The organism is Serratia sp. JKS000199 (assembly GCF_900215455.1).
Taxonomy (GTDB): domain Bacteria; phylum Pseudomonadota; class Gammaproteobacteria; order Enterobacterales; family Enterobacteriaceae; genus Serratia; species Serratia ureilytica.
In genome coordinates, this window is sequence record NZ_LT907843.1 from 1525883 (window position 1) to 1752442 (window position 226560).

A 226560-nucleotide genomic window follows, 5' to 3' on the forward strand; every position below is an offset into this window, starting at 1 on the left:
ACGCTGAATTTGTAGTCATCAATCTTGCCCAGCAACCATGCGTTGATCGAAAGAGTCATTGGCTTCGCGCTCAAATTCAAATTGAATGATAATCATTATCATATAAACTGCCGCGTTGCCGATCAATCCCCGTGGCGGCGTTTTTTCATTCCATGGGGGTAAAAGGCCATCGACGGCCCAACTTAACCCAGAGCGACTAAACTTTAACTTAAAGGCCGCGCCTTGCGCCGCGGCGCAAAATGCCGATAAACGCACATTTACGACAGACAGAATGCAGAAATAGGTATTTTCTATGAATGTTTAGATCGGCAACGCACCGCGGCGCTGTAACGCTGACGGGCCACCGGGGAGTGCGGTACGGTGATGCAGGATAAAGAACAAATTCATAGGGATAGCATGCACGCCTTGCCGCCACACGCCGCAAGCCGCCACGGATGTCCCGCTGGCTTGCCGCACGCCGCAGCGAAAAACCGCGCTCGCGGCGGATACCCCCGCAAAACAAACGGTTGAAGTGATAATCGTTATCACTAACATATAAGTAACCCAGATTGGCTGTGGCCAAACACGAGTGTGAGGTAGACCCTATGCAAACGGAAAATGTCGGCACTTTTTCTTTGGACGAGAATGTCTGGCAAGGCATTTCGCTCAGCGACAGCGCCGTACGACAAATAACGAAACTGATGCAGCAGGATCCGCAGGTGAAAGGGCTGCAGCTAGGGGTAAAACAATCCGGCTGCGCCGGCTTTGCCTATGTGCTGGATCTGACCCGCGAACCCGCCGATGACGATCTGCTGTTTGAGCGCGACGGCGCCAAACTCTATGTGCCGCTGAAGGCGATGCCGTTTATTGACGGCACCACGGTAGATTATGTCCGCGAAGGACTGAATCAGATATTCAAATTCAATAACCCTAAAGCTCAGCATGCCTGCGGGTGCGGCGAGAGTTTTGGCGTTTGAGCGATGCAATCAACATGACACGAAGCAATGTAGAAATGCCTAATGAAGTGCAGGCTTGGGTCAGCGAAGGTCGCTACAAAGAAGGTTTCTTCACCCAGCTGGCAACCGATGAGTTGGCCAAGGGCATCAACGAAGAGGTGGTGCGCGCTATCTCGGCCAAGCGCAACGAACCCGAGTGGATGCTGGAATTCCGCCTCGAGGCCTACCGCGCCTGGCTGCAGATGGAAGAGCCCCACTGGCTGAAGGCCAATTACGAACGCCTTAACTACCAGGACTACAGTTACTATTCGGCGCCGTCCTGCGGCAGCTGCGACGACGCCTGCGGTTCGCAGCCCGGCGCCGAGCAGCAACCGGGCGCGGCGACGGAAAAAGATTACCTGACCAGCGAAGTGGAGCTGGCGTTTAACCAGCTCGGCGTGCCGGTGCGCGAGGGCAGCGAGGTGGCGGTGGACGCTATCTTCGACTCGGTCTCGGTCGCCACCACTTACCGTGAAAAACTGGCGGAGAGCGGGGTGATCTTCTGCTCGTTCGGCGAAGCGATCCAGGAATACCCGGATCTGGTGCGCCAGTATCTGGGGCGCGTGGTGCCGTCCAACGATAACTTCTTCGCCGCGCTGAACGCCGCGGTGGCCTCCGACGGCACCTTCGTCTACGTGCCGAAGGGCGTGCGCTGTCCGATGGAGCTGTCGACCTATTTCCGTATCAACGCCGCCAAAACCGGCCAGTTCGAGCGCACCATTCTGATCGCCGACGAAGGCAGCTACGTCAGCTACATCGAAGGCTGTTCCGCCCCGGTGCGCGACAGCTATCAGCTGCATGCGGCGGTGGTGGAAGTGATCCTGCATAAAGACGCCGAAGTGAAATACTCGACGGTGCAGAACTGGTTCTCCGGCGGTGAGAGCAAGGGCGGCATCCTCAACTTCGTCACCAAGCGCGCGCTGTGCGAAGGCGCCGGCTCGAAAATGTCCTGGACCCAGTCGGAAACCGGCTCGGCCATCACCTGGAAATACCCGAGCGTGATCCTTCAGGGCGACAATTCGATCGGCGAATTCTTCTCGGTGGCGCTGACCAGCGGCCATCAGCAGGCGGACACCGGCACCAAGATGATCCACATCGGCAAAAACACCAGGTCGACCATCATCGCCAAAGGCATTTCCGCCGGCCACAGCGAGAACACCTATCGCGGCCTGGTGAAAATCCTGCCGGGGGCGGAAAACGCCCGTAACTTTACCCAGTGCGACTCGATGCTGATCGGGCCGGACAGCGGCGCCCATACGTTCCCTTACGTTGAAGCGCGCAACAACAGCGCGCAGCTGGAGCACGAAGCCACCACCTCGAAGATTGGCGACGACCAGCTGTTCTACTGCCTGCAGCGGGGCATCAGCGAGGATGACGCCATTTCGATGATCGTCAACGGTTTCTGCAAGGACGTTTTCTCCGAGCTGCCGCTGGAGTTCGCCGTCGAGGCGCAGAAACTTTTGGCCATCAGCCTGGAACACAGCGTGGGCTAATCGCCGCATTTTTAGCGCCGTCGGCGCTATCTGAGGACACAGCATGTTAAGCATCAAGAATTTGAAAGTCAGCGTGGAAGGCAACGAGATCCTCAAGGGATTGGATCTGGAGATCAAACCGGGCGAAGTGCACGCCATCATGGGGCCGAACGGCTCGGGCAAGAGCACGCTGTCCGCCACGCTGGCCGGGCGTGAAGAGTACGAAGTGACCGAAGGGGAAGTCACCTTCAAGGGCAAGGACCTGCTGGAGTTGGATCCGGAAGATCGCGCGGGCGAAGGCGTGTTCCTGGCGTTCCAGTACCCGGTCGAGATCCCCGGCGTCAGCAACCACTTCTTCCTGCAGACGTCGGTCAACGCGGTGCGCAAATACCGCGAACAGGAGCCGCTGGATCGCTTTGACTTCGCCGATTTCATCGAAGAGAAGATCGCGCTGCTGGATATGCCGGCCGATCTGCTGACGCGTTCGGTCAACGTCGGCTTTTCCGGCGGCGAGAAAAAGCGCAACGACATTCTGCAGATGGCGGCGCTGGAGCCGGATCTGTGCATTCTCGATGAAACCGACTCCGGTCTGGACATCGATGCGCTCAAAATCGTCGCCAACGGCGTCAACTCGCTGCGGGACGGCAAGCGCGCCTTTATCATCGTCACGCACTACCAGCGCATTTTGGACTACATCCAGCCGGATTACGTACACGTGCTGTCCCAGGGGCGCATCGTCAAATCCGGCGATTTCTCGCTGGTGAAACAGTTGGAGGAGCAAGGCTATGGCTGGCTTACCGACCAACAGTAACGCCAACGCGTTGCAGCAGCTGTATCGTCTGTTCGAAGGCCGCGGCGGCGAGCGTTCGCCCCATGCGCTGGCGCATTGGCAGCAGGCGCTGCGCCTCGGCTGGCCGACGCGCAAACATGAGAACTGGAAATACACGCCGCTCGAGGGGCTGCTGGAGCAGCACTTCCTTGAGCCGCAGCCCGCGCCGGTGAGCGCAGAGCAGCTTGAGGCGCTGGCGCTCGGCATCGATGCCTGTCGGCTGGTGTTTATCGACGGTCGCTACAGTGCCGCGCTCAGCGATGGCGATCTGGGCGACTACCAGTTCGAGCTGACCGCCTACGGCACGCCGCAGGCGCTGCCGGAGCCCATTCAGCCCGAAGTCTTCCTGCATCTGACCGAAAGCCTGGCGCAGGAAACCAGCCTGATTCGCTTGCCGGCCGGCAAGGCCCCGGCTCGTCCGTTGTACCTGCTGCATATCAGCAGCGGCCGCGGCGTGACGGGGGAAGTGAATACCGTGCATCATCGTCATCATCTGGAGATTGGGCGCGGGGCCGAGGCGGAAGTGATCGAACACTATGTCAGCCTGAGCGAGGCCGCGCACTTTACCGGCGCGCGCCTGACCGCCAACGTGGCGGACAACGCCGGGCTGTTGCACTGCAAGCTGGCGTTTGAAAGCCGGCCGAGCTACCACTTTGCCCATAACGATCTGGTCATCGGCCGCGACGCGCGGGTGAAAAGCGACAGCTTCCTGTTGGGCGCCGGCCTGACGCGCCACAACACCAGCGCGCAGCTGAACGGCGAAGGCGCCAATCTGGTGATCAACAGCCTGGTGCTGCCGGTGGGCAAGGAGATCTGCGATACCCGCACCTATCTGGAACACAACAAGGGCTACTGCGAAAGCCGCCAGCTGCATAAAACCGTGGTCAGCGATCGCGGCAAAGCGGTGTTCAACGGCATGATCAAAGTGGCCAAACACGCCATCAAAACCGACGGGCAGATGACCAACCACAATCTGTTGTTGGGGAAAGTGGCGGAAGTGGATACCAAGCCGCAGCTGGAGATCTACGCTGACGACGTTAAGTGCAGCCACGGTGCCACCGTGGGGCGTATCGATGAAGAACAGCTGTTTTATCTGCAGTCGCGCGGCATCGACAAACGCGCGGCGCAGCAGATGATTATCTTCGCCTTCGCCGCCGAGCTGACCGAAGGCATCGCCAACGACACCATCCGGGAACGGGTGCTGGCGCGCATCGCCCAGCGCCTGCCGGGGGAGGCTGCATGAGTTATCCGATTGAACGCGTGCGCGGCGACTTCCCGCTGCTGGCGCGCGAGGTGAACGGCCAACCGCTGGCCTACCTCGACAGCGCCGCCAGCGCGCAGAAACCGCAGGCGGTGATCGACCGCGAACTGGATTTCTATCGCCACGGCTATGCCGCAGTGCATCGCGGCATCCACACCCTGAGCGCCGAGGCGACTCAGCAGATGGAAGCGGTGCGGGAACAGGCGGCGCGCTTTATCAACGCCGCCTCGGCGGAAGAGATGGTGTTCGTCAAGGGCACCACCGAAGGCATCAACCTGGTGGCCAACAGTTTTGGCCGCCACCGGCTGCAGCCGGGCGACGCGATTCTCATCACCGAGATGGAGCACCACGCCAACATCGTGCCCTGGCAGATGCTGGCGCAGGAGCGCGGTCTGCAGCTGCGGGTTTGGCCGCTGCAGCCCGACGGCACGCTGGATCTGGCACGGTTGCCGGAACTGATCGACGCGTCCTGTAAACTGCTGGCGCTGACCGAGGTCTCCAACGTGCTGGGCACCGTCAACCCGGTGCGCGACATCATCGCCCGCGCCAGAGCCCTGGCGCCGGATCTGACCGTGCTGGTGGACGGCGCGCAGGCGGTGATGCACCAACGCGTCGATGTTCAGGCGCTGGACTGCGATTTCTACGTATTTTCCGGGCATAAGCTGTATGGCCCTTCCGGCATCGGCATGCTGTATGGGCGCCAGGCGCTCCTGCAGCAGATGCCGCCGTGGGAAGGGGGCGGTTCGATGATCCGTCAGGTCAGCCTGACGGCGGGCACCACCTTCGCCGATCCACCCTGGCGCTTCGAGGCCGGTTCGCCGAACACCGCCGGCATCATGGGGCTGGGCGCGGCGTTCGATTACGTCGAAGCCCTGGGGCTGAATGCGATCCGCGATTATGAACAGTCGCTGATGCATTACGCGCTTGAGGCGCTCAAGCAGGTGCCGACGCTGAAAATCTATGGTCCGGCGCATCGGGCCGGGGTGATCGCCTTCAATTTGGGGGAACACCATGCCTATGACGTCGGCAGCTTCCTCGATCAGTACGGCATCGCCATTCGCACCGGCCACCATTGCGCCATGCCGCTGATGGCGTTTTATCAGGTGCCGAGCATGTGCCGCGCGTCGCTGGCGTTATATAATACCCGCGAAGAGGTGGACCGGCTGGTGGCCGGGCTGCAACGCATTCATCAGCTGTTAGGCTAGCCGGGGCGCGTCCTCGGCGGTACAAAAGGATCCCCATGGCGAATTTGCCGGACAAAGACAAATTGGTGCGTAATTTCTCCCGCTGTTTGAACTGGGAGGAGAAATACCTGTACGTGATTGAACTCGGCGCCAAATTGCCGCCGCTGGACGAGGCCGAGCGGCAGGCCGAGAACCTGATTTCCGGCTGCCAGAGCCAGGTGTGGATCGTGATGCGCTGCGATGAGCAAGGGCAGGTCGAATTCCATGGCGATAGCGACGCGGCGATCGTCAAAGGGCTGCTGGCGGTGGTGTTTATTCTTTATCGTCAATTGACGCCACAGCAAATCGTCGAGCTCGACGTGCGGCCGTTTTTCACCGAGCTGGCGCTCAGCCAACATCTGACGCCTTCGCGCTCACAGGGGCTGGAGGCGATGATCCGCGCCATTCGCAGTAAAGCCGCTCAGCTGGCCTGATCCTTAACGCCACTGCTCTTTAAAGGCTCATTGATATATTCGCTTTGTCAATGAGTCTTTACAATACACCGTTTCCCCTAGGGATTATCCCCCAATTCAGTGATATTTCAGCAGCTTACCCATTGACGTTTCGTTGACAATCAGCGACGACGATTACGTTATAACGTGTTGATTTTTAGAGAACTTATTGCCTTTGATGCCAGCGTTGCTAGTATTAATCAGGTATTGTCTGATTTACCCACCGCCAGGCGCTCGTTAGCCTTGGGGGCGAACCGTCATAAAAAATATAGGGATGATAATGAAACGTGCGTTGAGTTTAATGGGCATGGTCTTCGCCACCGTACTGGCCGGCACGCAGGCCGCCAGTGCGACCGAATACCCGCTGCCGCCGCCGGACAGCCGTCTGATCGGCGAAAACACCACTTATACCGTGCCAAACGACGGCCGTCCGCTGGAGGCGATCGCCGCCGACTACAAGATTGGCCTGCTGGGCATGCTGGAAGCCAACCCCGGCACCGATCCGTTCCTGCCTAAGCCGGGTACGGTGCTGACCATTCCGACCCAAATGCTGTTGCCTGACACCAAGCGTGAAGGGATCATCGTCAACCTGGCCGAGCTGCGCCTTTACTACTATCCGAAAGGCGAGAATAAAGTGATCGTCTATCCGATCGGTATCGGCCAGACCGGGATGCACACGCCGCTGGAGGTGACTTCCATCAGCCAAAAGATCCCTAACCCGACCTGGACGCCCACCGCCAACATCCGCAAGCGCTATCAATCCCAGGGCGTGACGCTGCCTGCGGTGGTGCCGGCCGGCCCTGAGAACCCGATGGGGCTGTTCGCCCTGCGTCTGTCGATGGGGCGCGGTGAATACCTGATCCACGGCACCAACGCCAACTTCGGTATCGGCATGCGCGTCAGCTCCGGCTGTATTCGCCTGCGTCCGACGGATATCGAGGCGCTGTTCAACATGGTGCCGCGCGGTACGCGGGTGCAAGTGATCAACGATCCGGTGAAGATTTCGGTCGAGCCGGACGGCAAACGCTATGTGGAAGTGCACCAGCCGCTGTCGCGGGTGGAAAGCGACGATCCGCAGACCATGCCGATCGCGTTGTCTAAAGCGGAGAAAGCCTTTGCTGCCGATGGGCAAACCGATCGCGCCGTGTTCGATAGCGCGGTTGTACGCCGCTCTGGCATGCCGGTGCTGGTCAACGTAGGGGAGAGCCCGTCTGAGGTGAGTTTAACGCCTGCAGCGGCTCCTGCGGCGAATAAGAGCCCATTCAAGGCAGCGCCAATCAGCTCGGTGAACTAAGGTTGCCGGATTGAGCGGTCGAAGAGGGGTTCAGCGTGCTGAACCTCTTTTTTTGCCTGCAGAGCTGGAAAGCCCAGGCGACAAACAGGCAAAAAAAACGGCGCACAATGTGCGCCGTTTTCAATAACCAAAGCTATCTTACTTTTTGTAAGCGTGAGCTTGGTTGTCCAGACGCTGGTTAGCGCGTGCTGCGTCGTCTTTAGCCGCTTGAACGTCAGAACGCATTGCGTTCACGTCGTTGCTCAGCTGATCAACTTTAGCGTTCAGAGTCTGAACGTCAGAAGACAGTTGATCGATTTTAGCGTTGCTAGAGCAGCCAGCCAGCAGAGTGGAACCCAGGATTACCGCGCCCAGTACCAGTTTAGTACGATTCATTATAACACCCTCTAGATTGAGTTAATCTCCATGTAGCGTTACAAGTATTACACAAACTTTTTTCGAAAGAGAATAATTTTTTAGTGTTGAGGTGCTTTATTTTGATCGTTCGCTCAAACTTGCATCTGGTTTTACAAATTAGTTAAAAAAACGAGGGAAAACAGCCGGCTTCCATGGGACTACTCCGATTTGTTATTAGCTAAATAATGAGCAGATCGCGGTTGCGTTTTGAGAAAAATAGTTTACTGCCGATAAAAAAAACGCCGCAAAGCGGCGTTTTGATCAAGATAATTATGTCACGTTTTATATTACAGCACGTGTACCGAGGCGGTGTTGGTGGTGCCGCTCGGCACCAGCGCGCCGGAAACCATCACCACGACGTCGCCTTTTTGCGCCAGGCCGCTGGCCAGCGCGGCTTCTTTACCAATGCGGTAGAAGTCATCGGTGGAGGCGATTTCTTTGACCATCTGCGGGATAACGCCCTTGCTCAGCACCAGCTGATGCGCGGTGGTCTGGTTGGTGGTCAGCGCCAGGATCACGGCGTTCGGGAAGTATTTACGCACGGATTTCGCTGACTTGCCGCCGCTGGTGGCGACGACGATCAGCGGCGCGTCCAGTTTTTCGGCGGTTTCAACCGCGCCGCGGCATACCGCTTCGGTGATGCGCAGCTTGCGGCGATCGTTCAGGGTATCGATGCGGCTTGGCATCACGCGATCGGTGCGTTCGCAGATGGTCGCCATGATGTTGACCGCTTCCAGCGGGTATTTGCCCTTGGCGCTTTCGCCGGACAGCATGACGGCGTCGGTGCCGTCCAGAATGGCGTTGGCGACGTCACCGGCTTCCGCACGGGTAGGGCGCGGGTTCTTGATCATGGAATCGAGCATCTGGGTGGCGGTGATCACCACTTTACGCGCACGGTTGCATTTTTCGATCATCATCTTCTGGGCGAAGATCACTTCTTCTACCGGGATTTCAACGCCCAGATCGCCGCGGGCAACCATGATGCCGTCGGACGCTTCGAGAATTTCGTCGAAGTTGTTCAGGCCTTCCTGGTTCTCGATCTTGGAGATGATCTGGATCTGCTCGCCGCCGTGCGCTTTCAGGTGCTCGCGGATCTCCAGCACGTCGGAGCGTTTACGGATGAAGGACGCCGCCACGAAGTCGACGCCTTGCTCGCAGCCGAAGATCAGGTCGCGTTTGTCTTTCTCGGCCAGCGCAGGCAGCTGGATGGACACGCCCGGCAGGTTGACGCCTTTGTTCTCGCCCAGGTCGCCGTTGTTCAGCACCTTGCAAACGACTTCGTTCTCGGTCACGTTGGTGACTTCCATGCCGATCAGGCCGTCGTCAACCAGCACGGTGTTGCCGATCTTCAGGTCGGCGGCGAAGCCGGCGTAGGTCACCGCCACGCGTTCGCTGTTGCCGATCACGCTCTGGTCGGTGGTGAAGGTGAAGGTTTGGCCGGCGACCAGAGAGGCGTCTTTGCCGCCTTCCAGTTTCATGGTGCGAATTTCCGGGCCTTTGGTATCCAGCAGGATGCCGGCGTTGATACCGGTTTTCGCCATCACGGCGCGCATGTTCTTGATGCGGTTGCCGTGCTCTTCATAGTCGCCGTGAGAGAAGTTGAGACGCATCACGTTCATGCCCGCATTGAGCAGGTTGGTCAGCATTTCTTCCGATTCGGTTTTTGGACCGATGGTACAAACAATTTTGGTCTTTTTCATGGCGGAGTTTTCTACAAGTTGTGATGGATAAAAAAATGAATTTGACCGGCGTTGTTTACGCCGATAGGGAATTTGAGCCGTGCCTGGTGGTGAAAAACATAGTTAAGGATAGGTGACGACAGTTGATGTGGGGCGGAAAAATTCAGCCCGCGCGGGGGCGCGGGGATGCTGCGCAACGGGGGGAGATTAAATCGTGTTGTTATTGCGTTTTCGCAGATCAAGGGCTGAAACCATTCAACTGATAGACGTTGCGCATTATAAAGGCTAAGCGGCGGGAAACAAAATAAAAAACCGCGGCGGTGCGGCGGATATGTCAAAACGAGGGCAAATGTGGCGCAAATGCAACGCGTTGCGTACGGCTTGTTGCGCAAATAACCTTGCTGTAAATGCGGCTTAGCGCGTTTGCGGGATTTCCAGCAGCACACCGGCGCTCAGGCAGAAGCAGCCGCTGGCGACGTTGGCCGGCAGGGTCAGGCTCTCGCCGGTCCGCACTATCCGCGTGTCGCCGCCGAGGGTGAACTCGAATTCACCCGATATCACCCGGGTTTGCAGCGCGTGCGCGGGCTTTTGCAGCTGGCCGAAGGCCCCGGTCTCGAAACGCACTTCCGCTGCCGGCGAACCGTCGCTCATCACGCCTTCACGACGGGCAAGGCCATTGTCGAGCGGTAAAAAGGGGGTGTTGGCGGTGAAGGTGGTCATGTGGCGTTCCTGATGGCTGATGGCGGTAGTTCGGCGCAATCGACATGAAAAATCGAGCGGTCGGGCAGAGACGAAACAGCGAGAATTATAACGCGATAGGGGGAGAGGTGAATCAGCAATATGGTGCGTCCGAGTGGACTCGAACCACCGACCCCCACCATGTCAAGGTGGTGCTCTAACCAACTGAGCTACGGACGCACTGCACTGCTTCTGAAATTTGGTGCGTCCGAGTGGACTCGAACCACCGACCCCCACCATGTCAAGGTGGTGCTCTAACCAACTGAGCTACGGACGCACTGTACTGCTTCTGGAATTTGGTGCGTCCGAGTGGACTCGAACCACCGACCCCCACCATGTCAAGGTGGTGCTCTAACCAACTGAGCTACGGACGCATCTTTTCCTGTCTGTCATGGCTGACAGCGGGGACGAATATTAACGAGCTACCCGCGTGCTGGCAAGGGGAAAAACGCAATTTTATTCGGTATTTCACGCGATTGCTGAGGTTGTGCGCAGACAGGCGTTTTTTTCCGCAACCCGCTGCCCGGCCGGGGAGAAAACCGGCCGGGAACGGACTCAGCGGGTAGAACGCTGCAGGATGACGGTGGTCGGCTGTTTCTGCAGCCAGCGCATGCGCAGCGCCATCATGATGGCGGCGAAGGTCAGGCCGATGATAAAGCCGATCCAGAAACCGCTCGGCCCCATCGCCGGCACCACCGCATCGGTCAGCGCCAGCAGATAGCCGCTCGGCAGGCCCAACACCCAGTAAGCGATGAAGGTGATGAAGAAGATCGCGCGAGTATCTTTATAACCGCGCAGCACGCCGCTGCCGATCACCTGGATTGAATCCGAGATTTGATACAGCGCCGCCAGCAGCATCAGCTGCGAGGCCATCGCCACCACCGCCGGGCTGTCGTTGTACAGCAGGGCGATCGGTTCGCGGAAGGTGGCGGTAAACAGCGCAGTGCAGACGGCCATGGTGATGCCGACGCCGATGGCGGAGTATGCGGCGACGCGCGCGCCTTCTACCGACCCTTCTCCCAGACGATAACCGACGCGAATGGTGGCGCCGACGCCCAGCGACAGCGGCAACACGAACATCAGCGCGCTGAAGTTAAGTGCGATCTGGTGGCCGGCGACCGCGACGATCCCGAGCGGCGACACCAGCAACGCCACCACGGCGAACAGGGTGACTTCGAAGAACAGCGCCAGCGCCACCGGCATACCGATGCCGATCAGGCGCTTCAGCGCCGCCCAGTCCGGGCCGCCGAGATCGCCTGTCTGGCGCTTGATGTCGCGCTGCGACGGCGCGCGCTTCACGTACCAGCGCATCATCAGGAACATGATCCAGTAGACGCTGCCGGTGGCGACGCCGCAGCCCACGCCGCCCAGTTCCGGCATGCCGAACTTGCCGTAGATAAAGATGTAGTTGATCGGGATATTCACCAGCAGGCCGAGGAAGCCGATCACCATGCCGGGCTTGGTTTTGGACAGCCCTTCGCACTGGTTGCGCATCACCTGGAAGAACAGATAGCCCGGCGCGCCCCACATGATGGCGTGCAGATAACCGACGGCTTTATCCGCCAGCTGCGGATCGATGTTGTGCATCATGTCGATGACGAATTTGCAGTTATACAGCACGACGATCAACAGTACGGAAACGCCGGAGGCCAGCCAGAAGCCCTGACGCACCTGATGGGCGATGCGATCGCGACGGCCGGCGCCGTTTAACTGGGCGATCACTGGGGTCAGCGCCAGCAGCAGGCCGTGACCGAACAGGATGGCCGGCAGCCAGATAGAGGTGCCGACCGCCACCGCCGCCATATCGGTGGCGCTGTAAGCGCCGGCCATGATGGTATCCACCACGCCCATGGCGGTTTGCGAGATTTGCGCGATGATCACCGGGATAGCGAGAGCCAATAAACTACGCGCTTCAATTAAGTACTTCTGCACGCATACACCTTTCTATTTTATATATGTGGGAGGGAGGGCTGCCGCGAGAGGACAACAATTAAAATAGCGGAATTTTGTCAAAAATATTGTACCTGCTCGGCGTCGTTAAGCAAACGCCGCAGATAAATAGTTATTAAATGCGCAGGGACGCGTTTTTTGCCGTCGCGGATTTGGTTTTCAGCGCCAACTGGGGCAAACTGCCGGAAGCGTTTTAATCTATTGAGTAAGAAGAGGCACATATGTTCACCGGTATCGTACAAGGCACCGCGCCGCTGGTCGCCATTGATGAGAAACCCAATTTCCGCACCCATGTGATCGAGATGCCTGCAGAACTGCTGCCGGGGCTGGAGCTGGGCGCGTCGGTGGCCCATAACGGCTGCTGCCTGACCGTCACCGCGGTGGAAGGCAACCGCGTCAGCTTCGATTTGATCAAGGAAACGTTGCGCCTGACCAACCTCGGTGATCTGGCGTTGGGCGACATCGTCAATATCGAGCGCGCGGCGAAATTCAATGATGAAATTGGCGGTCATTTGATGTCCGGCCATATTATCTGCACGGCGGAAGTGGCCAAAATTTATACCTCGGAAAATAACCGTCAGGTATGGCTGCGCATGCCGAATGCGGAATTGATGAAATATGTGCTGCACAAAGGTTTCATCGGCATCGACGGCATTAGCCTGACCATCGGCGAAGTGGTGAATAACCGTTTCTGCGTGCATCTGATCCCGGAAACCCTGGAGCGCACTACGCTGGGTAAAAAACGCCTGGGCGATAAGGTGAACATCGAGATCGATCCGCAGACGCAGGCGGTAGTGGACACCGTCGAACGCGTGCTGGCCAATCGGGAAGCGACGCTGGCGGCGGCGGTGGCGCCGGCGCACAAAGACTGACAGCGATTCGGGCGTTGCCGCCGGAGTCGAATCATAAGCAGAGAGGAGAAACGCGTGAAGTTTTATGGGAAAACGTTGTTGTTAACCGCGTTGCTGGCGCTGAGCGCCTGCAGCAGTTCACCTGAGCAGGGCGGCGGCGCGCAAGTGGCCGATGCGGACGATACCTGCGGCGCTTCGCAGTATCAAAACTACGTCGGCAAGCCGATGACGTCGCTGGAAGGCGTGCGGATCGAATCCAAGGTGCGCGCCATTCCGTACAACTCTGCCGTCACCATGGATTTCAACCTGCGCCGTCTGAACTTCCTCGGCGATAGCAACGATAAAATCATCCGCGTTTACTGCGGCTAAGCCGCCTGGTTCGAAAGAGCAAAAAAAGCCCCGGCGATGAGGTTGCCGGGGCTTTTTTTATTAGGGGAGCGTTCAGCGTGCGACGCGGATGCCGCCTTCAACGCCTTTCGGGCTGAACACCACCTGCCACAGCTGCAGATCGCGCGCCCGAAACGCGCCGGCGCAGGCGTTCAGGTAATAGCTGAACATCCGCTCGAAGCGCTCGGAATAACGTGGAGCAAGCTTCGGCCACGCCTGCTTGAAGCGCTCGAACCAGGCCATCAGCGTGCGATCGTAGTCGGCGCCGATGTTGTGCCAGTCTTCCATCACGAAATGGCCTTCGCTGGCCTCGGCGATATGCCTCACCGAGGGCAGGCAGCCGTTCGGGAAGATATATTTGTTGATCCACGGATCGACGTTCATGTCGGTCTTGTTGGAACCGATGGTGTGCAGCAGGAACAGGCCGTGCGGCGCCAGATTGCGCTCTACCACGTTGAAATAGGTGCGATAGTTTTTCGGCCCGACGTGCTCGAACATGCCGACCGAGACGATGCGATCGAACTGCTGATGCAGATCACGATAGTCCTGCAGCAGGATCTGCACATCCAGCCCGGCGCAGCGCGCCTGAGCCAGTTTCTGCTGCTCGGCGGAAATGGTCACGCCGACCACCGACACGCCGTAATTTTTCGCCGCATAGGCGGAGAGGCCGCCCCAGCCGCAGCCGATGTCCAGCAAGCGCATGCCCGGCTGCAGCTGCAGTTTTTCGCAGATCATCCGCAGTTTCGCTTCTTGCGCTTCCTCCAGCGTGGCGGCGTCTTTCCAGTAGCCGCAGGAGTACTGCATGTAAGGATCGAGCATCAGCGTAAACAGATCGTTGCCAAGATCGTAATGCTCTTTGCCGACGATCCAGGCGCGCTTTTTCGATTGCAGATTGGTCAGGCGCGCCGCGGCGATACGCAGGGTATCTTTCAGGTGGTGGGGGAGCTTCTTCTCCAGCCCGGCGCTGACCACGCGCTGGAAGAATATATCCAGCCGCTCGCATTCCCACCAACCATCCATATAGCTCTCGCCTAGACCCAGGGAGCCTTGCTGCAAAACGCGTTTAAAGAATTCGGGGTTTTTAACCTGAATATCGAAAGGGCGCGATCCGTTAATTTCGATACCGGCCAGACCGAGCATTTCGTGCGCGATACGGTACCACTGGTTATCCTGGATGCTCAGATCTTCTATACACGATGAACTCATAGCTTCTCCATCACCTTCTTCTGACTGATGACCCGTTAGGAAACAGCTTAGACAATTTCTGCGGGTGCATACGTATACCGACGGGAAATAAGCCCGCGGCGTCTGATATCCGACTATGAACAGAGGAAATTTAAAGAAGCGACCCGACGCAAACGGCGCAGGATAAACGCCTCTTCAAAAAAAGAGTGTGACGCAAGACGCGTACACAACAGCTAATTGAGATATAGAGATTATAAGGTGTTACTTTACAAGGTTGTTTTTGAGTATAGGCGCGCCGAGGCATTGACTCAACTGTAAATCGCACTCGGCACGCATATTCTTTAAGTGATTATTTAGCTTGGCAATTATGACGCTGAGTTAGCATGTTCGCGCGGCGTTTCTTGCGGCGCCTTGGCCGCTTTTCCCCGCTGCAGGAAATACCCCAGCGCGGCCAGTATCACCGTGGACACCATCACCGTCACCGTCGCCAACAGCGGCTGCGCAATAAACGTCGATACCAGCATGCTCGCCACGAAACACAGCCCCAGCTGCAGCGTATTTTGCAGCGCGGCGGCTTTGCCGCTGCTGTCCGGGAACGGCATCAGCGCGTTGGCCACCATGATCGGATAGCCGGCGCCGTTGACCAGCGCCATCACGCAGAACGGGATCAGGAGCGTGGTGAGCGTCGGATTGGTCAGGGTTGCCACCAGATACAGGGCCACCATGCTGACAGCATAAGCTACCAGCAGCCACGGCAGCAGGGTTTTGCCATTGATGCGCTTGAGCGCGGCGCGGCACCCGTAACCGCCCAGCAGGAAGGCCAGCGTCTGCGGCACATAGCTCAGGCCGATGTCGCTCGGGCCGTAGCCCATATCACCGAGGATAAACGGCGAGCCGGTCAGCCAGGCGAAGAAACCGGCCGAACAGGCGGCGTACATGGCGACATTGCCGCTGAATACCGGGGATTTCAATAATTGCCAAAAACTGACGCTGCTTTTTGGCGCGTCGACGGCGGGTTTTGGCCTGGCGTTCTCTTTGAGCAGCAGCGTCGGCAACAGCAACAAGGCGGTGATGGCCAGCAGCACGGCGAAGATCGCGCGCCAGCTGGCGTGGTTCAGCAGCCAGGCGCCCAACAGCGGCGCCAGCGCCGGCGATAGCGCCACCAGCGGCATGATGGTGGCGAATACGCGGTTGGCCTGGCCTTCACGATAGCGGTCGACCACCAGCGCTTGCCAGATGGCGGCGGCGGAACAGACACCTACGGCCTGAATAAAGCGCAGTATCCAGAGCTGCGCGGCATTTTCCACCCACAGCATGCCCAGGCAGCCGAGCGCGAACAGCGTCAGGCCAATCAACAATACCGGTTTGCGTCCCAGACGGTCGGAGAGCGGCCCCCACAGCAGCTGCGCGAAGGCGAAGCCGGCCAAAAAGATGCTCAGGCTGGCGCTGACCGCGCCGGCGGAAATTTGCAGTTCCTCCCGCATGGCGCCGAAGGCGGGCAGGTACATATCGGTCGCCAGATAACCCAGCATGCTCAGGCCGGCGAGGTAGAACATAAAACCAAAGGAATTTCGCATGGTATTTCTCGTTAATATTTTAGTGTCGCAGGTTTTTAGCGCCGGCCAGTGTATCCGGCTGGATCTCTGCTTGTGAAACGGTAATATTTGCAAAGTGCTGTTAAAAAAATTGAAGGCAAAGCGATGTGGTCTGAATATTCTCTCGAGGTCGTTGATGCGGTGGCGCGCACCGGCAGTTTCAGCGCGGCGGCGCAGGAGCTGCACCGGGTGCCGTCGGCGGTAAGTTATACCGTGCGGCAGCTGGAGCAATGGCTGGCGGTGCCGCTGTTTGAGCGGCGTCACCGAGATGTGGAACTGACGCCGGCCGGCGCGCTGTTTATCAAGGATGCGCGAGCTGTTATCAAAAAAATGCTCGACACCCGCCGCCACTGTCAACAGGTGGCCAACGGCTGGCGCGGTCAGCTGAATATCGCGGTAGACATCATCGTCAAACCGCAGCGCAGTCGCCAGCTGGTGCTGGATTTCTACCGCCATTTCCCCGACGTCGAGTTGATGCTGCAACCCGAGGTGTTTAACGGCGTGTGGGATGCGTTGGTGGACGGCAGGGCGGACATGGCGATTGGCGCCACCCGCGCGGTGCCGGTCGGCGGCGGCTTCGCTTTCCGCGACATGGGGGATATGAACTGGCTGTGCGTAGTCAGCCCACAGCACCCGTTGGCGCAGCTGGCAGGGCCGTTGAATGACGATCGGTTGAGGCCGTACCCTGCGCTTTGTCTGGAAGACACCTCGCGCAATCTGCCCAAGCGCGTCACCTGGACGCTGGATAACCAGCGGCGGCTGGTGGTGCCGGACTGGACCTCGGCGCTCGACTGTTTGTGCGCCGGATTGTGCGTCGGCATGATGCCGGCGCATCTGGCGCTGCCGCGGGTGCAGCGCGGTGAGCTGAAGGCGTTGCAGTTGCAGCAGCCGTTTCCCGCCAGCCCCTGCTGCCTGACCTGGCAACAGGATAAACCGTCACCGGCGATGAGCTGGCTGCTGGCGTATTTGGGCGATGGCGAGACGCTGAATCAGGAGTGGCTGAGTGAGGCGGCACCGGAAGCCGCGCCGGCTTCCGGTAGGGAGGACGATCAGCGGCGGTAGTCGATGAACGGACCGTCGGCGACCGAACGGCGTTCGACCAGCTTCGGATGCACTTCGATCACCTGCGATTCTTCGCGCTTGCTGATGATGCGATCCAGCAGCATGGTGAAGGCCATTTCGCCCAGACGCTCTTTCGGCTGATGAATGGTGGTCAGCGCCGGGGTGAAGTAGCGGGCGTTGCGCACGTTGTCGTAGCCGATCACGGAAATATCCTGCGGCACCCGCAGCCCCAGTTCGTCGGCGGCGCAGATGGCGCCCATCGCCATGATGTCGCCGCCGCAGAATACTGCGGTCGGTCGCTGTTTTTGCGACAGAATTTGATGCATCGCCTTGTAACCGGACTCCGGCTCGAAGTCACCCTGGACTATCCACTCTTCGCGAATATCGATATGCGCTTCCTGCAGCGCCTTCATGAAGCCCTGATGCCGACCGCCGCCGGTGTTGCGCGACAGTTGGCCCGGGATAGCGCCGATATCGCGGTGGCCGCGTTCGATCAGATAACGCCCGGCCAGATAGCCGCCCTCGAACGCGTTATCGATGATGGTGTCGGTGAAGTCGCCGCGCGCGGCGCCCCAGTCCATTACCACCATCGGGATGTTGCGGTAGTCTTCCAGCATGCCCAGCAGCTGATCCGGGTATTCGGAACACATGACCAGCAGGCCGTCGACGCGCTTTTGCGCCAGCATCGCCAGGTAGGCGCGCTGTTTGTCCAGATTGTTGTGCGAGTTGCACAGGATCAGGGTATAGCCTTTGCTGTAGCAGCTGTTTTCCACCGCCTCGATCACTTCGGCAAAGTAGGGCGCTTCGCTCGAGGTGGCTAGCAGACCGATAGACTTGGTGTGATTGACTTTCAGGCTGCGCGCCACGGCGCTCGGCGAGTAGTGCAGCTCTTTGATGGCGGCCCACACGGCCGCTTTGGTCTCTTCGGCGACGAAACGAGTCTTATTGATGACGTGCGAAACGGTGGTGGTGGAAACGCCCGCGCGTTTGGCCACATCTTTAATCGTTGCCATGTAAGGAATGACTCCTGAACTCACATGTTTACAGCATGTAAGTGTGATGTTAATCGTTTGCCTACGTAGATCCTTCTCCAGAGAAGCGAAAACTGAGTTTTTAGTGTTGAAGTCGTCAGCGCTTAATCAGGAGGGGCATGAATGCCGGTACGCAGTTGTGAACTGCGAATTTTGTCGCATATTGAACAAAAGTGGAAGAGGTAATCGAGATTATAAACCGGGAAATGATAACAAGATTTTATCGGCGAACTGTGGGAAAATGATTTGACGTACTAATTGTGCGCCTTTTATCCTTAGGAAAGCCCATTTTAAAGGAGTTGTCATGGATACCGATCTGAAGATGTCGCTGTTCACCACCGTTTGCGCATTGGCGATGATCATCGCTTTCAGCTTTGTCGCCGCGTTGAACTGATTTCCCGCCAGTTTTAAAAAAGGCGCAGCCAAGCTGCGCCTCATCACTTAGGCAAGGCCTGCGCTTACGCCAGGTTTTCCGCCGCGAAGGTCCAGTTGACCAACGCCCAGAAGTTTTCCAGGTATTTTGGACGCGCATTGCGGTAATCGATGTAATACGCGTGTTCCCACACGTCAACGGTCAGCAGCGGTTTGTCTTCGCCGGTCAGCGGGGTTGCCGCGTTGGAAGTGTTGACGATCGCCAGCGCGCCGTCCGGTTTTTTCACCAGCCAGGTCCAGCCGGCACCGAAGTTTTTCACGGCGGCATCGGTGAACTGCTCTTTGAACGCAGCGAAAGAGCCGAAGGATTTGACGATCGCCGCCGCCAGTTCGCCCTGCGGTTCACCGCCGCCCTGTGGCGACAGGCAGTGCCAGTAGAAGGTGTGGTTCCACACCTGCGCGGCGTTGTTGAACACGCCGCCGTTAGAGGTCTTGATGATCTCTTCGAGCGATTTGCCTTCGAACTCGCTGCCTTTCACCAGGTTGTTCAGGTTAACCACGTAGGTGTTGTGGTGTTTGCCGTAGTGGTATTCCAGGGTCTCGGCGGAGATGTGCGGCTCGAGCGCGTTTTTCTCATACGGTAATGCAGGTAATTCAAACGACATTGCTTCCTCCTTTACAGCGCCATTCAGCTTCTCGCCGGGGCGAACGCCGGATGGGCCATTTTTTATTGTGGTCATTCAATCTTAACAATTTTCATCATAAAAAACAGGAGGAAAAGCGAGAAATGCGCGTGGGGGAGTGCGATGGGCGATAGCTTGAGCAGGCGGTTGCGGCCGAGGCCGCAACCGCGCAGAGCAGGGAATTAACGGATGGTTTTCGGCGTCACTACGCGGCGAGCGCCGATGTAGTGGTTCTGCCAATAGTCGTTGTCGAGCTGGCTGATGCGGATCTCTTCGCCAGTGCGCGGCGACTGGATGAATTTGCCGTTGCCGAGGTAGACGCCGACATGATCCGCCACGCCGCGGTTGTTAATGCGGAAGAACACCAGATCGCCGCTTTCCAGTTCGCTTTTCTTGATCGGCGCCGCGTCGCGCAGGTGATACATTTCGTTGGCGGTGCGCGGCATCTTGATTTTCACCACGTCTTTATAGGCGTAATAGATGAGGCCGCTGCAGTCGAAGCCGGTGCGCGGCGAGCTGCCGCCCCAGCGGTAAGGCTTGCCCATCTGATCCATCAGCTTGGCCATCGCGGTCTGCTTGGCGTGCTGGTAACGCTTTTTGTGCGCCGGGCTGAGTTTCAACGGTTTTTCATCACGCGCCAGCTTGGCGGTGGCCATACCGGCTTCGCGGTGGCGGCCATAGCCTTTTTTGTAGCCCTTTTTCGGCGGGGTGACTTTAATTTTGGCGGTTTTCTGCGCTTTGGCCTTGGGTTTGGCGCTGACGATCTTTTTCGCGCTTTTCTCGCTTTTGACCTTGGCGGTCTTGGTTTTTTTCTCGGGGGCCGTCACTTTGGCTTTTTTGGCGGCTTTATCCGCTTTCTTTTTTCTGCGGTCATCGGGCCGCGCTTCATTGGCATGGCTTTTACGCTGCTCGGCGGCAACACGCGCCTGTGGCGCAGCGTGCGCCAAATTGAAGAAGAGCTGCGTAAACAGCAGCGCAAAGAGCGTAAGAATTAAACGCATGTCGACGTCACCAACCTTGGCCCCGAAACGGATATCGAAAGAGTTACAGTATTCCCGAATTTCGCCATATAAAACAGCGAAGAACTCATAAATAATAATCCATATTGTGAGAAAACGTTAATGACATTTTTTTTGGTTTAAAATCAGCCTGTTGATGTATAAAAAAGCGCCAGGCGGCGGTGGATATAATTAAGCCGCGCCGTCATCGCGGCGCAATATATTAGTGAAATGGTCGGATTAAAAATGTTATTCTCAACGTATGTTTTGACCGGAATGACGTGGCCGGTGAAACGCGATCGGCGGCGGGCGAATATCCTTGCAAAAGATGGCGTTTTCTTGCGACTGTTCCAGCCGCTACAATAGCCCGCGTGATGCATGTTGTAGCCATGAAATGTGGCTTGAGGAAGCAATAAATGACGACGACACTTGAAAAAATTCAGCACCAGATCGCTGAAAACCCGATTCTGCTGTACATGAAGGGTTCGCCAAAGCTGCCGAGCTGCGGCTTCTCCGCGCAGGCTGTGCAAGCGCTGTCCGCCTGCGGTGAGCGTTTCGCCTATGTGGATATTCTGCAAAACCCGGACATCCGCGCCGAGTTGCCAAAATACGCCAACTGGCCGACTTTCCCGCAGCTGTGGGTAGACGGTGAGCTGGTCGGCGGTTGCGATATCATCATCGAAATGTATCAGCGCGGCGAATTGCAGCAGCTGATCAAAGAAACGGCAGAAAAGTATAAAGCGCAGGAAGACCAGCAGTCTTAATCGACAGACTTGCGGTTATCGCGTAACGGGCGGCGCCAGTGCAAACTGGGCCGCCTTTTTTATTGGGCCTATTCGGCGAGATCGCCGGCGGGCAGCGGCCAGCCGCCGAGACGCTTCCAGCGGTTAACCAGCTCACAAAACAGCAGGGCGGTTTGTTCGGTGTCGTACAGCGCGGAGTGCGCCTGGCTGCTGTCGAACGGCATGCCGGCGGCGATGCAGGCTTTGGCCAGCACCGTTTGCCCCAGCACCAGGCCGCTCAGCGCAGCGGTGTCGAAGGTGGCGAACGGATGGAACGGATTACGCTTCAAACCGGCGCGTTCGGCCGCGGCCATCAGGAAGCTGTGATCGAAGTTGGCGTTGTGCGCGACGATAATGGCCCGGTTGCAACCGCGATCCTTGAGCCCTTTGCGCACCGCTTTGAAAATGGCGTGCAGCGCGTCGTATTCGCTGACCGCACCGCGCAGCGGGTTGTGCGGATCGATGCCGTTAAACGCCAGCGCTTCCGGTTGCAGGTTGGCGCCCTCGAAAGGCTCCACGTGGAAGTGCAGGGTTTCGTCGCGCTGCAGCCAGCCGTCTTCATCCATTTTCAGCGTCACGGCGGCGATTTCCAGCAGCGCATCGGTATTGGCGTTGAAGCCGGCGGTTTCAACATCTATTACTACGGGATAAAACCCACGAAAACGACCACTCAGGGCGTTAAGATCACTTTTTTCGGCCATCAGTTTCTTATCTTCATCGAATGCAGCGCGCATTATGGCAAATTTTGCGCCCGGTTGCAGGCGCTATCGCGCGGAGAATCAGCGGGGCGCAGGCGCGCCCCGAGAGAGGCTTAGTGGCCGAGGCCTTGGCCGGCGTGTTTGTTTTCGATCAGCTCGATTTTATAACCGTCCGGATCTTCGACGAACGCGATCACCGTGGTGCCGCCTTTCACTGGGCCGGCCTCACGGGTGACGTTGCCGCCGGCGCGGCGGATGTTGTCGCAGGTGGCGGCGACGTCGTCCACGCCCAGCGCCAGGTGGCCGAAGGCGGTGCCCATGTCGTAGCTGTCGGTGCCCCAGTTATAGGTCAGTTCGATAACCGCGCCTTCGCTCTCTTCCGTATAGCCGACAAAAGCCAGCGAGTATTTGTACTCCGGGTTTTCGCTGGTGCGCAGCAGGCGCATGCCTAATACCTTGGTGTAGAAGTCGATGGAGCGTTGCAGATCACCGACGCGGATCATGGTATGGAGTAAGCGCATAATTCCTCTGAATTGACTGTGCCGTGGCAGACGGCGGGTGGATTGAAGCACAAGCGAGTATAGCCTTGTCCCGCAAGGGAATTCAACGTGACGAGTTGGTGACGATGTCACTTTTTGCCCCCTCGCCATGGGTGTTTAAATATTGATCGAGTGTACCGATCGATACGAAGTAATTGATCTGCACAATCAATTATCAATTCCGCGCGTAACCGTGTAGAAATTGACCTGTAGCAGATAACAACACCAGGGAACGTCGGCCCGCCTTGTGCGGGCCTTTTTGCGTGCATAAAAAAACGGCCAGGCGGTTGCGTGGCCGTTTAGGGTCAGGACGGGTTACTTCGTCAGAAACGGATAGTCGGTATAACCTTCGGCGCCACCGCCGTAGAAGGTTTCCGGCTTAGGTTCGTTGAGCGGGGCGTGTTGACGGAAACGCTCGACCAAATCCGGATTGGCGATGTAGCTACGGCCAAAGGCCACCGCGTCGATGAAGCCTTTTTCGATCAACGCTTCGGCTTTTTCAGCGGTGTAGGCGCCGGCGCCGACGATCACCCCTTTAAAGTGGGCGCGCACCGAGTCACGGAAGGCGTCGGAATACGGTTTGCCGCCGGCCCAGTCCGGTTCGGAGATGTGCAGATAGGCGATGTTGCGTTTGTTCAGCTCTTCCACCAGGTACAGCGCCGCTTCTTCCTGATCTTCACCGTTGTCCAGGCCGTTGAACGGCCCCAGCGGCGAGATGCGGATGCCGATGTGCTCGGAGCCCCATTCTGCGATGGCGGCGTCGACCACTTCCAGCGTCAGGCGGGTGCGATTCTCGATGCTGCCGCCGTATTGATCGGTACGCTGGTTAGACGCCGGAGACATGAACTGGTGCAGCAGATAGCCGTGAGCCGCATGCAGCTCGATAAAGTCGAAGCCGGCTTCACGCGCGTTGGCGGTCGCCTGGCGGAAATCGTTGACGATGCCCGGGATCTCGCTGGTTTCCAGCGCGCGCGGCGTAGAGGTCGGTACGCGCACCCAGGCGCCGGTTTCGTCACGCACGGTGGTGCGGGTGTCTGCGTTGATCGCCGAAGGGGCGACCGGCGCTTGTCCGCCCGGCTGGAGGCTGGTGTGGGAGATGCGGCCTACGTGCCACAGCTGCACGGCGATGTGGCCGTTTTTGTCGTGTACCGCCTGCGTGATGTGTTTCCAAGCGGCGATCTGCTCCGGGGTATGCAGGCCCGGCGCACCGGCGTAGCCTTTCGCCTGGAAGGAAATCTGCGTCGCTTCGGTCACGATCAGACCGGCGCCGGCGCGCTGCGCATAATACTCCGCCATCAGCGGCGTGGGAATGTCGCCCGGTTCGATGCTGCGCAGACGCGTCAGCGGAGCCATAAACACGCGGTTGGGCAGGGTGACTGCGCCAACTTTCAGCGGAGAGAGCAATTTTTCAGTCTTCATAGTGCATCCTGTATTTAATAGACCGGTCGTCTAGTTATGGGCGATAAAAAAACACGAACTGCATTTTCACGAAAAAAGATGGTGGTGTTACGGCTGCGGCGGGCGCAGCAGCAACTCGATGCTTTCCAGCGCGCTGGTCAACGGGGCCAACGATCGCCGGATCTTGGCGCGCAGCGAGGCGCCGAGCCACAGGGCATACAGCGTCTCTGCGGTTGCCGCCGGGCTCATGGCTACCGACAGCGATCCCTCGGCGATGCCGCGCTCAATGGCCGCCTGCAGGTGGCCGATCACCCGGGCGGTCCCGGTTTCCAGCGCATGGCGCATCGGCTCCGACAGGTCGCTCACCTCGGCGGAGAGTTTCACCGCCAGACAGGCGTTATGACATTCGCTGCGGCAGTGGTAACTGATGGCCTGGGCGTAATACCCCAAGAGCTGGTGGCGGGCATCGGTGTGCTCGTCGGCAAACAGCTTTTGCATTTGCGCATCATAGTGCGCGAAATAGCGTTGCAGCATCGCTTCGCCGAAGGCTTCCTTCGAGCGGAAATAGTGGTAGAACGATCCTTTCGGCACGCCCGCCGTGGCCAGCAGTTCGCTCAGCCCCATGCCGGTAAAGCCCAGGCGCAGGCTGAGGGTTTCGCCGGTGGCGAGCAGATGTTCACGTGTATCCACGTTGCAATGCGTTGATTTGGTCATCATGGCGCCGAGCATAATAGACCGATTGGTCTAGGTCAATGGGAATAAAAAAACCGGCGCACAAAACGCCGGTTGGTCTCAGGCATTGTGCCTCAGCGGCACGCGTAAGTTAAGCGCTTACGCCGCGTTGCGGCAGCGTTGCAGAATATCCAACTGGGATTGATATTCACGCGTCTGCACATTCAGCATGCCCAGCAGGGTGTGGAACAGATTGTCCTGCGACACGTCGTCCTTTTCCGCCAGCGCGCTCAGGCACTGGCGATCGATGCCGAAATTGCGCTGATAGTCGGCCGACATCCACATCAGGAATGGCACGTGAGTTTGCTGGCTCGGCGCGAAGACATAAGGCGTGCCGTGCAGATACATGCCGTTTTCTCCCAGCGATTCGCCGTGATCGGACAGGTAGACCAGCGCGGTATTGAACCGGTCGTCATACTGCTGCAGCAGCTTGATGGTGGCATCGAGCATCGCGTCGGTATACAGGATCGAGTTGTCGTAGGTGTTCACCAGCTGTTCATGGCTGCAATCCTGGATCTGATTGCTGTTGCAGGTCGGCGAAAACGTCTGGAACTGCGGCGTGCTGCGGCGGTAATAAGCCGGGCCGTGGCTGCCCATCTGGTGCAACACGATCACGCCGTCGTCTTTCAGGCTATTGATGTAGTCGTTCAGTTCGTACAACAGCACATTGTCCATGCAAACTTCGCCGTCACAGTCCTGCGGCAGTTTCAGTTTGGTCATGTCGATGTGCGGCACCCGATCGCAGGCGCCTTTGCAGCCGCCGTCGTTATCGCGCCACAGCACGTTGACGCCGGCATGCGCCAGCACGTCGAGCATGCCTTCCTGGTGCGTCGCCTGAGTTGCGTCGTACGCTTTGCGCGGCATGTTGGAGAACATGCAGGGGACGGAGATCGCCGTTTCGGTGCCGCAAGAGCTGGCGTTCTTGAAATAGACCACGTTGTCCTGCTTGAGGCGCGGGTTGGTCTCGCGATCATAGCCCCCGAGAGAGAAGTTTTCGGCGCGGGCGGTTTCGCCCACCACCAGGATCACCAGCGTTTTCTTGGCCTGTCCGGCGATCAGCGGCCCTTTGCGCGCGTCTTCACCGATCTTCACCAGCGGCAGATTGCGCGTGAAGTAGCGCTGCTCGGTAAACTTGATGGTGCCGGCGACGAAGTTGGAAGGCGTCAACATCTTCACCACGCTTTTATTGTTGCGGATCAGCGAAGCGTAGTCTTTGTAGAACAGCGCGGCGATGATCAGGATCACCACCAATGACAGCATGACGTTGGCGGCGCGCAGCCCAACCATGTACCACCAGGGGCGGGTCTGGCGAATATGGGTGAAGCAAACCGCCGCCGCCGGCAGGACGCCGAGCAGCGCCAGCCACAGCCCCATGCGCGGCGTCAGCAACGCCGTCGCTTCGTGGGTGTTGGTTTCAAAGGCGTTTTGCATCATGTTGCCGTCGATCACCACGCCATAGCTGTACATGAAATAGTTGGCTGCGGCGCTGCCGAGCAAGAAAAAGACGATCAGTGGTTTGCGCAGGTAGGGCACGGTCAACACGCTGAAGATAATATTCAGCGCACAGAAGATCACCACCGGCATGCTGGCGGCGAATATCACGCTGTGGACGCTATCGAAGGTGATATACGACCAGGCGCGATGCAGGAATAACGCGTTTTGGAACAGAGTGAAGAACAGGGCGGTGGCGAGGATAAAACCGAGGCTGTTGCACTGTAAGCGTTGACGTAACCACATTGCCAAATCTGGATCCTGAGAGTAGATAATGCCTTGAAATCTACCGGATGAAACTTAAGAAAACCTTAGAAATTCAGAATACTGGCGGCGGCGAACGCGGGAAAACGCCAGGCCGGTGGCCTGGCGGTGAGGGGAATTAGTAGGCGGCGGTGAATTGGGCGCGAATAAACTGAGGTTTTTCAATCTCATCGACGATAGCCACCGCCAGATCTTCCACCGAAATGCTGGCCGGCGCGTCGCCGTTCATCAGCAGCTGCGTGGTGCCGAGGCGGAACTGGCCGGTGCGTTTGCCCGGTTCCAGCAGGGCGGCCGGAGAGAGATAGGTCCAGTCGAGCGCTGATTCGTTGCGCAGTTTATTGCGCAGATCGCGCACCGCCTGCGCGCCGGGGCGGATATTTTCCGGGAATTGCGGCGTATCCACCAGTTCAACGCCCGGCGCCACTTCCAGGCTGCCTGCGCCGCCCACCACCAACAGGCGCTTGACGCCTGACTGCTCGACCGCGGTAAGGATCTGCTGGGCGCCGCGCGTAGTCTTCTCATACAGGTTGTCTTCGCCCCAGCCGGGATTGTAGGCGCTGATCACCGCATCCTGACCGTGCAATTGCCCCGCCAGCCAGGCGGTATCGGCGACGTCGCCCAGCGCGACGGTCAGATTGGCGTGGTCCGGCAAATCTTTTTTCTGACGGGCGATCGCCGTTACCTGAATGCCGCGAGCCAGCGCTTCATCCACCACACGGCGGCCAACAAAACCGGTTGCTCCAATAATGGCTACTTTCATCTGTATGCTCCTTCAGGGATGGGTCAGTATCGTAAGGCAGGCCGATGTGCCTGCTGCGTGGGATCTACTCTAGTCCTTAACAATAGCCGTGATTAGTGCCATATTCATGCTTTCTTGATTAAGTAAAACTTCATAATCGTGGATAAACTCAATCGAATGGCGGTGTTCGCCACCGTAGTGGCGGAGGGATCGTTGGCCGGTGCGGCGCGGCGGCTGGGCATGACGCCGTCGGCGGTCAGTCAGCATATGCGCTCGCTGGAGAAGGCGCTCGGGGTGCCGCTGTTGCACCGCTCCACCCGCCGTCTGGCGTTGACCGAGGCGGGGGCGGCGTTTTATCCCGGCTGCGAGGCGATGTTGCAACAGGCGCAGCAGGCGGAGCAGCGGCTGGCGGAACTGCGGGACACGCTGGTGGGCGAGCTGCGCATCGCCACTCCGGTTGGCATCGGCGGCCGCTCGTTGGCGGAGGCGCTGGCGCCGCTGTTGCAGGCGCATCCCAAGCTGACGCTGCGGGTGCTGGCAGACGATCGCATCGTCGACATGATAGAACAGCGGGTCGACATTGCGCTGCGCGCCAATCGTCAACTGGCGGACGCCAATATGATCGCTCACCCGCTGACGGCGTGGCCGATGGTGCTGTGCGCGGCGCCGCGTTACCTCAGCCAGCATGGGGTGCCGGAAAAGCCGCAGGATTTGGTGCAGCACCGCTGGATCTCCAGCGGCTACAGCGGGGCCCATCTGGATTTGCTGCATCAATCCGGCCAGCAGGTCAAGCTGCGGCTGGCGGAGGGGCAGATCGTCAGCGAGAGCATGAACGTGATGCGCGCCTTTACCCGCGCCGGTCTGGGCATTTCCGTTCAGCCGCTGTATGAAATTGGCGACGAGCTGCAGCGCGGCGAGCTGTTGCTGCTGTTGCCGGAGTGGCGGCCGGCGCCGCTGCGGCTGCACGCGCTGACGCTGGAACGCACTATGCCGGAGAAAAGCCGCCAGGCGCTGCGCTATTTGCGCGACTATTTTCGCCGCAATGGCGAAAAGGGACTTGCCAGCGGCGGCGATGACGTCTTCAATTAGCAGGAGAATGCAGGAGGGTCCGTGGCACAGCAGCTTGAATTTTTCGACATCCCCAGCCCGTGTCGCGGCATTTGCCAGGCCGACGATCGCGGTTTCTGCCGTGGCTGCCTGCGCAGCCGCGAGGAGCGGTTCGGCTGGATGAGCATGAGCGACGCGCAAAAGCGCGAAGTGCTGCGTCTGTGTCGCCAACGTTTCCTGCGCCTGCAGCGCGCCAACAAAGCCCCCGACGAGCCGCTGCCGGAACAGCCTTCGCTGTTTTGACCCTTTCCTGATCTGCCGCACGTTCATGCGCCTTTGCGCTTCCCTGCGCCTCACCGGCTTGTGTATGCTGGCTGACAACTAATGTCATGAGGTTTTCGCAATGGTAGAACGCATTCGTCTCGCGCCGCAGGGGCCTGAATTTTCCCGCATGATTTGCGGTTACTGGCGGTTGATGGAGTGGGGCATGTCGCCGCAGCAGCTGCTGACGTTTATCGAACAGCACGTCGAACTGGGCGTCACCACCGTCGATCACGCAGATATCTATGGTGGTTATGCCTGCGAGCAGGCATTCGGCGACGCGCTGCGCCTGAAGCCCGCGTTGCGGCAGTCGCTGGAGCTGGTGAGCAAGTGCGGCATCGCCACCACCGCCAAGCCCGGCAACCCGATCGGCCACTACATCACCGATCGCGATCATATCGTACAGAGCGCGGAACACTCGCTGCGCTATCTGCATACCGACTACCTCGACCTGTTGCTGATCCACCGCCCGGATCCGTTGATGGACGCTGACGACGTGGCCGAAGCCTTTGTCGCGCTGCACAAAAGCGGCAAGGTGCGCCATTTCGGCGTCTCTAACTTTACGCCCGCGCAGTTCCAACTGCTGCAGTCGCGTCTGCCGTTCTCTCTGGTCACCAATCAGGTGGAAATTTCGCCGATTCACCAACCGGCGATCCTGGACGGCACGCTCGACCAGTGCCAGCAGCTGCGCATCAAACCGATGGCCTGGTCCTGCCTGGGTGGCGGCCGCTTGTTCAACGACGCCGAGTTCCAGCCGCTGCGCGACGAGCTGCAGCGGGTGGCGCAAGAGATCGGCGCCGAGACCATTGAACAGGTGGTTTACGCCTGGGTGATGCGCCTGCCGTCTTCGCCGCTGCCGATTATCGGCTCCGGCAAGATCGAGCGGGTGCGTTCGGCGTTGAAGGCGCAGAAACTGGCGCTGAACCGCCAGCAGTGGTTCCGCATTCGCAAGGCGGCGTTGGGGTATGACGTGCCCTGAGACGGGGTAGAAAGAGGAAAGCCGGGCGGCGAAAGCGCCCGGCTTTTTTTACGTCGGTCTTTAGGCCAACACCACCTGATCGGGGTTGAAATGATCGAGCGAGACGCCGATCAGCGTGACCTGGCTGTGGCCGAAGGCCAGCACCAGATCGTCGTTTTGCTGCGTGGCATAGTCGCGGATATTCCCGCTGGCGCCCTCGGTGCCGATAAATACCAGTTTGTCGGTGGCGTTGAAGCCATACAGCTGGTCGCGGCCGAAATCGCCGCTGAACAGGAAGGTATTGCCGTTGCCGACCCCCTTCAGGATGTCATCGCCGCTGCCGCCGACGAAGGTCAGGTTGCCGCCGGCATGGCCGATAAGCGTGTCGTTGCCGGCATTGCCGAACAGCCAGGCGTCGTGGCTGCGAGCCTGCAGGACGTCATCGCCGTCGCCGCCGGTGGTGGCGGCTGCATAGGCTTTGAGGCCCGAATCCGATTTCAATCCGGCGGCGGTCACCTGATGATCCACCTCTTTGCTGAAAATCAGCCAGGAGGTTTCTTTGCTGCGCAGGGTGCTGATGTCGTCCGCCAGCGTAATGCCGCCTTTGGCGTCGCGCAGGTAAAGCGTATTGCCGTCGTAGGCGACCTCGGTGTTTTTCAACGCCTGCTGGGTATCGAAGATATTGTGGCCTTTGCCGCCGGCGATCAGGTTATAGCCGCCGGCGTCGCGGAAGATATCGTCACCGTCGCGGCCCTCGAGATAGTCGTTGCCTTTGCCGCCCTTGATCAAATCATTGCCGTCGCTGCCGATGATAAACGTCGGCCCGCTGTGCGTTTCCGCGTTGCGGTTCAGATCTTCCACCCAGGTACTGCCGCGCGTGACGTTCGACAGGTTGGAGACGATGATGGTCGAGTCTTTGTCGGTCAGCGAATAAAACTCGGAGTTCAGCACCCGCATCAGACCATCCTGATAGAAGAACGGCAGGTGGGATAGCCAGGTCGGAATGTTGAGAATGGAGAACGGCAACAGATTCCAGGCGTCCGACGCGTAGTGGTCGTTGAAGTTGACGATATTGTTGGTGGCGGAGGTATGCGGCGCATCGTGAACGCCCAATGACGGCAGGGTCAGCGAGGTGCCGTCGAGCGCGCGAAACACCGGATCGTTCTCATAGCCGATGTTGATCACCTTGCCGCCGGCTTCGTACTGGGTCGGCGAGGCGAAGGCGACATAGTTGGACTGCGCGTAGAAGCCGCCCCAGTTGGCGTCGCTCTGCGCCGCCATGCTGTTGACCGCCAGCCCGCCGAGGCTGTGGCCGCTGATCACCACGTCTTCGCCGCTCAGCCCGTGGGCCTGCGCGAATTTCGCCACGTCCCCCAGCAAATTGCCGAAGGCCTTCAGCGTATAGCCGTCGGCATAGCCTTTCGGCCCGAACCCGGCCAACAGATCGTTAATCACATCGCCGATGGTATCGCCGATCAGCGACTCGCGCGGGCCGCTGGTACCGCGAAATGAGATGCCAATGGCGGTGAGATTGCCTTCGCTGTCATATTTGCCCAGCACCTCGGCCTGAGCGGTGGTGTAACCGGCGGTTTCGCCGTAGTAGGTGCCGCGCGCATCGGTTTTGCCGGCGTATCCCAACTGTGCGGCGTCGATCACTGACCAGCCGGCATTGTTCACCGCGTCCTGCGCGGCCTGTTCGGAGTCGGGGTTCCAGGGAAGACCGGGCAGGCCGCCCTGCGACTGGGTGCTGCCGATGAGCGCCGTGATCAGCGTCAGCGGCAGACCGAGGCCGAAACCGGTCTGGTGATAGCCTTCATCGAAGCCGTTATCGATATTGTGGTAAGCGTAGGTAGAGATGGCCAAGGCGTCGGAAAACAGCGCCTTTGACGCGTTTTCGTCCAGATCCTTATAGCTAAAGATGCCCATATCAGTTCCTTATGAAGTATGCCGCCTGGCCGGGAAGTGAACTCTCGCGCGTCGGCGGTGGAAACAGGGAAACAACGTTAGCCGAACGACAGCTGGTCAGAGGACCAACATCGGTAGAATTATTATTGGTGCTAAATATTAGGCCCGCGAATCAAATTGGCGAGATTGTGCGTTGGTTAACAGTGCTGGCGCTGGCTCTCCTATACTGATAACTCGATATAGTCATTAAGGAGACTGATTGATGAAACGTTATTGGTATGCGGCGCTTGGCCTGATGGCCTGCGGGGCCGCTCAGGCGGCGACGGTCGACGTTGAGATGAACTTGGTGACCGGGCAGGGCATCGGTCAGGATATCGGCAAAGTGGCCATCAGCGAAACGCCTTACGGCTTACTGTTCACGCCGAGCCTGAAAGCCTTGCCGGCCGGGGTGCACGGTTTCCATGTGCATGAGAAAGGCAGCTGCGAGCCGGGCATGAAGGACGGTAAGGCGGTGGCGGCGCTGGCGGCCGGCGGGCATTTTGATCCGCAAAAAACCGGGAAACACCTCGGGCCGTATGCCGACGGGCATCTGGGCGATTTGCCGGCCATCTATGTGACCGCCGACGGCATGGCGAACGACCCGGTGTTGGCGCCGCGGCTGAAAAAAATCAGTGAAATTGAGGGCAAGGCGCTGATGGTGCACGCCGGCGGCGATAATCACTCGGATCATCCGCTGCCGCTCGGCGGCGGCGGTGAGCGCTTCGCCTGCGGCGTGATCAAGTGATCATCCGCCGCTGACGGCCGCAGTGGCGGCGGGCTGGCCAATGGCCTGTTGCAATTGTTGCAGCGAGCAGTAGAGCCGCCAAATAAGGCCGGCCAGATCGCGCGCCGCCTGTTCCGGGTGGTGCGCCAGGGCGTTGCTCATGCGCAGCAGTTCTTGCAGCGTGGCGTCCAGCGAACTGTGCTGCACGCCTTTCTCCGTCATGATGCCGCGCAGGCAGTGGATACAGACGTTGCGCACCGCCGACAGCGGATCTGAGCGGGTTTGCCAGTCGCGCAGCTGCCAGACGATATGGCTGCAGTTGAGCAGCACCACGCCCCAGCGCAGCAACCAGGTGCGCGCCTCCTGATCCTGACTTTGATTGAGCTGGCTGATGCGATGGTAGATCAGCGATTCAAACTGGCTTTCGCTCTGCTGCGGCTTTTTGCTCAACTGATCGATAAAGTCGCGGCGCAGCGCGCGGATAATACGGCGGCTCTTTCGCTTGTCCGAGCTGGGGCGCAGGATCTGAAACGCCAGCCCGGCCAGCAGCACACCGACAATTTTACCGATGTTGTCATTGATAAAGGACTGGTAGTCATAGCTCGGCGGATTGCTGACGGTCAGAAATGAGCCCATAAAGACGATCAGCTGCCCCCAAAGCGCGGCATAAGGCGGATTCTGCAGTTTGAGCATCTGCATGGTCACCAGGATCGGGAACAGGAAGGCGCAGAACACCCAGAAATCGTCAATCTGGATCATCAAACCGAATTTCACCACGAAGCAGGCGACCGAGAGCAGCAGCACCGCCTTGAGCAAGGTGCTGACGCTGTTGATCGGCGAAGGCGTGGAGGAGTAGAGCACGCAGCTGATGGCGGTGAGCGTCAGCGCCGCGCTGCCGGCGTCCCACTGCGTGTTGATCCAGTAGGCGCAGCCGATCACGATGCATAAAAAGGTGCGCAGGCCGTTATAGGCGGCTTCGTAGCTGTCGGTATGGCGCGCCAGCGAGGTGACGCGCGGCGGCTGGAGATCGCTGACCGCCGTGGCGCTTTCCAATCGCTGCAGCCAGCGGTTGCAGCGCAGATAAAGCCAGCAGAAATCACGCAAACGCAGCCAGAAGGCGCGATGGCGGTAGTCCGCTGCATCTTGCGGGGCGATCTGCTGGAGCAGGCGCGCCAAGCGATATTTATCGGTGGCGGGATCGCGCAATTCATCCAGCAGTTGCGTCAGCACCGGCATCAGATTGGCGGGACGATCCGGCCAGTTCAGCAGCATGCGGCGCAGGCTGGAAATGACGCTGGTAATGCGCAGCTGCTGGTGCAGCAGATAGTTGAGCAGGTTATTTTGCCGCCGCAGGCGGTAGTGGCTCCAAAACGCCTGAATGCGCAGCAGGTTCATGGTCAGGATCTGGCCGATAACCCCTTCGTGCGAGGTGCGCATCTGTGCGGTGACCTCCGGCTGCCACAGCATGGCGGCGTGCTCCAGCAGCCGCTGCTGCATGCGCCGCAGCGAAGTCAGCAAGGCTTCGCCGTCGGAGGTGCTGGGCAGGATCATCATCATCAGCCCGCCGCACAGAATGCCGGTGATCACTTCGCAAACCCGCGCCTGGGCGATATCGAAGATCTGCTGGGTATCGGTGACGTTGACCGTACCGAAGGCGATGATGGCGGCGGTATAGCCCGCCAGCGCGAACGCGTAGGAAACGTTGTTTTGATAATGGTTGGAGATATAGGTGCATAGCCCGATCCAGGCGGCGATGAACAGCGTGAACAGCCAGGGATCGTTCAGGCAGTGGCCGGCGATCGCCACCGAGGCGGCGGCGCCCACCAGGCTGCCGAAGATGCGGCCGATGCTTTTGCTGATCACGCCGCCGATGGTGGGGAAGCTGACCACCGCGGCGGAGGTGAGCGCCCAATAAGGTTCGTCGAGCTCGAGCACGAACGCCACCCACAGCGCCAGACACATCGCCAGCGAGTTGCGCAGCGCATAGCGCCATTGGCCGCCGGTCGCCTTACCCCAGGGGGTACGGCTCCACTCCAGAAAGGGCAGGTTCACACTTTAGTTCCGCTGATGAATCGAAATGGTGCAGGTGGTGCCGGCAACCAGCGTCAAATCGGCGGGCACGTTGAGCAATTTTATCCGCACCGGCACGCGCTGAGCCAAACGCACCCAGGGAACATTGGGCTTAACATCCATTAATAGATCGTTGTTGCTGTCAACGCTCTGATCGTAAATGGCGCGGCCGATACTCTCTACTTCCCCCTGCAGCGGGGTGTTGCCGTTATATAAGACAATATCGGCTTTATTGCCTTCTTTTATATGTTTCAGCTTGGTTTCTTCGAAATAACCGAGTACATAAAACGAATGGACATCCACCAGTGCGACCAAAGGCGTGCCGGCGTTGGCGTAGTTCCCGACCCGCGCCTGCAGATTGGTGATATAACCGTCGGTCGGCGCGTAAATTTTAGTTTTGCTCAAATTCCATTTGGCCTGTTCCAGGTTGGCCAGGGCGGCTTTATAGGCGGCCTTCATTGCCTGAGCGGCTAAATTGGACTCATCCAAATCTTCAGCGGAAATAACGTTGCGCGGCAACCCGCGGCGTCGGGCGGCTTCATGGTCCGCCTTGGCCAGATCCGATTGCGCTTTTGCCACCGCGGCCTCGGCATTGTCCAGCGCGATCTGATAAGGCACCGGGTCGAGGGTAAAAATCAGACTTCCCGCAGGTACGAATTGATTGTCATTCGCACTTATTTTCTCTAATCTTCCAGAAACCTCAGGGGTGATATTGACGAGTTCTGCGCGCACTTTTCCGTCACGGGTCCATGGGGATTGCATATAATAATTCCAGAGCCACCAACCGGCGCAGACGGCAATGGCGCAGACGATCACCGTAGAAAAGTATTTTAATGTTTTATGCTGCATGGGTTACCAACTCGCTAAAATCCATAAGGAACCGCTGACGGTCAGGACGAAAATGGACAGGTCCATCAACATGGGGTGCCAGATTTCACCGGAATACATCCAGTCCCTGAGCAGCTGATGAATCAGCAACCATAAGACCAGTCCTAGCAAAAAAGCTTTAAATATGGGTGGAAAATAAAGCGATGCCCCCAGGACCAAATCGGGTAAGGGCGATGAGGCGTGTAACCATGATGTATTCACATTAACAATCCCTACGGGTGAATATGTTGAATATTTGCATAACGATTAAACAATAGCGGCTAAAAATAGTGGTTATTTCCACAATATACATTATATACATTTGTGTTTTTAATGTGAGTTACCCAAAATAGTCTAAGCTCTGGGAGGTAATGTTAGCATGCTAATTATAAGGAGGGGTAAGTGGAGTCAACATTAGGTTCAGATTTAGCACGATTGGTTCGTGTTTGGCGAGCGCTCATCGATCATCGGCTCAAGCCGTTGGAGCTGACCCAAACGCATTGGGTTACGTTGCACAATATCAATCGCTTGCCGCCGGAGCAGTCGCAAATCCAGCTGGCCAAGGCGATCGGTATCGAGCAACCGTCACTGGTTCGCACGCTGGACCAACTGGAGGAGAAGGGGCTTATCACGCGTCACACCTGTGCCAACGATCGCCGCGCGAAGCGCATCAAGCTGACCGAAGCGGCCGATCCGATCATCAGGGAAGTCGACAGTGTGATCACGTCTACGCGCAGTGAGATTTTAAGCGGCATTACCGCCGACGAAGTGCATCTGTTGGTAGGGCTGATTGGCAAGTTAGAACAAAATATCACCGAACTGCAGAACAAATAATAATATTCTTATTTTCTACGATTACAGTTTCACAGCATCAGAAATAAAACCGGAGGCGATTGCCTCCGGTTTGCCGTGTGCCGCCTGCTGACTTACAGCGGAGAGACGGTGATGGTGTCGCCCATGCGGGCCATGCGCACGCGCTGACCCGGGCTGAACTTGGTGTCGCCTGCTTTCTGCACCACGACGATGTTCTCTTTCTGGTCGGTTTTGATTTCCAGTTCGTAGCCTGAGGTACGACCGGCCACTTCACCGATGCTGTTGCCCGCCGCGCCGCCGGCGATAGCGCCCGCCGCGGTAGCCAGCGTACGGCCGGTGCCGCCGCCAACGGTGTTGCCCAACAGCCCACCAATTACCGCGCCGCCGATCATCCCCAAGGCGTTGGAGCCTTCGCCGCCCTGAATTTTAACCGGACGCACGGAAACCAGCGTCCCGTAAGTGACGTTCTGCACCTGCTTGGCCTGCGAGGACGAGTAGACATCGCCGGACATGGATTCATTGGCACACCCAGCCAACGTAACGGCGGCGACGGCAACGACGAGAAGACGCTTGATCATATAAAACTCCTGATGGTAGTAGTCCATAACCTGGTAATGCTCACCAGGCAAGATTCAGTGAAAATGATAGACAAAGTATGGCTGAAAGTTGATACAGCGCCATGCCTCATCGCTGCACGCAGCTTAACTTTTCTCTGTTCAACCAATAATAAACCGCGGTTTACCTTTATGACAGCCTCACCTTCATTCCGTTGCCGGTTAACGCACGGTTTAACACATAAAATGTGCCACAGCGACGCACCTGGCTCACGGCGCGTAAAAAAAGCATCATAATTCATGGCGTTAATTCGTCAATTCTGGTTTATTTGTCAGGATAAAATTTGCTTACCGTGCGGGTTAGAGGATGTTGCTATGAAGTCAGGCCGCTATATAGGCGTCATGTCCGGCACTAGTCTGGACGGAATCGATGTGGTATTGGCCGCGATTGACGATCGCATGGTGGCGCAGCAGGCCAGCTATAGCCATCCGATGCCGATCGCGCTGAAAAAAGAGATCCTGGGGATGTGCCAGGGGCAGCAAACCACGCTGGCCGCGGTCGGCCGGTTGGACGCACAGCTGGGCACGCTGTTTGGCGAGGCGGTGCTCGGCCTGCTGAAGCAAACCGGTATCGACGCGGATCATATCACCGCCATCGGCTGCCACGGCCAGACGGTATGGCACGAACCGGAAGGCGACGCGCGTTTCTCCATGCAGCTCGGCGACAACAACCGCATCGCCGCACTGACCAATATCACCACCGTCGGCGATTTCCGCCGGCGCGACATGGCTTACGGCGGGCAGGGCGCGCCGCTGGTGCCGGCGTTTCATCAGGCGCTGCTGGGGCATCCCGTCGAGCGGCGTATGGTGCTGAACATCGGCGGCATCGCCAACCTCTCTCTGCTGTTGCCCGGTGCGCCGGTGCGCGGTTTTGACACCGGGCCAGGCAACATGCTGATGGACGCCTGGATCTGGCGCCACCGCGCGCAACCTTACGATCAGGACGGCGGCTGGGCTATGCAGGGGCGCGTCTGTTTGCCGCTGTTGCAGCAGATGCTGGCGGACCCTTACTTCGCGCTGCCTGCGCCGAAAAGCACCGGCCGCGAGTATTTCAACATCGCCTGGCTGGAGCGTCAGCTGGCCGGATTACCGGCGATTGCGCCGTTCGACGTGCAGGCCACGCTGACGGAGCTGACCGCCGTCAGCATCAGCGAACAGGTGTTGCTGGCCGGCGGGTGCGAGCGTTTGCTGGTGTGCGGCGGCGGGGCGCGCAACACGCTGCTGATGGCGCGTCTGTCTGCGCTGCTGCCGGGGACGGAAGTTGGGCTGACCGACGATTTCGGCGTCAGCGGCGACGATATGGAGGCCTTGGCCTTTGCCTGGCTGGCGTTTCGCACGCTGTCCGGCCAGGCCGGCAACCTGCCTTCGGTGACCGGCGCCAGCCGTGAAACGGTGCTGGGTGGGATTTATCCGGTTTTGCCATTCGGGGGGCGCTAGCTCTGTTAGGATAGCCTGTGAAGGATTTTTCTAAGGAGCAACAGCATGAAAAAAGTCATTTTCGTCGCCGGCGCGCTGGCGCTGTCCGGCTGCAGCTACATCCTGCCGCAGAGCAGCCAGACGATGCACTACCAGTGCGGCACCACGCCGTTGACGGTGGCGCTCGACGGCAAGGCGAGCGAAGTCAGCCTGCTGATGGATGGCGAACAGCTGCATCTCAAGCAGGTGCTGGCGTTGACCGGCGCTAAATACAGCGACGGCAAATACACTTTTTGGTCGAAAGACCGCAATGCCTATCTTGAGCGCAACGGCAAGGTAGTCATGAGCGACTGCGTGTTGACGGAGTGACGGTCAGCGGTGGCGTCGGAGCGATTGAGTTCCTGGCGCCGCAGGCGCAGAATGTAACGACGGATTTTTCAGTTGGTCGATAACCCAGATGATTGAAAAGAATGAGTTTGATGTTGCGGACCTGCGCCGTGAATATACCCGAGGCGGCCTGCGCCGCAACGATCTGACCGCCAATCCGCTCGAGCTGTTCGAGCGTTGGCTGAAACAGGCCTGCGACGCGCGCCTGGCCGATCCGACCGCCATGTGCGTCGCTACCGTCGACGAACGCGGCCAGCCGTATCAGCGCATCGTGCTGCTCAAGCATTTCGATGAGCAGGGGTTGGTGTTCTACACCAACCTCGGCAGCCGCAAGGCGCAGCAGCTGGCGCAAAACCCGCATATCAGCCTGCTGTTCCCCTGGCACATGCTCGATCGTCAGGTGATTTTCCTCGGTCAGGCGGAGCGCCTGTCGACCCTCGAAGTGCTGAAGTATTTCCATAGCCGGCCGAAGGACAGCCAAATCGGCGCCTGGGTGTCGCAGCAGTCGTCACGCATTTCCGCGCGCGGCGTGCTGGAAAGCAAATTCCTCGAGCTGAAGCAGAAGTTCCAGCAGGGCGAGGTGCCGTTGCCGAGTTTCTGGGGCGGATTCCGCGTGAAATTTGACTCCGTCGAGTTCTGGCAGGGCGGCGCCCACCGCCTGCATGACCGTTTCCTGTATCAGCGGGACGGGAATGACTGGAAAATTGACCGACTGGCACCTTGAAGACGTAAAATCCCCCTCTAAGCGCTGGTGCTGACGCCGCCGGCGCTTTATTCTATGCGCTACCCTGAATTTTTATTTCGCCACTGGGCGAAAGGCCGTGTACCGGCAAAGGTGCATTCGTTTATACATGGAGTCATTGATGGCAAGCAGCAACTTGATTAAACAACTGCAAGAGCGGGGCCTCGTTGCCCAGGTTACGGATGAGGAAGCGTTAGCGGAGCGACTGGCGCAAGGGCCAATTGCACTGTATTGCGGTTTCGATCCGACCGCTGACAGCTTGCATTTGGGCCATCTGGTTCCTCTGTTGTGCCTGAAGCGCTTCCAGCTGGCCGGCCACAAACCGGTAGCGCTGGTGGGCGGCGCCACTGGCCTCATCGGCGATCCGAGCTTCAAAGCGGCGGAGCGCAAGCTGAACACCACCGATACGGTGAACGAGTGGGTTGAGAAGATCCGCAAACAGGTTTCCCCGTTCCTCGATTTCGACTGCGGCAGCAACAGCGCTATCGCGGCCAACAACTACGATTGGTTCGGCGGCATGAACGTGCTGACCTTCCTGCGTGATATCGGCAAGCACTTCTCCGTCAACCAGATGATCAACAAGGAAGCGGTCAAGCAGCGCCTGAATCGCGACGACTCCGGCATCTCCTTCACCGAGTTCTCCTACAACCTGCTGCAGGGCTTCGATTTCTCCGAGCTGTACAACCGCCACCAGGTGGAGCTGCAGATCGGCGGTTCCGATCAGTGGGGCAACATCACCTCGGGCATCGATCTGACGCGTCGTCAGCATCAGAAGCAGGTGTTCGGCCTGACCGTGCCATTGATCACCAAGGCAGACGGCACCAAGTTCGGTAAAACCGAAGGCGGCGCGGTCTGGCTGGCGCCGGAAAAAACCAGCCCGTACAAGTTCTACCAGTTCTGGATCAACACCGCCGATGCCGACGTTTACCGCTTCCTGAAGTTCTTCACCTTCATGAGCCTGGAAGAGATCAACGCGCTGGAAGAAGAAGACAAGAACAGCGGCAAGGCGCCGCGCGCCCAGTACGTGCTGGCGGAAGAAGTGACCGGCATGGTGCACGGTGCGGAAGGCCTGGCGGCTGCCAAGCGCATCACCCAGAGCCTGTTCTCCGGCGCGCTGCATGACATGACCGAAGCGGACTTCGCCCAGCTGGCGCAGGACGGCATGCCGACCATCAAACTTGAGCGCGACGCCGATCTGCAGCAGGCGCTGGTGAATGCTGAACTGGTGCCGTCACGTGGCCAGGCGCGCACCATGATCGGTTCCAACGCGGTGACCATCAACGGCGAGAAACAGTCGGATGCCGAATACCGCTTCAGCGATGCGGACCGTCTGTTTGGCCGTTACACGCTGCTGCGCCGCGGCAAGAAACACTACTGCCTGGTGGACTGGCAGTAAGCGTATAATGATGGTAAGGGGCCCAGGCGGCCCCTTTCTTTTTGGGCAGCCGCCAGGCTGGCTGCCGCATTCCCAACGAGTTCTGTCGATGAAAAACATTCTTTCTATCCAGTCGCACGTGGTGTTTGGTCACGCCGGCAACAGTGCGGCGGAGTTTCCGATGCGCCGCATGGGCGTCAACGTCTGGCCGCTGAACACGGTGCAGTTCTCCAACCATACGCAATACGGTCAGTGGACCGGCTGCGTCATGCCGGCCAGCCACCTGAGCGAGATCGCGCAGGGCATCGCCAATATCGATCAGCTGAAACGCTGTGATGCGGTGCTGAGCGGTTATATCGGTTCGCCGGAGCAGGGTGACCATATTCTGGCGATCGTGCGTCAGGTTAAGCAGGCGAATCCGAACGCCTGGTATTTCTGCGATCCGGTGATGGGACATCCTGAAAAGGGCTGCATCGTGGCGCCGGGGGTGGCCGAGTTTCACTGCCGTCAGGCGTTGCCGTGCAGCGACATGGTGGCGCCGAACCTGCTGGAGCTGGAAATGCTGAGCCAGATGGCCGTCGCCAACGTGGACGACGCGGTGCAGGCCGCTCGATCGCTGATCGCCAAGGGGCCGCGATTGGTGCTGGTCAAGCACCTGGCCCGTGCCGGCTATCACACCGACTGTTTCGAAATGCTGCTGGTGACGGCGGACGAAGCCTGGCACATTAGCCGGCCGCTGGTGGACTTCGGGGCGCGTCAGCCGGTTGGCGTCGGCGATTTGACCAGTGGTCTGCTGCTGGTGGATCTGCTGAAGGGCGAGGCGCTGGATAAAGCGCTGGAGCACGTGACCGCCGCCGTGTATGAGGTGATGCTGACCACGCAGGCGATGGGCGAGTATGAATTGCAGGTGGTGGCGGCGCAGGATCGGATCGCGCAGCCGCGCAGCGAGTTCAGAGCGGTAAAACTGTAAGCGGCATCGGGCCCCGGCGAGAGCCGCCGGGGCTGAACCTTACTTCAATCCTTCGGCGTTCAGCGCCGCGTCTACCGCCGGGCGCGCCGCAACGCGATCGAACCAGGCCGCCAGATGGGCGTGCTTGCGCACATCGAACTGCAGGGCGAATGCCCAGCGCAGCACGGTGAACAGGTAGGCGTCGGCCACGCTGAAACGGCTTCCCAACAGGAAGTGCTGCTTCGCCAGCACCGAATCCAGATAGCTGAACTGCTGCTCCAGCCTGGCGCGCGCGATGGTTTTATATTCCTCGGGCGTCTTCGGGTTGAACAGCGGGCTGAACCCTTTGTGCAGCTCGGTGGCGATGTAGTTCAGCCATTCGATCGCGTGGTAGCGCGACAGGGTGCCCGCCGCCGGGATCAGGTTGCGGTCCGGCACTCGGTCCGCCAGGTATTGCACGATCGCCACGCCTTCAGTCAGCAGGCTGCCGTCATCCAGCAGCAGCGCCGGTACCTGTCCCTTGGGGTTGATGGCGAGGTAATCGGCGCCGCTCTCGGTTTTCTTCTGCGCCAGATCGACCTTCTCCGCCGTAAAATCCAGCCCTGCCTCACGCAACACGATATGCGGGGACAGCGAACAGGCGCCGGCTTTATAGAACAGTTTCATCGGAAGCTCCTTGTTGATGACGAATGACGGGCATGCTTAACCTCTCATCGTAGTCCCATAGCGCCAAAATTACAGCGGCTTAGCTAACAAATTTAACCGACTATCGCCTCGGCGGGCTGCAGCTGCGCCAGCGTCGCGGCGATCTGCTGCTGCAGCGCCTGCGGCGCCACCTGCATCGGCGAGCGCAGTTCGTTGGCGATCAGCCCCTGTTGGGCCAGCACGGTCTTGACCGGCGCCGGATTCGGGAAGCTGAACATCTGGTGGATCATCGGCAACAGCTCATAGAAGTTGCTGCGCGCCGCGGCCAGATCGCCGGCGGCGACTTGCTGCACCAGCTGGACGAAACGTTCCGGGTGAACATGCGCGGCGGCGGAGATGGCGCCGGTACCGCCGAGGCACAGCGTGGTGAGGATCAGATTGTCTTCCCCGGTCATCACATCGATTTCGCCGTCGGCGATCAGCGCCATGGTGGCGTCAGGGTTGCCGCCGCAATCCTTGATGGCGGTGATGCGCGGGTGACGTGCGAGCCGGCGCAGCGTGGCCAGCTCCATGGCGATGCCGGTGCGCTGCGGAATGTTGTACAGGATCACCGGCACGGTGGAGGCGTCGGCCAACTGGGTGAAATAGTCTATCAGGCCGCATTGCGAAGGGCGGATGTAGTAAGGCGCCGGGATAAGCACGCCGGCGATGTCGCGCAGTTGAATGGCTTGCTGCATCTGCAGCGTGGCGGCCATGTTATTGCCGGAAAGGCCCATCACCACCTGATGGGCGGGCGCCACCTCCAGAACGGCGTCGAGCACCGCCAGCTGTTCTTCCTTGCTCAGCGCGGCGGCTTCACCGGTAGAGCCGCAGACCACCAGGCCGTCGATGCCGGCGTCGAGCAGGTGCCGCGCCAGGCGTTTAACCGCCGGCAGATCGACGGCATCTTGATTGAAAGGGGTAACCATCGCCACCCAAATACCCGAAAATGAGGCCATAAAATATTCCTTCTGTGTGACCGACAGAGAAGCCAGATGAGAAAATTGAAGGCGGGGCGTTGCAGGCCATCCAGTCAGCTCATCTGACGGGACAGCTCGCCCCGGTCAAATGAGCGTCTGTTTCTTCGATGTAACCGCCGCCAAACCGCCAACGGGCAACGCCGGGAGAATCGGTGTATTAACGTTGCGCGGATAGGCCATGGCAGTCTCGTGAAAAGAGGATGTGGAGGTGATAATGAATATTCTTCATCAGGCTGTCAATTTACAACAGATTGATAACATTGTTATTCATGATGGGTGAGGGCAGATGAGTTTGGCTAATAAACGACAATCCCCGCGGCGGCGGGGATTGTTTGGCTGATTCAGCGCGGCGGGCGGGTACCGATGGTGGCGGACCAACTGAAGGTGTCGCCGCTTGGCCGGTAGCGGTTGGCTTTGCGTTCCGCGCGCTCTGCCTTGGCGAGCTTCGCTCTGGCGGCCATGATGCGCGCCACCACTTCATCTTTGACCTTGTGCTGTTCGGCGTTGGTCAGCGGCCGGCCGTGGCTTTTACGCGCTTTGTCCAGCTCGGTTTTGACTTCTCGTTGCTCGCTTTCCGTCATCTCTTTCAACGTCAACTTTTTCATCTTTGCCGCCCGTTCGGTGAAGTTGGCTTTCAGTTTAACGGCGTTATGTGACCGAAAATGTTATGGGCATAACGAAAATGCCCCGTAAGCCCAGGTTACACCTCTTCCAGCAGATCGTCGACAAAGCGCCGCATCCGTTCGGTGCGCTGCTCGGCCATCTGTCGCCCGGCGGCGGTCTGGAAGCCGTCTTGCAGCTTGAAGAGCTTGGTTTCGAAGTGATCCAGGCTGAAACGCTTGTCATCGTATTGACGATGTTCGGCCCGCGGATCCGCAGCGTCATACAGCGCGCTGCGCATGCGGCCGCCGATATAGAAGCAGCGGGCTACGCCAATCAGGCCAATGGCGTCGAGACGATCGGCGTCCTGCAGGATCTTCGCTTCCAGCGTTTGCGGGGGGATGCCGGCGGAAAAACTGTGTGCTTCGATAGCGTGGGCCACCGCCGCGATGTCCGCCGGCGACCATTCGAGCCGGGTCAGCGTCAGCGTGGCTTGCTGCGCCGCCATGCGCGAAGCCAGGTGACGCTGCGGCGAATTCTTTTCCACCGCCACGGCGTCATGCAGCAGCACCGCCGCGCAGAGAATGCGCCGGTCGCCGCCTTCCAGCTTGCTGATGCGGCGGCAGTTCTTCCAGACTCGGTGCAGGTGCGCCACATCGTGCGAGCCATCGTCCGATTCGAGGGTGAGCGGCAGCAGCGTTTGCGCCAGCGTCTGGTAGGGGGAAAACGGTTGTAACAGCTCTTGCGTCAGCGAGGGTAAAGACACGTTCAGCTCCTGTTGGGGGAAATCGGGCAATCAGCATAGTCGCGTCGGAGGTCGAGGGAATGACAGAAGACGACTATTGTTTACTAAAGTGCAACCTACTATTGTCACAACTGCGGTTTTTGCAGCGAAACAAGCAACCTAGAATAGCCGCATTCCGCCGTCTCCGCCTGGTGAGAGCCTGTGTCCGCGGAGATGGTCGGAATATCCTTATCAGCCATGGGAGAAGAGACATGCCAACCCCTCTTGAGATAGTGCGCGCGACTTACGAAGGCAGTTCCGAAGAAAACGGCCGTAATCTGCTGGCGGCGCTGGCCCCCGATGCCGAGTGGACCGAAGCCGCCGGTTTCCCTTACGCCGGTACCTATATCGGCCCGGAGAATATCATCAAGAACGTGCATCAGCGTTTGGGCAGCGAATGGCAAGGTTACCGCGCCGATGTCGATCACTTTTACGACGCCGGCGACAACGTGATTGCTCAGGGTTTTTATCACGGCACTTACCGGGCCACCGGCAAAGCATTCAGCGCCTCCTTTGCGCATATTTATACGGTGCGCGCCGGCAAGATCGTGAAGTTCGTGCAGATTGTCGACAGCGCTAAAGTGCTGGAAGCGATGCAGCCTTAATCGCCGCTGTGCTTGCCGAATTTGCGGTCAAACTCGCGCCGGTAACCCCGAGCCTTGTTGCGATCGCGGATCCACAAATAGCCGCACACCAGCGCAACCGCTCCCGAGAAGGTGACGTTGCGCATATCCCGGTCATACCAAAACACCAACAGCGCATCCAGCGCAGCAATCAGCGCGATCCATTTGTACATATGGGATTGGCGCCGCGTGGCGGCGTTGAGTCGTTTTAACTGTCTGGCTTCGTCCAACACCGGTTTTTGCTGCATAGCGTTTCGTTATCATCAGGCTGTTCACGCTAAATTAGCAGAATCCTGCCAACTGCCGCAAAGATTAACGCACGCCGTCAGGCGGTTTTCAGCGTTCCCCGGGGCACGCTGAAAATTTATGCGCAGACGCTGGTATTGTTTATCGGGTGTGATAGATTATTTATTCGCTATTTATGGGTTTTTATTCAATCAGCGCTGTGTCATCAAGCCGTAGTACTGGGCGGTTAACGTGATGGGTTCGACGCATGCGGCGGTTAACTTCGGCAGGAGAATATGATGAACGATAAGACGGCACGCCCGCAGGATGTGGTTCAACAACAGCTTGACGCCTATAACGCCCGCGATATCGAGGCCTTTATGGCCTGCTGGGCGGATGACGCGCAGTATTACGAACACCCCGACACGCTGCTGGCCAGCGGCAAGGCGGCGATCCGCGAACGGCATCTGGCGCGCTTTCGCGAGCCGAGCCTGTACGGCGAACGGATAAAACGCATGGCGGTGGGGAATATGGTGGTCGATCAGGAGGTGGTGACGCGCAACTTCCCGCAGGGGCGCGGCAAAATGGATGTCATCGCCATTTACGAAGTGGAACAGGGGCGGATCGCCAAAGCCTGGTTCAAGATTGGCCCCTGCGTGCCGGACGAAGGCGCGCTCTAGCCGCGCCTTATTGCAACGCCATCACCGCCTCTATCTCTACGCACACTGCGGGTGAGAACAACGCGCTGACCGCCATCAAAGAACAGGCCGGCAGCGCGCCGTCGAAATAGTCAAACAGCACCGGGCGCACGCTCGCCAGATCGGCGATGTCGGTCAGGAACACGCTGATTTTAATCAATGCCTTGAGATTGACGCCTTCGCTGGCGGCGATGGTCGCCAATTGCTCAAGGATCTCCTGCGTTTGCTGCGGCGCGCTCAAGCCCTGCGCGTCGGTGGCGAAGGCCGTCAAGCCAGATACGTACAGGCGATCGCCGTGGCGCACGGCGTGCACATAAGGGCCACCCGGCGTAGGCAATTGCGGATAATTAATGCGTTTTAATGATGTCATGGTCAAACCCCGCGCAAGACCGGTTAATAAAATCGACAAACTTGGTTAGGATACTGGAGAAAACGCGGCAAAGCGCCGCACGCCGATGATATCTGAGAGAATCATCCCCCTTTATGTTATACGCCGTCTCTCACGCGAATGTGACAGTGCGGCGCAGATCGGCAACAAGGACGCAGAGACGATGAACCCGCTTTTTACGCCTTACCTGCAGCGCTGGCGGCTGGAGCAGGACGGCAAAGCCTTCGAAACCCACAGCAGTCTATTGATGCCGGTGCGTTACCGGGGCGCGGCGGCCATGCTGAAGATCGCCCGCGAGCAGGAGGAGCGCTTCGGTGGTCAGCTGATGTGCTGGTGGCGTGGAGAAGGTGCCGCGCAGGTGCTGGCGTGGCACGACGACGGCATTTTGCTGGAGCGCGCGCAGGGCGAAGGGTCGTTGGCGCAGCTGGTGCGTGACGGCGACGATGAACAAGCCACGCAGATCCTGTGCCGGGCGATCGCCGCCTTGCATGCGCCGCGGGCGGCGCCGTTGCCTGAGCTTATCCCGTTGCAGGAGTGGTTCAGCTCGCTGTGGCCGGCGGCCCAGGCGCACGGCGGCATGCTGCGTCTCAGCGCCACGGCGGCGGCGGAGCTGTTGAGCAGCCCGCGAGAAGAAAGCGTGTTGCACGGGGATATCCACCATGACAATGTGCTGGACTTTGGTGCACGCGGTTGGCTGGCGATCGATCCCAAGCGTTTGTACGGTGAACGGGGCTTCGATTACGCCAACATCTTCTGCAATCCTAACTACGGCGTCGCCACCGATCCGGCCATTTTCCATCGCCGCGTGGAACAGGTGTGCCGGTTGGCCGGGCTGGATCGCCGGCGTCTGCTGCAATGGATCCTGGCCTGGTCGGGGCTTTCCGCCGCCTGGTTTATGGAAGACGGGCAGGCGGCGGACATTGATTTTCGCGTCGCTGAACTGGCGGCGCGCGCGCTGGATCTCACGTTGCCGGACGGCGATTCAGGGTTCATCCTGCCAGTAATCGAGCGAGGCTGAAGGGCGCTGCAGATAACGCACCTGCTCGCCATCATTGCCGCGCGCCATCGCCTGGTATTTACCTGAGTCCGGATACATCACCACTTCCGGCTGTTCGCGCGTGCTGACGGACAGATACTTCAGCGGCGCATCGGAGGTGTTGATGATCTGGTGCGGGTATTCCGGGCCAGGCGGAATGAAAATGACATCTCCGCTGACGATCGGCAGCATTTCTCCGGCTACCCGCAGCGTTCCGCTGCCTTCCAGAATGATGAACATTTCCTCCTGAGCGTAGTGAAAATGATAGGGGCAGGAACGCATGCCCGGCGCCACACAATCGAAGGAGGCGCCCAGCTTGTCGGCGGCGGTGCCGGTGCCGAGACGAGCGCCGACGCTGTCATACAGCGGCGGCCGCCGGTCATGCTTCATCTCTACCTGTTCGACATTGCGTATCAAGCGCTGGGCTAACAGCGCGGCTTTCTCGGTCATAAGCTTCCTTGGTGACGGCGTCACTTATTATGTGAATTGACATTCAGACGACAGAGAAAGTGAAGGCGCCACGGCGCCGCTTGTCAATGTAGACCGCCCGTTACGTCACGGTGTTTCGCCGCGGCAGCGACAGCAGCAGATGCGCGATGGCGCCGCCGACAATGCCCCAGAATGCCGAACCGATGCCGAGCAACGTGACGCCGGAGGCGGTGATGAGGAAGGCGATCAGCGCCGCGTCGCGCTGTTTTTCATCATGCAGCGCGCGTTGCAGGCTGCCGCCGATGGTGCCGAGCAGCGCCAGCCCGGCGATGGTGTGGATCAAGGCGACCGGCAACGCGCTGAACAGCAGGCCGATGGCGCCGCCGAACAACCCGGCCAACAAATAGAAGCCGCCGGCGGCCACCGCGCCCATATAGCGCCGCTGTGGATCGGGATGCACGTCCGGCCCCATGCAAATGGCGGCGGTAATGGCGGCGATGCACACCGAGAAACCGCCGAATGGCGCCAGCAGCAGCGCGGTCAGCGCCGTCCAGGCGATCAGCGGTGAGGTGGGGACACGGTAGCCCGCCGCCTGCAGCGTAGCGATCCCGGGGGCGTTCTGTGAAGCCATGGTGACCACGAAGAAGGGCACGCCGATGCCGAGCAGCGTCGGCCAGCTGAAATGCGGCGCGATAAATTCCGGCACGGCGACCGCCGGCGCCTGTTGCGCCAGATGGATATCGCCCTGTAGCGCGGCGATCGCCAGCCCAATCGCCAGCGTCAGTACGATGGCATAACGCGGCAGGTAACGGCGGCTGAGCAGATAGGCCAGCCCCATACCGGCGCTGAGGAGGAAATTGAGCTGCAGTGAAGCGAAGGCGTCCAGCCCGAAACGCAGCAGGATCCCCGCCAACATCGCGGCAGAAATCGCCTGCGGAATATAATCCATCAGGCGGGCGAACAGCCCGGTGACGCCGCAGAGCAGGATCAGGCCCGACGCGAAGATGAACACTCCGATCGCCTCATTGATCGGCGTGCCGGGCAGGCTGGTGACCAGCAGCGCCGCTCCTGGCGTCGACCACGCGGTGAGGATCGGGGTGCGATAGTACAGCGAAAGCCCCAGCGAGGTGACGCCCATCGCGATCCCAAGCGTGCTCAGCCAGCCGCCGATCTGCGCCGGCGTGGCGCCAGCAGCGGCGGCGGCCTGGAAAATGATGGCGGCAGAGCTAGTGTAGCCGACCAGAACGGCGACAAAGCCGGCCATGACGGCGGGCAGGGTCAGATGGCGCAAGGAGAGGGCTGGGCGCATGAGGAGCTCCAATCGGTGAGTGTGCGTTATAACGCACGGTAAGAAATCAGCATAGCACCGTGCGCTATAGCGCACAAGCGGGTATAATCGAGCGCGATACGCAGAGGAGAACAGGATGCAGGAACTTGCCGGCCATTTGGCGCACACCCTTCGCACGTTGCGCGCGCAGCGCGGCTGGAGCCTGACGCAGGCGGCGGAATACACCGGCGTCAGCAAAGCGATGCTTGGGCAGATTGAGCGCGGCGAATCCAGCCCGACGGTGGCGACGCTGTGGAAGATCGCCACCGGTTTCAACGTGGCGTTCTCCGCCTTTCTTGAGGCGTCGCCCGCGCAGCAGCAGGCGACGCTGCACCGCTACGGCGAACTGCCGGTGTACGATCAGAACAACGCCGATATGCGCGTGGTGCCGCTGTTTCCCTACGATCGCCAGCTGGGTTTCGACATGTTCGTCATCGATCTCGCGCCGGGCGCGCTCAGCGAATCGTCGCCGCATGAGCCGGGCGTGATTGAGCATGTGATCGTGATCAGCGGCCGGTTGGAATTGGCGATAGACGGCGAGTGGCACAGCCTGGCAGCCGGCGAGGCGATGCGCTTTCAGGCCGATCGGCCGCATGCCTACCGCAACGCCGGTTCACACACGGTGCGCATTCACGATCTGATCCACTATCCTCAATCCTGACTCAACGCGGCGGCCGCGGGCTTTGACTCCGCGCCGCCAAACGCCTACCTTGTTGAAAATGACTCTTATTTCACAGGCTGTCGCCCATGACGGGGCGGCGTTGCAGCCGACTCAAAAGGAGCTTGATTTTGCCGGTCACCAATCGACGTCAGTTTATTAAACTCAGTGCGCAAACCGTAGGAGCCGTATTCGCGATGACTTCATTACCCAACAGTATCCGCCTGGCGATGGCGGCGGAGGGCGGCGCGGCCGCCGGCGATGAATTCCTGTGGCTGGAAGAGCTGCAGGGTAAAAAAGCGCTGCAATGGGTGCAGCAGGAAAATCAGCGCACCGTGGCACGTTTCGGCCAGGGCGAAGACTTTCAGCGCATTGAGCGCGAAGTCCTGGATATCCTCAATAAAGACACCCAGATCCCGTGGGTGAGCAAACGCGGCGAGTACTATTACAACTTCTGGCAGGATCAGGCCAACCCGCGTGGCCTGCTGCGACGCGCCACGCTGGACGAGTACCGCAAGGCCAAACCGGCCTGGGAGACGGTGCTGGATATCGATGCGCTGGGCAAGGCGGAGGGCAAGGATTGGGTTTATCAGGGCTCGCAGCCGCTGGCGCCGGAATACCGTTATTGCCTGATGCAGCTGTCGCCGGACGGCGGTGACGCCACCGAAATCCGCGAATTCGATTTGGTTGCCAAACGCTTCGTCAAAGAGGGTTTCAACGTGCCGGTGGCGAAAAGCCGGGTTTCCTGGGTCGATCGGGACACGCTGTTCATCGCCACCGATTTCGGCCCCGGCTCGATGACCCAGTCCGGCTACGCGCGCATCGCCAAACGCTGGCGGCGCGGCACGCCGTTGAGCGCCGCCGAAACGCTGTACGAAGCGCAGCCCGAGGACATGGCGGTCTTCGCCTATCACGACCGCACGCCGGGCTTTGAGCGCGATTTCGTCGGCCGCAGCCTGGACTTCTACCGCCGCGACTATTTCTTGCTGACTCAGGACGGCCGGCAGAAAAAAATCGACATCCCCGCCGACGCCGAGCTGGATACGCATCGGGAATGGCTGCTGATCAAGCCGAGCAGCGATTGGGACGTGGGCGGCAAGCGCTATCCGTCCGGCTCGCTGTTGGCGGCCAATTTCGACGACTATCTGGCGGGCAAGCGCGAGCTGCAGCCGCTGTTTACCCCGACGGCGGAGCAGGCGCTGAGCGGCTACAGCGGCACTCGCGATCACCTGATCCTCAGCATCATGGATAACGTGGTCAACCGACTGGAAGTGCTGACGCCGCAGGGCGGCAGCTGGCAACGTCGCCCGCTGGGCAACCCCGGCGCCATCAGCACCCTTTCCGCCGGCGGCATCGACGACGAGAGCAACGCCTATTTCCTGACGGTCAGCGGGTTCCTGCAGCCGACCTCGCTGTATATGGGCAACCTCGACGGCGGGGAAGCGACGCTGCTGAAACAGGCGCCGCAGGACTTTGACGCCGCCGGCTATCAGGTCAGCCAGCATTACGCGCGCTCCAAGGACGGCACCCGCGTGCCGTATTTCCAGATCGCCGCCAAAGATCTCAAGCTGGACGGCAGCACGCCGACGCTGCTGTACGGCTACGGCGGGTTTGAAGTGCCGCTGCTGCCGGGCTATCTGGGCGGCAAGGCGCCGGCCTGGCTGGAGCGCGGCGGGGTATACGTGGTGGCCAACATTCGGGGCGGCGGTGAATATGGTCCGGCCTGGCATCAGGCGGCGCTCAAGCAGAATCGTCATCGCGCCTATGAGGATTTCGCCGCCGTGGCCGAAGACCTGTTCGCTCGCAAGGTGACTTCCGCGCCGCATCTCGGCGCGCGCGGCGGCAGCAACGGCGGTCTGCTGGTAGGCAATATGCTGACGCTGTATCCGCAGCTGTTCGGCTGCATCGTCTGCGAAGTGCCGCTGTTGGACATGCAGCGCTATACCCAACTCTCCGCCGGCGCGTCGTGGATCGCGGAATACGGCGATCCGAGCAAGCCGGAGCAGTGGGCCTATATCAAAACCTTCTCGCCGTACCACAATATTCAGGCGAAAACGGCCTATCCGCCGGTGCTGTTCTATACCGCCACCAGCGACGATCGGGTCAACCCGGCCCACGCGCGCAAAATGGCGGCGCGCATGCAGGCGATGGGGTATCAGCAGGCTTACTTCTACGAAAATACCGAGGGTGGGCACAGCGCCGCCGCCGACAAGCAACAGGCGGCGTTCCACAGCGCGCTGGTGAGCGAATTCATGTGGGCCAACCTGAGCGGCAAGCGCAAGCCAGCGTAAACACGTTTCTTGCGGGCATAAAAAAACGCCGGGGGTTAACCCCGGCGTTTCTATTTACGCTCAATCCGCCGGCGATCAGTGAGCCGCCGTGGCTTCCTGCGCTTTCTGATTCAGGTCTTCGCTGGTGTCCAGCGTCATGCGGTACAGTTTCGGCGCGGTCAGCATCATCAGGATGGCGATGACGGCGGTGGCGATGCCGATTTGCATAAACACATGGCTGTAGATGGCCAGTGAAGCGTGCGCGTCGTTGATGTCGCTGGGGACGGCGGTCAGACCGGCGACTTTACCGGCGATCAGCGCCGCGGCGGCGGTGGTCAGGAACCAGGAACCCATGATGAAGCCCATCAGACGCTGCGGCACCAGCTGCGCCACCATCGCCAGACCCAGACCGGAAATCATCAGCTCGCCGATGCTCTGCAGCGCGTAGCTCAGGATCAGCCAGTTGACCGACACGATGCCCTGTTCGTTGGCGAAGCTGGCGCCCCATGGCAGCACCAGGAAGGCGCAGGAACACAGGATCATGCCGAAAGCGAACTTGTGCGGCATCGGCAGGCGATCGCCCATCTTGTTATACAACGCGGCCAGAATCGGGCTGGCGAGCATGATCCAGAACGGGTTCAGCGCCTGGTACTGCTCCGGCTCGAAGGCGACGCCGAAGATGCTGTGCTCCACGTTGTGGATGGCGAAGAAGTTCAGCGAGGTCGGCATCTGGCTGTACAGCACGAAGAATACCACCGCTTCCAGCATCAGCAGGAAGGCGACGATCATTTTGCGGCGTGCGGCGCCATGCAGGGCGAAGGCTTCCTTGGCGAACACGATCACGATCCCGGCAGAGATGAAGGCCAGCGCCCAGCGCGCGATCACCTGGTTGTGCAGCAGCCAGCTGGACACGGCGACCAGCGCCACGATGCCGACCAGCACCATCAGCAGTTTCGGCAGATGCAGCGGCTTGAAGTCAGGCCTGGAGCCGTTTTTCTTCACCCACTTGTGGCACATCATAAAGTTGACCAGGGTGATCAGCATGCCGACCACGCTCAGGGAGAACGCCACGCTCCAGCCGTACTTCGCCGCCAGCCACGGGGTAGCCAGCATGGAGAAGAAGGAACCGATGTTCACCGACATGTAGTACATGGTGAAGGCGCCGTCGATACGCGGGTCGTCTTTCTCATAGCAGGTGGAGAGCAGGGAGGACGGGTTGGCCTTGAACAGGCCGCTGCCCACGGCGATGGTCGCCATGCCCAGATAGACCCAGAAGATGTCGTGGCCGGAGTAGGCCACCATGGCGTAACCGGCGGCCAGCACCAGCGCGCCGAGCACGATCACGCGTTTGGCGCCCAGCACCTTGTCGCCCAGCCAGCCGCCAATGGCGACGAAGCCGTATACCAGGGCGCTGAAAGAAGAGAACAGGGTGATGGAGTCGGCTTCGCTCAGACCGAGCATCTTGACCAGATAAACCGCCATGATGCCTTGCAGGCCGTAATAGCCGAAGCGCTCCCACAGTTCGATCGAGAAGATCAGATAGAATGCTTTCGGTTGTTTGAACGCGTTAAGGCTCACGCTCTCCTGGTGTTGGTTGTTTGCTGTTGACACGGGTACCTCTGTTTTTTCGCAGCCCGTCTTTAGGGGACGGGAAAGTACAAAAGTTGATGCGGAACGGCATCCTTTTGCGTTGTTATAGGATGGGGACGGCGGTTAATGTTCACTATCTTTGTCAACGTGGCAAGCAGTTTGTCATATTCTGTTACATTTAACGCCAGCAGGATTATGCCGCGATGTTGCAAATGTTATGCAGTATTAACTTTCGGCTTTTAGTGGTTTATCGATTTTTTGTTTTGATTAAAAGCTATACGAATTTTAAACAGGGATATATTCTGCTGAATTGCTATTTTTTAGCGCATCAGTGTACGTGAGGTTATTAATCCGTTGGAATGTTGTGTATATGGCGCGATTTGTAAAATTATAGAAATTTAGGAAAACGGGGCTGGCATTTGTGAACGCCTTGTGATCCTGAAAGCGTGACGTTCACCGCAATTTTCGACTAATTTTTTGCTTGAAAATAACGCAGCGATGGGTTTCTTACTGAAAACCGTGATAACGCCGGGGTTACTGCTGCGCGATATCACATTTTTGATAAAAAAGCGGCGTTGGCGAGGGAAGAGGACGCGGCGGGTGCGGTTTGCCGCACCCAACTGACTCAGGATTCCGGATAAACCTTTTCTTTATATTCGCACAGGTCTTCGATGATGCAGGAGCCGCAGCGCGGTTTGCGCGCGATGCAGGTGTAGCGTCCGTGCAGGATCAACCAGTGATGGCAATCGACCTTGAATTCGGCGGGCACCACCTTCAACAGTTTCTCCTCCACCTGATCGACGTTCTTGCCCGGCGCAAAGTGGGTGCGGTTGCACACCCGGAAGATATGGGTGTCCACGGCGATGGTCGCCCAGCCGAAGGCGGTGTTGAGCACCACGTTGGCGGTTTTGCGGCCAACGCCCGGCAGCGCCTCCAGCGCGGCGCGATCTTCCGGCACTTCGCCGCCGTGCAGCTCCAGCAGCATGCGGCAGGTCTTGATCACGTTTTCGGCCTTGCTGTTGAACAGACCGATGGTCTTGATGTACTCCTTGACGCCATCAACCCCCAGCGCCAGCATGGCGGCGGGGGTGTTGGCGACCGGATAGAGTTTGGCGGTCGCCTTGTTAACGCTCACGTCGGTGGCCTGCGCAGACAGCAATACCGCGATCAGCAGCTCAAACGGCGTGGTGTACACCAGCTCGGTGGTCGGATGCGGATTGTTGTCGCGCAGCCGGGTCAGAATTTCCAGTCGCTTCTGCTTGTTCATCAGGCCTTCTCAGCACGTCCTTGTTCCAGCAGCGGTTCCGCCGCCACGGCGCGGGCTTTGCGCGCCTTCATTCTTTCGTCGATCAGATACTTGACCGCCAACAGCAGGCCCAGGCCGATAAAGGCGCCTGGCGGCAGCATGGCCAGCAGGAACGGGCTGTCGAAGTGCACCACTTCGATGCGCAGCGATTTGGCCCAGCCGCCCAGCAGTTGATCGGCGCCGTCGAACAGCGTGCCGTTGCCCAGCAGCTCGCGCATTGAACCCAGCGTCACCATGACGCCGGTGGCGCCGAGGCCGATGGCCATGCCGTCCAGCGCCGAGAGGCCGACCGGTTTCTTGGCGGCCACCGCTTCGGCGCGGCCCACGACGATGCAGTTGGTCACGATCAACGGAATAAAAATGCCGAGCGACTGATACAGACCGAAGGCATAGGCGTTGATCAGCATCTGCACGATGCTCACCACCGCGGCGATGATCATGACGTAGATCGGAATACGCACTTCGCTTGGCACCCAGCGGCGCACCGCGGAGATGGAGGCGTTGGTGAGCGTCAGCACCAGCGTGGTGGCCAGCCCCAGCCCCAGCGCGTTGGTGACGGTGGAGGTCACCGCCAGCAGCGGGCACATGCCCAGCAGCTGCACCAGGGCGGAGTTGTTCTTCCACAACCCCTGGACGATCAATTCTTTGGCTTCACTCATTCGCTGGCTCCACACGCAGGTAAGCTTTCAAGTTTAGGCGGCAGCGTTTCCATATACAACGCCGTGCGGCGCACCGCATTGACCACCGCACGCGGGGTGATGGTGGCGCCGGTGAATTGGTCGAACATGCCGCCGTCTTTCTTCACCGCCCAGCGTTTGTCGTCCGGGTCTTCGATTTTCTTGCCGCTGAAGAAGGAAATCCAGTCGGAAATGCGCAGTTCGATCTTGTCGCCCAGCCCCGGGGTTTCATGGTGTTCAATCACCCGGGTGCCGAGTACCGTGCCGTTGAAATCGGCGCCGACCAGCAGCTTGATGGCGCCGGAGTAGCCGTCAGGCGCGGTGGTTTCCAGCGCGGCGGCGGTCGGTTGCCCGTTTTTGCGCGCCAGATATAAACGGTGTGGCGCGCCGTCGCCCAGCGCCGGATCGCTGATCAGGAAGCATTCGTTCTGCATGACGTTGTCGTAATTTTCCGGCGGCACCACCTGATCGAGCAGGGCTTTTTGCTGCAGCGCCGCCTGATGCGCGATGGTGGTTTTCGTCAGGGCGTAGACCACGGCGGTGAGGCCGGTGGTGACCGCCGCAAACACCGCCAGCGTGGTGCCGTGCTTTCTCATGGAATTCAGCATGGCGGCTCCTTAGCGATGGCCGTACACGCGCGGCTGCGTGTAGTGGTCGATTAACGGGACGGTGATGTTGGCGAGCAGCACGGCAAAGGCCACGCCGTCAGGGTAGCCGCCATAAACGCGGATCAGCCAGACCAGCACGCCGATCAGCGCGCCGTAGATTAAACGGCCCTTCGGCGTGGTGGAGGCGCTGACCGGGTCGGTGGCGATAAAGAACGCGCCCAGCATGCTGGCGCCGGAGAACAGGTGGATCAGCGGCGAAGCCTGATGCGCCGGATCGAGCCACCAGGCCAGACCGGAGCAGAAGGCGATGGCGGCCAACATGCTGAAGGGGATCTGCCAGTGGATCAGGCGGCGCGCCAGCATAAACAGGCCGCCGGCCAGAAAGCCGAGGTTGACCCACTGCCAGCCGATGCCCGCCAGCGCGCCGCCGAACAGCGGCTGCTGCAACACCTGTTCAACGCTGTGGCCGCTGCGCAAACCGGTTTTGAAGCCGTCGAGCGGTGTAGCCTGGCTGATGCCGTCAACGCCCATCTGCAATTCGTGCAGCGTCGCGCCCTGAGCGGTATGGCCGCTGAAAATCGCCAGCAGCGTGTCGTGGAACGACAGTGCGGTGGCGCGTAGCTCATCCGGCGGCAACCAGCTGGTCATCTGCACCGGGAAGGAGATCAGCAGCACCACGTAACCGACCATCGCCGGATTGAACGGGTTCTGCCCAAGGCCGCCGTACAGCTGTTTGGCGATGACGATGGCGAAGAAGGTGCCGATGACGATCATCCACCACGGGGCCAGCGGCGGCAGGCTGATGCCGAGCAGCAGCGCGGTCAGCAGGGCGGAGTTGTCCGCCAGCCGGCTGCGCACCGGCAGCTTGCGCAGCCTGAGGATCGCGCCTTCTGCGGCCAGCGCGACGATCGCCGCCAGCGCCACCTGAATCAGCACGCCATAACCGAAGAACCAAATCTGTGCTGCGATGCCGGGAATGCAGGCCAACATCACCCACAGCATAATGCGGCTGGTGCTTTGCTGGTTGTGGGTGAACGGCGAGCTGGCGATGTGTAAGCCTTTGGCGGCTGTGGGTGATACCGGCCTGAACTTCATAGAGTAACGATACCTTCTGCGCCGCGCCTGCGGCAGTTTCGATGCGCCGAATTGCGGGCGCGGCAAAAATAATAGCCGAGCATTCTACCTGATTCGATGCGAGGGTAATACGCCTTAATGATAGGGGTATTCGGCTTTTCGCACCCGTTGAGATCGGCGTGGCGCGATTTGATTTTTTTTTGGCCGGAAAATGGGCTAACGTGAGGAATTGTCTGTGGAACTTGTGCCGCCATTGCCCCTGAGAAATGGGGTAACCGTATGAATGAAATATCATTTTTGTCCAGATTTCCGCACAAAATAACAACTTTCACATAATACGTGTAGGTTACTATCGCGAACATTATTGAGTCAGTGAATCCATAATAATGACAAATGAAGACATTTTTTTTATTGAAGAGCTAATTGAGTGGGTGGAGATACATCTGGAGAAACGGCCAAACCTGGATGAAGTTGCGCGTATTTCGGGCTATTCCAAGTGGCATCTGCAGCGTAAATTCAAGCGTATTACCGGCATTCAACTCGCCACCTATATCCGTTCGCGCATCCTGACGCGCGCCGCGGTGGCGCTGCGCATCACCCGTCGCTCCATCATCGACATCTCCGATGAGCTGGGCTTCGACTCGCAGCAGACCTTTACTCGCATGTTCAAGCAGCGCTTCGGCACCACGCCCAATCGCTACCGCTCGATGGAGCACTGGGACGTGAAAAACCTGATGCCGCGCTTTAACTTCGAAGCCAGCTACGGCGCGGGATATTATCCGGAAGTGAAGCGGCTGACGCTGCCCGAGATGCAGCTGGTCGGCTTCTCGCGCCGGCTGGATTTCGCCTCCGAACAAGAGCTGGAGTACGCGTCCTGCATGGCGATGAAGGACGAGATTTTCAATGACTTCTTCAAGGGGTTGCACGTCGACTGCCGGCGAATTTACAGCATTTATTGCCCGCAGGCCGGGGAAGGCGACGAGCTGTCGTCCACGCTGGTGATGGCGGTCGATCCTGAACATAAAAAGGACATTCTTTCCAATCATCAGATAGACACCATCCATCTGCCGAGCCGCGAGTTTATCTCCATCAACCATAAGGGCACGGCGAAGGAGTGTCTGCAGTTTTTCGGTTATCTGGTGTCGCATGTGATGCCGGGGCTGAAGGATAAGGTGCGCGGCAGTATGGAAATGGAGATCATTCAAACCAAAGAGTGGAACCCGGAGTCCAAACTGCGTCAGATTGAAGTGGACTACACCTATCTGATCTCTATCGATTAAACGGCGCCCGGCGTAGGCCAGGCGCCGCCGTCATCATTTGTCTTCCGTTTCCGCCGCCAGCGATTCTCTGGCGGCTTTTTTGGCTTTGGCGCGGGCGATAGCCGCCGCAACCGCCGCCTTGCGCGGATCTTCTTCGGCGGCAGCTGGAGCCGGTTCTGTCTCGGCAGGAACGTCCGCCTGCTGCGCCGCTTTTTTGGCTTTGGCGCGGGCGATAGCCGCCGCGACCGCCGCCTTGCGCGGATCTTCTTCGGCGGCAGCCGGAGCCGGTTCTGTCTCGGCAGGAGCGTCCGCCTGCTGCGCCGCTTTTTTGGCTTTGGCGCGGGCGATAGCCGCCGCGACCGCCGCCTTGCGCGGATCTTCTTCGGCGGCAGCCGGAGCCGGTTCTGTCTCGGCCGGAGCGTCCGCCTGCTGCGCCGCTTTCTTGGCTTTGGCGCGGGCGATAGCCGCCGCGACCGCCGCTTTGCGCGGATCTTCTTCGGCGGTAGCCGGAGCCGGTTCTGTCTCGGCCGGAGCGTCCGCCTGCTGCGCCGCTTTCTTGGCCTTCACGCGAGCCAGGGCGGCGGCGACTGCCGCTTTACGCGGATCTTCTTCGGCGGCAGCCGGAGCCGGTTCTGTCTCGGCAGGAGCGTCCGCCTGCTGCGCCGTTTTCTTGGCCTTCACGCGCGCCAGGGCGGCGGCGACTGCCGCTTTACGCGGATCGTCCTCTGTCGCGGCATGGGCGGTGATGTCTGCGGCCGGTGCCTCTTTGCGCGCCTTCACGCGGGCCAGCGCCGCGGCCACGGCGGCCTTACGCGCGTCGTCGCCTGAGGTTGCCGGCGAGGCTTGTTCCGCTTCGGCCGCCAACTGGGCGCGCCGTTCACGCGCCTGCGCTTTACGCGCTTCGCGGGCGGCGATCATCTCGCTGTTGTCCGGCTGCTGGCCGTCGACCGGCGTAACCGCCGCTTCGGCATTCTTGCTGCGTACGCGCGCCAGTGCGGCCTGTACCGCCCCCTGATCGTCGTCGGTCAGTTTGACGGCGGCCTTTTTGTGCCGCTCTTCGCGCGCCAGTTTTTCGCGCTCCAGACGCGCCAGCTTGGCCTCGTAACGCGCCTTGGCCTCGGCGGTGCGCGCCGCTTCCAAATCGATAGCCTTGATTTCGGCCTTTTCCTGCCGGTAGTACTGCACCAGCGGAATGTTGCTGGGGCAGACGAACGCGCAGGCGCCGCATTCGATGCAATCGAACAGGTTGTGGTTGCGCGCCTTGTCGTGCTCCTGCCCGCGGCTGAACCAGTACAGCTGTTGCGGCAACAGCCCGGCAGGGCAAGCGTCCACGCACAGGCCGCAGCGGATGCAGGATTGCTCGGGTTCCTGCGGCGTCATTTCATCCACCGTCGGCGCCAGAATGCAGTTGCTGATCTTGACGATCGGCACGTTCAGCGCGGGCAGGGTAAAGCCCATCAGCGGGCCGCCCATCACCACCATCTGCTGCGCCTGCGGACGGAAACCGACGAAGTCAAGCAGGTGCTGCACCGGCGTGCCGATGCGTGCCCACAGGTTGCCAGGGCGCTCGACCGCCTCGCCGGTCAGGGTCACCACGCGCTCAATCAACGGTTCGCCGTCGACGATCGCCCGCTTGATGGCGAAGGCGGTGCCGACGTTTTGCATCAGCACGCCGATAGCGGAGGAGTGCTTGCCGTGCGGCACTTCCTTGCCGGTCAAAATCTTGGTCAGTTGCTTGGCGCCGCCGGACGGGTATTTGGTGGGGATGACGCGCAGGGCAATGCCGGTCTGGCCGCGCAACGCCTGTTTCAGCGCCGCGATCGCCTCTGGCTTGTTGTCTTCAATGCCGATCAGCGTGACCTTGGGCTGCAGAATGTGTTGCAGGATCTGCGTGCCTTCAACGATCTGATCGGCATGTTCCTGCATCAGGCGATCGTCGGCGGTGATGTAAGGCTCGCACTCGGCGGCGTTGAGGATCAGCGTTTCCACGCCGCTCATGCCGCCTTGCAGTTTACTGGCGGTCGGGAAACCGGCGCCGCCCAGACCGGCGATGCCGGCCTGATGAATACGTTGAATCAGCTCCGCGGCGGGCGATTGGCGGTAATCCGCCACCGGCTCGCGCTCGCACCAGCGGTCTTCGCCGTCTGCCTCGATAATCACGCACAGCTCCGACAGCCCGGAAGGGTGAGCGGTGATGTGCGGCGTGATGGCGCTAACGGTGCCCGAGGTCGGGGCGTGCACCGGCACGGTGCGCCCGCGGCCGACGGTCAGCGGCTGGCCTTTCAACACCCGATCGCCGGCGTTGACGCACAGTTCGCCTTCCGGTCCCAGATGCTGCTGCAGCGGAATGATAAAGGTCTTGGGCAGAGGGGCGACACGCAGCGGCGCGCCGCTCGACTGAGTCTTCATTTCCGGTGGATGGATCCCGCCGTCGAAATCCCAGATCCGGTCTTTTTTAAAGGCGGCGAACAGATTAAGCATGTTGCTCCACGTGGATCACTTGCACCGGGATCGTCTTCATGTCCCACTTCCAGTTGGCGGTGGTGGTGGCGACCGGTCTCATTTCAATACAGTCGGTAGGGCAAGGGGCGACGCACAGATCGCAGCCGGTACAGAGGTCGGTAATGACGGTATGCATGGCGCGGGTGGCGCCGACGATGGCGTCAACCGGGCAAGCCTGAATGCACTTGGTGCAGCCGATGCAGTTGGCCTCGTCGATATAGGCCACTTTACGCTCCGGCTCGGCGGCGGCTTCGCTGCCCAGCGGCTGCGGCTCCACGTTGAGCAGCTCCGCCAGTTTCAGCATCACCTGTTCGCCGCCCGGCGCGCATTTGTTGATCATCTCGCCGTTGGCCACCGCCTCGGCATAGGGGCGACAGCCGGGGTAGCCGCACTGGCCGCACTGGCTCTGCGGCAGGATCGCGTCGACCTGCTCGGCGACCGGATCCTCTTCCACCTCAAAACGGCGCGCGGCGTAGCCCAGCACCAGTCCGAACAGCAGCCCGAGCGCGCTCAAAGCCGCGATAGCTATCCACAACGCAGTCATTAGAATTTCACCAGCCCGGTAAAGCCCATAAAGGCCAGCGACATCAGCCCGGCGGTGATCAGTGCGATCGAGGAGCCGCGGAACGGCGCCGGCACGTCGGCCACCGCCAGACGTTCGCGAATGGCGGCGAACAGCACCATCACCAGCGAGAAACCGGCGGCGGCGCTGAAACCGTAAACGGCGGACTGCAGGAAGTTATAACCGAGGTTGACGTTAAGCAACGCCACGCCCAGCACCGCGCAGTTGGTGGTGATCAGCGGCAGGAAGATGCCCAGCAGGCGATAGAGCGCCGGGCTGGTCTTGCGCACCACCATCTCGGTGAACTGCACCACCACGGCGATCACCAGAATGAAGGAGAGCGTGCGCAGATACACCAGATCCAGCGGAACCAGAATAAAGGTGTTGATCACCCAGGCGCTGACGGAGGCCAGCGTCATGACGAAGGTGGTGGCCATTCCCATGCCGATGGCGCTTTCCAGCTTCTTGGAAACGCCGAGGAACGGGCACAGGCCAAGAAACTTCACCAGAACGAAGTTGTTCACCAGTACGGTGCCGACAAACAGGAGCAGGTATTCGGTCATTGCGATGCCTAAAAAAATAAAAGCCGCCTATTATCGGGAATCGGCGGCCGGACGACAACATATGAATCGCAGGGGTATTGCCTTTTTTGGTGAAAATTTACACAAATAACCCAATAAAACGTGCTGCAATCGCCTTTAACATTCGGTAAAGGTCCCTTTGACCCGCTGCGAACGCTTGATGTAAGGCACCAGCAGCGCCGCCATCAGCAGCGGCCAGCCGAGGCTGCGCACCGCCACTTCATCCGGCACCGGCGCGAAGGCGAAGGCTTTCACCGCCAGGATCACCGTGATCAGCAGCCATAACAAGAACAGCTTGGGGAAGCGCTGCGACCGCTGGCAAAACAGAAATACCAGCCACAGGGTGAAGCCCCACATCAAGAGCGTGGTCAGCACCGAAAAGTACCATTGCAGGGTAAACGCCTGGGCGTTGGTCAACAGATAGTCGCGCGACTCGGGCATGAAGATCGCCATGGCGTACAGGAGCAGCATCAGGCTGGCGCTGAGCAGGGTGACGATCAGATAGGCCAGCGGGGCCAGCAACCAACCGCCGATACGAGAGTATTCAGCTTGAGACATAAAACGGCTTCCTGATTGAATCGGGGATCACAGGCGGCATAGCTTAGCGGGTAATATAGGCTTCGTCATCCCTATCAACCGGATAGCTCGGCGTCGCGGGCTCGGGCCGCACGTTTGGCTACTCCGGCGCCGTGCCGACCCCGCTTCGAATTAACATCTCATTTACTTCTTGTTCCAGCCGTCCGCATGGTGTCAAATCGAAAGGGTCTGTCGTGAGCCTGCAAGAGGAAATCCCATGGCTGAGAAAATTCGTGTCGGGCTGGTCGGTTACGGCTACGCCGGCAAAACCTTTCATGCGCCGCTGATCGCCGGTACGCCCGGGCTGGAGCTGGCCGCCGTTTCCAGCAGCGATGCCGGCAAAGTGCGCGCGGACTGGCCGTCGATGACGGTGGTGGGCGATGCGCAGGCGCTGTTCGCCGATCCGGCCCTCGATCTGATCGTGATTCCTACCCCCAACGATACCCATTTCCCGCTGGCGCAACAGGCGCTGGCCGCCGGCAAGCACGTGGTCGTGGACAAACCGTTTACCGTGACATTGTCACAAGCTCAGGCGCTGCAGCAACAGGCGCAGCAGAGCGGTTTGCTGTTGTCGGTGTTCCACAACCGTCGCTGGGACAGCGATTTCCTGACCCTCAAAGCGCTGCTGAACGACGGTTCGCTGGGCGAGGTGGTGTACTTCGAGTCGCACTTCGATCGTTACCGGCCACAGGTGCGTCAGCGCTGGCGCGAACAGGGCGGCGTCGGCAGCGGCATCTGGTTCGATTTGGGGCCGCATCTGCTCGATCAGGCGCTGCAACTCTTCGGCAAACCCGAGCGGCTGTTTGTCGATCTGGGTGAGCTGCGGCCGGGGGCGCAGGCGGTGGACTATTTCCACGCGCTGCTGAGCTATGGCGATCGCCGTGTGGTGCTGCACGCCAGCATGCTGGCGGCGGCGGAGAGCCCGCGCTATGTGGTGCACGGCACCCGCGGCAGCTATGTCAAATACGGCCTGGATCCGCAGGAAGACCGGCTGAAGGCCGGCGAACGCTTGCCGCAGGCCGACTGGGGCTATGACATGCGCGAGGGTGTGGTGACGCTGTCACGCGGCGACCTGCTGGCGGAACAGCCGCTGCTCAATATTCCCGGCAACTACCCGGCTTATTACGCGGCGGTGCGCGACGCGATTGCCGGCATAGGCGAAAATCCGGTGCCGGCCGCCGACGCCATCGCGGTGATGGCATTGATCGAACTGGGGCTGGAATCGGCCCGGCTGCAGCAGGCGCTGCCGGTGGTCTGATCCCGCCCACTTTTCTGTGGCCCGGCGCAACGTCGGGCCTTTTTACGACTCTACATGCAAGGAAATCCGTTTCATGTCCTGGTTGCAGCGTTTGCGCATTGATAAATTTTTGCTGGTTCTGATTTTGGTGGTGATCGTCGCCTCGCTGTTCCCCTGCGAAGGCATCTGGAAAACCTTCTTTGAACACCTGACCACCGCCGCCATCGCGCTGCTGTTCTTTATGCACGGCGCCAAGCTGTCGCGCGAGGCGATCATCGCCGGCATGAGTCACTGGAAGCTGCATCTGCTGGTGTTCCTCAGCACCTTTGCGCTGTTCCCGCTGCTCGGCCTGGCGATGAATCTGTTGGTGCCGGGCATCATGACGCCGACGGTCTATCTCGGCTTCCTCTATCTGTGCGCGCTACCGGCCACGGTGCAGTCGGCCATCGCCTTTACGTCGGCGGCGGGCGGTAACGTGGCGGCGGCGATCTGCAGCGCCTCGGCGTCGAGCATTCTCGGCGTGTTCCTGTCGCCGCTGCTGGTGGGGGCGTTGATGCATACTCAGGGCGGTAATACCGACGTGCTGCACGCCATCGGTTCAATCATTTTGCAATTGATGGTGCCGTTCGTGATCGGCCACCTGGCGCGGCCATTGATCGGCAAGTGGATCGATCGCCATCGCAAATTGATCAACCTGACCGACCGTTCGTCGATCCTGCTGGTGGTGTATACCGCGTTCAGCGCGGCGGTGGTGGAAGGGATTTGGCATCGCATCGACGGCTGGTCGCTGCTGACCATCCTGGTGATGTCGCTGGTGCTGCTGACGGTGGTGCTGGTGATCAACACCTACGCGGCGCGCTGGCTGGGCTTTAACACCGCCGATGAAATCACCATCGTCTTCTGCGGTTCGAAAAAGAGCCTGGCGAACGGCATCCCGATGGCCAACGTGCTGTTCCCGGCCGCGGCGGTGGGCGCCATGGTGCTGCCGCTGATGATTTTCCACCAGGTTCAGCTGATGGTGTGCGCGGTGCTGGCGCAGCGCTATGCGCGTAAAACCGCTAAACAGCGGGCCGAGGCGGAGGCGCTGGCGGCCAAATAGGCCGCAGGCCGCTAACGGCGGCCCAGCGCGTCGAGCAGAAAGTCGGCGCGCTCGTCCGGTGAGGCGCGCGGCAGTTCTTGCAGCCGATAGCCATAGCGGCGATAGACGGCCACCATCGCCCGGTAGGTCAGCTCGGCTTCGGCGAAAGATTGCTTTCTTTCGCTGTCCTGCGCGTAGATCGCTTGCCACGGCGGGGCGATGAACACCCTTTCGGCATAGCGGAAGGTGCCGATCGCCGCTGTCAAATGCGCGGGGATCGGCAGCCCGCACAGCGTGAGATACCCGGCGATATCCGGCAGCCCGCGATCGAAGAACCAGCATGTTTCCCCCGTTGCTTCGCGCCATGAGCGCAGTTCCCAATCGAGCATCCGCTCGGCGAAGGCCTGGCGATCGCCCCACGGCAGCGCATGGCCGCCGATACTCACCTGATCCTGAATAATCGCCCGGCCGGCCTCCTGCGAGTGCGGAAAGCCGCGGCGATGAAGAACGTCGATGAGCGTGCTTTTGCCCGAGCCGGGGCCGCCGGTCAGCACGATGCGGCGTGTTTTGTCAGACATGCGAAATTCCTCTTTTGCGGCAGAGTCATGGGGTAACACAGCGATAAAGACGAGCAGTCGGAAGAAGACGGCGGGGAGAGGGATGAGAAGAAGGCGCCGTTTGGCGCCTGGGGGGATTTAGCCCTGAACTTTGGCGCGCAGCGCCTGTTTTTCCTGCTCGCTGAGGAAGGCCAGCTTCAGGCCGTTTTCCTGCGCGGTGCGGATTTCTTCCGGCGTCAGCCCGGCCTGCGGCGCGGCGACGCGGTATTCATGCTCGATCTCGATGCCCTGAACCGCCGGATCGTCGGTGTTGATCGACGCCAGCACGCCGTGGCGCAGGAAGGTGGCCAGCGGATGCTGCGCCAGCGACGGCACGGTGCTGGTTTGTATGTTGGAGGTCAGGCAGGATTCGATACCGATGCCGTGTTCCGCCAGGAAGTCCATCAGCGCCGGATCTTCGACCGCTTTCACCCCGTGGCCGATACGTTCGGCGCCCAGCTCGCGGATCGCCTGCCAGATGCTTTCCGGGCCGGCGGCTTCGCCTGCGTGCACGGTGATGCGCAGGCCGGCGTCGCGGGCGCGGTTGAAGTGGTTGAGGAACAGGCTGCCGGGGAAGCCCAGCTCATCGCCCGCCAAATCCAGCGCGGTAATGCCGTCGCGGTGCGCCAGCAATCCTTCCAGTTCCTGCAGACAGGCGGCCTCGCCGAAGGTGCGGCTCATGATGCCGATCAGGCGAATGTCGATATCACGATCGCGGCAGCCCGAACGGATCCCGTCGATCACCGCTTCCACCACGCCGGCGACCGGCAGTTGATGCTTCATCGCCATGTAGTAAGGGGAGAAACGCAGCTCGGCATAGTGCAGGCCGGCGTTGGCGGCGTCCTCGACGTTTTCGTATGCCACCCGGCGGCAGGCGTCCAGATCGCCCAGCACCGCCACGCCCCAGTCCAGTTTCTGCAGGAAGCTGACCAGATCCGGTTCGGCATGGGTGATCTGCACGTGCGGGCGCAGGCTCTCCAAATCGTTGGCCGGCAGGGCGAGATTGAACTGGCGGCCGAGGTCGAGAATGGTCTGCGCGCGGATGTTGCCGTCGAGATGGCGGTGAATATCGGTAAGCGGTAGGCGGGGATCGATCATGCTGGGCACTCGCTAATTATCGTAGGTAAAGTGCAGAACAGTATAAAAACAAATGGATGAAACTTGCCATCGCGTTGCATAAAAAAGTGACTTACATCACAAATAATGCGAGGTGTATCGCATTTTCGTCGTGAATCAGGCTTTCAACACGCTGACGCCCGCCTGCTGCAACGGCGCGATCAGCGCGTCATCGGTAGCCCGCTCAACGATGATGGTGTGCGCCAGCGTAATATCGCCGATCGCATACTGCGAGGCGGCATTAAGCTTGGCGGCGGAAGCCAGCACCACGGTTTCCGCCGCACGGGCCGCCAGCGCGCGCTTGATGTAGGCTTCTTCCAGATCGCCGGTGCTCAGCCCTGCGGTGGGGTGCACGCCGGTCACGCCCATGAAATAAATATCGGCGCGGATATGCGACATCGCTTCTACGGCGGCGGCGCCGACGCTGACGATCGAATGCTTATACAGTCGGCCGCCGATCAGGATCACCTCGACGGTGGGGTGATCGACCAGGCCCACGGCGACGCTGGGGCTGTGGGTGACGATGGCGGCGTTGAGGTTGGCCGGCAGTTGCCTGACCAGCTCTGCGGAGGTGGTGCCGCCGTCGATGATCACCACCTGGCCGGGGGCGATCAGCGCCGCCGCCGCTTTGGCGATCGCGCGTTTGGCGCCGGATTCCAATTGATTGCGTTCGGCGAAGCTGGCGATGGCGGAAGAAACCGGCAGGGCGCCGCCATGCACCCGTTGCAGCAACCCCTCGGCGTCCAGTTCGCGCAGATCGCGCCGGACCGTATCTTCCGACAGCCCGAACATCTCGCTGAGCTGTTTGGCCAAGACCTGACCCTCCTGGGCCAGTTTTTCCAAAATGATCTTCTTGCGCTGGCTGGTCAACATGGCCATTTCCTCTCAAATTTGCTATGCACGAAATATCTTGATCATACACGAAACTGCACGATAGTATCAATTTCCTTCCTCTGGCGGAGTAAACCGATGATAGCCACCAAAGACAGGGTTCGTATTGTCGAAACCCGGGTGTTGTCCGATGACTGGTACCTGCTGAAAAAAACCACCTTTGATTTTCTGCGGCGCGACGGCGTCTGGCAAAGGCAGAGCCGTGAGACTTACGATCGCGGCGACGGCGCCACCATTTTACTGTTCAACCGGCAGGCGCAAACGGTGATCCTGACGCGCCAGTTCCGCTTTCCGGTGTTCGTCAACGGTCATGACGGCATGCTGATTGAGGCCGCCGCCGGGCTGTTGGACGACGCGTCGCCGGAGGCGCGCATCCGCGCCGAAGTTGAAGAGGAAACCGGCTATTTCGTGCAGAACGTGGAGAAAGTGTTTGAGGCGTACATGAGCCCTGGCTCGGTCACCGAAAAGCTGCACTTTTTCGTCGGCGAATATCAGGCGGGCGACCGCCTCAACGAGGGCGGCGGGCTGGCGGCGGAGGGGGAAGATTTGGAGGTGATCGAGCTGCCGCTGGCGCAGGCCCTGCAGGCGGTTCGTCAGGGTACGATCGTTGACGCCAAAACTATCATGCTGCTGCAGTTTGTCGCCTTGAATCGGACGTTGGAGGAACAACGATGAAAGCCCAACAAATCTTGATCGCCGGCCCTTATCGCAGCGGCACCGATGGCGATCCGCAGCGTATCGCCGCCAATCTGGCGCGCCTCGAACAGGCGGCGCTGGCGGTCTACCAACGGGGGCACGTGCCGGTGATCGGCGAATGGCTGGCGCTGCCTTTGGCGGCCGCGGCCGGTTCCACTCAGGTTGGCGATGCGGTCAGCGAGGCGTTTCTTTACCCGGTGGCTCACCGACTGATTGCGCAGTGTCAGGCGGTGTATCGCATCGAAGGGGCGTCTGCGGGGGCCGATAACGACGTGCGGTTGGCTAACGAATGGGGATTGACGGTCTATCGTCATCTGGAGGAAATTCCGTCTGTTCAGGCGTAACCGAGGGGCGGGCAGAGGCTCGCCCCCTCGCGTTATTTCTCGTCCAGCACAAACTTCAACCCGGCGATCAGCTTGTCCATGCCGGCTTCCAGCTTGCTGCGCGGGCAGCCGACGTTGAGGCGCAGGAACCCGCGGCCTTCTTCGCCGTAGGTAAAGCCCGGCATGATCGCCACCTTTTCACGCTCGATAAGCACCTGCTGCAGCGCCCGATCGTCCACGGCCAGCGGCCGCAGATCGATCCAGGCCAGATAGGTGGCCTGCGGCGGGCGCCAGCCCAGCGCGGGAAACGCCTCTGCCAGCCGTTCGGCGACGTAGGTCAGGTTATCCTGCAGATAGTCGCGCAGGGCGTCCAGCCAGGGTTCACCGCGCCGATAGGCGGCTACGTGCGCCGCCACCGCCAGCACTGCCGGCGAGGAGAGGCCGTCACGGGATTTGAGCTGCTGGAAATAGGCTTCGCGGCTGGCGTCGTCGCTGATAAAGCCGTAGGCGCCGGTTAACGCCGGAATGTTAAAACTCTTGGAGCCGGAGGTCAGTAAGGCCCAGGGGCCGGTCGCCACCTGGCTCCAGGGCGTATGGCGGTGTTCGCCCCAGACCATGTCCATGTGGATTTCATCGCTGATCACGCGCACGTCGTGGCGTTCGCACAGTTCGGCCATCTGCTGCAGCTCTTCGCGGCGCCACACTTTGCCAGTGGGATTATGCGGGCTGCACAGTAGCAGGATCTTGGTCTGCGGCCGCGCCAGCAGCGCTTCGAGGTGCGCCATGTCGCAGCGCCAGTCATCTGCGGCCTTGTGCAGCGGGCAGGCCAGCAGCTGGCGCTGGTTGGCGAGGATCACCTTATAGAAGGCGTCGTAGGCCGGGGTATGGGTCACCACGTAGTCGCCCGGCACGGACCATTGGCGGATCAGCTGCGCCGCCATGTAGATAACGGAAGGGCCGTACACCGCCGTTGTGGTGTCGATAGCGGTGTTGAAACGTTGTTGATACCAGTGGCGCAGCGCGCCGAGAAAATCTTCATGCTGCCAACGGCTGTAGCCCAGCACGCCGTGCTGCAGGCGCTGTTGCAGCGCCTCGAGAATGCACGGTGCGGTGGCGAAATCCATATCGGAGATGGTGAACGGCAGCAGGTCGGCGCTGCCGAAGCGATCGGCGATGTAATCCCACTGGGTGCACCAGGTGCCGTGGCGGTCGATCGGGGTAGAGAAATCAAACATGGGTGGCTCCCTGCAGCGCCGCGGCAGGGCGCGCCGTGGCTATCAGTGAGTCTAATTTATCCTTCACCGATTGCACCTGCGGGCCGATCACTACCTGCAGATTATGATCGTTGAGATGCACTACGCCGATGGCGCGGTTGGCCTTCAGCGCCGCGTCGTCCACCTGGCTCATGTCGTTGACTGAAAGGCGCAGGCGGGTGATGCAGTTGTCCAGCGTAATGATGTTGTCCGGGCCGCCGAGCGCCGCCAAAATCGCCGGCACATTGTAGCCGGATTTGCCCGCCGCGCCGCTCGGCGCGTTTGGGGTGACGGCGCCGTCGCTCTCACGGCCCGGCGTTTTGATGTTAAAGCGCCGGATGGCGAAGCGGAAAATGGCGTAATAGCCGACGAACCAGATGGCGGCCACCACCGGCACCAGATACCACTTGGTGGCGGTGCCGTGCAGAATGCCGAACACCACGAAGTCGATAATGTTGCCGTCGGTGTTGCCGATGGTCACGCCCAGCAGCGCCATCACGGTAAAGCCCAACCCGGTGAGCAGCGCATGGATCAGGTAGAGGAACGGCGCGACGAACAGGAACAGGAACTCGATCGGCTCGGTGGTGCCGCCGACGACGCAGGCCACCACGCCGGAAATCAACAGCCCCTTGATTTTATGGCGGTTCTCCGGTTTGGCGCAGTGGTACATCGCCAGCGCCGCGCCCGGCAGGCCGCCGAGGAACGCCGGCATTTTACCCTGCGACAGGAAGCGGGTGGCGCTTTCGGCGAAACCGGTGGTGGTCGGGCAGGAGAGCTGCGCCTGGAAGATGGTCAGGGCGCCGCTGACGCTGTGGCCGCACACCTCCATTGTGCCGCCCGCCTCGGTAAAGCGGATCAGCGCCACCAGTATGTGATGCAGACCGAACGGCAACAGCAGGCGTTCGCCGGTGCCGAAGATCATCGGCCCGAAAATGCCGGCGCCATTGATCATGCGCCCCAGGCCGTTGATGCCGGCGGCGAACCATGGCCAGATCAGGGGGATGAGCAGGCCGCACAGGCCCAGCGTCACGGTGGTGACTATCGGCACGAAACGGGTGCCGCCGAAGAAGGCCAGCGCATCCGGCAGCCGGATGGTGTGGAAACGTTCATGCAGCAGATACACGATGATGCCGACGATCACTGCGCCGAGGATGCCGGTGTCGATCGACTGAATGCCGAGAATGTTTTGGATGTTGTTGGCCTTCAGCACCAGCGGATCGCTGGTGGGCAGCACGCCGGCAGCGGTCAGGTAGAAGTTGGTGGCCAGATTCAGCACGGCGAAGCCGACGAAGCCGGAGAAGGCGGCGACGCCCTTGTTGTCGCGCGCCATGCCCAGCGGAATGGCGATGGCGAACATCACCGGCAGGAAGCTGAAGGCGAAGGAGCCTATCTTGCTCATCCAGGTGAAGATCAGCTGGAAGATCGGATGGCCGATAAACGGCATCAGGGTGATCACGTCGCGGCTGCTCAGCGAGCTGCCGATCCCCAGCATGATGCCGCAGAAAGAGAGTAAGGCGACGGGCAACATGAATGTTTTGCCCAGGCTCTGGAAGAACTCCCAGAGGGTGATTTTGGGTTTATTGGCTGCTGACATAACCGACTTCTCCTGGCGAAAAGACGAGCAAAAAGAGGACTTCTGATTAGGTAAAAAGAAGATAAAACGTTTTACCTAGCAAAAATGCGCCGCCAATCACAAATCTGTCGCCCGGTTTTTGGCGACAATGCGGCGGGCAGTAAAACGTTTTACTGCATTGACGGATTCGGTATACCCTTGATCACTACGGCGCGGGTTGCCCAGGAACGGGTTCGCAGAGACTATGAGCATCAAAAAGATCACCATTACCGATGTGGCGCAACAGGCGGGCGTTTCGGTCACCACGGTTTCTCTGGTATTGAGCGGCAAGGGGCGGATTTCGCCGACCACCGTCGAGAAGGTCAATCAGGCGATAGAGCAGTTGGGCTACGTGCGCAATCGCCAGGCGGCGACGCTGCGCGGCGGCGAATCCGGGGTAATCGGCCTGATCCTGCGCGACATTTGCGAACCTTTCTATGCCGAAATGACCGCCGGGCTGAGCGAAGCGCTGGAGGCGCACGACAAACTGCTGTTTTTAACCCAGAGCGGGCGCGATGGTCAGGGGCTGCAGCGGGCGTTTGACGCGCTGCTGGCGCAGGGCGTCGACGGCATTGTGCTGGCGGGCGGCATCCGCGCGGCGGCCGGGCTGAAGGAAAAGGCGGCCGAGCAGGGCGTGCCGCTGGTGTGCGTGGCGCGCTCCAGCGGTCTCGAGGGCGTGGACGTGGTGCGGCCGGACAATATGCAGGCCGCCAAGCTGGCCACCGAATTTTTGATCAAACGCGGCCACAGCCAGATTGCTTATCTCGGCGGCCAGAGCGACTCGTTGACGCGCGCCGAAAGGTTGGGCGGATTTTGCGCCACGCTGTTGCAGTACGGCCTGCCGTTTCGCAGCGAATGGATCGTCGAGTGCGATTGCCAGCAGCGTGAGGCGGCGGAAGCGGCGGAACAGCTGCTGCGCCACTACCCGAATATCACCGCTGTCGTTTGCCACAAGGCGTCGGTGGCGCTTGGCGCCTATTTTGGCCTGACGCGCAGCGGCCGCAGCATCGGTTCGGACGGGGTCGACGCCTACTACGGCCGGCAGGTGGCGCTGATCGGTTTCGGCGACGTGCCGGAGGCCGAGCTGACCGAACCGCCGCTGACCTTTGTCTCCAGCTCGGCGCGGGAAGTGGGGCGCAGCGCCGCCGCGCGCCTGCTGCAGCGCATCAATGACGCCGATCTGCCGGCGCAGAACGTCATTTTGCCGCCGACGCTGATCCGGCGCGGCTCCGCTTAGTCCCGCCGCTGTTCCTCTTCCGCTTCGCGGCAAATCCAGCCGATAAAAGCCTTCATCGCCGGCGTCAGATCCCGCGATTTCAAATGGGTCAGCCAGTAGGCGCCGAGCGCGGCCTCGGCGGCGAACGGCCGCTGCAGCGCGCCGGCGGCCAGTTCGCGGCGGAACATGCTGACCGGCGCCAGCGCCACGCCGTCGCACTGGAGCGCGCCTTCCACCATCAGCCTCGATGAGTCGAACACCGGGCCGTTGATTCGCCACGGCGTCACCTGCGCAGCCGTGAACCAGCGTTCCCATTCATCCTGGCGGTAAGTGCGCATCAGCAGTTCGTGCTGCAGATCCTGCGGCGTATGCAGCCGCGCGGCGACCGCCGGCGAGCAGAGCACCGTCAGCGGCGCGTCGAACAGCTTAATATTGCGGGTGGCGGGCCATAAACCTTCGCCGAAACGGATGGCGAAATCCATGCCGTCGGCCGACAGATTGACCAGGTTGTTGTGGGTCAGCACCCGCAGATCGATGAACGGATGCGCCGCGCGGAACGCCGCCAGCCGCGGCATCAGCCAGCCGACCGCGAAGGTGCCGACCACCGCCACCGTCAGCACTTCGTGGAAATGCCCGCCTTCGAACTGCTGTAACACCGCCTCGATGCGATCGAAAGCGTCGCTCAACACCGGCAGCAGCGCCTGGCCCTCTTCGGTCAGATCCAACCCGCGCGGCAGGCGGCGGAACAGCTGAATGCCCAGTTGTTCTTCCAGCATGCGCACCTGCTGGCTGACGGCGGCCTGAGTGACTCGCAGCTCCAGACCGGCGCGGGTGAAGTTCAGGTGGCGGGCGGAGGATTCGAACGCCCGCAGGGCGTTGAGGGGAAGTCGGTTGCGCATTGTTGATAGCCATAAGTTTTTCTTTATGCTGGCTGAAATTATTATCGCTTGTCAACCCGGCGGCAAAAACCGATATTTGGCGCGGCTGCCGCAAAATTGGCGGAGCCCGTAAAGGAATGACATCATCCATCAGGGAGTGCGCCGTGCGCAACGCCAATAAAAACTTTTGGCCGCGGCCGATGCCCTGCAACCGAAGAGCCTCTATCATGACGAAAATGAACCGCCTGGCGGCCGCGCTGATCGCCGCACTGATCTTGCCGACCGCGCACGCCGCGCAGCAGCAGGATATCGACGCCGTTATTCAGCCGCTGATGAAAAAATACGGCGTGCCGGGCATGGCGATCGCCGTATCGGTCGATGGCAAACAGCAGATTTACCCGTATGGCGTCGCCTCGAAACAGACCGGCAAACCGATCACCGAGCAGACGCTGTTCGAAGTGGGATCGCTGAGCAAAACCTTCACCGCGACGCTGGCGGTCTATGCGCAGCAGCAGGGCAAGCTGTCGTTCAGCGATCCGGCCAGCCATTATCTGCCTGAGCTGCGCGGCAGCGCCTTCGACGGCGTCAGCCTGCTGAATCTGGCGACCCACACATCCGGCCTGCCGCTGTTCGTGCCGGACGACGTGACCGACAACGCCCAACTGATGGCTTACTACCGGGCCTGGCAGCCGAAGCACCCGGCGGGCAGCTACCGCGTCTATTCCAACCTCGGTATCGGCATGCTGGGCATGATCGCCGCCAAGAGCCTCGATCGGCCGTTTATCCAGGCCATGGAGCAGGGCATGCTGCCGGCGCTGGGCATGAGCCACACCTACATTCAGGTGCCGGCGGCGCAGATGGCCAACTATGCCCAGGGTTACAACAAGGACGATAAGCCGGTGCGCGTCAATCCCGGCCCGCTGGACGCCGAATCTTACGGCATCAAATCCAACGCCCGCGATCTGATTCGTTACCTGGACGCCAACCTGCAGCAGGCGAAGGTCGCGCAGCCGTGGCGCGAGGCGCTGGCCGCCACGCACGTCGGCTATTACAAAGCGGGCGTGTTCACGCAGGATCTGATGTGGGAGAACTACCCGTACCCGGTGAAACTGTCGCGGCTGATCGAGGGCAACAACGCCGGGATGATCATGAACGGCACGCCGGCCACCGCCATCACGCCGCCGCAGCCGGAGTTGCGCGCCGGTTGGTATAACAAAACCGGTTCGACCGGCGGTTTCTCCACCTACGCGGTGTTTATCCCGGCGAAAAATATCGCCGTGGTGATGCTGGCCAACAAATGGTTCCCGAACGACGATCGGGTCGAGGCGGCTTACCGCATCGTGCAAGCGCTGGATAAGCGCTGATCGTGGGGGGCGCCGTCGGGGCGCCCCTGTTACCGGTGCTGTCGCTCTCGCCGCTCGCGCATGAAATCGATAAAGGCGCGCAGCTTGAGCGGCAGATGCCTGCCGGCGGGAAAGTAGATGAAAAATCCCGATGCCTCGCTGGCATACTCCGGCAGCACTTCCACCAGATCGCCCTGCGCCAGTTCCTGCACCACCGTGCCCTGAAAACGTTGCGCGATCCCCAGGCCCGCCAACGCCGCATCCTTGATCAGCCGATCTTCGTTAAAGATCAAACTGCCGCTGACGTCCAGCGCCCGCTCATCGCCGTGCCGACTGAAATACCAGGGCTCCAATTTGCCGCTGCCGGGAAAACGGTAGCGCAGGCAATGCTGCGCGAGCAGATCGTCCGGCGTGGCCGGCGCGCCGCAACGCGTCAGATAATCGGGTGAGGCAACCAGCACCCGGCGCTGGCCGTTGTCGATCGGCACGGCGATCATGTCCTTTTGCAGCATGGCGTGCATGCGAATGCCGGCATCGAAACTGCCCAGCACCAGATCGGAAAAGCGGTCTTCGGTAAACAGCTCCAGCTGCACTTCGGGATAGCGCCGCTGAAACTCCGCCAGGTGCGGCATCACCAGCAGCGAAGCGGCCAACTGCGGCAACGTGATGCGCAGCAGGCCCGCCGGCTGCGCGCCCAGGGCGCGCACGTCGTCCGCCGCCACGTCTATCTGGTTCATCGCCGGCGAGACCTTCTGGTAAAACAGTCGGCCCTCGTCGCTGAGGCGCACCGAGCGGCTGGTGCGGTGGAATAAGCGCACCCCCAGCTGATTCTCCAGCGCCTGAATGTTTTGCGACACCGCCGGCGGCGTGACGCCCAGTTGGTTGGCCGCGCGGGTGAAGTTGCCCAGCCGCGCGACGGCTTCGAAATAGGGCAGCAGCTGCAGGAGTGAACTCATCTATCAATAACCTGTGCTTAATGATTCATTAAATTATGCCTTATTTTAATTTATGACGAACGTTTTAGACTGATTTTTACTTTCCCTCAGCGAGATAAAAATCATGTCGGCAGAACAACGGGCGTTAACAGAACGGATCGCGGCGATCGATCAACAGGCGATGGCCGAAGGGCGCATCGTGGGCAGCGTGGTGCTGGTGGCGCGGCGGGGTGAAATTTGCTACGCCGGTGCGGCCGGTTATGCCGATCGCGAAGCGCGGCAACCGATGCGGCGAGAAACGCAGTTTCGGCTGTCGTCGGTTTCCAAACCCTATACCACGCTGGCGGCGCTGCGTTTGATTGAACGAGGCAAGCTGAGCCTCGACGATGCGGTCAGCGATTGGCTGCCGTGGTTTACCCCGGCGCTGGCCGACGGCCGGCGCCCGACGATCAAGATTCGTCATTTGCTGAGTCATACCGCCGGGCTCGACTATCGGCTGAACCAACCGCCAGCAGGCGTTTACCATCAGTTGGGGATCCAGGACGGCGTGGAGCTGTCGACGCTGACGCTGGAGCAAAACCTGCGGCTGTTGGCGCAGGCGCCGTTGCTGTCGGAACCGGGCGCGCGCTTCAACTATTCGCTGGCGATCGACGTGCTCGGCGCGGTGCTGGAGCGAGTGACGGGCATGCCGCTGCCGCAACTGTTTGTCGAATGGGTGGCGCGGCCGCTGGGGCTCGGCAATACCGCGTTCCATGCGACCCATGCCGCTAACCTGGCGACGCCTTATTACAATACGCCGCAGGGGCCGCGGCGCATGCCGGAAGGCGTGCGGATCGCCTTGCCGGAAGGCATGGCGGGGGGAGAAGTGACGTTCTCGCCGGCGCGCGCGCTTAACGTCGGAGCCTATCCCTCCGGCGGCGCGGGCATGGTCGGTGATGCCGACGACGTGCTGCGGCTGGTGGAGGCGCTGCGCAGCGGCGGGCAGGGCATTTTGCAACCGGATACGGTGGCGTTGCTGCGTCACCCGCACGTCGGCGCCGAGGCGCAAACGCAAGGGCCGGGCTGGGGCTTCGGCTTTGGCGGCGCGCTGCTGGTGGATCCCGACGCTGCGCAGACGCCGCAGCATGCCGGTACCCTGACCTGGGGCGGCGTTTACGGCCACAGCTGGTTCTTTGATCCAGAGGCGCAGCTGAGCGTAGTCGTCTTAACCAATACCGCATTTGAGGGCATGTGCGGCCGCTACCCGCAGCAGATCCGCGATGCGGTTTATGCGGCGTAAATAAAAAGGGCCCCGCAGGGGGCCCTTGTTCAGGCTTTCAGGCGATTACTGTGCCGGTGCCGGAGCGGGTTCCGCTTCCTGAGCCGGTTCAGCGTCTTCCGCCGGGGCGCCCAGCATGGCGAACTGGCCGATGAACTCCTGCAGCGACATTTTGTTGCCGTTCAGGTCAACCTGATTGTCAGCGTAGTGGAACTTGCTCGCGATCACGCCGTCTTTCTGGGTGGTCAGCTTGAACATCTGACCCATGGCCGCCAGGCCCTGCACTTGCTGCTGCGCCAGTTTCTGCGCGTCTTCCTCATTGTAACCCTGCAACAAGGCGGTCTTCGCGGTCACTTCGGTGGCCATCGCTTCCGGAATGGTCAGGCTGAGATCCAGCTTTTTAACCGCCTGAGCGATCACTTGATCCGGCGACTGTGCCGGGGAGGCGGCCTTGCTCGGATCGGTCATCGCCAGATCCAGCGTGAAGATGCTCTCACCCTTGCTGTTTTTCCAGCTCAGCGGGGCGATGCTGAGGCTTGGGTTGCCTTTCAGCAGCATCGGCAGGTTCTTTTGCAGCATCTCGGAGGTCTGCTGTTCGTAGACGTCCGGATCCAGGTTCTCGCCCTGCTGCAGCAGCGCCATGGTTTGGCGGTTGTAGCTGTCGGAGAAGTCTTTCAGCGCCTTGCCGTCGACGTTGTCGATTTTCAGCGTCAGTTTACCGGCGCCGAAGTCGTTGCCCTGCACCTTGAGCGCGTCCATGGTGTAATCGATCTGGCCGCCGATATTGCTGCTGCCTTGCTCGCCGAACTTGCTCACCAGATTGAAACCGTCCAACGCCACGGTGTCTTTACCGTCGATCGTCAGTTTGAACTGCTTCAGGGTCATCGTCTGATCGCCGAGCTTCACGCCGAACTTGCTTTCGTTGCTGTTGCCTTTCAGGTTGAAGCCCTGGAAGGTAATCTGCTCGTTTTGGCCGAATTCGTTCGGGCTGGCGAACACGATGTTGTCGCTGTTGGCGTCCAGCGCGATTTTTTTCAGATCGCGGGACACGTCGGCGTCAATGGTGGCGCCGCTGAATTTCAGCGAAGATTTATCCTTCTGGTAGTCCAGTGGGATAAAGTCGATGGTGGACGCAGTATCGCCGCTGTACGAGATGCGCGAATCGGCGGTAAACAGCGATTTGCCTTTGGTGGTTTCAAACAGGCCTTTCACCGCCGGGGTGTTTTCCAGCTCGGTATGCACCGACGCCATGCTCGGCAGCAGGTTGAATTTTTTCAGCTGCGCGAACGGGAACGGACCGTGATCGATGGTTTCCAGGAACGCCACTTCTTCACCGGCTTTCAGCGCCGCGTTTTCGCTGGTATCCGTGCCGTCGGAGCGCAGCACATAACGCACTTTGCTGCTGAACAGGCCGCGCTGGTAATTTTCATAGCTCAGCTTGACGCCGGCTTTCGGCAGATAGGCTTTCAGTTGGCCGTTGGCGTTGTCGACGACTTCGCCCATGTGCTGCTCGATCTGTTTCCCGGTGTACCAGGATGCCCCGGTCCATGCTGCGCCAAGAACGACAATGACGCTGACAGCGACTAACGATTTTTTCATAGCTCTGTTTCATCCTTTTTTCTTATAACCCTCCGTTGCGAGGGAGGGGGCAAATGTGGGCCGACAAAAAACGCCCGCAGGCGTTTAATTGTGGGGGCAGCTCTCGCTTTCAGCAAGCAATTTGCTGAAATTTATCAACGGTTAGGCCAGTTGGTTATAAACCCTGGCGATACGGCCGCTGCCGCTGACGTTGACCGGCGATTCGAAGGCGCCGATAAAGCAGGATTCACCCGGTTTGAGCGTCAGGCGCTGCCCGGATTTTTCCAGCGTCGCTTCGCCGCTGACGCAGAACACGATAGCCGCGCTCCGTTGCGCGAGCGCCTGCGGCGCGGCGGTCAAATCGTGCAGCGAGAAGGCGAAATCTTCCACCGGGATCGGGAAGAACAGTTCGTTGCCGCGCCGCTCCGGTTGGGTCAGCAGGCCGGACGCCGGCTGCGGGCGGAACTGCAGGTTGGCCAGCAGCTCGGGCACGTCGATAAATTTCGGCGTCAGGCCGGCGCGCAGCACGTTGTCCGAGTTGGCCATCACCTCCAGCGCCACGCCTTTCAGATAGGCGTGCGGCGTTTCGGCATACAGGAACATCGCCTCGCCCGGCGCGAGCTGCACCACGTTCAGCAGCAGCGGTGAGAACAGACCGCTGTCGTCCGGATAGAAACCGGCGATGAAGCGCACGGTATCCCAGGGTTCACCCTGCTGGTTGTTGAGCGCGGCTTTCAGCACGCCGAGCGCCAGCGACTTTTGCTCGCCGCTCATCGTCAACAGGCTGGCGAACAGGGTAGACAGATGGGCGGTGTCCGGCTGCTGCAGGAAGGTGGCGATATCGTGGTGCGCGCCGGCGATCGGTTGCAGCAGGGAAACGATATCGGCCAGTTCGCGAAAGCCGTTCATCGCCAGGAACGGCGTCAGGGCGAAGACCAGCTCGGGCTTGTGATTGGGATCTTTATAGTTGCGTTCGGCGGCGCTCAGCGGGATGCCGGCGGCGTTCTCTTTCGCGAAGCCGATCTCGGCCGCCGCTTTGCTCGGGTGGACCTGGATCGACAGCGGTTGATCGGCGCAGAGCACTTTAAACAGAAACGGCAACTCGCCAAAGCGGCTGGCGACGTCAGCGCCCAGCTGCTTTGGCTGGTCTTCATCGATAAGACAGCGCAGCGAACGCAGTGCGCCATCGGCGCCGGGCACGCGGGAAGGGCTCTTGGGATGCGCGCCCATCCACAGTTCGGCCATCGGCTGATTATCCGGGTTGGCGATGCCGTAAAGACGGGTCAGCGCATCGTGGCTGCCCCAGGCGTAATTCTGTACCGCGTTGGTCATTTTTTGCATGTCGATAAACGTCCTTTGCGTCATTGCCGCACTAATGGCAATAACTTACTGATTTTATACGATTCGCTTCATCTGTGCCGACAACCATCATACGCCCGCGTCGGCAGGAACCCTCATGGGCGCGATCAAAACAACGCCGGATAAGGTTGCGTCCGGCCACGCGGCCAGAGTATAGCGTGATAACGATCGGCGTCTCAAATGGCTCACCGGCCTCAAGAGGGCCCGATAAATCCGCCAATCGATCGTTGATTGTAGGGAAAGAAATTATTGCCGACAGCGCAGGCTTTCTACGTCATTATTTATTTATCGGCATGTCAAAGTATGTCGGCGGAATTTATTTTTTACCTTCTGAGCCATTCCCTTATTATTATTTTTGCGCCAAGTCGGGCGATCACACGCCGAGCTTAAACCTGAACGACAGACCGCTTTACCGTAGCCGTTAACGAGTCGATTTAACGAAATGAGAGGTCTGTTGCATGAAAAAATGGTTGCTGTTGTTGGGGCTTTGCACCGGGGCGGCCCAGGGGGCGGTGATCGTCACCTATCCCTACGCGGCCCCGCGCGCCGTGGTGGTAACGCCGGCGCCGATCGTCGTTGCGCCCGCACCGGTCGCGCTTCCCGCCGTGACTGCACCCGTGGCACATCCGCTGGCGCTCACCGCCGGCGCGGTGGCGACCGGGGCGTATCGCCATAATGAACGGCAGGATGCCTACGATGAGATCAATCATTTGCAACAGCAGCGGATCGATGAACTCAATCACTTACAGGCGCAGCGCATCAATAATTTTAATTCGCGTCACGCGCGTTAATTTCATCTCCGCGTTTATTATCCCGGTTCTTTCTTCGCCTTTATTTCGGCGCGGGTTAACCGACGGCAAATAACCGCGTCATGAATGGGTAAAAGAGATGAATCGTGCTGTGAGATAACTCTCTTAATGCGAATAGTTATTATGTCACTATACTGGGAATGCGTGCCGACGGGGGGTAGCGCGTCGGCCTAACCCTACAATTTTAGGAATTATGCTAAGGAGACAATGATGGCAGGCGTTCGTATCGAAAAAGACTCCATGGGCCCCATCGAAGTACCGGCCGACAAGCTGTGGGGCGCACAGACCCAGCGCTCATTGGCGCATTTCCGCATTTCCTCCGAAAAGATGCCGACCGCGCTGATCCATGCGCTGGCGTTGACCAAGCGCGCCGCCGCGCAGGTGAACGTGGACCTGGGGCTGCTGCCGGCCGAGCGGGGCGCCGCCATCATCAACGCTGCCGACGAAGTGCTGGCGGGCAGCCATGCCGACCAGTTCCCGCTGTCCATCTGGCAAACCGGCTCCGGCACTCAGACCAACATGAACATGAACGAAGTGTTGGCCAACCGCGCCAGCGAGCTGCTGGGCGGCGTGCGCGGTGAAGAGCGCAAGGTGCATCCGAACGACGACGTCAATAAAAGTCAGAGCTCCAACGACGTGTTTCCCACCGCGATGCACGTGGCGGCGGTGATTGCGCTGCGCGAGCACCTGATCCCCGAGCTGAAAGTGCTGCACAAGACGCTGAGCGACAAGGCCGAAGCCTACCGCGACATCGTCAAAATCGGCCGCACCCACCTGCAGGACGCCACGCCGCTGACCCTGGGCCAGGAAATCTCCGGCTGGGCGGCGATGCTGGCGCACAATCTGAAACACATCGAAGACAGCATCCCGCACATCGCCGAGCTGGCGCTGGGCGGCACGGCGGTCGGCACCGGCCTGAACACCCATCCGGAGTACGCCGTACGCGTCGCTAAAGCGCTGGCGGAGTTGACCCATCAGCCGTTCGTCACCGCGCCGAACAAGTTCGAAGCGTTGGCGACCTGCGATGCGTTGGTGCAGGGGCACGGCGCGCTGAAAGGGCTGGCGGCTTCGCTGATGAAGATCGCCAACGACGTGCGCTGGCTGGCGTCCGGCCCGCGCTGCGGCATCGGCGAGATTTCTATCCCGGAGAACGAGCCGGGCAGCTCCATCATGCCGGGCAAGGTCAACCCGACCCAGTGCGAAGCGATGACCATGCTGTGCGCGCAGGTGCTGGGCAACGACGTGGCGGTGAATATCGGCGGCGCTTCCGGCAACTTCGAGCTGAACGTGTTCCGCCCGATGGTGATCCACAACTACCTGCAGTCGATCCGCCTGCTGGCCGACGGTATGCAGGGCTTCAACGAGCACTGCGCGGTGGGCATCGAACCGAACCGCGATCGCATTACCCAGTTGCTGAATGAATCGCTGATGCTGGTGACGGCGCTCAACACCCATATCGGTTATGACAAAGCGGCGCAAATCGCCAAGAAAGCGCACAAGGAAGGGCTGACGTTGAAAGCCGCGGCGCTGAAGCTCGGCTATCTGACCGAAGCGCAGTTCGATGAATGGGTGCGCCCGGAGGCGATGGTCGGCAGCATGCAGAAGTAATTGATCTGTGAGGCAACCGGGGGCTTACTGAGGTAAGCCCCTTTTTTATGGAGAAATTAAGATGTCGCGCGCACAACGTTTACTCGATCTGATGCAGCTGCTGCGCAGCCACCGCTATCCGGTGGCGGGCCATGCGTTGGCGCAGACGCTGGGCATCAGCATGCGCACGCTTTACCGCGATATCGCCACGCTGCAGCAGCAGGGAGCGGAGATCGTCGGCGAAGCGGGGCTCGGCTATGTGCTGCGCCCCGGTTTTATGCTGCCGCCGCTGATGTTCTCGCAAGCGGAAATAGAAGCGCTGGTGCTGGGCATGCGCTGGGTCAGCCGCCGCGGCGACAGCCAGTTGGCGAGCGCCGCGGGCCAGGCGCTCGCCAAGATCGCCGACGTGCTGCCGACGGCGCTGCGGGAGGAGCTGGAGGCCAACACGCTGCTTATCGCACCGGCTCAGTCGCCGCCGGTGGCGGATGAGATGCGGGTGTTAATCCGTGACAGCATCCGCCGCGAGCGCAAGCTGCATATCGACTATCTCGACCTGGCGGGGCAGCGCAGCGAACGCCTGCTGTGGCCCTTTGCGCTGGGCTTTTTCGACCAGTTCCAGATGCTGGTTGCCTGGTGTGAGTTGCGTCAGGCCTTTCGTCATTTTCGCCTCGATCGCATTCAGGCCGCCACGCCGCTTGAACAGCGTTATCCGCATGGCCGGCGGCGACTGTTGAAAGAGTGGCGGTTGAGCGAAGGCATTGCGGAACAATAACGACACGCTGCTGCCATAAACTGTCAGTCGCCTCCTTTAGTCTGTGCCTATCGGGAACCAACCGGTTCCCATCACCCAGAGGACAGACCGATGACCCTTCCCAGCATGACCCTGCTTTACGTCGATAACCCGCTCAACAGCGCCGCCTTTTATCAACGCCTGCTGGGGCAGGCGCCGGTAGAGCTTTCTCCCGGCTTTGCCCTGTTCGTGCTCAACAACGGCTTCAAGCTCGGGATGTGGGCCAAACAGGGGGTAAAACCCGCCGCCACGCTGACCGGCGGCGGCGGTGAACTGGGCTTTTTATGCCAGGATCCGCAAGAGGTGGAGGGGCGCTATAACCAGTGGCGCGAGCTCGGGCTGCCTATCGAGCAAACGCCAACCGAAATGGAATTCGGCTACACCTTTGTGGCGCGGGATCCGGACGGTCATCGCTTGCGGGTATATGCCCTCAGCGAGTAGTGCCGTCGGTATACAGGTGCAGGCGCGGCACCAGCAGCCGCAGCGGCCTGGCGTCGGGTTTGTAGCGATGCTTTACTGCGTCGGCGTCGTAGTTGAGCAGTTCGCCGATCTTCGGCACCGCAGCGCCGCTTTCAACCTGACACAGGGCGATCAGCGGCAGCGGGCAGGGGTGTTGCACCTGCTTTTGCTGCTGCTGATACCACACGCGGGCGATCGGCTGCACTTTGACCGGCCGCTTGATTTTCAACGTCGCATGCTGCGGCAGACGGCTGACATCGTCTATTTCGCGGCTGACCAGGGCGGCCCACTGTTCACGGCTGTGCGGCGGCACCGCGCGGCCGGCTTTCAGACTTTTCTCCAGCTGCGCCAGGATGTCGTCCCGTTTGACGTTTTTGATGATGTGCTTGTTGGCCCAGCCGAAGCGCACCGAGTCGGGATTGGTCAGGGCGGTGAGGGTGCGGTAGGCGCTGAGGGTAATCAGCCCGTGCAAATGGGTGTGCACGAATTCGAAACGCTGCTCCGGCGCCAGGCCGGAATCGACGGTGATAATCTGCTCCAGTTCGCCTTTCAGGCGGTTGATCAGCGCCAGCTGCGCCTGCAGCGCCTGATACTCCGGTTGCTCCACCGCCAGACAGATGACGCCGGGCAGGCGCACGGCGGCCTTGCTGCTGACATTCTCACGGTTATGGTGGATGAAGAGCCGCTGATAGTGCTCCAGCGCCAGATCGCGCGCCGCTTGCCCCACATGCTGCTCGACCGCGATATGCGAAATGGCCTGATGTTCCTGGCCTTTTTCTACCTCCGGCAGGCTGAACACCCGCGCCGCCAGCAGCCGCAGCGGGGTTATCTGCTGCTGCAATGCGCCGAGGGCTTGCTCCAGTTCGGCAAAGCAGGCGTTCATCCGGCCAATCACATCGTATTTGCTCATCATATGCCCCTATTTTAGTTACAACATACTATAGGAGAGTAGCGGACTGGGGGCAACATCGGCAATGGGACAATACTCGGCTTAACTGCCCGCCCGGCTTACCAGGGGGAAATAGGGCGGGCAGCAGGGGGAATTCTCTCGCTCGTCTGCTACGCATGCAGGCAAGTGTGATTGTCGAAAATAAACCTGCTCTTCTTATGGTTTTGATTCATTGATGGATTTTTTCCTGTTCGTTTGTCTTCTGTTTAATCCATTTCCCGTTTGCCGTTGTCCAAACGCTGGAACAAACAGAATGGCAGGACGCTATGAGCCCTTGGGGTTATCTTTTCTTCTGTCATTAACGGGTGCTTTAACAGGAGGTTTACTGTGGATATTAAACAGAAAGTCAAAAACATGACGCTGGAAGAGAAGATCGGGCAAAAAATCATGCTGGATTTTCGCTACTGGGATCGGAACGGTAGCAGCAATCAGGATATGACCGTTCCCGATGAAGCCATTGGCAAGCTGATCACCGATAACCATGTGGGCGGGGTGATCCTGTTTGCCAATAATCTGAAAGATAAGCAGCAGATCAATACGTTAACGGCCTGGTATGCCGCGATGAAAACCCACGCCGGCATCCGCCTGTTCATTGGCACGGATAACGAGGGCGGTAACGTTTTCCGGCTGCCGCGCGGCGACTATGCCTCATTCCCCGGCAATATGGCGCTCGCCGCGGCGATTGAGGGCGGCGCGGATAAACAGCTCGCCGTTGAACAGGGCGAACTGATGGCCCAGGATATGCGCGCGTTGCATATCAATACCAACTTTGCACCGGTTGTGGACGTCAACACCAACCCGTTCAACCCGGTGATTAACGTTCGCGCCTTCAGCGATGATAAGAACGCCGTTTCCCACCTGGCCGAGAAAATGGTGGCGGGGATGAAGCAGCAAGGGCTTATCACCGCTTACAAACACTTCCCTGGCCATGGCAGCACCTCCACCGACTCGCATACCGGTTTGCCGCGCGTCGACCGTACGCGGGAAGAGGCGTTTGCCATCGATATCGCGCCTTACAAACAGGCCATTGACCGCTGTGCGGCGCCGGACATGGTCATGACCGCGCATATTCAGTACCCCGCGCTGGATAACCGCCAGATCGACACCCGCAGCGGCGAAAAAATCACGGTGCCGGCCACCATGTCGCATGAAATTCAGACCCGCATCCTGCGCGATGAGCTGGGTTATGCCGGCGTAACGATTTCAGATGCGCTGGATATGGGTGCGATTGCCGAGCATTTCAGCCAGCAAGGGGCGGCTGAAAACGTCTTTGCCGCCGGGGTGGATATCGCCCTGATGCCTGTCAGCATCGCTTCGCCGGCCCAGGCTAACCTGCTGCCGGACCTGATTCGTTACCTCGCGGACCGGGTGAAAACAGGGCATCTCAACGAGGCCGATATCGATGCTTCGGTCGAGCGCATTTTGCGCCTCAAATTACGCCATCACCTGATGGGGCATCGCGAGGCCCCTTGTTCCAGCAGCGTTTCGTCCTCAGCGCATAAGCTGGAAAAACGCATCGCCGATCGCTCCATTACCGTGGTCATTAACCGCCACAGCCTGCTGCCGTTGAAAGACAAGGCGCTGCGCTATTTTATCCTGACCCCGTGGGGTGAGCAGGCCAAAGGCATCGCTAACGTGATGGCGCAGGAGGGCTACCAGAACGTCGTTGCCGCGAAGGAAACGGAACTGAGCGATGCCCAAATCAGGGCGCATATTGCCGATTGCGACGTGTTCCTGCTCGGCACGCTTTCGACTCGCTTTACGCCTGCCGAGCAGGATGGGGTCGTGACCTCCGCAACCGGGGCGGCTAATGATACCAGTCCTTATCCGGGCTGGTTGAAATACGCCGCCGAGCAGGGGAAAAAACGCGTTCACCTCTCATTGCGCGCGCCTTACGATATCGTGAACTATGCCGCAGACGTGGATGCTGCCGTCGCCACCTATTCTTACTACGGGTATGACAGCGGCGTATGGCGCGGTCCCTCGATGATATCTCTGGCACAGGTGCTGACGGGGAAAATCAAACCGCAGGGCAAACTGCCGGTCAACACCTGGCATGACTACGATGAGGAAACCAATACGGGCAAGGTGGCGTTCCCTCGCGGGACGGGGCTGAGCTGGTAATGGGACAAGTACCGGCGTCGTCAGAAAGGGCGACGCCGGTCGCGGGATAGCGTTGATAAAGCGGGCGGTTTCTTGCTCTGCACGATACGACATGGGATAACCGTCACTCACGGAAGGAGAACATTTATGCCGACAGGCGCAACAAAACTAGGCGGATGGCTGTTGATGGCCGCCATGCTGGGCGTGAGCGGATGCGCCAAACCCCCTGAGCCGGAAAAGCCTCCGCAGCCTGCACCGCCGGTCACACCGATGCGGGGCATCTGGCTGGCCACCGTCATGGGGCTGGACTGGCCGCCGGCGGCCTCCCTGAAAGCGGAAACCGCGCCAGAGCGAATTCGCCTGCAGCAGCAGGCGCTGACGGACGCACTGGACGACATGGTGAAAACCGGGATTAACACGGTGTATTTTCAGGTTAAACCGGACGGAACGGCCCTGTGGCGTTCTGACATCTTGCCCTGGTCGGAGGTCTTGACCGGCACCGTGGGCCAGGATCCGGGTTACGATCCGCTGGCCTTTATGCTGAAAGAAGCGCACCGGCGCGGCATCAAAGTGCACGCCTGGCTGAATCCTTATCGGGTTTCCATGAATACCCGGCAGCAAACGATTGATGCCCTTAATCAAACGCTGCAGTCTCCGCCGGCCAGCGTCTATGCGCTGCATCCCGACTGGATACGTACGGCCAACGACCGCTTTGCGCTCGATCCTGGCTTACCCGACGTGCGCAACTGGATCACCGGCGTGGTGGCTGAAGTCGTCAAAAACTATGACGTCGACGGCATTCAATTTGACGATTATTTCTATTATGAGACGCCGCAATCGCCGCTGGATGATGAAAAGACGTATCGCGAATACGGCAAAGGGTTTGCAGACAAGGCCAGTTGGCGAAGAGACAATACGCTGCAATTGATAAAACAGGTTTCAGCCACCGTCAGGGCGCTAAAGCCCGCTGTCGCGTTTGGCATCAGCCCGGCGGGCGTCTGGCGAAACAAAGCGGACGATCCCGCCGGCTCGGCGACTCAGGCCGGCGCGCCATCGTACGATGCGGCCTATGCCGATACGCGCCAGTGGGTCAAACTGGGGCTGCTCGACTACATCGCACCGCAGCTGTACTGGCCTTTCGATCGTGAAATAGTTCGCTACGACGTGCTGGCCAACTGGTGGGCCGAGGTGGTGAAAGACACGCCGGTTCGGCTTTATGCCGGGGTGGCGCTGTATAAAGTGGGCACGCCATCGGCGAGCGAACCGGCATGGACCGTCGACGGCGGCGTTCCTGAGCTGAAAAGGCAGTTGGATCTCAACGAGAGCTTGCCGGGGATGGGGGGAACCATCCTGTTCCGGCAACGTTATCTGACCGAGCCGCAAACGGATAAGGCCGTGGAGTACCTGCGCACCCGCTGGAAAACCGGTCAATAATCACCGGCATTGGCATAGCGAGCCGCGGTAATCCACCGCGGCTTTTTTATTCACAGGCGCGCCGCTTCCGGCAGGCGCTTCAGGTAATGCACCACCAGCAGCGCCAGCAACAGCATCAGGCTGATGAACGCCGCCACGCCATTCCAGCCGAAACTGTGCCAGAACACGCCGCCGAGGGTCCCGGCCACGCTCGAGCCGACGTAATAACAGAACAGATACAGTGACGACGCCTGGCCTTTGGCGCGGCGCGCACGGCGGCCGATCCAGCTGCTGGCCACCGAGTGGGCGGCGAAGAAACCGGCGGTGAACAGCATCATGCCGATAAAGATCGCCGGCACCTGCGGCAACGCGGTAATCAGAATCCCGATCAGCATAATCACGATCGACGCCAGCAGCACCGGGCCGCGCCCGAAGCGCGAGGTGAGCGCCCCGGCCTTGGGCGAGCTGTAGGAACCGGTGAGGTAGACCACCGACAGCAGGCCGACGATCGCCTGGCTCAGATGATAAGGATCCGCCAGCAGGCGATAACCGATGTAGTTGAACAGGGTGACGAAGCTGCCCATCAGCAGAAAGCCTTCCGCGAACAGCAGCGGCAGCCCCTTATCGTGCCAATGCAGTTTGAAGTTGATCAGCAGCGTGCGGGGGCGCAGCGAGCTGGCGCGAAAATGCCGCGAAGCGGGCAGAATGCGCCAGAACATGAAGGCGGCGGCGAGGGCGAACAAACCGATGACCCCGAGCGAGACGCGCCAGGAGAAAAAGTCGGTCAATACCCCGGTCACCAGGCGGCCGCTCATGCCGCCGATCGAATTGCCGCTGATGTACAACCCCATCGAGAAGGCGACGAAGCTGGGATGGATCTCTTCGCTGAGATAGGTCATGCCGACCGCCGCCACGCCGCTCAGCGACAGGCCGATCAGCGCGCGCATCAGCAAAATGCCGTGCCAGCTGGTCATAAAGGCGCAAATCAGCGTGCAGACTGCCGCCAGCAACAGCGCCACCACCATCACCGACTTGCGGCCGATGGCGTCGGACAGCGGCCCGGTGAACATCAGGCCGATCGCCAGCAGGCCGGTAGAGACCGAGAGCGACAGGCTGCTTTCGGCCGGCGAGACGCCGAAATCTTGCGACAGCACCGGCAGGATCGGCTGCACGCAGTAAAGCAACGCGAAGGTCGCCAGCCCGGCGGAAAACAGCGCCAGCGTTACGCGCATAAACTGCGGCGTGCCGCGTTCGATATAGGGGAGTTTGTTGTTGAGGGTGGAGCGTTTTACTTTTGGCGCAGCGGCCGCGTCATCGTTGGCGGCCAGCGTCGACGGCATCACGGCCGCAGAACGCACAGGGGTTGTCACAGCGTTTCCTTACCGAACTTCGGGGAGATAAACAGACACTTTGCAGATAACAAAATGATAGGGAGCGGCGATTTTTTTGTCTAATATATTAATAATTACAATTAAGACTTTTTAAATATGAATATCGAGTTGAGACACCTGCGTTACTTTATCGCCGTGGCGGAAGAGCTGCATTTTGGCCGCGCCGCGGAGCGGCTGCGTATCTCCCAGCCGCCGCTCAGCCAGCAAATCCAGGCGCTGGAGGACATGGTCGGCGCGCGGCTGCTGGCGCGCAACAACCGCAACGTCAGCTTGACGCAGGCCGGGGAGATGTTCCTCAAAGAAGCCTATCAGGTGCTCGATCAGGTCGGCCGCGCGGCGGAAAAGGCGGCGCGCCTGGATCGCGGCGAACTGGGGGAAATGACCATCGGCTTTACCTCTTCCGCGCCCTTTATCGGCGTGGTGGCGCGCAGCCTGCGCGCTTTCCGTCAGCATTCTCCGCAGGTGCACATCAAGATGCGCGAAATCAACACCAAACAGCAGATCGAACCGCTGCTGAACGGTGAGCTGGATCTGGGGGTGATGCGCAACACGCGGCTGCCGGAAGCGCTGCACTATCAGCTGCTGCTGCGCGAACCGCTGGTGGCGGTGGTGCCGGAGGGGCATCCGCTGGCGGAAACGCCCGGCGGCGCGCTGCGTTTTCAACACCTGGCGCAGGAGCCGTTCGTGTTCTTCTCGCGCGAAGTGGGCACGGCGCTGTATGACGAAATTCTGCTGCTGCTCGGCAAGGCCGGCATTACCCCGTATATCACTCAGGAAGTGGGGGAGGCGATGACCATCATCGGTTTGGTCTCCGCCGGATTGGGGGTCTCGATTCTGCCGGCGTCTTTCGCCCGGGTGCGGGTGGACGGCGTGCGTTATTTGCCGCTGGCGGAGCCGGACGCCACGACCGAAGTGTGGCTGGTGCATCACCGCCGACGGCCGCTGACCGCTGCGGCGCAGGCGCTGATGGCGTTGATGCTGAAATGACGTTGAGATTGGGCAAATAAAAATCAATTCGCGCTGAAATTGCGAGGAATTTGTGCAGCAAATCACATAACGAATCAAATAGTTGACGCTGTATGACAAAAGCCCCACCATAACCCCTAGTCTTTATTTAGAAGCGCGAAAAATAGTAGGAGCCGGTTTGTGATTGCGGTTGGGCAGCCTGGGCATATTGATCAAATCAAACAGACCAATGCGGGGGCGGTTTATCGGCTAATCGATCAACTGGGCCCGATTTCGCGCATCGAACTGTCAAAACGCGCACAGCTGGCGCCCGCCAGCATCACCAAGATCGTGCGCGAACTGCTGGAAGCCCATCTGGTCAAGGAAACCGAGTACCAGGAAATCGGCAGCCGGGGCCGCCCGGCGGTGGGGCTGGTGCTGGACACCGAGGCCTGGCACTACCTGTCCGCCCGCATCAGCCGCGGCAGCATCACGCTGGCGCTGCGCGATCTGAGCAGCAAACTGGTGGTTGAGGAGCAGCTGCCGCTGGCGGCCGAACACCCTGAACCGCTGCTGAAACGCATCCTGACCGAAGTCGATCAATTCTTTATTCGCCACCAAAGCAAGCTGGAACGGTTGACGGCGATCGCCATTACGCTGCCGGGTATTATCGACGTGCAGTCCGGCGTGGTGCACCGCATGCCGTTTTACGACGTGCTGGAGATGCCGCTCGGCCCGGCGCTGGAAACCCGGACCGGTCTGCCCGTCTATTTGCAACACGACATCAGCGCCTGGACCATGGCCGAGGCGTTGTACGGCGCCTCGCGCGGCAGCCAGAACGTGATTCAGGTGGTGATCGACCACAACGTCGGCGCCGGCGTGATCACCGGCGGCCACGTGCTGCATGCCGGCAGCCACAGCGTGGTGGAGATCGGCCACACCCAGGTCGATCCTTACGGCAAACGCTGTTACTGCGGCAACCACGGCTGCCTCGAGACCGTGGCCAGCATCGAGAACATGCTGGAGATCGCCCAGCAGCGGCTGAGCGGCTCGATGAGCTCCAGCCTGCACGGCGCGCCGCTGACCGTTGAATCGCTGTGCGACGCCGCGCTGGCGGGCGATCAACTGGCGCGGGACATCATCCTCGGCGTCGGCCACAGCGTGGGGCGCATTCTGGCTATCATGGTCAACCTGTTCAATCCGGAGAAGATCCTGGTGGGTTCGCCGCTCAACCGCGCGGCGGAGATCCTGCACCCGGCCATCGCCTCCTGCATTCGCCAGCAGGCGCTGCCGGCCTACAGCGAGCAGGTCAAGGTTGAATCCACGCAGTTCTTCAATCAGGGCACCATGCCCGGCGCGGCGCTGGTGAAAGAGGCGCTGTATAACGGTTCATTGCTGGTGCAGCTGCTGCAAGGCTAACATCAGAACTTCTTATTAATCCTGCAAAAGATTGAGCTACCTCAAGCCCCTACGTGGCGGCATCCCCTAGAATTTTTCCGCAAGACTTCTTCGCCGCCGGTGCGGCGATACATTGTTAACGGGGCATTCTGGGGCATTTTATTCATGTTGAAGCGTTTATTTGTGACAGGCACGGATACTGACGTCGGTAAAACCGTGGTTTCCCGCGGGTTGATGCAGGCGCTGGCCGCCGATGGCCGCTCGGTCGCGGGCTACAAGCCGATCGCCGCGCGCTGCCAGGAAACCAGCGAGGGCATCCGCAATAAAGACGCTTTGGTGTTGCAGGCATCTTCCACCTTGCCGCTGTGCTATGAGGAGATCAATCCCATCACCTGTCTGGATGAGGTGTTTCATGCGCATGCCACCGAGGACATCAACTACGGCCTGATGAGCAGCGGCCTGCGCGATCTGTCCACCAAAGCCGATACGGTGGTGGTGGAGGGCAGCGGCGGCTGGCGCGTGCTGATGAACGATCTGCGGCCGTACGCCGAATGGGTGGTGCAGGAGCAACTGCCAGTGGTGTTGGTGGTGGGTATCAAGCTGGGCTGCGTCAGCCACGCGCTGCTGACCGCGCAGTCGATCATCAACGACGGCCTGCCGCTGCTGGGCTGGGTGGCCAACCGCATCAATCCGGGGTTGGCGCACTATGCCGAAACCATCACGGCGCTGCAGCAGCGCATTTCCGCGCCGCTGCTGGGTGAAATTCCGTATCTGCCGCGCGCGGAGCAGCGCGAACTGGCGCACTACCTCGATATTTCCACGTTGCTGTAGCCCATTCAGGCGCAGAACGTCGCCAACAACCGGGCGGCGATCAGCAGGCCCAGCCCATACACCGTGTGGGTGAGCAGGCTGAGGAGCCGCGCTCTGCGCGGATTGGCGGTTTTCGCCGCCGCCACGCCAAAGCCCAGCGCGGGCTGCATCACCAGAAACGGCGCCGCCAGGCTCAGCCAGCCGCTCAACAGCGCGATGCGCGGTTCCGGCGCCGCATACCACTCGATGCCCGCCAAACCGAGCGGGATAAAGGCGAACGCCAAGCCGATGGCGTAGTGCAGTATCCAGCCGATTTTTCTCTCACCCTGGCGCGGCGGCGCCGTGACGATGGTGGCGTGAAACCAGCGGCCGTCGAACATGCCGAGAAACCAGCGGCCCACCAGCGCGTAATCGAGGGAAGGGATGCCGAAGCGCCGCTTCAGCAGCAACGCCCACAAATCCATGCAGAGGGTGGCGCCGGCGCCGGTTAACAGAATGCGCAATAACAAATCGGGAGTCATAGGGGTGTCCTTGGCTCAGTGACGTGATAAGGTGCGCACAGTGTGCAACTTAAAGCCGGCTTCAAGTCAATGGCAAAAGAACTGGATATCGGCGCGGTGGCGCGCCTGAGCGGAGTCGCGCCTTCTGCGCTGCGGCATTACGAGAAAAAGGGGCTGATCGCGTCGATAGGCCGCCACGGTTTGCGCCGTCAATACGCCGCCGGGGTGCTCGATCAACTGCGGTTGATCGCCCTCGCGCGCCTGGCCGGTTTTACGTTGGATGAGATGAGCGCCTTGTTTGACGAACGGGGCAAAATCGCGCTCGATCGCGTGTTGCTGGCGGCGCGGGCGGATGAGTTGGATCGCCATATCCAGCGCCTGATACAGGTGCGCGACGGGCTGCGGCACATGGTTGATTGCCCTGAACCCGAGCACCTGCAGTGCCCGCAGTTCAGGAAAATATTGCAGCAGGGTGAGTTCTAAACCTCGCGCTTGGGCAGCGGCGCCGTGTGGTACACCGAGATCGGCCGCAGGCCGCGCGACACGGTGGTGGCGATCACGCAGGCGAGCAGAATGCCGGGCAGCAGCGCGTATTCACCGGTCATTTCAAACACCATCAGCGCCGCCATGATCGGCGCATGGGTGGTGGCGGCCAGCAGGGTGGCCATGCCGGTCAGCGCCAGCAGCAGCGGCACCGCCGCATCCATGCCCGGCCACAGGCCGAACAGCTGACCGATTATCGATCCGAGCGCGGCGCCGACGAACAGCGTCGGGGTGAAGACCCCGCCGGGCGCGCCCGAGCCGCTGCTGGCGAGGATTGCCAACAGTTTACACACCAGGATCGCGCCCAGCAGCAACACCCCCGGCGGCGCGATCAGCAGCGCCTGCACCACGCTGTAGCCATTGCCCCACACTTGCGGAAACAGCAGCGAAAGCAGCCCGACGATCAGGCCGCCCAACGCCAGCTGCAATGGCGGCTTCAGGCGCAGCGATCGGAAGGCGCGGCCGGTGGCGGTCATCAACCACAAAAACAGCGGCCCGCCGGCGCCGGCCACCACGCCGACCAGCGCCATCAGCAGGTATTGCGTCGGCAAGGGAGCGGAGAGCGGCGTCACCAGGTAGAGCGGCGCCTGGCCGCCGTTGAGCAGGTTGGTCATCAGCAGAGCGCTCACTGCGGCGATCACCACCGGGCCGAGTGAGGCCAGCATCAGGGTGCCGAACAGGATCTCGGCGATAAACAGGCTGCCCGCCAACGGCGCATGGTAGGCGCTGGCCATCCCGGCGGCGGCGGCGCAGGCCACCCACAGTTTCCATTCTTTCTCGTGCGTAAAGCGTTGGGCGAAGAGCGATCCCACCAGCGCCGCCAGCAGGATCATCGCGCCTTCGCGGCCGATGGCGCTGCCGCTCGACACCACCAGCAGCGACGCCAGACACTTCACCAGGCTGGCGCCGGTATCCAGCTTGCCGTTGCCGGTCTCAATCGCTTCCATATAGTCGGTGGGCGCCGCCGGGCGCTGGTGGCGGTAGCGCTGGTGAATGTACAGCAGCAGGCCCGCCGCCAGACCGCCCAGCGCGGGCGTCAGCGCGCGTCGCCAGCCGGGCAGCGCGGCGGCGGCGGCCACCAGGCTGCCGTCGGCATTGCCGAGCAGCAGCCACTCGAGGCCAATCATCGAACGGTGGAACAGCCACACCGCCAGGGCGGCGGCGACGCCGATAAACACGGCGATAAACAGGCTGCGCAGCAGGGCGCGATAGTGGTGCAGATGGACCAATCTTTTCATGCGTGGGCGGCGTCGTGAGAAAAATCAAAGGGTCATCAGCGCATTGTGCTTGGCGCTCCGGCCGATGACCAGTGAATCTTTAGCAAACTGCGGCATGGGCGGGGCGGCGAGCGCCCCGGCGTGGGTTATTGCGGCGTCAACACCCGGCGTGTGCGGCCGGAACTGAGGTAGTCGGCGATATAATCCTGCGAGATTTCGCCGCTGTAGCGGCCGTCTTCATCGACGATCGGCATCCAGGAAGTGTTGTGTTCGTACAGCTTCGACAGCACCACGCGCAGGTTCTCTTCCGCGCGGGCGGTGACGCGGAAACGGTGCAGGCTGTCGGCGCACACCCCCGGCGCGCCGCGCGCCTCACGGCGTTTGACGTAGCCCAGCGGCTTGCCGTCGGCGTCCACTACCGTCACTGAACGGGCGTCGATATCGTCCATCAGCCCGAACGCCTCCACCAGCGGCGTTTCCCGGCGCACCGTCACCGTCTCTTGTTGGCCTGCCACGTCGCCGGCCTGCACCAGCAGCAGGCGCTTCAGCGTGCGATCCTGGCCGACAAAGGAGGCGACGAACTCGTTCGCCGGCCGCGCCAGCAGCTCATCGGCGCTGGCGTTCTGCACGATTTTGCCCTGGCGGAACACCGCAATGCGATCGCCGAGCTTCAGCGCTTCGTCGATGTCGTGGCTGACCAGCATCACGGTCTTTTTCAGCTGGCGCTGCATGTCGAGAAACTCGTTCTGGATGGTTTCGCGGTTGATCGGATCCACCGCGCCGAAGGGTTCATCCATCAGCAGCACCGGCGGATCGGCCGCCAGCGCGCGGATCACGCCGATGCGCTGTTGCTGCCCGCCGGACATCTCTTTCGGGTAGCGGTGCAAAAAGCGCTTGGGATCCAGCGCCACCATGCTCATCAGCTCCTCGGCGCGGGCGTGGCAGCGTTTTTTGTCCCAGCCCAGCATGCGCGGCACCACGGTGATGTTCTCCTCGATGGTCATGTTGGGGAACAGACCGATCTGTTGGATGACGTAGCCGATTTTACGGCGCAGGCTGACGGTATCCAGCGCGCTGGTGTCTTCGCCGTTGATCAGAATGGTGCCGCCGGTGGGTTCGATCAGGCGGTTGATCATCTTCAGCGTGGTGGTTTTGCCGCAGCCGGAAGGGCCGAGCAGCACGCAGATTTCGCCTTCCGGCACGTCCAGATTGATGTTGTCGACGGCGTTGAACGGCGTGCCGTTCTTTTGCATGAACTGTTTGGTCAGATTTTCCAATTTAATCATGAGCGGATCCCCTTGGGCGTTAGCGCAATTTGCAAGCGGTGCAATAACCAATCGAGGACGATCGCCAGCAGGCTGATCATCACGGCGCCGGTAATCAACTGGCGAATGTCGCTGCTGCTGATGCCGTTGAGCAGCAGCAGGCCGAGGCCGCCGGCGCCGATCACCGCGGCGATCGCCATTACGCCGATATTCATCACCACGGCGGTGCGGATGCCGCCGAAAATCACCGGCAGCGCCACCGGGATCTCCACCCAGCGCAGCCGTTGCCAGAAGGTCATGCCGATGCCGCGGCCGGCTTCGCGCAGCCCGCCGGGCAGATTGTCGAGCGCGGTGTGGGTATTGCGCACGATCGGCAGCAGCGAGTAGAGGAACACCGCGGTGATCGCCGGCACGTAGCCGATGCCGTGGCCAATCAATGAAAACAGCGGGATCATCAGCCCGAACAGGGCGATGGAGGGCACGGTCAGCACCAGCGTGGCCAGGCTCAGCACCGGCGTCGCCAGCCATTTGTGGCGGACGATCAGCACGCCAAGCGGCACGCCGATCAGGATCGCCAGGCCGACGGCGATGCCGACCAGCAGCAGGTGTTCCAGCGTCAATCCGGCGATATAGGCCCAGTTTTGCCAGGCGTAAAGTAAGGTATTCATCATGCCTCCTAAATCAGGCCGCGCTGCTTGAGGAACGCGTCGGCGACCTGTTGCGGCGTCTGGTAGTCGATATCCACCTTAGCGTTCAGCTCGGTGATCACCTGATTGTTGAACTGTTTCGACAGCGTGTTCAGCGCCGCTTCCAGCCCCGGCGTGTTTTGCAATACGTCGGCGCGCACTACCGGCGTGACCGCGTAGCTCGGGAAATAGCCTTTGTCGTCTTCCAGCACCTGCAGATCGAACCCTTTCACCCGGCCATCGGTGGTGTACACCAGCCCGGCGTCGACGAAGCCGTCGCGGATGGCGTTGTAGACCAGGCCGGGATCCATCTGGCGGATTTGCGGGCGATCGAGCGGCATGTCGTACAGCGCCTGCATCGGTTTCAGGCCGTCCGAGCGGCCGGCAAACTCCAGATCCAACCCCAGCAGCCAGTTGTGTTTCGGGTCGGTTTTACGCACCTGTTCCACTTTGGCCACCAGCTGCGACATCGTGCGAATCTGCTCTTTTTCCGCGCGCCGGCGCTGCATGGCGAAGGCGTAGGTGTTGTTCATGTCCGCCGGCTGCAGCCACACCAGGCCGAGTTTGGCGTCGAGCTTTTTCACCGTGTCGTAGGTTTCCTGCGGCGTCATGCGCTTATTGATGTGGTTAAAGATGATCAGCGAGGTGCCGGTGTATTCCCAGGTCATGTCGATCTGCTTGTTGATCATGGCGTTGCGGGTGATCACCGTGGCCAGGTTGGTCTTGGGTTCGACCTGAAAACCTTTGGCCCGCAGGTATTGCACGGTGATCGCCGACAGAATGCGCTGTTCGGTAAAGTTCTTGCTCGCCAGCGTCAGTGGGGCGGCCCAGGCGGCCGCGCCGGTCATCAGCAAGGAGAACAGCAGCGCGTGGCGGAGGCGTTGTAACCATCGAGTCATCGCGTTTCTCCCATCAGGATGCGGTGTGCGGGCTGAGCCGGCGGCCGAGACCGGCCAGCGCCAGATCGAGCAGCAGGGCGATCAGCGCGGTGGCGGCGGCGCCGAGGATCAGCGTCGGGAAGTCGTTCAGGTAGATGCCGGGGAAGATCAGCTCGCCGTAGCTGCTGGCGCCAATCAAAAACGCCAGCGGCGCGGTGCCGACGTTAATCGCCATCGCGATGCGTATCCCGGCGAAAATCACCGGCAGCGCGTTGGGGAGTTCGACCTGGCGCAGCCGCTGCCCGGTGGTCATGCCAATACCGTTGGCGGCCTCGACCAGCGCCGGCGGCACCGAACGCAGGCCGGCATAGGTATTGCGCACGATGGGCAGCAGCGAGGCGAGGAACAGCGCCACCACCGCCGGCCGATCGCCGATGCCGATGATCACCATCGCCAGCGCCAGCACCGCCAGCGGCGGCAGGGTGTTGCCGACGTTGAAGATTTGCATCACGTGTTCCGCCCAGCGGCGGGCGAAAGGGCGGCTCAGCAAGATACCGCTGGGAATACCGACCAGCAGCGACAGCAGCATGGAGCAGGCCACCAGGAACATGTGTTGTTGGCCGAGGTAGATCAAATCTTCCCGGCGCGACTTGAGGGTGTCCCAACCGATGCCGTAAACCAGCAGTGCGATGACGGCGATAAACAACAGGCTCCCGAGGAGCAGGCGCCGGTATGGCGCTGACTTGTGCATGATGTTGCGTCCTCCGTTGCGCGGAGCGGCCGACGAGACGGCGCATTCCGCTCTGATTGTTACCCACGGCCCGGCGGGCGTGGCGGTACAAAACGGGCGTTTCGCATGAGGTTAGCGACATTGAGCGAAGGGTGCGTTCGGCACAGCGTGCTGAACGTAGGCTCAATACGTGAGTTAATCAGCATAAGATACTGATATTTAAACCCGAGAAAGCACGAAGCCCAACGACTCCGGCTAGGGAAGGTATAGCACCCTGTCGTTGACCGTGCCAAGTTTTATGAACAAAATCAGGTGATTGAGTTTGCGCCGATCGGCGTCTCAGCCCGCGTCAGCGCTGGGATGGGGGGAAAGTGAAAAAAATCCGCCGCATAACGTTACGCCGTAACAACAAGTCCAAATGGTGCGATCCGCCGTCGGCGAAGACGGGATGTGAGGGCGGATAGACTCGGTGCAGGCGCTTGCTGATATACTCAGGGAAAACAAAAACGCCAGGAAAACTGCATAACGCCATGACAAATAACGTTTCACCCGCACCCATCGCTCACCGCCCGCTGATTCTGATCGCCTGCATGCTGGCGATGTTCATGTCGGCGATCGAAGCCACCATCGTCGCCACCGCCATGCCGACCATCATCGGCGATCTCGGCGGTTTCTCGCTGCTGGGCTGGGTGTTCGCGGTCTATTTGCTGTCGCAGGCGATCACCATTCCCATCTACGGGCGGCTGGCGGATCTCTACGGCCGCAAGCGGGTGTTCTTCTTCGGCGCCACGCTGTTCCTGTTGGGATCGGTACTGTGCGGTTTCGCCCCCGACATGTATTGGCTGATCGGCTTTCGTCTGCTGCAGGGGCTGGGCGCCGGCGCCATCATGCCGATCGCCTCTACCATCATCGGCGATATCTACAGCGCCACCGAACGGCCGAAGGTGATGGGATACCTGTCGAGCGTGTGGGGCGTGTCGGCGATCATCGGCCCGCTGTTGGGGGCGTTTATCGTGCAACATTTGCCGTGGGCGTTGGTGTTCTGGGTCAACCTGCCGATCGGCCTGTTGGCGATGTTCTTCCTCTGGCGCTATCTGCCGGCGCATCAGCCATTGCGCCAGCACGCGCTGGATCTGGCCGGTACCGCCTGGCTGACGCTGTTCGTTTCGGCGCTGCTGCTGGCGCTGTTGCAGATGGAAAGCCTGGGTTGGTGGGTGGTGCCGCTGTTTGCGCTGGCGGCAGCGGCGCTGGCGCTGCTTGTCCGCCAGGAGCGGCGCGCGGTCGAACCGCTGTTCCCGTTGGCGCTGTGGCAAAGCCGGGTGATCGTCGCCGGCAACATCGGCGGGCTGGTGATCGGCGCGGCGATGATGGGCATCAGCGCCTTTCTGCCGACCTTCATTCAGGGCGTGATGGGGGGCTCGCCGCTGGAGGCGGGCACCACGCTGGCGCTGATGTCGATCGGGTGGCCGCTGGCCAGCACGCTGAGCGGCCGCTTGATGCTGATGACCTCGTACCGCGCCACGGCGCTGCTGGGCGCGCTGTTGTTGGTGGCGGGCGGCCTGATCTTGCTGCTGCTGCAGCCGGAGGGCGGCTTGCTGTGGGGCCGGGTGGCGGCGTTTATGGTCGGCGCCGGCATGGGGCTGTGCAATACCACGTTTCTGGTTTCGGTGCAGAACGCGGCACATTACAGCATTCGCGGCATCGCCACCGCCTGTACGGTGTTTACCCGCATGGTGGGCTCGGCCATCGGCACCGCGATTTTGGGCGCGACGCTGAATCTCAACCTGCAGTGGCGTTTGCCGGAGATTGACGATCCGGTGCAGCGGCTGATGGAACCGGCGGTGCGCCAGAGCATGGGGAGCGAGGCGTTGGCGCAGCTGACCCAGCAAGTGGCGGCTTCGCTGCATTGGGTGTTTCTGGTTTCGGCGCTGGTGTCGTTGCTGGCGCTGGCGGCGGCGATGCTGATCCCGGCGCGTTGTCGGCCGCAGGGCGAAGAGGAAGAGGCGGAACAGGCGTAAGGAAGAGAAGGAGCGGGCGCTGCTGCAGAGCGCCCTGGGTAGCCGGTGCGGCTTACTGCGTGTTGGAGGTATCCTGGCTGGTGCCGGTCTGCGCCGCATCACCGCGATCATCGCCGTTGTTCAGGCGGGTGTAGACGATCTTCTGGGTGTCGTTTTCGCAGTGGCCGACCACCTGGCCGCCCGCTTGATCGGCCTGATCGTTTGGCACGATCTCCAGTTTGAAGCCGGACTCCGGTACGCCGTTATTGACGATTTTTTGCGAAATGTCCGCTTTCACGCTTTCGCAGGAGGCCAGGGCCGCTATCGGCGCGCCGGCCAGCAACACAGCGGTTAATATCAGCGTTTTTTTCATCACGTCATCCTTTTAGACAATGGACTTCCTGTAACAGGATAGCAGCAACGGCGGCCGGGTTTCACGCTTGCCCGCCCGCCGCAGGCGGATTAAGGATTAATCCGACGCCCGGTCTGGCGATCCAGACATTTACGGGTGTCCGGCTCCCAGTAGGCGTTGACGTTGTTGCTGTCGTTGCAGCGATCTTCGTCATCCGCCGCGCGATCGATCTTGTCGAATTCTTTCTCGACGCGGGTGTTAACCTTGTGGCGCAGGGATTTGGTATCATTCCACTGCTCTTTGCTCTGGCGCGCTTCTTCGGTGCTCATCGCGCCGCTGCCTTTGCCATCGACGGTGACGCAGGTACTGCCCTGAGTGCAGGTGGCGGCCAGCGCCGGCGCCTGCCAGGCGCCCATTACGGCCAGCATGGCGACCGGCAGCATCCCGCGCAGCAGTCGTTGGGTCGAAAATGTTTTCATCGTTTCATCCTTATGAGTGAGTGCGCCTGATGAAGGCGGCACTGGCGTTACCTCGCCCGCAGGCGTGGTGACAAATATACCACCGCGCTCCTGGAATTCACCAGCCAAGCGCCGATTCGTTTACTTTATCGAGAGAAAACTGCGACCGATGTTAAAAACTACGCTGTTGTTTTTCGCCACCGCCCTCGCTGAAATTATCGGCTGTTTCCTGCCTTACCTGTGGCTCAAGAAGCAGGGCAGCGCCTGGCTGCTGTTGCCGGCGGCCTTGAGCCTGATGCTGTTCGTCTGGCTGTTGACGCTGCATCCTGCGGCCAGCGGGCGGGTCTACGCGGCCTATGGCGGCGTGTATGTGGCGACGGCGCTGCTGTGGCTGCGAGTGGTGGACGGCGTGAAGCTGTCTGCGCTGGATTGGGTCGGCGCCGGGGTGGCGCTGGCGGGCATGCTGATTATCGTTTCCGGCTGGCGCGCGGCCTGAGGAAACACGGCGGGAGTTGCCTCCCGCCGACAGGGCTCAGGCGCCGCGGTGGATGTTCAGCCCGGCGAAGGACTGGCTGACCGGCATCATTTCCAGCGTGTTGATGTTGACGCGCGCCGGCAACGTGGCGACCCAGAATACCGACTCGGCGATGTCTTCCGGCGTCAGCGCATCGGCGCCTTCGTAGGTTTTATTGACCTTGCCGTCATCGCCCTTGAAGCGCACGTTGGAGAACTCGGTGCCGCCCACCAGGCCCGGCTCGATATCGGTCACGCGGATGCGCGTGCCGTGCAGATCGGCGCGCAGGCCCAGGCTGAACTGCTTGACGAACGCCTTGGTGGCGCCGTACACGTTGCCGCCGGCATAGGGCCAGTTGGCGGCGGTGGAACCGATGTTGATCACGTGGCCGACGTTGCGCTCGACCATGGCGGGCAGCAGCGCGCGGGTCATGTTCACCAGCCCTTTGGCGTTAGTGTCGATCATGGTTTCCCAGTCATCGGCGTTGGCCTTGTGCGCCGGCTCCAGCCCCAGCGCCAGCCCGGCGTTGTTCACCAGCACGTCGATCTGGCGCAGCTCGGCCGGCAGCGCTTCTATCACCTGCTGAATGGCGGCGCGGTTGCGCACGTCGAGCCGCACGATGTGCAACGCTTCCCCCAATTCTTCCTGCAGCGCTTCGAGACGCTCAAGGCGGCGCCCGGCGGCGATCACCTGGTGGCCTTCACGGATAAAACGGCGCGCAATGGCCTCGCCGAAACCGGAGGTGGCGCCGGTAACAAAAATAATCATGTTGCTGTTCCTCAACTGTTTTTACCCTACATGCCTCTATCATTAGCACAAACCCGCAGGCAGTGGCAGCGGTTATCACGGCGGAAAGGAAAAAAGGTCACACCGGGCCAGCGGCCCGATGCTGATTAGCGCTGAGGCGGCAGGTGGTAGACCACGGCGTCATACTTGATGCGTTCGCAACGGCCTGCCAGCACGCCGCCCAGCGACTCGACGAGGCGGCGGCTGGCGGTATTCTGCTCGGCCACCGGGTAGAGAAAGTGCGGCGGCTGAAAGCGCTCGCTGGCCCAGCGCGCGATGCCCTGCACGATTTCGCGGCCGTAGCCCTGGCCATGCAGGCTCTCTTTCACCCAGATGCCCAGCTCCGGGGTGGGGCTGCGCAGGTTGTGCGCGCCGCCGACGCCGACAAACTGCCGGTCTTCGCGCCGGCGGGCGACGAAGATCACTTCTTCGCCTTCGCGCATCAGCGGCAGCCAGCTTTGCCAAACGTTGGCGAAATCTTCCGGCGACGCCTCCGGCTCAAAGGTCATAAAGCGCGTCAGCGTGGGGGTGATCGCCTGGTAAACATCGTCGGCGTCTGCTGCGGTAAAGGGGGCAATCAACAAACGGTCGGTGTCAACGCGGCACTGAGAAAGGTCATTGTGATTCATTTTATTTCCTCGCTTTTCAGGCCATAACGGCAAAAAATCCGCGCACATAAATCGGGGCGGATCGTCGATATTACGCGTATTGGCGTCAGAAGCGACTTATTTTTCGCCGCTGCGGCGACGCGGAGGAACGGTTTTATGTGACGTCGTCACGTCGACGGGAAAGGCGGCGGGCACGGTTAACCGCGCCCGCCGTTGAGGATCAGAACTTCACCGAACCTTGCAGATAGATCGTGCGCGGCTGGCCGATGTACAGACCTTTGTTGTTGTCGTCATAGGCGCGGGTGAAATACTCGTGGTTGAACAGGTTTTTCACGCCGACGCCCAGATTCAGGCCGGCCATTTCCGGGCCGAAATCATAGGCGGCGCGCACGCCCCACAGCATATAGCCGGGAATGCGGCCGGTGCTGCCGTCGGCGCTTTCCGCCACGGTGTTGGCGTTGTCGGCGAACTGGTTGGATTGGAACTCGCCGTTAAGGTTAAACGCCCAGTTGCCCGGCGTGTAGTCCAGCCCCAGGGTGCCTTTATGCTTCGGCGAGAACGGCACCTGGTTGCCCTTGTAGCCGCCGTCTTCGCGGATGGTGGCGTTGACGTAGGCGTAGCTGGCGTAGGCGGTCAGGTCGTCCAGTTTCGGCGTCAGCTGCGACAGATCGTAACGCAGGCTGCCTTCCAGCCCGGCGTGGCGGGTTTTGCCGCGCGCGGTCACGCTGTCGGTCACCTGGTTGGAATCGTACTGGTTGTTGAAGTTGATCAGGAACAGCCCGATCTCGCCGGTCAGCGCATCGCCGGCGTAGCGGGTGCCCAGTTCCCAGGTGCGCGCCTTCTCCGGTTCAATCTTGCCGCTGTCGACCGCTTTGCCCATCTGGCTGTATTGTACGGTGCCGAAGGAGCCTTCGGTGTTGGCGTACAGGTTCCAGTATTCGTTCAGGTGATACATCACGTTCAACGCCGGCAGCGGCGCGTTATAGCTGACGTCGAGGCGGTTATTCTTGATGTAGTTGTTCTGATACGACTTGATGTACTCGTAGCGCATGCCCGGCGTGATGGTCCAGTCGCCGATGTCGATGCGATCGTCGAGATAGAAGGCGTGCGCCTCGGTGCCGGACTGGGTGTCGCGATCGTACGGGCTGGCGGTGGACGGCAGCCTGCCGGTGCTGGCCTTGCTGGTGTAGCGCAGCTCATGGGTGGACTCACTGACGTAACGGTAGCCGACGCCGACCTCATGGGCGGAATCTCCCCAGCGGAAACTCTGGCTGTAGCGCGGTTCTACGCCGCGCACCCAGTATTCGCGCGGCGACAGCGTCAGGTTCTTGCCCTGATCCAGATAGCCGCTGCGCAGGGTGTAGGTGTAGAAGCTCTGCACGTCGAACTTATGCTGCTGATCAGGCTGATATTGGTAACCGAAGTTCGCCAACTGGCGGCGGCCCCAGAACTTGTCGTACGGGCGCGTAGACTGGAACGGGTTGGCGTTGTAGTCCGCCCGGCTCAGGCCGCCCGGCATGTTCGCTTCGCCTTCGTAGTATTGCAGCAGGCTGTTGAAGGTGTGCACCTCGTTCGGGGCGTAGCGGCTTTTCAGCATCACGTCGTCTATCTTGGTCGCGCTGTGCTCGCGCCAGTCGCTGCCGCGGGTGCCGGAGTAAAGCAGCGCCGCGCCGAAGCCGTTGTCGGCGGTGCCGCCGATCATCAGGTTGCCGGTGCCTTTCGGGTGATCCTGGCGCGAGGTCGGGCTGAGCTGCCCCTGCATGCCGGCCTCCAGGCCGAAGGTTTTCGGGATGGCGCGGGTAACGAAGTTGACGACGCCGCCGACGCTCTGCGGCCCATAGCGCACCGCGCCGCCGCCGCGCACCACGTCAATCGCATCCATATTGCCGAGCGAGACCGGTGCCAGCGACAGCTGCGGCTGGCCGTAAGGGGCGAAGGGCACCGGGATGCCGTCCATCAGCACGGTGGAGCGGCTGGCGAGGCGCGGGTTGAGGCCGCGTATGCCGAAGTTCAGCGCCATATCGTGGCTGCCGGTGCCGTTGTTTTCCGGGGCCACCACGCCCGGCACGCGGTTCAACGCTTCACGCACGGTGGTGGTGCCGGTTTTGACGAAGTCTTCGCGGCGCACTACGTCGCGCGCGCCGGGGTGTTCGAACACGTCTGCCTGACGGCCTTCCGCCAGCCAGTCGCCGACCACGGTGATGTCTTCTTCTTTCTGCGGCTGCGGCAGTTTGGCCAGCGTGTAGCCGTTGTTGCCGAGCGCTTTAGCCTGCAGGCCGCTGCCCGCCAGCAGGGCGTTCAGGCCGTCATCGACGCCGTAGCTGCCGCTCAGGCCCGGCGAACGTTTACCGGCGGTTAGTGCGCCGTCCACCGAGAGCGCGATGCCGGCGCGCGCGGCGAAAGCGTTCAGCGCGCCGTCCAGCTCACCGGCCGGAATGTGATAGGCGGCAGCGGCGCTGGCGGCGCTCGCCATCTGCGGTGCAGCGAAGACCAGGCCAATGGCCACGGCCAGCGGCGTGGCCCGTTTTCCCCAAAGCGAAGCCGGAGCGACCTTTCCCCAAGCGTTGTTCATACCTTCTCCTGAATCATTTTTTATTTATTGCTGCAGTGTTTTCCTGGGAGTCGGATGAGCAAAGCAAAAGGGACAATCAAGAATGCGATTTTTTATCATTTTCATTTAAAAAATTCAGGCGGGGACGATTTGCAACCAATAGCGGGTAAAGCTTTGCAGGCGTACCGGCAGCGTCTGGCTGAGCAGGGCGAGGGCGCGATCGGTATCGTTGAGCGGGAAACTGCCGCTGACGCGCAGGCCGGCAACGGCCGGATCGCAGCTCAGGTGGCCGCGCCGATAGCGCGCCAGTTCGGCGATCACCCGGTCCAGCCGCCACTGGCTGACGCTCAGCACCCCGTGTAGCCAGCCCTCTTCCGCCGTAGCCGGTTGCTTATCGCTGAAGGCCGCCGCGCTGAAGCTTATCTGTTCGCCGGCGTTCACCCGGCGCTTTTGTTGCGCGTCTTGCGCCAGCTGCGCTTCGACTGCATGCTCCAGCACCGTCAGGCGCGTTTCGCCGCCGCTCTCGCGCACCAAAAAACGGGTGCCGAGCGCGCGCATCGCCCCTTGCGGGCTCTGCACCCACAGCGGCCGGGCATCGCGTCCGGTAACCAGGCTGATTTCCCCGGCGTGCAAGCGGATCAGTCGTTGGCGATCGTCGTAATGCACGTCCACCGCGCTGGCGGTGTTCAGCACCAGTTGGGTGCCGTCGCTTAACACAATGGGTTTGATTTCGCCGGTGGCGGTGCGGTAGTCGGCGCGCAGCTCCTGGCCGAGCGGCGACCGGTAGAAGAAGCCGCCGCCGCCCACGCCGAGCAACAGCAGCAGGCTTTTCAGCAGGGTGCGGCGATCGATCGCCGATTGACGGCCGGCGCGATCGAGCGTGCGATAGCTGAATTTGCCCGGCACGCCCTGCAGCTGGCTCTGCAATGCTTCGACGCGCTGCCAGGCCCAGCGGTGATCGTCATGCTGCTGGTGCCAGGCTTGCCACTGTTGGCGCTGGCGTTCGGTGACGTGCTCGTCGCACAGCAGGGCATACCAGTGTGCGGCCATTTTCAGCGCCTGGCGCTGCTCGGGGGTGATGGCGTTGCTCATGAATAAACGTCGTTTTCGAGGCTGAACAGCAGGCAATGCTCGGTGGCTTTGGCCATGTATTTTTTAACCGAACTGACCGACACGCCGAGGCGCGCGGCGATGTCCGCATAGCCCAGGCCTTCGAGCTGCGACAACAGAAAGGCCTGTTTTACCTTCGGCCCCAGGCCGTCGAGCATGGCGTCGATCTGCTGCAGGCTTTCCAGCAGGCTCTGGCGCTGCTCCGGCGACGGGGCGTAGCCTTCCGGGATCAGCGCCAGCATCTCAAGATAGGCGCGCTCCAGCGTTCTGCGGCGGAACAGATCGACCATCACCCGCTTGGCGACGGTGACCAGAAAATCTTTCGGCTCGCGCAGGGTCGCCGCGGCGTCGCTTTTCAGCAGGCGCATAAAGGTGTCCTGCGCCACATCGTCCGCGTCGAAAGCGCAGCCCAGCCGCCGACGCAACCATCCCTGCAACCAGGCGTGGTGGGTGGCGTAAAGGCGCGACAGCGCGGCGTGCGGGGCAGAGGCGGTGGCGGACATGGTTTTCGCATTGCTGGTCAAAAAGATGCGCGGATGATAATTGAGAATAGTTATCGTTTCAAGTTTGGCCGTTGCCTCCAGGCTGGGGTTCCGCCCCCGGAAGCGGTGTTGAAATAAAGCGGACGGTCGTAAAGAGCGTCGTTTGCCCATTAAAGGTGCAGCGGCGCGGTGTTATTTCGGCAAGCAAACGGTTGCTATTTATCCGCCGTCGAAGACTGAGCGTGGGTCTTATTCTCTTTCGCCGGTCTATGCTTTTAGGTTAATTACTAATTAATTGTTTTTATTTAAAAATGTATTTTATCGCCGCCTATTGGCATACGGCTTGCTATGCTTAAGCCGGTCTTTGCGTTTGGGCAAAAAAGCCTTGTTTCATCGGCGCAGGTTATTTCGCGGGTGAGCTTGGTCGGTCGTCACAAGGAAGAAAATAATGGCACTGCAATTCACCACGGCTATTCGTGGCAATTTTTTTGATATCGCAGCCTGTGTGGAGGCGCCGCAACAGCTCGAAGAACGCCTGCGGCATGTTCCCGACGGTTTGCTGCTGCTGAACGACGGCGTCATCGTCTGGTTCGGCAGCTGGCGGCAGGGCGAGGCGCTGCTGCCGCCGGGCTTCGCGGTCACGGAGTATCGCGACAAGCTTATCGTGCCGGGTTTTATCGATACCCATATCCACTATCCGCAAACCGAAATGATTGGCGCCTATGGCGATCAACTGCTGGACTGGTTAAACAATTACACCTTCCCGACCGAAAGCCGTTACGACTGTGAGCAGCACACCGACGCGATGTCGGCTTTCTTTCTGCAGCAGTTGCTGAGTAACGGCACCACCACCGCGCTGGTGTTCGGCACCGTGCATCCACAGTCGGTCGATGCGCTGTTCAGCCAGGCGGCAGCGCTGAACATGCGCCTGATCGCCGGCAAGGTCATGATGGATCGCCATGCGCCGGAGGCGCTGCTGGAAACGCCGGAGCAGAGTTATCGCCAGACGCGCGAACTGATCGAACGCTGGCACGGCAAAGGCCGCCTCGGTTACGCCATTACGCCGCGCTTTGCGCCCACCAGTACGCCGGCGCTGCTGGCGCAGGTGCAGCGGCTGCGCGAAGAATATCCCGACGTTTGGCTGCAGACGCACCTGAGCGAGAACCCGCAGGAAGTGGCCTGGGTAAAAGCGCTGTTCCCGCAACACCGCAGCTATCTGGATGTTTACCACCGCTACGGCATGACCGGCGATAAAAGCGTATTCGCCCATTGCCTGCATCTGGAGGAGCAGGAGTGGGACTGCTTGTGCGATACCCGCTCGGCGATCGCCTTTTGTCCCACCTCCAACCTGTTTCTCGGCAGCGGGCTGTTTGACCTGCAGCAGGCCTGGCGCAAGCAGGTGAAGCTCGGCATCGGCACCGACGTGGGGGCCGGCACCACCTTCAATATGCTGCGCACGTTAGGCGAGGCGTACAAGGTCGGCCAGCTGCAGCATTACCGGCTCTCCGCCGTAGAAGCGTTCTATCATGCCACCCTGGGCGGCGCGCGCGCGCTGGCGCTGGACGACAAAATCGGCAACTTCAACGTCGGCAAAGAGGCGGATTTCGTGGTGCTCGATCCGGCGGTGACGCCGCTGCAGCAGCTGCGTCACGCCAACAGCGCCACGCTGATGGATCAAGGGTTCGTGCTGATGACCCTGGGGGACGATCGCAACATTTATCGCACCTATGTGGACGGTAAGGTGGTTTATGAGGCGCCGCGCTGACGCAGCCGCGCCTGCAGCCAAACGCTGAGCGGCGCGACGGCGACGGCGCTCAGTGCGCACAACCACAGCAGGCGTTGCAAACTGCGCGGGGTGAGGCCGCCGCTCAGCAGCGCGGAAGAGAGCAAGAAGGCCACCGTGGCGCTCAGGTGTATCAGGGCGGTTTGCAGCGTGCCGAAGGCGGCGCGTTGCCGATTGTCCGGCCAGCGCATGCTCAGGGAAGAGATCGCGACCAGCCGCGCGTAGGCCGCCGCGAGAAACGTCACCATAAACAGTTCAGCGCGGTCGCCACCGCGCGCCGCCAGCCACAGGCTGCCCAGCAGCAACAGCGTGGCGCTCACCGTCAGCGTCACGGCGCCAACGCGTTGCAACCAGCGGCCTGCCAGTACGGTCGCCAGATAGCCGGCCACGCCGCCGATGAGAAACAGCCAGGACAAATGCGCGTCTGCCACCTGTAACCGCTGGGTGAGCAGCGGCGCCAGCACCGGGATCAGCAGCATCGGGCTGAACTGCGTCAGACCGGCGGCGGAGGCGAACAGCAACAGCCGGCGATCGAGCGTGACGGGCGCGGCAGCCTGTGGCTGCGGCGCATCCCTGGGAACGAACAGCGCCACCAACACCGCCGCCAGCAGACACAGCCCGCCGATAGTCACCAGCGCGGCGCGCCAGCTTGCCGCCGGCGCCGCTGCAGCTGTATGCCGTTTATCCCGGCCGCCGCTATCTGCCAGCCAAAACGCGCGCGCTGCTGACCTTTCTGATACAGCAGATCGGCGAGGCGGCTCACTTCTAATCACTTGTTTTTGCTCAAACTGCCAACTGCGCCTAAGCTAGGAGGTGACTCAGAGGGAGCCATTCCCCGAGACCTTATTCCGTGAACATGGAGGAGTTTCGATTTGATGCGTTTATCCACATTGGTGCTGGCGATCGGCATGGCGCTGGGCTCGCAGGCACAGGCAGCAGAAACCCAACCTCACGCCGACCATAGCGCGCTGCCCAGCGGCCAGGCGAAGGAGGCTACCGTGACCGGTGAAGCCAATCAGCACGACAAGCAAAAGACCCAAAATCCGTTCTTCTATCAAAGCCGTCTGCCGTTCCAGGCGCCGCCGTTCAACCTGATCAAGGAAAGCGACTACGCGCCGGCGATCGACGCGGGCATCAAGCAAAAGCGGGAAGAGGTGGAGAAGATCGCCAACAACCCGGCCAAGCCTAACTTTAAAAATACCTTCGTGGCGCTGGAGCAGGCCGGTTCGCTGCTGACGCGGGTGATGAACGTGTTCGGCGCCATGACCTCGGCCAATACCAGCGATGCGCTGCAGAAGCTGGATGAAGAAACCTCGCCGAAGCTGGCGGCGCTGAACGACGACATCATGCTCAACGGCAAGCTGTTCGCGCGCATCAAGGCCATCTATCAAGATCGCGATGCGCTAAAGCTGGATCCGGAGTCACGTCGGCTGGTGGAAGTCACCTATAAGAACTTCGAGCTGGCGGGCGCCAACCTGTCGGACGCCGACAAGGCCAAGCTGAAGGCGCTGAACCAGGAAGCGGCGACGCTGAGCACCCAGTTCACCAACAAACTGCTGGCGGCGAGCAAAAACGGCGCGCTGGCGATAACCGACCAGGCGAAGCTGGACGGTCTGTCCGAAGGTGAGCTGGCCGCGGCAGCGCAGGCGGCCGCCGAGCGCAAGCTGGAGAAACAGTGGCTGTTGGTGCTGCAGAACACCACCCAGCAGCCGTTGCTGCAGAGCCTGAAAGATCGCGATACCCGCAAAGCGCTGTTCGACGCCTCCTGGACGCGTGCGGAGAAGGGCGACGGCAACGATACCCGCCAGACCATTTCCCGACTGGCCAAGGTGCGCGCCGAGCAGGCCAGGCTGCTGGGCTACCCGAACTACGCCGCCTGGAAACTGCAAAACCAGATGGCCAAGACACCGGATGCCGCGCTGAGCTTTATGCGCAACATCGTGCCGGCGGCCACCGCGCGCGCCGAACGTGAAGCCAAAGACATTCAGGCGGTGATCGACCAGCAGAAAGGCGATTTCAAGGTGCAGGCCTGGGACTGGCAGTTCTACGCCGAACAGGTGCGCAAGGCCAAGTACGATCTGGACGAGTCGCAGATCAAACCTTACTTCGAGCTGAACAACGTGCTGAACAACGGCGTGTTCTACGCCGCCAACCTGCTGTACGGCATCAGCTTCAAAGAGCGCAAGGACATTCCGGTCTACCAGCCGGACGTCAAGGTGTATGAAGTGTTCGACAAGGACGGCAAATCGCTGGCGCTGTTCTATACCGACTACTTCAAGCGCGACAACAAGGGCGGCGGCGCCTGGATGAGCAACTTCGTCGATCAGTCGAAGCTCAATGGCACCAAGCCGGTGATCTACAACGTCGCCAACTTCACCAAACCGGCGCCGGGGCAGCCGGCGCTGCTGTCGTATGACGACGTGATCACCATGTTCCACGAGTTCGGCCACGCGCTGCACGGCATGTTCGCCGATCAGGAATACCCGAGCCTGTCGGGTACCAACACCGCGCGCGACTTCGTCGAGTTCCCGTCGCAGTTCAACGAGCACTGGGTCAGCGATCCGAAAGTGTTCAGCCACTTCGCCAAGCACTACCAGACCGGCGAGGCGATGCCGCAGGAACTGGTCGACAAGATCAAGAAGGCCGACAAGTTCAACAAGGGCTACAGCATGACCGAGCTGCTGTCCGCCGCGCTGCTGGATATGCACTGGCACATGCTGACCGCCGATCAGCCGCAGCAGGATGTGGACAAGTTCGAGGCCGAATCGCTGCAAAAAGACAAGGTGGATCTCAGCTACGTGCCGCCGCGTTACCGTTCCAGCTACTTCCAGCACATCTGGGGTAACGGCTACGCCGCGGGCTACTATGCCTATCTGTGGACGGAAATGCTGGCGGACGACGCCTTCCAGTGGTTCACCGAACACGGTGGCCTGACCGCCGAAAACGGCCAGCGCTTCCGCGACATGATCCTGTCGCGCGGCAACAGTCAGGATCTGGAGAAGCTGTACATCGACTGGCGCGGCAAAGAGCCGAGCATCGAGCCGATGCTGATCAACCGCGGGCTGAAGGACGAGTAAGTTCGTCCATTCCCGGTAAGCAAAAAGAAGGGCGCATTATGCGCCCTTCGTCTTTTTGGCGTGGCCGACGCTCAGCGGTTCACCACCTTGGCCGGCAGGGCCACCACCAGCAGCGAGCTGAGCAGCAGGCAGCCGGCGAAGGCCCAGAGCGCGCCGCCGCTCTTGCCGGTCAGATCCAGCGCCAACCCCATCAGCGAATTGCTAACCAGCCCGGCGATGTTGGCCAGCGAACAGGCCAGCGCGAAGCCGGTCGCCGCCGCCGTGCCGCGCAGGAAGGTGGCCGGCAGGCTGAAGAACACCGGCACCGCGCCGATGATCGCCGCCTGGGCGATGGAAAACAGCAGCACCGTGGCCAACGCATTGTGGGTGAAGAAGGTGCTGCCGGCCATCGCCAGCGCGCCGATGATAAACGGCACGATGATATGCCAGCGCCGTTCGCGCAGCCGGTCCGAACTGCTGCCGATCAGCAGCATGCCGAGCAGGGCGGCGACGCTGGGGATCGCCGTCAGGTAGCCGATGGTGGTGATGTCGGTGACGCCGGCGGTTTTGATGAAGGTCGGCATCCAAAAGCCCATGGCGTAGGCGCTGAGCAGAATAGCGAAGTCGATGCCGCCGAGCATCCACACTTTCAGGTTGAAGAAGCCGTCGCGGAAGCTGTGCTTGCCGTGATCGGCCTCGGCGTCGTCACGCGCCAAATCGTCGGCGATGCGCTGTTTTTCCTCGGGCGTCAGCCACTTGGCCTGCTGATAAGTGTTAGGCAACAGCCAGAAGGTCAGCACGCCCAACAGCACGCTGGGAATGCCCTCCAGCAAAAACAACCACTGCCAGCCGTGCAGCCCGTGGCGCATGTCGAAATGGCCCATGATCCAGCCGGAGAGCGGCCCGCCGATCACGCTGGAGAGCGGCAGGCCGATCATGAACAGCGCGATGATGCGGCCGCGGCGATAGGTCGGGAACCACAGCGTCAGGTAAAAGAGCACGCCGGGCAGGAAACCGGCCTCCGCCACGCCGAGCAAAAAGCGAATGACGTAGAACTGGGTCGGCGTGGTGACGAACATGGTGGCGGTGGACAGCAGCCCCCAGGTGATCATGATGCGGGCGATCCACATCTTGGCGCCGACGCGCTGCAGGATCAGGTTGCTCGGCACCTCGAACAGAATATAGCCGACGAAGAACAGCCCGGCGCCCAGACCAAAGGCCGCTTCGCTCAGCTGCAGCGCGTCGGCCATCTGCAGCTTGGCCAGCCCGACGTTGATGCGATCGAGGTAGGCCGCCAGGTAGCACAGGCAAAGAAACGGGATCAGTTTCCAGGTGATTTTGCGGTACAGCAGCAGCGATTCTGCGTCCGCTTTCCCCGCCAGCGGGGTGTCGACAATGGCCATGATGTTGTCTCCAGGTGGTGCGTGTTGGCCTCCGCAGGAGGCGCCTGTTGTGTTTGCGTTGCATGGGCGCCGCCCTGTTTCGGGCGGTCGCGTGAGGCGCTGTTTGCGCCTTCGTTATTGTCGTTGCAGGTGAATCGTTGACTCATAACCGGTTCAGGTAGTCGAGCGCCTCCCGTTTGTGCACCACATCGCCGTATTTGCTGTCGATGTCGAACAGGTTGGCTTCGTGCGGGCCGGGGTGACGATCGCCGACGCACTCGCGCACCACCATGGCGCGAAAGCCGTGCTGCACCGCATCCACCGCGCTGGCGCGGATGCAGCCGCTGGTGGAGCAGCCGATCATCAGCAGCGTGTCGATCCCTTGCGCCACCAGCAGCGGCGCCAGCGCGGTGCCGAAGAAGGCGCTGGCGTATTGCTTGCTCAGCACCACCTCATCGGCCAGCGGCGCCACCGGCGGGCAGAACGCCGCCAGCGGGTTGCCCGCCACCATGTCTTTCATCACCGGCGCTTTCTTCACCCACAAGCCGCCATCGGCAAAATGGCCTGCATGATAGCGGATATGGGTGTGGATCACCGGAATTCCCGTTCGGCGCGCGCAGGCCAGCAGCTCGCGGCTTTCCTCGACCGCGCTCACCACGCCCGGCGCGAACAGCGGCGCGCCTTCGGTGGTGTAGGCCTGCATAAAGTCGATCGCCAGCAGCGCCGGGCGCCGGCCGAAGCCGATGCGCTGGCCCCAGACGCCGCGATAGTTGTCGCTGAGGGTGTCGTTCATTCTGCCTCCTCAATAAGCGCCGGACAGCAGGGCGCCGGCGCCGGGAACGATCGGTTCCAGCTCCAGCGCGGTCAGCATCGCGTAAGTGGTGGCGATGGCGGCGGTGATCACCGGTTTGCCGGTTTGGGCCTCCACCGTCGGGACGGCCGGCAGCGAAGGCATCTGCACGCAGGCGGACAGCACGATAGCATCGACCTCGCGTAAGTCCATCTCGGCGACGATCCCCGGCAGCCTGGCCGGATCGTGCCGGCCGACGTCGAGGTTGTCCGGGATCTCCAGCGCGCGCCATACTTTGACCTCGATGCCTTCGTGCTGGATGTAGTCCACCACCAGCTGGGTCAGCGGTTTCATGTAGGGCGCCACCAGCGCGATGCGTTTGGCGCCGATCACCTTCAGGCCGTTGACCAGCGCGCCGGCGCTGCTGATGACCGGCGCGGCGGCCTGATTGTCTTTCGTCACCTGCGCCAGCCGGGCCTGCGATTCGCGGTGGTAACCCAGCCCCATCGCCATGATGGCCACCAGGCAGGCGTAGCCGAGCACGTCGACCCGCGCGTCGGACAGCTCCAGCGCGCAGCGATCGGACTCGGCGTCCATCGCCGCCAATTCTTCTTTATTGACGTGTTTCATGCGCATGCGGCTGGAGTGAAAGGTGAAACGCTCCGGGCGTATCAGTTGGCGCGCGCCCAGCATTGCCGGGATCTCGGTTTCCATCGTGGTGTTGGAGCTGGGCACGATCTGGCCGATGCGGTAGTGGTTGCTCATGTCGGTGTTCCTCAGTTAATCCAGAAAATCGCCCAGGGCGCGGAAGAAGCCGTCGAAATCGTCCCACGGGATCATGTGTCCGGCGTTCTCGACCTCGACGATGGCGATCTCCGGCTGCAGCGCGCGGATCTCCGCCCGGTCTTCGGGCTGAATGACGCCGCCTTTGCCCGCGGCCATCAGCAGCGTCGGCATGGTCAGCTGCGGGTAGTCGCGGTGGCTGTCCACCTGATGAAAATCGTCGTAGGCGCGTTGGATCGCCGGCTCGTAGCAGGTGTGCAGCCACTCGGCGCGCAGCTGACGCTGTTCTTCGCTCCAGGTTGGGCAAAAGGCGCGCATCTGCTCGGCGCTCATGCCCGGCAGCGACTGCCGGATGGAGTCGGCGTACCACGGCCATTGGCCGGGATAGGCGCGGCGGCCGGGGCCGGAAACCGGCGGATCGACCAGCACCAGCCGTCGCACGCCGTCGGGCTGCAAAGCGGCGGCGCGCAGGGCGAAGCGGGCGCCCATCGAATGGCCGAGCAGGGCGTAACTGCCCAGGTTCAGCGCGGCGGCGAAGGCGTTGACGTCCTGTGCGCAGGTCTCTGCGTCATAAGCCAACTCCGGGCCGCTGGACGACAAACCGCGGCCGCGCACGTCGAGCACGTAGACGTCGTATTTTTCCCCCAGTCGCTCGGCGACGAAGCCCCAGGTGATCGCCGGGCTGGTGATGCCGGGGACCAGGATCAGCGCCGGGCCGTGGCCGCCGTAGCGCAGGTAATGTTGGCGAATGTCGTTGGCGTGAACGTGGGCGCCGTAGAGGAAGGTGCTCATGCGGCGTTCTCCGATTTCAGCGCTTGCGCGTACAGGTCATAGCCGTAGACCCAGGCCGGATCTTCCTGGGTGCGCAGGAAGGTGTTGGCGTTGGACACCGCCTGCACCCTTGATGCGCGCTCCTTGCGGTTGGCTTCATACAGCTGGAAGGCGGTGCGGTAGTCGCCGAGGCCGGTTTCCTGCAGACAGCGGGTCAGCATGGCGGCGTCTTCGATCGCCATCGCCGCGCCCTGCGCCATGTGCGGTTTCATCGGATGGCAGGCATCGCCGAGCAGCACCAGGCGGCCTTCGCTCCACAGCGGCAGCGGTTTGCGATTCAGCAATGGCCATTTGGTGACCTGCTCGCTGGATTCGATCAGCGCCTGCACGATCGGGTGGTAGCCGGCGAAGGTCTCGAACATCTCTTCGCGGCTGCTGTCGATGAAGCTGCCCTGGAAATCCCAGGCCGGGTGCGGGACGCCGCTGACGTAGTAATACTCGTCGCGCCGTTGGGTGGTGTAGTAGACCATCAGATGGCGATCCGCCGACCACCACTTTACGCAGTCTTCGAACGTCAGATTGTATTTCGCCAGCTTCTCGCCGCGGATCAGCGCGCGGTGGGCCACCCAGCCGCTGTAGGTCGGCGCTTCAGCGCCCAGCAGGTGCTCACGAATGCGCGAATTGATGCCGTCGGCGCCGATCACGATGTCGGCGTGGGCCGAGGTGCCGTCGACGAAGTTCAGCACCACCTCGTCACCGCGATCTTCAATTTTGCTCAGGCATTTGCCGAAGTGCAGGGTGCCGGGCTGCAGCGCGGAGAGCTGCAACGCCTGCAAATCGCCGCGGTGTACCGTCACATAGGCGGCGCCGTACTCCCGGCGGGCGAAGGCGCCCAGTTCGATGCGCGACAGGTAGTCGCCGCTTTCGGCGTCGCGGCTGAACCAGAAATCGGGATGAGACGCCATCTGCTCCAACCGCTGCTCAATACCGAGGCGGCGGAAAATCTTCAGTACGTTCGGCCCCATGTGAATGCCCGCGCCGAGGCGTGAGAACGCCGGGCTCTGTTCATACAGATCGACGGTAAAGCCGGCTTTTTGCAGCAGCCCGGCGGCAGCGGCGCCCCCCAGCCCGGCGCCGACGACGGCGATGCGTGGTTGTTTGCTCATCATGTTTCCCCTGTCTGTTGGCTTTTTTCAGCGTAGGTCCAACGCATGGCTGGACGATCGATTTATAGTGCACACGCTAGATAACGCAAAGTTGCAAAAGTGTTAAATCAGATCTTGCTCACGCTAATTGACGGCGTATTACTGTTAAACTCATGTTAATCACAGGATTGACGCGGGATGAAATAGGACTTTCTTATGGTGGATATTCGCAGCTTGCTTTCCTTTGCTTTTTTAACTTAGATAAAACGAGTGTGTTCACTTTAAATTGTTTGAAAAATAACCGCCGCCTTGCGGGCGTCGGTCACCCTTGACGAGACAGGAGACAGGCCATGGCGGTCAATGAAACCCAGTTGGTACAGCTGTTCGAGCAGGTGCTTACGCTGTCGAAGGTCGATGCTTCGCAGAGCGTGGCGATTTTGAAAAGCCATTATTCCGATGCGCGCACGGTGCGCGCCGCGACCGACGCGGCGCTGCGGCTGGGCGCCAGGGTGTATGCCGTCGAACTGCCGGCGTTCAACCATCCGCGAGCGATGGGCAACGACATGACCGCCTATTGCGGCGATACCGCGCTGACCGGCAATCTGGCGGCGCAGCGTGCGCTGGAGGCCGCCGACCTGATCGTCGATACCATGATGCTGCTGCATTCGCCGGAGCAGGAACAGATCCTGAAAACCGGCACCCGCATCCTGCTGGCGGTGGAGCCGCCGGAGGTGCTGGCGCGCATGTTGCCCAACGCGGAGGACAAGGCGCGGGTGCTGGCCGCCGCCGCCGTGCTGGAGCAGGCGAAGCTGATGCAGGTAACCTCCGCCGCCGGCAGCGATTTCCGCGCGCCGCTGGGGCAATACCCGACGGTGACCGAGTACGGCTATGCCGATGAACCGGGGCGCTGGGATCACTGGCCGAGCGGTTTCCTGTTCACCTGGCCAAATGAGGAGCAGGCGGAAGGGGTGCTGGTGCTGGAGGTCGGCGATATTTTGCTGCCGTTCAAAAGCTATGCGCGCGAACGCATCACGCTGGAGATCGAAAAAGGGTTCGTCACCCGCATTCACGGCGGCTTCGAGGCGGAATACCTGCGCGAATATATGAAATACTTCGACGATCCGGAGGTGTACGGCATCTCGCACATCGGCTGGGGCCTGCAGCCGCGCGCCCAGTGGACGGCGATGGGCCTGCACGACAAGAACGACGGTATGTGCATGGACGCGCGCGCGTTCTACGGCAACTTCCTGTTCTCCACCGGGCCGAACACCGAAGTGGGCGGCACGCGCAAAACGCCTTGCCATATGGATATCGCGCTGCGCCGCTGCGACATTCGCCTCGACGGGCAAACGGTGGTGGCGGACGGTGAAGTGGTGGCGCCGGAGGCGTCGCGCGTGCGCCGGGCGTAATCGTTGCTGCCAACGGCGGGGGTTTGTACTATTCTCGTGGATTCCATAGATGGTGAGAGTAACGCAATGACGCCCCCCGAATACCCGTCAGCCGTGAGCGGCCAACCCGAAAATTATCATTTTACCGAGCAAGTCGGGCACCTGCTGCGCAAGGTTTATCAGCGCCACGTGGCGATTTTCCAGCAAAACGTCGGCGATTCGCAGCTGACGGCGGTGCAGTTCATCACCCTTTGCGCGGTGCGCGATATGGGGCCGAGCTCGCTGACCGAGCTGGTGCAGGTGACGGCGGTGGATCAGGCCACCATCCGCGGCATCGTCGAACGGCTGAAGGCGCGCGATCTGATCACGGTAACGCCGGATCCGATCGATCGGCGCAAGGTGGTGGTCGGCCTCACCGACGCCGGCGGCGCGCTGCTGGCGGAAACGGTGCCGCAGGCGGCGAAAATCACAGAACTGACGTTCGGTACGCTGAACCCGGCCGAACGGATAGCGCTGATATTCCTGCTGAATAAAATGCTGGAAGAACCTGCCACCGGCTGATTCGCCCGCGCAACGTCGGTTGCCTGGTGGTCGGCGGCGAGAGGCCAGCCCATAAGATCATCACGTGCAGGCGGAGACGCGAACAATGGCGATATCTGAAGTGCAATCGCCCAGGGACGGCGCGAAAACCACGCTGACGGAGCATCCGCTGATGCTGTCGGTGAACGGCGAACAGCTTCATGCGCAGGTGATGGCGGATACGCCGCTCTTGCTGGTACTGCGCAACGATCTGGCGCTCAACGGCCCGAAATACGGCTGCGGCCTGGGCGAATGCGGCGCGTGTACCGTGTTGATCGACGGCGTGGCGGCGCGCTCCTGCGTGATCCCGGCGCTCGGCGTGTCCGGACGGGCGATTGTGACCCTGGAAGGCCTTGGCGATCGCCAGCGCCTGCACCCAGTGCAGCGTGCCTTTATCGAAGAGCAGGCGGCGCAATGCGGCTACTGCCTCAATGGCATGATCATGACCACCAAAGCCCTGTTGGATCGCAATCCCGCCCCGAGCGAGGCGGAGATCCGTCAGGCGCTGTCCGGCAACCTGTGCCGCTGCGGCACCCATCTCGAAATCCTGCGTGCGGTTCAGCGCGCCATCATTCTCTGCCGCGATGAGGACGCCCACGCCCATGACTGATTCCCGTGTCCCATCGCCGAGCCAGGCCGACTTGCTGCAGCGCGACGGCGTGCTGCTGATCGTCGACAGCGTGCAACCGCCTTCGGGGCCGGTGCCCAAAGGGCAAACGCCGGTACTGAAGCCCAAAGAGCAGGGGCTGTTTATCGCCCTGTGCGGTAGCGGCGAAATCTATGCCTTTAACGGCCATGTCGATCTTGGCACCGGCGTGCGCACCGCGCTCGGGCAGATCGTCGCCGAAGAGCTGTACCTGCGCATGGATCAGGTGCAAATGGTGTTGGGCGATACCGAACGCGCGCCGAATCAGGGCGCCACCATCGCCAGCGCCACGCTGCAGATCGCCGCCGTGCCGCTGCGCAACGCCGCCGCCGAAGCGCGCCGTTGGCTGTTGCGCCAGGCGGCGCAGCGCTTCGATGCGCCGGTGGAACAGCTGACGCTGGAGGAGGGCGTGATCCGCAGCCCGCAGGGGCAGGCGCTCAGCTACGCCGAGCTGGTGGCCGGCGGTCATGTCGAGCTGTCGATTTCCGGCGACGCGCCGCTGAAACCGCAGGCGGAATATCGCCTGGTGGGCACCAGCGCCGCGCGCGTCGATATTCCGGCCAAGGCGACCGGCGAAACCACCTACGTACACGATATGCGCCTGCCGAACATGCTGCATGGCCGGGTGGTGCGGCCGCCCTATGCCGGGTACGACAGCGGCGAATTTGTCGGCACCAGCCTGCTGGCGGTGGACGAAACCTCGATCGCGCATATTCCCGGCATCGTCAAACTGGTGGTGATCGGCGATTTCATCGGCATTGTCGCCGAGCGCGAAGAGCAGGCGATCAAGGCGGCGCAGGCGCTGCAGGTCAGTTGGAAAGACTGGCGCCGCAATTTGCCGCAGATGACCGACGTGGCGCAGGCGCTGCGCGACAATCCGCACTCGACCCGGGTGGTGCACGATACCGGCGATGTGGACGCGGCGCTGGCGGCGGCCGACAGGCGTTTCACCCGCAGCTACCTGTGGCCGTATCAGCTGCATGCCTCGATCGGCCCTTCCTGCGCGCTGGCGGACTACCGGCCGGAGCGCCTGCAGGTCTGGTCAGGCAGCCAGAACCCGCACCTGCTGCGCGCCGATCTGGCCTGGCTGCTGGAGTACCCGGAAGCGCAGATCGAGATCGTTCGCATGGAGGCGGCCGGTTGCTATGGCCGCAATTGCGCCGATGACGTCTGCGCCGACGCGGCGTTGCTGTCGCGCGCGGTGGGCAGGCCGGTGCGGGTGCAGCTGACCCGCGAACAAGAACATGTGTGGGAACCGAAGGGCACGGCGCAGCTGATGGAGGTGGACGGCGGGCTGGACGCCGCCGGGCACCCGGTCGCCTACGATTTTCGCACCTATTATCCTTCCAACGGCGCGCCGACGCTGGCGCTGCTGCTGACCGGCCGGGTCGAACCGCTGCCGGTGGCCTATGAAATGGGCGACCGCACCTCGGTGCCGCCTTATGAGTATCCGGCGCTGCGCGTCAGCATCGAGGACATGGCGCCGATCGTGCGCGCCTCCTGGATGCGCGGCGTTTCCGCCTTGCCGAACACCTTCGCCCACGAATCTTATATCGATGAGCTGGCCCACGCCGCCGGCGTCGATCCGCTGGAATATCGGCTGCGCTATATCCATGACGAACGCGCCAGTGAACTGATGCGCAGCACCGCAGAACGCGCCGGCTGGACGCCGCACACCGAACCGATGCAGACCCCGGCGGAAGACGGCGTGCTGCGCGGGCGCGGCTTTGCTTATGCCCGTTACATCCACAGCAAGTTTCCCGGCTTTGGCGCGGCCTGGGCCGCCTGGGTGGCCGACGTGGCGATCGACAAAGCCAGCGGCGAAGTGGCGGTGACGCGCATCGTGGTCGGCCACGACGCGGGCATGATGGTTAACCCGGACGGCGTGCGCCACCAAATTCACGGCAACGTATTGCAATCGACCAGTCGGGTGTTGAAAGAGCGCGTGACCTTTGAGGAATCGACGGTCTCCGCCAAAGAGTGGGGGGCTTACCCGATCTTGACCTTCCCGGAGGTGCCGGAGGTGGACGTGGTGATGATGCCTCGCCCTTACGATCCGCCGCTGGGCGCTGGGGAGTCGGCGTCGGTGCCCAGCGCGGCGGCCATCGCCAACGCGGTGTTCGACGCCACCGGCATTCGTTTTCGCGAGCTGCCGATCACCTCGGACAAGCTGCGTGAGGCGCTGAACGGGCCGGACGCCGAGCGGCAGGCCGCGCCGCCCAAGAAAAAGAAGCGCGGCAAATGGTGGTTCGGCGGCGCGGCGGGGCTGTTCGGTGCGGTGCTGGGCATCGCCGGCAGCGCCTTGCCGTGGCGGGCGGAGATCGCGCCGGTGGCGACGCCCGGCGCCGGCACCTGGTCGGCCGCCACGCTGGAGCGCGGCCGTCAATTGGCCGCCGCCGGAGACTGCGCGGTTTGCCATACCGCGTCGGAAGGGGCGACCAACGCCGGCGGGTTGGCGATGGCGACGCCGTTCGGCACGCTCTACAGCACCAACATTACCCCGGACGTGGCAACCGGCATCGGCAACTGGTCATTTACCGCATTCGATCGGGCGATGCGCCAAGGCATCGCCCGCGACGGTCGCCACCTCTATCCGGCATTTCCTTACACCGCCTTCAGCAAAATGACCGACGGCGACATGCAGGCGCTGTACGCTTATCTGATGTCGCAACCGGCGGTGCGCCAGAGCAACCCGGCCAATCAGATGCGCTTCCCGTTTAACCTGCGGCCGCTGATGGCGGGCTGGAACGCGCTGTTCCTGCGCCAGGGGGAATTTCAACCCGATCCGCAACAAAGCGCGCAGTGGAATCGCGGCGCCTATCTGGTCAACGGGCTCGGCCACTGCGCCGCCTGCCATTCGCCGCGCAATCTGCTGGGGGCGGAAAAGGGCGGCGCGGCTTTCCTGGCGGGGGGGATGGTGGACGGGTGGGAAGCGCCGGCGCTGAATCAATTGGCCAACGCGGACAAACCCTGGACCGAGGAACAGCTGTTTCAGTACTTCCGCAGCGGGCATTCCGCCGAGCACGGCGTGGCGGCCGGGCCGATGGGGCCGGTGGTCAGCGAACTGGCGACGTTGCCGCAGAGCGATCTGCGGGCGATGGCCAACTATGTGATGTCGCTGAGCGCCAAGGCGACGCTGAATGTGGAACCGCAGGCGCAGTTGGCGGCCCGCGCGTTGCCTGCGGGTCAACTGGCGGGCGAGCGGTTGTTTCAGGGCGCTTGCCAGGCCTGTCACAGCGCCGCCGCCGGCGGGCCGCAGCTGTTCGGCGTCAGCCCGGATCTGGCCAATAACACCAATATCTTCAGCGATCGTCCCGATAACCTGATCAAGGTGATCCTGCAAGGGATCCCCAAACCGGCCACCGCCGAATTGGGCTTTATGCCGGGCTTTAAGGACAGCTTTTCCGATCGGCAGGTGACGGCGCTGGTGAATTATCTGCGCCATCGCTATGCCGGCGACAAACCGGCCTGGCGCGACGTGGAGGCTCAGGTGGCGCGGCTGCGCGCAGAGCCGGGCACGCACTGAGCCGCCTCAGGCTTGGCGCAGGAATGCCACCAGCCGCTGCGCCGGCAGCGGCAGCTGCGCCAGGTCACGCACCGCGATCGACAGGCGCCGGGTCGCCCACTCGTCTGTCAACGTCAGTGCGCTGTGCCGAATTTGCGGATGGCGTTGGGCGCTCTCTTCCGGCACCACCGCCAGCCCGGCACCGCGCAGCACCATGCGGCAGATGGCGTCGAAATGAGCCGCGCGCGCCCGCAGCCGCATCGGGCCGCCGCTGCGTATCGCCAGCTGTTCCAGATGCTGTTGCAGCGCACTCTCTTCCGGCAGGCCGATGAAATCAAAAGGCAGGGCGTCCGCAAAGCTGAGCGTGCGGCGGCCGCTGAGCGCATGCCCCGGCGGCAACGCCAGCACCAGACGATCCTGGCGAAAAGGGTAGCTTGCCAGCCCACGCAGATCGGCGTGATCCGCCGCGATGCCGATATCCGCTGCCTGTTCAGCGATCGCCTGCGCGATGGCCGGGCTGGGCAGCTCCTCCAGTACAATATCGGTATGCGGGTGCAGCACCAGAAAATCCGCCAACAGCTCCGGCAGAAAAGCGTCGGCGGCGACGGTATTGGCGACGATGCGCAGTCGGCTGCGCTGGCCCGGCGCGAACTCGGCCAGGTCGCCGCGCAACCGCTCACGCTGCTGTAAGAGCACTCGCGCGTGATGCAACAGGCGCTCACCGGCGGGCGTCGCCTGGACGCCGCGCGGATTGCGCGTCAGCAGCGCTACGCCGGCCTGTTGCTCTAGCCCACGCATGCGGGCGCTGGCGGCGGCCAGCGACAGCCCAACGCGCTCGGCGCCGGCGGTGATGCTGCCGGTCTCGAGCACCGCCGCCAACAGCCGCAGATCGATAAAGTCAAAATGCATGCGTTTTCCCTCTGTCTTTGCCGCAGGCAGGCTCTGCCATTGCCGCATTGTGCCGCGCCATACCGCCGGCCACAATCGAGCCGTTGATTCGCCATAAGGATAGACGCATGTCGCTGACGCTACTCGAGATTATCGCCCTGACGGGCATTTTTACACTGGCCGGCACGGTCAAAGGAGCGATCGGTCTGGGGCTGCCGACCGTGTCGATGGGGCTGCTCAGCCTGATGATGCCGCCGGGTCAGGCCGCCGCGTTGCTGTTGCTGCCTTCGCTGATCACCAACCTGTGGCAGTTGCTGCGCGGGGCGCGGCTGGGGGCGCTGTGCCGCCGGCTCTGGCCGATGATGCTGTGCGTCACGCTTGGCACGGTGTTGAGCGCGGGGGCGCTCACTGCCGGCGACGGCCGCCTGGCGCTGCTGGCGCTGGGCGTGTGTCTGATCGGTTATGCGCTGCTGGGTTTTACCCGTTTCGACTGGCGCGTTTCCGCTGCGGCGGAACCCTGGTTGGGGCCGCTGTGCGGCCTGGTGACCGGTGCGCTGACCGGCGCCACCGGAGTGTTCGTCATTCCGGCGGTGCCTTACCTGAATGCGTTGGGCCTGGCGCGCGACGATCTGGTGCAGGCGCTGGGGCTGTCGTTCACCGTCTCGACGCTGGCGCTGGCCGCCGGTTTAGCTTGGCATCAGGCGCTGCCCGCCACGCTGCTCGGCGGTTCGCTGTTGGCTCTGTTGCCGGCGTTGGGCGGCATGTGGCTGGGGGAGAGGGTGCGTCGTCATTGTCGCCCGCAGCTGTTCCGCCGCCTCTTCTTTATTGGGTTATTAATCTTGGGCGTTGAGATTATTTGGCGATTCAATTAATTGAATCGATAGCATGCGCGTGTAATTAGGTTCGATATATTATTCTGGGGTTTATTTTAATATGATGAGTTGCAATGTTTAGAACACACTTTTCTTATTGGTTTTTTTCATGGAATACAGGGTGGTTATGGATTGTTATTAGTGTGTTTTACATTTGCCACTGCAGCTGTTTTTAATGACTGTAAAACCAGTAAACCCATAGGAGAGTATTTATGAAGGAAATTTTAAGTAGCCAATTCGATGCGGTGTCAGGTGGATGGTAGGATCGAGATAGGAGTGGAAAAAGAGCGTCTGATAACGGAGATGGGGTATATGATGAATAGATATGTTGTTTTTATAAAGAGTGATGAATCAAAAGTGCTAAAAAAGGAAGTGGTTACGCGATAAATAATTAACGTCATGAAGCAGAAGGGGTTCAGAAAGCATCATATCGAAGTAGAGGCTGAGAACGAAAGCGATGCCATTAAAAAATTAAATAAGAACAGCAATGATTATTTGGATTCATTGAGGGATTTTTCAGGTGATTTATTGTTCTGTTCTATTTTTGTTATTGTTATGACGATCGTCTATTTTGCTACGATGAAAATGAGTTAGAAGTAGATGCTGTAGGATTTAAAAAATAAAAAGGCTTGTCGAACTGGATCTCTCGGATTTTCTCTGGATATGATACTGCTATTGGGTGAAGCATACGTTCATAAAAATTTATTGGCGCCAGGATCACTCAGAAGATTTAAAGGTGTTTATTTTAATGGTTTCATGTCCTCTCACCAAAATTAACTGACCTTCTGCTTATTTTATTGTCAATACAGTAGCCTGTGAATTTGAATGTTAGCTATCACTAAGGGACGCTGCTCATGTTTCGCCAGGAAGCGATCGAGAATCAGAAAATGAAATGGCGTGGCAGGGCGCTCCTGCTACCCGGTATTCCCGTTTGGGGCACGACAGGGCTCTGCCTGTTTTTCTTCATCGCCTTTCTCACCTTCGCGATCGCCGGTACCTATACCCGGCGGGTCAACGTGACCGGTGAGATCAGCACTTATCCGCGCGCCGCCAACGTTTATTCCGCCGTCCAGGGGATAGTGGTCAAGCAATTCGTCACCGAAGGGCAGGTGATTGCCGCTGGTGCCCCCATTTACCAGATCGACGTCAGCAAGAGTACCCGTAGCGGTGTGATCAGCGACAATCAGCGCCGGGATATCGATGGCCAGCTGGCACGCATTGCGCAAATCATCAACCGACTGGAAAGCAGCAAGCAGGCCACGCTTATCATGCTGGAACAACAGAAGGCGCAATACACCGCCGCATTCACCCGTTCCACCGATATCCTCAAACGCGCCCAGGAAGGGATTCGCATCATGAAGGAAAACATGGAGAACTACCGGCACTATCAGACCAAGGGGCTGATCAATAAGGATCAGCTCACCAACCAGGTGGCGCTGTATTACCAGCAGCAGAACAACCTGCTGGGCCTGTCCGGCCAGAACGAACAGAATGCGCTGCAGATCACCGCGCTGGAAAGCCAGATCCATATCCAGGCTGCCGAATTCGACAACCAGATTTACCAGATGGAGCTGCAGCGCTACGAGCTGCAAAAGGAGCGGCAAAACATAGATGCCACTGGCGATATTATCGTTCGCGCGCTGGCCGGCGGCCGTATCGATTCGCTGAGCGTCACGGTTGGCCAAATGGTCAACGTCGGCGACAGTCTGCTGCAGATTATCCCGCAAAACATCGATCGCTATGCCCTGGTACTGTGGGTGCCCAACGACGCTATCCCCTACATCGTCGCCGGCGATAAGGTCAATGTGCGCTATGACGCTTTTCCGGCGGAGAAATTTGGCCAGTTTGCCGGTACGGTGGCCGTCATCTCCAAAGCCCCGGCCTCGCCGCAGGAAATGCTGACCTATCAGGGAGCGCCCAAAGCGGCGCTGACCGCCGCCGTGCCGTACTACAAGGTGATCGTCATGCCGGAGAAACAGGCCATTGCCTATGACGGTAAACGTCTGAGCCTGGAAAACGGCATGAAAGCGCAAAGCACCCTGTTTCTGGAAAAAAGGAAGATTTATCAATGGATGCTGTCGCCGTTCTACGACATGAAACACAGCGCGACGGGGCCAGTCAATGAGTAGGACCTCATTCAAACAACGGGTCAGCCAACTGGATCTGCGGTTGCGCCACCGGGTTTCGATGGTGCACCAGACCGAGTCGTCGGAATGCGGGCTGGCCTGTCTGGCGATGATCTGCGGTTATTACGGCAAAAATATCGACATGATCGCGCTGCGCCGGCAGTTCAACCTGTCAACCCGCGGTGCAACGCTGGTTGGACTGACCGGTATCGCCGAGCAATTGGGGTTGAGTACCCGTCCCCTGTCTCTGGATCTGGACGAACTCGGCGCGCTAAAACTGCCCTGCATTTTGCACTGGGAATTCAACCATTTTGTGGTGCTGGTCAGCGTCAAAGGCCACCGCGCAGTGCTGCATGATCCGGCGCGCGGGCGCCGGGCCGTCAGCCTGACGGAACTGTCGCACAGTTTCACCGGCGTAGCGCTTGAGGCCTGGCCCGGCAGCGAATTCACCGCCGACAGCGTCCGCCATCGCATTCATCTTCGCACGCTGATCGGCAGCGTGCATGGCCTCAAGGGGGCGCTCGGCAAAATTTTTTGCCTGTCTCTGGTATTCGAAACCATCAACCTGGTGATGCCCATCGGCACGCAGCTGGTGATGGATCACGCTATTCCTGCCGGAGATCGTGGGTTACTGTCGCTCATCTGCGCCGGATTGATGCTGTTTATCTTGTTGCGGGCTGCCATCGGCATGGTGCGGGCATGGTCAGGATTGGTCATGGCGACGCTTATCAACGTTCAGTGGCAGTCCGGGTTGTTCACCCATCTGCTGCGCCTGCCGCTCGGTTACTTTGAACGTCGTAAGCTGGGGGACATTCAGTCACGCTTCGGTTCACTGGATACGCTGCGCAGCACTTTCACCACCAGCATCGTCGGCGCCATCATGGACGGCATCATGGTGATCGGTGTGCTGGTGATGATGGCGCTGTATGGCGGCTGGCTCACCTGGGTAGTGCTCACTTTCACCGCGCTTTATGTGTTGATGCGACTGCTGACCTACGGCTATTACCGTCAGCTGTCCGAGGAGGCGCTGGTGAGAGAGGCTCGGGCCGGCTCGTATTTTATGGAAACGCTGTACGGTATCGCTACCGTCAAGATGCAGGGCATGGCAGAACGCCGCATCGCTCACTGGCTAAACCTTGAAATCGACACCATCAACACGGGGATCCGAGTCACCCGAATGGACATGCTGTTTGGCGGGATCAACACCTTTATAGCGGCGTGTGACCAGATCGTCATTCTGTGGTTGGGAACTAGCCTGGTGATCGATAACCAGATGACCCTCGGTATGTTCGTGGCGTTCGGCGCCTTTCGGGGGCAGTTCTCCGACCGCATCGGGTCGCTGACGGAATTTTTGCTGCAGCTGCGCATGATGAGCCTGCATAACGAGCGCATTGCCGATATCGCCCTGCATCCGCGGGAGGAGCGTAAACCCGATCACCCTTACACGGCGGGTCTGCAACCTTTGGGATTGACGACCCATGCCCTGAGCTATCGTTACGACAGCCAGTCACCGGCTATCTTTGATGGCCTGGACATCAGTATTGCGCCGGGCGAAAGCGTGGCTATCGTGGGCTCGTCCGGTGCCGGCAAGACCACGCTGATGAAGGTGTTGTGCGGACTGTTTACCCCGGCTGCAGGGCGGGTTGAGGTGAACGGCGTCGATATCCGGCAGCTCGGCATCAACAACTACCACAAAATGATTGCCTGCGTGATGCAGGACGACAAACTGTTCTCCGGCTCAATCCGCGAAAATATTTGCGGGTTCGCGGACAAGATGGATGATGCCTGGATGGAAGCCTGTGCCCGTGCCAGCTATCTGCATGAGGTGATCATGCGCATGCCGATGAGGTATGAAACCCCGATCGGCGAGTTGGGGGAAGGGTTGTCCGGCGGGCAAAAACAGCGGCTATTCATAGCCCGGGCAATCTACAAGAAACCGGCTATTTTGTTCCTGGATGAGGCCACCAGTGCGCTGGATAAGGAGAGCGAAGCTGCCGTGAATCAGGCAATTAAGAGACTCAATATCACTAAGCTGATCATTGCCCACCGTGAAACGACCATTGCGTCGGCAGATCGGGTTATCCATATTGGATAAGGGGGGATATCACCTGCGCCACAAGCCATTTACATTGCTTTTCTCCCTAAAAACCCAATAAGTGGCGATGGGGCAAGGCTATTTTTACTGCTCGCTTCCGCTTTCAATTTACGGCGCGGCGCATTGCGCGATATTCTGGTTTTCTGATGGGCTAACGGCGGATGAGGGAACCATGACAGACAGCCAGGCATTTGAACAACAAAGCCTCGATAATCTGCTGAGCTATTGGCGGCGCCACCGCCGCCTGCCGGGCGCGCGTTATCCGGCCGGCCCGACCGACACCCTGTGCGACGTGCCGGGCGTCAGCGTCGGGCATCACACGCTGGCCGACGGCGAATGTCAGACCGGCGTCACTGCCATCGTGCCGCCGGGCGATCTGTTCAACCAGCCGCTGCCGTGCGGCAGCGCGGTGCTCAACGGCTTCGCCAAGCCGCTTGGGCTGGTGCAGCTGAACGAACTGGGGGTGCTGCAAACGCCGATCCTGCTGAGCAACACCTTCGCGGTCGGCACGCTGTTCAACGCCATGGTGCGGCGCAGCTGCCGGCGCTACCCGCAGATCGGCCGCGGCAGCGCCACCATCAACCCGCTGGTGCTGGAGTGCAACGACGGCTACCTCAACGATATTCAGGCGATGGCGGTGCGTGAGGAACACGTCTTCAGCGCGCTGGAAAACCATTCCACCCGCTTTGCGCGCGGTAGCGTCGGCGCCGGGCGCGGCATGAGCAGTTTCGGCTTGAAAGGGGGCATCGGCACCGCCTCGCGCTATTGCCCGGGGCTCGGCACCACGCTCGGCGTGCTGGTGTTGGCCAACTTCGGCACTCTCGACTCGCTGACGCTGAGCGGCGTGCGCGTCGGCCAGGCGCTGGGCAAGCTGTTGGCGGATCCGCCGCCGCAGGTGGACGCCGGTTCGGTCATCATCATCATCGCCTGCGATCGGGCGCTGGACAGCCGCCAGCTGAACCGCATCGCCCGCCGCGCGGGCGCGGGCCTGGGGCGGGTGGGCAGCCATTGGGGGCACGGCTCCGGCGACATCGCGCTGGCGTTCTCCACTCGGTTACTGGGGGCGACGCTGCCGGACGAACGGCTGGAGCCGCTGTTCGCGGCGGCGGCGGACGCCACCGAATACGCGGTGCTGGATGCGTTGCTCAGCGCCGAAGGCGTCAGCGGCTTCGAGCAGCATGCGCGCGTGGCGCTGGGCCCGCTGCTCGATCGGCTGGCGGCAAATTAAATACAGGAGCCTGATGTGAAAGTCTTTATCTCTGCGGATATCGAGGGGATCGCCGGCGTGATGCGGCCGGAGCAGTGCAACCCGGCCCACGCCGACTATGCGGCGGCGCGCGAGCTGATGGAGCAGGAGGTCAACGCCGCCATCGACGGCGCTTTTGCCGGCGGCGCCACCGAGGTGACGGTGGCCGACAGCCACGCGATGATGCAGAACCTGCGCGCCGAACGCATCGATGCGCGGGCGCGCCTGGTGCAGGGCAAACCGCGCGGGCTGTCGATGGTGGAAGGGCTGCAGCATCAACGTTACGACGGCCTGATGTTTATCGGTTATCACAGCGCCGCCGGCGAGCGCGGCGTGCTGGCGCATACCATCAACGGCCGGGCCTTTTACCGTGTCAGCCTGAACGGCGAGGCGGTAGGCGAAAGCGATCTGTATGCGGCGGCGGCGGCCGAGTTGAACGTGCCGCTGTGGCTGGTGAGCGGTGACGACGAGCTGCAACGCTGGATCGCTGAACGTTATCCGCAATCCGGCTATGTTTGCGTGAAGCGCGCCCTCTCGCAAACCGCCGCCGAATCACTCAGCCCACAGCGGGCGCGCGCCGAGATCCGCGAGCGCGCGATGCAACAGGTGCGCCAGGGCGCCAGACTGCCGGTGGAGCGCCGTTTTATGCCGCCTTACCGGCTGACGCTGATGGCGGCCAAACCGGTGCTGGCGGATCTGTTCAGCCTGGTGCCCGGCGTGGAGCGCCAGGATGCGCTCACCGTGGCCTTCGACAGCGACAACATGGCGGCGCAAATCCGCCTGCTCAGCGTCTTCTCCTATCTGGCGACGACGCAGAGCTGACCCCCGGTGCGGGTTTCCGCCCGCACCGCACGATTCTCCAATAGAAAATCCCTCTTCAACATTAAGCCTACTGGATAATAGGCTACGCTAATTATTGCTCTGTTGTGCTATGTCACCTGACCGGCGCGGCAAGCCATTCCCATAATTAGCGCTGTTTCGCCGTAGGCAGTGACGCCTTCGGTTTTTTTGGAGTCATGAGCAATGAGCATATCCCAAGTTCCGCTTTCGCGGCGGCGGTTTATCGTCGGCGCCGGGGCGTTGGTGATCGGCGCCTATCTGCCGTCCACCGGCGCGCTGGCGCGCTCGAACGCCCCGGCCGCCGCCGGCGCGACGGCGTTTGACGCCAACGCCTTCGTCCAGATCGGCGCCGACGGCATCGTCACCGTCATCAGTAAACACACCGAAGTGGGCCAGGGGGTCTATACCGGCATGGCGACGCTGGTCGCCGAAGAGCTCGACGCCGACTGGGCTCAGGTGCGGGTCGTGGCCGCGCCGGTGGATACCAATATCTACAAAAACCTGGCCTTCGGCTTCCAGGGCACCGGCGGTTCCAGCTCGGTCGCCAATGCCTATGAACAGATGCGGCGCATGGGCGCCATGGCGCGCGCGCTGCTGGTGCAGGCCGCCGCGCAGAGTTGGAAAACCTCCGCGCAGGAAATCACCGTGCAGGCGGGTAAGATCCGCCATGCCGCCAGCGGGCGCGAAGCGGGTTTCGGCGAGTTCGCCGAGTTGGCCGCCACGCTGCCGCCGCCCGATCCCGCCAGCCTGGCGCTGAAGGATCCGGCCAATTTCACCCTGATCGGCAAAACGCGCGGTCTGCACCGCGTCGATTCACTGGCGAAAACCAACGGCAGCGCGCAGTTCTCGCAGGATATCCACGAGCCGGGCATGTTGACCGTCACCATCAAGAAACCGCCGCGTTTCGGCGGCAAGGTGGCGACGTTCGACGCCGAACGTGCGTTGGCGGTGCCGGGCGTGGTGGCGGTGAAACAGGTTGCCACCGGCGTGGCGGTTTACGCCAAAAATACCTGGGCGGCGATCCAGGGGCGGGATCGGCTTAGGGTCACCTGGGACGATGCGCAGGCAGAGCGACGCAACACCGAGGAAATCTACGCCGAGTTCCGCCAGGTGGCGCAGAAAACCGGCGTGGTGGCGAAGAGTCTCGGCAAGCCGGACGAGGTGTTCGACAAGGCCGACAAGGTGATCGAGGCCGAATACACCTTCCCCTACGTCGCTCACGCGCCGATGGAGCCGCTGGACGGCTATCTGTTCTGGGACGGCGAAAGCGTCAAGGCGCGCTACGGCTGCCAAATCCAGACGCTCGACCACAAGCAGCTGTGCGATCTGTTCGAGCTGCCGCCGGAGAAGGTGCAGATTGAAACCATTCTGGCGGGCGGCAGCTTCGGCCGGCGTATCGATCTGGGCAACCCGACGCTGGGGCCGGATCTGGCGGCCGACATGGCGGCGGCCGCCAAGGGCATCGGCCCCGGCCACGGCGTGAAGGTGGTATGGACGCGCGAGGACGACATCCGCAACGGCTGGTATCGCCCGATGATCCTGCACCGCCTGCGCGGCGCCATTCGCGGCGGCAAGGTGGTGGGCTGGACCGATACCGTGGTCGGCCACTCCTGGACGCGCCACAGCGCGATGGATGCGTTGGTGGTCAACGGCCTCGATCAGATGATGGTCGAGGGCGCCAGCGAGGTGCCTTATACCTTCGAAGCCTTCCGCTGCGATGCACATATCGTGCCCGGCAAGGTGCCGACCACCTCGCTGCGGTCGGTCGCCAGCACCCACACCGGCCACGCGGTGGAGAGCTTTATCGATCAACTGCTGCAGGAAACCGGGCAGGATCCGGTCGAAGGGCGGCTGGCGCTGATGGGCGACGCGCCGCGCGCGGCGGGCGTGTTGCGGGCGGTGGCCAAAGCCGCTGATTGGCAGGGCGCCAAGGTGGTGGACGGACGCGCGCGCGGCGTGGGCGTCGCCAAGGCGTTCGATACCTATGTGGCGCAGGTGGCCGAGGTATCGATCGGCGAAGGCGGCATCCCGAAAGTGCATAAAGTGTGGTGCGCGGTGGACTGCGGCGTGGCGGTGAATCCCGATGTGATCCGCGCGCAGATCGAAGGCGGCATCGGCTACGGCCTGAACCTGGCGCTGTACGGCAATATCACGCTGAAAGACGGCGTGGTCGAACAGTCCAACTTCAATAATTTCCGCCCGCTGCGCATCAATGAGATGCCGGAGGTTGAGGTGATCATCGTGCCCTCGACCGAGAAACCGACCGGCGTGGGCGAACTGGGGGTGCCGACCATCGCTCCGGCGGTCGGCAACGCGCTGGCGCTGCTCGGGCGGCCGCGCGCCTCGCTGAGCCTGCCGCTGCATAATCCCACTGCGAATCCGGCGTCTGACAAGGAGAGAACCTGATGATTCATTTAACCGTAAACGAGCAGCCGCTGACCTTCGAGGGCGATCCGCACATGCCGCTGCTGTGGTTTTTGCGTGACGAAGCCGGCCTGACCGGCACCAAGTTCGGCTGCGGCATCGCCATGTGCGGCGCCTGTACCGTGCATCTGGACGGCGTGCCGGTGCGTTCGTGCATGACGCCGGTCTCCGCCGCCGCCGGCAAGAAAATCACCACCATCGAAGCCGTCGGCGCCACGCCGGAAGGCAAGGCGGTGCAGGAAGCCTGGCTCAACCTGGACGTGGTGCAGTGCGGTTACTGCCAGTCCGGCCAGATCATGAGCGCCAGCGCGCTGCTGGCCCAGAGCAAAAACCCGAGCGATGCGGACATTGACGCGGCGATGGGCGGCAACGTCTGCCGCTGCGCCACCTATGTGCGCATTCGCGCCGCCATCCACCAGGCCGCCAAGGCGTTGGGTTAGGGAGAGATGCGATGAGCAACGCCTTGAAAGGGCTGTTATGGCTGATTATCGCCGTGGTGGTGTTGGCGGGAGGATACGCGCTGTACACGCTGCTGCGGCCTGCCGGCGCGGAGCCTGCGGCGCCGATCGCCGGGGCGCCGGCCGGCATGACCGATAAACTGGCGCGCGGCGAATACCTGGCGCGCGCCGCCGACTGTGTGGCGTGCCATACCGCGCCGGGCGGCGCGCCTTATGCGGGCGGCTTCGCCTTTAAACTGCCGTTCGGCACCATTTACGGCACCAACATCACCGCCGACAAGGAGACCGGCATCGGCAACTGGAGCGACGATCAGTTCGTGCGCGCGGTGCGTGAGGGCATCGGCCCGCAGGGTAACCTGTATCCGGCGATGCCGTACACCTCGTACTCCGGGCTGAGCCGCGACGACGTGCTGGCGATCAAGGATTATCTGTTCAGCCTGCCGCCGGTGAAACAGGCCAACCCGCAAAACGATCTGTCGTTCCCGTTCAATCAGCGTTGGGGCATGAAATTCTGGAACCTGGCGTTCTTCCAGGAGCAGCGCTTCGCGCCGGATCTCAACAAGGATGAACAGTGGAATCGCGGCGCCTATCTGGCGACGGCGCTCGGCCACTGCGGCGAGTGCCATACGCCGCGCAATCTGGGGTTCGGCCTTAACCAGAGCAAGCACCTGAGCGGTGAAGTGGTGCAGGGCTGGTTCGCCGCCAACATCACGCCGGACAAACAGACCGGCATCGGCGGCTGGAGCGACCAGCAGCTGTCGCAATATCTGGCCACCGGTCATGCGCCGGGGCGCAGCAGCGCCGCCGGCCCAATGGCGGAAGCGGTGGAAAACAGCCTGCAGTTCCTGACGCCGGAAGATAATCTGGCGCTGGTGAAATACCTGCGCGATATCGAACCGATCGCCGGCGACGGCGCCGCAACGGTGAACTTGCAGCCGAAGGGCGCGGGGGCTTCCACACCGATCCTGCCGGGCGGGCAAAACAGCTCGCTCGGGCGCCGGGTGTTCGCCAACGACTGCAGCGGCTGCCACCAGTGGAACGGGCCGGGCCGCCAGAGTGAGTATGCGTCGCTGGTCGGCAGCACGGCGGTGAACGATCCGCAGGGGCGCAGCGTGGTGCAGGCCATCCTGAAGGGGACAAGCATCAGCGTCGGCGAGCGGCATGAGATGATGCCGGCGTTCGGCAGCGCGTATTCCGACGAGGAAGTGGCGGCGGTCGCCAACTTTGTGGTCGGCCATTTCGGCGACAAGCAGGGCAAGGTCACCGCCAAACAGGTGGCGGAGCAGCGCAAGCAGTAAAGAAAGCGGCGAGGGAGATTCTCCCTCGCCGCGGCGTCAGCGGCTGCGCCGCGACATCACCCGTTTGTCTTTCGGTCTATCCTGCCAGTCCTCAACCTGATTATTGAAGTTGTCCGCCAGCAGGTAGGCCGGGGTTTTCGCCAGCCAGTCGGACAACGAAATATCCTGATAAATGCCGTTGTCCATCACGATCAGTACCTTCAAATCCTCATCGCCGATGTTCTCGATGTAATGGCCGAAGCCCTGCGGCACGTAACCGACGTCCGAAGGGGCGTACTCTTCCGTCTGCGCGTGGCCGTGCGAACTGAACACCGTCATGCGGCCTTTGCCGGCAATATAGTATTGCCATTCGTTGGCATTGGGGTGCCAGTGCAATTCCCGGATTGCGCCGGGTTTCACGATCTCGATGATGCCGGTCATGGTGGTGGAAATGGGAAATTCTTTCGACGACACCAAATGAACGCTGCCGGCGTCATTTTCAAAGAACGGCTTTTGCTTCATTAATTCATAGCGATGGGTCAGCGGGGCGTTATTTAATCCGCCGTCGCTTTTCGGCAATGGCAATGTGGGCGGAACGGCGCCGCCGACAATATAAGCCTCGCCCTGTTTGGCCTTGGAAAATACCGCCGCCGGCATGTCGACGCTTTTTTCCAATACTTCTTTCGGCATATGCGCCACCCAATCGGTAATGCTGAAGGTGCCGAATTCGGAGAAGTGGCCGTTATCAAACGCCAGAATAAAATGCGCGCCGTCCGCCAGCGCCTGAATGGAATGGCCATAGCCTTTCGGGAAATACCAGACGTCGCCGGGGCCGAAGTCCGCCACCTCACATTTGCCTTCGGGATCGAGGATGGTGATGCGCGCATGGCCTTCCAGCATAAACGCCCATTCGGCGGCGATGGCGTGCCAGTGCAGTTCGCGCACGCCGCCCGGCTCCAGCGTCATGTCGACGCCCGCCACGCCTTCGGAGATCGGGAATTGCTCGACGGTGGCTTCGCGCGCCCAACCGTTGGGCAGGCTGCGCTTTTTGCTGTCGGTGAATTTGTATTTATAGAGATGCTGCGCATCGGCAGGCGGCTGATAGCTGCTGGGGGGCACGATATTGCGATGGTCGTCGGCAGCGGCATTTTTGGCGATGCCGCCGATCATGCCGGCGGCGGCCGCGCTGACGGCGGAGACTTTCAATATATCACGACGTGATAGCATAGCGTTTTCTCCAATATAAAACCGTGCGCCTGCAGCAGCAGGCGACAGGGAAGGCGCGATCGCCATTGAAATGATTTTTTGTCATCGGCGGGAATAGGCTGTGACCCTTAAATCCTAGCGGCTGGAATGTATTGCGTAGGCGCTTATTTGTTTGCGTTTGTTACTAAGTGAGAGCGGGTTTAATTAATTAACCGGAAGTTGAATAGTCATGGATTGGAATTAATTTTCACCGCTCACAGGCTTAAATAAATAATAAACGAACGTCATTTTTTATTGGCCGTTCGGGCTTTTTATGACTGCCCCACGGTCTCCAGCACCAACTGACGAAAGCGCTCGACGATCGGCGAAGCCGGGCTGCGGCGCAGCGCCAGGTAAAGCGGGGCGCTGAGCTGCGCTTCTGCGGCGAGAGTGCGGTAGACGATGCCGTCGCCGCCCAGCCGCCGCATGGAACCGGGCACGATTGACACCCCTAATCCGGCGCCCACCAGGCTGAGGGTGGCCGGCAGGCGCGGCGCTTCCTGCACGATGCGCGGGCTGAAACCGGCGCGGTGGCAGGCGGCCAGGATGGCGTCGTACAGCCCCTGGCCGGCCGGGCGGCGATAGAGAATAAACGCCTCGTGGGCCAGTTCGGCCAACGGCAGCGGTTGCTGCGTTTCTTGCGCCAGCCGATGGCCCAGCGGCAGGGCGACGATCATCGGCTCGCTGAGCACCGGCTCGACGCTCAGGCCGGGAATGCCGTTGGCCGGCGAGCGCACGAAGGCCGCGTCGAGGCGCTGTTCCAGCAACGCCTCCATCAGTTCGCCGCTGCCGGCTTCTTCCAGTTGAGTGGTGATGCCCGGCAGGATGTCGCGGTAGCGGCGCAGCAGGTTGGGCACGAACGGGTGCAGCGCGGCGGAACTGGTGAAACCGATGGCGATGTGGCCCTGCTCGCCGCGGGCGGCGCGCTGCACCGCTTCGCGCAGGCGTTCGGCGCGCGCCAGCAGGGCGCGGGCTTCTTCGAACAGCACGCCGCCCGCTTCGGTGACGCGCACGCCGCGCGGCAATCGCTGTAACAACTTCACGCCCAATTCGTCTTCCAACCCCTGCAACAGGCGGGTCAGCGGCGGCTGCTGGATAAACAGCCGCTCGGCGGCGCGGGTGATGTTGCCTTCTTCCACCACGGTGACGAACGCCCGCAGGCGACGCAGTTCAATCATTGCCATACCTCAAAGGTATCTTTCTTTGTTCCGGAATGCATTAGACATCATGGCACGGCGGCGCGCATGATACCAGACATCAAAACAAGCGATGTGGAACGGCAATGTCATGTCAGATATCAATACGTTAAAACCGCACCCGGCGGCAGCGCCGGGCAACGCGGCGCTGTTTTTGGGCTTTCTGTGGCTGGGGCTGATCGGCTTCGGCGGCGTACTGCCGATGGCGCGCAGCATGTTGGTGGAACGCCGGCGCTGGCTGAACGCGGAACAGTTCACCGAGCTGCTCGGCCTGTGCCAGTTTTTGCCCGGCGGCAATGTGATCAACCTGTCGGTGGCGGTGGGGATGGAATTTCGCGGGCTGCGCGGCGCGCTGTGCGCCTTGCTGGGCCTCATCAGCGCGCCGACGGCGATCGTGGTGGGGCTGGGCGTGGTGTACGCCCGCTTCCAAAACGATCCCCATGTGCAGCATGTGTTCGCCGGGCTGGCCGCCGCGGCCGCCGGGCTGCTGCTCTCGACCGGGATCAAGATGCTGCTGCCGCTGCGCGGCAAATGGCCGGCGCTGGCGATCGTCGCGCTGGCGCTGATCGCCATTGCCTGGCTGCGCCTGCCGCTGTTGCCGACCATGCTGGTGCTGGCGCCGCTGAGCATTCTGCTGATGTGGCGGTGGCCGTCATGAGCGGGGTGTTGATGGCGTTGGCGCTGATCTTCACCGAGCTCTCTTTATTGGCGTTCGGCGGTGGCATGACCATTCTGCCGGAGATGCAGCGGCAGGTGGTAGAGGTGCATCAGTGGATGAGCGCCCAGGAGTTCAGCGCGCTGTTCGCCATGGCGCAGGCCGCGCCGGGGCCGAACATGATGATCGTGCCGCTGGTCGGTTGGCACGTGGCCGGCTGGGCGGGGCTGCTGGTTTCTTCGATCGCCAAGTTCGGGCCGTCTTCCATCGTTACGCTATTGGTGATGGGCGCCTGGCGGCGCTTTAAGGATCGTCCGTGGCGCCGCATCGTGCAGGCCGGGCTGGTGCCGCTGACCGTGGGGCTGGTGGTGGCCAGCGGCCTTTTGATCGCCGAGGCTTCCGCGCCCCATTGGCGGCTGGCGGCGATCGTGGCGCTGGCGACGGGATTGAGCATGAGCAAGCGCCTCCATCCGCTGTGGGTGCTGGCGGGCGGCGCGCTGCTCGGCCTGCTGTTTGCCTGAAGGATTAGCGCGGGATCAGCACAAAGCGTGAAGGGCCGTTGCGGTCGATCAGCTCATAGCGCTTCGGCGCGGTCAGGGCCAGAAACGCCACCATGCTCCCTTCAGCGTCGGTCAGCGTCATGCCGTCCGGCGTCGGCCGCCAGGCGACTGGCAGCGCGTGCAGCGCCAGCGGCTGCAGGCACTCGGCGGAGGCGCTGAAGCGGAAAGCGTTGGTGTTGGCTACCGTTTCGTCGCTCAGCTGCACCTCGCAGACGGCTTTACCGTCGCCGATGGCGGCGAGCTGCCAGTCGCCCTTCAGCGCGGCGGGTTCCAGCAACGGCAGTGAACTGCCCAGGGCACTGCTGCACAATACGCTCATAACGACTCCTGTCAGGCTGGCGCGACGCAAGGCGCGCATAAGGAAATGGGTTGGCATCGGGTCACTCCTTTCGGCTGTCCGTTCACACCTTAGCACGTTCCCGGCGGGATGATGAGGCAAGGATTAGGTTTTTTAATCCTCGATTATTCTGATCTAACCGTCGCTAAAAGGCGCGAAAAGACGAGTGATTAACCTGTTATTGCGCTTATTTTTCTCATTAATATAGTGAGAATACAAATTGTTATGGTTATCTCCTTCTTAACGCCCGGCACGGTGAAGCCAGGCTGGGCGGGCTCGCGTCGCCGGAGTGAGTCACTATACTGGTCAATCCTAAGCCTCGGCTTAGATAAGAACGACTGATGAATAGTCTTACAAATCGAGTGGATTCCTAGTGTGTAAAAGGAGAATGCAATGAGCAGTCGCCACAACGACATTTTGCAAGATGATGATGAGTTCACCAGCCTGGCCGCCACATCCCCCAACGATCATAACTATCAGTTTTACTATCACCAGCCCGGCAGCCCCTATGACGGATTGGGCTACGGCGCGCTGTTCACGCTGGACAACGCTAACCTGTACAGCAACCAGCGCGGCGGGGCGGCGATTAATAATTTGGGTAAAATCCGTGATAACTTCAGCTTCGATCGCGCCGCCGATCAGTTGACGCGGCCGGGCCTGACGCACAACGGCGACCAGGTGTATCACCAGCCGGTCGCGCTGACCTATTCCTTCCTGACGCAAAGCGCGCTGAACCGCATCGGCCAGACCGGTGACGGCGACAAGGGGCTGCAGCCGTTGACCCAGGCGGCGCAGGCTCAGGCGCTGAAATCGATGCAGGCGTGGGCCGACGTGGCGAACGTAACCTTCACCGAGGCGGCGTCCACCGATATCAACCACCGCGCGGATATCACCTTCGCTTACTTCACCCAGCGCGCCGACGGCAGCACCGCAGCCGGCAGCGGCCCGAATGCCATCAACGCTTACGCCTATTACCCGCCGAGTTCCAAATCGGGCAGCGATAACGCCTTTGCGGGCACGGTGTGGTTCAACAAAAATTTCGCCACCCATAAGGCGCCGGTTAGCGGCGACTTCAGCAGCCAGACCTTCACCCACGAACTGGGGCATGCCCTGGGGCTGGCGCATCCGGGATCTTATGACGCATCGTTAGGCAACCCGAGTTACCAGAACGACGCGGCTTATTATCAGGATTCGCTGCAATACTCGATCATGAGCTATTTCAACGCCGGTTACACCGGCGCCGACACCAAAGGGGTGTATGGCTATGGGCCGATGGTGGATGACATCGCCGCGATCCAGAAGCTGTACGGCGCCAACATGAACACCCGCACCGGCGACACGGTGTACGGCTTCAACTCCAACACCGGCCGTGATTTCCTGACCGCCACGGCGGACAACGGCAAACCGGTCAACTTCGCGGTGTGGGACGCCGGCGGCAACGACACGCTGGACTTCTCCGGCTACAGCCAGCAGCAGATGATCAACCTGAACGACGGCGCGTTCTCCAGCGTCGGCGGCGGCACGCAGAACGTCGCCATCGCGCGCGGGGCGATCATCGAGAATGCCATCGGCGGCAGCGGGCGCGATCTGATCATCGGCAACGATCAGGACAACCTGCTGGCGGGCAACGCCGGTTCAGACATTCTGTACGGCGGGCGGGGGGCGGACCATCTGTGGGGCGGCAAAGACGCCAACAACTTCACCGACTATTTCGTCTATCTCAACGCCAAAGAGTCGACGGTGGCGGCGTTCGACGTGATTGAAGACTTTGAGCACGGCATCGACAAGATCGATCTCTCCGGCCTGCGCTTCAACAATAGCCTGAGCGAGCTGCGCTTTATCGACAGCGGCAGCGCCTTCAGCGGCCAGAAAGGCGAGATCCAGCTCAACTTCGACGCCTTCAACGGCACCACCGATCTGTTGATGAACACCCAGAGCAACAGCTATGCCGCCGACTTCAAGATCCACGTGGTCGGGCAGGTGGAGCAGAGCGATATTTTGTTTGCCTGAGGTGAGGAAGGGGAAGAGAAAAGGGCCGACCGGCCCTTTTTTTACGACTGGGCCGCCGCGGCGCTTTCCGCCACGAAAGAGCCGGTTTTCACCGCGCCAGCGCGGCGGTAGTGAGCCACAATGACGCCGCCGGGCGAGACCACCGAGTGGGTCAGCGTGAAGGCCGCCGGCGCCGCGTTGTCATCGAACAGCCGCTTGCCGCCGCCGAGCAGCACCGGGTAGGTGAGCAAGCGCAGTTCATCCACCAGATCGTTGGCCAGCAGCTGTTGCATCAGCGTGCTGCTGCCCTGCACCAGCAGCACCGGCCCCTGGGTGCGCTTCAGCTCACGCAGCCGGGCGAGGATGTCTTGCCCCAGCCACTGGCTGTTCTCCCACGTCAGCGTCTCGCCGTGGTGGGTGGCGACGTACTTGGTCGCCTGATTGAACACGCGGGCGATATCGGCGGAAAACGGGTCGGCCTCGTCGGTGATATGCGGCCAGTAGCCGGCGAAGATATCGTAGGTGCGCCGCCCGAGCAGCAGATCGAAAGGCGCAGAGAAAAGTTCGCCCATCGTTTCCGCGACGGCGTCATCCCAGTAGGGGGCGGTCCAGCCGCCGAAGCGAAAGCCGCCGCTGCGGTCTTCGTCCTGCCCGCCGGGCGCCTGCATCACGCCGTCGAGGCTGACGAACGCGCTGGCAATAATCTGTCGCATGGCTGTCTCCTGCAATTGAGTGCCAGCTGAAAGTTTAGCCGCCGCGCGCCGGCTGCGCCAACCGGCCGCTCAGGGTTGCAGCGCCTTGAGCAACGCCTGATGGAAGCGCGCCGGCTCCTCCATTTGCGGCGCATGGCCCAGCCCGGCGAATTCGATCAGCGTGGCGTGCGGGATCAGTTTCGCCGCCTGCTTGCCCAGCACCGCGTAGTGCCCGATCTTGGCCTTGACCGCCGGCGGGGCGATATCGCTGCCGATGGCGGTGGTGTCGGCGGTGCCGATCATCAGCGTGGTGGGCGTTTGCAGATCCTTGAACTCGTAATACACCGGCTGGGTGAAGATCATGTCGTAGATCAGCGCCGAGTTCCACGCCACCAGGCGGTGGCCCGGCCCGTTGTTCAGCCCGGCCAGCATATCCACCCAGCGATCGTACTCCGGCTTCCAGCGGCCGCCGTAGTAGGTGCGCTGCTCATAGTTGCGGATGCCCTCGGCGGTGGTGTTCAGCTCGCGCTCGAACCACCGATCGACGCTGCGCCACGGTACGCCTTTCGCCTTCCAGTCCTCGAGGCCGATCGGGTTGATCATCACCAGCCGTTCCACCGCTTGCGGATACATCAGGCTGTAGCGCGTGGCCAGCATGCCGCCGGTGGAGTGGCCGATGACGATGGCCTTGCTGATGTTCAGATTCTGCAGCAGGCCGTGGGTATTTTGCGCCAGCTGTTGGAAGCTGTACTGGTAATGCGCCGGCTTGGTGGAGGAGCAAAAACCGATTTGATCGGGCGCGATGACGCGGTAACCGGCCTTGCTCAGCGCCTTGATGGTGTCCTGCCAGGTGGCGGCGCAGAAGTTTTTACCGTGCAGCAGCAGCGCGGTGCGGCCGTTGGCGGCGCCTTCCGGCGGCACGTCCATATAGCCCATTTTTAACGGCTGCCCCTGCGAGGTGAAGCTGAATTGTTGCAACGGGTAGGGGTAGTGAAAGCCCTGCAGCTCCGGGCCGAATTTCGGCGTTTCGGCAGCGCCGGCGGTGAACGCGGCCAACGTGGCGCACAGCAGCGCGCGGCGGGTTAATCTCAGCATCCTGATCTCCTGAAAAGGGCGATAGCCGAGTATAGCCACAATCGGCGCGCTGGCGCGCCAGTGGTTTCAGATAATTCTGTAATATTACGGTTTGATTCCCGGCAAGATTCCGACAACGGTCTTTTTCACAGTGAACGGGGTCACGCCGTGCAACATTCGCAGTATCTGATGGTTTTATTTCAAGGCTAAGTTATGCGATGCTTAAGCATTATTTATGCAAAAGGATCCTCGCATGTCCGCTTTATCCCGCTGCGCTTTCAGCGAAGGCAGCGTCGCTTTGCCGGAAGGCTATGCCGATCGCACCGTCAACGTGCTGTTGGCCGGTGATGATGTTTCCCCCTCAGTCAATATTTCCCGCGATGCGCTGCAGCCGGCGGAGAATCTGGAAGGCTACGTCACCCGCCAGCTCGATGCGCTGGCGCAGGGGCTGAAAGGTTGGGCGTTCAAAAGCCGCGAGCCGGCGACGCTGGGTGACGGGCTGGCCGCCGGTGAATGGGTGCGCGCCAGCTACCTGCGCGACGGCAAACGCATCTGGCAAAACCAGGCGGTGTTCGCGCTGGCGGAAGGCCGGGTGCTGGTGTTCACCCTGGCGATGGCGCGCAAGCTGACGCCGCAAGACGACGCGCTGCTGTTGCAGGTGCTGAGCAGCTACCGGGCGGCCTAACGATGAACTCTTTGCGTAAAAGGAACTTACGATGACCGAAGCGGCTCGCGTCGGCGATATTATCGGGCATTCCCATGCCCTGGCCGGCATGATTGCCGGCACGATTGTCGGCGGCCTGATCGCCGCCGCAGGCGCATTGGCGGCGGGTGCGCTGTTCGTCGCCGGCCTGGCGGCTTCCTGTATCGGCGTCGGCGTGCTGCTCATTGGCGCCAGCCTGGCGGTGGGGTATCTCACCGGGGAGGCGGCCACCGCGGCGCGCGACGGCATTGCCGACGCCGGGGCCGGTAGCCTGACCCCCAAAGGCAATATCGTCACCGGCTCCCCCAACGTCTTCATCAACGGCAAACCCGCCGCGCTCGCCACCAACAGCCAGGTGGCCTGCAGCGACGACGGCCCGAGCATGCAGATGGCGCAGGGCTCCGACAAGGTCAGCATCAACGGCCAGCCCGCCTCGCGCGTGGGGGACAAAACCAACTGCGACGCGCAGGTGATGGAAGGCTCGCCCAACGTGTTTATCGGCGGCGGCACCGTCACCACCTTGCCGATCAGGCCTGAAGTGCCGGATTGGCTGTATAAGGTCTCCGATCTGACGCTGCTGTTCGCCGGCCTGGTGGGCGGCGTGGGCGGCGCCGCCGGCAAGCTGGGGGCGCTCGGCAAACTGCTGGGCAAACTGCCCGGCATCAACAAACTGGCGCGCATCGCCTGCCGCGCTGGCACCCTGATGACCGCGACCGCCGCGGTCGGCATTATCGCCCGGCCGGTGGATATCGTCAGCGGCCAGAAATTCCTCGACGGCGAAGACGATCTCGATTTCGTGCTGCCATCGCGCCTGCCGGTCGCCTGGCAGCGCTATTGGCGCAGCGGCAACCCCGGCGACGGCGTGCTGGGCCGCGGCTGGAACCTGTTCTGGGAGAGCAGCCTGCAGCCGTATCAGGACGGCCTGGTGTGGCGCGCGCCTTCCGGCGACTTCGTCGCTTTCCCCAGGGTGCCGCGCGGCCACAAAACCTATTGCGAAGCCGAAAAATGCTGGCTGATGCACAACGACGACGGCAGCTGGCAGCTGTTTGACGTCGGCGAACAGATTTTCCACTATCCGCCGCTGGCGGGCGATCGGCCGAGCCGGCTCAGCATGATCACCGACGCCATCGGCAACGCCACCTCGCTGTTCTACGACGACGAGGGGCTGCTGAATGAACTGGTGGACAGCGCCGGGCAGCGCCTGATGTGCCGCTATGCGCAGGGCCGCCTGTGCGAAGTGGCGCTGCAAACCGCCGAAGGCGAACGGACGCTGGCGCGCTACGGTTACGATGAGCAGGGCCAACTGACGACGGTGAGCAACCGCGCCGGTGAGGTGACGCGCCGCTTTGGCTGGCGCGACGGCCTGATGATCAGCCACCAGGACGCCGCCGGACTGCTGAACGAATACCAATGGCAAGAGATCGACGGCGTGCCGCGCGTGACGGCCTACCGCAACAGCGCCGGAGAATCCCTTGAGTTCGGCTATGACTTCGCCGGCGGGCGCCGCAGCGCGGTGCGCGGCGACGGCAAACGGGCGGAGTGGCGGCTGGATGACGACGACAACGTGGCGCAGTACACCGATTTCGACCAGCGCCGCTACGGCTTTATCTACCAACGCGGCGAACTGTGCAGCGTGCTGCTGCCCGGCGGCGCGCAGCGCCGGAGCGAATGGGATCCTTACGGCCGCCTGCTGTCGGAGACCGATCCGCTCGGCCGCGTGACGCGCTATCAATATTCGCGCAACAGCGGCCGGCTGTTCGCCGTCGCGTACCCGGACGGCAGCAGCGAAGCGCAGCACTGGGACACGCTGGGGCGCCCGACGCGCTATGTCGATGCGCTGGGCAATGCCACGCTGTACCGCTATCCGGATGACGAAGAGAGCCTGCCGGCCAGCGTGATCGACGCGCTGGGCGGGGAAGTGAAGCTGGAGTGGGACGCCCGCGGCCAGCTGACGCGCTACACCGACTGTTCCGGCAGCGTCACGGCTTATACCTACGATGCGCTGGGGCAACTGACGGCGCAGACCGATGCCGAAGGCCACCAGACGGGCTACCGGTGGGATAACGGCGGCCGCCTGCATACCCTGATCCACCCGGACGGCGGCGAAGAGCGCTTTAACTGGAACGCGCACGGCCAGCTGGCCGAACATCAGGACGCGCTGGGCAGCCAGACCCGCTGGCAGTACAACGCCCTGGGGCTGCCGGTCAGCATCACCGATCGCATCAACCGCACCCGGCGCTATCACTACAGCCCGCAGGGCTGGCTGACGCGGCTGGAGAACGGCAACGGCGGCGAATACCGCTTCAGCTACGATGCGGTGGGCCGCGTGCTGACCGAAGAGCGCCCGGACGACACCCGCCACTATTATCGCTACGGCGCGGCCGGGCTGCTGGAAGAGCACCGTGAGGTCGGCCTGCCGGGCAGCGCGGGCGAGCTGACGCAGCGCGAACAGCGCTTCCGCTTCGACGAGGCCGGGCAACTGGTCTGGCGCGGCAACGCCAGCGCGGAATGGCATTACCGTTTCGACGCCATGGGGCGGCTGCGCGAGCTGAACCGCCTGCCGACGGCGAGCGGCGCGGCGCTTGGCATCGAGCCGGACAGCGTGCAGATGCGCTATGACGCCGCCGGGCGGCTGCTCGGCGAGCAGGGCGTGAATGGCGAACTGCAATACCAATGGGATGCGCTGGCCAACCTGCAGGCGCTGACGCTGCCCCAGGGCGATCGCCTGCAGTGGCTGTATTACGGTTCCGGCCACGCCAGCGCCATCAAATTCAACCAGCAGGTGGTGAGCGAGTTCACCCGCGATCGCCTGCACCGGGAAACCGGCCGCAGCCAGGGCGCGCTGCAGCAGCAGCGGCGTTACGACGCCATGGGCCGCCGCAGCTGGCAGAGCAGCGCCTTCGGCCACGACAAACTGACCCGGCCGGAAGACGGCGTGCTGTGGCGCGCTTATCGCTACACCGGCCGCGGCGAGCTGGCCGGGGTGAGCGACGCGCTGCGCGGCGAAGTGCACTACGGTTACGACGCCGAGGGCCGCCTGCTGCAACACCGCGAACCCAATCAGGGCAAACCGGGCGCGCGGCTGGTGTACGATCTGGCGGATAACCTACTGGGCGAGCGCAGCCCGCAGAACGACATCGACGCGCACCTGCCGCTGGCGCCGATCGCCGACAACCGTCTGACGCACTGGCAAAAACTGTTTTACCGTTATGACGCCTGGGGCAACCTAATCAGCCGGCGCAACGGCCTGTATGAACAGCACTACCGCTACGACGCCGACAACCGGCTGGTGCAGGCGCGCGGCCGCGGCCCGCAGGGCGAGTTCGAGGCGCAGTATCATTACGACGCGCTGGGCCGCCGCAGCCGCAAGGCGGTGCGCTACAAGGGCAAAACCGAACAGACGACCCGTTTCCTGTGGCAGGGCTACCGATTGCTGCAGGAGCAGCGCGACGACGGCAGCCGCCGCAGCTGGAGCTACGATCCGGCCAGCCCGTGGAGCCCGCTGGCGGCGCTGGAGCAGGCGGGCGACAGCCGCTCGGCGGATATTTACTGGTATCACACCGATCTGAACAGCGCGCCGCTGGAAGTGACCGACGCGGCGGGCAACCTGTGCTGGTCCGGGCAATACGACACCTTCGGCAAGCTGCAGGGCCAGACGGTGGCCGGCGCGGCGAAGCGGCAGGGCGCGCAATATCAGCAGCCGCTGCGCTACGCCGGGCAATACCAGGATGACGAAAGCGGCCTGCACTACAACCTGTTCCGCTACTACGAACCCGAGGTGGGGCGTTTCACCACGCAGGATCCGATAGGGTTGGAAGGTGGGCTGAATTTATATGCTTATGGGCCAAATCCTTTAACTTGGATAGATCCATTTGGGCTGAGCTTCCTTGAGATCGTAGGCGATGCTGCTACGACAACCGGGAAAAAGTTCCAAGGTGCTGAGATTTATAAGATAACTAGTAAAGTTAAAGTTGGGGATGTGACCTTTAAAAAAGGTGATTACTTCTATTTGGATAATCTCCATAAAGATCACTATGAAACCTTCTCATCGTTGGATAAATCCAAAGGAGTGTTTAATTTGGATGGTTCTTACAATGAGAAAAAGTCAATTAAAGCTGCAAAAAGAAAAGGTCCGGGGTGTTAAAGTGAATGATAATTTAAAATGTGATATTTTAAAAAACAAAGATGATTTGATTGAAGGTACATTTTGTTACTCTCTATTTGAGGATGCTTTTTTTGATGAGCGACTATTAATTGATTTAATAGAAAAATCAGAGTTGTTTGTTAAGGTAAACAATCGAGATGAGGATGTTTTAAATTTGCTGTCATGGGTTGTTAATGGTGTTGATCAGTGTTTCACATCCCACAATGATAAAGATGACTATTATTCAATTGAAAACTATTCTGTGAATTTGGAGAAAAAATGGGGGGAGGTGTGGCGACCTGAAATTAATAAGATAGTCAATGGTGATAAAGATTGTTAGAGTTTCACAACAAATTTGAGAAACATTGAATATGAGATGTAAGGTAGATGCTTGAAAAGGAGATATTCGGTTCTTTAAAAATAAAAAAGGAAGAGTAAAAGCATTAGATTATTAGTTGCATCAAAGGCCGCCTGCTGCAACACCGCGAACCCAATCAGGGCAAACCGGGCGCGCGGCTGGTGTACGATCTGGCGGATAACCTACTGGGCGAGCGCAGCCCGCAGAACGACATCGACGCGCACCTGCCGCTGGCGCCGATCGCCGACAACCGTCTGACGCACTGGCAAAAACTGTTTTACCGTTATGACGCCTGGGGCAACCTGATCAGCCGGCGCAACGGCCTTTACGAACAGCACTACCGCTACGACGCCGACAACCGGCTGGTGCAGGCGCACGGTCGCGGCCCGCAGGGCGAATTCGAGGCGCAGTACCATTACGACGCGCTGGGTCGCCGCAGTCGCAAAGCGGTGCGCTACAAGGGCAAAACCGAACAGACGACCCGTTTCCTGTGGCAGGGTTACCGGTTGCTGCAGGAGCAGCGCGACGACGGCAGCCGCCGCAGCTGGAGCTACGATCCGGCCAGCCCGTGGAGCCCGCTGGCGGCGCTGGAGCAGGCGGGCGACAGCCGCTCGGCGGATATTTACTGGTATCACACCGATCTGAACAGCGCGCCGCTGGAGGTGACCGACGCGGCGGGCAACCTGTGCTGGTCCGGGCAATACGACACCTTCGGCAAGCTGCAGGGCCAGACGGTGGCCGGCGCGGCGAAGCGGCAGGGCGCGCAATACCAGCAGCCGCTGCGCTATAAGGGCAAAACCGAACAGACGACCCGTTTCCTGTGGCAGGGCTACCGGTTGCTGCAGGGCCAGACGGTGGCCGGCGCGGCGAAGCGGCAGGGTGCGCAATATCAGCAGCCGCTGCGCTACGCCGGGCAATATCAGGACGACGAAAGCGGCCTGCACTATACAACCTGTTCCGCTACTACGAACCCGAGGTGGGGCGTTTCACCACGCAGGATCCGGCAGAATATGAAAAAATGGTTTCCACAGGTAAGGTTGTGCAAAGCACAACGGGAACAACCCATGTAGCATCACCTGCAAATATTGATGCGTTTGGAAAACAAGCTAAACCGGGTACTATGTACGTTGAATTCGAAGTGCCTGTACGATCATTAATCAAGACAAATGAAGGTTGGGCAAAAATAGTTGGTCCTGACTCGTTGGAGGGGCGATTAGCCAAACGTAAGGGGCTACCAGTACCAGAAATGCCGACTGTGAAAAACATTGAGGTTAAGGCTCATAAAACAGAATCAGGAATTTCAACATGCTCAAAAAAATAAGTGATTGGATCTTATCCAATAGCCATTATGAAGTTAAGTACAATGCTAATGATTTTACAGATAGTCTGGTTGTTGATATAGATGACGATACGAAGATTGCGCGTTTTACGGTGTGGGATGATGCATCTTGTATGTTGGAGATCATTGATGTTGAAACCGGGAACTATATAATTAATGAACGAAGAGAATTATCAGACGAGGGAACTGTAATAGAAGCATTTAAAGAGTTTGTATCGTTGCTTAGAAATTAGTTATAAAGAATATTGATCTGATTTTGATTTGCTAATTTTAAATGCTCGGCTTTATGCACTGATGGACTTTTAAATAACGATCCGGCGAGCCCGCTGGCGGCGCTGGAGCAGGCGGGCGACAGCGGCTCGGCGGATTGGTATCAAACCGATCTGAATAGCGCGCCGCTGGAGGTAACCAACGCGGCGAAGCGGCAGGGCGCGCAATACCAGAAGCCGCTGTGCTACGCCGGGCAATATCAGGACGACGAAAGCGGTCTGCACTACAGTTCAGCTACTACGAACCCGCGGATGTGGGTGGATTCGCTGGGATTGAGTAGCAGAAGAGACCAACTCCCAGGGGATAAAATGCTTCTGAAAAGTGCGGTATTGAAATTAACCGATATGACGACTAGCTTGTCTGGAATATACAGCGCAATGTCTTTCTTAGTTATCATTTAAGTAGAGAGTGAGCTAAAGATGAAGGTGCAAGCAATAAAGACTAAGTATGGGATCATTCAAGGGCGAGATGCCTTGATTATCTCTGAACATGAAGTGAGTCTTTCTCCTTTCACATTTAAAATTAAAGCGTTGCTTTCGTCATCAGCATGCGAGTTAGAGGTTTTGAATGAGGCTGATGTGAAAATAGAGTTCTTTTTTAGTGATATAGAAAGGATGTCTATCTATAAAGTCGATGACTATCCTTATGAGAAGTATTCAGAGTCAAGCTTTGACCTGCTGGAGGAATACAGTTCAGGAAAAGCAAGGGTTGCGTTAAGTACCTATGATCATGTTTTCGATGTTACAGGTAGTTTTAAAATATTGTATGAATAATGGCGGCATTTTGTGCCGCAGAAAAAGTTCGAAACGGTAGGAGGCATACTAAATACCCAATGTGCCATCAATCAGGGTGCGGCAGTGCCCGCCGATCCAGGGTTCGCCGTCAATAAAGCGCACGCTCACGCGGCCATCTCGCTTCAGTTGGGTGCCCTGGCGCACCAGATAGCCATGCGCGGTCCAATCGCCGTCGGGGAAGCGGTTGGCCTTCAGTAAGCGCGCCAGGCAGGCGTTGGCGCTGCCCGTTACCGGATCTTCGATCAAGGCGCCGCATTCCACCATAAATGCGCGCATTTCGTAATCTGCCGGTTCGGCCGCAGAACAGGCGCCATAAATCACTACGCCATCCACATCACAGGCGGTTTGCAACTGTTCGATCATAGCCTGATCCGGCATCACCGCCAGGCAAGATTGCGCATCCGGCAGGCGCATCATCAGCCAGCGGATGCCCATGTCGACAATAACCGGCAGGGTATCGGCTTCAATCACCGCCGGCTGTAAAGCGGCCATCAGCCGTTCTGTTTCCTCAACCGCCATCGCGCGAAAACTGACTTCGGGCGCGGCGAACGCCAATGCGCCTTCCGGCAGGATATTGATCGCCACCAGGCCGACGCCGCATTCCTGCATCACCGTTCCGGGGCGTTTAGGCGCCAATCCGGCTTCCAGCAGGGCGTGTGCGGTGCCCAGCGTCGGGTGGCCGGCGAAGGGCAGCTCTTTTTCGGTAGTGAAGATGCGCACCTTATAATCCGCCGCCGGGTGCGTCGGTTTAAGCACAAAGGTGGTTTCCGAAAGGTTGGTCCAACGGGCCAATGCCAGCATCTGCGCGTCGTTCAGCCCTTCGGCTTCCAGCACCACCGCCACAGGATTGCCGAGCAGCGGCGTGGCGGTGAAAACGTCCACCTGTTTGTAGGCGCGGGGTGTCACATCATCGCTTCTGAGCATTGGCCATCATCCGTTATCAACAAAACCTGATGATAACGATATTCGCCAATGGCTTCAAAGGGTTGAATTTTGTTTTGGCATTCCAGCCCGTCGCCACCTCAGCCCCGGCTTGGCGAACATCACCAGGTTGCCCAGCAGAATCAGGCACAGCCCCAGCACGGCGTTGAAGTGCCACTGGTAGCCTTCGTAGATCGTCGAGATGGTCAGCGCCACCAGCGGGAACAGCAGGGTGCTGTAAGCCGCCGCGCCGGCGCCGATGCGGCCGAGCAGGCTGAAGTAGGCGGCGAAGGCGATCACCGATCCGAAGACAGCCAGGTACAGCAGGGAGCCGATATAGCGGCTGCTGAATTCGATCTGGAACGATGCGCCCTGCGCCAGGGCGATCAGCGCCATCAGCATCGCGCCGTAGGTCATGGCGTAGGTGTTGGTGGAAAAGATATCCAGCCCGCGGCGCTGATGACGCGCGCTGATCATATTGCCCAGCGAGAAGCCGTAGGTGCCGAGCGCGCTCAGACCGATGCCTTTGAGCAGCTCCGGCGCCATGCGGGTGGCGGCCAGGTCTTGCCAGAACAGCGCCACGATGCCGGTCAACCCCAGCAGCGCCGCCGGCAGCAGGTTGGGGCTGGGGCGCTGGCGGAAAAACAGCAGGCTGTTGAGGGCATTGAACAGCACCGCCATCGAGAAGATCACCGATTCCAGCCCGCTGCTGATATAAGCCGCCGCGTGGTAAAAGCAGAAGAAGTTGAAACCGAACACGCAGCAGCCCTGCAACACGCAGAACAAATGATCGCGCGGGGCGATGCGGCGCAGACGCCGCAGCAACACCAAGACGACGAACATCACCGCGGCGGAAATGGCGAAGCGGTAAGCGATCGAGACAGGAATGGCCACCGGGCCTTCCTGTTGCAGGGTGATCGCAATCCAGGTGGTGCCCCAAATCAGCACCACGGCGAGGTACAACAGCGCATTCATTCTATTTGTTACTCCGAAAAAACCGATGGCGCAGTATCCGCTTTGGCGCGCGGCGGCGCTTGCAGCGCTTTGCGCTCAGTTGCATATTCTTGCGCTTTTTTTGCCAAAAGCGCGGGGCGGCGGCTGGTATGCGGCGGCGCCACTCTTTACACTGTCGGCATGTCGAACAACGGGGCCGGCGATGTCCAACTATCAGGCGTTTGAAACACTGCGTGAGCACAAGGCGCGGCTGCACGGCAGCGTGCTGCTGGGCACCGGCGTGGAGCTGGCCGCCTGGTCCAACTGCAACGATCGCGTCACGCAGGAAAGCGCCGACCACCATACCCTGAGCCTGTACGTCGCCGACGGCTATGAGTGCTACCAGCAGGTGCCGGGCGGCTGGCGCAACGGCGGCGGGCCGGATCGGTTCTGCATCATGCCGCGCCAATACGCCTCCACCTGGGATGTGCGCAGCGATCTGTCGTTCGTGCACCTGTATTGCACCGATGGGCATCTGCGGCAGCTGGCGGAGCAGACCTGGGATCGCAGCCCGGCGGCGATCAACGTGGAGCAGCGCAGCTTCGGCGAAGATCCGCAGATCACGCTGCTGTACCGCCAGTTTTTGCTCAACTGCGATTGGCAGGACAGCGCCAATCTGCTGGCGCTCAGCAGCGCGTCGAACCTGCTGATGTCACACCTGATCCAGCGTTACAGCCAGCTGCAGTGGAAGCTGCCGCCGGTGCGCGGCGGCCTGGCTCCTGCGGTAGCCCGGCGGGTGCGGGAATATATCGCAAGCCACCTCGATCGGCCTTTGCTGTTGGCGGATCTGGCGGCGCAGGCCGGGTTGAGCGAATACCATTTCGCCCGCATGTTCAAGCACGCCACCGGCCTGGCGCCGCACCAGTTCGTGATGCGCGCCCGGCTGCAGCGGGCGGAACAGCTGTTGCGGCATAGCCAACAGCCGATCACCGAGATCGCGCTGGCGTGCGGCTTCAGTTCCGCCAGCCATTTCAGCAACCGCTTCAAGGCGGCCTATGGATTTGCTCCGCTGCAGGTGCGGCTGGGGCGCTAACCGAAAGGGAGTGCAGCATGGATCAACAGTTTGCCGGGCTGGGCGTGTTGTTCGTCGCCGGATTCGGGCCCATCACGCGTGAGAGCGACGAGAGCAAGGCGTTTTATGTCGAGGCGCTGGGGCTGCCGCTCAAGCCGATGCCGGGCAACGAAACCTATCTGCTGTCGGAGCAAGGCGCGCTGGACGGGGTGAAGCATTTTGCCCTGTGGCCGCTGGCGCAGGCGGCGCAGTCCTGCTTTGGCGACGATCGCTGGCCGGCGGATCTCGCGGTGCCGCAGGCGTGGATCGAGTTTGACGTGGCCGACATGGCGGTAGCCACCCAGGGGCTGGTCGATCGCGGTTATCGGCTGTTGGTCGCCAATCGCGAAGAGCCGTGGGGGCAGAGCGTTACCCGTTTGCTTAGCCCGGAAGGCTTGCTGGTTGGCGTCACCCATACCCCCTGGCTGCGTTAAACGCCGTGCCGTTCGCCGCCGTTTTGCAGCGGCGGGCGGCCTTAAGAACAAATACGCATTAGCTTAAAGCGATCTGCGCTATAGACCTATCGAATCCCCGAGTTGTTTCCTTCCCTGAAAGCAGTAATCCCGTTCATTGCGTAAAAACCAAGGGCCAGAATGCGCTATTGCCATGCCATTTTACCGCGATTTTCCCCCGTCTTTTTTTGCCGCCAGGTGCCTGATGGGAATAGAGATTATTCTTATATTTCCGCCAACCCTTAAGAAATAATAATGATTCTCGTTTTCAACCACGGAAAGGAGAAGGAACGATGAAAACAGTGAAGCGAACGGGCATCGCGTTGGCGATAGCCCTGACTTTCCCCCTGGCATTGCCTGCCGCTACGGCGGCGCAAACCTCCCTGACAAACAGTAAGGCGGCGACGATGACGGAAAAACACGGGCAGTTTATTGCGGTTGGTAAAGTGGTGCAGGTGACCTTTGGCGATTTCGCCTTCAAGCTGGATTTTACCGATGACAAGACCATGACCTTCACCGGCATCGGCGAGGCGTCGCAGGGCATCACCGATACCGTGCAGTACACCGCGGTGGAAATTCGGCCGAAGGTCTACATGGTCTACTGGCATGAGCCACAGTCCGGCGACAACGTGACGCATATCGAGGACTTCGAGCGCGGCGAGGTGTACACCAACATCGCCGCCAAGGACGGCAGCTTCACCCATCTGAAAGGGCAGCTGAAAATTGTAGGTCACTCAGGAAACTAAGGAGCAGTTATGAAAAAGGCATTGATCACCTGTGCGATCGTCGGCGGCCTGCTGGCGAGTTACCCGGCGCTGTCAACGGATCAGGCGGCGTCTTACAAATCGGCCGGCAAGGGCGGTTATCATCATGCTCAGCAAAAGCTGAAGGTGGTGGAAGATCTGTACGCGGGCTTCTTCAACCGCCATGACATCGGCGTGGCGCGGAAGCTGATTGTGGAAAACTACAAGCAGCATAACCCGTTCGTCGGCGACGGCATCAAGCCGTTCCTCGATTTCTTCAGCCAGACCTTCAAAGACAACCCGCAGTACAGCGCTAAAATATACCGCAGCGCGGTCAACGGCGATCTGGTCTACGTTCACGTCAAATATCAAAATAACCCGCAGGATCGCGGCACTGCCAGCGTGGATATTTATCGGGTGAACGATCAGGGGAAAATCACCGAGCATTGGGACGTCAATCAGGATGTGCCGGAAAAATCGGCCAACGACAACACCATGTTCTGATGCAAAAGGGCCGCTGCGGCGGCCCTCTACGCGCCTGCAACACTTTATTTACTTACATAAATACCAAACGTTCATCGCGTCGAGTAGGCTACGGCCGCCTTTGGCAGTGGCGGCACGGTTGATGGGCGTCATTGTCCCGCCACTGCTTGAGGCGCTTCCCTCGCATTCCCCGCTATCCCGCGCGTTTAGGCTGCACTTTTTTGAACTGATGGCGCAGCTGCAGCGCATTGAACAGCACCAATACCGCCGTCACGGCGAACACCCAACGGAACCCCATCATCGCCGAAATGCCCGAACCCAGCAGCGGGCCGACCACGTTGCCCAGATACATAAATGACTGGTTATAGCCGAAGATGCGCCCGGTCACCTGATCGGAGGAATACTTCAGCAGCAGCGCCTGCACCGCCGGCATCAGCGCGCCATCGGCGAAGCCCAGCAGAAAGCGCAGAATGCCCAGCTGCAGCGGCGTATTCACCCAGGCCATCACGGCGAACAGGCCGGTGGTGAACAGCAGCGCGGCGATCAGAATGCGCGCGGTGCCGATGCGATCGCCGAGCCGCCCGAGGCGCGGCGCGGAGATCAGCGCCGCGATGCCGGGCACGGCGGCGATCATGCCGCTGACGAAGGCGATATTGCTGACGTTGCCCGACAGTTCGCGAATGAACAGCGTCAGGATCGGGCTGATGGAGGAGTTGGCCAGCTGGATCATCAGGGTGCAAACGAACAGGGTGACGATCAGCGCCGGATAGGGCAGCGACCGGAATACCGCCTTGCCGCTCAGCTGATCCGCTTTTTTCACCGTGATGCGCCGCTCTTTAATCAGGAACAGCGTCACCAGGAAACTGACGAACATCAGCCCGGAGGTGACGAAAAACACCACCCGCAGCCCCAGATGGTCGGCCATCAGCCCGCCCAGCAGCGGCCCGGCGATCACGCCGGAGATCTGCCCGGTCGAGAGCGTGCCCAGCGCCCAGCCGCTTTTATCGCGCGGCGCCTGCGAGGCGACCAGCGCCATGGCGTTGGGAATATAGCCGGACGTCAGCCCCATCAGGGCGCGCAGCGCGAACAGCTGCCACACGTTAGTGGCCAGCCCCTGCAGCGCGATGACGATCGCCATGCCCAGCGAAGCGCGCAGCAGCATCAGCTTACGGCCTTTACGGTCGGCCAGGCTGCCCCACAGCGGCGACACCACCGCCGAGACCAAAAAGGTGCCGCTGAATACCAGCCCGGACCACAGGCTGAGGGATTGATGATCGCTGACGCCGAGTTGTTCGACGTACAGCGGCAGAAAAGGGAGGATTTGGCTCATCGCCAGCCCGGTGAAGAAACACCCGAGCCAGACCGAGATCAGATTGACTTTCCACGCTTCCATCGGCTTATCGTACCACGTTGAATGAGGAGGGATTTGTTAAGCAAAATAATAATAACACTGCAAATTAGTCGGCGAGGGGGCAAATGCGTGAGCAAACGTAACCCTGCCGGCTGCAGTGTCTTTTTGCTATATATTAATAGCTATATTATCATAGATAAATGGGTTAAGCCAGAAGCGCGCGGTGGCCGAACGGGGCGCCATTGACGGCGCGATCCGGCGATGTGAAAGTAGGGACAAACTGGACGTTATCGACTGATGCCAATGAAAAAAGATCATCCTGAAGACGTGACGCTGCTGCGCACGCAGTTAATGTCGCTGGTGCGCCGCATGCGGCGCGAGTCGCGCAGCGACGAAAAATCCTGGGCCCAGTTGATGCTGTTGGGGGCTATCGATCGCCATGGCGGCGAGGCGACGCCGTCGTTGCTGGCGGAGTCGGAGCGTATGCGCTCCTCAAACCTGGCGGCCGCGTTGCGCGAGCTGGAAGCCGATGGGCTGCTGGTGCGCACGCCGGATGCCGAAGACAAACGCCGGGTGCGGGTGCGGCTGACGTCCGCCGGGCTGGGTTTGCTGCAGCAAAGCCGCGCCCGACGCGAGGCGTGGTTGCTGGCGGCGATGGAAAGCTGTCTGTCCGAGCGGGAGCAGGCGCTGTTGCTCAAAGCGGGGGCGCTGATGGCGCGGCTGGCGGCGGCGCCGTCTGCGGAAGCGGACTGATTGCAGGGGCGGCCTGAGTTGCCCCCCAGCGGCGAGATTACGGCATCGGCCAATCGACCGGCATGGTGCTGACCACGTCCACGTAGCGATCCCAGGCCGATGACCAGAATTGGGCGAAGGCTTCGAGGGTGAAGTGAATGCCCATCAGGCCCATCACGAACCAGCAGGCGGTAAACAGGCCCAGGCTGCTGAACATGAACGCCATGCCATTGCGGCTGGTTTTACGGCAAACGACGTTTAACTGGCTGGCGAAGAACATCATCACGGCGCTCAGCAACTCCCAGCGCATCATGATTAAACCGGTGGCAATGGTACTCATCGAACTCGATCCTATGTAACAAAAAGCCGCATCCGGCAGGGCGCCGACAGGAAAATGCGGAGGAGAATAACGGTAATAGTGTGATATGGATCACATTGTAGCATTGAGAGGAACGGCGGCTCAATGGGGCGCGCGGTGAAAAAAACGCCGCCGGTAACATTCCAATATGCTGAAACAGTTATGCCATTTCATTAGCAACCTTTTCATGGGGCGTCGCGCCCGATAACGCTATGCTTGCCGGCTTTTCAGTTCCCTGATTTTGCGGGGAAATGTGACGCAAAAGGTATCGGCTCCGCATGGCCCTGTTAAAAGAAAAAATTCGCGACCACTCCGCGGAAGAGATGCTGTTTATCCGCCGGGCGGCCGTGGCGCTGGCGCTGGTGGTGGTCTGTTTCGGCGCGCTGGTCGTTAACCTCTACCGGCTGCAAATTCGCCAGCACGGCTTTTACCAGACGCGCTCCAACCAGAATGACATCAAGATGTTGCCGATCGCCCCGAGCCGCGGGCTGATCTTCGATCGCAACGGCATTCCGCTGGTACGAAACGTGACACTGTATCGTATCGAGATCACGCCCAGCAAAATCACCGACATGGCCGCGCTGCTGCAGGCGTTGACGCCGATCGTCGATCTGACGCCGGAAGATATCAGCGCGTTTCGCGACGACATGCACCACAACAGCCGCTACAAGCCGATAACGCTAAAAGCGGGGCTGAACGACACCGAGGTGGCGCGTTTCGCCGTCAATCAATACCGTTTCGACGGGGTGACTATCGATACCTATCAGCAGCGCGAATATCCTTACGGCGCGCAGCTGGCGCACGTGCTGGGCTATGTGTCGAAGATCAACGACAGCGATCTCAAGCGCCTGGACAAGGCCGGGTTGAGCGAGAACTATGCCGCCGATCGCAACATCGGCAAACAGGGCATCGAGGCCTATTACGAGTCCGAGCTGCACGGCACCACCGGCTATCAGGAGGTGGAGGTGGATAACCACGGGCGGGTGATCCGCTTGCTGAAGGAGCAGCCGCCGCAGGCCGGCAAAAACATCTACCTGACGCTGGATCTGCCGCTGCAGCAGTACATCGAATCGGTGCTGAAGGGGCAACGCGCCGCGGTGGTGGTGGAAGATCCGCGCGACGGCGGCATTCTGGCGATGGTCTCCAGCCCCAGTTACGATCCCAATCCCTTCGTCAAAGGCATCGGCTATCAGGCCTATAAGGCGCTGCTCCGCAACCCGGATCTGCCGCTCATCAACCGCGTCACCCAGGGGCTGTACCCGCCGGCGTCGACGGTGAAGCCCTACATGGCGGTTTCGGCGCTGTTTGCCGGGGTGATCACGCCCACCACCACCTTTTTCGGCGCGCCGACCTGGACGCTGCCCGGCACCGAGCGGCGCTATCGCGACTGGCTGAAGACCGGTCACGGCATGCTCAACGTCACCAAAGCGATAGAAGAGTCCGCCGATACCTTCTTTTATCAGGTGGCGTATGAGATGGGCATCGATCGCATTCACCATTGGCTGAGCCAGTTTGGTTACGGCCAGTCGACCGGCATCGATCTGAACGAAGAGTACCGCGGCGTGCTGCCAAGCCGCGACTGGAAGCTGAGGGTGCACAAAAAAGTCTGGTATCAGGGGGATACGGTATCGGTCGGCATCGGCCAGGGATATTGGGTAGCGACGCCTATTCAGATGGTGAAAGCGCTGACTACGCTGATCAACAACGGTAAGGTGAAAACGCCGCACCTGCTGTATTCGCTGCAGCAGGGCAACCGGGTCACGCGTTATCAGCCGCCGACGCAGGCGCTGCAGATTGGCGATCCCCGTTCGCCTTACTGGGGCATTGTGCGCAACGGCATGTATGGCATGGCCAACCTGCCGAATGGCACCGGATACAAGCTGTTCCATACCGCGCCCTACCAGATTGCCGCTAAATCCGGCACCTCGCAGGTATTCAGCCTGAAGCAAAACCAAACTTACAACGCCAAAATGATTCCGGTGCGGCTGCGCGATCACATCTTTTATACGCTGTTCGCCCCCTACAAAAACCCCCGGGTGGCGATGGCGCTGATCCTGGAAAACGGCGGCGGCGACGGCGTGGTGGCGGGGCCGACCGCGCGCGCGATCCTCGACCACATTTTCGATCCGGCCAACGCGCCGCAGCCCGGCGACGCGGCGCAAACTAAACCGCAGTTAAACGACAGTGCGGATGTGCAACGGTGATGCGGTTTGTTTTTACTTTCTTACAAACTGCAATCTCCTGACCATTTCCGGCAAGGTAGACTGAAATAACACGATAAACCGAATAAAAACGCAGGGTTAACACAACAGTGGCGCCATCGACCAAAAAGAGCGGTAAAACCTATTCCACAGTTCGCTTCGGCTGGATTTGCGCCGGCATGCTGGTCTGTTTTTTTCTGTTGGCGTTCAGGGTCGGTTACCTGCAACTGCTGGAACACCAGCAGTTGGCGAACCAGGCAGATCAGCGCTCGATTCGCACCCAGGTAGTGCCGACCAACCGCGCCATGATCACCGATCGCAACAATGAGGCGCTGGCGGTCAGCGTGTCGTCGAAAGACATCGTGCTGGATCCGAAGCATATTCTCGATACCCAGACCGATACCGGCAACGAACGCTGGCAGAGCATGGCCAACGTGCTGAAGATCCCGCTGGCGGACGTGCAGCATCTGATCCAGAGCAACGCGCACAAACGCTTTGTCTACCTGGCGCGCAAGGTGGAGGACGACAACGCCGCTTATATCAGCAAACTGCACCTGACCGGCGTCAGCACCGAGCAGGATTTCAGCCGCTTCTATCCGATGGGCCAGGATGCGGCCGGCCTGATCGGCATCGTCGGCCAGGACAATCAGGGGCTGGAGGGCATCGAGCTGGGCTTCAACCCGTTGCTGCAGGGTAAAAACGGCCTGCGGGTCTACCAGAAGGACGGCAGCGGTGCGGTGATCGGCGTGATTAAAAGCGTGGATCCGGTTCCACCGCCGAATGTGACGCTCAGCATCGACAAATTTATCCAGTACGTGCTCTATGCGCAGATCCGCGACGGCGTGGTGGCTAACCAGGCCGACTCCGGCTGCGCGGTGCTGGTGAAAATCGACACCGGTGAAATCCTCGGCATGGCCAGCTACCCGTCGTTCAACCCGAACAACTATGGCAGCACGCCGGCGAAAGATATCCGCAACGTGTGCAGCAGCGACAGCTTCGAACCGGGTTCGACGGTGAAGCCGGTCGTGGTGATGGTGGGGCTGGAACATAAGCTGATCCGGCCGGATACCGTGTTGGACACCACGCCGTATCGGGTGAACGGTCACCTGATCAAGGACGTCGGCCACTGGTCGAAGCTGACCATCACCGGCGTGCTGCAAAAATCGAGCGACATCGCGGTATCGCACATTGCGCTGGCGCTGCCGGCCACCGTGCTGCCGGCGGTCTACCGCAGCTTTGGCCTGGGGCGGCCGACCGAGCTTGGCATCGGCAATGAGAGCAGCGGCTACCTGCCGCAGCATCGCGAGCGCTGGGCCGATATCGAACGCGCCACGTTCTCCTTCGGCTATGGGCTGCGCGTGACGCCGCTGCAAATGGCGCGCGAGTATGCCGCGATCGGTTCCTTCGGCATTTATCGGCCGCTGTCGATCACTAAGGTGACGCCGCCGGTGATGGGGCAACGCATTTTGCCGGCCGATACGGTCAGGTCCGTGGTGCATATGATGGAAAGCGACGCCTTGCCGGGCGGCAGCGGGGTGAGCGCTGCGGTGCCCGGCTACCGTTTGGCGATCAAAACCGGTACCGCCGAGAAAATGGGCCCCAGCGGCAAATACGACGGCGGCTATATCAACTATACCGCCGGCGTGGCGCCGGCCAGCGATCCGCAGGTAGCGCTGGTGGTGATGGTCAACAACCCGAAAGCCGGCAAGCACTTCGGCGGCTCGGTAGCCGGGCCGGTGTTCGGCAAGATCATGGCCCAGGTGCTGGAGCACATGAATATCCTGCCGGATGCCCAGCCGCTCAATGTGGTGTCGTCGGTTAAAGGGTGAGGATTTAAGCGGGAAGTGAGTGGGTCAGAAAATGTCTGACCCACGCTTCAATACAACGAGTTTAACCTACGGCAGTATTTATTATGGATATGCCTTGAAATATTGATTGATATTCGACTTGAATGAATTTCTCTGTTTCTAAAATAATATTTCTTATTTGGCGATTCGCAGAGAAGCTTATTTTCTCACCAAGACAATTCCCTCTTTCGTTCACGCCTTAACATGATTTCAACGCATTCCGAACCCGGCAACACCCGTCTATGGGGGCTGTAATCGTCGTGTCATCAATGCTCGTTAGACTCGCGGCATCCTGGTATTACCGACTAAAAATCATGAACATAAAACTGACACTTGGCCGCGGGGCAAAACCTGCGCCCGCGCTGCCGCGCGCGTTTGGCTTCGGCAAAAGCATGGGGTTATTAAGCGGCGTAATTTGCGTTATCGCGCTATTTTCTCTGCTGCAATTGTTTTCCACCGTATTTATTTCCAATATTCTGCGCGACGCCAAGATTAACCTGGTGACGGGCGACGCCTTGCATCGCCAGCAGGCGGCGATGGATCGCGCCAGGCTGTCGCTGCTGACGGCCAGCGATACCCTGAACCGTGCGGGCATTTACTATCTGCAGGATAAAGCCACCGGCTCCGACGGCAGCTGGCATAGCCTGCTGGATGAATCGCTGGCGGCGTTGCAGGCTTCAGAGCAGGCCTTCGCCCGGTTTGAGCGCCTGAGCGCGACGGCGCCCGAGGCCGCTGACGCCCTGAAAGGCAGTTATCGCCTGTTCTATGACGGTCTGAAGGAGCAGGCGCAAGGGCTGCAACGCAGCGACAGCATCGATGCGTTTTTCGCCGTGCCGATCCAGGCTTTTCAGGCGGATTTCAACAAGAAGTATCTCGCTTATCAGGCGCTGAACGAACGACGCGGCGATGACGTCAACGTGCGGCAATTGGCGGCGCTGGAGCAGGCCAAAACCTATGCGCTCGGCGCGCTCGCGGCGTTGGCGCTGATCGCCTTGGGCGTGTGGTTCGGCGTTGCTCGTTGGGTGATTGCACCGTTGCAAAGGGCGATCGCCCATCTCAACGTGCTGGCCGCCGGCGACCTTTCGCGGCCGTTGCCGCCTGAACGGGCGGTTAACCGCGAAATGCGTCAGTTGCAAACCAGCATTGGCCACATGCAAAACGGCCTGCAGCGGCTGGTGAGTGAGGTGCGCGATGCGGCGAGCGGGATCCTGAACGGCGTCGGGCGGCTGGCGGACGGCAATCGACAGTTGACGGCGCAGTCGGCGAAGCAGGACGGCGAATTGCAGTTGGCGACCGAGCACGTGCAGCAGTTGGCGGCGCGGGTGGAAGAAAACGGCCAATACGCGCAGCTGGCCAATCAACGCACCGAACAGGCCAGGCAGTGCGCCGGCGCCGGTGAAAAGATGATGCAAACCGTCAACGTCTCGATGCAAGGGATCGTCAACCAATCGGCCGAGATGCGCGGCATTGTGGCGCTGATCGACAGCGTGGCGTTTCAGACCAATATTCTGGCGCTGAATGCGGCGATCGAGGCCGCGCACGCCGGCGTTCACGGCCGCGGTTTCGCCATTGTCGCTAAAGAAGTGGGCCTGCTGGCGCAGAAGAGCAGCCATTCTACGCGCGATATTCAGCAGCTGATCAACCGCTCGTTGCAGCAAATCGATCAGGGTTCGCAAGCGGTGGATCTGCTGGCGGGCAATTTGCGTCAAATTATCGATCTGGTGAACACGTTTAGCGCACTGATGGGGGAGATCTCGCTGGCGTCGCTCAATCAGGAGGAGAGCATTCAGGACGTGACGGCGCGCATCGCCGGGCTGAATCAGGTGGCGCGGCAAACCGGCGCCGTGGTGAACGCGGTGACCGAGGCTTCGCAGTTGCTGCAGGGCGAATCGGAACGATTGGAAAAAGCGATGGCGCGTTTCAGGCTGCCGGCGCAATAAATAACCCTGGCGCAGGTTAATGAATAATAAAGCCGCGCTTAACGTTATTTATTTAGGTTCGCTCCCTGAGGAATTTAAGCGGAGTAAATAAAAGCAGGCCGGCGCGTGTGGATTAAAAAATCGTCGGCCTGCGGAGGTTATTTTTGGCGGGAGAATTAACGGCTGGTCTGGTGGCCGATGATGCCGCCCAGCGCTGCGCCGCCGAGGGTGCCCAGCGTGCTGCCGTCGGTCAATACCGCGCCGCCCACGGCGCCGACGCCCGCACCGATCGCCGTGTTGCGATCGCGATTGGACATATGCCCACATGCGGTAACGGAAAGCGTCGCCATTACCACCACCAACACACCCGCGGCACGTTTAATATTCATAATGAGTTCCTGGTAAATTGGCTAATTAATGGATTAAAAATAATCCGATTAACTCGCCGGTAGAAGTTGGGATGAATGTATTCCTCCGAAAGAAAATCGAACAGGTAAAAATTCTTAATTTTGGCGCGGTGAAAAGCGATCGCTCGCCGAATGTGCGGCCGTCGGCAAAACCGTTCGGCTATACTGGGAAGACGCCTCACGAGGGGCGGGGCGCACACGCTGGAGGCCGCCATGTCCGAGCTCGTTTCCGCATCCGGCAAACCGGTGAAAATTCCCGGCCCGGACCATCCGATTACGCTGACCCGCCATCCGACGCGGGTCGTGGTGCGCGGCGCCGGCCAAATCCTGGCCGACAGCCGTCATGTACTCATCTTGCAGGAAGCCAACTATCCGCCGGTGTTTTACTTTCCGCGTGAGGATGTGAATATGCGGCTGCTGCATAAAAGCACGCATGTGAGCTACTGCCCTTATAAGGGCGACTGCAGTTATTTCTCCCTCACGCTGAACGACCCACAGGGGGACAATGCGGCCTGGAGCTATGAAATGCCTTACAACGCCGTGGTGGCGATCAAGGATCATCTGGCATTTTATCCCGACAAAGTCACGGCGATCCGTACCGAAGCCTGAGCCGCCGCCGCCTTCGGGCGGGGGCAGGTTGACATTCCACTTATCCCTACTCATTATGTGTATTACCGGAAATTGATACGCTTTCCTTATGTTTTAATCCGACATAAGCGAAACTCTGAGCAGGTGCCAAGGTGTCTACCTCTACGCGATTTGCCGTTGCCATCCATATTCTGACCAACATCACGCTGTGTCGCGGCCAGACGGTGCGTTCCGAAGATATCGCCCGCAGCGTCAACACCAATCCGACGGTGGTGCGGCGCATTCTCGGGGCGTTGGCGGAGGCGGGGCTGACCTATTCGCAGATGGGGCAAGGCGGCGGGGCGCTGTTGGCGCGGCCGGCGGAAGCGATTTCTCTGCTGGACGTATATCGCGCGGTGGAGGATCAACCTTATTTTACGCTGCATCGCACCCGGCCTAACGAGGCGTGCTATATCGGCCACGCCATTACCCCGGTGCTGGAGCAAGAGTTTGCGCGCGTCGGTCACGCGCTGGAAGCCAGCCTGGCGCAGACCAGCATCGCCGAAATGGCCGGGCAGGTTGAGCTGCGCGCCGGCTATCCCTTCGTCCCTTGTTCACCGCAATATCAAGCAGATACGCAATAAAAAATCACGCCAAACCCCGTTCCGCGCAGAGCATTTTTTGCATTGCGTTAATGTAATTGTGTAAGTTACATTAGCTCGCATCAAGTGTGATGTAGCTCACGTTTTAGACTGCCTCCCCACGATAATCGACCGTTTGGCCGGAAACCTTTTCTTCCGGCGCAGATTCGCTGTGCTTATAAACCAGGAGAGAACGATGTTAGAAATGATTGAAAGCTTGGCCACCGTGGTGGTCCTGGTGCCGGTAATGGTGGCCGTCTTGCTCGGCGCGATTTACGGCCTGGGTGAAGTGTTCAACGTCTTTTCCGCTATCGGCCGCAAAAACGGCTGAATCTGTATGCTTGGGGGCTATCGGCCCCCGGCTATAACTCCCTTATTTCCCCCTTTCTCTCTATGAACGCGCCGTTGCGTCGATCATCGCCATCACCTGCCGAAACATCGCGCTTTCCGCATCCGCCAGCTCGTTGACCAGCGTAAAGTGATTGCAGTGGCGGTCGGCCAGCAGGTGGACGTCGAGGCCGCGTGCCAGGCAGGCGTCATAATAGGCCTGCGTCTGGTTTTTGAACCCCTGGGTTTCCCGCTGACCGACGTCGAGCAGGATCTGCGGCGCATGCGCTTTCGCCGGCAGCAAAAACAGCGGGCTGAGAGTTTGCGCCTGTTCGGGCGTCAGGTGCAGCCAGTCGTTGATGTAGATATCGCACAGCGGGCGCAGATCGTAGAGGCCGCTCAGCGCCAGCGCGCCTTTGATTGCATCGGGCGGCAGGCGATAGCGTTGCTGCCAGCCGTCGGCGATCAGCATGCCGCACAGGTGGCCGCCGGCCGAACTGCCGCTGACGAAAATGCGCGCCGGATCGATGCCGAACGGTGCCCCGTGATGATAAAGCCAGGCGATGGCGCTGCGCACCTCATGCACGATCTCCGCCAGCGTCGCTTCCGGCGCCAGCGTATATTCCAGCGTGGCGACCGCCACACCGCGGCGGGCGAACGCGGCGGCCATCGAGCAGGCTTCCTCTTTTCGCTGTGAATGCCAGTAGCCGCCATGAATAAAGATCAGCAGCGGGGCGGGCTGTGCGCTGGCCGGGAACAGATCGAGACGCTCGGCGGCGCTCATGCCGTAGCGCAGATCGTAAATGCCCGGCGTCTGCGCTTTGGCGCGCTGCGCCAGCGCGGCATAGTCCGCCATGCAGGCGTCAAAATCCTCCACCGAAGCGCGGGCGTTGTATTGCGCGGCGCGGGCGCTCAGGTCTTCAAACGTCAGATCGATGTTCATGCGTTTCTCCGGATTGTTATGCGTTATGTCTTCATCATCGTCCCGCAGGGGAAAAGATGTTTGATCTCCGGTGCGCACAATTGCGGCTTCTCCAATGCTGTTATCTGCTGTATATTGCCGTTTTATGCTTTTTTAATGCGGAATAATCCCATGCACAAAGCGGCACGACAGCGCCATTTACTGGATTTGCTCAGCGAACGCGGGCAGGCGGCGGTGGCGGAATTGGCCAGCGCCATCGGTGTTTCGGTCGATACCGTGCGCCGCGACTTGGCCGATCTCGAGCGGCAGGGGTTGGCGCAGAAACATCACGGCGGCGCGATAGCGCTCGAACCGTCCGGCATGCCGCGCCAGGCGCGCGCGGCGCTGTTGCCGCAGGTCAAGCAGCGGCTCGGCCGCGCGGTGGCCGCACAGATCCCGCCCGGCAGCACCCTGATGCTGGATGCGGGCAGTACGCTGTTGGCGGTGGCGCAAGCGTTGCGCGGCCCGGCGACGGTGATCACCGCCTCGCTGGATATCGCGCAGTGCCTGAGCGATAAGCCGGAGATCCAACTGATCCTGCTCGGCGGCCAGTGGGACGCGCGCCAACGGCTGTTCGCCGGCAGCGCGACGCTGGCGTTGCTGGAACGCTACCGCGCGGACATCGCTTTGCTGGGCGCCTGTGCGGTGCATTCTCAGCTGGGGCTGAGCGCCGGCGAAGAGGCCGATGCAGAGGTCAAACGCGCCATGCTGGCCAACAGCGGCGAGCGCTGGCTGGTGGCCGACCATATGAAGCTGGATCGCTGCGAGCCGCATCACGTGGCGGATCTGGCGCAGATCCAACGCCTGTTTACCGATCGCCCGTGGGATAACCTGGACGAGCAATCAATGATTGAACTTTGTGTCGTCGCCGACGACCGCTAGAGGAGAACCCTGATGAACGATAACGCTCAACCGTTGCAGGTGGCGCTGATTGGTTACGGCTTTGTCGGCAAGGCGTTTCATGCGCCGCTGATTAACGCGGTGCCGGGTCTGGCGCTGAGCGTGGTGGCTTCGCGCGATGCCGCCAAAGTCCATGCCGATCTGCCGCACGTGCGCGTGATCGCCGATCCGCTGGAGGCGATCCGCTTGCCGGAAGTGGACCTGGTGGTGATTGCTTCGCCGAACGCCACCCATGCGCCGCTGGCGCTGGCTGCGCTGGAAGCGGGCAAGCACGTGGTGGTGGATAAGCCGTTTACGCTGGATTTGGCGCAGGCGCGCACGCTGATTGCCGCGGCGGAGAAGCACGGCCGTCTGCTGTCGGTATTCCAGAATCGCCGCTGGGACAGCGATTTCCTGGGCGTGAAGCAGGTGATCGAGCAGGGACTGATCGGCAAGGTGACGCACTTTGAGTCGCACATCGATCGTTACCGCCCCGAAGTGCGGGTGCGCTGGCGCGAGCAGAATCTGCCGGGCAGCGGGCTGTGGTTCGATCTGGGGCCGCACATGGTCGATCAGGCGCTGCAGCTGTTCGGTTTGCCGCACAGCGTGCAGGCCAACATCGCCACGCTGCGCGCCAATGCGCAGATCAATGACTGGGCGCATGTGGTGCTGAACTACCCGACGCACCGCGTGATTTTGCATGGCAGCATGCTGGTGGCGGGCGGCGTCGCGCGCTTTACCGTGCACGGCGATAAAGGCAGCGTGGTCAAAGCGCGCGCCGACGGGCAGGAGAGCCAACTGCTGGCCGGCGTAACGCCGGGTTCGGCGGAGTGGGGTAAAGACGACGACGCGATGAGCCTGTTTATCGGCACGGAGCCGGTGCGTACGTTGCCGACGCCGGATGGCGATCAGCGCCAATATTACGTCCAGGTGCGTGACGCGCTGCGCGGCGCCGGCGCCAACCCGGTCACCGCATCGCAGGCGTTGGCGGTGATGGCGGTGCTGGAAGCGGCCACCCTGGCGGCGGAAACCGGCGTAACCCAAACGCTGCCGCTCACCGAGGCGGAGATCGCCGCCTGGTAACGCATCGCGCCAGATAAGGCGTCAGATGCATTGATACAGTGCATCGCATGCGTCTTCCGCCATCCCAGCCCCTGACATAGGCTAAGCCTCAGTCTATGTCAGGAGTGCTTATCATGTTATCCCATCCTTCGCCGCAGGGCGTCCGCGGCATACTGGCCGCACTTTCTCTGTGTATGCTGCTGTCATCGCTCGGCATCAGCATCGCCAACGTCGGGCTGCCGGCGCTCGCCACCGCATTCCATGCGTCGTTCCAAGCAGTGCAGTGGGTGCTGCTCTGTTATTTGTTGGCCGTCACCACCTGCATCATCGGCATCGGCCGCTTGGGCGACAGCCTCAATCGTCGCCGCCTGCTGCTGGCGGGCATCGCGCTGTTTACAGCCGCTTCGCTGGCTTGTGCGTTGGCTCCGCAGCTGTGGCTGCTGCTGGCGGCGCGCCTGGCGCAGGGGCTGGGGGGCGCAGTCATGATGTCAATCACCATGGCGCTGGCGGGCGAGGCGCTGGGCATGGAAAAGATCGGCCGCGCGATGGGGCTGCTCGGCACTATGTCGGCCGTGGGCACCGCGCTGGGGCCGTCGTTGGGCGGCACGCTGATCGCCGGCTTCGGCTGGCGAACGATATTCCTGATCAACCTGCCGCTGGGGCTGCTGGCGCTGTGGCTCGCCTGGCGATACTTGCCGGATGGGGCGTGGGCGGCGACGCGCCCTGAACCGTTCGACCGCGCTGGCACGCTGCTGCTGGGCGGCGCATTGCTTTGCTACTCGCTGGCGATGACTCTGGGACGCGGTGATTTCGGCGCGCTTAACCTGGCGTTGATGTTGGGCGCTCTGTTGGCGGCAGGGGTGTTTATCCGCGTGGAGCGCCGCGCCGTGTCGCCGCTGTTGGCGCCGACGATGTTTCGCCATCCGGCCCTGACGGCGGGGCTGGCGGCCAGCGCGTTGGTCATGACGGTGATGACCGCCACGCTGGTGGTCGGGCCGTTTTATCTGTCGCGCGCGCTGGGGTTAAGCGCCGCGCAGGTGGGGCTGGTGATGTCGGCAGGGCCGGCGGTGGCGATCCTGACCGGTATTCCGGCGGGTTATCTGGTGGATCGCTTTGGATCGCAACGCATCGCCCAGCTTGGGCTGGCGGCAGTGGCCGCCGGGGCGGGATTGCTGTCGCTGCTGGGCCGCTGGGGCGTACTCGGCTATGTCGCGCCGATCGCGCTGTTGACCGCCGGTTATGCGCTGTTTCAGGTGGCCAACAACACGGTGCTGATGAAGGATCTGTTTCCCGAACGACGCGGGTTGATCGCCGGCATGGTCAATCTGGCGCGCAATCTGGGGGCGATCACCGGCGCGTCGGCGATGGGGGCGCTGTTTTATCTGGCCTCGCAGCGGGTGGCGGGCGCCGCGGCGGCCGCGGCTTACGGCATGCGCGTCACCTACGGCGCGGCGGCGTTGCTGGCGTTGGCGGCATTGCTTATCGCCTTCGGCGGCCGCCGACTGGCGCTGCGTTATGACGCGCGCTGAACGGCGTAGCGTTCTTGCACGAAACCGTTGTCCGACTGGGTGACGGCGAGCAGACGCAGGCGCTGCTCAGGGGTATCGGCGCCGAACAAGGGAATGCCGCCGCCCAGCAGCAGCGGCACGCGCGTAATCGTCAATTCGTCGATCAACCCGGCCTGCAGGAAACGCTGCACGGTCTGGCCGCCGTCGATATACAGGTGACGGCAGCCGGCCTCGGCCAACCGCGCCACGACGCTGGCCGGTTCGCCGCTCATCCAGCGGACAGGCTCTGCGCCGTGCGGTGCGGATTGCGTCGACAGTACCACCACCGGCAGTTCTCCATAGGGCCATTCGGGAAAGGCGCGGACTTTTTCATAGGTATGGCGGCCCATCACCAGCGCGTCGATGTCGGCGATAAACGCTTCAAAACTCAGGCCATTGAGCAACGACACCGCGTACTCGGGCCGCAGCAGCCAATCGATGTCGCCGTCGGGGCCGGCAATGAATCCGTCTACGCTGGTGGCGATGTAAACCGAGCATTTCATCAGGCGAGATCTCCGCGGTAAACCACATGGACCTTGTTGCCGTCGGGATCGCGCAGGTAAGCGCCGAAATAGCCTTTGCCGTAGTGCGCGCGCTCGCCGGGTTCGCCTTCACTGCTGCCACCCGCCAGCAGGCCGGCGGCGTAGGCGCGTTTAACCGCCAGCTCGTCGGCGGCGAGAAAGGCCAACATGCTGCCGTTGCCGGCGCTGGCGGGCTGTCTGTCGAAGGGTTGGTAGGCATAAAACCGCGGCAGCGTTTGGCCCGGCATCACCCAGCAGCGGGCGGCGGGGCCGCCGTCCGGCGTCACTTCCCGCCGTTGTAAACCCAATGGCAACAAAATGGCGTCGTAGAACGCGGCGGCGGCGTCCAGATCGCTGACGCCGACGGTAATATGGCTGAACATGGCGCGTTTCCTTTCCCAAGAGAGAATAATGAACGGATAAAACAGTAGCAGCGATAGCGCAGGATGGACAGACCGCGGTGGAGGATTCGGATTAGGGACGCGCGCAGGGGGGCAAAGCGCGCTTCACGGTTTGTGGGGCGGGCCGCCTCAATTGCTCTCGACGCGAGGATTGGCGTGGGTCGGCTGGCTGGGATAATCCACCTGATGCTTGTGCAGATAATCGCGTATCAGCTGGCGCACAACCTGGGAAGGGGTGACGTCCTGCTGCAGGCACAGCTCTTCCAGGGCTTTCTTTTTGTCCGGGTCAATCAGCACCGTTAGCCGCGCCGTTTTCTTTTCCATCAGGATCCTCCAGAGAATGATGACTGAATGATAATACCATGTGAGCGAAGCGGCCAGCCAGACCGCGCCGCCGCTCGTCTTTAGCGGAAATGCAGCCGCTCTATCTTGCGTGACAGGTAGCCGAGTTCGCAGTTGAACAGCTCGCCGCTGCCGGCGGCCAGCGTGCGCAGCGTGCTGAGCGGCAGCGACACCTGGGCCGGCGTAGCATAAATGATCACGTTGCCGCTGGGGGCGATGCAAAACAGCACGGTGGCGAATATCCGGTGCAGGCTGTGGTACAGCAGGCTGTTTTCGTCGGGCAGATCGTGGTAATTCAGCACCAGCCAGCCCCCGTCATTCAGCCGCGCGGCGCAGTTCTCCAGGAATGTCTGGGTGCCTTGCTGCGGATCCATGGCGAACGCCGAATAAAGATCGGAGAAAATCAGATCGTAACGCGTTTCGGCGGGCGGGCGCACGAAGTCCATGGCGTCGGCGGTGCGCAGGCTGATGGTGTCGGTGGCCGGCAGCGTAAAATAGCGGCGCGCGACCGCGATCACCGCGGCGCGCAGCTCAACGACCTCCAGGCGCATAGCCGGATCGAGCGCGTGCAGCGCACGCAGCAGGCTGCCGCCGCCTAACCCCAGGATCAACGCCGACGTCGGCGGCTGCCAGGCCACCGCCATCAGCATCGCTTTGATGTAGTTGTGGATCGGCTGCGCGGGGTTGCTGAGGCTCATCTTGCTTTGCTCGCAGATGCCGTCAAACCGCAGCGTGCGGTAGTCCTTGTGATCGGAAACGATGATTTCGCCCCAGGCGTCGGCTTCGCGAGCGATCACCTGGCCACGCGGGGAGAAATCGAGGGTTCTGAGTAAGCTGTCAACCAGAGACATGGTATTCGCAGGGCTCCTTTGGCAAGCTGCCTGTTTACTTACGGGCGCACATGAAATCGGCGGTGCAAATGCGCCGGCCATCGATGCTGGCACGGCCGGTGAAGCGGGCGATCGCGCCGCGCCGGCGTACAAAGGCGACCTCCATCAACACCTGGTCGCCGGGACGGGCGGCGCGATAAAACCGCGCCCGCTGAATGGAAGCGAAGTAGTAATGTTCCCCTTCGTTCAGCGCCCCGAGATAGTAATGCGCCAGCAGACCGGTGCTTTGCGCCAGCGCTTCCACCAACAGCACGCCAGGAAAACCGGCGAAGCGCGCATGGCCGCTCCAGAACGTCGGCTCATTGGCGGTGATGTTCTTGATGGCGCTCAGCCGCCCTTCGGCGATGCAGGTGCCGGCGGGCAGCACGCGATCGACCAACAGACAGGGATAGCGATGAGGCAGAATCGCCTGAATATCGTGGAATTGCAGGGGGTGACCATGTAATGGCATGGGGGAGCGTGATCCTGTCTGCGGCGAATCCGGCGCGATGGCCGGCGTTCGGTCCATAATGAGTGTAATGACATTATAATAAAATTATCATCAGATGTGCCAGATGAAAGACATGACGGCGACGACGGTTGGGAAACAGCGAAGGAGGGGAAGACACCCGATCCTGACGATCGGGCGTGGCGGCGCGTTTAGTGCTTGGAGCGGGTCACTTTGTCCAAATAACCCATCACGAAGGCGGAGAGCACGAAGGTGAGGTGGATGATCACATACCACATCAGCTTGTTGTCTGGCACGTTCTTGGCGTCCATAAACACCCGCAGCAGATGGATGGACGAGATGGCGACGATAGACGCGGCGACTTTGTTTTTCAGCGAGGTGGCGTCCATTTTGCCCAGCCAGCTCAGCTTTTCTTTTCCTTCGGTGATATCCAACTGCGAGACGAAATTTTCGTACCCGGAGAACATCACCATCACCAGCAGCCCGCCGACCAGCGCCATGTCGACCAACGACAGCAGGGTCAGGATCAGATCGGCTTCAGCGACGGAGAAAATGTTGGGCAGGACGTGCAGGATCTCCTGAAAAAATTTGATAGACAGGGCGACCAGGGCCAGTGAAAGGCCGAAATAAACCGGCGCGAGCAGCCAGCGGGAGGCGTACATCGCGTTTTCTAGCAAGCGTTCCATCATAAAATTGTTTTGAATGCGTAGCAAAAAGGGCGCTCAGTATAGCGCAAGAGGCCTGGGTGAAATCAACCGCTTGCGCCAGTAGAGGGCGATATCAGGCCGCTACGCGTGCCGTTTTGCGCCCGCAGCGGATCCACAGCGCCACGGCCCCCGCCGCGGTTGCCAGCGCCACGACGCCCGGCCAGCCCGCGCTTGCCAGAATGCGGCTGCCGAGGGCGGCGCCGGTCGCCATGCCGATGAATACGCCGGTGAACAAGAGGGCGTTCAAGCGGCTGCGGGCCGCCGGATCAAGACCGTAGACGATGGTCTGGTGTGCGATCAGCGTCGCCTGGATGCCCAGATCAAATCCGACGGTGCTCAGCGCAATGAGCGCCAGCTGCGCCGGGAGCGGCAACAGCGGAAGCAGAAACATCAGGGCGAAGGCGGCCAGGACCAGTGCCGCGCCGATGCGGGTCACGGCGTCAGGGCCGTGCCGATCGGCCAGGCTTCCCGCCAACGGCGCCGCCAGCGCCCCCGCCGCCCCCGCCAGACCAAACGCGCCGGCCGCCGTGCTGCCGATCTGGTAGCGCTCCGCCAGCATCAACGCCAGCGTTGACCAGAAAGCGCTGAAGCCCAATGACAGAAAGCCTTGCGCCAGCGTTGCACGCTGCAGCTCGGGATACGCGGCCCACAGATGCCCCAGCGAGCGCAGCAGCGCGGGGTAACTCAGCGCGTTATGGGGGCGAAGACGCGGCAACATGCGCCAGATAGCCAGCGTGATCGGCAAAACGCCCAGCGCCGCCAGCGCGTAAACGCTGCGCCAGCCGGCGAACTCGGCGAGCGCGCCGCTGAACACGCGCGACAGCAGAATGCCGGCCAATAGCCCGGTCATCACCGTGCCGACGGTTTTGCCGCGGCTGGCCTCCGGCGCCAGCGTGGCGGCGGCGGGGATAATGTCCTGGGCGACGGTGGCGGTCAGGCCTATCGCCAGGCTGCTGAGCAACAACAGCGGGAATGAGGTGGCAAACGCGCAAAGCAGCAGCGTCAGCGTCAGCAGCGCGCCTTTGATCAGAATGATCCGCCGGCGATCGTACCGGTCGCCCAGCGGCGCCAACAGTAAAATGCCCAGCGCATAACCCAACTGGGTCAGCGTCGGCACCATGCCGGCATCGGCGACGCCGGCGTGGAAATCGGCGCCCATCATGCCGAGCATGGGCTGGCTGTAATAGATTGAAGCGACGCTGAGGCCGGCGCCGGCGGCCAGCAGAAACACGACGTTGGCGGACGGGGCGCCGTTGGTGGCGGTGGTGCTCATGGCAAAGATCCCTGCAAAGTGAATGTGCGGCCATTTTTACCGCTTGCTTCATTCCGCTGTAGCCCCCTCGCAGGTAAAACTGTTATACACTTAACGTATGAATAAAATTAATTTACCCAACGGCGACCGCATAACTTTGCTGCATACGCTGGTGCGCATCGTCGAAAGCGGCAGCCTGTCGGCGGCGGCGCAGCAGCTGGGCACCTCACAACCGACGATCAGTCGGCGTCTGCAGGCGTTGGAGCAGCTGCTGGGCGCCAAACTGATCCAGCGGACGACTCACGCCCTCAAACTGACCGACGACGGCGAGCGCTGTTACCGCCAGGCGCGGGGGCTGATCGAGCAATGGCAAAGCCTGGAAGAAGGGCTGGGCGGCGCGCGCGACGAACCGGTCGGGGTGTTGCGCGTGCGGGCGCCGCACGCTTTCGGCCAGGATCAGCTGATCGGTCCGTTGGGCGAGTACCTGCGGCGCTACCCGCAAACTTACGTTGAGTGGACGCTGAACGATCATTCTCCGGACTTTATTCCCGAAGGCGTGGATTGCGCCATTCACGTCGGTGCGGTGACCGATCCGTCGGTCGTGGCGGTGTTGCTGGCGGAGGTGCCGCGCAGCACGGTAGCGTCGCCGGCGCTGCTGACGAGCCGAGAACCGGTTCGCTGTCTTGACGATTTGGCGCGGTTGCCGTGGCTGGCGTTGAACAGTTTTTATCGCAATGAAGTGGTGCTGACCCATGTTGAGCGCGGCGAGCAGGGGCGGTTCGATATCACGCCGAGGTTGAGCACCGACAGCCTGTACGCGGTACGCAAGGCGGCGCTGGAGGGGCTGGGCGTCGCGATTGTCTCCTCCTGGCTGGTGCGGGACGATGTGGCCGACGGGGCGCTGCAAACCGTGTTGCCGGCCTGGCGCGCCGCGCCGCTGCCTATCTACCTGCTGTATCCCTACGCCAGCTATTACCCGGCTCGCCTGCGCAAGTTCATGGAAATGATGAAAGAAGTGATGCCGCGCATTCTCGGCGCGCGGCCGCCGGCGGCGGGCTGACGCCGTTCAGTGCCGGGCTTTTTTGCCGTCGTTGTGGCCGAGGGAACGCTCGGGAAAGCTGTGATCGCGCAGCCGCTGCTTTAACTGCGCCGCATCGGGGAAGCCGCCGTCAATTTTGCGATCCCAAATCATCACGCCATCGACGCTGATTTGATACACCCCGCCGGTGCCCGGCATCAGGGTGACGGAGGCGAGATCGTCGCCGAAGGTATTGAGCAGCTCTTGCGCCATCCAGCCGGCGCGCAGCAACCAATTGCATTGTGAACAGTAGTGAATCGTAACGGCGGGGGCATTTTTCATCGTTGATCGACCGGTTAGTGGTGACGGCTTGCAATCAGCCTGATGGCTCGCAAGCGATGGTGGCTGTGTATCGCCAAATAGTCAAGCGCCTGCGGAAGCCGCGAGGCGCGGATAACGATGACGGTCGCTATGGTTTGCTTTTGGCAAACCATTCGACCCCGCGCAACATGCCCGCCCAGTAAAATTTGGGTAAAAACCAGGCCTTCAGCCACCATGCCATACGGCTGGGATGCGTGCTGTCGAACAGAGGAAAGGTGGGGAGCAATTTACTGTCGTAACCAAACTCCGCCAGAACAACCTTGCCTTTCTCTACCGTCAATGGGCAGGAGCCATAACCATCATACCGTGCCGCATCAGGAGCGCCGTTAAGCTGCGCCGCGATGTTCTCTGCCACCACCACCACCTGTTTGCGAGCCGCAGCCAGGGTTTTGGCATTTGGCGTGGCGCAACAGTCGCCAACCGCAAAAATCGTCTGCCACTGCTTATGCCGTAGGGTGAATTTATCCACGTCGCACCAACCTGACTCGTCAGACAACCCACTTTGCGAAATGAACGCCGGCGCAGATTGCGGCGGCACTACGTGCAGCATATCGAAGGGCAGTGTCACTTCGCGTTTGCCTTCTTCATCACCGTCCAGAGAAAAGGTCGCTTGCCGACGCTGCCCATCAACGCGAACTAAATTATGCCGGAAGTTGACCTGTGCGCGGTATTTTTTCAAGTAATGGGTCAGCGGAGGAACAAATTGCGGCACGCCGAATACCGCCGCGCCCGCCAGGCAAAAATTGACGTTAATATTATTAAGGACACCTTGTCGCCGCCAGTGATCGCATGAAAGGTATAAGGCTTTTTGCGGCGCGCCGGCGCATTTTATCGGAATTGGTGGTTGAGAAAATATCGCCTCGCCGCCTTGCATTTCACGAACCAGTTTCCAGGTGTATTCCGCAAGATCAAAACGATAATTAGAGGTGACGCCATTCATTCCCAACGTTTCTTCAAGACCCTCTATTTTATCCCAACGTAAAACGAGGCCGCAGGCAACAATAAGGAAGTCGTAGTTTATTTTCTGCCCTTGGCGGGTCTCGACATATTTTGGGCCGGGCTCCACTCTGACCACGCTATCCTGAATCCATGCGGTTCCTGGGGGGATGACGGCGCGCATGGAACGCCGCGTTTCATTGATATCAAAAAGCCCGCCGCCCACCAGGGTCCATGCCGGTTGATAATAATGACAGTCGCCAGGTTCAATTACCGTTATATCAATGCCTTTAACTCGCTTCCTTATGCTTGCCACGACGCTTATTCCAGATGAACCACCGCCAATAACAACAACTTTTTTCTGGGTGTTTATTTTTTCCGGTTTCATGCAGGCCTCCTTTCATAAGAAAGTAGGGGGTTAATGCCCAGATTAAAAGGGAATTCATAGAACTTATGGTTATATTGAAAATCACATATTCGATTTAGCTATATGTAATAGCTAAATGTAATAAGTTATTTGACAATCAATGCGAACTGATCGTTAATAAATGCCACAAACACCGTTCAGGAATTAACGCATTGGATTTTTTCCATTTTACTTTTTATACCCTGATGTTATTGGTGATAACCGGAGGAATAGTCGGATTTCTCTTGGCCCTGACAGGCGGAGGCGGCTCCATCGTTTGTGTGCCGCTGCTGCTGTATATGGTGCAAATCCCGGATACGCATTTGGTGATAGGCACCAGCGCCATGTCCGTCGCCGTCAGTGCGCTGCTCAACCTTTTTGCGCACGCCGCCAAAGGAAACGTCCGGTGGCGAACCGGCATTGTCGTGTCGCTGGTCGCGGTGGCAGGAACGCTGGCAGGTTCACAGATGGGAAAAATCACGGACGGGCGCTATCTAACCCTGCCTTTCGCTTTGCTGATGCTGATTGTCGCCGGATTAACGCTGAAAAAAAATCACCGGGCCGGCAACGGGTTGGCTTCCCCGGATGCAACCTTTCATCCCGCCATCGTGTGGCCCAGCGTGTTGGCGCTCGGCGCGGTGGCCGGCTTTCTGGGTATCGGCGGCGGATTTTTAGTGGTGCCGGCGCTGCTCTGGTTTTTCCGCTTTTCGCTGCTTGAAGCGGTGGCCACCTCGCTGGTGGTGGTTTCTGCCATGGGTTTATCGACGAGCGCAAGCTATGCCTTGTCCGGCAAGGTGTCGCTCGTCATCACGTGCTGGCTGATCGTCGGCGGTGTTCTGGGGGGCGTCGTGGGGGTTGCGCTCACCGAACGCCTGAAGAAACGCGAGGACATTATCCGTGTGCTCTACGCCGCCATGCTCTTGGTGCTGGCCCTTTATATGCTTTTTAAAAGCTTATAAGACAGAAGGAAAAAATATGCGCATCCGTACATACCATCATCAGCTCTCCTTTTCGGGGGCGCCCGCAGCGAGTGATTTCGCTACCCTGCATCAACAAGGCTACCGGCTTATCGTCAACAACCGGCCAGATGAAGAACCGGGGGAGCATCTATCCCATCAGCAAGAGAAAACGCTGGCTGAAGGCATGGGCATAGACTACGTCTATCTTCCTTACACGTTCGACACGCTGACCTGGGAGACCGTTTATACCTTCCATTACCTGTTGCGGCGAGGCAAGAAGACCCTGGCGCACTGCCGGAGCGGGGCGCGCTCAGCCTGCCTTGCTCTGCTGCATGCGCTGCGCGAAGGGCGGATCGATGAAGCGCGATTCCGCAGCCAATGCGAAGAATATGGCGCGGATGCCGATAAGGCGCTCAGCTGGTATCGCCGGCATCAGTCCGTTCAGTCTCATGCGCAAGTGCACGCATTTTATGAGCCGGAAAGCGGCAGCCTGCAGTATGTCGTCGCCGATCCCGAGGCGCGTCGCTGCGCCATCATCGACCCGGTACTGGATTTTGACCGCCGATCGGGCACGGTATCGCATCAGCAGGCGCACACCATTTTGAGCTTTATCCGGCAGCAAGGATGGGGCGTGGCTTGGGTGCTGGATACGCACCCGCATGCCGACCATTTTTCTGCCGCAACCTGGCTGGCGCAGAAAACCGGCGCCCTCAGCGGCATAGGCGAAAAAATCACCGCCGTGCAGGGGCTGTGGCAAGACATCTATAATTTGAAGGAACTGCCTCCCGCCGAGACCGTGTGGGATGCGCTGTTTGCGGATGGGGACGTCTTTTTTATCGGCAACCTGCGCGCTGAAGTCTTGCTGTCTCCTGGCCACACCCTGGCTTCCGTCACGTATCACATTGCCGATGCGGCGTTTATTCACGATACGTTTTTCATGCCTGACAGCGGCACCGCAAGGGCCGATTTCCCCGGCGGAAATGCGGAAGCCCTGTGGGATTCGTTGCAGCGGATCTTGAGCCTGCCAGCGGATACCCGCCTGTTTACCGGCCACGATTATCGCCCGGCGGGGCGTGAGGCCCGCTGGGAAAGCACCGTGCGAGAGCAGCGCGAGAACAACCCCTGGGTGGCCAACATGGATAAAGCCCAATTTATCGCGCAAAGAAAGCAGCGAGACGCCACGTTGCCGCATCCGGAATTGATGCTGATGGCGCTGCAGGTCAACATTCGCGGCGGCGTTCTGCCTGATTGCGAAGATGATGGGCGGCACTACCTCAAAATCCCTGTTAATCGCTTCAAGGGGTAAATCAAGCCAGAGAGGCGCGATTGTTCACGGCTGCCAATCTCAAGGCGATCGCGCCGTCTGTTAATGGTTTTTTATGAAATAATCAGACTGATTCATATTTAATTATTTGTTTTTACACAAAACACGCGGCGCTTGCCCTCGCCGAATACAGTCACTACATTAACAACTGTACTTCCCACACTGCTAAGGAAAACACCATGAAAGCTGCCGTAGTGACGAAAAACCATACCGTAGACATTCAGGATAAAGTGCTGCGCCCGCTGAAGCACGGCGAAGCGGCGTTGAAAATGGAGTGTTGCGGGGTGTGCCACACCGATTTGCACGTGAAAAACGGCGATTTCGGCGAGGTGCCGGGCATTACGTTGGGGCATGAGGGCATCGGCGTGGTCTCCGCCGTCGGTGAGGGCGTCACCTCGTTAAAAGTGGGTGACCGCGCCAGCGTCGCCTGGTTTTACCAGGGTTGCGGCCACTGCGAATACTGCGTCAGCGGCAACGAGACCCTGTGCCGCTCGGTGAAAAACGCCGGCTACAGCGTTGACGGCGGCATGGCGGAAGAGTGCATCGTGGTGGCGGACTACGCGGTGAAAGTGCCGGACGGGCTCGATTCTTTCGCCGCCAGCAGCATCACCTGCGCCGGCGTCACCACCTACAAGGCGGTGAAGATTTCCGATATCAAGCCGGGGCAGTGGATCGCCATCTATGGCCTGGGCGGGCTGGGCAACCTGGCGTTGCAGTACGCCAAGAACGTGTTTAACGCCAAAGTGATCGCCATCGACGTCAATGATGGCCAGCTGGAGTTCGCCAAACAGATCGGCGCCGATCTGACTATCAACTCCAAAACGCAAAACGCGGAGGAGATCATTCAGCAGCAAACCGGCGGCGCTCACGCGGCGGTGGTGACGGCGGTGGCGAAAGCCGCCTTCAACTCGGCGGTCAATGCGGTGCGCGCCGGCGGTAAAGTGGTGGCCGTGGGGCTGCCGCCGGAGAGTATGGATCTGAGCATTCCGCGCCTGGTGCTGGACGGCATTCAGGTGGTGGGTTCGCTGGTGGGCACGCGCGAAGATCTGAAAGAGGCGTTCCAGTTCGCCGCCGAAGGCAAAGTGACGCCGAAAGTGACCAAACGGCCATTGGGCGATATCAACGCCATCTTCGAGGAGATGAAGGCGGGCACCATTCGCGGTCGCATGGTGATCGATCTCGGCATGGCGAAGTAGGCCACGCGAAAAAAGAAGGCCACCTGCGGGTGGCCTTCTTGTTATCTCATTACGCCGGCTTCAGAACAGGCCCAGCGGTTTGGCGTCGTAGCTGACCAGCAGGTTTTTCACCTGCTGATAGTGCGACAGCGCCGCCTTGTGGGTCTCGCGCCCGATGCCGGAGTTTTTGTAGCCGCCGAACGCGGCGTGCGCCGGGTACAGGTGGTAGCAGTTGGTCCATACGCGGCCGGCCTTGATCGCACGTCCCATGCGGTAGGCGCGGTTGATGTCGCGGGTCCACAGCCCGGCGCCCAGCCCGAACTCGGTGTCGTTGGCCAGCGCCAGGGCTTCGGCCTCATCCTTGAAGGTGGTGACGCCAATCACCGGCCCGAAGATCTCCTCGCGGAAGAAACGCATGCTGTTGTCGCCGGTGATCAGCGTCGGCTGCAGGTAGAAACCGTTTTGCACTTCGTCGCCGCGCTGAGCGGGCTCGCCGCCCGCAACGATTTTGCCGCCCTCGTTTTTAGCGATGTCGATGTAGGACAGGATCTTGTCGTACTGCTGTTTTGACGCCTGGGCGCCGATCATGGTCTCGGTGTCGAAGGGATCGCCCTGGCGGATGGTGGCGATACGCGCCAGCACTTTCTCCATGAACTGCGGGTAGATGGACTCCTGGATCAGCGCGCGTGAAGGGCAGGTGCAAACCTCTCCCTGGTTGAAAAAGCCCAGCACCAACCCCTCAACCGCCTTGTCGATAAACGCCGGCTCCGCCTGCATGATGTCTTCAAAATAAATGTTCGGCGATTTGCCGCCCAGCTCGACGGTGCTGGGGATGATGTTCTCCGCCGCACAGGCGAGAATGTGGCGGCCGACCGGCGTGGAGCCGGTGAAGGCGATTTTTTCGATGCGTTTGCTGCGCGCCAGCGCTTCGCCGGCCTCGGCGCCGAAACCTTGCACCACGTTGAGCACCCCCGGCGGCAGCAGATCGCCGATCTCTTCCATCAGCACGCTGATGCCGAGCGGCGTCTGTTCCGCCGGTTTCAGCACCACGCAGTTACCGCCCGCCAGCGCCGGCGCCAGTTTCCAGGCGGCCATCAGCAGCGGGAAGTTCCACGGGATAATCTGGCCGACCACGCCCAGCGGTTCATAGATATGGTAGGCCACGGTATTTTGGTCGATCTCCGCCGCGGTGCCTTCCTGCGCGCGCAGGCAGCCGGCGAAGTAGCGGAAATGGTCGACCGCCAGCGGCAGATCGGCATTCAGGGTTTCGCGGATCGGTTTGCCGTTGTCCCAGGTTTCGGTCAGCGCCAGCATCTCCAGCCGCGACTCGATGCGATCGGCGATGGCCAACAGCACATTGGCGCGTTCCTGCACGCTGGTTTTACCCCAGGCGTCCGCCGCCGCATGCGCCGCGTCAAGCGCCAGCTCGATGTCTTTGGCGTCGGAACGCGGGAATTCGGCGATCGGCTGGCCGGTCACCGGCGAGGTGTTGGTGAAGTAGTTGCCGGATACCGGTTCGACAAAGTTGCCGCCAATGTAGTTGCCATAGCGTTGACGGAACGAAACCAGCGAGCCAGGCAAACCGGGGTGAACATATTTCATGTGAAGCACCTCTCTGCAGATGATAACCGGCGCTATTGCGCTGCGCCTGTGAGTGCGGCCTGTCGCCGCAGCACAGAGAAGCACGCCCCGTGCCAGATTAGCGACGGACGTAGCGTTCGTAAAAAAATGGCTATTTATTAAAACGTTAAGCATTGATGAGGGTAGGCCAATCGAGCGGTTCCGCTGCCGCCGATGATTTTTTGTGTTCCGTGTCGCAACGACTGATACACATCCGTGATACATATTTGCAACACTTGCAGCCGGGGGAGAAACGCATGTTGCCTGACGATCGCTTGCTCACTGAGAGCGCCAGTTTGCTGACCCACCCGCTGGCGGAATCCTGGCAGCGCAGCCGCAGTTACGGCCTGACGCGCGCCGATCAACATATCCCGTTTATCAAAGCAGGTCTGCTCGAAGAACTGCGCAGCCGCAACGACTGGGTGCCGCAACGGGTACAGCCGCTGATCGAACAGTTGGGCGCGCAAATTACGCGTCAACCGGCCATCGTGGTGATCGCCGACGCCGACGGGCTGGTGTTGGAAACCCGTGGCAATCACGATTTTCTGCACAAGGCGTCGCGCTTTGCGTTGGCGCCGGGCAACCAGTGGGGAGAAGCGGAGCGGGGCACCAACGCCATCGGCACTGCGCTGGCGCTGGGCGCTTTCTGCGAAGTGCGCGGCGATCAGCATTTTCTCAACCAAAACGCCGGATTGAACTGCACCGCCGCGCCGATCTACCGGCCGGATGGCCATATTGCCGGCATACTGGATCTCTCTGCCCCGGCCCAGCGCCCGTATCCTGATGCGCAGCGTCTGATCATGCAGGCGGTGCGCCATATCGAACACCGCTGGGTCAGAAGCGCGATCGCCGATCGTCACTGGACGCTGCGCCTGCACGCCGACGCTGGCCGCCTGGGCAGCGCGCAGGAACTGCTGCTGGTGTTTCACGACGAAGTGCTGATCGCCGCCAATCGGCTGGCGATGGTCGAGTTCCAACTCTCGCCGGCCGCATTCGGCTCGCTTGAATTCGCTCAGCTGTTCCCCGATCTGTTGCGGCAACCCTCCGGCGCGCCACGCCAGACGCTGGCCGGCAATCAACGGCACTATTATTCGCTGCTCGAGGCGCCCCAGCGTCGTGTTAGCGCTCTGCGTTCGACGCCGCCGGCGGAACGGCACGACGAGCAGTATCAGAAAGCGTTGCGCATTCTCAACGCCGGCCTTTCTCTGTGCGTGACCGGCGAAACCGGCTGCGGCAAGGAGCACTTCAGCCGCCGCCTGTTTCAGGAAAGTCGCTGGCGCAACGGCAACTTCGTGGCGATCAACTGCGCGGCGCTGCCGGAACCGCTGATCGAGTCCGAACTGTTCGGCTATGCGCCGGGGGCGTTTACCGGCGCCAACCCCAAAGGCTATATCGGCAAGATCCGCGAGGCGGACGGCGGCGTGCTGTTCCTCGATGAAATCGGCGACATGCCGGCGGGCCTGCAAACGCGCCTGCTGCGGGTGTTGCAGGAGAAAACGGTCACGCCGCTCGGCAGCCGCAGCGCCTATGCGGTCGATTTCGCGCTGGTTTGCGCGACGCACCACGATCTGCATCGGCAGGTGCTAACGGGGGCGTTTCGCGAAGATTTATTGTATCGCATACAGGAATACAGCCTGCGCATCCCGCCGCTCAGAGAGCGGGCGCAATTGGAGACCTTCATTCTGCAGCTGTGGCGGGAGCTGGGCGGCGAACGGCGCGACATTCGCCTGTTGCCGGAGGCGCTGGCGATGCTGGCGCGCTATCCGTGGCCCGGCAACGTGCGGCAATTGTTAAGTACGCTCAAGGTGCTGCTGGCGCTGGCGGACGATCGCGCGGTGCTCACTCTGGACGATCTGCCGCAGTCGATCGCGGTACTGTCGCCGCGCCAGGCATGCGCCGACGCCGGCGGCGAGGATCTGCAGGCGGCGATCGACAGGGCGGGCGGCAATCTCAGCCGGGCGGCGAAGGCGCTCGGCGTTTCGCGCAGCACGCTGTACCGCAAGCTGGGGAGGCGAAAAGCGGCAGAGGAATGACGCTTATCGATTGACGGGCGATAAGGCCCCGCTGCGCGGGGCCTGTTTGTTGCTCTCTCAATCCCCCAGTCCCGGCGGGTTAATCTCGGAGTGGGCAATCTTCTCGTCGCTCTCCGCCCAGCGATCCAACACCTGCAGATAACTGCCGTTGGCGATGGCGCTGTTGAGCGAAGCCTGCACCGCGTCCACCAGGCCGTTGCCTTTCTTCAGCGTGACGGCGATGTTGGCGGTCTTCGGCCAGCCGCCGGGCACGATGCCCACCAGCCGGGTTTTACCGGTCAGCCGCGCCTGATAAGCGCCGGAGACGTTGGGCCCGAAGGTGGCGTCGGCGCGGCCCGACTGAATGGCCAGCGTGGAGGCGGCCTTATCGGTGACGTACACCGGCTGCAGCGGCGCTAATCCCTTGGCGCGGTTCTCCTTGTCCCAGGCCAGCAGTACCGCTTCCTGATTGGTGCCGGAATCGACGATGATCTTTTTACCGGCGATATCCGGCGCCGTTTTGATCTGGGTGATTTTACTGTCGGACTTGACGTAGAAGCCCAGCGTATCCTGCCGATAGGTGGCGAAATCGAATTTAGTCTTGCGTTCGTTGGTCACGGTGATGTTGTAAACCGCGGCGTCATATTTGCCGGAGGCCACCCCCAGCGGCCAGTCTTCCCACGACGTGGGCACCAGCCTGAGTTTCAGCCCCAAACCGTCGGCCACCAGGCGCGCGATGTCCGCCTCGCTGCCGATCACCGTTTTATTGTCGCGGGCGTACAGGCCGAACGGCGGGCCGCTGCCCAGCAGGGAAATGGCCACCGTCAGCGTGCCGGGTTCCACGAACCGGAAGCCGGCGGGGATTTTGGCCACGGCTTCGGCGCTCTTCACCGTGTGGATCGGCGTTTCGTTGGCGACGAGATCCACGCCCGGTGCGGCGGCGGCGGAAAAACTCAGCAGCGCCGCAATCACTATCATCTTTTTGCTATATATCATTATGTTAATTACCTTCATTATTATGGATGTCACACGGTCGTTGCACTATCTCTAAAGGCTGCAGATCTGTGAACGAACAAAATCAACTAACCAATCTTGGAAAAATCATGAGGCGCCTCTGGCGGCGCTGAACCGATCGAGGATGAACCATGCCGTCGCGTTTCGCTACGTTGGGCCGCATACCGCGCGGCGTGTGGGTATTGGGTGGCGTGAGCCTGCTGATGGACGTTTCCTCGGAAATGATCCATAGCCTGTTGCCGCTGTTTATGGCGACGACGCTCGGCGCCAGCGTGATTGTCATCGGTCTGATCGAAGGGCTGGCGGAGGCGACGGCGTTGATCGTCAAGGTGTTCTCCGGCGTGCTCAGCGATTACCTCGGCAAACGTAAAGGGCTGGCGCTGCTGGGCTACGGGTTGGGCGCCATCAGCAAACCGTTTTTCGCCATCGCGTCGTCGTCCGGCATGGTGATGAGCGCGCGCCTGCTGGATCGCGTGGGCAAAGGCATTCGCGGGGCGCCGCGTGATGCCCTGGTGGCCGACGTGACGCCGCCGGAAATTCGCGGCGCGGCTTTCGGGCTGCGCCAGTCGCTGGATACCGTCGGCGCCTTTTTAGGGCCGCTGCTGGCCGTCGGTCTGATGCTGCTGTGGCACAACGATTTTCGCGCCATCTTCTGGGTGGCGGCGATCCCGGCGGCGCTGGCGATTGCGCTGCTGTTTTTCGGCCTGAAAGAGCCGGCCGCCACGATAACCCACAAGCGCACCAACCCGATCACTCGCGCCAACCTGCGGCTGCTGGGGCGCAGCTATTGGTGGGTGGTGAGCATCGGCGCGATCTTCACGCTGGCGCGCTTCAGTGAAGCGTTCCTGGTGTTGAAGGCGCAGCAGGGCGGCACGCCGCTGGCGCTGATCCCGCTGGTGATGGTCGCCATGAATCTGGTCTACGCCTGCTCGGCCTATCCGTTCGGAAAACTGTCCGACCGCATGAGCCATGAAGGATTGCTGAAAGCCGGGTTGCTGGTACTGATCGCCGCCGACCTGGTATTGGCGCAGAGCGATCATTGGGGCGGGGTGCTTTTTGGCGTCGCGCTGTGGGGCGTGCACATGGGCATGACCCAGGGGTTATTGGCGGCGATGGTGGCGCATATCGCGCCGGCGCACCTGCGCGGCACCGCGTTCGGCATGTTCAATCTGATCAGCGGCGTGGCGCTGCTGCTGGCGAGTCTCGGGGCCGGAACCCTGTGGGAGCTGTTCGGTTCCGCCGCCACCTTCTACGCCGGGGCGCTCATCTGCGTGGTGACGCTTATCGGCATGAAGCTGGCGCCGTTCGGCGAACGGCGGCCGTGAAAGCGGCGGCGCTCAACGCCGCCGCGCGGTTTACGCCGGATGGGCGTCATTCTCGTTGCCGCCAATCGCCAGGTAATCCGTGTAGATTTGTGGCGCGCCGGAGAACGACGCCAGTGTTTTCCACTCGTCGTACATGCGTTCGGTGTCCTGATGCTCGGCCACGAACCTGAGCGCTTGCTCGGTTGAGACATCGAGCTCCGGATGGAACGCGTTGAGCGACGCCAGACTTTCAATGATCAGCATCACCGCGTATTGGTCCAGCCGGTTGCCGCTCTGGCCCTTCAGCAGGTGAAACTTCCAGCCCGGGTAGTCTTCCACGCGGTGGATGTTGTCGGTAATGAACCGTTCAAACCGCTCGGGTGAGACGCCCGCTTTAAGCGCCAGGTTATGAATGCCGATGACACGCTGAATGCTTTCCTTCCCTGGTTCGCTGCGGTAATTGGGGCCGGGCGGCAATGAACTGCGGCTATTCTCGGCCACCAGACGGTAACAGGTGTAAAGGGTCGGCAGTTCGGCGAAGGTCGCGAAGGTTTTCCACTCCTCAATCAGCGCGGCGGCCTCCGGACGCTGCCGCCAAAAGGCGTGCGCCTCGTCGGTCAGCTCGCCGTTGCCGTCGATATAGCGCGCGTAGGTGGCGGCGTCTTTAGCCTGATAAACCATCAGGTACTGATTTTCACGCTCGCCGCGCAGGCCGCGCAGCAGCGTCCATCGCCAGCCGGGATAGGCCGGGATGGCGACGCCTTTATGGCGAACGAACGCTTCGAAACGATCCGAGGCGACGCCCCGTTTCAGGTTGATTCCCACGTAGTGCAGGGAGAAAACCGGCGTGGTTGATGCATGCATTAAACGATCCTCGCAAGTTAAGTTAGTGAGATGTGTTCGTCACGGCTTTGGCGCTGATGCTGACCAGCAACAGGCACAGCAACGTGCAGCCGAAAGCCAGGGCCAGGCTGGTGTAATTGGCGATAAAACCGATCAGCGCCGGGCCGGTTAATAAGCCGAGATAGCCGACCAGCGTCACGGCCGGAAACGCCTGGCCAGGCGGCACCTGTTTTTGATTGCCGACGGCGTTGAACAGAATGGGAACGATGTTGGCGATGCCCAGGCCGGCGAGCATCAACCCGCCAAAGGCGGCCGATGCCAGAGGGACGGTGACGGTCAACAGCACGCCCGCCGCGGCGCACAGGCTGCCGAGCAGCAGAGTGCGAAAGCGCCCGACGGCGCCGATCAGCCTGTCGCCATACAGCCGCCCGCAGGCCACGGCGACGGCGTACAGCGTGAACCCGATCCCCGCCTGCGATTTGGCCACGCCGCGCTCGGCATGCAGGAATAATGCCGACCAGTCGAGCATCGCCCCCTCGGTCAGGAACACGAAGAAACAGAGCAGGGCGATAAACAGGATCTTGCCGTGGGCCAGCGCCCACCGCGCGCCGCCCCGTCGCCGCTCGCCGATGCCGCCGTGCGCCAGTAAATCGCCGGCGACGATCAGCAGTAGGATCGCGATGAGGAGGGCGATCAGGCCGATGGCCTGGACCGGGGCGAGACCCGCCAGCAGCAACAGACTGACGCCGCCGGCGCCGGCAATGCCGCCAAGGCTGTAGAAGCCATGAAAACCGGACATTTTCGCCTGGCCGCTCTCCCGCTCGACGATTATCGCCTGTGAGTTCATCGCCACATCCATGATGCCGTTGACGGCGCCAAATACCCCCAATGCCGCCCCCATCAACAGCGGAGCATCGAGTAACGCCAACAGCGGCAAGTCGATGCACAGCAAGGCGCCAGCGCCCAGCAACACGGCGCGGCACCCCAGTTTGGCGATCAGATACCCGGCGAAGGGCATGATCGCCATGGAGCCGGCGGCAAGGCAAAACAGCAGCAAACCGAGCGCGCCGTCATCGATGCCCAATCGCGCTTTCACGAAAGGGATCAACGGCGCCCAGGCGGCCATGCCCAACCCGGCGAGGAAGAAGATCGCTCGGGTGGCGATTTGCCGGCGATGATTCTCTGCGGCCTCGCCGGTTAGCCAAGGTAGCATCATGACGATCGGCTCTGCGCGACGGACAGATAATCGGTATAAATCTGCGGTGAACCGGAAAATGACGCCAGTTGCTTCCACTCTTCATACATTTGCTTGGTGTCGCGATGCGCTTTGGCGAAGGTTGCCGCTTCGGCGGTGGCGATATCGGGCTCCGGATAGAACACGTCCAGCGCCGCCAGGCTGACGATTTCCATCATCACCGCGTACTGATCGAGCCGATTGCCGCGCTCTCCCTTCAGCAAGTGAAACTTCCAGCCCGGATAATCCTCAATGCGATGGTGATTTTCGGCGATAAAGCGTTCGAATTGCGCCGGGGTCACGCCTTCGCGTAGCGCCAGATTGTGGATGCCGATAATGCGCGCCTCGGGCGGTTCGCCCGGCCGTTCCCGGTAGCGCGGGCCGGGCGGCACGTCGCTTTTTCTGTTCTCAGCCAGCAGGCGATAATCGCTGAACAGCGTCGGCAGCAGGCTGTAGGTGCCCAGTTTTCGCCACTCGGCGAGGATTTCCTGCGCGGCGGCATGCCGCCGCCAGAATTCGTGCGCGTGCGCCGTTCGCTGCCCGGTGGCGGTGACGTAACGATCGCGCTGCTCGGCGCTGTCAATCTCGTACAGCATCAGGTATTGCCCGACGCGTTCGCCGCGCAGGCCGCGCAGCAACGTCCAGCGCCAGCCGGGATAACAGGGGATATGCACGCCTTGTTCGCGCACGAAGGTTTCAAACTGTTGTGGCGTGACGCCGGCTTCGGTATCGATGCCGATGTAATAGAAGCTGAATACCGGTTTGAGATCGGGGACTGTCGTCGTCATCTTTCACTCCTGATTGGCGAATGCGGCGGAAAATTGGGTATTGATAATGGCTTCGACCAGCGTGACGCCGATGGGCGTGAGCGTCACGCACGGACCATCGACGGTGACCAGCGCTTTATCCACCAGGGTTTTCAACGTGCGGCGGATGACCGGGTTAGCAAACAGGCTGTTGCCGTCAAAGCGCCGTTTAAACACCCGATCGTCCACCGGCAGCAAGGTGGAGAGCGCCATTTTGAAGGCGTTCACTTCACGCTGGATCGGGGAGAAACCGCGGCTTTCCTCGATGGGCAGGCGGTCTTGGTTGAGCGCCTCCTTGTACTTCTTGTAACCGGTGATGTTGATGGCTTCGGATCGCGTCGATTTGGAGCTGCCGCCCAAACCGATCGCCACTTCCGGATACTGCTTGTCGAGATCGGTGATGAGCGCTTTCCACTTTTCCGGCTGTTGATCATTGCGGTGAAAGTACATGGTGGGGTGTTCGGTATAGCCGCCATTCAGGTAGTTCTCGACCAGCTCGCGCATTTGGTACTGTTTGCCCAGGCCAGGGAAGCGCAGGTTGTTGATGCTGATCAGCCCCTTTTTCTGCCACAGGCTTTCGCGCTCGCCCGAGACGCCGGTGCGATTTTTAATAAACTCATCCATGTGCAGCTTGGTGCAGACGACGTGCGACAGATTCAGCTCGAGGGTTTTTTCCATGTCGTATTTCACGTCGTCCACGCTTTGGCCCAGCATGCCGTAAATGAGGTCCACGCTGACCCAATCAATGCCGAGCGCGCGCGCATGATGAATGGTCTCCACGCACTCTTCGGCCGAGTGCATGCGCCCGCAGGCGGTGATGATGTCGTCATTGAAGGATTGGGTGCCGAAACTGATTTTGCTGAAGCCGAGCTCTTTCAGCAGTGCCAGATAGGCTTTGTTCAGGGTGCCGGGCTCCCCTTCGAAGCGCAGGGTGGCGTTGGTGAAGTTAAAGTGGCTGAAGTAGAAGGCCATCATGCGGCGCAGTTCCGGCTCCGGCAGCAAGGACGGCGTGCCGCCAAAGACGTTGAATTCGCCGATTTCCACTTCGGCCAGGCTGGGCACGCGCGCCAGCCACATTTGCGCTTCCTTGATGTTGAAATCGACCAAATCGCGGAATACCGCCTGAGAGGCGGGCGCCTTGGGATTGAGGATCACCGTGGGGTACTGACAAAAATGGCAGCGATAGCGGCAGGTCGGGATATAGGCCCAGAGGTGGATTTTGCCCGCCTGGCGAATGTCGGCCTCCATATCGGCAAAAAACGCGGCCAGCGGGTAGTCGACGAGATCGCCGGGGAACACGTGACAGCCGAACGGATCCTTATGGACGTACTCCAGAAAGGCCCGGTTTTCCGGTTGCGCCAGGAACGCGTTCACCCGCGGCGTGGGATAGTTTTCATCGATATCCAGCAATGAGTGCAAGGCTTCGTCGTTCATCAGAATACCCCTCCGTTGCCGAAATAGTTGTGGGCTTCGCCGGACTCGCGGTCTTCACAGAAGTAATAAACAAAGCGGGTGAAATCTTCGTCTTTGACCGTATCGAAGCAGGCCGGCAATGCGGGCGGGAAGCCGATATCGTCACCGACGGCGCGCCGCATGGCGGCAAACAACGCATCGCGAAATTCGAGGTAGAGCCGATAGGCGGGGGTTTTGTAGGCATGGATCGGTTTGAAATCGATGAGGCGCATCTCGTGTTTCAGCTCGTGAATGCGACGGTAGAGGCTGTCGGCCAGCGGGCCGGAGAAGAAATCGCGCACTTCGCTGTTTTCCAACAGCAGATACGGATTGAGCAGCACCGGCAGTAAGATATTTTTTGGCGTGAAGTCCTTGACCGAGTAGTCCCAGGCCAGTTTCGCCTCCGCCGATGTGGCGTCCGCCAGCGCGGTTTTCTGTCGCTCAACGTCCGGCCGAACGTCCTTCATGATAATGATGCCGTCCTTGCCGTAGGCGATGCCGTTGATCACCTCATCGAGAATGGTGTCCACCCGGCGGCTGTTGATCTCAACGTAAGCATGGCGAGCGTAAACCGGCTTGCCGCCGTAGGCGATGACCTTAATGCCGAAGTCCCAGTCGTCGGACAGGTGTTCGACAAAGCGGCCATGGTTGAGCTGGTAGAAGATTTCGATGCCGCCTACCGCGTCATACAGGCTGCGCTCCACCCCGAACCCTTTGCCGTCGGGGAAGCCGCCGAACAGGGAGAACGAAAATTCGCGCAGACGCAGCGTTTTTTGGATCTCGCGGAACAGGTTGGGGCGGTGCTCAAACTCTGCGGGAGGGTAGTAATAGTTGCAGGTGCCCAGGTCGCCTTGTTGCTCGATCATGGTATTCACCAGCTCGTAAAGCCAAAATGCATCCACGGTGCAATCGGCATCGGCGGAAACGATATAGTGCTTGCGTTTATTTCCCAGCCGGCTGTCGCGGGCTTTAGAACGCAGCGACGCATAGTCCATGCCGCGTTTTCTGGCCGAGGAGACACCCTGCACCGTTTCGGCGATAACATGAATGGCCATAGCCGGATGCCTTTCACTAAACGCGTTTATTTTAGCGACGGAATCATCGGTGGAGTTGTTATCAACGACAATCAGTTCGTAAGTGTCGTGGGTGATTAATTCATTCTTGGTGTGCTGATTGAACAGCGAAAGTAAAACCGCCTCAATACGGTCGCTTTCATTATAAACGGGCAGTACGACAGACACAAAAACAGTATCACGCATAGATCCTCCAAGGGCTAATGAAAGTCCACAGTTAGAAATGGCTTGTCTGAAAGTTAAATTTCACGTCATTCGATGATTAGCTGATATTTAAGAACTCCATGACGTTGTTGGATAAAATACGCTTGCCCAGCGCGTAATTCTTTTCCGCCACGCGCTTCATCTTCTCCTTGTTATTAATGAACCGGTAGACGTCCTGGATGAATTCGTCGTTCGGCGGCCCATCCTGTAACTCGGAGATCGGCATGACGGGCGCTTCAAACCCATGCCGGCCGTAGACTTCGTGATAATATTCGTAGCGAGTGGTGATATAGCAACGGCGGCAACTGATCGCTTCGCCGATAGGATTGCCATAGCTATCATAATCATACGAGGTGAGAAAAGAGACCAGGTCGCAAGAGTGATAGAGGTCCTCTATGCAAAACGCGTCGTTTTCCGAGCGCATATCGACATGAGGAAGCATGCCGACGAATTTGACATAGGGGAGAACATTCAGTTCCTGCGCCAATTTGGCGAGTTGCAGATAACATGACGGATTTTCATATTCATTGCCGGCGATCGCCAAATAGGCGCGTCGCGTGTTGTGGTCGCGGATAAATAAATCGTTAAGCCGGCTGATCAGTATAATATCGCGATCCAATCTTTTCTGAGGGATGATGCGGGTGGTTCTGGCAATGAGAAGATCATTATCGCGAATATTCATCTGCTTTCTGACATTCGTTCTTTCGTGACTGTCCGAGAAGTCATAGGTATTTTTCTTTACCTCGACATGGACATCATGATTGCACCAGGCCTCCAGCTTTTGCTTCAGATCGTGATTGAGCGTGACATAGGTAATGTATTTTGAAGGGATAGGTTTGATGGCGTGAGAATAAGGCGGCGGGCCGTATTTGAGCACCTTTTTTTCGCTGTTCCACATCAGGTCATGATCGCGCCAGATGACGAAACGCGTCAGTCGATAACGTCGGCCATAATCTTCGATCGCCAGATACAGCGCTTTGGTATAGATGATGTTTTCCGGCAGCGTGCCGTTTTCCACCACCACATGGCTGATTGCGAGCGCTTCCCATTGGGCGATGAGGCGATCCGCCAGCTGCCGCGCCGTCAACGCGATGGTATGCAACAAAGCGGCTTTTTCTTGCTCGTCAATGGGCGTTTTCTGGCCGATCAACGCCGCGTGCGCGTACTCGAGAAAGGCGGGGTGGTAATCTGGAATCGACGTGATGTCGTCCAGGCGGACCAGCGTAAAGACATCGCGGTAGATGTCATGCTCATGCTGATAGGGTTTATTAAAGTTTCCCTTATCAATCTTGATGTCGTATCCCAAATCAAGATAAGAGCGAAATCCACAGGCTTGCAGTCGTTTGGCAATCTTCATTGCTTCCACCGTGATCCCCGAGACCGAGACGGCATCGAACGAAATGAACATTGCATTCTTCTCTTGCCTTTCGTGCATCGCAGTACCTCCTGCTATTATTTGTAGTGCATTGATTTAAATTAACTATTTCTTAACAAGTCTCCGGTAACGTTCCCAATTGAGTGGAAAAAGAATCGTTTTGACGCTCTGGAATACACTCAAATCTGACAGAACGGAAGCTTAACCGTTCAAAAATGTAAAGATACGTTTATGCTTTGTGAGGGCTCTCACAAATATTCCGGTGCGGGAGGCGTGAAACAAGCAGAGGAAAAGAGGGGGGATCAAGCCCCCCGAATGTGGGGCATGCGATGCCGATTTAACGATTCGCCGTGCCGCCTTCGGCAGGCTGAAGTATCGCCTGCAGCAGCGTCGGCACCTGCTGGGATCCCACCGCCGGGCTGAACAAAAACCCCTGGCCGATATGGAAACCGGCTTCGCACAGCGTTTGGCGCTGCTGCTCGGTTTCCACGCCTTCGGCGATGATATCGATCGACAGCTTTTGACCGAGAATGCCGATGCTTTCCACGATCGCCAGGATCGCCGGTTCGGTGTTCATGCGTTGAATGAAGTCGCAGTCCAGCTTAATGCAGTCCAGCGGGTAGTCCATGATATGGCTGAACGAGGAGTGGCCAGTGCCGAAGTCGTCCAGCGCGATACGGATACCCATCTCTTTGAGCATGTGCAGCGCGCGCAGTACGTATTTCGAACCGTGCTTGTTGAACGCGTGTTCGGTCACTTCCAGTTCGATCAGGTGGTGGGGAATGTGGAACTTCAGCAGGCGTTGCAGGAAGGTTTCGGCGTAGTTGTCGCGTAAAAACTCGATCGGCGACACGTTCAGCGAAACGGGCCGCACTGCCACGCCGGCCGCGCGCCAGCGGGCGATATCGGCGAAGACTTTCAGCTGCATGGCTTCGCTGATTTTGGTCGCCAGTTCATAGTCGTTGAAGGCCTCGCTGACCGTCGCCGGCAGCTGTATGCCGTTTTGCGGGCAATGCCAGCGCAGCAGCGCTTCGAAGCCGACGATGCTGCCATCGGCGAGGCTGACCTTCGGCTGGTAGTTGGGACGAATGCAATTATCGCGTACGATCTGGCGCGCGTAGTTGAGCTGACTGGCGCGGGCGCGGGCTTTGTCCATCATCTTGCTGTCGAACATGTAGACGCCGCCGCGGCCGCCTTCTTTCAGTTCATACAGCGCGGTATCGGCGCACTTCATCAGCTCTGACGCATCGCGGGCATCTTTGGGATAGATGGCGCCACCGATGCTCATGCCGCAATGCAACGTCTTGCCGCCGTGGGTGATCGGCGTCTCCAGCTGCAGCAGAAACTTGTTGGCGATGCGGAAAATATCCTGCTCGTTTTCGACGTCGCTGATCACGACGGCGAACTCGTCGCCGCCGAGGCGAGAGACGAACGAATGGGTATTCATGCAGGCGCTGAGCCTTTTGCCCAGCACCCGCAGCAGATGATCGCCCGCCGCGTGGCCCAGCGTATCGTTCACCAGTTTGAAATGGTCAAGATCCAGCAGCATCAGCCCGAGCGACTTGTTGCCGTGCAGGGCGCGCTTCATCTCTTGCTTCAGCTTTTTCTTGAAGAGGCGCCGGTTGGGCAGGCCGGTCAGTTCGTCATACTCGCTGGCAAGCAGCAGGCGTTGCTCCATCACGCGCTGCGACGTCACATCCCGTGAGACGCACAAGATCTCGGCCACGACCCCGTGCTCATCGCTGACGGGAGAGAGGATGTTGTCCCAATGCTGTTTTTTGCCCTGCGGCGTCACGCTCAATCCCGCGAAGCGCGCATTCTTACCGGCTTTGACGCTGCGCAACGCTTTGCTGCCGCGGCGGCGAACTTCGGGCGACAACAGCCCCAGCCAGGGCATGCCAAACTCTTTTTGCGCCGGATCGAGGCCGAGCGCCAGGCTGCCGGAGCGGTTCATGTGGCGCAGCGTGCCGTCGCGATTGATCACTTTGATGCAGTCAACGCTGGCGTCCAGCATGTCTTGCTGGATAGAGAGCGCCTGAACGTTTTGCTGGCGTTGCAGCATTTGCGGATGGATGTCGGTGGCGGTGAGGTACCAGCTGGGCTCCAGCGCCTTGCCGTCCTGGCGGGCGTTAAACGCCAGCATAAACCACCGGTAGGCGCCGCTGCGCTCGCGCAGACGGGCTTCGCCGGCGAACGAGGAGAGGGCAACGATGGCCTGGCGCCATTGCGCGGCCAGGCGTTCGCGATCGTCAGGGTGCAGGGCCTCGAGCCAGTCTGCGGCGCCGTGCTCACCGGCGATTGCGCCGGTATAGTCGCGCCACTGCTTGTTGAAGTAACCGCCAAGGCGGTTGCCGAAGCAGATCAGACCCGGCAAGTCGTCTACGATTTCGCTGTAGAGGTCGATCGGATTTTTGTTATTGGTCTGCTCGGGCAACAGGCTCATGCGGTATTTCCTCGGAAAATTACCCATATTCTTGCTCTATAGCAGAGCCTCTTTCAATATAGTCTTGCCAATGAAAATGGGAATAGCCAGCGGGCGCGGCTAAAAATCGGCCTGGTAGCATGAAATAGATTACGCAAGAACGCATTAGGAATACTCCTGTTATTTATAAGCCCCTCTTATATTGCATCGAAAAATAAGTGCTCCGACCAGGCGGTTTAATAACCGCAAAAAAGTAATCAAACCTGATGTTTCTTTTTGAGGAAATGTTCAGTCTTTCTGCTGCTCTTTCACTCGTCATACCGCCTCTCTTATGCATCATGACTGACAAAATCCGCATGCCGGGCGGTAAAAAGCGCCATGTTATGCCCGGTTCAGCGGTGGCCGACGCACCTGTCGCCGACGTTTGCGGTGAAAGTTATGATGCAAATCAAGAAATGTTTTGTTTCATCTGTTGACACTTTACTTACGTATAAGATAGCCTCGCGAATGAAAATCATTAACAAAACTGGATAATTAAGCGAGATGCACCCACAGCCTGATTCTCGCGCTTCGGCCGGATGGCCGAGCCGTGCCGGTATAACGGCGCCGGGTTTATCGCCGGCAAACGTACATTCGCCACCTGTCTGCACTTCTGCGCCCTAAGCGTATGGCGTGGTGACATCTTCATGTCCGCACGCCCGAATTTTTATCACTCAGCCTGTTTTATGCGGCCCGCGTCGGGCAGGCATGCGTTATCTGTCGTTTCACGATCATAGGAGGTTTCAGCGCAGTTAAAACGTCAGTTTTCTTCTGGGTATAAATAAACATGGAGCGTAAAATGATACTTAATAAAAAATTGAAGTTAGCGTATTGCGTGTTTCTGGGTTGTTATGGCTTATCTCTTCATTCATCTCTTGCCGCTTATCGGGAACCAGGACAATTAGGTTCGCCCGACAGTTGGAAAACCGCAGAATTTAATCGCCAATGGGGGCTTGAGGCTATTTCTGCCGAGTTCGCCTATGCCAGAGGCTATACCGGAAAGGGTGTGACGATTGGCGTTATTGATGATGCCATTCTCTCTCATCCGGAATTCGCCGGTAAACTGACGCGGCTGGATAACGGCAGCTATAATTTCTCGTATGATAAACAAGATAATATGTCATTCGGCACGCATGGCACGCATGTCGCCGGTATTGCAGCCGCCAAAAGAGATGGCTCCGGTATGCATGGCGTCGCCTACGACGCGGACATTATCGGCGCCAAGTTGAACGACTTCGGCAATCGCAACGGCCGCGAAGAACTGATCCAGAGCCCAGCCCGGGTTATCAATAACAGCTGGGGGATCCCACCGGCGGTCAGAAAGGATGCCAATGGCAACACCATTTGGCTGCCGAACGGGCGGCCTGACTATGTGGCGTGGGTGAAAACCGACGTCATCAATGAAGTGATGCGCAATAAGTCCAACCTGGAATGGGGCAGCGAGCAACCCGTGCCCACCGGCGGGCACAGCGCCATGGCGACGCTGCTGCGCGCCGCCAAGCATGGCAAGCTGATCGTTTTCTCGGCAGGCAATTACAATAACTACAATATTCCTGAGGCGCAAAAGTCACTTCCCTATGCTTTCCCTGAGGTATTAAACAATTATCTGATCGTGACCAATCTGAGTAATAACGATAAGTTAAGCGTTTCCTCAACCAGCTGCGGACATACGGCCAGTTTTTGCGTGTCAGCGCCGGGCAGCAGTATTTACAGCAGCGTAGGGGAGCTGGTTTCCAATACCGGCGGGGCGGTGAACCGCGAAGCCTATAATAAGGGCGAGCTGACGGTCAAACCCGATTACGGAAATATGTCGGGCACCTCAATGGCGGCGCCACACGTCACCGGATTTGCCGCCGTATTGATGCAGCGCTTCCCTTATATGAGCGCCGCTCAAATATCCGCGGTCATCAAAACCACCGCCACCGATTTAGGTGAGGCCGGCATTGATCATTTATTCGGCTGGGGCCGCGTCAATTTACGCGATGCGATCAACGGGCCGAAGATGTTTATCACCCAAGAGGATATTCCGCAGGAATTCTATGTGCCGGGTTCCTACAGTGAAAAACAGTTCGTGGTGAATATCCCCGGTCTGGGGAATATCGTCGAAGCCGGAACCCCGGTTGAGCGGCGTTGCACGTCGGGCGAATGCGACTTCGATTCGTGGAGCAATGACATCCGCGGCCACGGCGGGTTGACCAAAACGGGCGCCGGTACGCTGGCGCTGTTGGGCAATAATACTTACAGCGGTGACACCTGGGTGAAACAGGGCGTGCTGGCGATCAACGGTTCGGTGGCGTCCAATGTCTATATCGAAAATAGCGGCACGCTGGCCGGCGACGGCACGGTGGGGGCATTCAGAGCGGTTCGGGGCGGCAGCGTGACGCCGGGAAATGGCATCGGTACGCTGCACGTGTTGCATGACGCCGTGTTTGATCGCGGCTCGCAGTATAACGTGGAGGTCGCAGACAATGGCCGCAGCGATAAAATCGAAGCGCGGCGCGCTTTCCTCTACGGCGGCAGTGTGAACGTCAGCCTGGAGCACAGCAAAAACCTGCTGTCGCAAAATGAGGCGCAAAGCCTGCTGGGCAACAAATACACCATCCTGACGACGACGGATGGCGTGACCGGCCGCTTCGAAAACGCCAATCCTTCGTATCCGTTTGTCAACGTGACGCTGGACTATCAGGGCAATGACGTTGGCCTTGGGATCACGCGCACCGCCGCCCGTTTTGACAGCCTGGCCAGCACCGAAAACGAGAAAGCGGTCGCCCGGGCGGTGGAAACGCTCAACGCCACGGAACCGGTCACGGAAACGGCCAAACGCAGCGTCGCGGCGCCTACCGCTGAAGCGCTAACCGCACTGCAGGGCGTTGAAGGCGAGGCGACAGCCGTTACCGAAGCGACGAGCCCCGTGGCCGGCCATCCGGTTTATGAAAGCTTCCTCGGCTTCACTTCGGCCAGAGAATTGCAGCAGGCGACCCGTCAACTGTCCGGCCAGATCCACGCGGATATGGCTTCCGCCCAGATCAACGAAAGCCGTAATCTGCGCGATACCGCCACCGAGCGCTTGCGCCAGGCTGAAGGCCGCCGCACCGCTTCCGATATCAAAGCGGATGATAATGGCGCCTGGGCGAAATTGCTGGGCAACTGGGGGCATGCTTCCGGCAACAACAACGCCACCGGTTACCAGACATCCACCTATGGCGTGCTGTTGGGTCTGGACAGCGAACTGTTTGACGACGGCCGGCTGGGCGTGATGACCGGGTATACCCGCACGTCGCTGGATGGCGGCTATCAGTCAGATGCTCACAGCGACAACTACCATCTGGGGCTGTACGGCGACAAACGTTTCGGCGCGTTGGCGCTGCGAGCGGGCGGCACCTATACCTGGCATCGCATCGACACGTCGCGCTCGGTAAACTACGGCGCGCAGGCGGATCGCGAAAAGGCCCGCTATAACGCGCGCACCGGTCAGCTGTTTATCGAAAGCGGTTACGATTGGAGCAACGACGTGGTCAATCTTGAGCCGTTCGCCAACCTGGCGTACACCCACTATCGCAACGAGGGGATCAACGAGCAAGGCGGAGCGGCGGCGCTGCGCGGCGATAAGCAAAGTCAGTCCGCCACCGCTTCGACGCTGGGCCTGCGCGCCGATACGCAATGGCAGACCGACAGCGTGGCGATCGCGCTGCGCGGCGAGCTGGGTTGGCAACATCAGTACGGCAAGCTGGAGCGTAAAACACAGCTGATGTTCAAACGCAGCGATGCGGCGTTCGACGTGAACAGCGTCCCCGTTTCCCGCGACGGGGCGGTTCTGAAGGCGGGCGTCGATGTTTGGGTTAACAAAAACGCCGTGTTGTCCCTCGGTTACGGCGGGCAATTGTCGTCCAACCATCAGGACAACAGCGTCAATGCCGGTCTGACCTGGCGCTTCTGATAGCCGTTGATCCGTTTCACGCTACTCAGCCCCCATCGCAACGATGGGGGTTTTTTATTGGGCGCGCGGAAGCGACAGGCCGGGCGGCGGTGTCTTCACAGGATAAAGGCGCGTTAGAACAGGATGTTTCTAATTCTTTTGGTTAGAAAAATTGATGATAATCATCTGAAGTGACTAAAAGGATTTAGGCCGAAACATGGAATTTCTCTTCATTTTATTATTTTTTACCTTATACATATCAATTGCCTGTGAGTATCACCGGCGCCGGTGGCGCGTGCTGTATCGCCGTAAGAGAAATAGAAGAAAAGGCATGAAAATGAAACGGATGGTTAATATTCTGCTGTTCAGGCAATAAACCCAAAAAAAGGAGACGTCATGCAACGTCTCCCTCTAAATGCCCATTGAGCGCGGTGCGCCGCTTTATTTAACCGGCGTTCCGGCGATTATTTATCCAGCGCGTAGGCGATGACGTAATCACCGCGATCCGGCGACTGACGTGCGCCGCCGGCGGAAATGACGACATACTGCTTACCGGTGGTCGGCGAGACGTAACTCATCGGCGTGCCGCCGCTGCCGACCGGCAAGCGCGCTTTCCACAGCTCTTGCCCGGTGGATGAGTCAAAGGCGCGCAGATAATAATCCTGCGTACCGGCGATAAACACCAGGCCGCCTTGAGTCGCCAGCGTGCCGCCCAGCGTCGGCATGCCGACCGGCATCTGCGCGCGCATTTTGATGCCGAACAGCCCGGTATCCTGCACCGTTCCTACCGGAACCTGCCACACCACTTTGCGCGTCTGCAAATCGATGGCGGAGAGGGTGCCGAACGGCGGTTTTTGGCAAGGAATGCCCAGCGGTGACATGAAGCGATTCTTATTGACGGCATACGGCGTGCCTTTGAGCGGGACCGCGCCCATGCCGGTATTCACGGCTTCACCGCCGTTGCCGGCCGGCGCGCCTGCGTCGGCTTTCTGCGGGATCATCTGCACCCACAGGCCCAGACGCATATCGTTGGCGAAAATATAACGGTTGTTCGGGTCGGTAGAGAGACCGCCCCAGTTCATGCCGCCCAGCGAGCCGGGGAAGCTGAGGGAAACGTCGGTGTCCGGCGCGGTGAACAGGCCGTCATAACGCATCGATTTAAAGCTGATGCGGCACATCAATTGATCGAATGGTGTAGCGCCCCACATGTCGGACTCGCTGAGCTTCTGCGCGCCAATCTGCGGCATGCCGACGGAGAACGGCTGCGTGGCGGAATATTGCTCGCCCGGAATGGTGCGGGTCTTCACCGGCAGTTCCTTCACTTCGGTCAGCGGTTTGCCGGTATGGCGATCCAGCACGAAGATCTGCCCGCTTTTGGTGCCGATAACCAGCGCAGGGCGGGTGGTGCCGTCCTGCATCGGGAAGTCGAGCAGGCTGGGCTGCATCGGCAGATCGAAGTCCCACAGATCGTTATGCACGGTCTGATAGACCCATTTCTCTTTGCCGGTGGTCGCGTCGAGCGCCAGCACCGAGGCGCCGTATCGGTGATCCAGCGCGTTGCGGTTGGCGCCCCACAGATCGACGGAGGAGCTGCCCATCGGCAGGAAGACCGTGTTCATCGCCGGATCGTACGACATCGGCGCCCAGGAGTTCGGGGTGCTGCGCACGAAGTGTTGATCCGGTTTCAGGGCAGCGTTCGGCTGCGGATTGCCCGGGTCAAACGCCCAGCGCATTTCGCCGGTGATCACGTTGAAGCCGCGCAGCACGCCGCCGGGCATATCGGTTTGCACGTTATCGGCAACGCGCCCGCCGACCACCACGGTGGTGCCGGCCAGCGTCGGCGCTGACGTCAGTTGATATTTAGGATCGGCGGCGTCGCCCAGACCGGCCTTCAGGTCCACCACGCCCTGGTTGCCGAAGTGTTGGCAGAATTCGCCGTTGTCGGCGTTAATCGCCATCAGGCGCGCGTCGATGGTGTTCATCAATATGCGCCGTTGGCAGCTGTCGCCGGCCGCCAGCGCGACGGGCGCGGCGGGGGTTGAACCCGGCACGCTCGGCGCGGGCAACGGCTTGTTGATATCGAAGTAGGCCAGGCCGCGACAGCGGTTCCATACCTGCGACTTGGCGTTGACTTCTCGCCGCCAAATTTCTTTGCCGCTGTCGGCGTCGACGGCGATCACATTGTTATGCGGCGTGCACAGGAAAATGCGGTTGCCGATTTGCAGCGGCGTTTGCTGATCTTCCGCGCCGTTGCCATCAGGGCTGATAGGGATGTCACCCGTATGGAACGTCCAGGCGACTTTCAGCTCCCGCACGTTATCGCGGGTGATCTGATCCAGCGCGACGAAACGGCTGCCGCCCGGCGTATTGCCGTAGTTATCCCAATCTTTCTGCTGTTGCGCTTTATCAACCGGGATCAGCGGCAGCGGCTGGCCGCTGAAGGCAACGGTGGGATGCGGCTGGAACATTTGGACAAAGGCGCCGACCATGCCGACCGCCAGCAAGGCGGAGAGCAGGTAAGCCGGCTTGGCCAACGGCGCTTTGCCTTCGCGCTTGCGCAGCGCCGGCCAGGTGAGGAAGGCCAGCAGCATCAGGCCGGTCGGCACCATCAGGCGGGAAATCAACGGCCAAAAATCAAAACCGGCGTCCAACGGCGCCCAAATGACGGTGCTGATGAACACCGCCAGGAACAGCCAAACCGCTGAGGACTTGCGGCGGAAAAACTGAATGGCCGACAGCAGGATGACGAGGCCGGCAATCAGGAAGTAGGCGCTGCCGCCCAGCGAGAGCAGTTTGCCGCCGGCGACAGTGAAGAACAGGCCGGTGGCGGCCAGGATGATGCCCAACAGGCAACACCACAGCGTAAGTTTTATGCCCGAACGTGCATTGGCATCTGACATTGAATAATCTCCAATAACATACTGATTCTTAAAGGTGAAAAGGTCGTTATTGGCGACTATTGTAACATTGATGGAGGTGCGCTTGTTAAGGGTATGTAACTGTTTTTATGAGGGAAAAGCCGACGTTATCGGCACAACCTCGGTTTGGCTTAGAGGAATATCCGTTTCTGCCAGTGTACGAGCTGCGCGGCAGGCAGAGAGGCAACCTGCGCCACCCGGTGGCGATTTTCCAGGGCGATTTCCCGGGCGCGTTGCAACGGCTCGGCGCTGAGGCGCTGCACGCTTTGCCGCAGCGCCTGTTGCGCCAGCGCCAGTTCGCCGGCGCCGAGGTGCGCCAGTTCATGGCGCATCTGCAGCAAGAATTCGTCGGTTAACTGCCGCAGCTGCGCAACGGCGAACGTCGGGGATTGCAGTGCAAACAGCAGGCCTTCAGCATCGGCGCTGCGATGAAAGGCGCATTGCACCACGTAACCCACGTTGCGCTCGACGCGCAACTGCTGGAAGTAACGCGGCGCGTAAAGCCGGGCCAGCACGCGCAGCGCCCAACGCCCTTCGGCTTCGTCGTTCGGCAGCGGGTAAAATTGCAGCAAGGCGTGTTCTGCGCCGCTTTCCGTCAGGGTGACGGGGTGGTGATGCAGAGGCGCCGGCCGCTGAGCCTCGTCGGTTATGGGAAAAGGAAAGTCATACAGCAAATGCGACAGCCGCCGTTTTAACTCGCCGTCGCCGCCGACCAGGGTGGCATGCCAGAGTGGGGCCGTTGCCGTTGATACGCTCAACGCCGCCGGCAATTGGGCTAACAGGCGGCGAATGGCGATATCGTTTTGCGCTTTGAGCTGCGCGTGGCGCAGGTTTCTCGCCGCCTCGTTGATGACGGCCGGCGGCAGCGCCGCCAGGGCTCGATTCACGACGTTCAGACCGTGGCAGATCAGCGCTGCGCTGCCCGCCAGCTGTAACAACCACACGCCCTGGTGGCGCTCGAAGCTTAAATGTCCCTCCCGATGGGCTAACTCGGCCGCTCCAGGGCGCAATGCCGCCTGCAAACCACAGGCCTGTTCTTCGCTGAGAGCGCCATGCGGCGATGGGCGCAGCAGCAGCACCGGCTGCGCTTCGTCGGGGTGCAGATGCCGCAGCGGCGCCTGGCCGGCCGGCAGGGGCGGGATCGGCAGCGCCGCCGAGGTGGAGAAAAAGCGGAAAGGATCTATTGTGGGCGTCGGCACGGTGCGGACGAAGGGCGCGAGCGCCAACGGCAGCCCTTGAATTTCACGCGTTTCACCGCCTCCCTCAGGCAGCACGGCCAGACGGCGATGCGGCGCGCTAATCAGCGCCGAAATATGCCGTGGCCAATCGTCGTTCGGCTCCACCGGCGGCAGCCCAAATGCTCTGGCGCGCAACTGATCGAGCGGCGCCAAACGGTGGAAATCGCGGTTTGCCAGTTGCCCGAAATGCGCAAGCTGAGCCGGTGTCAGCGCGATCAGCGCCTGCAACCAGGCCAGCAAGGCGCTTTCGATGTGGGCGGCTTCAGACGCCGAGCCGTGATTGACGGTAAAAATAAAACTCAGCAGTGCGCTGTTTTCAGCGCAGCGGGCGTAATCCAGCCTAACGGCGTCGGCCCACGCGTGAGCGCGCAGCCGTGCCAGCAGCCCGCCAGGGGCTTCGTCCAGCAATAAACGCTCCAGCCGCCGCAGCCAGCCGCGTGAACGGGAGTGCGGCAGGGCAAACACCAACCGCAGCTGCGGCGCGCCGGGGAGAGACAGCGTGTAATCTTGCCCGGCGGCCAGCGGCGGCAATGCCTCGGGCGGCGCGATGCTGCCCGGCGGCAAGGCGCCGCCGTAGCGCTGCGCCAGCGCATGCAACTGCTCGAGCGATTGCGGGCCTTGCAGCCACAGCGTGATGTTCGGCGCGCGGTAATAGTGGTGGTGAAACTGCCGCAGCACCCGCTGCAACGCGGGAATATCGCTGCCGAAAGCGGCGCGGCTGCCGATATGAAAGCGGTGCAACGCGTCAATGCCGCTGAACATCTGCCGCTGCGCCGCTTCGCAGCGGGTTTCAACGTCGGCGCGCAGCAGGCGATATTCGGCGTCGATGACCTCGATCTCCTGGGCGATTGCCTCAGCCGCCAGCTGTGGGACGGCGAGCATATCGATCAGCCTGGCCAACCCCTCCGCCAGCTGTTCGGCGCCCACCTCAAAGAAAAACGCGGTTTGCGTGGCCTGGGTCGTGGCGTTTAACCGGCCGCCGACCGCCGGCGTCCAGCCCATCAGCCCATCCTGCGCGCTAAAGTTCACGCTGCCGCGAAACAGCATATGCTCCAGCAGATGCGCCAGGCCCGGCCAGGCGGCAGGCGCCTGAAAGCTGCCCGCCTCGATGCGCACCAGCGCGGCGGCGGCCTCGGCGTCAGGGGTGCTAATCGCCCTGACGGCCAAACCGTTATCGAGCTGCCACGAGGCGGCGAGTGTCATCGTCAGCCCTTGAAGATCAATCGGGAGTTGGTCTGATTGCGAAAACGCAGCTGATCGATGCCGATCTGCGAGCGATTCGCCGCTTCACGCGCCGCCAGAATGGTGCCATGGTGCGGCGACTTGCCGCACACCGGATCGGCGTTGTCGGCGTCGCCGGTCAGCATGAACGCCTGGCAGCGGCAGCCGCCGTAGTCTTTCTCTTTCTCCGAACAGGAACGGCAGGGCTCAGGCATCCAGTCATAGCCGCGATAGCGGTTAAAGCCGAAGGAGTGATACCAGATATGCTGCAGATCGTGCTCCAGCACCGACGGAAAGGCGATCGGCAACTGGCGGGCGCTGTGACAGGGTAACGCCATGCCTTCCGGCGTCACGCTCATGAAAATAGCCCCCCAACCGCCCATGCAGCCTTTGGGGCGTTCCTCATAGTAATCCGGCGTGACGAACAGCAGGTTGGCCAGCTTGCCGTCGGCAGCCATGCGCTCGCGATAGCGTTTCACCACGGCTTCAGCATCGGCGATCTGTTCGCGGGTCGGCAGCAGGCCTTCACGGTTCAGGTGCGCCCAGCCGTAGAACTGGCAGGTCGCCAGCTCGACGTCGTCGGCATCCAGCTGGATCGCCAGTTCGATGATGCGGTCGATCTGGCCGATATTATGGCGATGCAAGACGAAGTTAAGCACCATCGGATAGCCGAGCGCCTTGACCACCTTGGCCATCGCCAGCTTCTGCTGAAACGCCTTGGCGGAGCCCGCCAGCGCGGCGTTCAGCGTTTCGTCGCTGGCCTGAAAACTGATCTGAATATGATCCAGCCCGGCGTCGGCGAAGGTCTGCAGCTTTTTCTCGGTCAGGCCGATGCCGGAGGTGATCAGGTTGGTGTAAAACCCGAGATCGCGCGCGGCGGCGATCAGCTCGGGCAGGTCTTTACGCACCAACGGCTCGCCGCCGGAGAAACCGAGCTGTACGCTGCCCATCGCCCGCGCCTGGCGAAACACCGCGATCCATTGCTCGGTCGTCAGCTCTTTTTCCTGCGCGGCAAAGTCGAGCGGGTTGGAGCAATAGGGGCACTGCAGCGGGCAGCGATAGGTTAGCTCCGCCAGCAGCCAGAGCGGCGGATTTACCGCCGGCGCGCGTGGCTCAGTCACGGAAGGTCACCCATTTTTGTTCGTAGGCGCGCTGGAAAAACACCAGCACGTCGTCCGCCAGCCCCTCGGCGCCGGGGAAGCGGGCGTTCAGCTGCGCGATGATGCCGTTCAGCGTGGTGTTGCCGTCAACCAGCTGCAGGATGGCGGCGGCGCTGTCGTTCAGTTTGGCCATGCCTTCCGGGTAGAGGATCACGTGGCTGTTTTGCACCTGCTCCCATTGCAGGCGGTAGCCGCGGCGGAAGACGGGGGTGTGTTCAGGATTCAGTGTCATTACACCAGCCTCTGATTGTGCCAGACCCGCGCTGTGGTCACGCTGTGGTAAGGCGGGTGGTTCAGGGTATAGGCCATGCTCATGGCGTCCAGCATGCTCCACAAAATATCCAGCTTGAACTGCAGGATTTCCAGCATGCGCTGCTGTTTTTCAACGGTATCGCAATAGTCCAGCGCCAGCGCCAGCCCGTGCTCCACGTCGCGGTTGGCCTGGCCGAGGCGACTGCGGAAATAGTCGTAGCCGGCGGCGTCAATCCACGGGTAGTGCTGCGGCCAGCTGTCGAGGCGCGACTGGTGGATCTGCGGCGCAAACAATTCGGTCAGCGAGCTGCAGGCCGCTTCCTGCCAACAGGCGCGGCGCGCGAAGTTGACGTAGGCATCCACCGCGAAACGCACGCCGGGCAGCACCAGCTGCTCGGATAGCAGGGCGTCGCGCTGCAGCCCAACCGCCTCGCCGAGGCGCAGCCAGGCCTCGATGCCGCCTTCGCTGCCGCCGTAACCGTCGTGATCCAGAATGCGCTGCACCCATTTGCGACGGGTTTCCGGCTGCGGGCAGTTGGCCATGATCGCCGCATCCTTGATCGGAATGCTGGTCTGATAGTAGAAACGGTTGGCCACCCAGCCCTGGATCTGCTCACGGGTCGCTTCGCCGTTGTGCATCGCGATGTGATACGGGTGGTGGATATGATAATAAGCGCCTTTGGCGCGCAGTGCCGCTTCAAATGCCTGCGGAGTCAGGGGGAGTGGTTGCGTCATGCCGATTCCCTACAGTTCGATATTCATGCCGTCCCAGCTCACTTCGATGCCGGCGGCGCTCAGGCTCTGCCGTTCCGCGGAGTCTTCATTGAGGATCGGGTTGGTATTGTTAATGTGGATCAAGATCTTGCGTTTGGCGGGCAAGGTACTGAGCAGGGCAGCCAGCCCGTGCTCTTCCGCCAGCGCCAGATGCCCCATGTCTTTGCCGGTATTGCGCCCCACGCCGGCGTTGGCCAGCTCGTTGTCGCGCCAGAGCGTGCCGTCGATCAGCAGGCAATCCGCCCGGCGCAGCCAGGGCATCAAAGCCTCGTCCGGCTCACCCAGGCCCGGCGCGTACAGCAGACCGACCCCGCGCGGGGTATCTTCGATAAACAGCGCCACGTTGTGGCCCGGCAGCGGGCGATCGCGGTACGGCGAATAGGGCGGCGCGTTGCTGAGCAGCGGAATGGCGGTGAAGCGCACGTTTGGGCAGACCGCCGTGTGGAACGGTTCGCCGGGCGTCACAGGGTGATGGATTAACCCGCCGTTCCAGTGAGAGAGCATGGGAAACACAGGGAAACCGGTGCTGAGATCGTCGTGCACTTCGGGGGTGCACCAGACCTGATGCGGGCAGCCCTCACGCAAATTGAGCAAGCCCGCGCTGTGATCGATCTGGCTGTCGGTCAGCACGATCGCGCCGATGCCGGTGCCGCGCAGCACGTCGGGATTGTTCAATTCGGGCGAGGCCAGCAGCTGATGGCAAATGTCCGGGGAAACGTTGCACAGCACCCAGTTTTTACCGTCGTCGCTGACGGCGATGGAAGACTGCGTGCGGCGCGTGGCGTTGATGCTGTGGCTGCGAACGCCCCGGCAGTTGTCGCAGTTGCAATTCCACTGGGGAAAGCCGCCGCCCGCTGCCGAGCCGAGAACTTTTATCTGCATGTCTGAACCAGAAAAAGAAGGAAAGAAATGCCCGCGCGAAAGGCGGGCAGACAGGCGATTAACGGTTGGAAATGTACAGCGTCACTTCCAGCCCCAGACGCAGGTCAACAAACTCAGGTTTGGTCCAGGTAGTCATAGCGGTGCTCCTTTGCATGCATCGTGATAGTTCGAAGCCAATGAGAAAAATTCGCATTCGGCTGGCTCAATGTTGACGAAATGTGACGGAGATCGCAACCGTTAAAGCGTAACCGGGTTATTCACCCCAGGTGGCGGAGAGCACGTTCAGCCAGTTGCGCCAGGTCAGCTTCTCCAGCAGCCGGTCGTCAAACCCCGCCTGCTTGAGCGCTTGCGTCAGGCGCGGCAGGCCTGCGGCGTCCTCCAACGGTTGCGGTACGTTAACCCCGTCAAAATCAGAGCCAAATCCCACGCGATCTTCACCAAGTTTAGCGATCAAATACTCAACGTGTTTAACAATTTCTGTTAAGCCGGTCGTTGCACTGTCACGTTTTCCGTCAGCCCGCAGGAAGGCGGTGCCGAAATTGACGCCGACCATACCGTCGCTCTGGGCGATAGCGTCCAGCTGCGCGTCGGTCAGGTTGCGCGGCTGCGGGCAGAGGGCGTGGGCATTGGAATGGGTGGCGACCAGCGGTGCGGTGCTCAACGCGGCGGTTTGCCAGAAGGTTTTCTCGTTCATGTGCGAGACGTCAATCATGATGCGGCGCTGGTTGCAGGCGCGGATCAGCGCTTCACCGGCCGGCGTCAGGCCGGGGCCGGTATCGGGTGATCCGGGGAACGGCCCGCTGACGCCGGTGCCGAAGGCGTTCGGCAGATTCCAGAAGGGCCCGATGCTGCGCACGCCCAGCCGGTAGAAGGCCGCCAGCTGCGTCAGCTCCGCATCGATCATGCCGGCGCCTTCAATATGCAGCACCGCGGCGATTTGTCGGTTGAGACGACACTGTTCTATCTCGGTGGCGGTGCGACAGATGCGCAGTTGCCCCTGAGAAGCCTGCTCCAGCTGCTGCAGGATGGCGATTTGCCGTTCGGCGATCGCCAGCGGATCGAAGGTGGCCTGCGCCTCGTCCTGCGTTTGGTGGCGCATCTGGGCGATATAGCTGACCGGGGGAATAAATACCGCGAACAGCCCGCCGAAAAATCCGCCGCGCCGCATGCGGGCGAAATCGAGGTGGCCCGGCGTGACGCGGGAATAGAAGGCGGTGGCCGGATCGTCGTCATGCTGCAGCCACAGGTTGAGCAGCAGGTCGTTATGGCCGTCGAACACCGGCCAAAGGGGGGGAAGCGTCATGGGCGTTTCACTGTGTCAGGCATCATGCACGTATATTCCCTGATTGGATGATGGTTAACAAGCATTCGCGATTTACTGGATACCAATCAGGCCTAAAATTGACTGGTAAAAACTTTTCTTTAAGTGAGCTCCATGGCAATATTTAAAACGTCGTTGTCAAATTTTTAAACTTTCCCATCGAAGGGATTTAATTTTACTGCTTATAGTTAAAATTGCATATTTCAATTTTTTGACTAGGGAGGGGCTTTGAATAGACTGGAGCTGAACGATTACAAGAATCGTATAGAACTCATGAGTGATTGGCATGAACGTTTATATAATGCGCAACGAGGACATTATGTATGTTCGGAAAAATTGTACAATAAAGCAGATCTAACAGGGTATGCCCTAATCCTGAGTTCCACGATTGTTACTGGATGCCTTTTCTTCGATGCGCAGGGATGGTGGAAATTCATGCTAGTCACTATGAGTATTCTTTCTGCAGCATTGTCCGGACTTGTTTCATTTGGACGCTTTTCAGAAAAAGCTGAATTACATCGTGCGGCGGCAGGAAACTATGGAAAGCTAAGGCGACAATTGGAAAATCTGCACGCAAAAAAAGATAAGCTCGATGATGATGCGCTAGACATAAAGCTTAAAGTTTTGAGAATTGAATGGGAATACATTTCTCAAAACTCTCCCTTAACACCTAAATCTGCATTGAAAAATCGTGGTATCTAAGGATGGAAATGGAAAAGATCAACAAATGGGAAGATATAGAGCAACATTTTTTATCGGGCAGTCTGATTTTAGGTAATGGCGCAAGCATTGCCGTATCAGACTCATTTAATTACGATTCGTTATATCTAGAAGCACAACACCGTGATTATCTCAATGCCTTTTCAGTCAGTGTATTCAAAAGTTTCAAAGCAAATGATTTTGAATTTGTCTTGCGAAACCTATTGCAAGCTAAGCAAGTTAATCAGGTTTTGAATATTGACTGCACATTAATAGATTCAGCATATATAAACATTAGAGATGCATTGATAAGAACACTCCGTGATATTCACATCTCTTACAGCGAGGCGCTTCCGCATCTACCAAGTATTTATAATTTCATGAGGTTATTTAAAACTGTAGCATCACTTAATTATGACCTTATCGTATATTGGGCGGCAATGCTTGGCAATCATGAACTAGGACGATGGTTCAAGGATTGCTTTACTCCTTATTATCTGGATGAGGATTGGGAGAAATACCTCGAGCCAATTGGTGAGGCGTCGGGGGCTACACTGTTTTTTTATCCTCATGGTAATCTAGTCCTTCATAGAGAGGACTTTTTGACCAGAAAAATAATAACCAGGCCTGATCTTTACACCCATGATCTTTTGAACGAAATTTTATCCTGCTGGGAAAAAAATGCCTTTATTCCAGTATTCGTCTGTGAGGGGCGACAAGATGATAAAGTTAGGTCAATATCAAATAGCAGTTATTTAGATAGGGTGTTTTATGAGGTTCTACCCAATCTGGAATCTAAATTGGTTATATATGGTTGGAGTATTGGACAGCAAGATCAGCATATCATTGAGCAAATAAAAAAAGCTGAATTATCTAGGGTGGCGGTTTCTGTTTTTCGCGAAGATAAAGAGTATATGGAAAGAGTTAAAAGAATATTTTCTCGCATTGGTGTTCAAGATGTTATTTTTTTTGATGCCGAAAGCCCTGGAGCCTGGAATAATCCCTCTAGAAAGTCACCTGATTGTGGTGAATTTGACTTCAAAATCGATCTAAAAGAGGGCGAGAAACTAACCAGCTTAAGAAGGTTTTATGACTAAAATCCATCATTAAATAGAAGCTATCAAGAATAGTTTAAAATAGATTTAATTTATCCGCCAGGAGCTCCTGACGGATAAATTGGGTGTTATAAATCTGATGAATTTTATTTCATAACTTATCAGTTGGAGGAGTCAATACTTCCGTTCTCTAACTTACTGGTAATTCCAAACTGTATTGGAATTTTTTATAAAAGGCGTATCGACAGCTCGACGTCATCCGCGAACGGCGTGGAGAGATAACCCGACGCCGGAGAACGCACGCGCGCCAGATAATCTGGGCTGTCATCGGCGTTATCGGCGACGATCAGCGCGCCGGGGCGCAGACGATTTTCCAGCAGCGCGAGGATATCGGGGTAAAGTCCCTTGGCGCCGTCGAGCAACAGCAGATCGACCGTGGCCGGCAGATCGTCGCGCAGCGTTTCCAGGGCGTCGCCGACGCGGATCTCCACCAGATCGACGACGCCGCCTTCAGTCAGGTTGTTGCGCGCCTGCACCGCTTTGCTCGGTTCAAACTCGCAGGTAATCAATCGGCCGCCGCCATTATCGCGCAGTGCGGCGGCCAGGTGCAGAGTAGAAATGCCGAACGACGTGCCGAATTCGACGATGTTTTGCGCCCGGCAACCGCGCGCCAACATATACAGCAATGCGCCGGTTGCCGGCGACACGGCCAGCGGGAAATCCTTCAGGCGGTGGTAGAGTTCGCGATACTCGGTTTTGCTCTGCATCAGCCGGCTTTGCTCTGCGTCCGGCACGTCGCGGAACAGGGCGGCAAGCGCCGGCGAGCGGCGGGATGCCTGTTGAAACAGGCGGCTTAGCAGCGGCGCTAAGGGGGCAGTGGTCAGGGTACTCATGGCTAATTTCCTGTCGTAAATGGAGCGCGTTAGCGCATGCCGCTATAATATGACGAACTATTCGTATTCCTCTATTCGCATTGGCCGTCCGCTATGACTGAACGCCGCAGTAAGCAAATTTCCTCGAGAAAACAACCACAACAGGCGCGATCTGCCGAACTGGTTTCCGCCATTCTGACCGCTGCTATTCAGGTTTTGGCGCAGGAGGGGGCGGCACGTTTCACTACCGCCAGAGTGGCTGAACGTGCCGGCGTCAGCGTCGGGTCGCTTTATCAGTATTTCCCCAACAAGGCGGCAATCCTGTTTCGTTTGCAGAGCGACGAATGGCGACAGACCACCGATATGCTGAGCCGTATTTTGGCCGACCGCGAGAAAACGCCGTACGAGCGCCTGCGGTTGCTGGCGCAGGCATTTATCCGTTCGGAATGTGAAGAAGCGCAGATGCGCGTAGCGTTGAATGATGCGGCGCCGCTTTACCGAGATGCGCCGGAGGCACAGGCGGTGAAGGCGACCGGCAAGGGTATCGTGCAGGTTTTCATGTGCGAAGCGTTGCCTGATGTGCCGCCGTTCACTCGTCGGTTGGCGGGCGATCTGATCGTCGGCACGTTGGGGGCGGCGGGCAAGCAATTCTCCGAAACGCCGCGCAGCGATGCGGAAATTGTGGCTTATGCCGACGCGATGGCGGACATGTTTTGCGCCTATCTGGCCGATTTAAACGGGCGAGCGGCGCCGTAAGGGAATGTTTGGTGACATTGTCACTTGATGAGCGCAGTGCCTACGCCCGTTGACGGCAGACGGCCAACACCAACTGCCGCAGCCAGCGGTGCTCCGCTTCAGCGTCCAGGCGCGGGTGCCACATTTGCGAGACGGTAATGGGCGGCGTTTTCACCGGCAGCTCGAACATGCGCAGCGGGCCGTCGTCCGGATGAGCATGCAGAAAGGAGGCGGGTAACAGCGCCAGCAGGTCTGAGGCTTGCGCCACCGCCAGCGCGGCCGGAAAGCTCGGCACCACGGCGGCAATCTGGCGCGTCAGCCCCAGCTCCGCCAACGCGGCGTCTACCGGCCCGAGAATGCGCCCGCTGCGCGAGGCCACCACGTGGCCGCAGGCGGCGTACTCGGCGGCGCCTATCTTGGGCCGCTGCGCCAGCGGGTGCGCGCTTCTCATCACGCCGACGAAGCGGTCGCGAAACAGCGCCTGCAGGCGGATTTCCGGCCCCATTTCGCCCAGCACGCCAATCTCCAGATCGACCAGGCCTTCACGCAGGGGGCGGTCGCTTTTCTCCGGCTTGGGCGCAAAGCGCAACCGCGCCCGTGGCGCCTGTTGCGCAGCGGCGGCGATCAGCGCCGGGCCGAAGGCCTCGACGAAGCCGTCGTTGGCGCGCAGCGTAAAGGTCCGGTCGAGCGTGGCGGGATCCAGCGCGTTCGGCGTCGGACGCAGCAGCGCCCGAGCTTCGAATGCCGCGTTTCGCGCCCGTTCGCGCAGCGTTTCGGCATAAGGCGTCAGCACCATATGACGCCCGGCGCGCACCAACAGCGGATCGCCGGTGGCCGTGCGCAGTCGGCTGAGGGTGCGGCTCATCGCCGAGGCGCTTAAACCGAGACGTCGCGCCGCGCCGGCAACGCTGCCCGTCGACAGCAGCGCGTCGAGCGCGGTCAGGAGGTTGAAATCAGGGTCGGTCATGCGTTTATCCTGTGGCGCCGGAAATAAGAGAAGGCGTTTACTGCAGTATATCAGCGTAAGCGCTGTGTCACTTGCTCTCTGATGGGCAATAAAAAAGCCGATAACCTGGGGGTTATCGGCTTTTAATGCGCAGTGGCGGAGGGTTACGCCGGCAGCTGCTGCGCGGTTTTCTCGACCAGCGCCAGCAGCAGCTTGATGTCTTCCAGCGTCACGATCGGGTTCAGCAGCGTCATCTTCAGGCAGGTCACGCCATCGAACTCGGTCACGCCGACGTTGGCGCGGCCCGACTCCAGCAAGGCATCACCGATGCGCTGGTTGAACAGCGCGACGGCCGCGTCGCCTTTCGCCGCCAGCTGCGCCGGACGGTAGCGGAACAGCACGCTTGCCAGCTGCGGCTGCATCACCAGTTCCAGCGATTCCTGGTCGGCGATGTAACGCGCCACCTGTTGCGCCAGCGAGACGCCATGATCGATGATCTCGGCATACTGCTTCTGCCCCAGCGCTTCCAGCCCCATCCACAGCTTCAACGCATCGAAGCGGCGGGTGGTCTGCAGCGATTTGGAGACCAGATTCGGCACGCCTTGCGCTTCGTCGAATTCGGAGTTCAGGTAGGCAGCCTGATAGCGCATCAGCTCGTAGTGGCGCTCGTCTTTCAGCAGGAAGGCGCCGCAGCTGATGGTCTGGAAGAACTGCTTATGGAAGTCCAGAGTGATGGAGTCCACCAGCTCCAGGCCGTCCAGGTAGTCGCGGTACTGCTCGGAGAGCAGCAGCGCGCCGCCCCAGGCCGCATCCACGTGCACCCAAATTTTCTGCTCCGCCGCCAGCCGCGCGATATCGCGCAGCGGGTCGATCGCGCCGGCATCGGTGGTGCCGGCGGTGGCGACGATCGCCATCACCTGCTCGCCGTTAGTCTTGGCCTGCGCCAGTTTTTCCGCCAGATCGTTCACGTCCATGCGGGCGAAGCGATCGGTTTTCACCAGCGTGACGGACTGGTAGCCGAGGCCCATCAGCGCCATGTTCTTCTGCACCGAGAAGTGGGCGTTTTCAGAACAGAACACTTTCAGCTTGCGCAGATCGCCCACCAGACCGTCCTGCTGCACGGAGTGGCCCTGATGCGCGAAGAATGCATCGCGCGCCAGCATCAGCCCCATCAGGTTGCTCTGGGTGCCGCCGCTGGTGAACACCCCGGCGTCGCCGGGCTGGTAACCGACCTGGGCGCGCAGCCACTCGATCAGCTTCATTTCGATCAGCGTGGCCGACGGGCTCTGATCCCAGGAGTCCATGCTCTGGTTGGTGGCGTTGATCAGCACTTCAGCGGCCTGGCTAATCACCAGGCTCGGGCAGTGCAGGTGCGCCACGCACTGCGGGTGGTGCACCGACAGGCTGTCTTTCAAAAAGTACTCGATGGCGCGCTCGATCGCCGCCTGGTTGCCCAGGCCTTGCGGGGTAAAGTCGAGCTGGATGCGCTCGCGCAGTTCGGCAACGCTTTTGCCCTGATACATCTCGGGCTGTTGCAGCCACTGCACGACGGCTTCACTGCTCTGTGCGATCGCCTGGCGGTAAGCCTCGGCGCTGTGCGCCGAGGAAGCCAGAATCGGGTTTAACTTGGACATCGCGGTCATTCGCTCCAATCAGACTGGCTTGACGCCGGCGGCCAACAGCGCCTGCTCAAATTTATCCAGGAAAATACCCAGCTCATCATTGGTGATCAGCAGGGAAGGCAACAGGCGCAGCACACAGCCGTTGCGCCCGCCGCGCTCCAGGATCAAGCCGGATTCGAAGCATTTTTTCTGCAGCAGCGCGGACAGCTCGCCATCGGCCGGGTAGCAGCCCATGTGATCCTGCGCTTCGTTCGGCTTGACGATCTCGATGCCGATCATCAGGCCCAGACCGCGGACGTGACCGATCACCGGATAACGTTTCTGCAGCTCGGCCAGCTTGCCTTTGAGCCATTCGCCTTGAGCGGCCACTTTGTCGGCGACCTTATGCTCCTTCAGGTACTGCAGGGTGGTCAGGCCGGTGGCCATCGCCAGCTGGTTGCCGCGGAAGGTGCCGGTGTGGTGGCCCGGTTCCCAGGCATCGAACTCTTTTTTGATGCCCAGCACCGCGAGCGGCAAGCCGCCGCCGACCGCTTTCGACATCACGATGATGTCCGGCTCGATGCCGGCGTGTTCGAAGGCGAACAGCTTGCCCGTACGGGCGAAACCGGCCTGAACTTCGTCGATGATCAGCAGAATGCCGTGTTCCTGCGTCACTTTGCGAATGCGCTGCAGCCACTCGGCCGGGGCCGGGTTAACCCCGCCTTCGCCCTGAACGGCTTCCAGGATCACCGCCGCCGGTTTACGCACGCCGCTTTCCACGTCGTTAATCAGATTATCGAAGTAGTAGGTCAGCGCCTTGACGCCGGCTTCGCCGCCGATGCCCAGCGGGCAGCGGTATTCATGCGGATAAGGCATGAATTGCACTTCCGGCATCATGCCGTTGATGGCCGCTTTCGGCGACAGGTTGCCGGTGACCGACAGCGCGCCGTGGGTCATGCCGTGGTAGCCGCCGGAGAAGCTGATCACGCCGGAACGGCCGGTGTGTTTTTTCGCCAGCTTCAGCGCGGCTTCCACCGCATCGGCGCCGGACGGGCCGCAGAACTGCAGGCAGTACCTTTTGCCTTCGCCCGGCAACAGAGAGAGCAGGTAGTCGGAGAAACGATCTTTCAACGGGGTCGTGAGATCGAGAGTATGTAACGGCAAGCCGCTGGTAATGACATTTTGGATGCTTTGCAGGACGTCGGGGTGATTATGTCCAAGAGCCAACGTTCCCGCCCCGGCCAGGCAATCAAGATATTGATTATTCTCAACATCAGTGATCCAAACGCCCTGGGCTTTCGCAATTGCCAACGGCAATTTGCGCGGATAACTCCTAACATTCGACTCAAATTCGGCTTGACGCGCCAAATAGGTTTCATTGTTTCCGTTTAATGAGTTTGCAACTAAAGTATCAATACGGACTTTATCCGTCATCATATCTCTCCTACAACCGAAGGTCTCAAGACGCAACGATTGAATTAATGAATTAGAAAAGTAACTGCCTTGTGAAAAGCGCGACCAATATATGGCTTTTTCGCCTGGGACTCAATAGCCGATTTTGTTTTGAATTGTTTAGTTTTTTCTTAGGCTCATCAATATGTTGTTGATTTGTTGACCGTTGGTTTTGCCGGCAAAAAACAACATTTCTTTAACATTGCGTAAAAATCCTTTTCTGCTTTCCTTTGGCTGCTTCTTTAATGCATTTATTATTAAGGTGAATTTCCGATTAATAACATAAATAGAAAATAGCGGCTTATTTTCATCTATTCACCACCTTAAGTCCTATAGCGGTTATATACACAAAATTTGTGATGAATATAAGCAGTCGAGCGTTAAAAGCGCAGTATCCAGAGTGGTGATTTCTTGCAGATTTTACGTAGCGCGATCAAAACAGCGGGATTTTTGTGCGGCGCCGGCGTGTCTGCCGGCGCCGCGGTCATTAACGTTGCCGTAACCAGGCATGATAGCGCCGCAGAGTGCGGCGGGTGCGCCACCGATCGATGAGCAGCGACCACAGCGGGGAGTAGCGCACGTTGCGCGTCCGATCGCGGCTCAGAGCGTGCATGCGGCGCTTGATCAGCGCCATGCGGGCGAGCAGCGTCAGCGTTTTGTCGCGCCATTTTACCGGTTCGGGCAGCGCATGAGGGGCTTCACCGGTTTGCCAGCGGCGCGGCAGATCGGGAATTTCCGCCATGGCGGTGGCGATGCCGACCACCGCGACGCCGCTGTTCAGCACCCGTTGCGCCACCGACGGGCGGGCGATGCCGCCGGTGGTCATCACCGGCATGCGCGCTACTGCGGCGAGATCGCGGGCGAAGGTCAGAAAATAGGCTTCGCGCGCCAGGGTGCTGTCGTCTGCGGCTTCCCCCTGCATCGCCGGGCTTTCATAACTCCCGCCCGACAACTCCACCAGATCGACCGGCAGTTCGTTGAGCATCAACAATACCTGTCGGGCCTCGTCCGGCGAAAAGCCGCCGCGCTGAAAATCGGCTGAATTGAGCTTCACCGCCACGCAAAAGTCTGGCGAGACACGCTGGCGCACCGCGCGCACCACCTCCAGCAGCAGACGGGCGCGATTCGCCAGTTCGCCCCCCCAACGATCGCTGCGCCGGTTGGCCAACGGCGACAAAAACTGGGAGATCAGGTAGCCGTGCGCCGCGTGGATCTGCACGCCGGTAAACCCGGCCTTTTCGGCGGCGTGCGCGCTGGCGGCGAAGCGGGCGATCACCTCGGCAATCTGCGCTTCGCTCATGGCTTCCGGCTGCGCGAACGCCTTGCTGTACTTGCCCATCGCCATCGGAATGGCGGAGGGCGCCCAGGCGTTGCCGCCCATGTTGGCCATCACCTGACGGCCCGGGTGGCTGAGCTGCATCCATACCTGCGCGCCTTCCTGGCGCGAGGCCGCCGCCCAGGTTTTGAACGCCTCGAGCGGCGTATCCTGTTCCAGCACCACGCCGCCGGGGCCGGTCATGGCGCGTCCGTCGATCATCACGTTGCCGGTGATGATGAGGCCGGCGCCGCCGATACCCCAGTGGCGATACAGACGCCATAGCGCGGGGCCGGGCAGTTGGCCTTCATCGGCCAGATTTTCTTCCAACGCGGCTTTGGCCAAACGGTTGGGTAAGCGACTGCCGTTGGGCAGAATCAGCGGGGTAAACATCGGGTACGTTCCTGTCGCAGGGGGAATGGCGCTATACTAGGTTTAAAGTTAACTTTAAGGTCAATAGGGCATGAAAATCGGAGAGTTGGCGGAGCGCGCCGGCATGGCCGCCTCGGCGATACGTTACTACGAACAGCAGGGTCTGCTGCCCAAAGCGGTGCGCGGCGTTAACGGATATCGGGTGTATAGCGAAAGCGCGCTGGAGCGGCTGCATCTGATCCAAATCGGCCAGAATCTGGGGTTCTCGCTGCAGGCGATCCGCGGGGTATTGGCGCTGCAGGGCAGCGCCTATCAGGATGGTTTGATACAAGGCGTCGACAGCCGGCTGGCGGAAATCGAGCGGATGATGGCGACGCTGAACGAGCAGCGTGAGACGTTGATGGCGACGCGGCGCATTCTGTTGGAATCCGGCGTGGCGGGGTTGTGCCGCGCAAAAAATGAAAAACAGGCCGGTGCGTGGCCGGCCTGCAAAGATTAACGGTGTTTAAAGGCGGCGCGCCCGGCATATACCGCCGCGCTGCCCAATTGGTCTTCGATGCGCATCAGCTGATTGTATTTTTCGATCCGCTCGCCGCGGCACGGCGCGCCGGTTTTCACATGGCCAGCTCGCATCGCAACCGTCATATCGGCGATAAAGCTGTCGACGGTTTCGCCGCTGCGGTGTGAGATAAAGGCGCCCCAGCCATTTGCCTGGCAAAGCTGCACGGCGGCGAAAGTTTCGCTCAGCGTGCCAATCTGGTTCAGCTTGATCAGCGCCGCATTGGCCAATCTTTCATCAATCCCGCGCTGGATGTATTTCACGTTGGTGACGAACAGATCGTCACCGACCAGTTCCACCTGATCGCCCAGGGCGTCGCTGAGAATGCGCCAGCCCGCCCAGTCGTCCTCGGCCAAACCGTCTTCAATCAGCACGATGGGAAAATCTTGCACCAGCCGCTGGTAATAGGCCGTCATCTGTTCGGCATCCAGTTCAGCGTTTTCGCTGCGCAGGCGGTATTTGCCGTTGGCATAGAATTCACTCGAGGCCGGGTCCATGCAAATGGCGATATCGTCTCCCGGTTGATAACCGGCTTTCTCTATCGCCTGCACGATCAGCTCCAGCGGTTGCCGGTTCGAGGCAACCGCCGGCGCAAAACCGCCTTCGTCGCCAACGCCGACCGACAGGCCTTTCTCCAACAGAATTTGGCGCAGCGCCTGATAAACTTCACTGCCCCAGCGCACGGCCTCGCGCAGCGACGGCGCGCCCAGCGGCGCTATCATAAATTCCTGAAAGTCCGCACCTTGCCAGCGGGCATGCACGCCGCCGTTGATGATATTCATGCAGGGCACCGGCAGCAGGTTGGCGCCGAGACCGCCCAGATAACGATACAGCGGCAGCTGCGACAATTGCGCCGCGAGGCGGGCGGCGGCCAGAGAAACACCGAGCAGGGCGTTGGCCCCCAATCGGCTCTTGTTCTCGCTGCCGTCCAGTGCGATCAACCGGCGGTCAATCTCCCCTTGTTGGCGTACATCTACCCCGCGCAGCGCTTCATTGATCGCCGTTTTGACGCTTTGCACCGCCTCCAGTACGCCTCTGCCGCCGTAACGGTGCGGATCGCCGTCGCGGTGTTCCACCGCCTCGCGTGAACCGGTGCTGGCGCCGGAGGGAACCGAAGCCCGTGCCACGACGCCCGCCGCAGTCATTTCAACTTCGACGGTGGGGTTGCCGCGCGAATCCAGAATCTCTCTGGCGGTTACGTTTTCAATTTCATAGCTCATGGATGATCACCTCATTCTAGGGAGTGGGCACGTGCTTTATCAGCACGTCGATCGACAAATGGTTAATGAACTCGAAGCCGAAGGAGGCAAAGACGCCGAACGGACGGTTCTGATGGCCGAGCAGCAACAGATCGACGCCTTCACGGGCAATCAGGGCCTCGATGTCTTCGAAGCGGTGAATACTGACAATTGCGCGCACCTCCAGGGGGATTGTGCAGTCTTCCACCAGCCGGCTGAGCATGGCTTTGGCAGCGATCACCTCGCTGGACTGGCGATCTTTGGTTTGTGCATCGCTGAGGTAGTCCAGCTCGGCATAGCCGGCGCTGATGTGCGCCACGGTAATGCGCGTATTCATCTGCTGATTGAGGCGTTCGGCATGGCGTAACAGCAGCCGGCCGTCGCGTTCATCCTGCACCAGCAGTAAAGCATGTTGATAGAGCGACATGACTTATCTCCCTGCGTTAGCAATCTGTAGGGTTAACCACGGTAAAACCTCTTTTTTCCGGCTCGTCATGCCGGGCAGCGACACCTGCCGAATGGCCAGCACCCGGTTCGACGAGAAATACAGGGTAGAGCGGTGGCGGGTGATATCGGTAACCAGCAGCGCGGCCATCTCCAGCCCGGCCTCCTGCTTAGCCTGCTCGAGCGCCTGTTGCAGCGCGGGCAACAGCGGATCGATATCGCTCATAGCCCGCACTTCTATCTGCGACAGCAGCAGCGAGACGCTATGGATGCGGTAATTCTTGGCGTCACGGTGCAGCAACTGCGGGGCGGATTGCCCCGAAAGATCGGTTTTGGCGGCAAGCAATCCGGCGGTGAAGGCGTCATAGTCAACGTGAGAGATTGCGCATAACCGCGCGACCGCCACCCGATCCTGTTCGGTGGTGGTCGGTGCGCTCAGCGCAACGGTATCGCTCAAAATCGCGCCCAGCAGCAGCGTGGCCTGGGCGGAAGAAAGCGGCATCGGCGCATCTGACGTCAGTATGGACAGGATCACGGTGGCGCAACAGCCAACGGCGCGGATCCAGACATCGGGCGGGTTGCGGGTGACTAACGTGCCCAGCCGGTGATGATCGATAACGCCGACCACATCGCTGTCGGGCAATGAGGCCGGCCCTTGTTCGACGTCGGTAAAATCCACCAGCCAGACTTTGCGGTCACGGAGATCGTCTGTCAGCAGCGCAGGCGCTTGTACGCCGGCGGCGGCCAGTATGTAGCGGGTTTCCGGCGTCAATTCGCCAAGGCGGAAAGCGACGGCCGGTTTGCCGAGGTGATTGAGCCAGTCCGCGACCACCAGCGCGCTGCAGATACTGTCGCTGTCGGGATTTTTATGGCCGAAAACGTACAGCGGCATTTCCCGCACGGCGAGATCAGGCTGGGACGGAAAAGGGGTAATACGTGAGATTTCATTCATAGCGACTCCTGACATACCTGCCTAAAAAATAAAGCGAAGTTGTATATCAGGCGTCATCATCCGGTTCGAGCGAACGCGGCGGTTGGGAAAGGTGGAACACCATCACCTTGTGAACGACTGTAGCGCAGCGCGGTGGCAAACGCAACGCCCGGCAAAGCTGGCGAGAATGCATAATCGGATTGATACTGAGTGAGTCTATGATGGACAAGGATATTTGCCGCTAACCGACGGATAGGCTGAACGGAATCACGCCGGCCGGCTGCACCGGATCCGTGGGTGTCACAATGGGAGTCAACATGCTCGAGCCATGCTTCCCCGAAAACGAAGCCGAACGCCTGTCGGTATTGGATTCGCTGAACGTGCTGGATTCGAACTCAGTAGAAAAGCTGGATCGCATCACGCGGCTAGCTGCGAAATATTTCGGCGTCACCATTGCGCTGGTGTCACTGATCGACCGCGATCGTCAATGGTTTTTATCACGCTATGGCCTGGATGTCCGGGAAACGCCGCGCAACATCTCGTTCTGCGGCCATGCCATTCTGCAACGCGAAGCGCTGGTGGTGCCCGATACCGCGCAGGATCCGCGCTTTTTCGATAACCCACTGGTGGTTGGTGGCCCGCGCATCGGCTTCTACGTCGGGCAACAGCTGCTGTCCCTCGACGGGTTGCCGCTCGGCACGCTATGCATTATCGACAGTCACCCGCAGCCGTTTCCTCAAGATAAACTGGCCGACCTGCGTGACTTCGCCGCGGTGGTGGAAGAGTATCTGCAGAGCATCGAACGCAACGTCTATACCGAAAACCTGAAATCCGATCTGCAGCGCACGGAGGCGTTATTCGAACAGACTTTCTCTCAGGCGGCGGTGGGCATGGCACTGGTTTCGCTGCAGGGGTATTGGCTGCGGGTCAATCCGCGCATCTGTGAAATGCTGCAATACTCCGAGCGCGAGCTGATGGATCGCACCTTTCAGGACATTACCTATCCGCTCGATCTCAACACCGATCTGGAAAAACTGCAGCAGTTGCTGAGAAACGAGATCGACACCTACTCGCTGGAGAAACGCTATTTCCGCGCCGATGGCACGATCGTATGGGTGGAACTGACGGTGGCGCTGAATCGGCTGCCGAACGGCAAGCCGGATCATTTCATCTCGGTCATCGTCGATATCAGCGAGCGCAAGGCGGCGGAGGCCGACCTGTATGCCTTGCAGCATGAGCTGGAAGAACGCGTCGAAATTCGTACGCATGAGCTTAACGTGGTGGTCAAACAGCTTAACGAAGAGATAGAAACCCGGGTGCTCGCCGAATCTCAGCTCAGTGCGGAAAAAGAACGCCTGCGCGCCATTACCGACAATATGCCGGCGTTAATCAGCCAAATCGACGCCAATGAACGCTACCTGTTCGCCAATAGCGCCTATAAGACCTGGTTTGGTCTGGAAGAGGCCAGCCTGCAGGGCATGACGGTGCGCGAGTTCATGGGGGAAAGCGTGTATCAGATGGCCCGGCCGATGATCGCGCGGGCTTTGGCGGGCGAAATGGTCAGCTTCGAAAACGAATTGCAGACCCAGCAGGGGCTGCTGATGATCCATACCACGCTGGTGCCGTGCGAGGCTCAGGGCTTTTACATTCTCTCCATGGATATCACCGAGTTGAAGCGACTGCAGCAACGATTGGAATATGACGCCACGCACGACATGCTGACCGGGTTGACCAACCGACGCGCATTTCTGCGCCGGTTGTCGGGCACGTTGCAAGCCTGCTGTCATCAGCGGCAGATGGCCCTGTTGTTCATCGATCTCGATGGTTTTAAGGGCATGAACGACAGTTACGGCCATGACTTCGGCGATCTGATCCTGAAGACGTTCGCCAAATTGCTCAGCGCTTGCGCCGACGAACGGCACAGCGTCTCGCGCCTGGCCGGCGACGAGTTCACGGTGATCCTGTGGCCGCTGACAGCGCCGCGGCCTGAGGTCAGCGCGTTTTGCGAAAAGGTGTTGGCGGAGCTGGCCGGTATTTCGCAGATCGGTCAGCAGAAGGTCTGCCTGTCCGCCAGTATTGGCGCCGCTATCTCTGCGAGTGGGGACGTGACGCCGGAAATGCTGCTGGCCAGCGCCGACGGCGCGATGTATCAGGCGAAATCCGCCGGCAAAGGCACTTACGCCATCTGTGAGCTATGAGCCAATGTTACGACATCTCAGTAAGAACGAAGACGAGCGCCTGGCGGCCATCGATGCGCTGGCGGGGTTGGGCGCCGGCCATGACGACGCGATCCATCAGGTGCTGACGATAACCCGCAAGCTGTTACAGGCCGAGGGCTGCCTCATTTACCTGCACGGAACGCGCAAGATTTGGATCCGCGAGCACATTGACGTCGGGTTCGAGGAGATCGATTTCGTCAGCCCCTTGTTCAATTTCGTTCGTCTGAGCGGCGAGGCGTTGATTTGTCCGGACACCCATGCGGATGAACGCTTTGCCTCGGATCCCATGGTCAACGGCGCCGCGGCGATCCGCCACTGCGCCGCCATCCCGCTGTGCACCCGCGAAGGCTATACGATCGGCGCGTTCTGCCTCGTGGGTTCGCAGCCAAAGCATCTGACTCGCCGTCAGGTCGAACTGCTGCGCAGCATGGCCACCATCGTCGGCGAGCTGATCGAAGCGCAGAGTGAGATCGGCCTGGTCGATGCCATCACTCGCTTGCCCAATCGACAGCGGCTGATGGGGGAACTCGGCAATTTACCGGACACGGGCAAATACGCGTTATTGCTGTTCGATACGATAGATATCCAATACGCCTACGAGATGGCGCGTTCTTTCGGCCTGTCTACGGTAGAGTTACTGCTGGGGGATATCAGCCATTTCCTGAAAGAGACGTTTCTCAGTGAGCGCATGCTGTACAGCATCGCGCCCGGACGTTTCGCCGTCATTATCGAGGCGCAGCACATGCCGCAGGCGAAGCGCGATCTGTTGCGTTGCGCCGACCGTTTGCATCACGAAGTGAGAGGCGCCGTGCCGCTGCGCCTGGAGCTTAATGCCGGTTATGCGTTGTTTTCCGCGCCGCATGCCGATCCTCCCGAGATTTTGCGCCAGGCGACCAGCGCGCTGCATGATTCGATCGACGAGGGGCGAGCCGTCTCCCTCTATAGCGAGCCGAAGGATGCGGCGCGCAAGCATAATTTCAATATTTTTAATGAGTTGGCGCAGAGTCTGAAGGAAAATAATCGCGGGCTATTTTTGGAATACCAACCGCAGATTGATTTGGCGAGCGGCAGGATCGTCGGCGCGGAAGCATTGCTGCGTTGGCTGCATGAACGTTGGGGGGCGATCCCGGCGGGGGAGTTCATTCCGCTGGTGGAAAATACCTCGCTGATCAAACCGTTGACCGAGTTTGTCATCGCGCAGTCGATTGAACAGTTGTTGTTGATGCGTGAAGCGGGGATCGCGTTTCCCATCTCGATCAACGTGACGGCCGGCAATCTGGCCGAGCGGCACTTTGCGGCGCGGTTGAATGAAGCCATCACCCGGCGCGGGCTGCAGGCGGGGGACATTGAGATAGAGTGCCTGGAGTCGCAACGCATTCAGGAAAGCAGCGCGGCGTTGGCCTGTCTGCATGCGCTCAAGGCCAACGGGCATCGCATCGCGCTGGATGATTTCGGCGCCGGCTACAGCAATTTAAACTATCTGCGCCATATCCCCGCCGACGTCGTCAAACTGGACGCCTTCCTGATAAGACTGCTGAAGAGCGATGCGGAAAGCCGCATCATCGTGCAAAGCATCATCGATATGCTGCATAAACTCAACTATGAAGTCTTGGCGGAAGGGGTGGAAGACCTGGAGTCACTCCACTACCTGACCGAGTATCGGTGCGATGTCGTACAGGGCTTCTATTTTTCACCGGCGGTGACGTTGGAAAAGCTGTGCGCGCTCGTCGACATTCACGGGCAGCAGCGGCGAAATGCCTGAGGCAGCGCCGCTCATGGCGCGCCAACCGGAAATCGCCGGCGATTCTCACCCAGGCGCAGGCCATGACTGTCCGTCAATGTCGTCACCCGGTCAGGCCTGGTAAGTGCGCAGCCAGGCGGCGAATGTTCTCACGACGTCATCGTCCCGGTCGCGCAGCAGCAGAGAATAGACGCCGGTTCGGATAGTCAACGCCGGGAAAGGCGACACCAGCCGGCCGGACGACAGGTGT

213 protein-coding genes, 3 tRNA genes, 3 pseudogenes and 1 riboswitch (2 of these 220 only partly in view) are annotated in these 226560 nt (G+C 60.4%); of the genes and pseudogenes, 101 read left to right on the forward strand and 118 right to left on the reverse strand.

Going from position 1 to position 226560, the window contains the following annotated elements; all coding sequences use genetic code 11:
* Nucleotides 1-59, reverse strand: partial view of a hypothetical protein gene (locus CPH57_RS07430; protein WP_004931369.1) — the start only. Its footprint begins 346 nt before the window's first position; 59 of the gene's 405 nt are visible here — the first part of the coding sequence; it begins with the start codon at nt 57-59; its stop codon lies beyond the left edge, outside the window.
* Between the two features lie 525 nt (nt 60-584).
* Between CPH57_RS07430 and sufA the strand changes: the two genes are divergently transcribed.
* The 7 genes from sufA to CPH57_RS07465 all read left to right on the forward strand — a co-directional run bounded on the left by sufA (nt 585) and on the right by CPH57_RS07465 (nt 7505).
* The gene (gene sufA, locus CPH57_RS07435) at nt 585-956 is read left to right on the forward strand and encodes a Fe-S cluster assembly scaffold SufA (protein WP_004931368.1); all 372 of its coding nucleotides are present in this window, start codon (nt 585-587) and stop codon (nt 954-956) included.
* A 14-nt stretch (nt 957-970) separates the two neighbouring features.
* Nucleotides 971-2467, forward strand: a complete 1497-nt coding sequence (gene sufB / locus CPH57_RS07440) for a Fe-S cluster assembly protein SufB (protein ID WP_004931367.1) — start codon at nt 971-973, stop codon at nt 2465-2467.
* A gap of 43 nt (nt 2468-2510) precedes the next feature.
* Nucleotides 2511-3257, forward strand: a complete 747-nt coding sequence (sufC, locus tag CPH57_RS07445; RefSeq protein WP_016927936.1) for a Fe-S cluster assembly ATPase SufC — start codon at nt 2511-2513, stop codon at nt 3255-3257.
* The gene (sufD, locus tag CPH57_RS07450) at nt 3232-4518 is read left to right on the forward strand and encodes a Fe-S cluster assembly protein SufD (protein WP_096242194.1); all 1287 of its coding nucleotides are present in this window, start codon (nt 3232-3234) and stop codon (nt 4516-4518) included. The genes sufC and sufD overlap by 26 nt, the downstream gene beginning before the upstream one ends.
* The gene (gene sufS / locus CPH57_RS07455; protein ID WP_096242195.1) at nt 4515-5741 is read left to right on the forward strand and encodes a cysteine desulfurase SufS; all 1227 of its coding nucleotides are present in this window, start codon (nt 4515-4517) and stop codon (nt 5739-5741) included. Before sufD ends, sufS begins: the two co-directional genes overlap by 4 nt.
* Nucleotides 5742-5776: 35 nt before the next feature.
* Nucleotides 5777-6193 (forward strand): cysteine desulfuration protein SufE, encoded by a 417-nt coding sequence (gene sufE, locus CPH57_RS07460; protein ID WP_033642907.1) that lies wholly within the window; start codon nt 5777-5779, stop codon nt 6191-6193.
* A 298-nt stretch (nt 6194-6491) separates the two neighbouring features.
* Nucleotides 6492-7505 carry a L,D-transpeptidase family protein gene (locus CPH57_RS07465; RefSeq protein WP_096242196.1) on the forward strand — a complete coding sequence of 338 codons (1014 nt, stop codon included), beginning with the start codon at nt 6492-6494 and terminating at the stop codon, nt 7503-7505.
* Between the two features lie 138 nt (nt 7506-7643).
* Here CPH57_RS07465 and CPH57_RS07470 read toward each other — a convergent pair whose 3' ends face one another.
* The 7 genes from CPH57_RS07470 to CPH57_RS07500 all read right to left on the reverse strand — a co-directional run bounded on the left by CPH57_RS07470 (nt 7644) and on the right by CPH57_RS07500 (nt 12250).
* The gene (locus CPH57_RS07470; RefSeq protein ID WP_004931354.1) at nt 7644-7880 is read right to left on the reverse strand and encodes a major outer membrane lipoprotein; all 237 of its coding nucleotides are present in this window, start codon (nt 7878-7880) and stop codon (nt 7644-7646) included.
* Between the two features lie 308 nt (nt 7881-8188).
* Nucleotides 8189-9601: a pyruvate kinase PykF gene (gene pykF / locus CPH57_RS07475; protein WP_033642909.1), complete on the reverse strand. Its 1413-nt coding sequence runs from the start codon at nt 9599-9601 to the stop codon at nt 8189-8191.
* A gap of 393 nt (nt 9602-9994) precedes the next feature.
* Complete coding sequence (locus CPH57_RS07480) at nt 9995-10300, reverse strand: cupin (RefSeq protein WP_046686960.1); 306 nt, start codon at nt 10298-10300, stop codon at nt 9995-9997.
* Nucleotides 10301-10421: 121 nt separating this feature from the next.
* A tRNA-Val gene (locus CPH57_RS07485) sits at nt 10422-10498 on the reverse strand.
* 20 nt (nt 10499-10518) lie between these two features.
* A tRNA-Val gene (locus CPH57_RS07490) sits at nt 10519-10595 on the reverse strand.
* A 20-nt stretch (nt 10596-10615) separates the two neighbouring features.
* Nucleotides 10616-10692: transfer RNA gene (locus tag CPH57_RS07495), tRNA-Val, on the reverse strand.
* 181 nt (nt 10693-10873) lie between these two features.
* Nucleotides 10874-12250: an MATE family efflux transporter gene (locus CPH57_RS07500; protein WP_033642911.1), complete on the reverse strand. Its 1377-nt coding sequence runs from the start codon at nt 12248-12250 to the stop codon at nt 10874-10876.
* Nucleotides 12251-12489: 239 nt separating this feature from the next.
* Here CPH57_RS07500 and CPH57_RS07505 point away from each other — a divergent pair, with 239 nt between their 5' ends.
* Nucleotides 12490-13140, forward strand: coding sequence for a riboflavin synthase (locus CPH57_RS07505; protein WP_033642912.1), 651 nt, complete (start codon nt 12490-12492; stop codon nt 13138-13140).
* Between the two features lie 54 nt (nt 13141-13194).
* On the forward strand, nt 13195-13488 hold the full coding sequence (locus tag CPH57_RS07510) for an I78 family peptidase inhibitor (protein WP_033642913.1): 294 nt from the start codon (nt 13195-13197) through the stop codon (nt 13486-13488).
* A gap of 72 nt (nt 13489-13560) precedes the next feature.
* On the opposite strand, the gene cfa is transcribed toward CPH57_RS07510, so the two are convergent.
* Together cfa and punC are read right to left on the reverse strand one after the other, a co-directional pair.
* Complete coding sequence (cfa, locus tag CPH57_RS07515) at nt 13561-14712, reverse strand: cyclopropane fatty acyl phospholipid synthase (protein ID WP_096242197.1); 1152 nt, start codon at nt 14710-14712, stop codon at nt 13561-13563.
* Between the two features lie 344 nt (nt 14713-15056).
* The gene (gene punC / locus CPH57_RS07520) at nt 15057-16268 is read right to left on the reverse strand and encodes a purine nucleoside transporter PunC (RefSeq protein WP_042784368.1); all 1212 of its coding nucleotides are present in this window, start codon (nt 16266-16268) and stop codon (nt 15057-15059) included.
* A 123-nt stretch (nt 16269-16391) separates the two neighbouring features.
* On the opposite strand from punC, the gene punR reads away from it, so the two are divergent.
* Nucleotides 16392-17348 (forward strand): DNA-binding transcriptional activator PunR, encoded by a 957-nt coding sequence (punR, locus tag CPH57_RS07525; RefSeq protein WP_033642916.1) that lies wholly within the window; start codon nt 16392-16394, stop codon nt 17346-17348.
* Here punR and purR read toward each other — a convergent pair.
* Nucleotides 17336-18361, reverse strand: coding sequence for an HTH-type transcriptional repressor PurR (gene purR / locus CPH57_RS07530; protein WP_004931336.1), 1026 nt, complete (start codon nt 18359-18361; stop codon nt 17336-17338). The two genes, punR and purR, sit on opposite strands and share 13 nt — an antisense overlap.
* A gap of 322 nt (nt 18362-18683) precedes the next feature.
* Here purR and CPH57_RS07535 point away from each other — a divergent pair, with 322 nt between their 5' ends.
* The gene (locus tag CPH57_RS07535; RefSeq protein WP_094143265.1) at nt 18684-18773 is read left to right on the forward strand and encodes a YnhF family membrane protein; all 90 of its coding nucleotides are present in this window, start codon (nt 18684-18686) and stop codon (nt 18771-18773) included.
* 64 nt (nt 18774-18837) lie between these two features.
* Here CPH57_RS07535 and sodB read toward each other — a convergent pair whose 3' ends face one another.
* A complete protein-coding gene (sodB, locus tag CPH57_RS07540) occupies nt 18838-19416 on the reverse strand; it encodes a superoxide dismutase [Fe] (protein WP_004931333.1) in 579 nt (192 codons plus the stop codon).
* A gap of 200 nt (nt 19417-19616) precedes the next feature.
* On the reverse strand, nt 19617-20435 hold the full coding sequence (locus tag CPH57_RS07545) for a C40 family peptidase (protein WP_042784370.1): 819 nt from the start codon (nt 20433-20435) through the stop codon (nt 19617-19619).
* Nucleotides 20436-20848: 413 nt separating this feature from the next.
* Here CPH57_RS07545 and CPH57_RS07550 point away from each other — a divergent pair, with 413 nt between their 5' ends.
* Nucleotides 20849-21196, forward strand: a complete 348-nt coding sequence (locus CPH57_RS07550) for a Grx4 family monothiol glutaredoxin (RefSeq protein ID WP_004931329.1) — start codon at nt 20849-20851, stop codon at nt 21194-21196.
* A 68-nt stretch (nt 21197-21264) separates the two neighbouring features.
* Here CPH57_RS07550 and rnt read toward each other — a convergent pair whose 3' ends face one another.
* The 6 genes from rnt to CPH57_RS07580 all read right to left on the reverse strand — a co-directional run bounded on the left by rnt (nt 21265) and on the right by CPH57_RS07580 (nt 27096).
* Nucleotides 21265-21948 carry a ribonuclease T gene (rnt, locus tag CPH57_RS07555; protein ID WP_016927925.1) on the reverse strand — a complete coding sequence of 228 codons (684 nt, stop codon included), beginning with the start codon at nt 21946-21948 and terminating at the stop codon, nt 21265-21267.
* Nucleotides 21949-22025: 77 nt separating this feature from the next.
* Nucleotides 22026-22433: a lactoylglutathione lyase gene (gloA, locus tag CPH57_RS07560; RefSeq protein WP_033652600.1), complete on the reverse strand. Its 408-nt coding sequence runs from the start codon at nt 22431-22433 to the stop codon at nt 22026-22028.
* Nucleotides 22434-22766: 333 nt separating this feature from the next.
* Nucleotides 22767-23870 (reverse strand): alkene reductase, encoded by a 1104-nt coding sequence (locus CPH57_RS07565; protein ID WP_033642920.1) that lies wholly within the window; start codon nt 23868-23870, stop codon nt 22767-22769.
* Between the two features lie 87 nt (nt 23871-23957).
* Complete coding sequence (locus tag CPH57_RS07570; RefSeq protein ID WP_033642921.1) at nt 23958-24578, reverse strand: TetR/AcrR family transcriptional regulator; 621 nt, start codon at nt 24576-24578, stop codon at nt 23958-23960.
* A gap of 102 nt (nt 24579-24680) precedes the next feature.
* Nucleotides 24681-26318 (reverse strand): phosphoethanolamine transferase EptA, encoded by a 1638-nt coding sequence (gene eptA / locus CPH57_RS07575; RefSeq protein ID WP_096242198.1) that lies wholly within the window; start codon nt 26316-26318, stop codon nt 24681-24683.
* A 136-nt stretch (nt 26319-26454) separates the two neighbouring features.
* Nucleotides 26455-27096 carry an NAD(P)-dependent oxidoreductase gene (locus tag CPH57_RS07580; protein WP_033642923.1) on the reverse strand — a complete coding sequence of 214 codons (642 nt, stop codon included), beginning with the start codon at nt 27094-27096 and terminating at the stop codon, nt 26455-26457.
* A 138-nt stretch (nt 27097-27234) separates the two neighbouring features.
* Between CPH57_RS07580 and CPH57_RS07585 the strand changes: the two genes are divergently transcribed.
* The 3 genes from CPH57_RS07585 (at nt 27235) to CPH57_RS07595 (ending at nt 29422) form a co-directional block, all read left to right on the forward strand.
* Complete coding sequence (locus CPH57_RS07585; RefSeq protein WP_187174031.1) at nt 27235-28164, forward strand: LysR substrate-binding domain-containing protein; 930 nt, start codon at nt 27235-27237, stop codon at nt 28162-28164.
* Nucleotides 28165-28185: 21 nt separating this feature from the next.
* A complete protein-coding gene (locus tag CPH57_RS07590) occupies nt 28186-28425 on the forward strand; it encodes a DUF1289 domain-containing protein (RefSeq protein WP_019455980.1) in 240 nt (79 codons plus the stop codon).
* 100 nt (nt 28426-28525) lie between these two features.
* Nucleotides 28526-29422 (forward strand): aldo/keto reductase family oxidoreductase, encoded by an 897-nt coding sequence (locus CPH57_RS07595; protein WP_069100775.1) that lies wholly within the window; start codon nt 28526-28528, stop codon nt 29420-29422.
* 60 nt (nt 29423-29482) lie between these two features.
* Here CPH57_RS07595 and CPH57_RS07600 read toward each other — a convergent pair whose 3' ends face one another.
* The gene (locus CPH57_RS07600) at nt 29483-31327 is read right to left on the reverse strand and encodes a polyurethanase (protein WP_033652595.1); all 1845 of its coding nucleotides are present in this window, start codon (nt 31325-31327) and stop codon (nt 29483-29485) included.
* A 241-nt stretch (nt 31328-31568) separates the two neighbouring features.
* On the opposite strand from CPH57_RS07600, the gene sodC reads away from it, so the two are divergent.
* Nucleotides 31569-32090, forward strand: coding sequence for a superoxide dismutase family protein (gene sodC, locus CPH57_RS07605; protein ID WP_033642927.1), 522 nt, complete (start codon nt 31569-31571; stop codon nt 32088-32090).
* On the opposite strand, the gene CPH57_RS07610 is transcribed toward sodC, so the two are convergent.
* From CPH57_RS07610 to CPH57_RS07620, 3 genes are read right to left on the reverse strand one after another with little or no spacing between them, the layout of a single operon-like run.
* Nucleotides 32091-34121, reverse strand: coding sequence for an FUSC family protein (locus CPH57_RS07610; RefSeq protein WP_033642928.1), 2031 nt, complete (start codon nt 34119-34121; stop codon nt 32091-32093).
* Nucleotides 34122-34124: 3 nt separating this feature from the next.
* Entirely contained in the window at nt 34125-34988 is an 864-nt protein-coding gene (locus CPH57_RS07615; protein ID WP_015377735.1) for an HlyD family secretion protein, read from the reverse strand.
* Between the two features lie 3 nt (nt 34989-34991).
* Nucleotides 34992-35228, reverse strand: coding sequence for a DUF1656 domain-containing protein (locus CPH57_RS07620; RefSeq protein WP_025159708.1), 237 nt, complete (start codon nt 35226-35228; stop codon nt 34992-34994).
* 180 nt (nt 35229-35408) lie between these two features.
* On the opposite strand from CPH57_RS07620, the gene slyA reads away from it, so the two are divergent.
* Complete coding sequence (gene slyA / locus CPH57_RS07625; protein WP_004931301.1) at nt 35409-35840, forward strand: transcriptional regulator SlyA; 432 nt, start codon at nt 35409-35411, stop codon at nt 35838-35840.
* 92 nt (nt 35841-35932) lie between these two features.
* Here the strand turns inward: slyA and CPH57_RS07630 are convergent, their stop codons facing one another.
* On the reverse strand, nt 35933-36397 hold the full coding sequence (locus CPH57_RS07630) for a glycine zipper 2TM domain-containing protein (RefSeq protein WP_025159710.1): 465 nt from the start codon (nt 36395-36397) through the stop codon (nt 35933-35935).
* Nucleotides 36398-36748: 351 nt separating this feature from the next.
* Between CPH57_RS07630 and anmK the strand changes: the two genes are divergently transcribed.
* The 5 genes from anmK to pdxY all read left to right on the forward strand — a co-directional run bounded on the left by anmK (nt 36749) and on the right by pdxY (nt 41323).
* On the forward strand, nt 36749-37870 hold the full coding sequence (gene anmK, locus CPH57_RS07635; RefSeq protein ID WP_096242199.1) for an anhydro-N-acetylmuramic acid kinase: 1122 nt from the start codon (nt 36749-36751) through the stop codon (nt 37868-37870).
* A 45-nt stretch (nt 37871-37915) separates the two neighbouring features.
* The gene (locus CPH57_RS07640) at nt 37916-38218 is read left to right on the forward strand and encodes an MliC family protein (protein ID WP_004931294.1); all 303 of its coding nucleotides are present in this window, start codon (nt 37916-37918) and stop codon (nt 38216-38218) included.
* An 88-nt stretch (nt 38219-38306) separates the two neighbouring features.
* Nucleotides 38307-38960 (forward strand): pyridoxamine 5'-phosphate oxidase, encoded by a 654-nt coding sequence (pdxH, locus tag CPH57_RS07645; protein ID WP_033642930.1) that lies wholly within the window; start codon nt 38307-38309, stop codon nt 38958-38960.
* A 139-nt stretch (nt 38961-39099) separates the two neighbouring features.
* Nucleotides 39100-40374 carry a tyrosine--tRNA ligase gene (tyrS, locus tag CPH57_RS07650; RefSeq protein ID WP_033642931.1) on the forward strand — a complete coding sequence of 425 codons (1275 nt, stop codon included), beginning with the start codon at nt 39100-39102 and terminating at the stop codon, nt 40372-40374.
* Nucleotides 40375-40462: 88 nt separating this feature from the next.
* Nucleotides 40463-41323: a pyridoxal kinase PdxY gene (gene pdxY / locus CPH57_RS07655; RefSeq protein ID WP_096242200.1), complete on the forward strand. Its 861-nt coding sequence runs from the start codon at nt 40463-40465 to the stop codon at nt 41321-41323.
* A gap of 39 nt (nt 41324-41362) precedes the next feature.
* Here the strand turns inward: pdxY and gstA are convergent, their stop codons facing one another.
* The 4 genes from gstA to CPH57_RS07675 form a co-directional block, all read right to left on the reverse strand.
* Nucleotides 41363-41968 carry a glutathione transferase GstA gene (gene gstA / locus CPH57_RS07660; RefSeq protein ID WP_025302671.1) on the reverse strand — a complete coding sequence of 202 codons (606 nt, stop codon included), beginning with the start codon at nt 41966-41968 and terminating at the stop codon, nt 41363-41365.
* Nucleotides 41969-42060: 92 nt separating this feature from the next.
* On the reverse strand, nt 42061-42945 hold the full coding sequence (gene dapA / locus CPH57_RS07665) for a 4-hydroxy-tetrahydrodipicolinate synthase (protein WP_042784387.1): 885 nt from the start codon (nt 42943-42945) through the stop codon (nt 42061-42063).
* Nucleotides 42946-43307: 362 nt separating this feature from the next.
* Entirely contained in the window at nt 43308-43571 is a 264-nt protein-coding gene (locus CPH57_RS07670; protein ID WP_033642935.1) for a DUF3811 domain-containing protein, read from the reverse strand.
* Nucleotides 43572-43666: 95 nt separating this feature from the next.
* On the reverse strand, nt 43667-44362 hold the full coding sequence (locus tag CPH57_RS07675; protein ID WP_080376477.1) for an HD domain-containing protein: 696 nt from the start codon (nt 44360-44362) through the stop codon (nt 43667-43669).
* Nucleotides 44363-44562: 200 nt separating this feature from the next.
* Between CPH57_RS07675 and CPH57_RS07680 the strand changes: the two genes are divergently transcribed.
* Nucleotides 44563-44955: a nuclear transport factor 2 family protein gene (locus CPH57_RS07680; RefSeq protein ID WP_033642937.1), complete on the forward strand. Its 393-nt coding sequence runs from the start codon at nt 44563-44565 to the stop codon at nt 44953-44955.
* Here the strand turns inward: CPH57_RS07680 and CPH57_RS07685 are convergent.
* Nucleotides 44952-45221: a hypothetical protein gene (locus tag CPH57_RS07685; RefSeq protein WP_033642938.1), complete on the reverse strand. Its 270-nt coding sequence runs from the start codon at nt 45219-45221 to the stop codon at nt 44952-44954. The genes CPH57_RS07680 and CPH57_RS07685 overlap by 4 nt on opposite strands.
* 276 nt (nt 45222-45497) lie before the next feature.
* On the opposite strand from CPH57_RS07685, the gene CPH57_RS07690 reads away from it, so the two are divergent.
* Nucleotides 45498-45878: a nuclear transport factor 2 family protein gene (locus CPH57_RS07690; RefSeq protein ID WP_033642939.1), complete on the forward strand. Its 381-nt coding sequence runs from the start codon at nt 45498-45500 to the stop codon at nt 45876-45878.
* A 7-nt stretch (nt 45879-45885) separates the two neighbouring features.
* Here CPH57_RS07690 and CPH57_RS07695 read toward each other — a convergent pair whose 3' ends face one another.
* The gene (locus CPH57_RS07695) at nt 45886-46266 is read right to left on the reverse strand and encodes a RidA family protein (RefSeq protein WP_033644265.1); all 381 of its coding nucleotides are present in this window, start codon (nt 46264-46266) and stop codon (nt 45886-45888) included.
* A gap of 181 nt (nt 46267-46447) precedes the next feature.
* Here CPH57_RS07695 and CPH57_RS07700 point away from each other — a divergent pair, with 181 nt between their 5' ends.
* The gene (locus tag CPH57_RS07700; protein ID WP_033642940.1) at nt 46448-47302 is read left to right on the forward strand and encodes an aminoglycoside phosphotransferase family protein; all 855 of its coding nucleotides are present in this window, start codon (nt 46448-46450) and stop codon (nt 47300-47302) included.
* Here CPH57_RS07700 and CPH57_RS07705 read toward each other — a convergent pair.
* Both CPH57_RS07705 and CPH57_RS07710 read right to left on the reverse strand, forming a co-directional pair.
* Nucleotides 47267-47770, reverse strand: a complete 504-nt coding sequence (locus CPH57_RS07705) for a cupin domain-containing protein (protein ID WP_033652588.1) — start codon at nt 47768-47770, stop codon at nt 47267-47269. The two genes, CPH57_RS07700 and CPH57_RS07705, sit on opposite strands and share 36 nt — an antisense overlap.
* Before the next feature lie 100 nt (nt 47771-47870).
* Nucleotides 47871-49058, reverse strand: coding sequence for a benzoate/H(+) symporter BenE family transporter (locus CPH57_RS07710; RefSeq protein ID WP_033652587.1), 1188 nt, complete (start codon nt 49056-49058; stop codon nt 47871-47873).
* 115 nt (nt 49059-49173) lie between these two features.
* On the opposite strand from CPH57_RS07710, the gene CPH57_RS07715 reads away from it, so the two are divergent.
* Together CPH57_RS07715 and CPH57_RS07720 are read left to right on the forward strand one after the other, a co-directional pair.
* Nucleotides 49174-49737 carry a helix-turn-helix domain-containing protein gene (locus tag CPH57_RS07715; RefSeq protein WP_069100781.1) on the forward strand — a complete coding sequence of 188 codons (564 nt, stop codon included), beginning with the start codon at nt 49174-49176 and terminating at the stop codon, nt 49735-49737.
* A 194-nt stretch (nt 49738-49931) separates the two neighbouring features.
* On the forward strand, nt 49932-52025 hold the full coding sequence (locus CPH57_RS07720; protein ID WP_096242201.1) for a prolyl oligopeptidase family protein: 2094 nt from the start codon (nt 49932-49934) through the stop codon (nt 52023-52025).
* 75 nt (nt 52026-52100) lie between these two features.
* Here the strand turns inward: CPH57_RS07720 and dtpA are convergent, their stop codons facing one another.
* From dtpA to rsxD, 5 genes are all read right to left on the reverse strand, one after another.
* A complete protein-coding gene (gene dtpA, locus CPH57_RS07725) occupies nt 52101-53615 on the reverse strand; it encodes a dipeptide/tripeptide permease DtpA (protein ID WP_033642946.1) in 1515 nt (504 codons plus the stop codon).
* Nucleotides 53616-54219: 604 nt separating this feature from the next.
* Nucleotides 54220-54861, reverse strand: coding sequence for an endonuclease III (gene nth / locus CPH57_RS07730; protein WP_019455952.1), 642 nt, complete (start codon nt 54859-54861; stop codon nt 54220-54222).
* Nucleotides 54861-55559: an electron transport complex subunit E gene (locus CPH57_RS07735; protein WP_033642947.1), complete on the reverse strand. Its 699-nt coding sequence runs from the start codon at nt 55557-55559 to the stop codon at nt 54861-54863. The genes nth and CPH57_RS07735 overlap by 1 nt, the downstream gene beginning before the upstream one ends.
* The gene (gene rsxG, locus CPH57_RS07740) at nt 55556-56185 is read right to left on the reverse strand and encodes an electron transport complex subunit RsxG (protein ID WP_096242202.1); all 630 of its coding nucleotides are present in this window, start codon (nt 56183-56185) and stop codon (nt 55556-55558) included. The genes CPH57_RS07735 and rsxG overlap by 4 nt, the downstream gene beginning before the upstream one ends.
* 9 nt (nt 56186-56194) lie before the next feature.
* A complete protein-coding gene (rsxD, locus tag CPH57_RS07745) occupies nt 56195-57280 on the reverse strand; it encodes an electron transport complex subunit RsxD (RefSeq protein ID WP_033652582.1) in 1086 nt (361 codons plus the stop codon).
* Between the two features lie 365 nt (nt 57281-57645).
* On the opposite strand from rsxD, the gene CPH57_RS07750 reads away from it, so the two are divergent.
* On the forward strand, nt 57646-58539 hold the full coding sequence (locus CPH57_RS07750) for a helix-turn-helix domain-containing protein (RefSeq protein WP_033642950.1): 894 nt from the start codon (nt 57646-57648) through the stop codon (nt 58537-58539).
* 33 nt (nt 58540-58572) lie between these two features.
* Here the strand turns inward: CPH57_RS07750 and rsxC are convergent, their stop codons facing one another.
* The 4 genes from rsxC to CPH57_RS07770 form a co-directional block, all read right to left on the reverse strand.
* Nucleotides 58573-60999 carry an electron transport complex subunit RsxC gene (rsxC, locus tag CPH57_RS07755; protein ID WP_096242203.1) on the reverse strand — a complete coding sequence of 809 codons (2427 nt, stop codon included), beginning with the start codon at nt 60997-60999 and terminating at the stop codon, nt 58573-58575.
* On the reverse strand, nt 60992-61564 hold the full coding sequence (gene rsxB / locus CPH57_RS07760) for an electron transport complex subunit RsxB (protein ID WP_004938428.1): 573 nt from the start codon (nt 61562-61564) through the stop codon (nt 60992-60994). Before rsxB ends, rsxC begins: the two co-directional genes overlap by 8 nt.
* Nucleotides 61564-62145 (reverse strand): electron transport complex subunit RsxA, encoded by a 582-nt coding sequence (gene rsxA / locus CPH57_RS07765; RefSeq protein ID WP_004938443.1) that lies wholly within the window; start codon nt 62143-62145, stop codon nt 61564-61566. Before rsxA ends, rsxB begins: the two co-directional genes overlap by 1 nt.
* A gap of 135 nt (nt 62146-62280) precedes the next feature.
* Nucleotides 62281-62721, reverse strand: a complete 441-nt coding sequence (locus CPH57_RS07770) for a DUF2569 domain-containing protein (RefSeq protein ID WP_096242204.1) — start codon at nt 62719-62721, stop codon at nt 62281-62283.
* Nucleotides 62722-62956: 235 nt separating this feature from the next.
* On the opposite strand from CPH57_RS07770, the gene CPH57_RS07775 reads away from it, so the two are divergent.
* The gene (locus tag CPH57_RS07775; protein ID WP_033650498.1) at nt 62957-63997 is read left to right on the forward strand and encodes an oxidoreductase; all 1041 of its coding nucleotides are present in this window, start codon (nt 62957-62959) and stop codon (nt 63995-63997) included.
* Nucleotides 63998-64070: 73 nt separating this feature from the next.
* Nucleotides 64071-65075 carry a bile acid:sodium symporter family protein gene (locus tag CPH57_RS07780; RefSeq protein WP_033640474.1) on the forward strand — a complete coding sequence of 335 codons (1005 nt, stop codon included), beginning with the start codon at nt 64071-64073 and terminating at the stop codon, nt 65073-65075.
* An 11-nt stretch (nt 65076-65086) separates the two neighbouring features.
* Here the strand turns inward: CPH57_RS07780 and CPH57_RS07785 are convergent, their stop codons facing one another.
* The 3 genes from CPH57_RS07785 to CPH57_RS07795 form a co-directional block, all read right to left on the reverse strand.
* The gene (locus tag CPH57_RS07785; RefSeq protein ID WP_096242205.1) at nt 65087-65632 is read right to left on the reverse strand and encodes an AAA family ATPase; all 546 of its coding nucleotides are present in this window, start codon (nt 65630-65632) and stop codon (nt 65087-65089) included.
* Nucleotides 65633-65749: 117 nt separating this feature from the next.
* On the reverse strand, nt 65750-66748 hold the full coding sequence (gene add, locus CPH57_RS07790; RefSeq protein ID WP_019455941.1) for an adenosine deaminase: 999 nt from the start codon (nt 66746-66748) through the stop codon (nt 65750-65752).
* A 135-nt stretch (nt 66749-66883) separates the two neighbouring features.
* Nucleotides 66884-67639 (reverse strand): DeoR/GlpR family DNA-binding transcription regulator, encoded by a 756-nt coding sequence (locus tag CPH57_RS07795; RefSeq protein ID WP_096242206.1) that lies wholly within the window; start codon nt 67637-67639, stop codon nt 66884-66886.
* Nucleotides 67640-67735: 96 nt separating this feature from the next.
* On the opposite strand from CPH57_RS07795, the gene CPH57_RS07800 reads away from it, so the two are divergent.
* Both CPH57_RS07800 and CPH57_RS07805 read left to right on the forward strand, forming a co-directional pair.
* A complete protein-coding gene (locus CPH57_RS07800) occupies nt 67736-68332 on the forward strand; it encodes an NUDIX domain-containing protein (protein ID WP_033642958.1) in 597 nt (198 codons plus the stop codon).
* Nucleotides 68329-68697 carry a hypothetical protein gene (locus tag CPH57_RS07805; RefSeq protein ID WP_033640470.1) on the forward strand — a complete coding sequence of 123 codons (369 nt, stop codon included), beginning with the start codon at nt 68329-68331 and terminating at the stop codon, nt 68695-68697. Before CPH57_RS07800 ends, CPH57_RS07805 begins: the two co-directional genes overlap by 4 nt.
* 32 nt (nt 68698-68729) lie before the next feature.
* Here the strand turns inward: CPH57_RS07805 and CPH57_RS07810 are convergent, their stop codons facing one another.
* Both CPH57_RS07810 and malX read right to left on the reverse strand, forming a co-directional pair.
* Nucleotides 68730-69911: a MalY/PatB family protein gene (locus tag CPH57_RS07810; protein WP_096242207.1), complete on the reverse strand. Its 1182-nt coding sequence runs from the start codon at nt 69909-69911 to the stop codon at nt 68730-68732.
* The gene (gene malX, locus CPH57_RS07815; protein ID WP_096242208.1) at nt 69904-71523 is read right to left on the reverse strand and encodes a maltose/glucose-specific PTS transporter subunit IIBC; all 1620 of its coding nucleotides are present in this window, start codon (nt 71521-71523) and stop codon (nt 69904-69906) included. Before malX ends, CPH57_RS07810 begins: the two co-directional genes overlap by 8 nt.
* Before the next feature lie 223 nt (nt 71524-71746).
* Between malX and CPH57_RS07820 the strand changes: the two genes are divergently transcribed.
* Nucleotides 71747-72778: a Mal regulon transcriptional regulator MalI gene (locus tag CPH57_RS07820; protein ID WP_033642962.1), complete on the forward strand. Its 1032-nt coding sequence runs from the start codon at nt 71747-71749 to the stop codon at nt 72776-72778.
* Here the strand turns inward: CPH57_RS07820 and CPH57_RS07825 are convergent.
* On the reverse strand, nt 72775-73656 hold the full coding sequence (locus tag CPH57_RS07825; RefSeq protein WP_033650493.1) for a LysR family transcriptional regulator: 882 nt from the start codon (nt 73654-73656) through the stop codon (nt 72775-72777). The two genes, CPH57_RS07820 and CPH57_RS07825, sit on opposite strands and share 4 nt — an antisense overlap.
* 206 nt (nt 73657-73862) lie before the next feature.
* On the opposite strand from CPH57_RS07825, the gene CPH57_RS07830 reads away from it, so the two are divergent.
* Nucleotides 73863-74999: a class C beta-lactamase SRT-3 gene (locus CPH57_RS07830; protein ID WP_033642964.1), complete on the forward strand. Its 1137-nt coding sequence runs from the start codon at nt 73863-73865 to the stop codon at nt 74997-74999.
* Between the two features lie 29 nt (nt 75000-75028).
* Here CPH57_RS07830 and CPH57_RS07835 read toward each other — a convergent pair whose 3' ends face one another.
* The gene (locus CPH57_RS07835; RefSeq protein ID WP_033642965.1) at nt 75029-75934 is read right to left on the reverse strand and encodes a LysR family transcriptional regulator; all 906 of its coding nucleotides are present in this window, start codon (nt 75932-75934) and stop codon (nt 75029-75031) included.
* Between the two features lie 103 nt (nt 75935-76037).
* Here CPH57_RS07835 and CPH57_RS07840 point away from each other — a divergent pair, with 103 nt between their 5' ends.
* Entirely contained in the window at nt 76038-77192 is a 1155-nt protein-coding gene (locus tag CPH57_RS07840) for a serine hydrolase (protein WP_033642966.1), read from the forward strand.
* Between the two features lie 45 nt (nt 77193-77237).
* Here the strand turns inward: CPH57_RS07840 and CPH57_RS07845 are convergent, their stop codons facing one another.
* Both CPH57_RS07845 and manA read right to left on the reverse strand, forming a co-directional pair.
* The gene (locus CPH57_RS07845; RefSeq protein ID WP_047575933.1) at nt 77238-78770 is read right to left on the reverse strand and encodes a YdgA family protein; all 1533 of its coding nucleotides are present in this window, start codon (nt 78768-78770) and stop codon (nt 77238-77240) included.
* 141 nt (nt 78771-78911) lie between these two features.
* Nucleotides 78912-80090 carry a mannose-6-phosphate isomerase gene (gene manA, locus CPH57_RS07850; RefSeq protein WP_033650488.1) on the reverse strand — a complete coding sequence of 393 codons (1179 nt, stop codon included), beginning with the start codon at nt 80088-80090 and terminating at the stop codon, nt 78912-78914.
* A 176-nt stretch (nt 80091-80266) separates the two neighbouring features.
* On the opposite strand from manA, the gene CPH57_RS24300 reads away from it, so the two are divergent.
* From CPH57_RS24300 to CPH57_RS07870, 5 genes are all read left to right on the forward strand, one after another.
* Nucleotides 80267-80533 carry a hypothetical protein gene (locus tag CPH57_RS24300; RefSeq protein ID WP_128868934.1) on the forward strand — a complete coding sequence of 89 codons (267 nt, stop codon included), beginning with the start codon at nt 80267-80269 and terminating at the stop codon, nt 80531-80533.
* Between the two features lie 33 nt (nt 80534-80566).
* On the forward strand, nt 80567-80899 hold the full coding sequence (locus CPH57_RS07855; protein WP_033642969.1) for a hypothetical protein: 333 nt from the start codon (nt 80567-80569) through the stop codon (nt 80897-80899).
* Between the two features lie 228 nt (nt 80900-81127).
* Nucleotides 81128-82525 carry a class II fumarate hydratase gene (gene fumC, locus CPH57_RS07860; protein WP_089191696.1) on the forward strand — a complete coding sequence of 466 codons (1398 nt, stop codon included), beginning with the start codon at nt 81128-81130 and terminating at the stop codon, nt 82523-82525.
* A gap of 61 nt (nt 82526-82586) precedes the next feature.
* Nucleotides 82587-83276 carry a YafY family protein gene (locus CPH57_RS07865; protein ID WP_042784422.1) on the forward strand — a complete coding sequence of 230 codons (690 nt, stop codon included), beginning with the start codon at nt 82587-82589 and terminating at the stop codon, nt 83274-83276.
* Nucleotides 83277-83366: 90 nt separating this feature from the next.
* The gene (locus CPH57_RS07870; protein ID WP_096242209.1) at nt 83367-83735 is read left to right on the forward strand and encodes a VOC family protein; all 369 of its coding nucleotides are present in this window, start codon (nt 83367-83369) and stop codon (nt 83733-83735) included.
* Here the strand turns inward: CPH57_RS07870 and tus are convergent.
* Entirely contained in the window at nt 83725-84663 is a 939-nt protein-coding gene (gene tus / locus CPH57_RS07875) for a DNA replication terminus site-binding protein (RefSeq protein ID WP_033642973.1), read from the reverse strand. The genes CPH57_RS07870 and tus overlap by 11 nt on opposite strands.
* A gap of 366 nt (nt 84664-85029) precedes the next feature.
* On the opposite strand from tus, the gene CPH57_RS07880 reads away from it, so the two are divergent.
* Both CPH57_RS07880 and CPH57_RS07885 read left to right on the forward strand, forming a co-directional pair.
* Nucleotides 85030-86826: a glycoside hydrolase family 3 protein gene (locus CPH57_RS07880; RefSeq protein WP_096242210.1), complete on the forward strand. Its 1797-nt coding sequence runs from the start codon at nt 85030-85032 to the stop codon at nt 86824-86826.
* A gap of 126 nt (nt 86827-86952) precedes the next feature.
* Nucleotides 86953-88239, forward strand: coding sequence for a glycoside hydrolase family 10 protein (locus CPH57_RS07885; protein WP_096242211.1), 1287 nt, complete (start codon nt 86953-86955; stop codon nt 88237-88239).
* 50 nt (nt 88240-88289) lie between these two features.
* Here the strand turns inward: CPH57_RS07885 and CPH57_RS07890 are convergent, their stop codons facing one another.
* Nucleotides 88290-89558, reverse strand: coding sequence for an MFS transporter (locus tag CPH57_RS07890; RefSeq protein WP_169539675.1), 1269 nt, complete (start codon nt 89556-89558; stop codon nt 88290-88292).
* Nucleotides 89559-89705: 147 nt separating this feature from the next.
* On the opposite strand from CPH57_RS07890, the gene CPH57_RS07895 reads away from it, so the two are divergent.
* The 3 genes from CPH57_RS07895 to bioD all read left to right on the forward strand — a co-directional run bounded on the left by CPH57_RS07895 (nt 89706) and on the right by bioD (nt 92783).
* Nucleotides 89706-90596: a LysR substrate-binding domain-containing protein gene (locus tag CPH57_RS07895; protein WP_033650481.1), complete on the forward strand. Its 891-nt coding sequence runs from the start codon at nt 89706-89708 to the stop codon at nt 90594-90596.
* A gap of 159 nt (nt 90597-90755) precedes the next feature.
* Nucleotides 90756-91973, forward strand: a complete 1218-nt coding sequence (locus CPH57_RS07900) for an ROK family transcriptional regulator (RefSeq protein ID WP_096242212.1) — start codon at nt 90756-90758, stop codon at nt 91971-91973.
* 144 nt (nt 91974-92117) lie between these two features.
* Nucleotides 92118-92783, forward strand: a complete 666-nt coding sequence (gene bioD, locus CPH57_RS07905) for a dethiobiotin synthase (RefSeq protein ID WP_096242213.1) — start codon at nt 92118-92120, stop codon at nt 92781-92783.
* A 5-nt stretch (nt 92784-92788) separates the two neighbouring features.
* Here bioD and CPH57_RS07910 read toward each other — a convergent pair whose 3' ends face one another.
* Nucleotides 92789-93283, reverse strand: a complete 495-nt coding sequence (locus CPH57_RS07910) for a DUF2938 family protein (RefSeq protein ID WP_033642981.1) — start codon at nt 93281-93283, stop codon at nt 92789-92791.
* Nucleotides 93284-93352: 69 nt separating this feature from the next.
* Here CPH57_RS07910 and CPH57_RS07915 point away from each other — a divergent pair, with 69 nt between their 5' ends.
* Nucleotides 93353-93745: a helix-turn-helix domain-containing protein gene (locus CPH57_RS07915; RefSeq protein WP_033642982.1), complete on the forward strand. Its 393-nt coding sequence runs from the start codon at nt 93353-93355 to the stop codon at nt 93743-93745.
* Here CPH57_RS07915 and clcB read toward each other — a convergent pair.
* From clcB to CPH57_RS07940, 5 genes are all read right to left on the reverse strand, one after another.
* Nucleotides 93742-95043 carry a voltage-gated ClC-type chloride channel ClcB gene (gene clcB, locus CPH57_RS07920; RefSeq protein ID WP_033650478.1) on the reverse strand — a complete coding sequence of 434 codons (1302 nt, stop codon included), beginning with the start codon at nt 95041-95043 and terminating at the stop codon, nt 93742-93744. The genes CPH57_RS07915 and clcB overlap by 4 nt on opposite strands.
* 125 nt (nt 95044-95168) lie before the next feature.
* Nucleotides 95169-96308, reverse strand: a complete 1140-nt coding sequence (osmV, locus tag CPH57_RS07925; RefSeq protein WP_033642984.1) for an osmoprotectant ABC transporter ATP-binding protein OsmV — start codon at nt 96306-96308, stop codon at nt 95169-95171.
* Nucleotides 96305-96955, reverse strand: a complete 651-nt coding sequence (gene osmW, locus CPH57_RS07930; RefSeq protein WP_004938544.1) for an osmoprotectant ABC transporter permease OsmW — start codon at nt 96953-96955, stop codon at nt 96305-96307. Before osmW ends, osmV begins: the two co-directional genes overlap by 4 nt.
* A gap of 8 nt (nt 96956-96963) precedes the next feature.
* Nucleotides 96964-97821: a glycine betaine ABC transporter substrate-binding protein gene (locus tag CPH57_RS07935; protein WP_223524993.1), complete on the reverse strand. Its 858-nt coding sequence runs from the start codon at nt 97819-97821 to the stop codon at nt 96964-96966.
* Nucleotides 97822-97885: 64 nt separating this feature from the next.
* The gene (locus CPH57_RS07940) at nt 97886-98602 is read right to left on the reverse strand and encodes an ABC transporter permease (protein ID WP_096242214.1); all 717 of its coding nucleotides are present in this window, start codon (nt 98600-98602) and stop codon (nt 97886-97888) included.
* A 509-nt stretch (nt 98603-99111) separates the two neighbouring features.
* Between CPH57_RS07940 and CPH57_RS07945 the strand changes: the two genes are divergently transcribed.
* Nucleotides 99112-100599, forward strand: coding sequence for an MDR family MFS transporter (locus tag CPH57_RS07945; protein ID WP_033642987.1), 1488 nt, complete (start codon nt 99112-99114; stop codon nt 100597-100599).
* Between the two features lie 52 nt (nt 100600-100651).
* On the opposite strand, the gene CPH57_RS07950 is transcribed toward CPH57_RS07945, so the two are convergent.
* Both CPH57_RS07950 and CPH57_RS07955 read right to left on the reverse strand, forming a co-directional pair.
* Nucleotides 100652-100951: a DUF1161 domain-containing protein gene (locus CPH57_RS07950; protein WP_033642988.1), complete on the reverse strand. Its 300-nt coding sequence runs from the start codon at nt 100949-100951 to the stop codon at nt 100652-100654.
* Between the two features lie 89 nt (nt 100952-101040).
* Nucleotides 101041-101409 (reverse strand): DUF1283 family protein, encoded by a 369-nt coding sequence (locus tag CPH57_RS07955; RefSeq protein WP_033633135.1) that lies wholly within the window; start codon nt 101407-101409, stop codon nt 101041-101043.
* 148 nt (nt 101410-101557) lie between these two features.
* Between CPH57_RS07955 and CPH57_RS07960 the strand changes: the two genes are divergently transcribed.
* A complete protein-coding gene (locus CPH57_RS07960; protein WP_004938563.1) occupies nt 101558-101884 on the forward strand; it encodes a YnfA family protein in 327 nt (108 codons plus the stop codon).
* A 36-nt stretch (nt 101885-101920) separates the two neighbouring features.
* On the opposite strand, the gene ydfG is transcribed toward CPH57_RS07960, so the two are convergent.
* From ydfG to fecI, 5 genes are all read right to left on the reverse strand, one after another.
* Nucleotides 101921-102670: a bifunctional NADP-dependent 3-hydroxy acid dehydrogenase/3-hydroxypropionate dehydrogenase YdfG gene (ydfG, locus tag CPH57_RS07965; RefSeq protein ID WP_033642989.1), complete on the reverse strand. Its 750-nt coding sequence runs from the start codon at nt 102668-102670 to the stop codon at nt 101921-101923.
* Between the two features lie 125 nt (nt 102671-102795).
* Nucleotides 102796-103317 carry a GNAT family N-acetyltransferase gene (locus CPH57_RS07970; RefSeq protein WP_060660756.1) on the reverse strand — a complete coding sequence of 174 codons (522 nt, stop codon included), beginning with the start codon at nt 103315-103317 and terminating at the stop codon, nt 102796-102798.
* A 199-nt stretch (nt 103318-103516) separates the two neighbouring features.
* Nucleotides 103517-105769: a TonB-dependent Fe(3+) dicitrate receptor FecA gene (gene fecA, locus CPH57_RS07975; RefSeq protein WP_226773067.1), complete on the reverse strand. Its 2253-nt coding sequence runs from the start codon at nt 105767-105769 to the stop codon at nt 103517-103519.
* 213 nt (nt 105770-105982) lie between these two features.
* On the reverse strand, nt 105983-106939 hold the full coding sequence (gene fecR / locus CPH57_RS07980) for a ferric citrate uptake sigma factor regulator FecR (protein ID WP_096242215.1): 957 nt from the start codon (nt 106937-106939) through the stop codon (nt 105983-105985).
* Complete coding sequence (gene fecI / locus CPH57_RS07985; protein ID WP_033650469.1) at nt 106936-107460, reverse strand: ferric citrate uptake sigma factor FecI; 525 nt, start codon at nt 107458-107460, stop codon at nt 106936-106938. Before fecI ends, fecR begins: the two co-directional genes overlap by 4 nt.
* A gap of 427 nt (nt 107461-107887) precedes the next feature.
* On the opposite strand from fecI, the gene guaD reads away from it, so the two are divergent.
* Entirely contained in the window at nt 107888-109204 is a 1317-nt protein-coding gene (gene guaD, locus CPH57_RS07990) for a guanine deaminase (protein ID WP_069100795.1), read from the forward strand.
* Here guaD and CPH57_RS07995 read toward each other — a convergent pair.
* Nucleotides 109186-109854 (reverse strand): hypothetical protein, encoded by a 669-nt coding sequence (locus CPH57_RS07995; RefSeq protein ID WP_231922822.1) that lies wholly within the window; start codon nt 109852-109854, stop codon nt 109186-109188. The two genes, guaD and CPH57_RS07995, sit on opposite strands and share 19 nt — an antisense overlap.
* A 26-nt stretch (nt 109855-109880) precedes the next feature.
* Between CPH57_RS07995 and CPH57_RS08000 the strand changes: the two are divergent.
* Both CPH57_RS08000 and dcp read left to right on the forward strand, forming a co-directional pair.
* Nucleotides 109881-109991, forward strand: a pseudogene (locus tag CPH57_RS08000) (LysR family transcriptional regulator); the annotation flags it as partial.
* A 106-nt stretch (nt 109992-110097) separates the two neighbouring features.
* The gene (dcp, locus tag CPH57_RS08005) at nt 110098-112299 is read left to right on the forward strand and encodes a peptidyl-dipeptidase Dcp (RefSeq protein WP_047575911.1); all 2202 of its coding nucleotides are present in this window, start codon (nt 110098-110100) and stop codon (nt 112297-112299) included.
* A gap of 71 nt (nt 112300-112370) precedes the next feature.
* Here dcp and CPH57_RS08010 read toward each other — a convergent pair whose 3' ends face one another.
* The 5 genes from CPH57_RS08010 to CPH57_RS08030 all read right to left on the reverse strand — a co-directional run bounded on the left by CPH57_RS08010 (nt 112371) and on the right by CPH57_RS08030 (nt 117173).
* Nucleotides 112371-113681 carry an MFS transporter gene (locus tag CPH57_RS08010; RefSeq protein WP_016927840.1) on the reverse strand — a complete coding sequence of 437 codons (1311 nt, stop codon included), beginning with the start codon at nt 113679-113681 and terminating at the stop codon, nt 112371-112373.
* 142 nt (nt 113682-113823) lie between these two features.
* Complete coding sequence (locus CPH57_RS08015; protein ID WP_033634448.1) at nt 113824-114453, reverse strand: N-carbamoylsarcosine amidohydrolase; 630 nt, start codon at nt 114451-114453, stop codon at nt 113824-113826.
* 9 nt (nt 114454-114462) lie between these two features.
* The gene (locus CPH57_RS08020; protein WP_170310522.1) at nt 114463-115164 is read right to left on the reverse strand and encodes an Asp/Glu racemase; all 702 of its coding nucleotides are present in this window, start codon (nt 115162-115164) and stop codon (nt 114463-114465) included.
* A 66-nt stretch (nt 115165-115230) separates the two neighbouring features.
* Nucleotides 115231-116025: an alpha/beta fold hydrolase gene (locus CPH57_RS08025; protein WP_046686995.1), complete on the reverse strand. Its 795-nt coding sequence runs from the start codon at nt 116023-116025 to the stop codon at nt 115231-115233.
* Nucleotides 116022-117173, reverse strand: coding sequence for an FAD-dependent monooxygenase (locus CPH57_RS08030; RefSeq protein ID WP_033645813.1), 1152 nt, complete (start codon nt 117171-117173; stop codon nt 116022-116024). The genes CPH57_RS08025 and CPH57_RS08030 overlap by 4 nt, the downstream gene beginning before the upstream one ends.
* 326 nt (nt 117174-117499) lie before the next feature.
* Between CPH57_RS08030 and CPH57_RS08035 the strand changes: the two genes are divergently transcribed.
* The 4 genes from CPH57_RS08035 to CPH57_RS08050 all read left to right on the forward strand — a co-directional run bounded on the left by CPH57_RS08035 (nt 117500) and on the right by CPH57_RS08050 (nt 123288).
* On the forward strand, nt 117500-118558 hold the full coding sequence (locus tag CPH57_RS08035) for a 2,5-dihydroxypyridine 5,6-dioxygenase (protein ID WP_096242216.1): 1059 nt from the start codon (nt 117500-117502) through the stop codon (nt 118556-118558).
* Nucleotides 118559-118624: 66 nt separating this feature from the next.
* Entirely contained in the window at nt 118625-119098 is a 474-nt protein-coding gene (locus tag CPH57_RS08040) for a MarR family winged helix-turn-helix transcriptional regulator (protein WP_028128198.1), read from the forward strand.
* 85 nt (nt 119099-119183) lie between these two features.
* Nucleotides 119184-119726 carry a (2Fe-2S)-binding protein gene (locus CPH57_RS08045; RefSeq protein WP_089194715.1) on the forward strand — a complete coding sequence of 181 codons (543 nt, stop codon included), beginning with the start codon at nt 119184-119186 and terminating at the stop codon, nt 119724-119726.
* A complete protein-coding gene (locus tag CPH57_RS08050) occupies nt 119719-123288 on the forward strand; it encodes a molybdopterin cofactor-binding domain-containing protein (protein ID WP_096242217.1) in 3570 nt (1189 codons plus the stop codon). Before CPH57_RS08045 ends, CPH57_RS08050 begins: the two co-directional genes overlap by 8 nt.
* Before the next feature lie 6 nt (nt 123289-123294).
* Here CPH57_RS08050 and CPH57_RS08055 read toward each other — a convergent pair whose 3' ends face one another.
* A complete protein-coding gene (locus CPH57_RS08055) occupies nt 123295-124176 on the reverse strand; it encodes a LysR family transcriptional regulator (RefSeq protein WP_033642996.1) in 882 nt (293 codons plus the stop codon).
* A 107-nt stretch (nt 124177-124283) separates the two neighbouring features.
* Between CPH57_RS08055 and CPH57_RS08060 the strand changes: the two genes are divergently transcribed.
* The 9 genes and pseudogenes from CPH57_RS08060 (at nt 124284) to CPH57_RS08100 (ending at nt 135514) form a co-directional block, all read left to right on the forward strand.
* The gene (locus tag CPH57_RS08060; RefSeq protein WP_096242218.1) at nt 124284-125027 is read left to right on the forward strand and encodes a sulfite exporter TauE/SafE family protein; all 744 of its coding nucleotides are present in this window, start codon (nt 124284-124286) and stop codon (nt 125025-125027) included.
* A gap of 315 nt (nt 125028-125342) precedes the next feature.
* Nucleotides 125343-125621 (forward strand): annotated as a pseudogene (locus CPH57_RS24660) (hypothetical protein).
* A gap of 260 nt (nt 125622-125881) precedes the next feature.
* Nucleotides 125882-127156, forward strand: a complete 1275-nt coding sequence (locus CPH57_RS08070) for an HlyD family secretion protein (RefSeq protein ID WP_033642998.1) — start codon at nt 125882-125884, stop codon at nt 127154-127156.
* Nucleotides 127149-129248 carry a peptidase domain-containing ABC transporter gene (locus tag CPH57_RS08075; protein WP_096242219.1) on the forward strand — a complete coding sequence of 700 codons (2100 nt, stop codon included), beginning with the start codon at nt 127149-127151 and terminating at the stop codon, nt 129246-129248. Before CPH57_RS08070 ends, CPH57_RS08075 begins: the two co-directional genes overlap by 8 nt.
* 172 nt (nt 129249-129420) lie before the next feature.
* Nucleotides 129421-130476, forward strand: a complete 1056-nt coding sequence (locus CPH57_RS08080; protein WP_096242220.1) for a P1 family peptidase — start codon at nt 129421-129423, stop codon at nt 130474-130476.
* A 15-nt stretch (nt 130477-130491) separates the two neighbouring features.
* The gene (locus CPH57_RS08085; protein ID WP_047575890.1) at nt 130492-131316 is read left to right on the forward strand and encodes a M55 family metallopeptidase; all 825 of its coding nucleotides are present in this window, start codon (nt 130492-130494) and stop codon (nt 131314-131316) included.
* 201 nt (nt 131317-131517) lie between these two features.
* A complete protein-coding gene (locus CPH57_RS08090) occupies nt 131518-133740 on the forward strand; it encodes a molybdopterin cofactor-binding domain-containing protein (protein ID WP_096242221.1) in 2223 nt (740 codons plus the stop codon).
* The gene (locus tag CPH57_RS08095; protein WP_033650458.1) at nt 133740-134198 is read left to right on the forward strand and encodes a (2Fe-2S)-binding protein; all 459 of its coding nucleotides are present in this window, start codon (nt 133740-133742) and stop codon (nt 134196-134198) included. Before CPH57_RS08090 ends, CPH57_RS08095 begins: the two co-directional genes overlap by 1 nt.
* An 11-nt stretch (nt 134199-134209) precedes the next feature.
* The gene (locus CPH57_RS08100) at nt 134210-135514 is read left to right on the forward strand and encodes a c-type cytochrome (protein ID WP_096242222.1); all 1305 of its coding nucleotides are present in this window, start codon (nt 134210-134212) and stop codon (nt 135512-135514) included.
* Nucleotides 135515-135550: 36 nt separating this feature from the next.
* On the opposite strand, the gene CPH57_RS08105 is transcribed toward CPH57_RS08100, so the two are convergent.
* Entirely contained in the window at nt 135551-136720 is a 1170-nt protein-coding gene (locus CPH57_RS08105) for a cupin domain-containing protein (protein ID WP_042784444.1), read from the reverse strand.
* A gap of 290 nt (nt 136721-137010) precedes the next feature.
* The gene (locus CPH57_RS08110) at nt 137011-137922 is read right to left on the reverse strand and encodes a LysR family transcriptional regulator (RefSeq protein WP_033643004.1); all 912 of its coding nucleotides are present in this window, start codon (nt 137920-137922) and stop codon (nt 137011-137013) included.
* Nucleotides 137923-138025: 103 nt separating this feature from the next.
* Between CPH57_RS08110 and CPH57_RS08115 the strand changes: the two genes are divergently transcribed.
* Together CPH57_RS08115 and CPH57_RS08120 are read left to right on the forward strand one after the other, a co-directional pair.
* On the forward strand, nt 138026-138592 hold the full coding sequence (locus CPH57_RS08115; RefSeq protein WP_042785697.1) for a chromate transporter: 567 nt from the start codon (nt 138026-138028) through the stop codon (nt 138590-138592).
* Nucleotides 138589-139110: a chromate transporter gene (locus tag CPH57_RS08120; protein WP_033644268.1), complete on the forward strand. Its 522-nt coding sequence runs from the start codon at nt 138589-138591 to the stop codon at nt 139108-139110. Before CPH57_RS08115 ends, CPH57_RS08120 begins: the two co-directional genes overlap by 4 nt.
* A 4-nt stretch (nt 139111-139114) precedes the next feature.
* On the opposite strand, the gene CPH57_RS08125 is transcribed toward CPH57_RS08120, so the two are convergent.
* Entirely contained in the window at nt 139115-139468 is a 354-nt protein-coding gene (locus tag CPH57_RS08125; protein ID WP_033650455.1) for a protease inhibitor Inh/omp19 family protein, read from the reverse strand.
* 411 nt (nt 139469-139879) lie between these two features.
* Here CPH57_RS08125 and CPH57_RS08130 point away from each other — a divergent pair, with 411 nt between their 5' ends.
* Nucleotides 139880-141496, forward strand: coding sequence for a serralysin family metalloprotease (locus CPH57_RS08130; protein WP_096242223.1), 1617 nt, complete (start codon nt 139880-139882; stop codon nt 141494-141496).
* A gap of 41 nt (nt 141497-141537) precedes the next feature.
* Here CPH57_RS08130 and CPH57_RS08135 read toward each other — a convergent pair whose 3' ends face one another.
* A complete protein-coding gene (locus CPH57_RS08135; RefSeq protein WP_047026155.1) occupies nt 141538-142188 on the reverse strand; it encodes a dihydrofolate reductase family protein in 651 nt (216 codons plus the stop codon).
* Nucleotides 142189-142257: 69 nt separating this feature from the next.
* Nucleotides 142258-143262 (reverse strand): alpha/beta fold hydrolase, encoded by a 1005-nt coding sequence (locus CPH57_RS08140; protein WP_033643009.1) that lies wholly within the window; start codon nt 143260-143262, stop codon nt 142258-142260.
* A 232-nt stretch (nt 143263-143494) separates the two neighbouring features.
* Between CPH57_RS08140 and CPH57_RS08145 the strand changes: the two genes are divergently transcribed.
* The 7 genes and pseudogenes from CPH57_RS08145 (at nt 143495) to CPH57_RS08175 (ending at nt 150828) form a co-directional block, all read left to right on the forward strand.
* Nucleotides 143495-143926 (forward strand): DcrB-related protein, encoded by a 432-nt coding sequence (locus CPH57_RS08145; protein WP_096242224.1) that lies wholly within the window; start codon nt 143495-143497, stop codon nt 143924-143926.
* Between the two features lie 31 nt (nt 143927-143957).
* Nucleotides 143958-148088 carry an RHS repeat-associated core domain-containing protein gene (locus CPH57_RS08150; RefSeq protein ID WP_231922823.1) on the forward strand — a complete coding sequence of 1377 codons (4131 nt, stop codon included), beginning with the start codon at nt 143958-143960 and terminating at the stop codon, nt 148086-148088.
* Entirely contained in the window at nt 148039-148428 is a 390-nt protein-coding gene (locus tag CPH57_RS08155; protein ID WP_071991644.1) for a hypothetical protein, read from the forward strand. The genes CPH57_RS08150 and CPH57_RS08155 overlap by 50 nt, the downstream gene beginning before the upstream one ends.
* A gap of 122 nt (nt 148429-148550) precedes the next feature.
* Nucleotides 148551-149449 (forward strand): annotated as a pseudogene (locus CPH57_RS24665) (RHS repeat domain-containing protein); the annotation flags it as partial.
* Between the two features lie 36 nt (nt 149450-149485).
* On the forward strand, nt 149486-149767 hold the full coding sequence (locus CPH57_RS24825; RefSeq protein WP_369825826.1) for a hypothetical protein: 282 nt from the start codon (nt 149486-149488) through the stop codon (nt 149765-149767).
* Complete coding sequence (locus CPH57_RS08165; RefSeq protein WP_033643012.1) at nt 149752-150018, forward strand: hypothetical protein; 267 nt, start codon at nt 149752-149754, stop codon at nt 150016-150018. The genes CPH57_RS24825 and CPH57_RS08165 overlap by 16 nt, the downstream gene beginning before the upstream one ends.
* A 456-nt stretch (nt 150019-150474) precedes the next feature.
* On the forward strand, nt 150475-150828 hold the full coding sequence (locus tag CPH57_RS08175) for a hypothetical protein (protein ID WP_033643013.1): 354 nt from the start codon (nt 150475-150477) through the stop codon (nt 150826-150828).
* Nucleotides 150829-150876: 48 nt separating this feature from the next.
* Here the strand turns inward: CPH57_RS08175 and CPH57_RS08180 are convergent, their stop codons facing one another.
* Together CPH57_RS08180 and CPH57_RS08185 are read right to left on the reverse strand one after the other, a co-directional pair.
* A complete protein-coding gene (locus CPH57_RS08180; RefSeq protein WP_096242225.1) occupies nt 150877-151773 on the reverse strand; it encodes a PhzF family phenazine biosynthesis protein in 897 nt (298 codons plus the stop codon).
* A gap of 54 nt (nt 151774-151827) precedes the next feature.
* The gene (locus CPH57_RS08185; RefSeq protein ID WP_046687012.1) at nt 151828-152745 is read right to left on the reverse strand and encodes a DMT family transporter; all 918 of its coding nucleotides are present in this window, start codon (nt 152743-152745) and stop codon (nt 151828-151830) included.
* Nucleotides 152746-152926: 181 nt separating this feature from the next.
* Here CPH57_RS08185 and CPH57_RS08190 point away from each other — a divergent pair, with 181 nt between their 5' ends.
* The 4 genes from CPH57_RS08190 to CPH57_RS08205 all read left to right on the forward strand — a co-directional run bounded on the left by CPH57_RS08190 (nt 152927) and on the right by CPH57_RS08205 (nt 155513).
* Complete coding sequence (locus CPH57_RS08190; protein WP_096242226.1) at nt 152927-153796, forward strand: helix-turn-helix domain-containing protein; 870 nt, start codon at nt 152927-152929, stop codon at nt 153794-153796.
* 17 nt (nt 153797-153813) lie between these two features.
* Nucleotides 153814-154248 (forward strand): glyoxalase/bleomycin resistance/dioxygenase family protein, encoded by a 435-nt coding sequence (locus CPH57_RS08195; RefSeq protein ID WP_049203999.1) that lies wholly within the window; start codon nt 153814-153816, stop codon nt 154246-154248.
* A 311-nt stretch (nt 154249-154559) separates the two neighbouring features.
* Nucleotides 154560-155012: a MoaF N-terminal domain-containing protein gene (locus CPH57_RS08200; RefSeq protein ID WP_099783007.1), complete on the forward strand. Its 453-nt coding sequence runs from the start codon at nt 154560-154562 to the stop codon at nt 155010-155012.
* Between the two features lie 9 nt (nt 155013-155021).
* Nucleotides 155022-155513: a nuclear transport factor 2 family protein gene (locus tag CPH57_RS08205; RefSeq protein ID WP_033643018.1), complete on the forward strand. Its 492-nt coding sequence runs from the start codon at nt 155022-155024 to the stop codon at nt 155511-155513.
* A gap of 172 nt (nt 155514-155685) precedes the next feature.
* Here CPH57_RS08205 and CPH57_RS08210 read toward each other — a convergent pair whose 3' ends face one another.
* Nucleotides 155686-156885 carry a multidrug efflux MFS transporter gene (locus tag CPH57_RS08210; protein WP_033650443.1) on the reverse strand — a complete coding sequence of 400 codons (1200 nt, stop codon included), beginning with the start codon at nt 156883-156885 and terminating at the stop codon, nt 155686-155688.
* 255 nt (nt 156886-157140) lie between these two features.
* Here CPH57_RS08210 and CPH57_RS08215 point away from each other — a divergent pair, with 255 nt between their 5' ends.
* Nucleotides 157141-157596, forward strand: a complete 456-nt coding sequence (locus CPH57_RS08215) for a MarR family winged helix-turn-helix transcriptional regulator (protein ID WP_231922824.1) — start codon at nt 157141-157143, stop codon at nt 157594-157596.
* A gap of 37 nt (nt 157597-157633) precedes the next feature.
* Here CPH57_RS08215 and CPH57_RS08220 read toward each other — a convergent pair whose 3' ends face one another.
* A complete protein-coding gene (locus CPH57_RS08220) occupies nt 157634-157915 on the reverse strand; it encodes a YjcB family protein (RefSeq protein WP_046898399.1) in 282 nt (93 codons plus the stop codon).
* 296 nt (nt 157916-158211) lie between these two features.
* On the opposite strand from CPH57_RS08220, the gene mrdA reads away from it, so the two are divergent.
* The 3 genes from mrdA to CPH57_RS08235 all read left to right on the forward strand — a co-directional run bounded on the left by mrdA (nt 158212) and on the right by CPH57_RS08235 (nt 163921).
* Complete coding sequence (gene mrdA / locus CPH57_RS08225) at nt 158212-160137, forward strand: penicillin-binding protein 2 (RefSeq protein ID WP_033650441.1); 1926 nt, start codon at nt 158212-158214, stop codon at nt 160135-160137.
* Nucleotides 160138-160244: 107 nt separating this feature from the next.
* Entirely contained in the window at nt 160245-161963 is a 1719-nt protein-coding gene (locus CPH57_RS08230; protein ID WP_033643023.1) for a penicillin-binding transpeptidase domain-containing protein, read from the forward strand.
* 332 nt (nt 161964-162295) lie between these two features.
* Entirely contained in the window at nt 162296-163921 is a 1626-nt protein-coding gene (locus CPH57_RS08235) for a methyl-accepting chemotaxis protein (protein ID WP_096242228.1), read from the forward strand.
* A 155-nt stretch (nt 163922-164076) separates the two neighbouring features.
* On the opposite strand, the gene osmB is transcribed toward CPH57_RS08235, so the two are convergent.
* Nucleotides 164077-164289, reverse strand: a complete 213-nt coding sequence (osmB, locus tag CPH57_RS08240) for an osmotically-inducible lipoprotein OsmB (protein WP_004940700.1) — start codon at nt 164287-164289, stop codon at nt 164077-164079.
* A gap of 231 nt (nt 164290-164520) precedes the next feature.
* On the opposite strand from osmB, the gene CPH57_RS08245 reads away from it, so the two are divergent.
* From CPH57_RS08245 to CPH57_RS08255, 3 genes are all read left to right on the forward strand, one after another.
* Nucleotides 164521-164916 carry a DUF427 domain-containing protein gene (locus tag CPH57_RS08245; RefSeq protein WP_096242229.1) on the forward strand — a complete coding sequence of 132 codons (396 nt, stop codon included), beginning with the start codon at nt 164521-164523 and terminating at the stop codon, nt 164914-164916.
* Between the two features lie 131 nt (nt 164917-165047).
* Nucleotides 165048-165518 (forward strand): Rrf2 family transcriptional regulator, encoded by a 471-nt coding sequence (locus CPH57_RS08250; RefSeq protein WP_033650438.1) that lies wholly within the window; start codon nt 165048-165050, stop codon nt 165516-165518.
* Nucleotides 165519-165711: 193 nt separating this feature from the next.
* On the forward strand, nt 165712-165846 hold the full coding sequence (locus CPH57_RS08255) for an AcrZ family multidrug efflux pump-associated protein (protein ID WP_033643027.1): 135 nt from the start codon (nt 165712-165714) through the stop codon (nt 165844-165846).
* 60 nt (nt 165847-165906) lie between these two features.
* On the opposite strand, the gene CPH57_RS08260 is transcribed toward CPH57_RS08255, so the two are convergent.
* Nucleotides 165907-166785: an alpha/beta hydrolase gene (locus CPH57_RS08260; RefSeq protein ID WP_096242230.1), complete on the reverse strand. Its 879-nt coding sequence runs from the start codon at nt 166783-166785 to the stop codon at nt 165907-165909.
* 150 nt (nt 166786-166935) lie between these two features.
* Between CPH57_RS08260 and CPH57_RS08265 the strand changes: the two genes are divergently transcribed.
* From CPH57_RS08265 to CPH57_RS08275, 3 genes are all read left to right on the forward strand, one after another.
* Nucleotides 166936-167685 carry a DeoR/GlpR family DNA-binding transcription regulator gene (locus CPH57_RS08265; protein WP_033650433.1) on the forward strand — a complete coding sequence of 250 codons (750 nt, stop codon included), beginning with the start codon at nt 166936-166938 and terminating at the stop codon, nt 167683-167685.
* A gap of 12 nt (nt 167686-167697) precedes the next feature.
* Entirely contained in the window at nt 167698-168765 is a 1068-nt protein-coding gene (locus CPH57_RS08270; protein WP_047026134.1) for an oxidoreductase, read from the forward strand.
* 113 nt (nt 168766-168878) lie between these two features.
* Nucleotides 168879-170273 carry an MFS transporter gene (locus tag CPH57_RS08275; protein WP_096242231.1) on the forward strand — a complete coding sequence of 465 codons (1395 nt, stop codon included), beginning with the start codon at nt 168879-168881 and terminating at the stop codon, nt 170271-170273.
* Here the strand turns inward: CPH57_RS08275 and CPH57_RS08280 are convergent.
* The 7 genes from CPH57_RS08280 to CPH57_RS08310 form a co-directional block, all read right to left on the reverse strand.
* On the reverse strand, nt 170258-170794 hold the full coding sequence (locus CPH57_RS08280; RefSeq protein ID WP_172428005.1) for a dihydrofolate reductase family protein: 537 nt from the start codon (nt 170792-170794) through the stop codon (nt 170258-170260). The two genes, CPH57_RS08275 and CPH57_RS08280, sit on opposite strands and share 16 nt — an antisense overlap.
* Entirely contained in the window at nt 170794-171195 is a 402-nt protein-coding gene (locus CPH57_RS08285) for a VOC family protein (RefSeq protein WP_015377846.1), read from the reverse strand. The genes CPH57_RS08280 and CPH57_RS08285 overlap by 1 nt, the downstream gene beginning before the upstream one ends.
* A gap of 147 nt (nt 171196-171342) precedes the next feature.
* The gene (locus CPH57_RS08290) at nt 171343-171537 is read right to left on the reverse strand and encodes a ribbon-helix-helix protein, CopG family (RefSeq protein WP_004928567.1); all 195 of its coding nucleotides are present in this window, start codon (nt 171535-171537) and stop codon (nt 171343-171345) included.
* A gap of 80 nt (nt 171538-171617) precedes the next feature.
* Complete coding sequence (locus CPH57_RS08295) at nt 171618-172406, reverse strand: spermidine synthase (RefSeq protein WP_033643034.1); 789 nt, start codon at nt 172404-172406, stop codon at nt 171618-171620.
* Nucleotides 172407-172440: 34 nt separating this feature from the next.
* A complete protein-coding gene (fabZ, locus tag CPH57_RS08300; RefSeq protein WP_033643035.1) occupies nt 172441-172896 on the reverse strand; it encodes a 3-hydroxyacyl-ACP dehydratase FabZ in 456 nt (151 codons plus the stop codon).
* A 188-nt stretch (nt 172897-173084) separates the two neighbouring features.
* A complete protein-coding gene (locus CPH57_RS08305) occupies nt 173085-173579 on the reverse strand; it encodes a TIGR00645 family protein (RefSeq protein ID WP_025302805.1) in 495 nt (164 codons plus the stop codon).
* 94 nt (nt 173580-173673) lie between these two features.
* Entirely contained in the window at nt 173674-174873 is a 1200-nt protein-coding gene (locus CPH57_RS08310) for an MFS transporter (RefSeq protein WP_089194732.1), read from the reverse strand.
* Between the two features lie 97 nt (nt 174874-174970).
* On the opposite strand from CPH57_RS08310, the gene CPH57_RS08315 reads away from it, so the two are divergent.
* Nucleotides 174971-175912: a LysR family transcriptional regulator gene (locus CPH57_RS08315; protein ID WP_047575830.1), complete on the forward strand. Its 942-nt coding sequence runs from the start codon at nt 174971-174973 to the stop codon at nt 175910-175912.
* Nucleotides 175913-175918: 6 nt separating this feature from the next.
* On the opposite strand, the gene CPH57_RS08320 is transcribed toward CPH57_RS08315, so the two are convergent.
* On the reverse strand, nt 175919-176212 hold the full coding sequence (locus CPH57_RS08320) for a SelT/SelW/SelH family protein (RefSeq protein WP_033643038.1): 294 nt from the start codon (nt 176210-176212) through the stop codon (nt 175919-175921).
* Nucleotides 176213-176339: 127 nt separating this feature from the next.
* Nucleotides 176340-177575, reverse strand: coding sequence for an FAD/NAD(P)-binding oxidoreductase (locus CPH57_RS08325; protein ID WP_096242232.1), 1236 nt, complete (start codon nt 177573-177575; stop codon nt 176340-176342).
* 191 nt (nt 177576-177766) lie between these two features.
* Here CPH57_RS08325 and CPH57_RS08330 point away from each other — a divergent pair, with 191 nt between their 5' ends.
* The 3 genes from CPH57_RS08330 (at nt 177767) to adhP (ending at nt 181072) form a co-directional block, all read left to right on the forward strand.
* Nucleotides 177767-178552, forward strand: a complete 786-nt coding sequence (locus tag CPH57_RS08330; RefSeq protein WP_033643040.1) for a sulfite exporter TauE/SafE family protein — start codon at nt 177767-177769, stop codon at nt 178550-178552.
* A 16-nt stretch (nt 178553-178568) separates the two neighbouring features.
* Entirely contained in the window at nt 178569-179858 is a 1290-nt protein-coding gene (gene blh, locus CPH57_RS08335) for a bifunctional sulfur transferase/dioxygenase Blh (protein WP_033643041.1), read from the forward strand.
* A gap of 197 nt (nt 179859-180055) precedes the next feature.
* Nucleotides 180056-181072, forward strand: a complete 1017-nt coding sequence (adhP, locus tag CPH57_RS08340; RefSeq protein WP_033643042.1) for an alcohol dehydrogenase AdhP — start codon at nt 180056-180058, stop codon at nt 181070-181072.
* Nucleotides 181073-181132: 60 nt separating this feature from the next.
* Here the strand turns inward: adhP and CPH57_RS08345 are convergent, their stop codons facing one another.
* Entirely contained in the window at nt 181133-182653 is a 1521-nt protein-coding gene (locus CPH57_RS08345; protein ID WP_096242233.1) for an aldehyde dehydrogenase family protein, read from the reverse strand.
* 275 nt (nt 182654-182928) lie between these two features.
* Here CPH57_RS08345 and CPH57_RS08350 point away from each other — a divergent pair, with 275 nt between their 5' ends.
* On the forward strand, nt 182929-184704 hold the full coding sequence (locus CPH57_RS08350; RefSeq protein WP_096242234.1) for a sigma-54-dependent Fis family transcriptional regulator: 1776 nt from the start codon (nt 182929-182931) through the stop codon (nt 184702-184704).
* Between the two features lie 57 nt (nt 184705-184761).
* On the opposite strand, the gene CPH57_RS08355 is transcribed toward CPH57_RS08350, so the two are convergent.
* Nucleotides 184762-185679 carry an ABC transporter substrate-binding protein gene (locus tag CPH57_RS08355; RefSeq protein ID WP_089191740.1) on the reverse strand — a complete coding sequence of 306 codons (918 nt, stop codon included), beginning with the start codon at nt 185677-185679 and terminating at the stop codon, nt 184762-184764.
* A 149-nt stretch (nt 185680-185828) separates the two neighbouring features.
* Between CPH57_RS08355 and CPH57_RS08360 the strand changes: the two genes are divergently transcribed.
* Nucleotides 185829-187022, forward strand: coding sequence for an MFS transporter (locus CPH57_RS08360; RefSeq protein WP_060660734.1), 1194 nt, complete (start codon nt 185829-185831; stop codon nt 187020-187022).
* A gap of 30 nt (nt 187023-187052) precedes the next feature.
* On the opposite strand, the gene CPH57_RS08365 is transcribed toward CPH57_RS08360, so the two are convergent.
* The 7 genes from CPH57_RS08365 to CPH57_RS08395 form a co-directional block, all read right to left on the reverse strand.
* Nucleotides 187053-187865: a hypothetical protein gene (locus CPH57_RS08365; RefSeq protein WP_046687028.1), complete on the reverse strand. Its 813-nt coding sequence runs from the start codon at nt 187863-187865 to the stop codon at nt 187053-187055.
* A gap of 22 nt (nt 187866-187887) precedes the next feature.
* Nucleotides 187888-189060: an MFS transporter gene (locus tag CPH57_RS08370; RefSeq protein ID WP_046687029.1), complete on the reverse strand. Its 1173-nt coding sequence runs from the start codon at nt 189058-189060 to the stop codon at nt 187888-187890.
* Nucleotides 189057-189866, reverse strand: coding sequence for a hypothetical protein (locus tag CPH57_RS08375; protein ID WP_096242235.1), 810 nt, complete (start codon nt 189864-189866; stop codon nt 189057-189059). Before CPH57_RS08375 ends, CPH57_RS08370 begins: the two co-directional genes overlap by 4 nt.
* 3 nt (nt 189867-189869) lie before the next feature.
* Nucleotides 189870-191318: a radical SAM protein gene (locus CPH57_RS08380; RefSeq protein ID WP_033643048.1), complete on the reverse strand. Its 1449-nt coding sequence runs from the start codon at nt 191316-191318 to the stop codon at nt 189870-189872.
* Nucleotides 191318-192595 carry a glycosyltransferase family 2 protein gene (locus tag CPH57_RS08385; protein ID WP_069100351.1) on the reverse strand — a complete coding sequence of 426 codons (1278 nt, stop codon included), beginning with the start codon at nt 192593-192595 and terminating at the stop codon, nt 191318-191320. Before CPH57_RS08385 ends, CPH57_RS08380 begins: the two co-directional genes overlap by 1 nt.
* Before the next feature lie 76 nt (nt 192596-192671).
* Nucleotides 192672-194021, reverse strand: coding sequence for a glycosyl transferase family 2 (locus CPH57_RS08390; RefSeq protein WP_230328342.1), 1350 nt, complete (start codon nt 194019-194021; stop codon nt 192672-192674).
* Between the two features lie 304 nt (nt 194022-194325).
* Nucleotides 194326-196431, reverse strand: coding sequence for a bifunctional diguanylate cyclase/phosphodiesterase (locus tag CPH57_RS08395; protein WP_047575248.1), 2106 nt, complete (start codon nt 196429-196431; stop codon nt 194326-194328).
* A gap of 1024 nt (nt 196432-197455) precedes the next feature.
* Between CPH57_RS08395 and CPH57_RS08400 the strand changes: the two genes are divergently transcribed.
* Nucleotides 197456-200386: an autotransporter domain-containing protein gene (locus CPH57_RS08400; protein WP_231922825.1), complete on the forward strand. Its 2931-nt coding sequence runs from the start codon at nt 197456-197458 to the stop codon at nt 200384-200386.
* A 443-nt stretch (nt 200387-200829) separates the two neighbouring features.
* On the opposite strand, the gene CPH57_RS08405 is transcribed toward CPH57_RS08400, so the two are convergent.
* The 8 genes from CPH57_RS08405 to CPH57_RS08440 all read right to left on the reverse strand — a co-directional run bounded on the left by CPH57_RS08405 (nt 200830) and on the right by CPH57_RS08440 (nt 210113).
* On the reverse strand, nt 200830-203265 hold the full coding sequence (locus tag CPH57_RS08405; RefSeq protein WP_096242237.1) for a glucose/quinate/shikimate family membrane-bound PQQ-dependent dehydrogenase: 2436 nt from the start codon (nt 203263-203265) through the stop codon (nt 200830-200832).
* A 149-nt stretch (nt 203266-203414) separates the two neighbouring features.
* A complete protein-coding gene (gene pqqF / locus CPH57_RS08410; protein WP_096242238.1) occupies nt 203415-205724 on the reverse strand; it encodes a pyrroloquinoline quinone biosynthesis protein PqqF in 2310 nt (769 codons plus the stop codon).
* A 2-nt stretch (nt 205725-205726) separates the two neighbouring features.
* Nucleotides 205727-206863, reverse strand: a complete 1137-nt coding sequence (gene pqqE, locus CPH57_RS08415; protein ID WP_096242239.1) for a pyrroloquinoline quinone biosynthesis protein PqqE — start codon at nt 206861-206863, stop codon at nt 205727-205729.
* Entirely contained in the window at nt 206856-207134 is a 279-nt protein-coding gene (gene pqqD, locus CPH57_RS08420; protein WP_096242240.1) for a pyrroloquinoline quinone biosynthesis peptide chaperone PqqD, read from the reverse strand. The genes pqqE and pqqD overlap by 8 nt, the downstream gene beginning before the upstream one ends.
* The gene (gene pqqC, locus CPH57_RS08425; protein ID WP_096242241.1) at nt 207134-207889 is read right to left on the reverse strand and encodes a pyrroloquinoline-quinone synthase PqqC; all 756 of its coding nucleotides are present in this window, start codon (nt 207887-207889) and stop codon (nt 207134-207136) included. The genes pqqD and pqqC overlap by 1 nt, the downstream gene beginning before the upstream one ends.
* A gap of 9 nt (nt 207890-207898) precedes the next feature.
* Entirely contained in the window at nt 207899-208810 is a 912-nt protein-coding gene (pqqB, locus tag CPH57_RS08430) for a pyrroloquinoline quinone biosynthesis protein PqqB (RefSeq protein ID WP_096242242.1), read from the reverse strand.
* Between the two features lie 58 nt (nt 208811-208868).
* Nucleotides 208869-208946 carry a pyrroloquinoline quinone precursor peptide PqqA gene (gene pqqA, locus CPH57_RS08435; RefSeq protein WP_004937827.1) on the reverse strand — a complete coding sequence of 26 codons (78 nt, stop codon included), beginning with the start codon at nt 208944-208946 and terminating at the stop codon, nt 208869-208871.
* A gap of 117 nt (nt 208947-209063) precedes the next feature.
* On the reverse strand, nt 209064-210113 hold the full coding sequence (locus CPH57_RS08440; RefSeq protein ID WP_033643062.1) for a dipeptidase: 1050 nt from the start codon (nt 210111-210113) through the stop codon (nt 209064-209066).
* A gap of 246 nt (nt 210114-210359) precedes the next feature.
* On the opposite strand from CPH57_RS08440, the gene CPH57_RS24310 reads away from it, so the two are divergent.
* Nucleotides 210360-210833, forward strand: coding sequence for an SLATT domain-containing protein (locus tag CPH57_RS24310; protein WP_122003826.1), 474 nt, complete (start codon nt 210360-210362; stop codon nt 210831-210833).
* Nucleotides 210834-210841: 8 nt separating this feature from the next.
* Nucleotides 210842-211927, forward strand: coding sequence for a DUF4917 family protein (locus tag CPH57_RS08445; RefSeq protein ID WP_096242243.1), 1086 nt, complete (start codon nt 210842-210844; stop codon nt 211925-211927).
* 185 nt (nt 211928-212112) lie between these two features.
* Here the strand turns inward: CPH57_RS08445 and CPH57_RS08450 are convergent, their stop codons facing one another.
* Nucleotides 212113-212778: an O-methyltransferase gene (locus tag CPH57_RS08450; RefSeq protein ID WP_096242244.1), complete on the reverse strand. Its 666-nt coding sequence runs from the start codon at nt 212776-212778 to the stop codon at nt 212113-212115.
* A gap of 93 nt (nt 212779-212871) precedes the next feature.
* Between CPH57_RS08450 and CPH57_RS08455 the strand changes: the two genes are divergently transcribed.
* Complete coding sequence (locus tag CPH57_RS08455; RefSeq protein WP_069100359.1) at nt 212872-213513, forward strand: TetR family transcriptional regulator; 642 nt, start codon at nt 212872-212874, stop codon at nt 213511-213513.
* A gap of 40 nt (nt 213514-213553) precedes the next feature.
* Here CPH57_RS08455 and CPH57_RS08460 read toward each other — a convergent pair whose 3' ends face one another.
* The 4 genes from CPH57_RS08460 to CPH57_RS08475 form a co-directional block, all read right to left on the reverse strand.
* Nucleotides 213554-214459, reverse strand: coding sequence for a LysR family transcriptional regulator (locus CPH57_RS08460; RefSeq protein WP_047026114.1), 906 nt, complete (start codon nt 214457-214459; stop codon nt 213554-213556).
* A 143-nt stretch (nt 214460-214602) separates the two neighbouring features.
* Nucleotides 214603-216072 (reverse strand): aspartate aminotransferase family protein, encoded by a 1470-nt coding sequence (locus CPH57_RS08465; RefSeq protein ID WP_046688476.1) that lies wholly within the window; start codon nt 216070-216072, stop codon nt 214603-214605.
* A gap of 18 nt (nt 216073-216090) precedes the next feature.
* Complete coding sequence (locus CPH57_RS08470) at nt 216091-217473, reverse strand: diaminobutyrate--2-oxoglutarate transaminase (RefSeq protein WP_096242245.1); 1383 nt, start codon at nt 217471-217473, stop codon at nt 216091-216093.
* Between the two features lie 505 nt (nt 217474-217978).
* Entirely contained in the window at nt 217979-219199 is a 1221-nt protein-coding gene (locus CPH57_RS08475) for an NADH:flavin oxidoreductase/NADH oxidase family protein (RefSeq protein WP_096242246.1), read from the reverse strand.
* Between the two features lie 70 nt (nt 219200-219269).
* Here CPH57_RS08475 and CPH57_RS08480 point away from each other — a divergent pair, with 70 nt between their 5' ends.
* Nucleotides 219270-219677, forward strand: coding sequence for a MerR family transcriptional regulator (locus CPH57_RS08480; protein WP_025302831.1), 408 nt, complete (start codon nt 219270-219272; stop codon nt 219675-219677).
* Here CPH57_RS08480 and eno read toward each other — a convergent pair.
* The 3 genes from eno to CPH57_RS08495 are packed head-to-tail and all read right to left on the reverse strand — an operon-like array spanning nt 219674 to nt 222371.
* The gene (gene eno, locus CPH57_RS08485; protein ID WP_033643073.1) at nt 219674-220957 is read right to left on the reverse strand and encodes a phosphopyruvate hydratase; all 1284 of its coding nucleotides are present in this window, start codon (nt 220955-220957) and stop codon (nt 219674-219676) included. The two genes, CPH57_RS08480 and eno, sit on opposite strands and share 4 nt — an antisense overlap.
* Before the next feature lie 16 nt (nt 220958-220973).
* The gene (locus CPH57_RS08490) at nt 220974-221402 is read right to left on the reverse strand and encodes a universal stress protein (RefSeq protein ID WP_096242247.1); all 429 of its coding nucleotides are present in this window, start codon (nt 221400-221402) and stop codon (nt 220974-220976) included.
* Nucleotides 221403-221405: 3 nt separating this feature from the next.
* Nucleotides 221406-222371, reverse strand: a complete 966-nt coding sequence (locus CPH57_RS08495; RefSeq protein WP_096242248.1) for a DHHA2 domain-containing protein — start codon at nt 222369-222371, stop codon at nt 221406-221408.
* A 40-nt stretch (nt 222372-222411) separates the two neighbouring features.
* A riboswitch (Fluoride riboswitch) is annotated at nt 222412-222487 on the reverse strand.
* A gap of 180 nt (nt 222488-222667) precedes the next feature.
* Between CPH57_RS08495 and CPH57_RS08500 the strand changes: the two genes are divergently transcribed.
* A complete protein-coding gene (locus CPH57_RS08500) occupies nt 222668-224548 on the forward strand; it encodes a diguanylate cyclase domain-containing protein (protein ID WP_096242249.1) in 1881 nt (626 codons plus the stop codon).
* Between the two features lie 4 nt (nt 224549-224552).
* A complete protein-coding gene (locus CPH57_RS08505) occupies nt 224553-226331 on the forward strand; it encodes a sensor domain-containing phosphodiesterase (protein WP_096242250.1) in 1779 nt (592 codons plus the stop codon).
* A gap of 90 nt (nt 226332-226421) precedes the next feature.
* On the opposite strand, the gene CPH57_RS08510 is transcribed toward CPH57_RS08505, so the two are convergent.
* Nucleotides 226422-226560: the final stretch of a LysR substrate-binding domain-containing protein gene (locus tag CPH57_RS08510; RefSeq protein WP_096242251.1), read on the reverse strand. It continues 731 nt past the right edge of the window; the window shows 139 of its 870 coding nt (coding positions 732-870); its start codon lies beyond the right edge, outside the window; it ends in the stop codon at nt 226422-226424.

Excerpts from the sequence above, each read along its gene's own strand:
- sufA (WP_004931368.1), top strand. The coding sequence starts at position 585 with ATGCAAACGGAAAATGTCGGCACTTTTTCTTTGGACGAGAATGTCTGG.
- sufB (WP_004931367.1), top strand. The coding sequence starts at position 971 with ATGACACGAAGCAATGTAGAAATGCCTAATGAAGTGCAGGCTTGGGTC.
- sufC (WP_016927936.1), top strand. The coding sequence starts at position 2,511 with ATGTTAAGCATCAAGAATTTGAAAGTCAGCGTGGAAGGCAACGAGATC.
- sufD (WP_096242194.1), top strand. The coding sequence starts at position 3,232 with ATGGCTGGCTTACCGACCAACAGTAACGCCAACGCGTTGCAGCAGCTG.
- sufS (WP_096242195.1), top strand. The coding sequence starts at position 4,515 with ATGAGTTATCCGATTGAACGCGTGCGCGGCGACTTCCCGCTGCTGGCG.
- sufE (WP_033642907.1), top strand. The coding sequence starts at position 5,777 with ATGGCGAATTTGCCGGACAAAGACAAATTGGTGCGTAATTTCTCCCGC.
- CPH57_RS07465 (WP_096242196.1), top strand. The coding sequence starts at position 6,492 with ATGAAACGTGCGTTGAGTTTAATGGGCATGGTCTTCGCCACCGTACTG.
- CPH57_RS07470 (WP_004931354.1), bottom strand. The coding sequence starts at position 7,880 with ATGAATCGTACTAAACTGGTACTGGGCGCGGTAATCCTGGGTTCCACT.
- pykF (WP_033642909.1), bottom strand. The coding sequence starts at position 9,601 with ATGAAAAAGACCAAAATTGTTTGTACCATCGGTCCAAAAACCGAATCG.
- CPH57_RS07480 (WP_046686960.1), bottom strand. The coding sequence starts at position 10,300 with ATGACCACCTTCACCGCCAACACCCCCTTTTTACCGCTCGACAATGGC.
- CPH57_RS07505 (WP_033642912.1), top strand. The coding sequence starts at position 12,490 with ATGTTCACCGGTATCGTACAAGGCACCGCGCCGCTGGTCGCCATTGAT.
- cfa (WP_096242197.1), bottom strand. The coding sequence starts at position 14,712 with ATGAGTTCATCGTGTATAGAAGATCTGAGCATCCAGGATAACCAGTGG.
- punC (WP_042784368.1), bottom strand. The coding sequence starts at position 16,268 with ATGCGAAATTCCTTTGGTTTTATGTTCTACCTCGCCGGCCTGAGCATG.
- punR (WP_033642916.1), top strand. The coding sequence starts at position 16,392 with ATGTGGTCTGAATATTCTCTCGAGGTCGTTGATGCGGTGGCGCGCACC.
- purR (WP_004931336.1), bottom strand. The coding sequence starts at position 18,361 with ATGGCAACGATTAAAGATGTGGCCAAACGCGCGGGCGTTTCCACCACC.
- CPH57_RS07535 (WP_094143265.1), top strand. The coding sequence starts at position 18,684 with ATGGATACCGATCTGAAGATGTCGCTGTTCACCACCGTTTGCGCATTG.
- sodB (WP_004931333.1), bottom strand. The coding sequence starts at position 19,416 with ATGTCGTTTGAATTACCTGCATTACCGTATGAGAAAAACGCGCTCGAG.
- CPH57_RS07545 (WP_042784370.1), bottom strand. The coding sequence starts at position 20,435 with ATGCGTTTAATTCTTACGCTCTTTGCGCTGCTGTTTACGCAGCTCTTC.
- CPH57_RS07550 (WP_004931329.1), top strand. The coding sequence starts at position 20,849 with ATGACGACGACACTTGAAAAAATTCAGCACCAGATCGCTGAAAACCCG.
- rnt (WP_016927925.1), bottom strand. The coding sequence starts at position 21,948 with ATGCGCGCTGCATTCGATGAAGATAAGAAACTGATGGCCGAAAAAAGT.
- gloA (WP_033652600.1), bottom strand. The coding sequence starts at position 22,433 with ATGCGCTTACTCCATACCATGATCCGCGTCGGTGATCTGCAACGCTCC.
- CPH57_RS07565 (WP_033642920.1), bottom strand. The coding sequence starts at position 23,870 with ATGAAGACTGAAAAATTGCTCTCTCCGCTGAAAGTTGGCGCAGTCACC.
- CPH57_RS07570 (WP_033642921.1), bottom strand. The coding sequence starts at position 24,578 with ATGCTCGGCGCCATGATGACCAAATCAACGCATTGCAACGTGGATACA.
- eptA (WP_096242198.1), bottom strand. The coding sequence starts at position 26,318 with ATGTGGTTACGTCAACGCTTACAGTGCAACAGCCTCGGTTTTATCCTC.
- CPH57_RS07580 (WP_033642923.1), bottom strand. The coding sequence starts at position 27,096 with ATGAAAGTAGCCATTATTGGAGCAACCGGTTTTGTTGGCCGCCGTGTG.
- CPH57_RS07595 (WP_069100775.1), top strand. The coding sequence starts at position 28,526 with ATGGTAGAACGCATTCGTCTCGCGCCGCAGGGGCCTGAATTTTCCCGC.
- CPH57_RS07600 (WP_033652595.1), bottom strand. The coding sequence starts at position 31,327 with ATGGGCATCTTTAGCTATAAGGATCTGGACGAAAACGCGTCAAAGGCG.
- sodC (WP_033642927.1), top strand. The coding sequence starts at position 31,569 with ATGAAACGTTATTGGTATGCGGCGCTTGGCCTGATGGCCTGCGGGGCC.
- CPH57_RS07615 (WP_015377735.1), bottom strand. The coding sequence starts at position 34,988 with ATGCAGCATAAAACATTAAAATACTTTTCTACGGTGATCGTCTGCGCC.
- CPH57_RS07630 (WP_025159710.1), bottom strand. The coding sequence starts at position 36,397 with ATGATCAAGCGTCTTCTCGTCGTTGCCGTCGCCGCCGTTACGTTGGCT.
- anmK (WP_096242199.1), top strand. The coding sequence starts at position 36,749 with ATGAAGTCAGGCCGCTATATAGGCGTCATGTCCGGCACTAGTCTGGAC.
- CPH57_RS07640 (WP_004931294.1), top strand. The coding sequence starts at position 37,916 with ATGAAAAAAGTCATTTTCGTCGCCGGCGCGCTGGCGCTGTCCGGCTGC.
- pdxH (WP_033642930.1), top strand. The coding sequence starts at position 38,307 with ATGATTGAAAAGAATGAGTTTGATGTTGCGGACCTGCGCCGTGAATAT.
- tyrS (WP_033642931.1), top strand. The coding sequence starts at position 39,100 with ATGGCAAGCAGCAACTTGATTAAACAACTGCAAGAGCGGGGCCTCGTT.
- pdxY (WP_096242200.1), top strand. The coding sequence starts at position 40,463 with ATGAAAAACATTCTTTCTATCCAGTCGCACGTGGTGTTTGGTCACGCC.
- gstA (WP_025302671.1), bottom strand. The coding sequence starts at position 41,968 with ATGAAACTGTTCTATAAAGCCGGCGCCTGTTCGCTGTCCCCGCATATC.
- dapA (WP_042784387.1), bottom strand. The coding sequence starts at position 42,945 with ATGGCCTCATTTTCGGGTATTTGGGTGGCGATGGTTACCCCTTTCAAT.
- CPH57_RS07670 (WP_033642935.1), bottom strand. The coding sequence starts at position 43,571 with ATGAAAAAGTTGACGTTGAAAGAGATGACGGAAAGCGAGCAACGAGAA.
- CPH57_RS07680 (WP_033642937.1), top strand. The coding sequence starts at position 44,563 with ATGCCAACCCCTCTTGAGATAGTGCGCGCGACTTACGAAGGCAGTTCC.
- CPH57_RS07685 (WP_033642938.1), bottom strand. The coding sequence starts at position 45,221 with ATGCAGCAAAAACCGGTGTTGGACGAAGCCAGACAGTTAAAACGACTC.
- CPH57_RS07690 (WP_033642939.1), top strand. The coding sequence starts at position 45,498 with ATGAACGATAAGACGGCACGCCCGCAGGATGTGGTTCAACAACAGCTT.
- CPH57_RS07695 (WP_033644265.1), bottom strand. The coding sequence starts at position 46,266 with ATGACATCATTAAAACGCATTAATTATCCGCAATTGCCTACGCCGGGT.
- CPH57_RS07700 (WP_033642940.1), top strand. The coding sequence starts at position 46,448 with ATGAACCCGCTTTTTACGCCTTACCTGCAGCGCTGGCGGCTGGAGCAG.
- CPH57_RS07705 (WP_033652588.1), bottom strand. The coding sequence starts at position 47,770 with ATGACCGAGAAAGCCGCGCTGTTAGCCCAGCGCTTGATACGCAATGTC.
- CPH57_RS07710 (WP_033652587.1), bottom strand. The coding sequence starts at position 49,058 with ATGCGCCCAGCCCTCTCCTTGCGCCATCTGACCCTGCCCGCCGTCATG.
- CPH57_RS07715 (WP_069100781.1), top strand. The coding sequence starts at position 49,174 with ATGCAGGAACTTGCCGGCCATTTGGCGCACACCCTTCGCACGTTGCGC.
- CPH57_RS07720 (WP_096242201.1), top strand. The coding sequence starts at position 49,932 with ATGACTTCATTACCCAACAGTATCCGCCTGGCGATGGCGGCGGAGGGC.
- nth (WP_019455952.1), bottom strand. The coding sequence starts at position 54,861 with ATGAACAAGCAGAAGCGACTGGAAATTCTGACCCGGCTGCGCGACAAC.
- CPH57_RS07735 (WP_033642947.1), bottom strand. The coding sequence starts at position 55,559 with ATGAGTGAAGCCAAAGAATTGATCGTCCAGGGGTTGTGGAAGAACAAC.
- rsxG (WP_096242202.1), bottom strand. The coding sequence starts at position 56,185 with ATGCTGAATTCCATGAGAAAGCACGGCACCACGCTGGCGGTGTTTGCG.
- rsxD (WP_033652582.1), bottom strand. The coding sequence starts at position 57,280 with ATGAAGTTCAGGCCGGTATCACCCACAGCCGCCAAAGGCTTACACATC.
- CPH57_RS07750 (WP_033642950.1), top strand. The coding sequence starts at position 57,646 with ATGACAAATGAAGACATTTTTTTTATTGAAGAGCTAATTGAGTGGGTG.
- rsxC (WP_096242203.1), bottom strand. The coding sequence starts at position 60,999 with ATGCTTAATCTGTTCGCCGCCTTTAAAAAAGACCGGATCTGGGATTTC.
- rsxB (WP_004938428.1), bottom strand. The coding sequence starts at position 61,564 with ATGACTGCGTTGTGGATAGCTATCGCGGCTTTGAGCGCGCTCGGGCTG.
- rsxA (WP_004938443.1), bottom strand. The coding sequence starts at position 62,145 with ATGACCGAATACCTGCTCCTGTTTGTCGGCACCGTACTGGTGAACAAC.
- CPH57_RS07770 (WP_096242204.1), bottom strand. The coding sequence starts at position 62,721 with ATGTCTCAAGCTGAATACTCTCGTATCGGCGGTTGGTTGCTGGCCCCG.
- CPH57_RS07775 (WP_033650498.1), top strand. The coding sequence starts at position 62,957 with ATGGCTGAGAAAATTCGTGTCGGGCTGGTCGGTTACGGCTACGCCGGC.
- CPH57_RS07780 (WP_033640474.1), top strand. The coding sequence starts at position 64,071 with ATGTCCTGGTTGCAGCGTTTGCGCATTGATAAATTTTTGCTGGTTCTG.
- CPH57_RS07785 (WP_096242205.1), bottom strand. The coding sequence starts at position 65,632 with ATGTCTGACAAAACACGCCGCATCGTGCTGACCGGCGGCCCCGGCTCG.
- add (WP_019455941.1), bottom strand. The coding sequence starts at position 66,748 with ATGATCGATCCCCGCCTACCGCTTACCGATATTCACCGCCATCTCGAC.
- CPH57_RS07795 (WP_096242206.1), bottom strand. The coding sequence starts at position 67,639 with ATGTTGACCAGCCAGCGCAAGAAGATCATTTTGGAAAAACTGGCCCAG.
- CPH57_RS07800 (WP_033642958.1), top strand. The coding sequence starts at position 67,736 with ATGATAGCCACCAAAGACAGGGTTCGTATTGTCGAAACCCGGGTGTTG.
- CPH57_RS07805 (WP_033640470.1), top strand. The coding sequence starts at position 68,329 with ATGAAAGCCCAACAAATCTTGATCGCCGGCCCTTATCGCAGCGGCACC.
- CPH57_RS07810 (WP_096242207.1), bottom strand. The coding sequence starts at position 69,911 with ATGTTTGATTTCTCTACCCCGATCGACCGCCACGGCACCTGGTGCACC.
- malX (WP_096242208.1), bottom strand. The coding sequence starts at position 71,523 with ATGTCAGCAGCCAATAAACCCAAAATCACCCTCTGGGAGTTCTTCCAG.
- CPH57_RS07820 (WP_033642962.1), top strand. The coding sequence starts at position 71,747 with ATGAGCATCAAAAAGATCACCATTACCGATGTGGCGCAACAGGCGGGC.
- CPH57_RS07825 (WP_033650493.1), bottom strand. The coding sequence starts at position 73,656 with ATGCGCAACCGACTTCCCCTCAACGCCCTGCGGGCGTTCGAATCCTCC.
- CPH57_RS07830 (WP_033642964.1), top strand. The coding sequence starts at position 73,863 with ATGACGAAAATGAACCGCCTGGCGGCCGCGCTGATCGCCGCACTGATC.
- CPH57_RS07835 (WP_033642965.1), bottom strand. The coding sequence starts at position 75,934 with ATGAGTTCACTCCTGCAGCTGCTGCCCTATTTCGAAGCCGTCGCGCGG.
- CPH57_RS07840 (WP_033642966.1), top strand. The coding sequence starts at position 76,038 with ATGTCGGCAGAACAACGGGCGTTAACAGAACGGATCGCGGCGATCGAT.
- CPH57_RS07845 (WP_047575933.1), bottom strand. The coding sequence starts at position 78,770 with ATGAAAAAATCGTTAGTCGCTGTCAGCGTCATTGTCGTTCTTGGCGCA.
- manA (WP_033650488.1), bottom strand. The coding sequence starts at position 80,090 with ATGCAAAAAATGACCAACGCGGTACAGAATTACGCCTGGGGCAGCCAC.
- CPH57_RS07855 (WP_033642969.1), top strand. The coding sequence starts at position 80,567 with ATGAAAAAATGGTTGCTGTTGTTGGGGCTTTGCACCGGGGCGGCCCAG.
- fumC (WP_089191696.1), top strand. The coding sequence starts at position 81,128 with ATGGCAGGCGTTCGTATCGAAAAAGACTCCATGGGCCCCATCGAAGTA.
- CPH57_RS07865 (WP_042784422.1), top strand. The coding sequence starts at position 82,587 with ATGTCGCGCGCACAACGTTTACTCGATCTGATGCAGCTGCTGCGCAGC.
- CPH57_RS07870 (WP_096242209.1), top strand. The coding sequence starts at position 83,367 with ATGACCCTTCCCAGCATGACCCTGCTTTACGTCGATAACCCGCTCAAC.
- tus (WP_033642973.1), bottom strand. The coding sequence starts at position 84,663 with ATGAGCAAATACGATGTGATTGGCCGGATGAACGCCTGCTTTGCCGAA.
- CPH57_RS07885 (WP_096242211.1), top strand. The coding sequence starts at position 86,953 with ATGCCGACAGGCGCAACAAAACTAGGCGGATGGCTGTTGATGGCCGCC.
- CPH57_RS07890 (WP_169539675.1), bottom strand. The coding sequence starts at position 89,558 with ATGCCGTCGACGCTGGCCGCCAACGATGACGCGGCCGCTGCGCCAAAA.
- CPH57_RS07895 (WP_033650481.1), top strand. The coding sequence starts at position 89,706 with ATGAATATCGAGTTGAGACACCTGCGTTACTTTATCGCCGTGGCGGAA.
- bioD (WP_096242213.1), top strand. The coding sequence starts at position 92,118 with ATGTTGAAGCGTTTATTTGTGACAGGCACGGATACTGACGTCGGTAAA.
- CPH57_RS07910 (WP_033642981.1), bottom strand. The coding sequence starts at position 93,283 with ATGACTCCCGATTTGTTATTGCGCATTCTGTTAACCGGCGCCGGCGCC.
- CPH57_RS07915 (WP_033642982.1), top strand. The coding sequence starts at position 93,353 with ATGGCAAAAGAACTGGATATCGGCGCGGTGGCGCGCCTGAGCGGAGTC.
- clcB (WP_033650478.1), bottom strand. The coding sequence starts at position 95,043 with ATGAAAAGATTGGTCCATCTGCACCACTATCGCGCCCTGCTGCGCAGC.
- osmV (WP_033642984.1), bottom strand. The coding sequence starts at position 96,308 with ATGATTAAATTGGAAAATCTGACCAAACAGTTCATGCAAAAGAACGGC.
- osmW (WP_004938544.1), bottom strand. The coding sequence starts at position 96,955 with ATGAATACCTTACTTTACGCCTGGCAAAACTGGGCCTATATCGCCGGA.
- CPH57_RS07935 (WP_223524993.1), bottom strand. The coding sequence starts at position 97,821 with ATGACCGGCGCGGCCGCCTGGGCCGCCCCACTGACGCTGGCGAGCAAG.
- CPH57_RS07940 (WP_096242214.1), bottom strand. The coding sequence starts at position 98,602 with ATGCACAAGTCAGCGCCATACCGGCGCCTGCTCCTCGGGAGCCTGTTG.
- CPH57_RS07945 (WP_033642987.1), top strand. The coding sequence starts at position 99,112 with ATGACAAATAACGTTTCACCCGCACCCATCGCTCACCGCCCGCTGATT.
- CPH57_RS07950 (WP_033642988.1), bottom strand. The coding sequence starts at position 100,951 with ATGAAAAAAACGCTGATATTAACCGCTGTGTTGCTGGCCGGCGCGCCG.
- CPH57_RS07955 (WP_033633135.1), bottom strand. The coding sequence starts at position 101,409 with ATGAAAACATTTTCGACCCAACGACTGCTGCGCGGGATGCTGCCGGTC.
- CPH57_RS07960 (WP_004938563.1), top strand. The coding sequence starts at position 101,558 with ATGTTAAAAACTACGCTGTTGTTTTTCGCCACCGCCCTCGCTGAAATT.
- ydfG (WP_033642989.1), bottom strand. The coding sequence starts at position 102,670 with ATGATTATTTTTGTTACCGGCGCCACCTCCGGTTTCGGCGAGGCCATT.
- CPH57_RS07970 (WP_060660756.1), bottom strand. The coding sequence starts at position 103,317 with ATGAATCACAATGACCTTTCTCAGTGCCGCGTTGACACCGACCGTTTG.
- fecA (WP_226773067.1), bottom strand. The coding sequence starts at position 105,769 with ATGGCGAGCGCCGCCAGCGCCGCTGCCGCCTATCACATTCCGGCCGGT.
- fecR (WP_096242215.1), bottom strand. The coding sequence starts at position 106,939 with ATGAGCAACGCCATCACCCCCGAGCAGCGCCAGGCGCTGAAAATGGCC.
- fecI (WP_033650469.1), bottom strand. The coding sequence starts at position 107,460 with ATGTCCGCCACCGCCTCTGCCCCGCACGCCGCGCTGTCGCGCCTTTAC.
- guaD (WP_069100795.1), top strand. The coding sequence starts at position 107,888 with ATGGCACTGCAATTCACCACGGCTATTCGTGGCAATTTTTTTGATATC.
- dcp (WP_047575911.1), top strand. The coding sequence starts at position 110,098 with ATGCGTTTATCCACATTGGTGCTGGCGATCGGCATGGCGCTGGGCTCG.
- CPH57_RS08010 (WP_016927840.1), bottom strand. The coding sequence starts at position 113,681 with ATGGCCATTGTCGACACCCCGCTGGCGGGGAAAGCGGACGCAGAATCG.
- CPH57_RS08015 (WP_033634448.1), bottom strand. The coding sequence starts at position 114,453 with ATGAACGACACCCTCAGCGACAACTATCGCGGCGTCTGGGGCCAGCGC.
- CPH57_RS08020 (WP_170310522.1), bottom strand. The coding sequence starts at position 115,164 with ATGGAAACCGAGATCCCGGCAATGCTGGGCGCGCGCCAACTGATACGC.
- CPH57_RS08025 (WP_046686995.1), bottom strand. The coding sequence starts at position 116,025 with ATGAGCACCTTCCTCTACGGCGCCCACGTTCACGCCAACGACATTCGC.
- CPH57_RS08030 (WP_033645813.1), bottom strand. The coding sequence starts at position 117,173 with ATGATGAGCAAACAACCACGCATCGCCGTCGTCGGCGCCGGGCTGGGG.
- CPH57_RS08035 (WP_096242216.1), top strand. The coding sequence starts at position 117,500 with ATGGCGGTCAATGAAACCCAGTTGGTACAGCTGTTCGAGCAGGTGCTT.
- CPH57_RS08040 (WP_028128198.1), top strand. The coding sequence starts at position 118,625 with ATGACGCCCCCCGAATACCCGTCAGCCGTGAGCGGCCAACCCGAAAAT.
- CPH57_RS08045 (WP_089194715.1), top strand. The coding sequence starts at position 119,184 with ATGGCGATATCTGAAGTGCAATCGCCCAGGGACGGCGCGAAAACCACG.
- CPH57_RS08050 (WP_096242217.1), top strand. The coding sequence starts at position 119,719 with ATGACTGATTCCCGTGTCCCATCGCCGAGCCAGGCCGACTTGCTGCAG.
- CPH57_RS08055 (WP_033642996.1), bottom strand. The coding sequence starts at position 124,176 with ATGCATTTTGACTTTATCGATCTGCGGCTGTTGGCGGCGGTGCTCGAG.
- CPH57_RS08060 (WP_096242218.1), top strand. The coding sequence starts at position 124,284 with ATGTCGCTGACGCTACTCGAGATTATCGCCCTGACGGGCATTTTTACA.
- CPH57_RS08070 (WP_033642998.1), top strand. The coding sequence starts at position 125,882 with ATGTTTCGCCAGGAAGCGATCGAGAATCAGAAAATGAAATGGCGTGGC.
- CPH57_RS08075 (WP_096242219.1), top strand. The coding sequence starts at position 127,149 with ATGAGTAGGACCTCATTCAAACAACGGGTCAGCCAACTGGATCTGCGG.
- CPH57_RS08080 (WP_096242220.1), top strand. The coding sequence starts at position 129,421 with ATGACAGACAGCCAGGCATTTGAACAACAAAGCCTCGATAATCTGCTG.
- CPH57_RS08090 (WP_096242221.1), top strand. The coding sequence starts at position 131,518 with ATGAGCATATCCCAAGTTCCGCTTTCGCGGCGGCGGTTTATCGTCGGC.
- CPH57_RS08095 (WP_033650458.1), top strand. The coding sequence starts at position 133,740 with ATGATTCATTTAACCGTAAACGAGCAGCCGCTGACCTTCGAGGGCGAT.
- CPH57_RS08100 (WP_096242222.1), top strand. The coding sequence starts at position 134,210 with ATGAGCAACGCCTTGAAAGGGCTGTTATGGCTGATTATCGCCGTGGTG.
- CPH57_RS08105 (WP_042784444.1), bottom strand. The coding sequence starts at position 136,720 with ATGCTATCACGTCGTGATATATTGAAAGTCTCCGCCGTCAGCGCGGCC.
- CPH57_RS08110 (WP_033643004.1), bottom strand. The coding sequence starts at position 137,922 with ATGGCAATGATTGAACTGCGTCGCCTGCGGGCGTTCGTCACCGTGGTG.
- CPH57_RS08115 (WP_042785697.1), top strand. The coding sequence starts at position 138,026 with ATGTCAGATATCAATACGTTAAAACCGCACCCGGCGGCAGCGCCGGGC.
- CPH57_RS08120 (WP_033644268.1), top strand. The coding sequence starts at position 138,589 with ATGAGCGGGGTGTTGATGGCGTTGGCGCTGATCTTCACCGAGCTCTCT.
- CPH57_RS08125 (WP_033650455.1), bottom strand. The coding sequence starts at position 139,468 with ATGAGCGTATTGTGCAGCAGTGCCCTGGGCAGTTCACTGCCGTTGCTG.
- CPH57_RS08130 (WP_096242223.1), top strand. The coding sequence starts at position 139,880 with ATGAGCAGTCGCCACAACGACATTTTGCAAGATGATGATGAGTTCACC.
- CPH57_RS08135 (WP_047026155.1), bottom strand. The coding sequence starts at position 142,188 with ATGCGACAGATTATTGCCAGCGCGTTCGTCAGCCTCGACGGCGTGATG.
- CPH57_RS08140 (WP_033643009.1), bottom strand. The coding sequence starts at position 143,262 with ATGCTGAGATTAACCCGCCGCGCGCTGCTGTGCGCCACGTTGGCCGCG.
- CPH57_RS08145 (WP_096242224.1), top strand. The coding sequence starts at position 143,495 with ATGTCCGCTTTATCCCGCTGCGCTTTCAGCGAAGGCAGCGTCGCTTTG.
- CPH57_RS08150 (WP_231922823.1), top strand. The coding sequence starts at position 143,958 with ATGACCGAAGCGGCTCGCGTCGGCGATATTATCGGGCATTCCCATGCC.
- CPH57_RS08155 (WP_071991644.1), top strand. The coding sequence starts at position 148,039 with ATGAGAAAAAGTCAATTAAAGCTGCAAAAAGAAAAGGTCCGGGGTGTT.
- CPH57_RS08165 (WP_033643012.1), top strand. The coding sequence starts at position 149,752 with ATGCTCAAAAAAATAAGTGATTGGATCTTATCCAATAGCCATTATGAA.
- CPH57_RS08175 (WP_033643013.1), top strand. The coding sequence starts at position 150,475 with ATGAAGGTGCAAGCAATAAAGACTAAGTATGGGATCATTCAAGGGCGA.
- CPH57_RS08180 (WP_096242225.1), bottom strand. The coding sequence starts at position 151,773 with ATGCTCAGAAGCGATGATGTGACACCCCGCGCCTACAAACAGGTGGAC.
- CPH57_RS08185 (WP_046687012.1), bottom strand. The coding sequence starts at position 152,745 with ATGAATGCGCTGTTGTACCTCGCCGTGGTGCTGATTTGGGGCACCACC.
- CPH57_RS08190 (WP_096242226.1), top strand. The coding sequence starts at position 152,927 with ATGTCCAACTATCAGGCGTTTGAAACACTGCGTGAGCACAAGGCGCGG.
- CPH57_RS08195 (WP_049203999.1), top strand. The coding sequence starts at position 153,814 with ATGGATCAACAGTTTGCCGGGCTGGGCGTGTTGTTCGTCGCCGGATTC.
- CPH57_RS08200 (WP_099783007.1), top strand. The coding sequence starts at position 154,560 with ATGAAAACAGTGAAGCGAACGGGCATCGCGTTGGCGATAGCCCTGACT.
- CPH57_RS08205 (WP_033643018.1), top strand. The coding sequence starts at position 155,022 with ATGAAAAAGGCATTGATCACCTGTGCGATCGTCGGCGGCCTGCTGGCG.
- CPH57_RS08210 (WP_033650443.1), bottom strand. The coding sequence starts at position 156,885 with ATGGAAGCGTGGAAAGTCAATCTGATCTCGGTCTGGCTCGGGTGTTTC.
- CPH57_RS08215 (WP_231922824.1), top strand. The coding sequence starts at position 157,141 with ATGCCAATGAAAAAAGATCATCCTGAAGACGTGACGCTGCTGCGCACG.
- CPH57_RS08220 (WP_046898399.1), bottom strand. The coding sequence starts at position 157,915 with ATGAGTACCATTGCCACCGGTTTAATCATGATGCGCTGGGAGTTGCTG.
- mrdA (WP_033650441.1), top strand. The coding sequence starts at position 158,212 with ATGGCCCTGTTAAAAGAAAAAATTCGCGACCACTCCGCGGAAGAGATG.
- CPH57_RS08235 (WP_096242228.1), top strand. The coding sequence starts at position 162,296 with ATGAACATAAAACTGACACTTGGCCGCGGGGCAAAACCTGCGCCCGCG.
- osmB (WP_004940700.1), bottom strand. The coding sequence starts at position 164,289 with ATGAATATTAAACGTGCCGCGGGTGTGTTGGTGGTGGTAATGGCGACG.
- CPH57_RS08245 (WP_096242229.1), top strand. The coding sequence starts at position 164,521 with ATGTCCGAGCTCGTTTCCGCATCCGGCAAACCGGTGAAAATTCCCGGC.
- CPH57_RS08255 (WP_033643027.1), top strand. The coding sequence starts at position 165,712 with ATGTTAGAAATGATTGAAAGCTTGGCCACCGTGGTGGTCCTGGTGCCG.
- CPH57_RS08260 (WP_096242230.1), bottom strand. The coding sequence starts at position 166,785 with ATGAACATCGATCTGACGTTTGAAGACCTGAGCGCCCGCGCCGCGCAA.
- CPH57_RS08265 (WP_033650433.1), top strand. The coding sequence starts at position 166,936 with ATGCACAAAGCGGCACGACAGCGCCATTTACTGGATTTGCTCAGCGAA.
- CPH57_RS08270 (WP_047026134.1), top strand. The coding sequence starts at position 167,698 with ATGAACGATAACGCTCAACCGTTGCAGGTGGCGCTGATTGGTTACGGC.
- CPH57_RS08275 (WP_096242231.1), top strand. The coding sequence starts at position 168,879 with ATGTTATCCCATCCTTCGCCGCAGGGCGTCCGCGGCATACTGGCCGCA.
- CPH57_RS08280 (WP_172428005.1), bottom strand. The coding sequence starts at position 170,794 with ATGAAATGCTCGGTTTACATCGCCACCAGCGTAGACGGATTCATTGCC.
- CPH57_RS08285 (WP_015377846.1), bottom strand. The coding sequence starts at position 171,195 with ATGTTCAGCCATATTACCGTCGGCGTCAGCGATCTGGACGCCGCCGCC.
- CPH57_RS08290 (WP_004928567.1), bottom strand. The coding sequence starts at position 171,537 with ATGGAAAAGAAAACGGCGCGGCTAACGGTGCTGATTGACCCGGACAAA.
- CPH57_RS08295 (WP_033643034.1), bottom strand. The coding sequence starts at position 172,406 with ATGTCTCTGGTTGACAGCTTACTCAGAACCCTCGATTTCTCCCCGCGT.
- fabZ (WP_033643035.1), bottom strand. The coding sequence starts at position 172,896 with ATGCCATTACATGGTCACCCCCTGCAATTCCACGATATTCAGGCGATT.
- CPH57_RS08305 (WP_025302805.1), bottom strand. The coding sequence starts at position 173,579 with ATGGAACGCTTGCTAGAAAACGCGATGTACGCCTCCCGCTGGCTGCTC.
- CPH57_RS08310 (WP_089194732.1), bottom strand. The coding sequence starts at position 174,873 with ATGAGCACCACCGCCACCAACGGCGCCCCGTCCGCCAACGTCGTGTTT.
- CPH57_RS08315 (WP_047575830.1), top strand. The coding sequence starts at position 174,971 with ATGAATAAAATTAATTTACCCAACGGCGACCGCATAACTTTGCTGCAT.
- CPH57_RS08320 (WP_033643038.1), bottom strand. The coding sequence starts at position 176,212 with ATGAAAAATGCCCCCGCCGTTACGATTCACTACTGTTCACAATGCAAT.
- CPH57_RS08325 (WP_096242232.1), bottom strand. The coding sequence starts at position 177,575 with ATGAAACCGGAAAAAATAAACACCCAGAAAAAAGTTGTTGTTATTGGC.
- blh (WP_033643041.1), top strand. The coding sequence starts at position 178,569 with ATGCGCATCCGTACATACCATCATCAGCTCTCCTTTTCGGGGGCGCCC.
- adhP (WP_033643042.1), top strand. The coding sequence starts at position 180,056 with ATGAAAGCTGCCGTAGTGACGAAAAACCATACCGTAGACATTCAGGAT.
- CPH57_RS08345 (WP_096242233.1), bottom strand. The coding sequence starts at position 182,653 with ATGAAATATGTTCACCCCGGTTTGCCTGGCTCGCTGGTTTCGTTCCGT.
- CPH57_RS08350 (WP_096242234.1), top strand. The coding sequence starts at position 182,929 with ATGTTGCCTGACGATCGCTTGCTCACTGAGAGCGCCAGTTTGCTGACC.
- CPH57_RS08355 (WP_089191740.1), bottom strand. The coding sequence starts at position 185,679 with ATGATATATAGCAAAAAGATGATAGTGATTGCGGCGCTGCTGAGTTTT.
- CPH57_RS08360 (WP_060660734.1), top strand. The coding sequence starts at position 185,829 with ATGCCGTCGCGTTTCGCTACGTTGGGCCGCATACCGCGCGGCGTGTGG.
- CPH57_RS08365 (WP_046687028.1), bottom strand. The coding sequence starts at position 187,865 with ATGCATGCATCAACCACGCCGGTTTTCTCCCTGCACTACGTGGGAATC.
- CPH57_RS08370 (WP_046687029.1), bottom strand. The coding sequence starts at position 189,060 with ATGATGCTACCTTGGCTAACCGGCGAGGCCGCAGAGAATCATCGCCGG.
- CPH57_RS08375 (WP_096242235.1), bottom strand. The coding sequence starts at position 189,866 with ATGACGACGACAGTCCCCGATCTCAAACCGGTATTCAGCTTCTATTAC.
- CPH57_RS08380 (WP_033643048.1), bottom strand. The coding sequence starts at position 191,318 with ATGAACGACGAAGCCTTGCACTCATTGCTGGATATCGATGAAAACTAT.
- CPH57_RS08385 (WP_069100351.1), bottom strand. The coding sequence starts at position 192,595 with ATGCGTGATACTGTTTTTGTGTCTGTCGTACTGCCCGTTTATAATGAA.
- CPH57_RS08390 (WP_230328342.1), bottom strand. The coding sequence starts at position 194,021 with ATGTTCATTTCGTTCGATGCCGTCTCGGTCTCGGGGATCACGGTGGAA.
- CPH57_RS08395 (WP_047575248.1), bottom strand. The coding sequence starts at position 196,431 with ATGAGCCTGTTGCCCGAGCAGACCAATAACAAAAATCCGATCGACCTC.
- CPH57_RS08405 (WP_096242237.1), bottom strand. The coding sequence starts at position 203,265 with ATGTCAGATGCCAATGCACGTTCGGGCATAAAACTTACGCTGTGGTGT.
- pqqF (WP_096242238.1), bottom strand. The coding sequence starts at position 205,724 with ATGACACTCGCCGCCTCGTGGCAGCTCGATAACGGTTTGGCCGTCAGG.
- pqqD (WP_096242240.1), bottom strand. The coding sequence starts at position 207,134 with ATGACACTGAATCCTGAACACACCCCCGTCTTCCGCCGCGGCTACCGC.
- pqqC (WP_096242241.1), bottom strand. The coding sequence starts at position 207,889 with ATGACGCAACCACTCCCCCTGACTCCGCAGGCATTTGAAGCGGCACTG.
- pqqB (WP_096242242.1), bottom strand. The coding sequence starts at position 208,810 with ATGCAGATAAAAGTTCTCGGCTCGGCAGCGGGCGGCGGCTTTCCCCAG.
- pqqA (WP_004937827.1), bottom strand. The coding sequence starts at position 208,946 with ATGACTACCTGGACCAAACCTGAGTTTGTTGACCTGCGTCTGGGGCTG.
- CPH57_RS08440 (WP_033643062.1), bottom strand. The coding sequence starts at position 210,113 with ATGACGCTTCCCCCCCTTTGGCCGGTGTTCGACGGCCATAACGACCTG.
- CPH57_RS08445 (WP_096242243.1), top strand. The coding sequence starts at position 210,842 with ATGGAAAAGATCAACAAATGGGAAGATATAGAGCAACATTTTTTATCG.
- CPH57_RS08450 (WP_096242244.1), bottom strand. The coding sequence starts at position 212,778 with ATGAGTACCCTGACCACTGCCCCCTTAGCGCCGCTGCTAAGCCGCCTG.
- CPH57_RS08455 (WP_069100359.1), top strand. The coding sequence starts at position 212,872 with ATGACTGAACGCCGCAGTAAGCAAATTTCCTCGAGAAAACAACCACAA.
- CPH57_RS08460 (WP_047026114.1), bottom strand. The coding sequence starts at position 214,459 with ATGACCGACCCTGATTTCAACCTCCTGACCGCGCTCGACGCGCTGCTG.
- CPH57_RS08465 (WP_046688476.1), bottom strand. The coding sequence starts at position 216,072 with ATGTCCAAGTTAAACCCGATTCTGGCTTCCTCGGCGCACAGCGCCGAG.
- CPH57_RS08470 (WP_096242245.1), bottom strand. The coding sequence starts at position 217,473 with ATGACGGATAAAGTCCGTATTGATACTTTAGTTGCAAACTCATTAAAC.
- CPH57_RS08475 (WP_096242246.1), bottom strand. The coding sequence starts at position 219,199 with ATGTTTACCCCGCTGATTCTGCCCAACGGCAGTCGCTTACCCAACCGT.
- CPH57_RS08480 (WP_025302831.1), top strand. The coding sequence starts at position 219,270 with ATGAAAATCGGAGAGTTGGCGGAGCGCGCCGGCATGGCCGCCTCGGCG.
- eno (WP_033643073.1), bottom strand. The coding sequence starts at position 220,957 with ATGAGCTATGAAATTGAAAACGTAACCGCCAGAGAGATTCTGGATTCG.
- CPH57_RS08490 (WP_096242247.1), bottom strand. The coding sequence starts at position 221,402 with ATGTCGCTCTATCAACATGCTTTACTGCTGGTGCAGGATGAACGCGAC.
- CPH57_RS08495 (WP_096242248.1), bottom strand. The coding sequence starts at position 222,371 with ATGAATGAAATCTCACGTATTACCCCTTTTCCGTCCCAGCCTGATCTC.
- CPH57_RS08500 (WP_096242249.1), top strand. The coding sequence starts at position 222,668 with ATGCTCGAGCCATGCTTCCCCGAAAACGAAGCCGAACGCCTGTCGGTA.
- CPH57_RS08505 (WP_096242250.1), top strand. The coding sequence starts at position 224,553 with ATGTTACGACATCTCAGTAAGAACGAAGACGAGCGCCTGGCGGCCATC.